The sequence below is a fragment of the Halopseudomonas sp. T1L2 genome (assembly GCF_055397385.1).
In genome coordinates, this window is record NZ_AP040865.1 from 3,638,982 (window position 1) to 3,868,340 (window position 229,359).

The 229,359-nt window shown below is 61.0% G+C and carries 191 protein-coding genes, 1 tRNA gene, 1 other RNA gene, 1 pseudogene and 1 riboswitch (1 of these 195 cut by a window edge); of the genes and pseudogenes, 110 read left to right on the plus strand and 84 right to left on the minus strand.

Going from position 1 to position 229,359, the window contains the following annotated elements; all coding sequences use genetic code 11:
- Positions 1 to 231 carry the 5' portion of a Tim44 domain-containing protein gene (locus ACZ5WQ_RS17195; protein WP_269688021.1) on the minus strand. Its footprint begins 627 nt before the window's first position, so 231 of the gene's 858 nt are visible here — the first part of the coding sequence; it begins with the start codon at positions 229 to 231; the stop codon falls past the left edge of the window.
- Positions 232 to 342: 111 nt separating this feature from the next.
- Here ACZ5WQ_RS17195 and ACZ5WQ_RS17200 point away from each other — a divergent pair, with 111 nt between their 5' ends.
- On the plus strand, positions 343 to 1,374 hold the full coding sequence (locus tag ACZ5WQ_RS17200) for a Leu/Phe/Val dehydrogenase (protein WP_228245400.1): 1,032 nt from the start codon (positions 343 to 345) through the stop codon (positions 1,372 to 1,374).
- On the opposite strand, the gene ACZ5WQ_RS17205 is transcribed toward ACZ5WQ_RS17200, so the two are convergent.
- The 4 genes from ACZ5WQ_RS17205 to ACZ5WQ_RS17220 form a co-directional block, all read right to left on the minus strand.
- Complete coding sequence (locus ACZ5WQ_RS17205; protein WP_228245399.1) at positions 1,375 to 2,193, minus strand: SDR family oxidoreductase; 819 nt, start codon at positions 2,191 to 2,193, stop codon at positions 1,375 to 1,377.
- A 12-nt stretch (positions 2,194 to 2,205) separates the two neighbouring features.
- A complete protein-coding gene (locus ACZ5WQ_RS17210; RefSeq protein WP_269688019.1) occupies positions 2,206 to 2,676 on the minus strand; it encodes a multidrug transporter in 471 nt (156 codons plus the stop codon).
- A gap of 34 nt (positions 2,677 to 2,710) precedes the next feature.
- A complete protein-coding gene (locus ACZ5WQ_RS17215; RefSeq protein WP_464382742.1) occupies positions 2,711 to 3,508 on the minus strand; it encodes a TatD family hydrolase in 798 nt (265 codons plus the stop codon).
- A gap of 233 nt (positions 3,509 to 3,741) precedes the next feature.
- Positions 3,742 to 5,328, minus strand: coding sequence for a peptide chain release factor 3 (locus ACZ5WQ_RS17220; protein WP_088274628.1), 1,587 nt, complete (start codon positions 5,326 to 5,328; stop codon positions 3,742 to 3,744).
- Positions 5,329 to 5,514: 186 nt separating this feature from the next.
- Between ACZ5WQ_RS17220 and ACZ5WQ_RS17225 the strand changes: the two genes are divergently transcribed.
- Entirely contained in the window at positions 5,515 to 6,342 is an 828-nt protein-coding gene (locus tag ACZ5WQ_RS17225; protein WP_088274630.1) for a helix-turn-helix transcriptional regulator, read from the plus strand.
- On the opposite strand, the gene ACZ5WQ_RS17230 is transcribed toward ACZ5WQ_RS17225, so the two are convergent.
- The 16 genes and pseudogenes from ACZ5WQ_RS17230 to ACZ5WQ_RS17305 all read right to left on the minus strand — a co-directional run bounded on the left by ACZ5WQ_RS17230 (position 6,339) and on the right by ACZ5WQ_RS17305 (position 25,379).
- Complete coding sequence (locus tag ACZ5WQ_RS17230) at positions 6,339 to 7,364, minus strand: asparaginase (RefSeq protein ID WP_464382743.1); 1,026 nt, start codon at positions 7,362 to 7,364, stop codon at positions 6,339 to 6,341. The two genes, ACZ5WQ_RS17225 and ACZ5WQ_RS17230, sit on opposite strands and share 4 nt — an antisense overlap.
- Complete coding sequence (locus ACZ5WQ_RS17235) at positions 7,361 to 8,764, minus strand: aspartate ammonia-lyase (RefSeq protein ID WP_338213159.1); 1,404 nt, start codon at positions 8,762 to 8,764, stop codon at positions 7,361 to 7,363. Before ACZ5WQ_RS17235 ends, ACZ5WQ_RS17230 begins: the two co-directional genes overlap by 4 nt.
- A 54-nt stretch (positions 8,765 to 8,818) precedes the next feature.
- Positions 8,819 to 10,249 (minus strand): alanine/glycine:cation symporter family protein, encoded by a 1,431-nt coding sequence (locus tag ACZ5WQ_RS17240; protein ID WP_464382744.1) that lies wholly within the window; start codon positions 10,247 to 10,249, stop codon positions 8,819 to 8,821.
- 148 nt (positions 10,250 to 10,397) lie between these two features.
- Positions 10,398 to 14,012: an urea carboxylase gene (uca, locus tag ACZ5WQ_RS17245; RefSeq protein ID WP_464382745.1), complete on the minus strand. Its 3,615-nt coding sequence runs from the start codon at positions 14,010 to 14,012 to the stop codon at positions 10,398 to 10,400.
- Between the two features lie 223 nt (positions 14,013 to 14,235).
- Positions 14,236 to 14,874, minus strand: coding sequence for an urea amidolyase associated protein UAAP2 (locus ACZ5WQ_RS17250; protein WP_464382746.1), 639 nt, complete (start codon positions 14,872 to 14,874; stop codon positions 14,236 to 14,238).
- A gap of 11 nt (positions 14,875 to 14,885) precedes the next feature.
- Positions 14,886 to 15,602, minus strand: a complete 717-nt coding sequence (locus ACZ5WQ_RS17255; protein ID WP_464382747.1) for an urea amidolyase associated protein UAAP1 — start codon at positions 15,600 to 15,602, stop codon at positions 14,886 to 14,888.
- 26 nt (positions 15,603 to 15,628) lie between these two features.
- A pseudogene (locus ACZ5WQ_RS17260) lies at positions 15,629 to 16,410 on the minus strand (ABC transporter ATP-binding protein).
- Positions 16,410 to 17,228: an ABC transporter permease gene (locus tag ACZ5WQ_RS17265; protein ID WP_464382748.1), complete on the minus strand. Its 819-nt coding sequence runs from the start codon at positions 17,226 to 17,228 to the stop codon at positions 16,410 to 16,412. Before ACZ5WQ_RS17265 ends, ACZ5WQ_RS17260 begins: the two are co-directional and overlap by 1 nt.
- Before the next feature lie 46 nt (positions 17,229 to 17,274).
- Complete coding sequence (locus ACZ5WQ_RS17270; RefSeq protein WP_464382749.1) at positions 17,275 to 18,318, minus strand: putative urea ABC transporter substrate-binding protein; 1,044 nt, start codon at positions 18,316 to 18,318, stop codon at positions 17,275 to 17,277.
- Positions 18,319 to 18,371: 53 nt separating this feature from the next.
- A riboswitch (guanidine-I (ykkC/yxkD leader) is annotated at positions 18,372 to 18,472 on the minus strand.
- A gap of 235 nt (positions 18,473 to 18,707) precedes the next feature.
- The gene (locus ACZ5WQ_RS17275) at positions 18,708 to 19,823 is read right to left on the minus strand and encodes an alpha-hydroxy acid oxidase (RefSeq protein WP_464382750.1); all 1,116 of its coding nucleotides are present in this window, start codon (positions 19,821 to 19,823) and stop codon (positions 18,708 to 18,710) included.
- Between the two features lie 13 nt (positions 19,824 to 19,836).
- Positions 19,837 to 20,520, minus strand: coding sequence for a Fe2+-dependent dioxygenase (locus tag ACZ5WQ_RS17280; RefSeq protein WP_464382751.1), 684 nt, complete (start codon positions 20,518 to 20,520; stop codon positions 19,837 to 19,839).
- Between the two features lie 72 nt (positions 20,521 to 20,592).
- The gene (locus ACZ5WQ_RS17285) at positions 20,593 to 22,839 is read right to left on the minus strand and encodes a TonB-dependent receptor (RefSeq protein WP_464382752.1); all 2,247 of its coding nucleotides are present in this window, start codon (positions 22,837 to 22,839) and stop codon (positions 20,593 to 20,595) included.
- 147 nt (positions 22,840 to 22,986) lie between these two features.
- Complete coding sequence (locus ACZ5WQ_RS17290) at positions 22,987 to 23,736, minus strand: energy transducer TonB (protein WP_464382753.1); 750 nt, start codon at positions 23,734 to 23,736, stop codon at positions 22,987 to 22,989.
- Entirely contained in the window at positions 23,733 to 24,161 is a 429-nt protein-coding gene (locus ACZ5WQ_RS17295) for an ExbD/TolR family protein (protein ID WP_464382754.1), read from the minus strand. The genes ACZ5WQ_RS17290 and ACZ5WQ_RS17295 overlap by 4 nt, the downstream gene beginning before the upstream one ends.
- Positions 24,158 to 24,553 (minus strand): ExbD/TolR family protein, encoded by a 396-nt coding sequence (locus ACZ5WQ_RS17300; RefSeq protein ID WP_464382755.1) that lies wholly within the window; start codon positions 24,551 to 24,553, stop codon positions 24,158 to 24,160. Before ACZ5WQ_RS17300 ends, ACZ5WQ_RS17295 begins: the two co-directional genes overlap by 4 nt.
- Entirely contained in the window at positions 24,543 to 25,379 is an 837-nt protein-coding gene (locus ACZ5WQ_RS17305; protein ID WP_335598638.1) for a MotA/TolQ/ExbB proton channel family protein, read from the minus strand. Before ACZ5WQ_RS17305 ends, ACZ5WQ_RS17300 begins: the two co-directional genes overlap by 11 nt.
- A gap of 489 nt (positions 25,380 to 25,868) precedes the next feature.
- Here ACZ5WQ_RS17305 and ACZ5WQ_RS17310 point away from each other — a divergent pair, with 489 nt between their 5' ends.
- Both ACZ5WQ_RS17310 and ACZ5WQ_RS17315 read left to right on the plus strand, forming a co-directional pair.
- Positions 25,869 to 27,032, plus strand: coding sequence for a type III PLP-dependent enzyme (locus tag ACZ5WQ_RS17310; protein WP_088274661.1), 1,164 nt, complete (start codon positions 25,869 to 25,871; stop codon positions 27,030 to 27,032).
- A 199-nt stretch (positions 27,033 to 27,231) separates the two neighbouring features.
- Positions 27,232 to 27,981 (plus strand): hypothetical protein, encoded by a 750-nt coding sequence (locus ACZ5WQ_RS17315; protein ID WP_464382756.1) that lies wholly within the window; start codon positions 27,232 to 27,234, stop codon positions 27,979 to 27,981.
- A 13-nt stretch (positions 27,982 to 27,994) separates the two neighbouring features.
- Here the strand turns inward: ACZ5WQ_RS17315 and ACZ5WQ_RS17320 are convergent, their stop codons facing one another.
- The 8 genes from ACZ5WQ_RS17320 to ACZ5WQ_RS17355 form a co-directional block, all read right to left on the minus strand.
- Positions 27,995 to 28,759, minus strand: coding sequence for an HNH endonuclease (locus tag ACZ5WQ_RS17320; RefSeq protein ID WP_464382757.1), 765 nt, complete (start codon positions 28,757 to 28,759; stop codon positions 27,995 to 27,997).
- 153 nt (positions 28,760 to 28,912) lie between these two features.
- Positions 28,913 to 29,818 (minus strand): SDR family oxidoreductase, encoded by a 906-nt coding sequence (locus ACZ5WQ_RS17325; protein ID WP_096003905.1) that lies wholly within the window; start codon positions 29,816 to 29,818, stop codon positions 28,913 to 28,915.
- A 373-nt stretch (positions 29,819 to 30,191) separates the two neighbouring features.
- Entirely contained in the window at positions 30,192 to 30,887 is a 696-nt protein-coding gene (gene urtE, locus ACZ5WQ_RS17330) for an urea ABC transporter ATP-binding subunit UrtE (RefSeq protein ID WP_088274669.1), read from the minus strand.
- Between the two features lie 2 nt (positions 30,888 to 30,889).
- Complete coding sequence (urtD, locus tag ACZ5WQ_RS17335) at positions 30,890 to 31,726, minus strand: urea ABC transporter ATP-binding protein UrtD (protein ID WP_347427224.1); 837 nt, start codon at positions 31,724 to 31,726, stop codon at positions 30,890 to 30,892.
- Positions 31,723 to 32,835, minus strand: a complete 1,113-nt coding sequence (gene urtC, locus ACZ5WQ_RS17340) for an urea ABC transporter permease subunit UrtC (RefSeq protein ID WP_373289814.1) — start codon at positions 32,833 to 32,835, stop codon at positions 31,723 to 31,725. The genes urtD and urtC overlap by 4 nt, the downstream gene beginning before the upstream one ends.
- Positions 32,836 to 32,866: 31 nt before the next feature.
- Positions 32,867 to 34,513 carry an urea ABC transporter permease subunit UrtB gene (gene urtB, locus ACZ5WQ_RS17345; RefSeq protein WP_285676847.1) on the minus strand — a complete coding sequence of 549 codons (1,647 nt, stop codon included), beginning with the start codon at positions 34,511 to 34,513 and terminating at the stop codon, positions 32,867 to 32,869.
- Positions 34,514 to 34,615: 102 nt separating this feature from the next.
- Complete coding sequence (gene urtA, locus ACZ5WQ_RS17350; RefSeq protein ID WP_228247731.1) at positions 34,616 to 35,914, minus strand: urea ABC transporter substrate-binding protein; 1,299 nt, start codon at positions 35,912 to 35,914, stop codon at positions 34,616 to 34,618.
- A gap of 363 nt (positions 35,915 to 36,277) precedes the next feature.
- Complete coding sequence (locus ACZ5WQ_RS17355) at positions 36,278 to 37,459, minus strand: acetyl-CoA C-acyltransferase (protein ID WP_464382758.1); 1,182 nt, start codon at positions 37,457 to 37,459, stop codon at positions 36,278 to 36,280.
- Positions 37,460 to 37,696: 237 nt separating this feature from the next.
- Between ACZ5WQ_RS17355 and ACZ5WQ_RS17360 the strand changes: the two genes are divergently transcribed.
- The 4 genes from ACZ5WQ_RS17360 (at position 37,697) to ACZ5WQ_RS17375 (ending at position 42,736) form a co-directional block, all read left to right on the plus strand.
- Entirely contained in the window at positions 37,697 to 39,382 is a 1,686-nt protein-coding gene (locus ACZ5WQ_RS17360) for a fatty acid--CoA ligase (protein WP_464382759.1), read from the plus strand.
- 454 nt (positions 39,383 to 39,836) lie between these two features.
- Positions 39,837 to 41,198: a DUF1329 domain-containing protein gene (locus tag ACZ5WQ_RS17365; RefSeq protein WP_233049029.1), complete on the plus strand. Its 1,362-nt coding sequence runs from the start codon at positions 39,837 to 39,839 to the stop codon at positions 41,196 to 41,198.
- 174 nt (positions 41,199 to 41,372) lie between these two features.
- Positions 41,373 to 42,014, plus strand: a complete 642-nt coding sequence (locus ACZ5WQ_RS17370; RefSeq protein WP_335600207.1) for an MBL fold metallo-hydrolase — start codon at positions 41,373 to 41,375, stop codon at positions 42,012 to 42,014.
- 68 nt (positions 42,015 to 42,082) lie between these two features.
- A complete protein-coding gene (locus tag ACZ5WQ_RS17375) occupies positions 42,083 to 42,736 on the plus strand; it encodes a YiaD family glycine zipper/OmpA-like lipoprotein (protein WP_088274683.1) in 654 nt (217 codons plus the stop codon).
- Positions 42,737 to 43,154: 418 nt separating this feature from the next.
- On the opposite strand, the gene ACZ5WQ_RS17380 is transcribed toward ACZ5WQ_RS17375, so the two are convergent.
- The 3 genes from ACZ5WQ_RS17380 to ACZ5WQ_RS17390 are packed head-to-tail and all read right to left on the minus strand — an operon-like array spanning position 43,155 to position 47,458.
- The gene (locus ACZ5WQ_RS17380; protein ID WP_233049031.1) at positions 43,155 to 44,075 is read right to left on the minus strand and encodes an acyltransferase; all 921 of its coding nucleotides are present in this window, start codon (positions 44,073 to 44,075) and stop codon (positions 43,155 to 43,157) included.
- A gap of 45 nt (positions 44,076 to 44,120) precedes the next feature.
- A complete protein-coding gene (gene pta / locus ACZ5WQ_RS17385; RefSeq protein WP_338213392.1) occupies positions 44,121 to 46,256 on the minus strand; it encodes a phosphate acetyltransferase in 2,136 nt (711 codons plus the stop codon).
- A gap of 2 nt (positions 46,257 to 46,258) precedes the next feature.
- Entirely contained in the window at positions 46,259 to 47,458 is a 1,200-nt protein-coding gene (locus tag ACZ5WQ_RS17390) for an acetate/propionate family kinase (RefSeq protein WP_233049032.1), read from the minus strand.
- Between the two features lie 164 nt (positions 47,459 to 47,622).
- Between ACZ5WQ_RS17390 and ACZ5WQ_RS17395 the strand changes: the two genes are divergently transcribed.
- The 3 genes from ACZ5WQ_RS17395 (at position 47,623) to ACZ5WQ_RS17405 (ending at position 50,043) form a co-directional block, all read left to right on the plus strand.
- Positions 47,623 to 48,108: an FKBP-type peptidyl-prolyl cis-trans isomerase gene (locus ACZ5WQ_RS17395; protein WP_088274689.1), complete on the plus strand. Its 486-nt coding sequence runs from the start codon at positions 47,623 to 47,625 to the stop codon at positions 48,106 to 48,108.
- A gap of 154 nt (positions 48,109 to 48,262) precedes the next feature.
- On the plus strand, positions 48,263 to 48,850 hold the full coding sequence (locus ACZ5WQ_RS17400) for a TetR/AcrR family transcriptional regulator (protein ID WP_338213384.1): 588 nt from the start codon (positions 48,263 to 48,265) through the stop codon (positions 48,848 to 48,850).
- A gap of 83 nt (positions 48,851 to 48,933) precedes the next feature.
- The gene (locus ACZ5WQ_RS17405; RefSeq protein ID WP_228247508.1) at positions 48,934 to 50,043 is read left to right on the plus strand and encodes an NADH:flavin oxidoreductase; all 1,110 of its coding nucleotides are present in this window, start codon (positions 48,934 to 48,936) and stop codon (positions 50,041 to 50,043) included.
- A 22-nt stretch (positions 50,044 to 50,065) separates the two neighbouring features.
- On the opposite strand, the gene ACZ5WQ_RS17410 is transcribed toward ACZ5WQ_RS17405, so the two are convergent.
- Both ACZ5WQ_RS17410 and cysZ read right to left on the minus strand, forming a co-directional pair.
- Positions 50,066 to 51,262 carry a glycosyltransferase family 4 protein gene (locus tag ACZ5WQ_RS17410; protein WP_464382760.1) on the minus strand — a complete coding sequence of 399 codons (1,197 nt, stop codon included), beginning with the start codon at positions 51,260 to 51,262 and terminating at the stop codon, positions 50,066 to 50,068.
- Positions 51,263 to 51,315: 53 nt separating this feature from the next.
- Positions 51,316 to 52,059, minus strand: a complete 744-nt coding sequence (gene cysZ, locus ACZ5WQ_RS17415) for a sulfate transporter CysZ (protein WP_464382761.1) — start codon at positions 52,057 to 52,059, stop codon at positions 51,316 to 51,318.
- 152 nt (positions 52,060 to 52,211) lie between these two features.
- On the opposite strand from cysZ, the gene ACZ5WQ_RS17420 reads away from it, so the two are divergent.
- From ACZ5WQ_RS17420 to ACZ5WQ_RS17440, 5 genes are all read left to right on the plus strand, one after another.
- Positions 52,212 to 52,811 carry a peroxiredoxin gene (locus ACZ5WQ_RS17420; protein ID WP_088274697.1) on the plus strand — a complete coding sequence of 200 codons (600 nt, stop codon included), beginning with the start codon at positions 52,212 to 52,214 and terminating at the stop codon, positions 52,809 to 52,811.
- A 105-nt stretch (positions 52,812 to 52,916) separates the two neighbouring features.
- Positions 52,917 to 53,864: a thioredoxin-disulfide reductase gene (gene trxB, locus ACZ5WQ_RS17425; RefSeq protein WP_228247505.1), complete on the plus strand. Its 948-nt coding sequence runs from the start codon at positions 52,917 to 52,919 to the stop codon at positions 53,862 to 53,864.
- Between the two features lie 75 nt (positions 53,865 to 53,939).
- Positions 53,940 to 54,656, plus strand: coding sequence for a ZIP family metal transporter (locus ACZ5WQ_RS17430; protein ID WP_228247504.1), 717 nt, complete (start codon positions 53,940 to 53,942; stop codon positions 54,654 to 54,656).
- A gap of 73 nt (positions 54,657 to 54,729) precedes the next feature.
- Complete coding sequence (locus ACZ5WQ_RS17435; protein WP_233049035.1) at positions 54,730 to 55,041, plus strand: DUF2388 domain-containing protein; 312 nt, start codon at positions 54,730 to 54,732, stop codon at positions 55,039 to 55,041.
- Positions 55,042 to 55,046: 5 nt separating this feature from the next.
- The gene (locus tag ACZ5WQ_RS17440; RefSeq protein ID WP_464383668.1) at positions 55,047 to 56,924 is read left to right on the plus strand and encodes a DUF7844 domain-containing protein; all 1,878 of its coding nucleotides are present in this window, start codon (positions 55,047 to 55,049) and stop codon (positions 56,922 to 56,924) included.
- Between the two features lie 40 nt (positions 56,925 to 56,964).
- Here ACZ5WQ_RS17440 and ACZ5WQ_RS17445 read toward each other — a convergent pair.
- Positions 56,965 to 57,051: transfer RNA gene (locus tag ACZ5WQ_RS17445), tRNA-Leu, on the minus strand.
- A 153-nt stretch (positions 57,052 to 57,204) separates the two neighbouring features.
- Here ACZ5WQ_RS17445 and queA point away from each other — a divergent pair.
- From queA to secF, 5 genes are all read left to right on the plus strand, one after another.
- Positions 57,205 to 58,254, plus strand: coding sequence for a tRNA preQ1(34) S-adenosylmethionine ribosyltransferase-isomerase QueA (queA, locus tag ACZ5WQ_RS17450; RefSeq protein WP_088274703.1), 1,050 nt, complete (start codon positions 57,205 to 57,207; stop codon positions 58,252 to 58,254).
- A 5-nt stretch (positions 58,255 to 58,259) separates the two neighbouring features.
- Complete coding sequence (gene tgt, locus ACZ5WQ_RS17455; protein WP_228247515.1) at positions 58,260 to 59,378, plus strand: tRNA guanosine(34) transglycosylase Tgt; 1,119 nt, start codon at positions 58,260 to 58,262, stop codon at positions 59,376 to 59,378.
- Between the two features lie 58 nt (positions 59,379 to 59,436).
- Positions 59,437 to 59,769 carry a preprotein translocase subunit YajC gene (yajC, locus tag ACZ5WQ_RS17460; RefSeq protein WP_088274707.1) on the plus strand — a complete coding sequence of 111 codons (333 nt, stop codon included), beginning with the start codon at positions 59,437 to 59,439 and terminating at the stop codon, positions 59,767 to 59,769.
- A gap of 61 nt (positions 59,770 to 59,830) precedes the next feature.
- Positions 59,831 to 61,699: a protein translocase subunit SecD gene (secD, locus tag ACZ5WQ_RS17465; protein WP_464382762.1), complete on the plus strand. Its 1,869-nt coding sequence runs from the start codon at positions 59,831 to 59,833 to the stop codon at positions 61,697 to 61,699.
- A 10-nt stretch (positions 61,700 to 61,709) separates the two neighbouring features.
- Positions 61,710 to 62,624, plus strand: a complete 915-nt coding sequence (secF, locus tag ACZ5WQ_RS17470) for a protein translocase subunit SecF (RefSeq protein WP_464382763.1) — start codon at positions 61,710 to 61,712, stop codon at positions 62,622 to 62,624.
- Positions 62,625 to 62,869: 245 nt separating this feature from the next.
- On the opposite strand, the gene suhB is transcribed toward secF, so the two are convergent.
- On the minus strand, positions 62,870 to 63,685 hold the full coding sequence (suhB, locus tag ACZ5WQ_RS17475; protein ID WP_228247499.1) for an inositol monophosphatase family protein: 816 nt from the start codon (positions 63,683 to 63,685) through the stop codon (positions 62,870 to 62,872).
- A gap of 135 nt (positions 63,686 to 63,820) precedes the next feature.
- On the opposite strand from suhB, the gene trmJ reads away from it, so the two are divergent.
- From trmJ to der, 12 genes are all read left to right on the plus strand, one after another.
- Positions 63,821 to 64,600 carry a tRNA (cytosine(32)/uridine(32)-2'-O)-methyltransferase TrmJ gene (trmJ, locus tag ACZ5WQ_RS17480; protein ID WP_464382764.1) on the plus strand — a complete coding sequence of 260 codons (780 nt, stop codon included), beginning with the start codon at positions 63,821 to 63,823 and terminating at the stop codon, positions 64,598 to 64,600.
- Between the two features lie 2 nt (positions 64,601 to 64,602).
- Positions 64,603 to 65,418 carry a serine O-acetyltransferase gene (gene cysE / locus ACZ5WQ_RS17485; RefSeq protein WP_228247497.1) on the plus strand — a complete coding sequence of 272 codons (816 nt, stop codon included), beginning with the start codon at positions 64,603 to 64,605 and terminating at the stop codon, positions 65,416 to 65,418.
- An 11-nt stretch (positions 65,419 to 65,429) separates the two neighbouring features.
- Entirely contained in the window at positions 65,430 to 66,581 is a 1,152-nt protein-coding gene (locus ACZ5WQ_RS17490) for an IscS subfamily cysteine desulfurase (protein WP_464382765.1), read from the plus strand.
- A gap of 111 nt (positions 66,582 to 66,692) precedes the next feature.
- On the plus strand, positions 66,693 to 67,118 hold the full coding sequence (gene ndk / locus ACZ5WQ_RS17495; protein ID WP_088274719.1) for a nucleoside-diphosphate kinase: 426 nt from the start codon (positions 66,693 to 66,695) through the stop codon (positions 67,116 to 67,118).
- Between the two features lie 39 nt (positions 67,119 to 67,157).
- The gene (gene rlmN, locus ACZ5WQ_RS17500) at positions 67,158 to 68,315 is read left to right on the plus strand and encodes a dual-specificity RNA methyltransferase RlmN (RefSeq protein ID WP_464382766.1); all 1,158 of its coding nucleotides are present in this window, start codon (positions 67,158 to 67,160) and stop codon (positions 68,313 to 68,315) included.
- 27 nt (positions 68,316 to 68,342) lie between these two features.
- Positions 68,343 to 69,098, plus strand: a complete 756-nt coding sequence (gene pilW, locus ACZ5WQ_RS17505; protein WP_269687995.1) for a type IV pilus biogenesis/stability protein PilW — start codon at positions 68,343 to 68,345, stop codon at positions 69,096 to 69,098.
- On the plus strand, positions 69,095 to 70,039 hold the full coding sequence (locus ACZ5WQ_RS17510; RefSeq protein WP_464382767.1) for a RodZ domain-containing protein: 945 nt from the start codon (positions 69,095 to 69,097) through the stop codon (positions 70,037 to 70,039). Before pilW ends, ACZ5WQ_RS17510 begins: the two co-directional genes overlap by 4 nt.
- Positions 70,040 to 70,053: 14 nt before the next feature.
- Positions 70,054 to 71,166, plus strand: a complete 1,113-nt coding sequence (gene ispG / locus ACZ5WQ_RS17515) for a flavodoxin-dependent (E)-4-hydroxy-3-methylbut-2-enyl-diphosphate synthase (RefSeq protein ID WP_088274725.1) — start codon at positions 70,054 to 70,056, stop codon at positions 71,164 to 71,166.
- Between the two features lie 52 nt (positions 71,167 to 71,218).
- Positions 71,219 to 72,469 carry a histidine--tRNA ligase gene (gene hisS, locus ACZ5WQ_RS17520; RefSeq protein WP_464383669.1) on the plus strand — a complete coding sequence of 417 codons (1,251 nt, stop codon included), beginning with the start codon at positions 71,219 to 71,221 and terminating at the stop codon, positions 72,467 to 72,469.
- Between the two features lie 40 nt (positions 72,470 to 72,509).
- Complete coding sequence (locus ACZ5WQ_RS17525) at positions 72,510 to 73,154, plus strand: YfgM family protein (RefSeq protein ID WP_088274729.1); 645 nt, start codon at positions 72,510 to 72,512, stop codon at positions 73,152 to 73,154.
- Positions 73,155 to 73,162: 8 nt separating this feature from the next.
- Positions 73,163 to 74,299 (plus strand): outer membrane protein assembly factor BamB, encoded by a 1,137-nt coding sequence (bamB, locus tag ACZ5WQ_RS17530; protein WP_464383670.1) that lies wholly within the window; start codon positions 73,163 to 73,165, stop codon positions 74,297 to 74,299.
- 91 nt (positions 74,300 to 74,390) lie between these two features.
- Positions 74,391 to 75,812: a ribosome biogenesis GTPase Der gene (gene der / locus ACZ5WQ_RS17535; protein WP_228247491.1), complete on the plus strand. Its 1,422-nt coding sequence runs from the start codon at positions 74,391 to 74,393 to the stop codon at positions 75,810 to 75,812.
- Between the two features lie 189 nt (positions 75,813 to 76,001).
- Here der and ACZ5WQ_RS17540 read toward each other — a convergent pair whose 3' ends face one another.
- Positions 76,002 to 77,108: an alkene reductase gene (locus tag ACZ5WQ_RS17540; protein WP_464382768.1), complete on the minus strand. Its 1,107-nt coding sequence runs from the start codon at positions 77,106 to 77,108 to the stop codon at positions 76,002 to 76,004.
- A gap of 117 nt (positions 77,109 to 77,225) precedes the next feature.
- On the opposite strand from ACZ5WQ_RS17540, the gene ACZ5WQ_RS17545 reads away from it, so the two are divergent.
- Complete coding sequence (locus ACZ5WQ_RS17545) at positions 77,226 to 77,606, plus strand: winged helix-turn-helix transcriptional regulator (protein WP_464382769.1); 381 nt, start codon at positions 77,226 to 77,228, stop codon at positions 77,604 to 77,606.
- A 30-nt stretch (positions 77,607 to 77,636) separates the two neighbouring features.
- Here ACZ5WQ_RS17545 and leuA read toward each other — a convergent pair whose 3' ends face one another.
- From leuA to xseA, 3 genes are all read right to left on the minus strand, one after another.
- On the minus strand, positions 77,637 to 79,307 hold the full coding sequence (gene leuA, locus ACZ5WQ_RS17550) for a 2-isopropylmalate synthase (protein ID WP_464382770.1): 1,671 nt from the start codon (positions 79,305 to 79,307) through the stop codon (positions 77,637 to 77,639).
- Positions 79,308 to 79,521: 214 nt separating this feature from the next.
- Positions 79,522 to 80,364, minus strand: a complete 843-nt coding sequence (locus tag ACZ5WQ_RS17555) for a peptidoglycan DD-metalloendopeptidase family protein (protein ID WP_464382771.1) — start codon at positions 80,362 to 80,364, stop codon at positions 79,522 to 79,524.
- Between the two features lie 3 nt (positions 80,365 to 80,367).
- Positions 80,368 to 81,744 carry an exodeoxyribonuclease VII large subunit gene (gene xseA, locus ACZ5WQ_RS17560; protein WP_464382772.1) on the minus strand — a complete coding sequence of 459 codons (1,377 nt, stop codon included), beginning with the start codon at positions 81,742 to 81,744 and terminating at the stop codon, positions 80,368 to 80,370.
- A 178-nt stretch (positions 81,745 to 81,922) separates the two neighbouring features.
- Here xseA and guaB point away from each other — a divergent pair, with 178 nt between their 5' ends.
- Both guaB and guaA read left to right on the plus strand, forming a co-directional pair.
- Positions 81,923 to 83,395, plus strand: coding sequence for an IMP dehydrogenase (guaB, locus tag ACZ5WQ_RS17565; protein WP_088274742.1), 1,473 nt, complete (start codon positions 81,923 to 81,925; stop codon positions 83,393 to 83,395).
- Between the two features lie 112 nt (positions 83,396 to 83,507).
- Positions 83,508 to 85,088: a glutamine-hydrolyzing GMP synthase gene (gene guaA / locus ACZ5WQ_RS17570; RefSeq protein ID WP_269687988.1), complete on the plus strand. Its 1,581-nt coding sequence runs from the start codon at positions 83,508 to 83,510 to the stop codon at positions 85,086 to 85,088.
- 170 nt (positions 85,089 to 85,258) lie between these two features.
- Here guaA and ACZ5WQ_RS17575 read toward each other — a convergent pair whose 3' ends face one another.
- From ACZ5WQ_RS17575 to ACZ5WQ_RS17590, 4 genes are all read right to left on the minus strand, one after another.
- Positions 85,259 to 86,551 carry an MgtC/SapB family protein gene (locus ACZ5WQ_RS17575; protein WP_464382773.1) on the minus strand — a complete coding sequence of 431 codons (1,293 nt, stop codon included), beginning with the start codon at positions 86,549 to 86,551 and terminating at the stop codon, positions 85,259 to 85,261.
- A gap of 226 nt (positions 86,552 to 86,777) precedes the next feature.
- The gene (locus tag ACZ5WQ_RS17580; protein ID WP_464382774.1) at positions 86,778 to 91,151 is read right to left on the minus strand and encodes a two-partner secretion domain-containing protein; all 4,374 of its coding nucleotides are present in this window, start codon (positions 91,149 to 91,151) and stop codon (positions 86,778 to 86,780) included.
- 62 nt (positions 91,152 to 91,213) lie between these two features.
- Positions 91,214 to 92,875, minus strand: coding sequence for a ShlB/FhaC/HecB family hemolysin secretion/activation protein (locus ACZ5WQ_RS17585; protein ID WP_464382775.1), 1,662 nt, complete (start codon positions 92,873 to 92,875; stop codon positions 91,214 to 91,216).
- 110 nt (positions 92,876 to 92,985) lie between these two features.
- Positions 92,986 to 93,969, minus strand: a complete 984-nt coding sequence (locus tag ACZ5WQ_RS17590) for a helix-turn-helix transcriptional regulator (RefSeq protein ID WP_464382776.1) — start codon at positions 93,967 to 93,969, stop codon at positions 92,986 to 92,988.
- A 253-nt stretch (positions 93,970 to 94,222) separates the two neighbouring features.
- On the opposite strand from ACZ5WQ_RS17590, the gene ACZ5WQ_RS17595 reads away from it, so the two are divergent.
- The 9 genes from ACZ5WQ_RS17595 to ACZ5WQ_RS17635 all read left to right on the plus strand — a co-directional run bounded on the left by ACZ5WQ_RS17595 (position 94,223) and on the right by ACZ5WQ_RS17635 (position 109,128).
- On the plus strand, positions 94,223 to 94,531 hold the full coding sequence (locus ACZ5WQ_RS17595) for a hypothetical protein (protein WP_464382777.1): 309 nt from the start codon (positions 94,223 to 94,225) through the stop codon (positions 94,529 to 94,531).
- Positions 94,525 to 96,207, plus strand: coding sequence for a PepSY-associated TM helix domain-containing protein (locus ACZ5WQ_RS17600; RefSeq protein ID WP_464382778.1), 1,683 nt, complete (start codon positions 94,525 to 94,527; stop codon positions 96,205 to 96,207). Before ACZ5WQ_RS17595 ends, ACZ5WQ_RS17600 begins: the two co-directional genes overlap by 7 nt.
- Positions 96,200 to 96,517, plus strand: a complete 318-nt coding sequence (locus tag ACZ5WQ_RS17605; RefSeq protein ID WP_464382779.1) for a DUF3325 domain-containing protein — start codon at positions 96,200 to 96,202, stop codon at positions 96,515 to 96,517. Before ACZ5WQ_RS17600 ends, ACZ5WQ_RS17605 begins: the two co-directional genes overlap by 8 nt.
- 153 nt (positions 96,518 to 96,670) lie before the next feature.
- The gene (locus ACZ5WQ_RS17610) at positions 96,671 to 97,936 is read left to right on the plus strand and encodes an efflux RND transporter periplasmic adaptor subunit (RefSeq protein ID WP_464382780.1); all 1,266 of its coding nucleotides are present in this window, start codon (positions 96,671 to 96,673) and stop codon (positions 97,934 to 97,936) included.
- Positions 97,937 to 97,945: 9 nt separating this feature from the next.
- Positions 97,946 to 101,017, plus strand: a complete 3,072-nt coding sequence (locus tag ACZ5WQ_RS17615; protein WP_464382781.1) for a multidrug efflux RND transporter permease subunit — start codon at positions 97,946 to 97,948, stop codon at positions 101,015 to 101,017.
- Positions 101,014 to 104,082, plus strand: coding sequence for an efflux RND transporter permease subunit (locus ACZ5WQ_RS17620; protein WP_464382782.1), 3,069 nt, complete (start codon positions 101,014 to 101,016; stop codon positions 104,080 to 104,082). Before ACZ5WQ_RS17615 ends, ACZ5WQ_RS17620 begins: the two co-directional genes overlap by 4 nt.
- A gap of 15 nt (positions 104,083 to 104,097) precedes the next feature.
- The gene (locus ACZ5WQ_RS17625; protein ID WP_464382783.1) at positions 104,098 to 105,519 is read left to right on the plus strand and encodes an efflux transporter outer membrane subunit; all 1,422 of its coding nucleotides are present in this window, start codon (positions 104,098 to 104,100) and stop codon (positions 105,517 to 105,519) included.
- Between the two features lie 133 nt (positions 105,520 to 105,652).
- Positions 105,653 to 108,451: an autotransporter family protein gene (locus ACZ5WQ_RS17630; protein WP_464382784.1), complete on the plus strand. Its 2,799-nt coding sequence runs from the start codon at positions 105,653 to 105,655 to the stop codon at positions 108,449 to 108,451.
- A 62-nt stretch (positions 108,452 to 108,513) separates the two neighbouring features.
- Entirely contained in the window at positions 108,514 to 109,128 is a 615-nt protein-coding gene (locus ACZ5WQ_RS17635) for a LuxR C-terminal-related transcriptional regulator (protein ID WP_464382785.1), read from the plus strand.
- Here ACZ5WQ_RS17635 and ACZ5WQ_RS17640 read toward each other — a convergent pair.
- The 8 genes from ACZ5WQ_RS17640 to ACZ5WQ_RS17675 all read right to left on the minus strand — a co-directional run bounded on the left by ACZ5WQ_RS17640 (position 109,099) and on the right by ACZ5WQ_RS17675 (position 118,476).
- Positions 109,099 to 110,391 (minus strand): sensor histidine kinase, encoded by a 1,293-nt coding sequence (locus tag ACZ5WQ_RS17640; RefSeq protein ID WP_338213361.1) that lies wholly within the window; start codon positions 110,389 to 110,391, stop codon positions 109,099 to 109,101. The genes ACZ5WQ_RS17635 and ACZ5WQ_RS17640 overlap by 30 nt on opposite strands.
- Before the next feature lie 187 nt (positions 110,392 to 110,578).
- Positions 110,579 to 111,958: a class II fumarate hydratase gene (locus ACZ5WQ_RS17645; protein WP_464382786.1), complete on the minus strand. Its 1,380-nt coding sequence runs from the start codon at positions 111,956 to 111,958 to the stop codon at positions 110,579 to 110,581.
- Between the two features lie 174 nt (positions 111,959 to 112,132).
- Positions 112,133 to 114,346 carry a TonB-dependent siderophore receptor gene (locus ACZ5WQ_RS17650; RefSeq protein ID WP_464382787.1) on the minus strand — a complete coding sequence of 738 codons (2,214 nt, stop codon included), beginning with the start codon at positions 114,344 to 114,346 and terminating at the stop codon, positions 112,133 to 112,135.
- A 151-nt stretch (positions 114,347 to 114,497) separates the two neighbouring features.
- Entirely contained in the window at positions 114,498 to 115,112 is a 615-nt protein-coding gene (locus ACZ5WQ_RS17655) for an ABC-type transport auxiliary lipoprotein family protein (RefSeq protein WP_269687967.1), read from the minus strand.
- Complete coding sequence (locus ACZ5WQ_RS17660) at positions 115,109 to 116,047, minus strand: MlaD family protein (RefSeq protein WP_464382788.1); 939 nt, start codon at positions 116,045 to 116,047, stop codon at positions 115,109 to 115,111. Before ACZ5WQ_RS17660 ends, ACZ5WQ_RS17655 begins: the two co-directional genes overlap by 4 nt.
- A gap of 6 nt (positions 116,048 to 116,053) precedes the next feature.
- Positions 116,054 to 116,848, minus strand: a complete 795-nt coding sequence (locus ACZ5WQ_RS17665; protein ID WP_373315027.1) for an ABC transporter ATP-binding protein — start codon at positions 116,846 to 116,848, stop codon at positions 116,054 to 116,056.
- A complete protein-coding gene (locus ACZ5WQ_RS17670) occupies positions 116,842 to 117,975 on the minus strand; it encodes an ABC transporter permease (RefSeq protein WP_464382789.1) in 1,134 nt (377 codons plus the stop codon). The genes ACZ5WQ_RS17665 and ACZ5WQ_RS17670 overlap by 7 nt, the downstream gene beginning before the upstream one ends.
- Positions 117,976 to 118,014: 39 nt before the next feature.
- Positions 118,015 to 118,476: a Z-ring associated ZapG family protein gene (locus ACZ5WQ_RS17675; protein ID WP_228245769.1), complete on the minus strand. Its 462-nt coding sequence runs from the start codon at positions 118,474 to 118,476 to the stop codon at positions 118,015 to 118,017.
- A gap of 243 nt (positions 118,477 to 118,719) precedes the next feature.
- Between ACZ5WQ_RS17675 and ACZ5WQ_RS17680 the strand changes: the two genes are divergently transcribed.
- Positions 118,720 to 119,352, plus strand: coding sequence for an alpha/beta hydrolase (locus tag ACZ5WQ_RS17680; RefSeq protein ID WP_285676814.1), 633 nt, complete (start codon positions 118,720 to 118,722; stop codon positions 119,350 to 119,352).
- Between the two features lie 65 nt (positions 119,353 to 119,417).
- Positions 119,418 to 120,509, plus strand: coding sequence for a cell division protein ZapE (zapE, locus tag ACZ5WQ_RS17685; protein ID WP_228245771.1), 1,092 nt, complete (start codon positions 119,418 to 119,420; stop codon positions 120,507 to 120,509).
- Between the two features lies 1 nt (position 120,510).
- On the opposite strand, the gene ACZ5WQ_RS17690 is transcribed toward zapE, so the two are convergent.
- Together ACZ5WQ_RS17690 and ACZ5WQ_RS17695 are read right to left on the minus strand one after the other, a co-directional pair.
- Positions 120,511 to 121,527, minus strand: coding sequence for a GlxA family transcriptional regulator (locus tag ACZ5WQ_RS17690; RefSeq protein ID WP_464382790.1), 1,017 nt, complete (start codon positions 121,525 to 121,527; stop codon positions 120,511 to 120,513).
- A 121-nt stretch (positions 121,528 to 121,648) separates the two neighbouring features.
- Complete coding sequence (locus tag ACZ5WQ_RS17695; RefSeq protein WP_464382791.1) at positions 121,649 to 122,689, minus strand: NADP(H)-dependent aldo-keto reductase; 1,041 nt, start codon at positions 122,687 to 122,689, stop codon at positions 121,649 to 121,651.
- Between the two features lie 264 nt (positions 122,690 to 122,953).
- Between ACZ5WQ_RS17695 and rplM the strand changes: the two genes are divergently transcribed.
- From rplM to ACZ5WQ_RS17730, 7 genes are all read left to right on the plus strand, one after another.
- Entirely contained in the window at positions 122,954 to 123,382 is a 429-nt protein-coding gene (rplM, locus tag ACZ5WQ_RS17700) for a 50S ribosomal protein L13 (RefSeq protein ID WP_088274787.1), read from the plus strand.
- 10 nt (positions 123,383 to 123,392) lie between these two features.
- Positions 123,393 to 123,785 (plus strand): 30S ribosomal protein S9, encoded by a 393-nt coding sequence (gene rpsI / locus ACZ5WQ_RS17705; RefSeq protein ID WP_228245774.1) that lies wholly within the window; start codon positions 123,393 to 123,395, stop codon positions 123,783 to 123,785.
- 265 nt (positions 123,786 to 124,050) lie between these two features.
- Positions 124,051 to 124,644 (plus strand): ubiquinol-cytochrome c reductase iron-sulfur subunit, encoded by a 594-nt coding sequence (gene petA, locus ACZ5WQ_RS17710; RefSeq protein WP_088274914.1) that lies wholly within the window; start codon positions 124,051 to 124,053, stop codon positions 124,642 to 124,644.
- Positions 124,644 to 125,867, plus strand: a complete 1,224-nt coding sequence (locus ACZ5WQ_RS17715; protein ID WP_088274791.1) for a cytochrome b — start codon at positions 124,644 to 124,646, stop codon at positions 125,865 to 125,867. The genes petA and ACZ5WQ_RS17715 overlap by 1 nt, the downstream gene beginning before the upstream one ends.
- Positions 125,867 to 126,655, plus strand: coding sequence for a cytochrome c1 (locus ACZ5WQ_RS17720; RefSeq protein WP_269687961.1), 789 nt, complete (start codon positions 125,867 to 125,869; stop codon positions 126,653 to 126,655). Before ACZ5WQ_RS17715 ends, ACZ5WQ_RS17720 begins: the two co-directional genes overlap by 1 nt.
- Before the next feature lie 158 nt (positions 126,656 to 126,813).
- Positions 126,814 to 127,449 carry a glutathione S-transferase N-terminal domain-containing protein gene (locus ACZ5WQ_RS17725; protein ID WP_464382792.1) on the plus strand — a complete coding sequence of 212 codons (636 nt, stop codon included), beginning with the start codon at positions 126,814 to 126,816 and terminating at the stop codon, positions 127,447 to 127,449.
- A 24-nt stretch (positions 127,450 to 127,473) separates the two neighbouring features.
- Entirely contained in the window at positions 127,474 to 127,881 is a 408-nt protein-coding gene (locus ACZ5WQ_RS17730; protein WP_088274797.1) for a ClpXP protease specificity-enhancing factor, read from the plus strand.
- 50 nt (positions 127,882 to 127,931) lie between these two features.
- On the opposite strand, the gene ACZ5WQ_RS17735 is transcribed toward ACZ5WQ_RS17730, so the two are convergent.
- Genes ACZ5WQ_RS17735 through ACZ5WQ_RS17750 form a run of 4 tightly spaced genes read right to left on the minus strand, consistent with a single transcriptional unit; the run spans position 127,932 to position 131,297 of the window.
- Positions 127,932 to 128,498 (minus strand): BON domain-containing protein, encoded by a 567-nt coding sequence (locus ACZ5WQ_RS17735; RefSeq protein ID WP_088274799.1) that lies wholly within the window; start codon positions 128,496 to 128,498, stop codon positions 127,932 to 127,934.
- Entirely contained in the window at positions 128,495 to 129,088 is a 594-nt protein-coding gene (locus ACZ5WQ_RS17740; RefSeq protein WP_088274801.1) for a phosphoheptose isomerase, read from the minus strand. The genes ACZ5WQ_RS17735 and ACZ5WQ_RS17740 overlap by 4 nt, the downstream gene beginning before the upstream one ends.
- A gap of 11 nt (positions 129,089 to 129,099) precedes the next feature.
- Positions 129,100 to 129,474 carry a YraN family protein gene (locus ACZ5WQ_RS17745; RefSeq protein WP_088274803.1) on the minus strand — a complete coding sequence of 125 codons (375 nt, stop codon included), beginning with the start codon at positions 129,472 to 129,474 and terminating at the stop codon, positions 129,100 to 129,102.
- On the minus strand, positions 129,474 to 131,297 hold the full coding sequence (locus tag ACZ5WQ_RS17750) for a penicillin-binding protein activator (RefSeq protein WP_464382793.1): 1,824 nt from the start codon (positions 131,295 to 131,297) through the stop codon (positions 129,474 to 129,476). Before ACZ5WQ_RS17750 ends, ACZ5WQ_RS17745 begins: the two co-directional genes overlap by 1 nt.
- A 149-nt stretch (positions 131,298 to 131,446) precedes the next feature.
- Here ACZ5WQ_RS17750 and rsmI point away from each other — a divergent pair, with 149 nt between their 5' ends.
- From rsmI to lpxC, 18 genes are all read left to right on the plus strand, one after another.
- The gene (rsmI, locus tag ACZ5WQ_RS17755; protein ID WP_464382794.1) at positions 131,447 to 132,295 is read left to right on the plus strand and encodes a 16S rRNA (cytidine(1402)-2'-O)-methyltransferase; all 849 of its coding nucleotides are present in this window, start codon (positions 131,447 to 131,449) and stop codon (positions 132,293 to 132,295) included.
- A 62-nt stretch (positions 132,296 to 132,357) separates the two neighbouring features.
- Positions 132,358 to 132,714, plus strand: an RNA gene (gene rnpB / locus ACZ5WQ_RS17760) — RNase P RNA component class A.
- A gap of 298 nt (positions 132,715 to 133,012) precedes the next feature.
- Positions 133,013 to 133,468, plus strand: a complete 456-nt coding sequence (gene mraZ / locus ACZ5WQ_RS17765; protein ID WP_088274809.1) for a division/cell wall cluster transcriptional repressor MraZ — start codon at positions 133,013 to 133,015, stop codon at positions 133,466 to 133,468.
- Positions 133,465 to 134,403 (plus strand): 16S rRNA (cytosine(1402)-N(4))-methyltransferase RsmH, encoded by a 939-nt coding sequence (gene rsmH / locus ACZ5WQ_RS17770; protein WP_464382795.1) that lies wholly within the window; start codon positions 133,465 to 133,467, stop codon positions 134,401 to 134,403. The genes mraZ and rsmH overlap by 4 nt, the downstream gene beginning before the upstream one ends.
- The gene (gene ftsL / locus ACZ5WQ_RS17775; protein ID WP_088274813.1) at positions 134,403 to 134,708 is read left to right on the plus strand and encodes a cell division protein FtsL; all 306 of its coding nucleotides are present in this window, start codon (positions 134,403 to 134,405) and stop codon (positions 134,706 to 134,708) included. Before rsmH ends, ftsL begins: the two co-directional genes overlap by 1 nt.
- Complete coding sequence (locus ACZ5WQ_RS17780) at positions 134,705 to 136,459, plus strand: peptidoglycan D,D-transpeptidase FtsI family protein (RefSeq protein WP_464382796.1); 1,755 nt, start codon at positions 134,705 to 134,707, stop codon at positions 136,457 to 136,459. The genes ftsL and ACZ5WQ_RS17780 overlap by 4 nt, the downstream gene beginning before the upstream one ends.
- Positions 136,456 to 137,907, plus strand: coding sequence for a UDP-N-acetylmuramoyl-L-alanyl-D-glutamate--2,6-diaminopimelate ligase (locus ACZ5WQ_RS17785; protein WP_269687955.1), 1,452 nt, complete (start codon positions 136,456 to 136,458; stop codon positions 137,905 to 137,907). The genes ACZ5WQ_RS17780 and ACZ5WQ_RS17785 overlap by 4 nt, the downstream gene beginning before the upstream one ends.
- A complete protein-coding gene (locus ACZ5WQ_RS17790; protein WP_228245784.1) occupies positions 137,900 to 139,288 on the plus strand; it encodes a UDP-N-acetylmuramoyl-tripeptide--D-alanyl-D-alanine ligase in 1,389 nt (462 codons plus the stop codon). The genes ACZ5WQ_RS17785 and ACZ5WQ_RS17790 overlap by 8 nt, the downstream gene beginning before the upstream one ends.
- Before the next feature lies 1 nt (position 139,289).
- Complete coding sequence (mraY, locus tag ACZ5WQ_RS17795; protein ID WP_464382797.1) at positions 139,290 to 140,372, plus strand: phospho-N-acetylmuramoyl-pentapeptide-transferase; 1,083 nt, start codon at positions 139,290 to 139,292, stop codon at positions 140,370 to 140,372.
- Positions 140,373 to 140,382: 10 nt separating this feature from the next.
- Positions 140,383 to 141,732: a UDP-N-acetylmuramoyl-L-alanine--D-glutamate ligase gene (gene murD, locus ACZ5WQ_RS17800; RefSeq protein ID WP_464382798.1), complete on the plus strand. Its 1,350-nt coding sequence runs from the start codon at positions 140,383 to 140,385 to the stop codon at positions 141,730 to 141,732.
- Positions 141,729 to 142,904, plus strand: a complete 1,176-nt coding sequence (ftsW, locus tag ACZ5WQ_RS17805) for a putative lipid II flippase FtsW (RefSeq protein WP_464382799.1) — start codon at positions 141,729 to 141,731, stop codon at positions 142,902 to 142,904. Before murD ends, ftsW begins: the two co-directional genes overlap by 4 nt.
- On the plus strand, positions 142,897 to 143,970 hold the full coding sequence (gene murG, locus ACZ5WQ_RS17810) for an undecaprenyldiphospho-muramoylpentapeptide beta-N-acetylglucosaminyltransferase (protein WP_464382800.1): 1,074 nt from the start codon (positions 142,897 to 142,899) through the stop codon (positions 143,968 to 143,970). Before ftsW ends, murG begins: the two co-directional genes overlap by 8 nt.
- A gap of 34 nt (positions 143,971 to 144,004) precedes the next feature.
- Positions 144,005 to 145,411, plus strand: a complete 1,407-nt coding sequence (gene murC / locus ACZ5WQ_RS17815; protein WP_233049836.1) for a UDP-N-acetylmuramate--L-alanine ligase — start codon at positions 144,005 to 144,007, stop codon at positions 145,409 to 145,411.
- Positions 145,411 to 146,328, plus strand: a complete 918-nt coding sequence (locus ACZ5WQ_RS17820) for a D-alanine--D-alanine ligase (RefSeq protein WP_228245788.1) — start codon at positions 145,411 to 145,413, stop codon at positions 146,326 to 146,328. Before murC ends, ACZ5WQ_RS17820 begins: the two co-directional genes overlap by 1 nt.
- Before the next feature lie 11 nt (positions 146,329 to 146,339).
- A complete protein-coding gene (locus ACZ5WQ_RS17825; protein WP_464382801.1) occupies positions 146,340 to 147,200 on the plus strand; it encodes a cell division protein FtsQ/DivIB in 861 nt (286 codons plus the stop codon).
- 10 nt (positions 147,201 to 147,210) lie between these two features.
- Positions 147,211 to 148,443, plus strand: coding sequence for a cell division protein FtsA (gene ftsA / locus ACZ5WQ_RS17830; RefSeq protein ID WP_088274833.1), 1,233 nt, complete (start codon positions 147,211 to 147,213; stop codon positions 148,441 to 148,443).
- Between the two features lie 91 nt (positions 148,444 to 148,534).
- A complete protein-coding gene (gene ftsZ / locus ACZ5WQ_RS17835; RefSeq protein ID WP_228245790.1) occupies positions 148,535 to 149,710 on the plus strand; it encodes a cell division protein FtsZ in 1,176 nt (391 codons plus the stop codon).
- A 111-nt stretch (positions 149,711 to 149,821) separates the two neighbouring features.
- Complete coding sequence (gene lpxC, locus ACZ5WQ_RS17840) at positions 149,822 to 150,733, plus strand: UDP-3-O-acyl-N-acetylglucosamine deacetylase (RefSeq protein ID WP_088274837.1); 912 nt, start codon at positions 149,822 to 149,824, stop codon at positions 150,731 to 150,733.
- 383 nt (positions 150,734 to 151,116) lie between these two features.
- Here lpxC and ACZ5WQ_RS17845 read toward each other — a convergent pair whose 3' ends face one another.
- Positions 151,117 to 151,578 carry a DUF721 domain-containing protein gene (locus ACZ5WQ_RS17845; protein WP_464383671.1) on the minus strand — a complete coding sequence of 154 codons (462 nt, stop codon included), beginning with the start codon at positions 151,576 to 151,578 and terminating at the stop codon, positions 151,117 to 151,119.
- A 75-nt stretch (positions 151,579 to 151,653) separates the two neighbouring features.
- Here ACZ5WQ_RS17845 and ACZ5WQ_RS17850 point away from each other — a divergent pair, with 75 nt between their 5' ends.
- The 3 genes from ACZ5WQ_RS17850 to argJ all read left to right on the plus strand — a co-directional run bounded on the left by ACZ5WQ_RS17850 (position 151,654) and on the right by argJ (position 157,009).
- The gene (locus ACZ5WQ_RS17850) at positions 151,654 to 152,619 is read left to right on the plus strand and encodes a M23 family metallopeptidase (protein WP_335600174.1); all 966 of its coding nucleotides are present in this window, start codon (positions 151,654 to 151,656) and stop codon (positions 152,617 to 152,619) included.
- Between the two features lie 169 nt (positions 152,620 to 152,788).
- Positions 152,789 to 155,530 carry a preprotein translocase subunit SecA gene (gene secA / locus ACZ5WQ_RS17855; RefSeq protein ID WP_088274843.1) on the plus strand — a complete coding sequence of 914 codons (2,742 nt, stop codon included), beginning with the start codon at positions 152,789 to 152,791 and terminating at the stop codon, positions 155,528 to 155,530.
- A gap of 261 nt (positions 155,531 to 155,791) precedes the next feature.
- Positions 155,792 to 157,009, plus strand: coding sequence for a bifunctional glutamate N-acetyltransferase/amino-acid acetyltransferase ArgJ (argJ, locus tag ACZ5WQ_RS17860; protein WP_464382802.1), 1,218 nt, complete (start codon positions 155,792 to 155,794; stop codon positions 157,007 to 157,009).
- A 1-nt stretch (position 157,010) separates the two neighbouring features.
- Here argJ and ACZ5WQ_RS17865 read toward each other — a convergent pair whose 3' ends face one another.
- Entirely contained in the window at positions 157,011 to 157,574 is a 564-nt protein-coding gene (locus tag ACZ5WQ_RS17865) for a GspH/FimT family pseudopilin (protein ID WP_464382803.1), read from the minus strand.
- A gap of 105 nt (positions 157,575 to 157,679) precedes the next feature.
- Here ACZ5WQ_RS17865 and ACZ5WQ_RS17870 point away from each other — a divergent pair, with 105 nt between their 5' ends.
- From ACZ5WQ_RS17870 to ACZ5WQ_RS17895, 6 genes are read left to right on the plus strand one after another with little or no spacing between them, the layout of a single operon-like run.
- A complete protein-coding gene (locus ACZ5WQ_RS17870) occupies positions 157,680 to 158,141 on the plus strand; it encodes a GspH/FimT family pseudopilin (RefSeq protein ID WP_335600171.1) in 462 nt (153 codons plus the stop codon).
- Between the two features lie 41 nt (positions 158,142 to 158,182).
- Positions 158,183 to 158,662, plus strand: coding sequence for a type IV pilus modification protein PilV (gene pilV / locus ACZ5WQ_RS17875; RefSeq protein WP_464382804.1), 480 nt, complete (start codon positions 158,183 to 158,185; stop codon positions 158,660 to 158,662).
- Positions 158,659 to 159,384 (plus strand): PilW family protein, encoded by a 726-nt coding sequence (locus ACZ5WQ_RS17880; RefSeq protein ID WP_285676801.1) that lies wholly within the window; start codon positions 158,659 to 158,661, stop codon positions 159,382 to 159,384. Before pilV ends, ACZ5WQ_RS17880 begins: the two co-directional genes overlap by 4 nt.
- Positions 159,384 to 159,914 carry a PilX N-terminal domain-containing pilus assembly protein gene (locus ACZ5WQ_RS17885; protein ID WP_285676800.1) on the plus strand — a complete coding sequence of 177 codons (531 nt, stop codon included), beginning with the start codon at positions 159,384 to 159,386 and terminating at the stop codon, positions 159,912 to 159,914. The genes ACZ5WQ_RS17880 and ACZ5WQ_RS17885 overlap by 1 nt, the downstream gene beginning before the upstream one ends.
- Positions 159,915 to 159,927: 13 nt before the next feature.
- A complete protein-coding gene (locus tag ACZ5WQ_RS17890) occupies positions 159,928 to 163,182 on the plus strand; it encodes a PilC/PilY family type IV pilus protein (RefSeq protein WP_464382805.1) in 3,255 nt (1,084 codons plus the stop codon).
- A gap of 6 nt (positions 163,183 to 163,188) precedes the next feature.
- On the plus strand, positions 163,189 to 163,566 hold the full coding sequence (locus ACZ5WQ_RS17895) for a type IV pilin protein (RefSeq protein ID WP_464382806.1): 378 nt from the start codon (positions 163,189 to 163,191) through the stop codon (positions 163,564 to 163,566).
- Between the two features lie 18 nt (positions 163,567 to 163,584).
- Here ACZ5WQ_RS17895 and trmA read toward each other — a convergent pair whose 3' ends face one another.
- On the minus strand, positions 163,585 to 164,670 hold the full coding sequence (gene trmA, locus ACZ5WQ_RS17900; RefSeq protein WP_464382807.1) for a tRNA (uridine(54)-C5)-methyltransferase TrmA: 1,086 nt from the start codon (positions 164,668 to 164,670) through the stop codon (positions 163,585 to 163,587).
- The gene (locus ACZ5WQ_RS17905) at positions 164,670 to 165,962 is read right to left on the minus strand and encodes an NCS2 family permease (RefSeq protein WP_228245801.1); all 1,293 of its coding nucleotides are present in this window, start codon (positions 165,960 to 165,962) and stop codon (positions 164,670 to 164,672) included. The genes trmA and ACZ5WQ_RS17905 overlap by 1 nt, the downstream gene beginning before the upstream one ends.
- A 121-nt stretch (positions 165,963 to 166,083) precedes the next feature.
- On the opposite strand from ACZ5WQ_RS17905, the gene ACZ5WQ_RS17910 reads away from it, so the two are divergent.
- Positions 166,084 to 166,701 (plus strand): FKBP-type peptidyl-prolyl cis-trans isomerase, encoded by a 618-nt coding sequence (locus tag ACZ5WQ_RS17910; protein ID WP_464382808.1) that lies wholly within the window; start codon positions 166,084 to 166,086, stop codon positions 166,699 to 166,701.
- A 255-nt stretch (positions 166,702 to 166,956) separates the two neighbouring features.
- Here ACZ5WQ_RS17910 and ispB read toward each other — a convergent pair whose 3' ends face one another.
- Entirely contained in the window at positions 166,957 to 167,925 is a 969-nt protein-coding gene (gene ispB, locus ACZ5WQ_RS17915) for an octaprenyl diphosphate synthase (RefSeq protein WP_464382809.1), read from the minus strand.
- 254 nt (positions 167,926 to 168,179) lie between these two features.
- Here ispB and rplU point away from each other — a divergent pair, with 254 nt between their 5' ends.
- The 4 genes from rplU to proB all read left to right on the plus strand — a co-directional run bounded on the left by rplU (position 168,180) and on the right by proB (position 171,282).
- Positions 168,180 to 168,491: a 50S ribosomal protein L21 gene (gene rplU, locus ACZ5WQ_RS17920; RefSeq protein ID WP_088274864.1), complete on the plus strand. Its 312-nt coding sequence runs from the start codon at positions 168,180 to 168,182 to the stop codon at positions 168,489 to 168,491.
- Between the two features lie 24 nt (positions 168,492 to 168,515).
- Positions 168,516 to 168,773 (plus strand): 50S ribosomal protein L27, encoded by a 258-nt coding sequence (gene rpmA / locus ACZ5WQ_RS17925; protein WP_088274866.1) that lies wholly within the window; start codon positions 168,516 to 168,518, stop codon positions 168,771 to 168,773.
- Positions 168,774 to 168,871: 98 nt separating this feature from the next.
- Complete coding sequence (gene cgtA / locus ACZ5WQ_RS17930; RefSeq protein WP_228245804.1) at positions 168,872 to 170,077, plus strand: Obg family GTPase CgtA; 1,206 nt, start codon at positions 168,872 to 168,874, stop codon at positions 170,075 to 170,077.
- Positions 170,078 to 170,163: 86 nt separating this feature from the next.
- A complete protein-coding gene (proB, locus tag ACZ5WQ_RS17935) occupies positions 170,164 to 171,282 on the plus strand; it encodes a glutamate 5-kinase (RefSeq protein WP_088274922.1) in 1,119 nt (372 codons plus the stop codon).
- Positions 171,283 to 173,043: 1,761 nt separating this feature from the next.
- Here proB and rpsT read toward each other — a convergent pair.
- The gene (rpsT, locus tag ACZ5WQ_RS17940) at positions 173,044 to 173,316 is read right to left on the minus strand and encodes a 30S ribosomal protein S20 (RefSeq protein WP_083725310.1); all 273 of its coding nucleotides are present in this window, start codon (positions 173,314 to 173,316) and stop codon (positions 173,044 to 173,046) included.
- Positions 173,317 to 173,533: 217 nt separating this feature from the next.
- Between rpsT and murJ the strand changes: the two genes are divergently transcribed.
- The 6 genes from murJ to ispH all read left to right on the plus strand — a co-directional run bounded on the left by murJ (position 173,534) and on the right by ispH (position 180,923).
- A complete protein-coding gene (murJ, locus tag ACZ5WQ_RS17945; protein WP_464382810.1) occupies positions 173,534 to 175,111 on the plus strand; it encodes a murein biosynthesis integral membrane protein MurJ in 1,578 nt (525 codons plus the stop codon).
- A gap of 70 nt (positions 175,112 to 175,181) precedes the next feature.
- Positions 175,182 to 176,108 (plus strand): bifunctional riboflavin kinase/FAD synthetase, encoded by a 927-nt coding sequence (ribF, locus tag ACZ5WQ_RS17950; protein ID WP_228245806.1) that lies wholly within the window; start codon positions 175,182 to 175,184, stop codon positions 176,106 to 176,108.
- 23 nt (positions 176,109 to 176,131) lie between these two features.
- Positions 176,132 to 178,957, plus strand: a complete 2,826-nt coding sequence (gene ileS, locus ACZ5WQ_RS17955) for an isoleucine--tRNA ligase (protein WP_464382811.1) — start codon at positions 176,132 to 176,134, stop codon at positions 178,955 to 178,957.
- Positions 178,950 to 179,447, plus strand: a complete 498-nt coding sequence (lspA, locus tag ACZ5WQ_RS17960) for a signal peptidase II (protein ID WP_228245808.1) — start codon at positions 178,950 to 178,952, stop codon at positions 179,445 to 179,447. Before ileS ends, lspA begins: the two co-directional genes overlap by 8 nt.
- A 45-nt stretch (positions 179,448 to 179,492) precedes the next feature.
- The gene (fkpB, locus tag ACZ5WQ_RS17965) at positions 179,493 to 179,930 is read left to right on the plus strand and encodes an FKBP-type peptidyl-prolyl cis-trans isomerase (protein WP_464382812.1); all 438 of its coding nucleotides are present in this window, start codon (positions 179,493 to 179,495) and stop codon (positions 179,928 to 179,930) included.
- Positions 179,931 to 179,978: 48 nt separating this feature from the next.
- Positions 179,979 to 180,923 (plus strand): 4-hydroxy-3-methylbut-2-enyl diphosphate reductase, encoded by a 945-nt coding sequence (ispH, locus tag ACZ5WQ_RS17970; RefSeq protein ID WP_269687935.1) that lies wholly within the window; start codon positions 179,979 to 179,981, stop codon positions 180,921 to 180,923.
- A 191-nt stretch (positions 180,924 to 181,114) separates the two neighbouring features.
- On the opposite strand, the gene ACZ5WQ_RS17975 is transcribed toward ispH, so the two are convergent.
- From ACZ5WQ_RS17975 to pilB, 6 genes are read right to left on the minus strand one after another with little or no spacing between them, the layout of a single operon-like run.
- Positions 181,115 to 182,062 (minus strand): Nudix family hydrolase, encoded by a 948-nt coding sequence (locus ACZ5WQ_RS17975; RefSeq protein WP_464382813.1) that lies wholly within the window; start codon positions 182,060 to 182,062, stop codon positions 181,115 to 181,117.
- A gap of 2 nt (positions 182,063 to 182,064) precedes the next feature.
- Positions 182,065 to 182,256, minus strand: coding sequence for a DNA gyrase inhibitor YacG (yacG, locus tag ACZ5WQ_RS17980; RefSeq protein WP_233049087.1), 192 nt, complete (start codon positions 182,254 to 182,256; stop codon positions 182,065 to 182,067).
- Positions 182,253 to 182,855, minus strand: a complete 603-nt coding sequence (gene coaE / locus ACZ5WQ_RS17985; RefSeq protein WP_335598952.1) for a dephospho-CoA kinase — start codon at positions 182,853 to 182,855, stop codon at positions 182,253 to 182,255. The genes yacG and coaE overlap by 4 nt, the downstream gene beginning before the upstream one ends.
- 35 nt (positions 182,856 to 182,890) lie before the next feature.
- Complete coding sequence (locus ACZ5WQ_RS17990) at positions 182,891 to 183,763, minus strand: prepilin peptidase (protein ID WP_464382814.1); 873 nt, start codon at positions 183,761 to 183,763, stop codon at positions 182,891 to 182,893.
- 3 nt (positions 183,764 to 183,766) lie between these two features.
- Positions 183,767 to 185,023 (minus strand): type II secretion system F family protein, encoded by a 1,257-nt coding sequence (locus ACZ5WQ_RS17995; protein WP_335598954.1) that lies wholly within the window; start codon positions 185,021 to 185,023, stop codon positions 183,767 to 183,769.
- 3 nt (positions 185,024 to 185,026) lie between these two features.
- A complete protein-coding gene (gene pilB / locus ACZ5WQ_RS18000; protein ID WP_464382815.1) occupies positions 185,027 to 186,727 on the minus strand; it encodes a type IV-A pilus assembly ATPase PilB in 1,701 nt (566 codons plus the stop codon).
- 294 nt (positions 186,728 to 187,021) lie between these two features.
- Between pilB and ACZ5WQ_RS18005 the strand changes: the two genes are divergently transcribed.
- Both ACZ5WQ_RS18005 and ACZ5WQ_RS18010 read left to right on the plus strand, forming a co-directional pair.
- Entirely contained in the window at positions 187,022 to 187,471 is a 450-nt protein-coding gene (locus ACZ5WQ_RS18005; protein WP_464382816.1) for a pilin, read from the plus strand.
- Positions 187,472 to 187,555: 84 nt separating this feature from the next.
- Positions 187,556 to 189,274: a PglL family O-oligosaccharyltransferase gene (locus tag ACZ5WQ_RS18010; protein ID WP_464382817.1), complete on the plus strand. Its 1,719-nt coding sequence runs from the start codon at positions 187,556 to 187,558 to the stop codon at positions 189,272 to 189,274.
- Between the two features lie 119 nt (positions 189,275 to 189,393).
- Here the strand turns inward: ACZ5WQ_RS18010 and ACZ5WQ_RS18015 are convergent, their stop codons facing one another.
- A complete protein-coding gene (locus tag ACZ5WQ_RS18015; protein ID WP_464382818.1) occupies positions 189,394 to 190,182 on the minus strand; it encodes a class II glutamine amidotransferase in 789 nt (262 codons plus the stop codon).
- A gap of 624 nt (positions 190,183 to 190,806) precedes the next feature.
- Complete coding sequence (locus tag ACZ5WQ_RS18020) at positions 190,807 to 191,937, minus strand: DUF2855 family protein (RefSeq protein WP_464382819.1); 1,131 nt, start codon at positions 191,935 to 191,937, stop codon at positions 190,807 to 190,809.
- A gap of 435 nt (positions 191,938 to 192,372) precedes the next feature.
- Between ACZ5WQ_RS18020 and ACZ5WQ_RS18025 the strand changes: the two genes are divergently transcribed.
- The 8 genes from ACZ5WQ_RS18025 (at position 192,373) to ACZ5WQ_RS18060 (ending at position 202,180) form a co-directional block, all read left to right on the plus strand.
- Entirely contained in the window at positions 192,373 to 193,986 is a 1,614-nt protein-coding gene (locus ACZ5WQ_RS18025; RefSeq protein WP_464382820.1) for a wax ester/triacylglycerol synthase family O-acyltransferase, read from the plus strand.
- A 52-nt stretch (positions 193,987 to 194,038) separates the two neighbouring features.
- Positions 194,039 to 195,496: a DUF3336 domain-containing protein gene (locus tag ACZ5WQ_RS18030; RefSeq protein WP_464382821.1), complete on the plus strand. Its 1,458-nt coding sequence runs from the start codon at positions 194,039 to 194,041 to the stop codon at positions 195,494 to 195,496.
- A gap of 316 nt (positions 195,497 to 195,812) precedes the next feature.
- Positions 195,813 to 196,649 carry a uroporphyrinogen-III synthase gene (locus ACZ5WQ_RS18035; protein ID WP_464382822.1) on the plus strand — a complete coding sequence of 279 codons (837 nt, stop codon included), beginning with the start codon at positions 195,813 to 195,815 and terminating at the stop codon, positions 196,647 to 196,649.
- 153 nt (positions 196,650 to 196,802) lie between these two features.
- Complete coding sequence (locus tag ACZ5WQ_RS18040; RefSeq protein WP_269687910.1) at positions 196,803 to 199,226, plus strand: Lon protease family protein; 2,424 nt, start codon at positions 196,803 to 196,805, stop codon at positions 199,224 to 199,226.
- 387 nt (positions 199,227 to 199,613) lie between these two features.
- Positions 199,614 to 200,114, plus strand: coding sequence for a TIGR00645 family protein (locus ACZ5WQ_RS18045; protein WP_233049105.1), 501 nt, complete (start codon positions 199,614 to 199,616; stop codon positions 200,112 to 200,114).
- 69 nt (positions 200,115 to 200,183) lie between these two features.
- A complete protein-coding gene (locus tag ACZ5WQ_RS18050; RefSeq protein WP_464382823.1) occupies positions 200,184 to 200,498 on the plus strand; it encodes a DUF6482 family protein in 315 nt (104 codons plus the stop codon).
- A 9-nt stretch (positions 200,499 to 200,507) separates the two neighbouring features.
- Positions 200,508 to 202,046, plus strand: coding sequence for a cryptochrome/photolyase family protein (locus ACZ5WQ_RS18055; RefSeq protein ID WP_464382824.1), 1,539 nt, complete (start codon positions 200,508 to 200,510; stop codon positions 202,044 to 202,046).
- Entirely contained in the window at positions 202,046 to 202,180 is a 135-nt protein-coding gene (locus ACZ5WQ_RS18060; protein ID WP_088277840.1) for a DUF2256 domain-containing protein, read from the plus strand. Before ACZ5WQ_RS18055 ends, ACZ5WQ_RS18060 begins: the two co-directional genes overlap by 1 nt.
- Before the next feature lie 6 nt (positions 202,181 to 202,186).
- Here the strand turns inward: ACZ5WQ_RS18060 and ACZ5WQ_RS18065 are convergent, their stop codons facing one another.
- The 4 genes from ACZ5WQ_RS18065 to ACZ5WQ_RS18080 form a co-directional block, all read right to left on the minus strand.
- A complete protein-coding gene (locus ACZ5WQ_RS18065) occupies positions 202,187 to 203,311 on the minus strand; it encodes a methyltransferase (RefSeq protein ID WP_464382825.1) in 1,125 nt (374 codons plus the stop codon).
- A 78-nt stretch (positions 203,312 to 203,389) separates the two neighbouring features.
- The gene (mscL, locus tag ACZ5WQ_RS18070; protein WP_088277787.1) at positions 203,390 to 203,800 is read right to left on the minus strand and encodes a large-conductance mechanosensitive channel protein MscL; all 411 of its coding nucleotides are present in this window, start codon (positions 203,798 to 203,800) and stop codon (positions 203,390 to 203,392) included.
- A 68-nt stretch (positions 203,801 to 203,868) separates the two neighbouring features.
- Positions 203,869 to 205,320, minus strand: coding sequence for a polyphosphate:AMP phosphotransferase (pap, locus tag ACZ5WQ_RS18075; protein WP_464382826.1), 1,452 nt, complete (start codon positions 205,318 to 205,320; stop codon positions 203,869 to 203,871).
- Positions 205,313 to 206,083, minus strand: a complete 771-nt coding sequence (locus ACZ5WQ_RS18080; protein ID WP_464382827.1) for an EAL domain-containing protein — start codon at positions 206,081 to 206,083, stop codon at positions 205,313 to 205,315. Before ACZ5WQ_RS18080 ends, pap begins: the two co-directional genes overlap by 8 nt.
- A 98-nt stretch (positions 206,084 to 206,181) precedes the next feature.
- Here ACZ5WQ_RS18080 and radA point away from each other — a divergent pair, with 98 nt between their 5' ends.
- A complete protein-coding gene (gene radA / locus ACZ5WQ_RS18085) occupies positions 206,182 to 207,552 on the plus strand; it encodes a DNA repair protein RadA (RefSeq protein WP_088277791.1) in 1,371 nt (456 codons plus the stop codon).
- A 197-nt stretch (positions 207,553 to 207,749) separates the two neighbouring features.
- Here radA and ACZ5WQ_RS18090 read toward each other — a convergent pair whose 3' ends face one another.
- The 3 genes from ACZ5WQ_RS18090 to ettA all read right to left on the minus strand — a co-directional run bounded on the left by ACZ5WQ_RS18090 (position 207,750) and on the right by ettA (position 211,365).
- Positions 207,750 to 208,106 carry a PilZ domain-containing protein gene (locus tag ACZ5WQ_RS18090; protein WP_228245838.1) on the minus strand — a complete coding sequence of 119 codons (357 nt, stop codon included), beginning with the start codon at positions 208,104 to 208,106 and terminating at the stop codon, positions 207,750 to 207,752.
- Positions 208,107 to 208,163: 57 nt separating this feature from the next.
- Positions 208,164 to 209,501: an NADP-specific glutamate dehydrogenase gene (gene gdhA / locus ACZ5WQ_RS18095; RefSeq protein WP_228245839.1), complete on the minus strand. Its 1,338-nt coding sequence runs from the start codon at positions 209,499 to 209,501 to the stop codon at positions 208,164 to 208,166.
- A 199-nt stretch (positions 209,502 to 209,700) separates the two neighbouring features.
- Positions 209,701 to 211,365 carry an energy-dependent translational throttle protein EttA gene (gene ettA, locus ACZ5WQ_RS18100; protein ID WP_233049115.1) on the minus strand — a complete coding sequence of 555 codons (1,665 nt, stop codon included), beginning with the start codon at positions 211,363 to 211,365 and terminating at the stop codon, positions 209,701 to 209,703.
- Positions 211,366 to 211,542: 177 nt separating this feature from the next.
- Between ettA and ACZ5WQ_RS18105 the strand changes: the two genes are divergently transcribed.
- The 5 genes from ACZ5WQ_RS18105 (at position 211,543) to ACZ5WQ_RS18125 (ending at position 220,156) form a co-directional block, all read left to right on the plus strand.
- Positions 211,543 to 215,418, plus strand: a complete 3,876-nt coding sequence (locus ACZ5WQ_RS18105) for a sensor domain-containing protein (RefSeq protein ID WP_464382828.1) — start codon at positions 211,543 to 211,545, stop codon at positions 215,416 to 215,418.
- Positions 215,419 to 215,523: 105 nt separating this feature from the next.
- Positions 215,524 to 216,777: a serine hydroxymethyltransferase gene (gene glyA, locus ACZ5WQ_RS18110; RefSeq protein ID WP_335598745.1), complete on the plus strand. Its 1,254-nt coding sequence runs from the start codon at positions 215,524 to 215,526 to the stop codon at positions 216,775 to 216,777.
- A gap of 131 nt (positions 216,778 to 216,908) precedes the next feature.
- Positions 216,909 to 217,667: a substrate-binding periplasmic protein gene (locus tag ACZ5WQ_RS18115; RefSeq protein ID WP_464382829.1), complete on the plus strand. Its 759-nt coding sequence runs from the start codon at positions 216,909 to 216,911 to the stop codon at positions 217,665 to 217,667.
- Between the two features lie 118 nt (positions 217,668 to 217,785).
- Entirely contained in the window at positions 217,786 to 219,117 is a 1,332-nt protein-coding gene (locus ACZ5WQ_RS18120; RefSeq protein WP_464382830.1) for a YjgN family protein, read from the plus strand.
- Positions 219,095 to 220,156: a M48 family metallopeptidase gene (locus ACZ5WQ_RS18125; protein WP_464382831.1), complete on the plus strand. Its 1,062-nt coding sequence runs from the start codon at positions 219,095 to 219,097 to the stop codon at positions 220,154 to 220,156. Before ACZ5WQ_RS18120 ends, ACZ5WQ_RS18125 begins: the two co-directional genes overlap by 23 nt.
- On the opposite strand, the gene mqo is transcribed toward ACZ5WQ_RS18125, so the two are convergent.
- Positions 220,153 to 221,634: a malate dehydrogenase (quinone) gene (gene mqo / locus ACZ5WQ_RS18130; RefSeq protein ID WP_228245845.1), complete on the minus strand. Its 1,482-nt coding sequence runs from the start codon at positions 221,632 to 221,634 to the stop codon at positions 220,153 to 220,155. The two genes, ACZ5WQ_RS18125 and mqo, sit on opposite strands and share 4 nt — an antisense overlap.
- A 473-nt stretch (positions 221,635 to 222,107) precedes the next feature.
- Between mqo and thiO the strand changes: the two genes are divergently transcribed.
- Positions 222,108 to 223,202: a glycine oxidase ThiO gene (gene thiO / locus ACZ5WQ_RS18135; RefSeq protein WP_233049121.1), complete on the plus strand. Its 1,095-nt coding sequence runs from the start codon at positions 222,108 to 222,110 to the stop codon at positions 223,200 to 223,202.
- Between the two features lie 15 nt (positions 223,203 to 223,217).
- On the opposite strand, the gene ACZ5WQ_RS18140 is transcribed toward thiO, so the two are convergent.
- The 3 genes from ACZ5WQ_RS18140 to ACZ5WQ_RS18150 are packed head-to-tail and all read right to left on the minus strand — an operon-like array spanning position 223,218 to position 226,412.
- Positions 223,218 to 224,561 carry a sigma-54-dependent transcriptional regulator gene (locus ACZ5WQ_RS18140; RefSeq protein WP_233049122.1) on the minus strand — a complete coding sequence of 448 codons (1,344 nt, stop codon included), beginning with the start codon at positions 224,559 to 224,561 and terminating at the stop codon, positions 223,218 to 223,220.
- Positions 224,562 to 224,599: 38 nt separating this feature from the next.
- Positions 224,600 to 226,192 carry an ATP-binding protein gene (locus ACZ5WQ_RS18145; protein ID WP_464382832.1) on the minus strand — a complete coding sequence of 531 codons (1,593 nt, stop codon included), beginning with the start codon at positions 226,190 to 226,192 and terminating at the stop codon, positions 224,600 to 224,602.
- Entirely contained in the window at positions 226,173 to 226,412 is a 240-nt protein-coding gene (locus ACZ5WQ_RS18150; protein ID WP_269687895.1) for a PP0621 family protein, read from the minus strand. Before ACZ5WQ_RS18150 ends, ACZ5WQ_RS18145 begins: the two co-directional genes overlap by 20 nt.
- 128 nt (positions 226,413 to 226,540) lie before the next feature.
- Between ACZ5WQ_RS18150 and ACZ5WQ_RS18155 the strand changes: the two genes are divergently transcribed.
- The gene (locus ACZ5WQ_RS18155) at positions 226,541 to 228,172 is read left to right on the plus strand and encodes an NAD+ synthase (protein ID WP_335600135.1); all 1,632 of its coding nucleotides are present in this window, start codon (positions 226,541 to 226,543) and stop codon (positions 228,170 to 228,172) included.
- 168 nt (positions 228,173 to 228,340) lie between these two features.
- Here the strand turns inward: ACZ5WQ_RS18155 and ACZ5WQ_RS18160 are convergent, their stop codons facing one another.
- Positions 228,341 to 229,333, minus strand: coding sequence for an outer membrane protein assembly factor BamD (locus ACZ5WQ_RS18160; protein ID WP_269687893.1), 993 nt, complete (start codon positions 229,331 to 229,333; stop codon positions 228,341 to 228,343).
- Positions 229,334 to 229,359 lie beyond the last annotated feature (26 nt).

Sequence of the window (229,359 nt, forward strand, 5' to 3'; positions counted from 1 at the left end):
CAGCGGGCCCAGCCAGCGGCTGGCGCCAGAGGTGGCTGCTCCCGCAGCGGTTTGCTGACGGTTGGGAGCCGCTTGCTGATCGCGCGGTGCAGCCTGACGCTGAACGGGTGCGCTCTGGTGGGTCGGCGCGCTGCCGAAACTCTTGCCACCGCCCATGCGGCGGGCTTCGGCATCAGGTGTGCTGACAACAACCATCAGCATCACGGTAAAAAACGGCAACAACCAACGCATGTAATAACCTCCGAATACAGGGGATGCCAAGTTTGCCAAAGAGGCGCAGGCAAGGAACGGGTTTAGTGTGTATGGTTGTTTCAGACAACCGAAGAAAGCGGGAGAGCGTACATGTTTACAGCGATGCGTGCCGAACGTATGGAAGGGTTGCACTTCTTTTCCGACCAGGCGACCGGACTCGAAGCCATTGTTGCGATCCACAATACGCGTCTGGGCCCGGCGCTTGGCGGGTGCCGGTATCTCGCCTACAACAGTGTCGACGACGCTATGGCTGACGCCATGCGTCTGGCCCGCGGCATGAGCTATAAGGCAGCGCTGGCGGGGCTGGACCAGGGCGGCGGCAAGGCGGTGATTCTGCGTCAGCCGCACATTGCCGATCGGGCCGCGCTGTTCGAGGCCTTTGGCCGTTGTATTGAATCGCTGCGTGGGGGTTACATCACGGCGATGGACAGCGGCACCAGCAGCGCCGATATGGACTGCATTGCCCAGCAAACCGCCCACGTGACCAGCACTACGCATGCCGGTGACCCCTCGCCGCACACGGCGCTCGGCGTATTGGCCGGGATACGTTCGGCGGTGCGGGCGCGGCTCGGTCAGGAATCGCTCGACGGGGTGCGCGTCACCCTGCAGGGGCTGGGCAATGTGGGATATGCGCTGGCGCAGCTGCTGCAGGCCGAGGGCGCCGAGCTGCTGGTGGCCGATCTGGATCAGGGCAGGGTGCGGCTGGCTGAAGAGGAACTCGGCGCCCAGCCACTGGCCCCGGATGCCGTCTACGAGGCGCCCTGTGATGTGTTTGCACCCTGTGGCCTGGGCGGCGTCATCAATCAGCGCAGCATCACCCGGCTGCGCTGCGCGGTGGTGGCCGGCGCCGCCAATAACCAGCTGGTCGAGCCAGCGTTGGGCGAACAGTTGCGGATGCGCGAGATTCTGTATGCGCCCGACTACGTCATCAATGCGGGTGGTCTGTTGCATGTCGCGCTGACTCACCGGGGCGTTGCGGCCGGCGACATTGCGGGGCGGATCAGGAATATCGGCAGCCGGCTCGATTCGATCTTTGAACAGAGCCTTGCGCAGGGGCGCTCGCCTGCCGAAGTGGCCGACCGGCAGGCGGAGCAGTTGCTCTATGACGAGGACGCGCTCTGATTACTCCAGCTTGAAGCGCTGGCGCATCCGCTTGTCGAGGATCGATGTCGGCAGCCAGCGCTTGAGGCGCACCATGCTGCGCGCGCCGGAGCCGATCAGCACGTTCTCCGGCCGCACCGGGTTGCCGATGTAGCCGAGCAGCTCGCGGGCAAAGTCCTTCGCGCTGGTTGAGCGGGCGTTCTGTGAGGCCTTGGCGCGGGCCTGTACCGCTTTTTCCCAGGGCTTGAACCAGGAACTGTCGGCCATGGTGATCGCCGCGGTGGCGTTATTGCCGAAGTCCGAGGCAATGGCCCCCGGCATGACCGTCATGACCTGGATGCCGAACGGATGCAGCTCCATGCGCAGGGCGTCGGAAATCGCATGCAGCGCCGCCTTGGAGGCACAGTACACGCCGGAGAACGGCGTGGTGGTGACGCCGGACACACTGCCGATATTGACGATCAGGCCCTTGGCGGTGCGCAGCAGCTCGGCGCTGTCGCGAACCAGTTGCAGCGGGGCAAAGACGTTGGTGTCGAACTGGCGCAGCAGGGTCTCGCGATCGGCATCCATGATTGGCCCCATGGCACCGTACCCGGCGTTGTTGACCAAAAGGTCCAGGCGCCCGGCCTGCTCGCGAATCTGCTCGACACACTGTCTGCGCTGGGCGGCGTCATTCACATCGAGTTCGATGGCGATGGCGCCCTTGTCAGTCAGCGGGGTCAGGGTGTCGACACGGCGCGCGGCGGCGAATACCTGATAGCCGGCGTCCAGGCAGGCCAGCGCCAGAGCCTGACCGATGCCGGACGAACAGCCGGTGATCAGGGCGACGGGTTGGGTCATGGGTGAGGCTCCTTATTGTTCTTCGATAAAGTCGGCGCGCACCGCATCGGCGCGGTATTGCAGCTCGGATTCGCGGTAACCGCGGCGCAGCCGCGGCAGACTGTAACAGATCAGCGTGTCGGCGCCGGGTAGCAGATCGGGGCCCAGGGTAAAGCGCTGGTCGCTGCTGGCCACGTCCACCAGGTTGGAGTTGTAACCGGGCTGGTTGACCCACAGCTGCCAGCTGATATTGCGCGCGGTCAGATCACCGCCGTTGTGAATTCGCACCGCCAGCGGCTGGCCGAACGGGCAGCTGTCGGGCTGATAGCTGAGGTCGAAGGCAAGGCGGTCGATGCGCTGGCTCTGTTGCCACTGCAACACGCCGACGACCGCACCGAGCAGCAAGGCAAGGCCGGCAACCACAGCACTGACCGGCAGCATCACCCGCGGGAAACGCAGCAGCAGTACCAGCCAGATCAAAAACAGGGCGATGCCGTAGGGCATGGGTTGGTCCTCCTTGGAACAGGCTATAACTCTATCAAGCCGGGAGGGCTGGCGGCGACCACTGAAACAGCTCGCAACTGTTCTGCCAGCACCGGGCGCTGAACTCGTCGAGTGATTCGCCACGCAGGGCGGCCAGCTCTTTGGCTATCTGTGGCAGCAGTGCGGGGCTGTTGCGCTGGTGGGCGTGGAAGGCCGGCGCCATGTCGGGCGAGTCGGTTTCCAGCACCAGTTGCTCACCGGGCAGCAGCGCGATGGTCTGACGCAACCGGGTTGCCTGCGGCCAGGTGGCGGCGCCGCCCAGGCCCAACTTGAAGCCCAGCTTGTGGTACTCGCGGGCCTCTTCCGGGCTGCCGCTGAAGGCGTGGACAATGCCGCCGCGCGCCGGGCGATAGCGTTTCAGCGTGGCAATCACATCGGCGTGGGCACGGCGCACGTGCAGCAAACTGGGCAGCCGGCAATCGACCGCCAGCTGCAGCTGCGCCTCGAACAGCTGCTGCTGGGCGTGGCGGTCGGCGCTCTTGTCCCAGTAATCCAGCCCGTATTCGCCAACGGCGCAGCAGCGCGGATCGTCCAGCCGCTCTGCCAGTATTTGCTGCAATGCGCCGAGGTGTTCTGCACGGTGCTCGCTCAGAAACATCGGGTGCAGACCAAAGGATGCGAACAGATTGTCGTGCTGCTGGCACAGCTGCCAGATTCGATCCCAGTTACCCTGCGTGACGCCCAGCAGCACCAGCCGCTCGACACCCAGGCGCGCGCAGTCGCTCAACACCTGATCGCGATCAGGGTCGAAGGCAGCGAAGTCGAGATGGGTGTGGGTGTCGATATAGGGCATGGGGGAACGCTACGCTTACGCGTAGCGAGCTGCAAGCCGGAAGCCGCTGCGCGGCTCAAGCTACAAGCTACAAGCGAAAAGCGAAAAGCGAGGACAGACTGTGGGCCCTGCGGGAGTGCGGTGGGGGTTATCGCGGTCGTTTGCAGTTGCAGTGCCCTCAAACCACCCGCGCAGCTGGTGACCGCACGGGTGTTACTTGCAGCTTGAGGCTTGCAGCTGAGCCGCGTAGCGGCTCAGTGATGCTCTCGCGTCGCGCGGAATTCAATTTCCGGCCAGCGTTCTTCGGTCAGGCTGAGGTTGACTCGGGTCGGCGCCAGGTAGGTCAGGTGACCGCCGCCATCGACTGCGAGGTTCTCGGTGGCCTTCTTGCTGAATTCGTCGAGTTTCTTGCGATCACCTGATTCGACCCAGCGGGCGGACCAGACGTTGACCGGTTCGTACATGCACTCGACCTTGTATTCCTGCTTCAGGCGCTCGGCGACCACGTCGAACTGCAGTACACCGACTGCGCCGAGGATGATGTCGTTGTTGCGCTCGGGGAAGAACACCTGGGTGGCGCCTTCCTCGGCCAGTTCCTGCAGGCCCTGGCGCAGCTGCTTGGATTTCAGCGGGTCTTTCAGGCGCACGCGGCGGAACAGTTCCGGGGCAAAGTGCGGGATGCCGGTAAAGCCGATCTTCTCGCCTTCGGTAAAGGTGTCGCCGATCTGGATGGTGCCGTGGTTGTGCAGACCGATGATGTCGCCGGCCCAGGCTTCTTCCAGATGCTCACGCTCGGCGGCGAAGAAGGTCAGCGCATCGGCGATGCGCACTTCCTTGCCGGTGCGCACGTGGAACAGCTTCATGCCCTTTTCGTAGCGGCCGGAACAAATGCGCACGAAGGCGATACGGTCGCGGTGTTTCGGGTCCATGTTCGCCTGAATCTTGAACACGAAACCGGTGAACGGCGCTTCGGTCGGCTGTACCTCACGCTCGTGGCTGGCGCGCGGTTGCGGGCGCGGGGCCCAGTCGACGATGGCGTCCAGCACCTGATCAACACCGAAGTTGCCCAGCGCCGTACCGAAGAATACCGGAGTCAGTTCGCCCTTGAGGAAGGCGTCCTGATCGAACTCGTGGCAGGCACCCTGTACCAGTTCGAGTTGCTCGACGAAGTCGTCGTACAGATCGCCCAGATGGGCGCGGGCGGCATCGGAGTCCAGGCCATCGATGACCTGCTGCTCGGTGCGCTCGTGACCGTGGCCCGGGACGTAGACAATGATCTTGTCGTCGGCCAGGTGGTAGACGCCCTTGAAATCGCGGTAGCAGCCAATCGGCCAGGTGATCGGGGCGGCCTTGATGTTCAGGACCGCCTCGATTTCGTCGAGCAACTCGATCGGGTCGCGGATGTCGCGGTCGAGTTTGTTGACGAAGCTGACGATGGGCGTGTCGCGCAGGCGGCAGACGTCCATCAGCGCAATGGTGCGCGGCTCGACACCCTTACCGCCGTCGAGCACCATCAGCGCCGAGTCCACCGCGGTCAGGGTGCGGTAGGTATCTTCCGAGAAGTCTTCGTGGCCGGGGGTGTCGAGCAGGTTGACCATCGCGTCGCGATAGGGGAACTGCATCACGGAGGTGGTCACCGAAATGCCCCGCTCCTTTTCCATCGCCATCCAGTCGGAGGTGGCGTGGCGGTCGGATTTGCGCGACTTGACCGTACCGGCCACGCTGATCGCCTGCCCCATGAGCAGCAGACGTTCGGTGATGGTGGTCTTACCCGCATCCGGGTGAGAGATGATGGCGAAGGTGCGCCGTTTGGCGACTTCTTTTTCGATGGCGTTGGACATGTCGGCTACTGAGTAGTGGCGGGACGCGGTCGCTGCACTGTGCAGACCGGGTCCGGACGAGGCTTGAAAAATAGCTGCGTATTGTCGCTGATCGGGCGGGGGATGACAAAGGCTAAAACGTGTACAGCGCCCGGTGTCGCCTGCCGGCAGTTTGAACTACCATTGCGGTCACGAGTGAGGGCGACCATGCACGACGATTTTGGCGACAACCTGCGGCTGCTGTGCAGCTACTACAAGTCCACCGCCGAGGTGTGCCGCCGGCTGGGCATCAACCGCCCTCAGTTCAATCGCTATCTCAACGGCATCAATCGACCGTCCGACAGCACCATGCGCCGACTGTGCGACTTTTTCGGCGTTGAAGTTCACGAGATGCTGTTGCCCCACGGCCAGTTCCAGCGGTTGATTCAGGTGCGTCCGCAGCAGGGCGAGCGAACGGCGTTGCTGCCGTTACAGCCCGACTCGCTGGAGCAGCAATACCTGCAGCGGCTGAACCGTGCCGGCCAGAACGGGCTGGACAAGTATCTGGGCTACTACTTCGAGTACTACCTGTCGATGGCCTATCCCGGCAGCATCCTGCGTACCCTGGTGTGTCTGGAAGAGCACGACGGCAAGACCTACTACCAGCGTACCGAGCGGATTCGTGAGCGGCCCGGCAGCAAACCGTTTCACGGGGTGTATCGCGGCATGGTGCAGTTCCTGTCGGACCGTATCTTTCTCTCCGACTACGAAACCCTGACCAACTTCGAGATGACCCAGACGGTACTCTATCCCTCGTTCCGCAACCGGGTGGATCGCCTGACCGGCCTGCGCATCGGCGTATCCGGCAGTGGCGAGCGGGTGCCGTGCTGCACCCGGGTGCTGTACGAATATCTGGGGCGTGAAGTGGATCGTCAGCGCGTGCTGGCGCTGTGTGGGCTCTACAGTTGTGACGACCCGGCGCTGGATGCGGATATCCGCGCGGCGATCCGCAACGACATTGGCCCGGGCGAGTGGCACTTCCGGGCGCGGTTTTAGATCGTCCGTTCGTCGCTCAGGTTGAGTGACCAGTCGCGGATTACGGCTGCTGTATCGCGGCCACCCGCCAGCAACCAGTGCAGCTTGCAGAACGCCGCTTCCGGCGTCATGTCACCGCCGCTCAGTACCCCCTGATCTCCCAGACCTGCGCTCGCGGCGTAGGCGCCGGGGCTGATGCCGCCCTGCAGGCACTGTGTCACGTTGACCACCACCTTGTTGCGGGCGTTGGCGCGCTTGATAAAGGCATCAAACGCCGGATCGCGGCTGGGCACGTTGCCCGCGCCGAAACTCTGCAACACCACCGCCTTGCAGTGACTGTCGGTCAGAATCGCGTCGTACAGGGCTGCCGGCATCGATGGATGCAGACAGAGCATGGCAACGGCCCCCGGCTGGAACTGAAGCGCCGCTGCTTCGCGCGGGTGACGGCTGGCGACGGCTTCGCCAAGCAATCGCTCGGTATACAGCTGCGGGCGGATATTCAGCTCGGCCAACGGCGCCGCGTTGGGGGTGTCGAAGGCCTGGAACTGCTGACTGCTGACCTTGCGCAGCCGACTGCCGTTGAGCAGCCGGTTGTTGAACACCAGGCCGACATTGCGCAGGCGCGGCCCGGCTGCCAATTGCAGCGCCGCCTGCAGGTGCGCCACCGCGTCGCTGCGCGGCAGCCCGAGCGGGACTTGCGAGCCGGTGAACAGCACGTTGCGTTCGCTGGCGCCGAGCATGAACGATAGCGTCGCAGCGCTGTAGGCCATGGTGTCGGTGCCGTGCAGAATGATGAAGCCGCGATAGCGGTCCCAGTGTTCGGCCAGCAGCGCGGCGAGCTGCTGCCAGTGCGCCGGGGTGATATTGGCGCTGTCGATCAGCGGGTCGATCTCCAGCAGATCGAAGCTGGGCAACTGCTGCAGACTGCTGCCCAGCTGTTGCTCGATCCGCTGGCGCAAACCGGGGGCCGGTGCCAGCCCATGCGGGCCGGGCACCATGCCAATAGTGCCGCCGGTGTGCAGGATCAGCACCTCGGCGGTCATGAGGCGGCCTTTTGCGGAGCCAGCATGGACTGCGGGCTCAGCAGGCGGTTGAGTTCCGATTCGCTCATCAGGTTCTCCTCGATGATCAGCGCCTTGACCGTGCTGCCGGTCATCAGCGCCGTATGGGCGATGCGCGAGGCATTGCTGTAGCCGATGTGTGGCACCAGCGCGGTGATGATACCGATGCTGTTGTCGACGTGGGCAGCGCAGGCCTGTTCGTTGGCGATGATGCCACGAATGCAGCGATGTTCCAGCATCTGGCAGGCTTCCTTGAGCATCTTCAGCGAGTTCAGCAGGTTGTAGATGATCATCGGCTCCATCGCGTTGAGCTGCAGCTGCCCGGCCTCGGCGGCCAGGGTCACCGCCAGATCGGCAGCGATGACCTGATACGCAGTCTGGTTCATCGCCTCGGGAATCACCGGGTTGACCTTGCCCGGCATGATCGAGGAACCGGGCTGCATCGGCGGCAGCTGGATTTCACCGAGCCCTGTGCGCGGGCCGCTGGAGAGCAGGCGCAGGTCGTTGCTCATCTTGCTCAGCTTGATCGCCAGGCGCTTGAGGATGCCGGAGAAGAATACGAAGGCGCCCATGTCGGACGTCGCTTCGACCAGATTGCAGGCCGGTACCAGCGGCTTGCCCGACACCTCGGCCAGCCGTGCGACTACCTTGGCGGAATAACCGTCCGGGGTGTTGATGCCGGTACCGATGGCGGTGCCGCCGAGATTCACCTCACACAGCAGCGCGCAGGCTTCGCGGATGCGGTCGATGTCTTCGCCGAGGTTGACGGCAAAGGCGTCGAATTCCTGGCCGAGGGTCATCGGTACCGCGTCCTGCAGCTGGGTGCGGCCCATCTTCAGGATATGCGCGAACTCGCGGCCCTTGTCTTCCAGTGCGGCCTTCAGCGAGGCCAGCGCGGGGACGAAATTGTCGGCGGCAAACTGGATGCCGAGGCACGCGGCGGTCGGGTAGGCGTCGTTGGTCGACTGCGAGCGGTTGACGTCGTCATTCGGATGCAGATAGCGGTACTCGCCACGACCGTGCCCGAGCTTGGCCAGTGCGACGTTGGCGATCACCTCGTTGGCGTTCATGTTGGTCGAGGTGCCGGCGCCGCCCTGAATGACGTCGACGATAAACTGATCGTGATACAGACCGCTGGCGATGTCTTCGCAGGCGGAGACGATGGCGTCGGTCTTTTCCTGACTGAGCAGGCCGAAGTCGCGGTTGGTCAGCGCCGAGGCCTGTTTTACCTGCGCCAGTGCCTGAATCAGCTCCGGGAAGTGGGAAATCGGCACCCCGGTAATGGCAAAGTTGGCCGCCGCACGCAGGGTCTGGATGCCGTACCAGGCATCTTCGGGTACATCGAGATCACCAAGCAGATCGTGTTCTGAACGGGTATTCATGGGTGTGCTTCCAGAGGAAACGGAGCGCCGGGGATCCGGCGCTCGGGGCAGGGGTCAGTGGTTGTCTTTGCGCTGGCTGGCCGGCCAGGACTCGTGGTCCAGATCCAGGTCGGCGTACTCTTCAGCGTGGAAGGTCGGCGTCTTGTTGCCGCTCTTGAGCTGTCGGTCGTAGTCGGCGAGCACGCGCTTGCCGGTCTTGAACAGCAGGGTCAGGGCAACCAGGTTGACCAGTGCCAGCAGGCCCATGGTCAGGTCGGCGAAGCCGAATACGGTACCCAGATCCATGATCGCGCCCAGACAGCACAGGCAGATCACCACCACCCGAAAGCCGTTCATGACGAACTCGTTGCTGCGGCCGGTGGTCAGGTAGCTGACGCTGTTCTCACCGAGGTAGTAGTTGTAGAGCACGGTGCTGAAGCCGAACAGCAGCATGGCAATGCTGACGAACACACGGCCCCATTCGCCGATATGGGTTGCCAGCGAGGCCTGGGTCAAGGCCACGCCCTGACTGGCGTCGCCCAGCGTCGGGTCATAGGCGGTGCCCATCAGAATGATCAGCGCGGTGCAGGTGCACAGCACGATGGTGTCGATGAAGACCGAGAACGACTGCACCACACCCTGATTGGCCGGGTGCGGGACGAAGGCCACCGCCGCCACGTTGGGCGCGCTGCCGAGACCCGCTTCGTTGGAGAACAGGCCGCGCTTGACGCCCATCAGGATTGCCGCGCCGATACCGCCGCCGACCACCGGGCCAATGCCGAAGGCGCTTTCCACAATCAGCTTGAGGGTCGCGGGAATCTCGCTGAAGTTCAGACCCAGTACCACCACCGCGATCAGCAGGTAACCGCCCGCCATGATCGGCACCAGCACCTCAGCGACCTGAGCGATACGTTTGACGCCGCCGAAGATGATCAGGCCAACCACCAGTGCCAGACCGATACCGCTGTAGTACAGCGGAATGCTGAACGCATCCTGCAGCGAGGTGGCGACTGCGTAGGACTGCAGGGCGATAAAGCCGATACCGAAGGTCACCAGCAGCAGCACCGAGTAAACCATCGCCAGCCACTTCCAGTTACGGCCCAGACCGCGTTCGATGTAGTGGGCCGGGCCGCCACGGTAGGCGCCGTCTGGCTCGGCGGTCTTGTACAGCTGGGCGAGGGTACATTCGATGAAGCTGGTCGCCATGCCCATCAGGCCGACAACCCACATCCAGAAGATGGCGCCGGGGCCGCCGAGGGTGATGGCGACTGCTACGCCGGCGATATTACCGCCGCCAACGCGGCCGGCAACCGACAGGATCAACGCTTGAAAGGAGCTGAGGTGGCGTCCATCCGCCTCGTGGTGCTTAGCGGTCAGGATGCCGAACATCTTGCCGAAGTAACGAAACTGAACGAAGCGGGTGGCGATGGTGAACCAGACTCCGATGCCGACCAGCATGGCAATCAGAACCTTGCTCCACAGCAGGTCGCTGAGGGCGGATAGCATGATCTACTCCTTTCGGTGAGCCGAATTTTATTGTCGGTTGGGGAGGCTCATTGAAACGCGCGAGTACGCGCTTGGGGAGTTTGTAAACTGATACGAAAAGACGCTATCTGATGCGTTTAGAGCATCAGATAGCGTCTGTTTTCCTGCGTCAGGCGATCTGTTCCAATGCCTCGTCGCGCAGCACCACCAGCGGTTGACCGGCCTGTACCCGGCCACCGGGCTGCTGCAGCACGTGGGTTACCACGCCGTCGCACGGCGCCTGCAGCGGAATCTCCATCTTCATCGATTCGAGAATCAGCAGTGTTTGCCCGGCCTTGACCGTGTCGCCCACCTTGACCTCGGCCTGCCACAGGCTGCCGGATACCGGGCTGTCGACGCCGACGCTGTCTTCCGGCCAGCTGACGTCCTCGTCGCTGCTTTCCAGCTCCTCGCTTTCGAAGTTGAACTGGCCGTTGGCGTGCCACTGGCGCAGCTCTTCGGCGAAGGCCGCGTTGCGCTGCTGCTTGAAGGCGTCGATGTCGTCGGCGTTGTCGTTGATGAAGGCTTCGTGCTCGGCGAGGCTGAACTGGCTTTCCTCGATGCGCAGCGGATAGCGGCCCTGCGGAAAGTCGCGGCGAATCTGCTGCAGCTCCTCGTGGCTGACCTCATAAAAGCGGATCTGGTCAAAGAAGCGCAGCAGCCACGGCTTGCTGAACTCGCGGGTCTGGCGGTAGCGGTTCCACATTTGCAGGGTACGGCCAACGAACTGATAACCGCCGGGGCCTTCCATGCCGTAGACGCAGAGGTAGGAGCCGCCGATGCCGACCGAGTTTTCGGCGGTCCAGGTGCGCGCCGGGTTGTACTTGGTGGTGACCAGACGGTGGCGCGGATCGGTCGGTGTGGCCACCGGCGCGCCGAGGTAGACGTCGCCGAGGCCCATGACCAGATACGACGCCTCGAACAGCACCTTCTTGACGTCGTCGATGCTGTCGAGCCCGTTGATGCGGCGGATGAACTCCAGATTGCTCGGGCACCAGGGCGCATTCTTGCGCACCGACTGGGTGTATTTTTCGATCGCCAGCTGGCAGGCCTGGTCATCCCACGACAGCGGGATATGCACGATGCGCGAGGGTACGGCCAGCTCGTTGAGGCGCTCCGACAGTGCCTGTTCTGCCTTGAGCAGGTGATCGAGCAGCGCGTCATGGCTCAATTGCTGGCTGTCGAAATGCACTTGCAGCGAGCGGATGCCCGGTGTCAGTTCACGGAGACCCGCCACGGGGTTCTGCTGCAGCCACTGCATCAGCGCGTGGGCGCGGAAACGCAGGCGGATATCCAACATCTGCTCGCCGTATTCGACCAGCAGGAAGTGGTCACCAGCGGCGCGGTAGGCGATCTCGTCACCGAACTGCTCGGCGGGCAGGCGCTTGAGGATCGGGCTGTCGACTGGCACCGGCTGCCATTCAACTGGCGTGGCGGCCAGTGCGTCGATCTGCTGGATCTGCGCCGCTTCCAGCGCGACCGCCTGCTCGATGCTGACCGGTACAAAGCGCACGGTATCGCCGGCGCGCAGTTGGCCGAGCTTCCACAGGTCGGCGGTGATGACGGTTGCCGGGCAGACGAAACCACCCAGTGACGGGCCGTCTGGGCCGAGGATCACCGGCATGTCGCCGGTGAAATCGACGGTGCCGAAGGCGTAGGCGTTATCGTGAATGTTGGACGGGTGCAGACCGGCTTCGCCGCCGTCCTTGCGCGCCCATTCCGGTTTCGGACCGATCAGACGCACGCCGGTGCGGCTGGAGTTGTAGTGAATCTCCCAGTCGGTGGCGAAGAAGCTGTCGATGTCCTTGCCGGTAAAGAAATCCGGCGCGCCGTGCGGGCCGTAGATCACCCGCAGCTCCCACTGATTGCTGATCGCCGGGCGCAGCTCGCCGGGTACTTCGGCAGGCGCAACCGGGCTGACACCTGCGCTCAGGTGCAGCACGTCACCGGTGCGCAGCGCGCGGCCGTTGTGGCCGCCGAACTGACCGAGGGTGAAGGTGGATTTGGAACCCAGATAATCCGGGCACTGCAGGCCGCCGAGCACCGCCAGATAGGCACGGGCACCGGCGTCCTTGATGCGGCCAAGGGTCAGGGTTTGACCGGCGGCGACGTCGATGACCTGCCAGGCGGCAATCGGCTGGTCATCCAGCTTGGCGTCAATTGCGGCGCCGCTCAGCACGATCTGGCTGGCGCTAGCAAAGCGCAGGGTCGGGCCTTGCAGGGTGATTTCCAGCCCGGCGGCGTCGGCCGGGTTGTTCAGCAGACGGTTGCCGAGGCGGAAGGCGTAGCTGTCGAACGGGCCGGACGGCGGCACGCCGACATCCCAGCTGCCGGTGCGGCCCGGAAAGTCCTGAATGGTGGTCTGGGTGCCGCCAGCCAGTACGTCGATGCGCGCCGGCTGGAAGCGGAAGCTGTTGAGGTAGCGGGTGGTGACCTCGCCTGCCAGCAGCGCCGGGTCGCGGGTCAGCGCGCGCAGGTAGTCGAGGTTCGTTTCGCTGCCGTACAGGCGGGTGGCGTCCAGGGTGTTCTGCAGTTTGGTCAGCGCCGCAGCGCGGTCCTCCGCGTGGACAATCACCTTGGCCAGCATGGGGTCGAAGTAGGGCGGCACTTCCAGACCGGATTCGATCCAGTGGTCGATGCGGATGCCGTCACCGGAGGGGAAAGCCACTTCGCTGAGCAGGCCTGCGCAGGGCTGGAAGTCGCGGAACGGATCTTCGGCGTACAGTCGCACCTGAATGGAGTGGCCCTTGGGTGCAAGGTTGGCGCGGCGCGCGTTCAGCTCCAGCTCTTCGCCAGCGGCCAGACGCACCATCCACTCGACCAGATCGACGCCGAACACCTCCTCGGTGACGCCGTGTTCAACCTGCAGGCGGGTGTTCACTTCCAGGAAGTAGAACTGATGGCTGTCGGCGTCGTAAATGAACTCGACGGTGCCGGCGTTGCGGTAGCTGACGCTGGACAGCAGCTTTTCAGCGGTGGCATGTAGCTCGCTGCGTACCGCGTCGCTCAGGTTCGGTGCCGGGCATTCTTCCACCACTTTCTGATTGCGGCGCTGGCTGGAGCAGTCGCGCTCACCGAGTGCCAGCGCGTTGCCCTTGCCGTCAGCAAACACCTGCACCTCGATATGTCGGGCGCGGGCGATGAATTTTTCCAGGAACACGCCGTCGTCGGCAAAGTTGCTGGCGCCGAGGCGCTTGACGCTGTCGAAGGCGCCGATCAGTTCGTCTTCGCTGTGGCACAGCTGCATGCCGATACCGCCGCCGCCCGCCGTGCTCTTGAGCATGACCGGGTAGCCGATGCGCGCCGCTTCGGTTTTGGCAGCAGTCAGATCGGTCAGCAGATCGGTGCCCGGCAGCAGCGGCACATTGGCCTGCTCGGCCAGCTCGCGGGCGCGGTGCTTGAGACCAAAGGCCAGCATCTGTTCGGGCGTCGGGCCGATGAAGGCGACACCGGCGGCCTCGCAGCGGCGCACGAAGTTGGCGTTCTCGCTGAGGAAGCCGTAACCGGGGTGGATGGCCTGGGCGCCGGTGTCGGCGGCGATGGCCAGCAGTTTGTCGACCTGCAGGTAGGTGTCGGCGGCGGCGCCTTCGCCGAGGCTGTAGGCCTCGTCAGCGAGCCGCACGTGCAGGCTGTCGGCGTCGCATTCGGCGTAGACGGCGACTGAGCCGATACCCAGGTTGCGCAGGGTGCGGATGATGCGGGTGGCGATGGCGCCACGGTTGGCGATCAGAACCTTGTTGAACATGTCGCTAGCCTTTGCCGGGCCGTCCCAGGCTGCTTCTTACGACAGTGGTCGTCCACTGAAGATGTTGTGTCACGTTTCACAGGGACCGCAGAGAAGCGTTGGCGAGGCAGCTGATGCGAGGCGAAACAGGCGAAAAAAGCGCAGTTTACAAGTGGGTAAATGAGCATTTTTGAGCCTGTTTCAACGCTGCAGCAGCAACGCAGGCAGCTTCTCCGTGGTTCCCTCAGTTCCAGACGAGGAGTTCTACCGGCGTCGGGTTGTAGCCGTTGCACGGGTTGTTCAGCTGCGGACAGTTGGAAATCAGGATCACCACGTCCATCAGCGCGGTCAGCTCGACATACTTACCGGCGCCGGAGATGCCGTCCTCAAAGGTCAGGCCGCCTTCGGCGGTCACCGGGACGTTCATAAAGAAGTTGATGTTGTGGGTGATGTCGCGCTTGCTGATGCCGTATTGCGGGTTTTCCGCTACGGCCAGCATCCAGCTGTCACGGCACGAGTGCATGCAGCGCTTTTCCAGGTCGTAGCGCACGGTGTTGCTTTCGCTCGCGCAGGCACCGCCCAGCGTGTCGTGACGGCCGCAGGTATCGGCGACGATTTCCAGCATCGGGTTGTTTTCGTTCGAGCGAATCACCGAACCGGCGGTCAGGTAAACGTTGCCCTGTTCGCGGATGGTGTCGGTGGCGCTGTAGCGCTCAACCGGGTTGGCGGCGCTGAAAAACAGGGTGTCGGCGGCCTGATTGCCTTCCAGGTCGAGCAGGCGCAGGGTCTGGCCGGCCTTGACGATGCCGATGTAGTAATCGCCAGCGCCGATGGTGGTGCGGGAGAGGGCCTGTTCGGGCAGGCGGGAGCTGTGCTTGATCATGGTGTCCTCGCTTACTTGCCCAGGTGGTACAGGGCGTTGTTCTGGAAGCCGCGCTGGTTTTCCGGGCGGAAGTTGCGGCAGAAGTCGTCATCACTGACCGGCGCAGCCTGGCTCAGCTCGATGCGCACCGGCGTGTAGGGATAGCTTTCAGCGCTGCTGAGCGGGTGCGGGCAGGTATGCAGCAGCACCAGCGTGTCCATCTCGAAGCGCAGGGCGACCTGGCTGCCCGCTTTGCTGTGGCCGGAGACCAGTTGCATGCGGCCTTCGTCGTCGGTGGCGATCTTGCTGAACAGGTTCAGGTTGGCGGCCATATCGGCGCGGCCCAGTCCGTACTTGGCCAGCTCGACCAGGAAGGCGTCGTAGCCGTTCTGGTGCCATTCGTTGCGGGCGTTCTGGTAGTCACGCGCGCCCCAGCGCTCGGCCACCTGCGCGGCGTTGCTGTTGCCGCAGACGCTTTCGTGCCAGCCCAGATCGTCTTCGACGATGGAGGCGAAGATGCGGCCCATGTCGGAGTACAGGCAATTGCCGCGGGTCAGTTTGAAGGTGTGTTGGCACTTGAGGGTGTCTGGCGCGTTGTAACGCTCCAGCAGGTTTTCCGGGTTGTAGAACAGCATGCCGACGTTGGCATCGCCAGAGAGGTCGGTCAGGCGCATCAGGGTGCCCTTGCGCACGCGCAGGGACCAGTGGCTGGCGCCGGCGACTTCGGTGGTATAGGTGGTCAGTGTCATCTGCCTTGTCTCCGTGATTCGGTGGCTCAGCTGGCGGCTTCGGCCAGCAGCGGGGCAATGGTTTGTTCGGTGGTCTGCGGCGCTGGCTGCCGGGCGCTATGGTCGATCGGCAGGTCGTAGGTAATGGTGGCGCCGTAGGCTTGCGGTGCGTGCGGGTCATGTCGCAGCTTGTCGAACACCCACAGGCGGGTGCCGAGGTGGAGCCTTCCTTGATGTCGTGGGTGACCATGAAGATGGTCAGCTTGTGTTCCTGCCAGAGGCGCAGCACCAGTTCATGCATGTCGGCGCGGATGCCCGGATCGAGTGCGCCAAAGGGTTCGTCCAGCAGCAGGATGCGCGGCTTGCCGAGCAGCGCCTGGGCAATCGCCAGACGCTGTTTCATGCCGCCGGACAGCTCATGCGGGTACTTCTTCAGCGCGTGGCCAAGGCCGACTTCGGTGAGGATGGCTTCGGCATCCAGGCGGGCCTGCTTGCGCTTGCTGCCGAACAGGTAACCGGTCAGCCCGCGTTGGGCAAAGCCGACGGCCGCCATGACGTTCTCCAGCACGGTCATGTGCGGGAAAACCGAGTACTGCTGGAACACGATGCCGCGATCCGGGCCGGGCTCATCGGCAATCGGCTTGCCGTCGAGCAACAGCTCACCGCTGGTGGGTGATTCGGTGCCCAGCAGCATCTTCAGAAAGGTGCTCTTGCCGCAGCCGGAGGCGCCGACCAGGGTGACAAACTCGCCCTCTTGAACGGTGACGTTCATCCGCTCTAGCACCGGGTTGCCGTCGTAGCTCTTGCCAACGTTCTTGACTTCAATCATCAGTGGGCTCCTTGGACGTTCCACGGGAACAGGCGGCGCGACAGGGTCGCCAGCAGCCAGTCGAAGAGGAAGGCCAGCAGGGTGATCCAGGCGACATACGGCAGGATCACGTCCATCGACATGTAGCGGCGGACCAGGAAGATGCGGTAGCCCAGACCGTCGGTTGCGGCGATGGCTTCGGCAGCGATCAGGAACAGCCAGCCCGCGCCCAGCGACAGACGCACGGCGTCGATCAGTTTCGGCATCAGTTGCGGCAGCAGCACGCGGACCATGATCTGGCTGGTGTTGGCGCCCAGAGTCTGCGCCTTGACCAGTTGCTCGCTGGGGATTTCCTGGGTGCGGCGCTGAAGGTCGCGGGCGATGAACGGGGTGATACCGATGGCGATCAGGATCACCTTGGAGGCTTCACCGAGGCCGAACAGAATGAACAGCACCGGCAGAATCGCCAGCGGCGGTATCAGCGACACCACCGTCAGCAGCGGGCTGACCCCAGCGTGTACCAGTGGCAGGGCGCCGGTAAACAGCCCCAGCGCCAGGCCGATGGCGGCGGCGATCAGCACGCCGAGTCCAAGGCGCTTGAGGCTGCTGGCGGTGTCCTGCCAGAACAGGTATTCACCGGTGCGCTTGCTCGGCTCCAGCGCCATGCGGTCAATGGCTTCCCCCATCTGGCTGAACGCCGGCAGCAGCTTGTCGTTGGCGTTCTCGGCCAGCCGTGCGTCCGATGCAATCACATACAGCAGCAACAGCAGCGCGAACGGCAGCAGGCCAAGGAACAGCCGGCTGGCCGGTGGTGGTGTGAGATTGATCAGTCGCTTCATATGCATCCCGCTGGGGCGCGCAGCCGCGCCCGGTGTGTTTCAGGGCTCAGAGCGCGCCATCGGCAGCCATCTGCATGTAGGTCGGGTCAAAGCGCAGCTTCAGGTTGCTGTTGTCGCCGTAGTCGCCGGCGGGCATCTGCACGCCGATGAAACCGGCATCCGGTGCGCCTTCACCCAGCAGGCCGTGGTCGAAGGAGAACTCGGCGACGTACTGCATGGTTTGTTTGAGCTGCGCACTGTTGGTCAGCTCCAGTGCGGCGGCCGGGGTGTAGAACATCCTGGTCGCGGCGAGCTGGGCTTCGTAACCGGCCAGATCGGTGCCGGAGGCTTCAGCCATGTAGCTGCGGGCGGCAACACCCTGTTCGCTGTCGCTGCTCATGGTCGCCATGATTTCGTACCAGGCACCGGTCAGGGCCTTGCCCAGTTCCGGATGGGCATTCAATGTCTCGGTATTGATTACCAGCAGGTCGATGATTTCGCCCGGAATCTGCGCCGAGTTGAACACCACGGTGCTGCTGGGTTGCTCGCTGATTTCGCTCAGCAGCGGGTTCCAGGTCGCGACCGAGGTGACATCGTCGGTGCCGTAGATCGCGACCATGTCGGCGTCCGAGGTGTTGACCACCTGCACATCGGCTTCGCTGAGACCTACCGAGTCCAGTGCGCGGGCCAGCAGGTAGTGGGACACGCTCAGCTCGACCAGATTGACGTTCTGGCCCTTGATAGCGGCCAGTTCGCTTTCGCCCTTGAGGATGATGCCGTCGTTGCCGTTGGAGAAGTCGCCGACGATCAGTGCAGTGCTGTCGACGCCGCCGGCGGCCGGAATGGTCAGCGCATCCATGTTGGTCATGGTGCAGGCGTCGAACTCGCCCACGGTGTACTGGTTGATGGACTCGATGTAATCGTTGATCTGCACCACATCAATGTTGATGTCGTACTTGTCGGCCCATTTCTTGACGATGCCGCTTTCGGCGCCGTAGGCCCAGGGCATCCAGCCGGCGTAGATCGACCAGCAGACCTTGAAGCTGTCCTGGGCCTGGGCTGTGGTCGACAGCAGCAGGGAGCTGAGCAGCAGGGCGGAGAATCTTTTCATCGGAAACCTCTCAGTCAATGTCACGTAGAGCACTCCTGGCAGTGGTGCCAATCGTCTCCCGGGCTTTTATCCCGCCGTGTAACCTTTGTCTGAAAGGTCGAGTGCTCTCGGACCAGTCACCGCTACAGCGGCCGGAACCCTAGCGCTCTATTTGCAAATTGTGTGTCGCGCGGTCGTGCGGAGTGCGAACGCTCAGTTCAAAGCAATATGCAGACCAGAATGGGCAAAGCCCCGGAATACGGGCACTTGGGGCTGGGCACCAGGACGGTGCATGGAGAGGGGTGCGCACTCGTGGTGCGCCGCTCTGTTTTGGTGCGCAACAGCAGTGCGTAATGCGGGTCGGCAGGAGAGGGCACAGCAATGGGGCATGCCCTGCTCTGGCTGGCGTCCTAGATCAGGGCGTCAGGGGTAATATCGGCAATAGTCGGTGTGCCTGCCAATGCCATGGTCACTTCCAGCTCCTCACGCAGCACCCGCAGCATGTGCGCTACGCCAAGCGGGCCGGCGACGGCCAGCGCGTAGAGTTGCGGACGGCCGATCAGCACGGCGTTGGCGCCCAGCGCTATGGCCTTGAAGACATCCGTGCCGCGTTCGATGGCGCCGTCCAGCAGCAGGCAGAAGTCCGGACCGACCGCCTCACGGATGCGCGGCAGCATCTCGATAGCGCTGGGCACGCAGTCCAGCGTGCGGCCGCCGTGGTTGGAGATCACCGCACCGGCCAGTCCCATGTCCTGCGCGCGCCTCACATCAGCCGGGTGCAGCAGGCCCTTGAGGGTGATCGGCAGACGCGTTTGCTGCTGCAGCCAGGCAATGTCGTCCCAGGTTGGTACCTCACTCATCATGCCCTGGAAGACAATGCTCTGGCTGGGATCGAAGCTGGCGCTTGGCAGCGGCGGGCGGCCTGCCAGGTTGACCGCTTCGATGTCTGCCGGCAGCTGGTAGCCGGCGCGTTGGGCGCGGTTGCGGATGCCGTGCAGCGGTGCGTCGACGGTGACCATCAGTTGAGTGAAACCGGCCGCCTCGGCGCGGCGGACCAGACTCAGGGTGAAGTCGCGGCTCTGCTGCATGTACAGCTGAAACCAGCGCGGGCTTTCCAGCCGCGTGGCGATGTCTTCCAGCGGCTGGCTGGCCAGCGTGCTGACCACCATGCCGGTTTCCAGCACGCTGGCGGCGGTGGCGGTGGCCAGTTCGCCATCCGGATGCACCAGCCGCTGGAAGGCAACCGGAGCCAGTAGCAGCGGATGGCGCAACGCCTCTCCCAGCACCGTGGTGTGCGTGCCGCCGCGGGTGCAGTCGACCAGCGGCCGCGGCAGGATCATCAGCTCATCCAGCTTCTGACGGTTACGTTTGAGCGTGACTTCATCCGCGCCACCGCCGGCGATGTACTCAAGCACGGGCGGAGCGATGAACCCGGGCGCGTAGCGGGCGTAGTCGGCGACGCTGACCAGGTCACGCGGAATTGCTGCAAGGGGTGCGCGCAGCGGGGTGTGGTCTGGCAGGCTCATCAGGGCATCTCGCTCAGGTGTCCGCCCACTGGCGAATCAGGTTGTGATAGACGCCGGACAGGCGCACGACCTCGGCGTGGCTGGGGCCCAGCTCGGCGGTCAGCGCCTGAACGCTTTGGTCCAGTTCGAACAGGGTTTCGCGCTGCTGATTGCTGCGCACCATGCTCTGCAGCCAGAACACCGCGCAAGTGCGCGCCCCGGAGCTTACCGGAGTCACTGTATGCAGGCTGGTGGACGGGTACAGCACCAGATCGCCGGCCTCCAGCTTGATGCGCTGGCTGCCGAAGTTGTCCTCGATGACCAGTTCACCGCCTGCGTACTCCTGCGGGCTGCAGAGGAACAGGGTGGCGGACAGGTCAGTGCGGATCGGAGTCGGGCTGCCGGGTGCGTAGCGAATCGCGTTGTCCACATGCAGGCCGTAGGTTTCGCCGGTGCGGTAACGATTGAACATCGGCGGGAAAATCTTCAGCGGCAATGCCGCAGATATAAAGGTCGGGTGTTTGCCGAGCGTGGACAGGATGATCTCGCCCAGTTGGCGGGTCAGCTGGCTGTCGAGTGGCAGCTGCTGGTTTTGCTTGACCTGTTGCGCCTGAGCACCGGCTGTGGCGTTGCCATCCTGCCAGTCGGCGGTGTCCAGATGGCCGCGTATGCGCTCCACTTCGGTCGGGCTGAAAACACCGGGAATGACGATGATCATAAAAGTCTCCCTCGGAAACGGAACAGCGGCGGGGGTAACCCCGCCGCTGTCGTCGTGCTCAACGTTGCCGCATCAGAACTTGTAGCGGGCAGTCAGCTGAGCGTTGCGTGCGTCACCCTTGTACACGATGCTGCCACCACGGTACACCGCAGTGTAATACTCTTCGTTGAACAGGTTCTGCAGGTTGGCGCGCAGGTCCAGATTTTCGTTGACCTTGTAGCTGGCAAACAGGTCGTAGACGGTATAGCCGTCCAGCACGATGTTGCCGTTGGCGCCGGTGTCCGGCTGGCCACCAAAGATTTCGCTGGAGTAGGTCATGGTGCCGCCGAAGGCGAAGGCCGGCGTCAGTTGATAGCGCAGCTGGGCGTTGGCACTCTTCTCGGCGAAGTTGGCCTTGGGCAGACCTTCGTTGGCCGGGTCAAATGACTCCAGGGTCTCGGAGTTCATCACGGCTGCACCGATCTGGCCGCTCAGGCGGTCGGTGATGTTGCCGGCCAGACCCAGCTCGATACCGTGCACACGGTTTTCGCCGGTATTCAGGCTGCCGCCGCTCTGATAGGAGTCGTTGCCGCCTTCGATGACGTCTTCCTTGGTGGTCTGGAATACTGCTGCAGTCAGCAACAGACGGTGATCCAGCAGGTTCCACTTGGTGCCCAGTTCCCAGTTGGTGGACTGCTCCGGCTCGGCATTGGCGTAGTTGCCGGCGTCGTCGGTGCAGATGCCGCCGTAACCGCAGTTGGTGCCGGCATCGGCCTCACCGCCGTTGATGTTGGAGGAGGTGCTCCAGCTCAGGTAGACGTTACCGTGCTCCCAGGGCGAGTACACCACGCCCATGTGGCCGTTCCAGAATGCGTCGTTGTACTTGTAGGTAGCAGCAGGAATGATCACGCCGCCGCGGCCGGTGCTCTCGGCCTTGTCCATGAAGTAGTCGAAGCGGTCATAGCGCACGCCACCGAAGATCTCCCAATCCTCGTTCAGCGTGATGGTATCCATCACATAGGCCGAGACGGTTTCCAGTTCCAGCTTGGTGACCGCATCTCCGCGGCTGGTGGTGCCGCTCCAGGCGCTGTTATCCGGGTTGTAGGGGTTAACCGGTACGCTGCTCGGGGTGACACTGTAGCCGCCTGCATCGGTCTGCTCGTTGGCAAACTCCATGCCGGTAACCAGCGTATGACGCACCTCGCCCCACATCTTGTCGATGGTGAGGTTGGTCTGGTTGCCGATGTAGTCGTTTTCCTGCCAGCCGGTAAAGGCGCGGGTGCCGCCGCTGCGCGAGCTGTAGGCGGAAATGATGTAGCTGTTCTCGGTCGAACCGATACGGCTCTTGTTCTCCAGCTTGAGGCCGTCACCCAGCTCCCATTCGAAGCCCAGAGTGAAAATGTCCGCACCGGTGCGCTGGAAGTCCAGACCGCTCTGGCCGACATACTTGCCATCATCGTCCGGCTTGCCATTGGTCATGAAGGTGCCCGGATCGGTACGGTCATCGCTGCGCGCGTAGTAGTAGTCAGCCAGGACCTTGAACTCGTCGAGCGGCTGATAGATACCGGAGATCAGCGCGCCGGTGCGGCGCTTTTCAGCCGGGCCGCGGTCAGGCACTTCGGCTTCGGTGTACAGGCCGTTGAAGCGGATGGCCAGGTCGTCGGTCAGGACGCGGTTGGTATCCAGGGTATAACGCTCGAAGTCGTCGGTACCCAGGCCACCTTCAACGGTGGTGAAGTCATCCCACAGGTTGGCTTTCTTGGTTACGCTGTTGACCGCGCCGCCGGTGGAGCCGCGACCAGCGAAGGTCGAGCTCGGGCCCTTGGCGATTTCGACCTGCTCCAGCGCGAAGGTCTCGCGGGTAATCAGGCCAGGGTCACGCAGACCGTCGGTGTAGATGTCGCTGCGGGCCTCGTAGCCGCGGATGATGTAGCGGTCGCCGAAGGAGTTTCCGCCTTCACCGGTGCCCAGGGTAATGCCGGGCTGGGCGCTGAGAATGTCTTTGAGTTCGGTCTTGCCCGAGTCTTCGATGGCGCTGCGGGTGATCACGGTCATGGTCTGCGGCGTGTCTGCGATGTCGCGGGTGCGACGGCTGTCAGACAGGGTGCGGGCCTTGTACGGTGCAGCCTCTTCAGCGTAGGGGTTGGCGTCGGCCTGAATGCCGGTGTCTTCAACGTGCAGGGTGTCGAGGCTGACTTCCTCGGCGTATAGCGGGTTGGCGATGCCGCCGGAGATGGCCAGTGCCAGCGAGGTGGCGACCAGACTGTGCGGGGAAGCAATCTTGCGCATGCTGAGGTCGCTACCCGGCAGGGCAGCAGCGTTGGTGGTTTTGTTGCTCATGCTCTCTTTTTCCTGGTTCCAATGGTGTTTTCGCGTTGGCGACGTCGCGTTCTTCTCTGGAATGCGTCCGTTGACTGAAAACACCGGGTTTAACGCCGCGTTGCGGTTTTTCCTTTCAGGCACTGCTGTTGCTCTTTGGTGCGCGCTTCAGCGGCTGTTCACCACCTTGAAGTCGACCGGAATACGCAGGGTCATCTGCTCTTCGGTCATGTCCTCGCTGAATGGCGGGAACGGTGAGGCGTCTTCCAGCATCTTCAGTACCGCCTGATCCAGCCGCGCAAAGCCGGAGCTTTCGCGGACCTGGGCCCCTGTCACCGAACCATCGCGATGGATGGTAAAACTCAGAATCGCGACGCCTTCCTCGCGGCGACGACGCGACGCATGGGGGTAACGCTTGTTGCGGGCCAGACTCGCTGCCACCTTGGCCTTGTAGTCGGTTGACGCGCCGCCCATGCCGCCAGCGGTAGCTGCATTGCCTACTCCGGTAGACTGCTTGAGCTGCGCCTGATTGGCGTCGCTCTGACCGGTCTCGACGGCAGGCGCAGCCGGTGCAGGCTCAGGGGTGGGCTGGGGCGCTTCGACCTGCTCGCGCGGCGGTTCCGGGCGCGGCTTGGGTTTGGCCTGCACGCGCGCCTGTGCCTGCTGGCGCGGCGGTTCCGGCGCTGGTTCCGGTGGCGGCGGCGGAGGTGTCGGCTTGGGGGGCGCGACTTCCTTCGGCTGCTCGGTTTCCTGGGCTTCGCCCAGATCACCCAGCATGCCCAGATCAATCTCGATGCCCATTTCACCCTGCGCTGCGGCGGTGCCCTTGGGCGGGTTGAAGGCCAGCAGGGCGAATACGGCAATGTGTGCGAGAGCAGCGAGCAGAACGGCGCCAATCCAGTGATGTGCACGGATCATGGCAACGCCTCGCCGGGTTGGGTCAGCAGGGTGACGCGGCGGAAACCGGCAGCCTTGATACGCAGCAGCAGCGCCTGCAGGTTCTCGACCGGGACCTCGCCATCGGCCTTGACGGCCAGGGTGAAGCTTTCCGGGTCTTCCACCTGCTCAAAGGCGGTAATCAGCGGCGCTTCCAGCTCCTCCAGCGTGATCGGCTGGTCGTTGAGCCAGATGGTCAGCTCGGCGTCGATCAGAATCTGCAGTGCGTCGTCGTCAATCGGCGCTTCGGCAATGGATTCGGGCGGCGACACAAAGGTGGCGTCCGACTGGCTGATCTGACCGGCGACCATGAAGAAGATCAGCATCAGGAACACGATGTTGATCAGCGGGATCAGCTGATCATCACCGTTGTCCTTGCGGGTGCTGTTTTCGGCAACCAGCTTCATGGCAGCACTCCGGTCATGGAAACTTTCTTGGCACCGGCGCGGTGCAGTTGATCGAGCAGCGACACCAGCGTCTGGGTCTTGACCTCGGGCGCGGCTTCAACAGCGAAGACCGCCTCGGGGTTTGCTGCCACCAGGGCGCTCAGCGCTGTCAGGTCCTGCAGCTGATAGCTTTTGCCGGCATGGGTAACACGGCCCGCGTCGGACTCCACGCGCACCACTTCAATCTTGTCCGGCGTCCGCTCGGACTGCTCCGCCGACGACAGGGTGATCTGCCGCCAGTGCATGAAGTTGGACGAGAGCATGAAGAACAGCAGCAGAATGAACACCACATCAATGAGCGGTGTCAGGCTGATGCCGCGACGCTTCTTGCCCGGAAAGGCTTCAAGCTGCATTGGCGACTTTTCCGCTGGCGACCGGGGGCTTGGGCTGGTGGGTGAACACCTGGGTAACGGCGTCGTTCAGACTGGCGGCGATGCGCTCGACGCGGCGCTCCATCCAGCTGTGCACCGCGACCACCGGGATGGCAACCGCCAGACCCACCGCAGTGGTCAGCAGCGCCTGCCAGATACCACCGGACAGCACTGACGGGTCAACCCGGCTACCAGCGGCTTCCATGTTCTGGAACGCGACAATCATGCCCAGAACCGTACCCAGCAGACCCAGCAGCGGCGCCAGGTTGGCGATCACCTCAAGCGGGCGCAGCAGCAGCTTGAGCTGGTTAAGGCGGAAGCTGGCGACACGTTCCAGTTCCTCGCGCAGCAGCTGCTGGTCGGTGCCGCTGCGCTTGCCGCGCATGGCCAGCAGCAGAACCGCCGGCACGGCCTGACGGGTATTGAGTTGGGCAATGGCATCGTCGGCCTTGCCCTGGTGCCAGAGCGCCAGGCTGCGACGCACGGCGCGGGTACCCTCTGGCGCTGGCATATAGAACTGCCACAGTTTGATCAGCAGGATGCTCAGGGCAGCAACCGACATGCCCAGCAGAATCCAGACCACAGGGCCACCGACGATCAACCACTCGCGCAGGGTGTCCAGCAGGGTGGTGGCTGTCTCAACATTGTCAACAGCCGCGTTCAGACTGGCATCCAGGGGGGCGGAGGTCAGAGCGGGATCAGCAGCGACGGTAGCCGCTGATGCGTCGATGGCAGCATCGGGAACGGCGGTGCCAAGAGGGGCGGCGGCGGGTTCGATTGCGGTTGGCGTGGTGGCTTCTACTGTCACTGGAGGTCTCCGGAGAGAAAATTGAGGCGCAAATGATAGGTGTTCTCATTACTTCTTGCAACAAATTCAACGCGAGCAGAATGTGCCCGGGAGCATCCGGGCAATAGCGTTGTCCCAGATAAATGGTCGCCTGCTATTGACCGCCGGGTCGCTTGGTTTTAAGGTTCGCTCCGAACGTTGAGGCTGGCACGATCCATACGGCTCAAGTACTGACGACGAGACAGCAAGACCGCGGAACAGAGCGGGCTTATTGCTTTCGGCGCACGCCTTGGGAAGTAGGCGAACCAAAGTGGGGATACTGATCAGACGTTCGCACCCCCGGGTTGTGTGTTGGCTGAAAGCGTTCAGAGTCGCTTCCGTCGGAAGGCGTACTGCAAGTGCCTGCTCAATTGAGCGGGGCGTGCGTGTGCACCTCTGCCCTGCATATCTGATCCTCTTTTCGTCCCCACGCGGTCCGTCACCCGAACTTAATGCTTTGGAGCCGACGCCATGTCCATCAAACTTGACGACTACTTCGATCGTGACACCTTCAGCCGTCTGAAGGCCGCCGCTGACCAGCGTGAAACCCCCTTCCTGGTCGTTGATCTGAAAACCATTGACCGTGCCTACGACGAGTTGGTCGACGGCTTTCCGTTCGCCAAGGTCTACTACGCCGTAAAAGCCAACCCCGCCAACGAAGTGCTCTCGCTGCTGCGCGACAAGGGCTCGAACTTCGACATCGCCTCCATCTATGAGCTGGAGAAGGTGCTGGCGCTGGGCGTCAAGCCGGAGCAGATCAGCTTCGGTAACACCATCAAGAAAGCGCGTCACATTCGCGCCTTCTACGAAAAGGGCGTACGCCTGTACGCCACTGATTCCGAAGCCGACCTGCGCAACATCGCCAAGGCCGCACCGGGCTCGAAAATCTATGTCCGCATTCTGACCGAAGGCTCCACCACCGCCGACTGGCCGCTGTCGCGCAAGTTCGGTTGCCAGACCGACATGGCGATGGACCTGCTGGTGCTGGCCAAGGAACTGGGCCTGGAGCCCTACGGCATCTCCTTCCACGTGGGTTCCCAGCAGCGCGACATCGGCGCCTGGGATGCTGCCATCGCCAAGGTCAAGGTGATCTTCGAGCGCCTGAAGGAAGAGGACAATATTGTCCTGAAGATGATCAACATGGGCGGCGGCTTCCCGGCCAACTACATCACCAAGACCAACACCCTGCAGACCTACGCGGAAGAAATCACCCGCTTCCTGCAGGAAGACTTTGGTGACGAGCTGCCGGAAATCATCCTCGAACCGGGCCGTTCGCTGATCGCCAACGCCGGTATTCTGGTCAGCGAAGTGGTGCTGGTGTCACGCAAGTCGCATACCGCGCTGGAGCGCTGGGTGTACACCGACGTGGGCAAGTTCTCCGGCCTGATCGAAACCATGGACGAATCCATCAAGTTCCCGCTGTGGACCGAAAAGCAGGGCGAGCTGGAAGAAGCCGTCATCGCCGGCCCGACCTGCGACAGTGCCGACATCATGTACGAGCACTACAAATACGGCCTGCCGCTGAACCTGGCCATCGGTGACCGCCTCTACTGGCTGTCCACCGGTGCCTACACCACCAGCTACAGCGCCATCGAGTTCAACGGCTTCCCGCCGCTGGAAGCGATCTATGTCTGAAGCTGAGAGCAGCCGCAAGCTGTAAGCGTCAAGCTGCAAGTGAAAACCCCGCGTCGGCAACGGCGCGGGGTTTTTGTTTATGGGGCACAGGTCGCAGTTTCAATATGCCGTCAGCTGGAATGGTGGGCAGCAGGTCACGGGTTGCTCTCTGGTTTGTTACAGTCCGGGCAGGACACACAAACCGCATATAGGGATTCGTATGCTTGAGATCGCGTTTTGGGGGCTGGTCGGACTGGTGCTGATTGGGCCGTTGTTTATGAACATCGTCGGACCCTTCATCGTCTGGCGCACCCAGAAAATCCCCACCATCGTCCAGTTTGAATTGGTCGGCGACGACGAGTTTTTCGAGCGTTGCACCGAGGGCGTCCCCTATTTTGACGAGCAGATGATAGATGCCGGGTTCATGGTCGTGGGCAATTCGTCGTTGCACGACAGCCACACCGACACCTACTTCCGCGTCTACTGGCACGAGCACCTGAAGTTGGCGGGAACGGTCGTCGGCATCAGCGCCACTAATCAGCCGGATCTCACCTACTGCGAGTTTTCGCAGAAATTCGCCGATGGCCGCTGGTTGAATGTTCTCAATGGCAACCGCCCTGAAGCCTATCCGCCGCTTCCCATCAAGCAGAGCTTCCAGTTCCCCGAAGTGCTGGTCGTTGAGCAGCTGCTGTCGTTGCATGCGCAGTTGCGGCAGCGTCTGAAGGGCGATTTACAGCCAGTTGATTATCAGGCGGAGCAAGGCTTCGCCGAAATCACCGCCTTCCTGCGCGAAGAGTCTGATGCGCTGTTGGATAAGGGCCTGGTCAAACCCGAAATCGATGCCGACGGCAAGCGGTCACTCACCTTGTACGGGGCGTTTGTGATGACGTGGCGCTCGGTGTGGCCGGGGAGAGCGATTGTGGCGGCGTTGAAGCGTCGAGGTGCCAGGCGGGCTGTAGCGCGTGGCTAATGATGGTTGTGTCTCAGAGTGGCTCACCTACGAAGCAATGTTCGCGATGCCACGTTAGGAGGGTCGCGTCGGGTGAGAACTTACTTGGAAGCTGCAAGACGGCCCCTTGGTGAGCGAAGAAGGTAGCGGCCATATACGCATTGCGTTGTTGGTCACGCAGTTCATTCGATAGGAGGAGTCGGTAGTCGTCGGAAAACGTGATAAGCCCGCTGTCGAAAGCCTTGTCGAACATCAGGCTTAAGCACAGCCCGTGACTTGGGTTTAGCCGGTTTTGGATGTCGATGCGCCATGGGCGAATATGACTGGCGATCAGGAAGCGGTCATCGCTCAGTCCTGTGATACAGCAGCTATTGTTGTAGGCCGATAGAACTGCTGCACGAAATAGCTGTTGGCCCTTGCGGACTTTGGTTCTAGCGAAATGATCAGACTCTTGATAAGAGGCTGGTTCTTCAGGCTCTTTGGTTGTCTCTGTACCAAGCGCAGAAGCCAGGGCTTGTTCTGCTAGTGGCATTAGCGTGGATGTGTCACTGGTAAAGGTTTGCCACATCTGACGATCAAGCTCTGACGCTCCAGGTAGGCCCTTTCGGCCAGTGCCGGTTATTTGGGGGTCGAGACTAGCCAGATTGCTCAGCTTCATTGCCAGCGAGTCCGGCGTGCGTTGCAACGACTTGGCGGCCTGAATAATCAGCGGCTGGCGACGGTGAAACTGGCCAAATGGCAGTTGGCAATACAAGCCGAGCGCGACGAGCAACTCGTCCTGAGTCCAGCGCTTTGCCATACAACCTCCTTGTGTGTGGGTAGTGAGCATCCTACCGCAATACAAACAAAAAGCCCGTCCCTGAACCCAGGGGCGGGCTTTTTAACATCGGGCAGCGCTGTTGCTTCTAGCTTGCAGCTTGAGGCTTAAAGCTTGCCGCTCCAGAAGTAGCCGTTAGGCAAACTTCTGGATGTTGGCCATCAGCTCACGCAGGGCTTCGATGTTGTCTTTCGGGTGAACGGCGCCTTCGAAGCTGCACAGCTGTTCGAAGTTGGCGGCGACGTCTTCCGGGGTGAAGCCTTCGTCGGGGTTGAAGCCGATACCCAGGGAGCGCTCCCAGCGTACCTTGCCCATCCAGCCGCCGCCGACTTCGAACAGGCTGCCGGTTTCCTTGCACTCTTCGGAGCACAGGTAGGCAACCAGCGGGCTGACCAGTTCAGGCTTCAGCTTTTCGAATGCGCCTTCCGGGAACAGGCCTTCGGTCATGCGAGTGCCGCCAGTCGGGGCAATGGCGTTGACGAAGATGTTGTTCTTGCGGCCTTCGATCGCCAGGGTACGGGTGAAACCGTACAGACCCAGCTTGGCCATGCCGTAGTTGGCCTGACCGAAGTTGCCGTAGATGCCGGAGGTGGACGAGGTGAAGATAATGCGACCGAAGTTGTTGTTCTTCATGTGGTCCCAGGCGGCCTTGGTAGTCTTGTAGGCGCCTTCGACGTGGACTTTGTAGATCAGGTCCCAGTCGGCATCGGTCATCTTGGCGAAGCTCTTGTCGCGCAGGATGCCGGCGTTGTTGACGACGATGTCGATGCGACCGAAGTTGTCCATCGCGCACTCGACGATACGGTCACCGTTGATGACGTTGTCCGGGTTGGCGATGGCGGTACCGCCAGCGGCTTTGATCTCTTCGACAACCTTGAGCGCGGCTTCGCTGTTGGCGCCTTCGCCGTTGGTGCTGCCACCCAGATCGTTAACGACGACTTTGGCACCGTGCTTGGCGAACAGCAGGGCGTGGGCGCGGCCAATACCGCCGCCAGCACCGGTTACGATGACGACTTTGTCGTCAAAACGGATATCGCTCATGGGGTGTCCCCTTGGTTTGTACGGGTTGAAAAAGGCAGCCAGTGTCGAACAGTTGTTTGAACATGGCAAGGGGTGGGGCAGTGGTGAATAGTGGCTTATAAATGGGGCTGGCGGCGGTGTTGGGTGTATTGCGGGGGCAGCGGCCACGACATGTCGTGGCCCTACGGTGGAAGGTGGTGATGTTTGTCGTGGGCGCGGGCCAGGTGACGTATCACCGTATACGGTATGCCAGGAACCTATTTAGAGGGCTGCGTTAGCTGGTTGGGTGGGCCACCTGCCGCCCGATGATCAGTCGGGGACCATGGTCACAGGGACCACAGTCAACATACAAGGGCCACGGCATGCCGTGGCCGGATTGCGCACGGTGGTGGAGTCAGACGGTCAGATAGCGCTGGATCAGATCGTCGTTCAGCTCAGTCATCGGGCCGTTGGCGACCATGCGCCCGCGTTCCATGATGAAGAAACTTTCCGCCGCCCGGCGGGCGAACGGCAGCTTCTGCTCGACCAGCAGCACGGTCAGCCCCAGCTCGGTGTTGAGCTTGCGGATGACGTCGCTGATGTCGCGCACGATGTTGGGCTGGATGCCCTCGGTCGGCTCATCGAGAATCAGCAGCTTGGGGTCGAGCACCAGCGCGCGGCCAATCGCCAGTTGCTGCTGCTGACCACCGGACAGGTCGCCGCCACGGCGGTGTTTCATTTCCTTGAGTACCGGGAACAGTTCGTAGATATGCGCAGGAATCTGCCGGGCGCGGTCGGGGCGTGCGCCGAGGGAGATTTTCAGGTTCTCTTCCACCGTCAGCAGCGGAAAGATTTCCCGCCCCTGCGGCACGTAACCGATCCCGGAGCGGGCGCGGTTTTCGGTCGAGAGCTTGGTGATGTCGCGGCCCATCAGGCTGATCTGCCCGCTTTTCACTGGCAGCAGGCCGGTGATGCATTTGAGCAGGGTGGTCTTGCCGACGCCGTTACGGCCGAGCAGGCAGCTGCAGCTGCCTTCTTTCAGCTCCAGGTCGAGGTCCCAGAGGATGTGGCTCTGGTTGTAGAACTGGTTGATACCTTGAATGCTGAGCATGGTCATTCCCCCAAGTAGACTTCGACCACGCGCGGGTCATTCTGCACCTGATCCATGGTGCCTTCGGCCAGCACCGAGCCTTGGTGCAGCACGGTGACCTTGCGGGCGATGGAGCGCACGAACGCCATGTCGTGCTCTACCACGATGACCGAGTGACGGCCAGCCAGCGAGGTCAGCAGCTCGGCGGTGTGTTCGACCTCTTCACCGGTCATGCCGGCGACCGGTTCGTCGACCAGCAGCACCCGCGGGTTCTGCATCAGCAACATGCCGATCTCCAGCCATTGCTTTTGGCCGTGGGAGAGGGCGCCGGCTTCCATGCGGAACTGTTCCTTCAGGCCGATCAGCTTGAGCACCTCGTCGATGCGGTCGAGCTGTTCGCCGGTCAGGCTTTTATTCAGCGTGTACCAGACGTGCTTGTTGGAGGCGGTGGCCAGTTCCAGATTCTCGAACACCGAGAGCGCCTCGAAGATTGTCGGCTTCTGGAACTTGCGGCCGATGCCGCCGCGGGCGATCTCGTGCTCGGACAGTTTCAGCAGGTTCATGCGCTGGCCGAACCAGACGCTGCCGGTGTCGGGGCGGGTCTTGCCGGTGATGACGTCCATCATGGTGGTCTTGCCGGCGCCGTTGGGGCCGATGATGCAGCGCAGCTCACCGTCATCGATGTACAGGTTCAGGTTGTTCAGTGCCTTGAAGCCGTCAAAGCTGACGCTGACGTCTTCCACGTAGAGGATCGGGCCGTGGGTGGTGTCGACCCTGGCGGAGAAGTCCGGCGCGGGCTGGACGAAGTCAAAGACTTGATCGCGGCGCCAGGTTTCGCGCAGTTGTTCAAGCGGGTTCATTGTTTGTCTCCCTTGCGGCTGAAGCGGTCGAACAGGCCCACGATGCCCTTGGGCAGCAGCAGGGTTACCAGTACGAACAGACCGCCGAGGATGAACAGCCAGGTTTCCGGTGAAAAGGTGGTGAAGAAGGTCTTGGCGTAGTTGACGCTGAACGCGCCGACGATGGCGCCGAACAGGGTTCCACGGCCGCCGGTTGCGACCCAGACCACCATTTCGATGGAGTTGAGCGGGGAGAATTCGCCCGGGTTGATGATGCCGACCTGCGGCACATAGAGCGCGCCGGCCACCGCCGCCAGCATGGCGGAGAAGACAAACAGCCAGAGTTTGTAGCTTTCGACCTGATAGCCGCTGAAGCGGGTGCGGCTTTCGGCATCACGGATGGCGATGATGACCCGGCCCATGCGTGAGGTAACGATGTAGCGGCAGGCCATGTAGCCGAGGATCAGGGCAATCGAGGAGGCGACGAACAGCCCGACGCGGGTGGTCTTGGCCGCCAGATCAAAGCCGAGGATTTCCTTGAAGTCGTTCAGGCCGTTGTTGCCGCCAAAGCCCATCTCGTTACGGAAGAAGGCGAGCATCAGGGCGTAGGTCAGCGCCTGGGTGATGATGGCGAAGTAGACGCCGGTCACCCGTGAGCGGAACGCCAGCCAGCCGAATACCAGGGCCAGCAGACCCGGCACCAGCAGCACCATCAGCATGGCGAACCAGAACATGTCGAAGCCCTGCCAGTACCAGGGCAGCTTGTCCCAGTTGAGCACCACCATGAAGTCCATCAGCTCGGGGTGGCCGTAGACGCCACGGTCGCCGATCTGACGCATCAGGTACATGCCCATGGCGTAGCCGCCCAGGCTGAAGAAGGCGCCGTGGCCGAGCGACAGGATGCCGGCGTAGCCCCAGATCAGGTCGACCGAGAGGGCCAGCAGGGCAAAGCACAGGAACTTGCCGAGCAGGCCGACGGTAAAGTTGGAAACGTACAGCGGTGAGTCGGTCGGCACCGCCAGGTTGAGAATCGGCACGATGATGGTGGTGAGCAGCACCAGGCCCAGCACCAGCATTCCGCCCCGATCACTGAGTAACAGTCGTTGGGTAAGCATACTTCCCTCGTTCAATTCGGTTGTAAAAAGGAAACGGCGGCGGCGATCAGTCAGCCGCGGCGCGCCCTTTCTGCGGGAAGAGTCCCTTGGGTTTCTTCTGGATAAACAGGATCAGCATGATCAGCACCAGTACCTTGGCGAGCATGGCGCCGGCCCAGGGCTCGAGGAAGTTGTTGATCAGGCCGAGGCTCATGGCGCTGACCAGCGTGCCCCAGAGGTTACCCACGCCGCCGAATACCACCACCATGAACGAGTCGATGATGTAGGCCTGGCCGAGGTTGGGGCCGACGTTGGTGATCTGCGACAGCGCGACCCCGGCGACCCCGGCGATACCGGAACCCAGACCAAAGGTCAGGGCGTCGATCCAGTTGGAACGCACACCCACTGCGCGGGCCATGGCGCGGTTCTGCGAGACGGCGCGGACCTTGAGACCGAGGGTGGTGCGTTTCATCACCAGCAGCAGGGCGAAGAACACCGCCAGCCCGAACAGCAGGATGTACAGACGGGTATAGGTGATCGACAGCACCGGGTTGATGCTCAGGGTACCGCTGATCCACTCGGGTGAGGTGACCGAACGGTTGAGCGGGCTGAACAGGGTGCGTACCGCCTGCTGCAGCACCAGGCTGAGGCCAAAGGTCGCCAGCAGGGTTTCCAGCGGGCGGCCGTAGAGGAAGCGGATCACGCCGCGTTCGATGGCGATGCCGACCAGCGCGGTGATCAGAAACGCTGCCGGAATGGCAATCAGCAGGCTCCATTCGATCAGATCGGGGAACAGCACCTGAATACCCCAGGTGGTGTAGGCGCCGATCATGATCAGCTCGCCGTGGGCCATGTTGATCACGCCCATCACGCCGAAGGTGATGGCCAGGCCGATGGCGGCCAGCAGCAGGATCGAGCCCAGGCTGAGGCCAAAGAATACGTTCTCGATGAAACGGTAGAACTCGATGCGGCCCTGAATGGATTCAATCGCCTTGGCGGCAGCGCTGCGCAACTCGGCGTCTTCGTCGTTCTCGGCGACGCTGCGCAGGGCGTTGCGGGCTTCCTGCTCAAGAGAACCGCTGAGGGTGTCAATGGCGGCCGTGCGTTGATCGCGGTCGCCGGTTTGCAGGTCGAACAGGGCCAGCGCGGCGTCGATCGCGTCGCTGACGCGGCCGGATTCTTCGGTTGGCTGGTGCTCGCGCAGCAGGGCGGCGGTCTCGCCGTCTACACCGTCACGGATAAAGCGCTGTACGGCGTCATAGCGTTTGTCGCTATCGGGGTGGCTGAGGTTGAGCTGGGCAACCATGCCGCGCAGCTGGGTGCGCAGGCTGTTGTTCACCGGGATGCGGCGCAGCCCGGCAGCGCCGGTCAGGTCTGAGCCATCCAGGGCGTTGGTCAGTTGGTCACCGCTGCGAATGGCGATGACCGGTGGCTTGTCCTTGCTGGCCAGCAGGTCGCCGGCAACAAGGGCGTTGAGAATATCGGCCAGACGTTCGTCTTGATGGGTGGCCAGTTGCTCGACGGTGGCTGCGCGCTGGCGCAGGTTGCCGGTCGCCAGTTGGCTGACCAGTTCGTCGAAGGTGGGTTGGGCAGGGGCTGGTTCAGCCTCCTGGGCGCTGGCGTGCAGGGGCAGACTGCACACACACAGCAGCAGCAAACGGGTAAGCCATTGCTGCACGGCATGCCGGGGTGTCAGACGGCAGATGGAGTTCATGGCATCGTCCTGATTGAGGTTCACGCTGAACATGCAACCGGGGCGTGATGGGCGCCCCGGTTACAGGGGCGGGCGCTGGGCCCGCCGTCAGATGGCGGCTGATTACTCGGCGGTGGCGCCGACGCAGCTCTTGGTCTGGGTGTTGTAGTTGCCGCAGCTGATCGGCGCGGTCCAGTCGGAGATCAGGTCCTTGCTGCCTTCCAGGTAGTCGGACCAGGCGTCGCCCGGGACCAGCTCTTCGGTGCGGGAAACGGTCAGGAACTGGCCATCGTCCTGGATTTCACCGATCAGGACCGGCTTGGTGATGTGGTGGTTCGGCAGCATTTTGCTGGTACCGCCAGTCAGGTTCGGAACTTCCACGCCAACCATGGCATCGATGACCTTGTCGGTATCGGTGGTGCCGGCTGCTTCAACCGCTTTGACCCACATGTTGAAGCCGATGTAGTGCGCTTCCATCGGGTCATTGGTGACGCGCTTGGTGTCGCCGATATAGTCGTGCCAGGCCTTGATGAAGGCTTCGTTTTCCGGGGTCTCTTCGCTCATGAAGTAGTTCCAGGCAGCCATGTGGCCGACCAGCGGAGCGGTGTCGATACCGGACAGTTCTTCTTCACCAACGGAGAAGGCTACAACCGGGATGTCTTCGGCGGACACGCCCTGGTTACCCAGTTCGCGGTAGAAGGGCACGTTGGCGTCGCCGTTGATGGTGGAGACCACGGCAGTCTTCTTGCCGGCGCTGCCGAAACGCTTGATCTCGGCAACGATGTTCTGCCAGTCAGCGTGGCCAAACGGGGTGTAGTTGATCATGATGTCTTCTTCAGCCACACCGTTGGCCTTCAGATAGGCCTCCAGAATGCGGTTGGTGGTGCGCGGGTAGACGTAGTCGGTACCGGCCAGAACCCAGCGCTCGACGCCGACTTCATCCTTCAGGTAGTCAACCGCCGGAATGGCTTGCTGGTTCGGCGCAGCGCCGGTGTAGAACACGTTGCGGGAAGACTCTTCGCCTTCGTACTGAACCGGGTAGAACAGGATGCCGTTCAGCTCTTCAACGACGGGCAGAACCGATTTACGCGAAACGGAAGTCCAGCAGCCGAAGATGGCGTCCACGCCGTGCTGTTCCAGCAGTTCACGGGTACGTTCGGCGAACAGCGGCCAGTTGGAGGCCGGGTCAACGACAACGGGTTCGAGCTGTTTGCCGAGCAGGCCACCTTTCTTGTTCTGCTCTTCGATCAGCATCAGCATGGTGTCTTTCAGGGTGGTTTCCGAGATGGCCATGGTGCCGGACAGCGAATGCAGCACGCCGACCTTGATGGTTTCTTCGGCCTGTGCGCTGAGTGCGCCAAGGGCCATGCTGCAGGCGACGCCGAGTGCGCCGACCTGTTTGACGATCTTCTTCAGAGTCATGTTCCTTTCCTTTCTCTGTTGTTGTCTGAAATTCTGGCTGTTGCGTGATGCTGCTGGTCTGGCCGTGGGCGCTTGACCATGCAGGCCGTCGTTGGCGAGGCAGCCTGTGAACAGGACAGAGCAGAGAACGTGCCAGCTTTGCCATTGGCTGACATTGTTCAGGACAAAGGGCGCTGGAATGGGGGCTGTGGACAGCTCGGTCGAGAATTGGAACGGTTTGCGCGGTGGTGGTCTGCCGTGCCGTGCCGTGGTGCAGTGCACGAATTTGGTGCGAAAGGGTGGTGCGTGGTCAGGATTTTGTGCGGGAAGGGCTCAGGGAATGCCGATAACCCGGGCCGCCTTGCGCGGCCCGGGCCTGTTGCGTCAGATCAGCTCGATGGCGACTGCGGTAGCTTCACCACCACCAATGCACAGCGAGGCGACACCACGCTTGCCGCCGGTCTGCTGCAGGGCGTTGATCAGGGTGACGATCAGGCGTGAACCGGTAGAGCCTACCGGGTGACCCTGGGCGCAGGCGCCGCCGTAGATGTTGACCTTGGCGTGGTCGAGGCCGTGCTCGCGCATCGCCAGCATGGTGACCATGGCAAAGGCTTCGTTGATTTCGAACAGATCAACATCCGCCGCAGTCCAGCCGGTCTTGTTGAACAGGTTGGTCATGGCGCCAATCGGAGCCAGGGTGAACTCGCTCGGATCCTGGCTCTGGGTCGCATGGCCGACGATACGGGCCAGCGGCTTCAGGCCGCGGCGCTCGGCTTCAGCGGCGGTCATCAGCACCAGCGCGCTGGCGCCGTCGGAGATGGAGCTGGCGTTGGCGGCGGTGACGGTGCCGTCTTTCTTGAACGCAGGCTTGAGCGTCGGAATCTTGTCCAGATTGGCGTTCAGCGGTTGCTCGTCGTCTTTGACCACGACCTCGCCCTTGCGGGTCTTGACGGTGACCGGGATGATTTCGTTGGCCAGCACGCCGCTTTCGATGGCGGCCTGGGCGCGCTTGAGCGACTCAATCGCGTAGGCGTCCATGTCCTCACGGGTCAGACCGTTCTGGTCGGCGGTGTCCTGGGCGAAGGAGCCCATCAGGCGGCCGCTACGAGCGTCTTCCAGACCGTCAAAGAACATGTGGTCCTTGATTTCGCCATGGCCCATGCGCAGGCCGCTGCGGGCTTTTTCTATGATATAGGGCGCGTTGGACATGCTTTCCATGCCACCGGCAACCATGATGCTGGCGCTGCCGGCCTTGAGGGCGTCGTGCGCCTGCATCACGGCCTTCATGCCGGAGCCGCACAGTTTGTTGATGGTGGTGCAGCCGGTAGCCGCGGGCAGGCCGGCGTTCAGACTGGCCTGGCGGGCCGGGCCCTGCTTGAGGCCGGCGGGCAGAACGCAGCCCATGATCACTTCTTCGACCGCTTCGGCAGGAATGCCGGCACGGCTGACGGCTTCGCGAATGCTGATGGCGCCCAGGTCGACTGCGCTGATGCTGGACAGGCTACCCTGAAAACCACCCATGGGGGTGCGAACGCCACTGACGATTACGATGCTTTGGTCCGACATTACCGGCTCCTGAATAAATGGATGAGACAACGACAAGAGGGTGATCTGAAACTATGAATCCAGGTTCAGTCACAAAACGACTTTGTTTACAATTATACGCATGATGGGTTTAAAGAAAATCCGTATGATGATTTTCGCTTTCTACGGCTTGGCCAATGCAGCTACTCTCGCAAGGCCACGCTAACGTTTTTCAACTTATGCCATGCCCTGACAATCCTAAAAATAGTAGGTCATTCAATGCTCAATACTCGTATCCTCAAGCCGGCCGACGAGGCACGCTCCACTCCGCTGCTGATCAAAAACCTGCTGCTGACCGGGCAGCGTTATGAGCGTACGCAGGAAATCATCTATCGCGATCTGGTTCGCTACGACTACCGCACCTTCAACGAGCGCATCTGTCGTCTGGCCAACGCCCTGACCAAGGCCGGCGTCAAGGCTGGGGATACCGTTGCGATGATGGACTGGGACAGTCATCGCTATCTGGAGTGCATGTTCGCAGTGCCGATGTTGGGTGCTGTCATGCATACCATCAACGTCCGTTTGTCACCGGATCAGATTCTCTACACCATGAACCACGCTGAAGACGTGGTGGTGCTGATCAACAGTGAGTTCGTGCCGATCTACAAGGCCATTGAAAATGACCTGACCACGGTCACCACGACTATCCTGCTGACCGACGAAGACGATAAAACCGCCGACCTCCCAGGCTTTGCAGGAGAGTATGAGCAACTGCTGGCCGCGGCTGAGCCAACCTACGAGTTCGCCGATTTCGATGAGAACTCGGTTGCTACGACCTTCTATACAACGGGCACCACCGGTAACCCCAAGGGTGTGTACTTCACCCATCGTCAGCTGGTTCTGCACACGTTGGGGCAGGCGGCTTCACTGTCTGCGCTCGACAGCATTCGCCAGCTCGGCAACCGTGATGTGTACATGCCGATCACGCCGATGTTCCACGTTCATGCCTGGGGCATCCCGTATACCGCCACCATGCTGGGGATCAAGCAGGTCTATCCGGGCCGTTACGAGCCCGAACGTCTGGTGCAGATGATCAAGGATCACAAGGTGACGTTCTCGCACTGTGTTCCGACCATTCTGCAGATGGTTCTGAACGCCGAAGGTGCGAAGGACTTCGACTTTGGCGGCATGCGCGTGATCATCGGTGGCAGCGCACTGAATCGTTCGCTGTATCTGGCGGCCAAGGCCAAGGGCATGCAGCTGGGCGCCGCATACGGTATGTCGGAAACCTGCCCGATGATCTCTGCCGGCTACCTTAACCTGGAGCTGGAGCAGGCATCGGAAGACGAGCAGATCGCTCATCGCATCAAGGCTGGTGTGCCCGGTCCGCTGGTCGAGGCGCAGATCATGGCACCGGATGGCACTCTGCTGCCGCAGGACGGTGAGACCCAGGGCGAGCTGGTGCTGCGCGCACCCTGGCTGACCCAGGGCTATTTCCGCGAGCCGGAGAAGAGTCAGGAACTGTGGGCCGGCGGCTGGATGCACACCGGTGACGTGGCAACCATCAGCCCGATGGGCTTTATCGAGATTCGCGACCGCATCAAGGATGTGATCAAGACCGGCGGTGAGTGGCTGTCGTCCCTCGAGCTTGAGGACCTGATCAGCCGCAGTCCGCTGGTTGCTGAAGTAGCGGTGGTGGGCGTGCCTGACCCGCGCTGGGACGAGCGTCCGTTCGCATTGATTGTCCCCGCCGCCGGTCAGACAGTCACCGCAGACGCGATGGCCGAGCACCTGATGCCCTTTGTTGAAGAGGGGCATATCAACAAGTGGGCGATTCCGCGTCAGATTGCGGTGGTGACGGAAATCCCCAAGACCAGCGTCGGCAAGCTCGACAAGAAGCGCATTCGCACTGAAATCGCCGGCTGGCTGGACGCCGGTGCGGAGTGCATTTCCTCGCTCACCTGATTCGTCTGCCAGTGAATGACCGCATCGTTTTTACGATGCGGTTTTTTTTGCCTGTTCGCTACCCATGGCAAGGTGAATCATAACGGGTGTTTTGTCTCGCCATTGTGGCGGTGTGACCGTTCGGTCTGTTTCTGTATGGCCCGTTCTAGGTGGGTTTTACGGGTTTTGTGCGGGTTCTTTATATTTGCCCTATGGGACGAACGGGCTTGCTTAGCCCGTAGTCAATCAGTAGAGTCTCTGGCCTCTCAAGTCGTATAAGAATCCTAATAAAACCCGTCGCTGCGTTGCCCCTGTGTCTATCATTTCGGGTAATGCGGGCGATGTTGCGCGTCCGAAAGTCTGACGGCAGGCACCGTGTGTGCTCCTTGAGGGATAAACACCGGTCATGGTTGTGGCAATGCGCATGCTGATGGCCGGTTACCCCAAACAACTCCAAGCAAAACAGGGCGAACCCATGAAACCCATCACTATTGCTTCTTTGACTCTGGCCACTGCGCTTGCTGCGCCGACGGCGTTTGCTGCGGTCAGCGCGCAGGACGCCGCCAAGCTGGGCAGCAGCCTGACCCCGGTTGGCGCAGAGGTTGCCGGCAACGCAGCCGGCACCATTCCCGAGTGGACCGGCGGCCTGGCAGCCGATGCCGCGCCGGTCGATGCCAACGGCTTCCTGGCCAACCCCTACGCCGGTGAGCAGCCGCTGTTTGTCATCACCGCAGCCAACTATGAACAGTATGCCGAGAACCTGGCGCCGGGCCAGATTGCCATGTTCAAGCGCTACCCCGACACCTTCAAGATGCGCGTATTTGCCAGCCATCGCTCTGCTGCCTTCCCGCAGGCGGTATACGACGCTGCGGCTGCCAACGCGACCAGCACCAAGCTGGTTCAGGGCGGTAATGGTCTGACCGACTATCGCCTGGCCTATGCCTTCCCGATTCCGGCCGATGGGCTGGAAGTCGTCTGGAACCACATTACCCGCTACCGCGGCAACGCGTTCCAGCGCACCGTAGTGCAGGCTACCCCGCAGACCAATGGCAACTTCAACGTGGTGCGTTTTGTCGAGGAGTACGCCGTACCGGCCGGTCTGGAGGATTACGACGCCAGCGCGCCGACCGACATGCTCTATTACTTCAAGCAGCAGGTAACCGATCCGGCGCGTCTGGCGGGTAACGTTCTGCTGGTTCACGAGACCATCAACCAGGTAGCGACGCCGCGTATGGCGTGGTTGTACAACGCAGGCCAGCGTCGCGTGCGCCGCGCTCCCCAGGTGTCCTACGATGGTCCGGGTACTGCGGCCGACGGCATGCGTACCTCCGACAACCTGGACATGTACAACGGCGCCCCCGATCGCTACGACTGGGAGCTGGTTGGCAAGCGCGAAATGTTCATCTCCTACAACAACTTCGAGCTGGGCTCGCCGCAACTCAAATATGACCAGATCTTCCAGGCCGGCCATATCAACCAGGACCTGACGCGTTATGAGCTGCACCGCGTCTGGGAAGTGGTTGCCAACGTCAAGCCGAGTGAGCGTCATATCTATGCCAAGCGTCATCTGTTCCTTGATGAGGACTCCTGGCAGGCTGCCCACATCGATCATTACGATGGTCGCGGCGAGCTGTGGCGTGTAGCCGAGGCGCACTCGGTTCAGCGTTATGCCGACAAGGTGCTGGGCTACACCATGGAAACCCTGTACGACCTGGTCGCCGGCCGTTACCTGGTGATGGGCGCAAACAACGAAGAGCGTGCCAACTACAACTACGGTTACAAGACCTCGAGTGTCGAGTTCACTCCGACTGCCCTGCGTCAGTCCGGCGTGCGCTAAGCGTTCGTTGCAGTAGACACAACGCCCGGCTCTGTCGGGCGTTGTGCATTCTACTGGCGGCATTGGCCATCGGCGGCTGGCCGCCGGGCGTCAGGCTCCCTATACTCCGGAACAGGACAGTCTCCGTCGTGCCAGTTGCGCGGCGTATGCCCATTGCCATTTTCCGGACGCAAGATGACCTCAGTACCTGCCCTGATTCGTGAAACCTTTCCCGTTGGCCCGCTGCAGTGCAACTGCACCCTGATTGGTGATCCGATCAGCAAGAAGGCGATTGTGGTTGATCCGGGCGGAGACCATGAATTTATCGTCAAGCGTCTGAACGAGCTGGGGCTCAAGCTGGTCAGCATCATTCACACCCATGCCCACCTCGACCACTTTCTCGCCTCCGGTGAGCTGAAAAAGCTGACCGGCGCGACCCTGCATCTGCACAAGGAAGACCAGTTTCTCTGGGATAGTCTGGAAATGCAGTGCAAGATGTTCGGCATTCCCTACAAACCGGCGCCGGCGCCGGACCAGTGGCTGCAGGATGACGAGGAGCTGGCCTGTGGCTGCGGTGTTGCCCTGCATACGCCCGGGCATACCCCGGGCTCGATGAGTTTCTGGTTCCCGGAGGGCAAGTTGCTTATTGCCGGTGATACGCTGTTTCGCCGCGGCATCGGTCGTACCGATCTGTGGGGCGGAGACTATCGTCAGATTGAACGATCGATTCGCGAAAGACTCTATACGCTTGATGAAGATGCGGTTGTGGTGACCGGGCACGGGCCCGACACCCGCATTGGTGACGAGATTCGCGAGAATCCGTTTATTCGCGGCTGATGTCCGCGCGTTTTCCGTTCCAGTCTGTGCGGGCTGGACACAGAACCAACCAGAACAAGGGAATTACCATGAAAAGCCAAGGTTTGATTATTGCAGGTGCCTGCGCACTGATGATTGCCGGGTGCACCAACAACCCCTACACCGGTGAGCAGCAGGCAGGTAAGTCGGCTGTTTATGGCGGGATTGGCGCGCTGACCGGTGCAGCCATCGGCGCGGCGACCTCCAGCAGCGATGATCGTGCCAAGGGCGCTCTGATCGGCGCGGCCGTGGGTGGCGCTGCTGGCGGTGGCTATGGCTACTACGTCGACAAGCAGGAACAGCGCCTGCGTCAGGAGCTGACCGGCACCGGCGTGCAGGTCATCCGTAACGGCGACACCCTGCAGCTGGTCATGCCGGGCAACATTACCTTCGCCTCCGGCTCCTCCGACATCTCCAGCAGCTTCTATCCGACGCTGAATTCGCTGGTCAAGGTGTTCCAGGAGTTCGACAAGAACGGCATCAACATCGTTGGCCACACCGACAGCACCGGCTCCATGGAGCTGAACATGCGTCTGTCGCGTGAGCGTGCCGCCAGTGTTGCATCCTATATCGCCGGCCAGGGCGTCAGCGGTGCGCGTATCAGCAGCGCCGGTGTTGGCCCGAGCCAGCCGATCGCCAGCAACGATACAGAAGCGGGTCGCGCGCAGAACCGTCGCGTCGAGATCACCCTGCGTCAGCTCTGATCACAGCATGCAAGCCAAAAGGCCAACCGGGAAACCGGTTGGCCTTTTTTGGATTCGTCGCGGGTTAATGGGGGAATTACTTCCTTATTGAGCTGGGGCTGATTCAGCCTTTCGCCTTTACGGCGAGCCAAGGGGGGCCGCTTGCCCGGCCCCCCTTGGCGATCCCCCCGGGCACCCGGCTACGCGGCCCTTCGGGTTCGCTGCGTTGCTCGGGCCGACGGGGAGTCGCAGAACTCGGGGCTGCGCCCCTCAAACATGCTGCGACTCTTTTTCCCGCCAGCCCTGCGCTACTCGCCCGCGTAAACGGGACGAACCCCGGTGCGCACTCCACCATCAGAGCATTCGGTTTATCGCGCTGGAAAAGCGGATCGCATCACACCCGGACTCGCGCGATGAACCATCTTATTGCCGTGAGAACTCAATGGGTCGAGCGATCCATCGGCGTCGGGTACTGCTGGTGCAGGCGCGCCAGGTGGGCGTCCTTGTCGGTCCACAGCTGGTTGACCCAGGCTTGAAACTCGGCACGGAAGGCTTCGTCTTCCTGGTAGTTGCGGCCGAGAAATGCTGCCGGAATCGGCTTGAGTTCAAGGTGCATGACCACGTGCCTGACCTTTCCGCACAGCAGGTCCCAGAAGCTCGGGTTGCCGTCGGGGTAGTGGATGGTGATATCCAGCAGCGAGCGCAGCTGCTCGCCCATGGCATCAAGCACAAAGGCGACACCGCCGGACTTGGGTTTGAGCAGGTAGGTGAAAGGGGACTGTTGTTGCTGGTGCTTGGCCGGTGTCAGGCGGGTGCCCTCAAGGAAGTTGAACACCGCAACCGGGGTGGTCTTGAATTTTTCGCAGGCCTTGCGGGTCGTTGCCAGGTCCTGGCCGGCCTTTTCCGGGTGCTTGGCCAGGTAGGCCTTGGTGTAGCGTTTCATGAACGGGAAATCGAGCGCCCACCAGCACAGGCCGATGATGGGGACCCAGATCAATTCCTGTTTGAGGAAGAACTTGAGCATCGGCATATGGCGGTTGAGTACATGCTGCAGAGCCAGAATATCCACCCAGCTCTGGTGGTTGCTGGTGACCAGATACCAGCCGTTGTAGTCGAGCCGCTCCAGCCCTTCGATATCCCAGCGGGTGCGCCCGCTGAGCGCCATCCAGCCGCTGTTGCAGCTGATCCAGAACTCGGCGATGCGGATCATTACCCGGGTGCACCAGGTGCGCAGGGGCGGTATGGGCACCAGTTTGATCAGCGCGAATACGAAGAGAATCGGTGCATGAAACAGGGTGTTCAGCACCAGCAGCAGGGCAGCAATAATGCCACGCACGGGGGCAGGCAGAAACGACAGCATGGGTTGGCTCGTCCAGGGGCCGCTGGCGGGCGGCCGTGTTATGGGTTACTCGTTGTTGTAGGCCTGGATCGCGGTTAATGCAATGGTGTAGACGATATCGTCGACCAGCGCGCCGCGTGACAGGTCGTTCACCGGCTTGCGCAGGCCCTGCAGCATGGGGCCGACGCTTACCACGTTGGCGCTGCGCTGCACTGCCTTGTAGGTGGTGTTGCCGGTGTTCAGGTCAGGGAACACGAATACCGTTGCCTGTCCGGCCACCGGGCTGTCCGGCGCCTTCTGGCGGCCGACGCTGGCGATGGCGGCGGCATCATACTGGAGTGGGCCGTCCAGCAACAGTCCGGGCTCCCGCTCGCGGGCCAGGCGGGTCGCCTCGCGGACCTTTTCTACCTCGCTGCCACTGCCGGAGCTGCCGGTCGAGTAGCTGATCATGGCGACCCGTGCGGGGATGCCAAAGGCTTCTGCCGACCGGGCACTCTGAATAGCGATTTCGGCCAGTTCCTCGGCATTGGGCTCGGGGTTGACCGCGCAGTCGCCGTAGACCAGCACCTGCTCGGGCAGCAGCATGAAAAAGATCGACGACACCAGGTTGTAACCGGGGGCGGTCTTGATCAACTGAAAGGCCGGGCGAATGGTGTTGGCGGTGGTGTGGATGGCGCCGGACACCAGTCCGTCGACCTCGTCCAGTGCCAGCATCATGGTGCCCAGCACCACGTTGTCTTCCAGCTGTTGCAGCGCCATTGGCTCGTTCAGGCCCTTGCCTTCGCGCAGCTTGACCATGGGCGCCACGTAGCGCTCGCGCACCTGGTCGGGGTCGACGATCTGCAGGCCCTCCGGCAGGCTGATGTGCTGGGCGCGGGCAACGGCTTCAACCGACTCGCGCTTGGCCAGCAGAATGCAGTTGGCGATGCCGCGGCGCTGGCAGATGGCAGCGGCCTGTACGGTACGCGGCTCGTCGCCCTCGGGCAGCACGATGGTCTTGGCTGCATGCTGGGCCTGGCGCACCAGTTCGTAGCGAAAGGCTGGTGGCGACATGCGCTTCTCACGTGGCGTATCGCAGCGCTTGGCCAGCCAGACGTGGTCGATATGGCTGGCAACAAAATCGGTCACCTTGTTGGCGCGCTCGCGATCATCAATCGGAATCTCGCGGTTCATGCGGTCGAGCTGGGTCGCGGTGGCAAAGGTGTCGGTCGGCACGCCCAGAATCGGCAGGCCCTGATCCAGAGCCGGCTGGCACAGTTGGATGACGCGCGGGTTGGGTTCAAAGCCGCCGGTCAGCAACAGGCCGGCCAGCGGTGTGCCGGACAGTGCCGCCAGCGAGCTGGCAATTATGATGTCGTCGCGATCACCGGGGGTGACGATCAATGCACCCGGGCGCAGCAGATGAATGATGTTGGGGACGGTGCGCGAGCACAGCGCCATTTCCATCACCCGGCGTTGCTGCATCTCGCCGGCGTGGAAGGTGGTCGCCTTGAGCAGCTCGGCAATGTCGGCGGTGCGCGGCGCGTTCAGCTCGTCCTGCCAGGGCACGCAACCGATCAGGCGGAAGTCGTCGGTATCCAGTCGGCTGGATGCCTCGCGCAGACTCTGGGCGAAGTCCTTGAGTGTGCTTTTGAGTGTCGGCCGGTCGGGAATGTCGGTCGCGGTATCGGTCGCCAGTGCCCGTACCTTGTTGATGATGACGCCAAGCACCTTGGGGTGTTTGGGGCCGCCGAAGGTTTGGGCATTGATCTCGATTCGGTCTGCCAGGGTGGTGAAGTCGTCGCCGTCAGGGGCGGTCACCAGAATCACGTCGGCGTCCAGGCTCTTGGCCAGTTGCTGATTGATCTGCGCGGCGTAGTTGCTCTGGCGGGTAGGGACCATTCCTTCAACCACCACCACATCGGCACCGTCGGCTGCCTGCTGGTAGCGGCTGACAATCTCCTCCAGTACCTCGTCCAGCTCGCCCATGGCCAACTGGTGCTCAACCTGCGCCAGCGGCATGGCCGGCGGCGGCGACAACCCCAGGGTGCGGCTGATCAGTTCGCTGGAGCGCTCCGGGCCGTCGTCCCCGGGGTGCGGCTGGGCGATGGGCTTGAGAAAGTGCACCTTGAGGCCGGTCCGTTCCAGCGCCCGGATCAGGCCGAGGCTGGTGGAGGTCAGGCCGACACCGAAGCCGGTCGGCGCGACGAAAAACGTGTGCAGGCTCATGCCGTTTGGCTCCTTGGCTGGGTATCGAGCAGATCCAGGCTTTCCTCGGCTATCTGGCGCTCCTCATCGGTAGGAATTACCAGAATGGCCGGTGACCCTTTTGCCTCGATGCGACCTGCCTGGCCGCGCGGCAGTGCGCTGTTGTTGTCCGGGTCGATGCGCAGGCCCAGTACCGCCAGGTGCTTGAGGGTCAGTGCGCGGGTCAGCGCTGAGTTCTCGCCGATGCCGCCGGTAAAGATCAGGCCGTCGATACGCGGCAGGGCAACCGACAGACCGGCCAGCGAGCGAGCCAGGCGGTAGCAGAATACTTCGATCGCCAGCTGCGCGCCGCTATGGCCGTCGGCGCGGGCCTGCTCCAGCTCACGCATGTCGTTGGACAGCCCGGACAGGCCGAGCAGTCCGCTCTCGCGGTTGAGCAACTGCTCGATACGGTTCAGGTCCCAGCCCAGGGTGCGGGCCAGATGGGCGTGCAGGTTGGGGTCAACGTCGCCGCTGCGGGTGCCCATGACCAGGCCCTCAAGGGGCGTCAGCCCCATGCTGGTGTCCATGCTGCGTCCGTCCAGCACGGCGCAGCTGGAGCAGCCATTGCCGAGATGGGCGGTCAGCCAGGCACCGTTGCCCTTGCCGAGACCGGTCAGCAGACCGGCCTGATCGCTGACGTATTTGTGGCTGGTGCCGTGAAAGCCGTAACGGCGTACGCCGTGCACGGCGTACAGCTCGTCGGGCAGCGCGTAGCGGAAGGCGTGCGGCGGCATGGTTTGGTGAAATGCCGTATCGAACACCGCAACCTGTGGCGTCTGCGGCAGCAGCTGCATGGCGGCGCGGATACCGGTCAGGTTGGCCGGATTATGCAATGGTGCCAGCGGGACGTTGGCTTCGATGCCTGCGATGATGTCGTCGTTGAGCAGTTGCGCGCTGGTAAAGCGCTCTCCGCCATGGACCACCCGGTGGCCGACCGCACTCAGCGGTTGATCAAGATGGCGCTCAACCATTGGTAACAGGGCGTTCAGTGCATCCAGATGGGTCGCGTTGGCGAGCTCGCCGCGCTCACCGTCAGAGGTGGTGTAGCAGGCCTGCGAGGTGTTCAGTCGCTCGGCGATGGCGTCGAACAGGGCGCCCGGTGTGTCTTCGCGGCGCAGCGCCATCTTGATGGAGGAGCTGCCTCCGTTGATGACCAGGACCAGTCTGTTTGTCATGGGATTGTGCGAGTTCCTTTCAGCCGGATGTCATCTATGGACCGCCGGATATCGATTGCGTTCGGCTATCTTCCGGTGACCCACTGGTCGGGTCAAGCCGTGCGTTTCGGTGCCATAACGCGTACACTCGAGCCTCTTATACCCTCAATCACAGGAAAGAGATTATGCAGATTGCCGCCAACAAGGCCGTGTCCATCGACTACACCCTGACCAATGACGATGGCGAAGTGCTGGATTCGTCCGTCGGTGGTGCGCCGCTGGTTTACCTGCACGGTGCCGGCAATATCATTCCGGGCCTGGAAAAGGCGCTGGAAGGCAAGGCGGCCGGTGACGACGTCAAAGTAACCGTCGAGCCGGAAGAGGCCTATGGCGAGTTCAACGCCGAGCTGATCGCCGTGCTGGGTCGCAACATGTTTGAAGGTGTCGACGAGCTGGAAGTCGGCATGCAGTTCCACGCCTCCGGTCCGGACGGCAGCATGCAGATCGTTACCATCAAGGCGCTGGAAGGTGATGAAGTCACCGTCGACGGCAACCACCCGCTGGCTGGCGAGCGTCTGACCTTTGAAGTGAAGGTTGTCGCGGTGCGTGACGCCAACGAAGAAGAAATCGCCCACGGTCATATCCACGGCGAAGGCGGTCATCACCACTAAGTGGTAATGGCAGCATGAGAACCGGGCCCTGGCCCGGTTTTTTTATGTCTGCAGGAACGCGCTGCTGCTTTCTGCTGATTGATTATTATCAACGGTATTTATATTGATTATTTCGCTCTATCAGGTGAAGTTGACCGGTCGTATAGTGCTCGGCATGAACACGATTCAAGATAAACGCGCGCGCATTCTCGCCTCGGGTACCAGCGTCATGCTGCGCAAGGGCTATAACGGCACTGGCGTGCAGGAGATTACCCAGGGCGCCGGTGTGCCCAAGGGGTCTTTCTATCATTACTTCGAGAGTAAGGAAGACTTCGCCATTCAGGCGCTGCACTACTACTACACGCCGCGTATCGAGCGTTTTGCCGATGCCCTGAGTGTGCCCGAGCTGTCGCCGCGCGAACGCGTTCTGCGTTGCTATCGTGATCTGGTTGGGTATTTCGCCAACCAGGAACAGCCCAGTCATCAGTGTTTCATTGGCAGCCTGTGTCATGAAATGGCGGAGGAAAGCCAGCCTATAGGCTATGCCGCCAGTGCCATCCTGCAGCGTTCCAATCAGGTGCTGGCAGATTGTCTGGCCGAAGCGCAGTCCGCAGGCGAGATTGCGGCTGATCAGAATCCGGCGGAACTGGCCGGGTTTATCAGCGCCGCCTGGGAGGGTGCCCTGTTGCGCATGAAGGCGGATCGTCAGATTGGTCCCTTGCGCGTGTTCATTCAGCAGCTGGAGCGTCTGCTTCAGCCCTGAAAGCTATTTCACCAAGACAAGACGACTGGTCAGCTCGCCTGCTGGCAGGCGCTCTGGTCTGTCCCCCGTTCAGGAGATTATGTATGTCCACAGCCGTAACCCCGCTGTTCAAGCCCTTCACTCTGGGCAATCTGGAGCTGTCCAACCGCATCGTGATGGCGCCGATGACCCGTAACTTCTCGCCCAAGGGTGTGCCGAATCAGGCGGTGGTCGACTACTACCGTCGCCGCGCCGAATCCGGTGTCGGTCTGATCATCACCGAAGGCACCGTGGTTGATCACGTCGCGGCCAACGGCTACCCGAATGTTCCCCACTTCTATGGTGACGAGGCGCTGGCCGGCTGGAAGCAGGTTGTTGATGCCGTGCACGCCGCCGGCGGCAAGATTGCGCCGCAGTTGTGGCACGTCGGCAACGTCCGTCGCCTCGGTACCGAGCCGGATGGGGATGTGCCGGGTTATGGTCCGATGGAAAAGCAGAAGGATGGCAAGGTGCTGGTCAAGGGTATGACCCAGCAGGACATCGACGACGTGGTTGCGGCGTTTGCCAAGGCAGCCAGGGACGCCAAGGATGTTGGCTTTGACGCCATCGAGCTGCACGGCGCACATGGTTACCTGATCGACCAGTTCTTCTGGGAAGGTACCAACCAGCGTGATGACCAGTACGGCGGCAGCATGGAGAACCGTGGTCGCTTCGCCGTCGAGATCATCAAGGCAGTGCGCGCCGCTGTCGGCCCTGACTATCCGATCATCTTCCGTTTCTCCCAGTGGAAACAGCAGGACTACACCGCGCGCCTGGCCCCGACCCCCGAGCTGCTGGAGCAGTTCCTGGCGCCGCTGTCTGACGCAGGCGTGGATATCTTCCACTGCTCGCAGCGCCGCTTCTGGGAGCCGGAGTTCGAAAGCTCCGAGCTGAACCTGGCTGGCTGGACCCGCAAGATCACCGGCAAGCCGTGCATTACCGTCGGCAGCGTTGGTCTGGACGGTGAGTTCCTGCAGTTCATGGTCAACACCGACAAGGTTGCCCAGACCGCCAATATCGACGGTCTGCTGGAACGTCTGGATGCGGACGAGTTTGATCTGGTTGCGGTTGGCCGCGCGCTGCTGGTTGATCCGCAGTGGGCCGACAAGGTGCGCGAAGGTCGCTTCGAAGACATCGCGCCCTTCAGCCGCGACGCGCTCAAGACTCTGGTCTGATTCGCAATGGCAGGCACCCGGGCTATTTGCTCGGGAGTGCCTGTGTCAGCGCAGGCTGCCGTTCGGCGGCCTGCACAAGATAGCGCTCGAAACGCGTTACCAGCGCACTCCAGTCCAGCTGGCAGGCCTTATGACGGGCATGCAGGCGGATGCTGCGACGTCCTTCCTGATCCGCCGTCAGCCAGCGCAGATTGTCGATGAATACCCGGTCGTGTGCGGGCGGTGCCAGGCTGCCGCTGTAGCGGTCCTGAATGTGCTGATGGGCTGCGGCGGTATCAAAGGCGCAGACCGCCAGCCCCGACGCCATGGCCTCGGTGACAACATTGCCGAAGGTTTCGGTCAGGCTGGGAAAGACAAAAATATCGGCGCTGGCATAGATTCGGGCCAACTCGTCACCCGTTTTTGCACCGGTAAAGATCGCCTCCGGCAGCTGTTTCTGCAGATCGGCAAGGGAGGGACCATCGCCAACGACGACCAGCTTCAGGTGGCTGTCTCGGGTGCTCTTCCCGGCTTCTTTCCATGCGCTTACGAGCAGCTCGGGGTTCTTTTCCGGTGACAGGCGGCCGACATGCAGCAGTACCAGATCATCCGGGCCAACCCCCCAGTTGGCGCGCAGAGTGGCGTCTCGGCGGGCCGGATGAAAGCGCTCGCAGTCGACGCCGCGACCCAGCAGTCCCAGGTGATTCAGGCCCAACCGGCTCAGCTCGCGCTGCTGGGTTGAGCTGGCAACCAGGGTGGTCTGGCTCTGGTTGTGAAACCAGCGCAGATAGCGCATGGCGGGCTCGTGCAGCAGGCCGAGGTGAAAGTGGTCACTGTATTGCTGGAAATTGGTATGAAAACCGCTGACTACCGCAATGCCGAGCCGTCGGGCGGTGCGCAGGGCAGACCAGCCCAGTGGGCCTTCGGTTGCAATGTAGACGGCGTCCGGTCGGGCCTGGCGCCAGAGTCGGGTGAGCAGGCGTCCGGCTGGCAGGCCCCATTGCAGGGATGGGTAGCCGGGAATCGGCAAGCCGCGGACCCGGTGTTCCTCCAGACTGCCCTGTGCGGAGCTGCCCGGTTGCTCGCCGCGCTGTGCCGGACGGATCAGCTGCAACTGGTGCTGGCGGCCGAGCAGGCCGCTGCATAGCTGGCCAAGGGTGTTGGCCACGCCATTGATCTGGGGTGGGTAGGTTTCTGTGACCAGCGCGAAGCGCCGGGCAGGGGCGAGGAATGTTGTCATGCTCCGAGTATGGTGAGCGGGCATGATCGCCGTGTTACATCGGTGTGACCATTTTATGAATCGCGTTGCTGGCGCTCACGTACCCACAGCAGCGTGGAGCCGGCGACGGCTGCGGGCATTACCAGCAGGTTCACCAGCGGGATCAGCATGCCAACGTAGACCGGCAGGCCGAAGCCGAGTGACAGGCTGCGGCGGGTCTGCATCCAGCGCAGCATGTCGGGGAAGCCGACCTTGTCGTTATCGGCCTGGTAGTCGACGTATTGCACGGCCATTATCCAGACCCCGAAGGCCAGCAACAGCGGCGATGCAATCAGGTTGACTACCGGTATCAGTGACAGCAGCAAAAGAGCGGCCATGCGTGGCAGGTAATAGGCCAGTTTGCGCAGTTCGCGACCAACGCTGTGCGGAATCACGGCGATGACGTCTTTCCAGCCTGTCTGCGGGCTGACTTCATTGCGCTCCTGCTCGGCAATTTTTTCCGCAAGAAAGCCGTAGAAGGGGGACGCAATGATATTGGCCAGCACACTGAAGCCGAAAAACAGCAGTAGCAGGACCACCAGTGCAAACATCGGCCACAGCAGCCATTCGACAAAGGCGGCCCAGTCCGGGAGCTGCGGCATGAGTCTGGCCATCAGCAGGTTGAACTGCTGGATTCCCCAGCCGATGAGCGCAGCGAACAGCAGCAGGTTGGCTATCAGCGGGATGATCACAAAGCGCCGCAGCCCGGGTTGCCTGATGACCTGCCAGCCTTCCTTGAGGTAATCGGGGCCACGTAGTACATCCGTTACTTGCTTCATTGGTGCGGGTCCTGATGGAAACGTGTATTGCAGAAATGTGCAGTGCTTCGCCGGGTACTATAGGGGTAAACTATTTGGCTGATACAGTCTTTGCAATTTCCACTTGTTTCAGGTCGCTATAAGCTGCGGCCTGTATTGCTCTGGAGGGTTGGATGAGCGTTCTGGTCAATCGTTCCGCGCCGGATTTCGTTGCTCCGGCGGTATTGGCTGATGGCAGCATTGTCGAGCACTTTGATTTCTCGACGCTGCGCGGCAAGTACGTGGTGATGTTCTTCTGGCCGCTGGATTTCACCTTCGTCTGCCCCTCGGAGATCATTGCCCATAACAACCGTATGGACAAATTCCGTGCGCTGGGCGCAGAGGTTGTCGGTGTTTCCGTGGACTCTCAGTTCACCCATTACGCCTGGCGTAATACCCCGGTGGAGAAGGGCGGCATTGGCCCGGTCGAGTTCACCATGGTCGCCGACGTCAAGCACGAGATTACCCGTGCCTACGGGGTGGAGCATGAAGATGGCGTTGCCCTGCGGGCGTCGTTTCTGATCGACCGCGACGGCATCGTCCAGCATCAGGTGGTGAACAATCTGGCGCTGGGCCGTGAAGTGGATGAAATGATTCGCCTGATCGAGGCGCTGCAATTTACCGAAGAGCACGGTGAAGTGTGCCCGGCCGGCTGGCGCAAGGGCCAGAAAGGTATGCAGGAGAGCGCCGAAGGCGTTGCCCGCTATCTGGCCGAGCACGCTGCCGAGCTTTGATCAACTGACTAGTTTTGGGGCAGTCGCTGCTGTTCAGGGTTCCCCTTACCCTCGGCTGCCCGTTTTATTCTTGCCGCCAGCGTGCTGGCGAAACTGGAGGTTTACATGTCTGAAGTGCGTCACACTCGCCTGATCATCCTGGGCTCCGGCCCGGCGGGCTACAGCGCTGCCGTTTACGCTGCGCGCGCCAACCTCAATCCGGTGCTGATCACCGGCATGCAGATGGGCGGGCAACTGACCACCACGACAGAAGTGGATAACTGGCCGGGCGACGTTGCCGGTGTGCAGGGGCCGGAGCTGATGGAGCGCATGCGTCAGCATGCCGAACGCTTCGAGACCGAGATCGTGTTCGATCACATCAACAAGGTGGACCTGACCCAGCGTCCGTTCACCCTGTGGGGTGACAGCGGTGAGTACAAGTGTGATGCGCTGATCATCGCCACCGGCGCGTCGGCCCGTTACATCGGCCTGCCGTCGGAAGAGGCGTTCATGGGCAAGGGCGTGTCTGCCTGCGCTACCTGTGACGGCTTCTTTTACCGCAATCAGGATGTCGCCGTGATCGGTGGTGGTAATACTGCCGTGGAAGAGGCGCTGTATCTGGCCAATATCGCCAAAAAGGTCACCCTGGTACATCGCCGTGATACCTTCCGCGCCGAGAAGATTCTGATCGACAAGCTGATGGCCCGTGTTGCTGAAGGCAAGATCGAGCTCAAGCTCAACGCCACGCTGGACGAAGTGCTGGGTGACGACAGCGGTGTGACCGGCATGCGCATCGCGCTTAACGCCGGCGGCACCGAAGATATCGCCCTGGCTGGCGTGTTTGTCGCCATCGGCCATACCCCCAACACCGGTCTGTTCGAAGGTCAGTTGGAGATGAAAGACGGCTACCTGAAGATCAAGAGCGGTACCGAAGGCAACGCCACCCAGACCAACATCCCGGGCGTCTTCGCCGCCGGTGACGTGGCTGACCACATCTACCGCCAGGCCATCACCTCGGCCGGCGCCGGCTGTATGGCGGCGCTGGATGCAGAGCGCTTCCTCGACGCGATGTAACCGCTGGTTCACAATGAAAGCCCCGCGTCAGCGGGGTTTTTTATTGAGCGACAGGTACCCTGCAGGGAGGCGCATTTGACAGATTGGCTAGTGGTAATCGGACTGACCCTGATGGCCGGCATGGCAATGCCCGCCGGGGCCCTGCTGGCCGGGGTGGAGCGGGTGCGGCCCAAGTGGCTGGACCAGGAGCTGCGCCACGGCATCATCGCCTTTGGCGGTGGTGCATTGCTGTCTGCGGTCGCGCTGGTGCTGGTGCCCGAGGGTATTGCCAAGGTTGATGCACTGGCTTCGGCCAGCTGTTTTATCGTTGGTGGGCTGGCGTTCATGTGGCTGGATATCGCTCTGTACCGCAACAAGACGCCGGCCAGCCAGATGGCCGCAATGCTGTCCGACTTTGTGCCCGAGTCGATTGCCCTCGGCGCGGCCTTTGCTGCGGGTGGTCACAGTGGCCTGCTGCTGGCGTGTCTGATGGCGCTGCAGAATCTGCCCGAGGGCTTCAACGCCTGCCGAGAGCTGCGGGCCAGCACCCATTACCCAATACGCCGCATTGCCAAGGGCTTTACCCTGATGGCGCTGCTGGGCCCGTTGTTCGGATTGCTTGGGTTTGGCTGGCTGGCGGCCTATCCTGAGGCGGTGGCGGCGGTCATGCTGTTTGCCGCCGGCGGCATCTGTTATTCAGTGTTCCAGGACATCGCCCCGCAGGCGAAGCTGGAACGCAAGTGGGCCCCGCCAATGGGCGCGGTGCTCGGGTTTGTATTGGGCATGGTCGGGCACCAGTTGACGATGGGGTGAGCGCGGCACAGATCGCCGAGCGGTTGTCGGTCAGTTGGGCTCGGCTTCGAGTCTTATGAAAAGGACGAACTACATGAAATCACGTTATCTGATGGTGGCAGCATCGTTCTCGCTTGCCGCTACAGCTTCGGCTAGCAGCTTTATTGGTACTACTGATGCCATCGGCTCCTCGCTGGCCAACAGTGCCGAGTCGAGCAGCAATGTCACTACCGGTGGGAACGACAAGGTAGTGCTGCAGGCGCGGGACGATGCGGCCAGCTTTGTCGCCAGCGATGGTGCGATCCGCGGCGTGCATCTGGAGGCTGCACTGGCGCATTTGCGCGCTCGGCAACCAGCGTCGCTGGCCACCGATATGCAGCTGGCCGAGGATATTCTGGCCCGTTGAGCAAGGTGTTGACCGGCTTGCCGTGTCGGTTTGCCTTGCTGCTGGCGCTGATCTGGAGTGTGCAGATCAGCGCCGCCTTGCGACTGGAGCCCGAGCTGGCAGGGCTGACTTCGCAGCAGCAACGCTTTACATACGACCTGCTCGAACAGGTCGACGAACGTCTGCCGCCGCGCCTGAAGGAGCAGCTTGATCAGATCGTCAGTGTGCGTTGGGCAGGCGACCTCAAGCCGCGCGTGGTGGGTCGCGCGACCTTTAATCATGAAATTCTGCTGAGCGCGCGCCTGCTGGTTGATCAGGACGAGTTGTTGGCACAGCGCACTCTGGTGCACGAGCTGGCGCACCTCTATGACCGGTTGGGACCGGCCGGTCTCGACTGGCGCTGCGCTGCGCGGCAGCACGCTCAGGGCCCGGTAGGCTTGCCGCCCCATTGCCGCGGGCAGACCGAACGGCGCTTTCGGTTGCGCGATGATCCGCGATTACTGGATCTGGCCGGCTGGCCCGAGTGGGTCGGTGGCCGTGGTCGGCGTGAGCGCGAAAATCGCCAGTTGCTGCGCTCACCTGATGCCTATGAGTTAGGCAGTCCTGCCGAATTCGTCGCGGTTAATGCCGAGTACTTCCTGCTGGACCCGAGTTATGGGTGTCGGCGGCCAGCTCTCTATCGGTTTTTTGTTGAACACTTTGACTGGGCGCCCTTCGATACTCGCTGCCCTGATGTCTATCCTTACCTGAACGCGGGGGCCGACAATCACCAGTCGCTGCTCGGATGGCTCGATCCCGAGCGGGTGTACGCGGTGCATTACCTGCTGGCAGAGCCGGATCAGACGCTGGCCAGCCGCTGGGGGCACAGTATGCTGCGCTTGGTGGTCTGCGCGCCCGGGCGCCCTCGTGGGCCGGACTGCCTGCTCGACCTTGAGCAGGATCTGGTGTTGTCGTTCCGGGCCTACGTTGACGATGTGCAGCTGTCGCATTGGGATGGGCTGGTGGGGCAGTACCCGTCGCGGCTGTTTATGCTGCCGTTGGCGCAGGTGGTTGATGACTACACCAAGCAGGAGTTGCGCTCCCTGCGTTCGGTGCCGCTGCAACTGAGTCGTGACGAGATTGAGGGCGTTGTGCAGCAGGCTGCCCAGCTGCATTGGGCATATGACGGCCGTTACTTTTTCGTCGGTAACAACTGCGCCGTCGAGACGCTCAAGTTGTTGCGTACCGGCAGTCGTAGCGAACGCCTGATTGATCTCGAAAGCCAGACACCGATCAGCCTGCTGCAGTTGCTCGAAGCGCGCGGGATGGCAAACGCCAGTGTGCTGACTGATGCGACCGAGGCCCTGCGCCTGGGCTATCGATTCGATTCCTATGCTGAACGCTATCGGTCGATATTCGCGCTGTTGCGCGAGCGGCTGGGGGTTCAGGTCACGGGGTTTGAGCAGTGGCTGGCGCTGCCTCCCGAGGCACGTGCGCGGTGGTTTGAGCACGCCGATTTGCGTTCGACGGCGGCGTTATTACTGCTTGAGCAGGCAGCACTGCGACGGCAGCTTCTTGACGCGCAGCATGCCCTGAAGGTGCGTTATCTGCGCGGTGCCGATAGTGAGGAGAGTGTGCGCGCCGCTGGAGAGCTGGTTGCAGCACTGCTTCGCGAACGTGGATTTCTCAGCCGTCCTGCGGATTTGCTGGCTGAGGGTTATGGTCTGCCGCAGCCGGAAGAATGGCAGGCGTTGAGTCAGCTTGGCGATCAGCGCAAGAATGTATTGCTGGGGTTGGAAGGCCGGCTGGAATCGGTATTGCCCGCGCTGCTGTCGGCTGAGCAGCAGCAACGCCTGGCGGCCGGGCAGCGCAATCTTGAACGGTTGCATGCGCAGGTCCGACGACTGAAAAGCGTTGAGAAATAACCGGGAGAGAATGTGCTGAAATCCATTCGTTGGGAACGAATGGTGCCCCGAGGGAGAATCGAACTCCCACTCTGTCACCAGAAACGGATTTTGAATCCGCCGCGTCTACCAATTCCGCCATCGGGGCAATGCAGGTGCGTACGAGCGTACGCTGGCTGGCGCGGAGTATACGGAGCCCGAACGGTCTCGGTCAATCCTGTGCGCGCTGGCTGATCGCCGTGGCAGCGGTTTTCGGCTACCATAGCGCCCTTTCCCAGGTAACTCCGGACTTCCTTAGCGCATGCGTCTCAGTGACTTTCATTTCGACCTGCCCGATGAGCTGATCGCACGGCATCCGCTGGCCGAGCGGCGCGCCAGTCGGTTGTTGTGCCTCGACGGGCCGACCGGCCAGCTGGCTCACCGTCAATTTGTCGATCTGCTCGAGTATCTGCGCCCCGGCGATTTGATGGTGTTCAACAATACCCGGGTAATTCCGGCCCGCCTGTTTGGTCGCAAGGAGACCGGCGGTGCGCTGGAAGTGCTGGTTGAACGAGTGGTCGACGAGTTTCGGGTGCTGGCGCACATTCGTTCCAGCAAATCCCCCAAGCCGGGCAGCCGTATCCTGATCGATGGTGGCGCCGAGGCCGAGATGGTGGCACGCCATGATGCGCTGTTCGAGCTGCGTTTTGCCGAGCCGGTATTGCCGTTGCTGCAGCGGGTCGGTCACATGCCGCTGCCGCCCTACATCGATCGCCCTGATGACGAGGCGGACCGCGAGCGCTATCAGACGGTGTATGCAAAGCGCGAAGGTGCCGTAGCGGCGCCGACCGCCGGGCTGCATTTCGACCGACCGCTGCTCGATGCCATCGCCGAGTTGGGCGTGGAGACGGCGGAGGTCACCCTGCATGTCGGCGCGGGTACGTTCCAGCCTGTGCGGGTCGACAAGATCGAAGAGCACGTCATGCATCAGGAGTGGCTGGAGGTTACGCCCGAGGTTGTGGCTGCGGTCGAGGCCTGCAAGGCGCGCGGCGGGCGGGTGATCGCGGTGGGCACCACCAGTGTGCGCTCGCTCGAGTCGGCTGCTCGCGATGGCGTGCTCAAACCGTTCAGTGGCGACACGGACATCTTTCTGTATCCGGGCAAGCCGTTTCATGTGGTGGACGCGCTGGTCACCAACTTCCACTTGCCCGAGTCGACCCTGCTGATGCTGGTGTCGGCGTTTGCCGGTTATCCCGAGGCCATGGCTGCCTATCGTGCAGCGGTGGCCGAAAAGTACCGTTTTTTCAGTTACGGTGATGCGATGTTCATCACCCGCAATCCGGCCCCGACCGGGCCTGAGGTATCGTCATGAGTCACATGTCCTTTGAACTGCTTGCCACCGATGGCAGGGCGCGCCGTGGTCGGCTGACCTTCCCCCGCGGGGTGGTCGAGACGCCGGCCTTTATGCCGGTGGGTACCTACGGTACGGTGAAGGGCATGCTGCCGCGCGATATCGAGGCCATCGGTGCGCAGATCATTCTCGGCAATACCTTCCATCTGTGGCTGCGCCCGGGGACCGAGGTGATCCGCAGGCACGGTGACCTGCACGATTTCATGCAATGGCAGGGGCCGATTCTGACCGACTCCGGCGGCTTTCAGGTATTCAGTCTGGGTGCCATGCGCAAGATCAAGGAGGAGGGGGTGTACTTCTCCTCGCCGGTTGATGGTGCCAAGGTGTTCATGGGGCCGGAAGAATCCATGCAGGTGCAGCGCGCGCTGGGCTCGGACATCGTCATGATCTTTGATGAGTGCACGCCCTATCCGGCGGATCTGGATACGGCTCGTCGCTCGATGGAGCTGTCGTTGCGCTGGGCCAAGCGCTCCAAGCAGGCCCACGGCGATAATCCGTCAGCGCTGTTCGGCATCATTCAGGGCGGTATGCACGAAGAGTTGCGCTTGCGCTCGCTGGAAGGGTTGAGCGAGATCGGTTTTGACGGCCTGGCGATCGGAGGCCTGTCGGTCGGCGAGCCGAAGGAAGAAATGATCCGCGTGCTGGATTTTCTGCCGGGCCACATGCCGCCGGAAAAACCCCGTTACCTGATGGGAGTAGGCAAACCCGAGGATCTGGTAGAAGGTGTGCGCCGCGGCGTGGACATGTTCGACTGCGTGATGCCCAGCCGCAATGCGCGCAACGGTCACCTGTTTACCGAGGCGGGCGTGATCAAGATCCGCAACGCGGTACATCGCCACGATGAGTCGCCGCTGGATCCGGCCTGTGATTGCTACACCTGTCAGCACTTCTCCCGCGCCTATCTGCATCACCTGGACAAGTGCGGCGAAATGCTCGGCAGCATGCTCAATACCATCCATAACCTGCGGCATTATCAGCGGCTTATGGCAGGTTTGCGCGGTGCCATTCAACAGGGTACATTGACCGCCTTTGTGGAAAACTTCTACGCCAAACTGGGCCGGCCGGTACCGCCGCTGGAGCCTTGAATGGTGGCCGGAGCGCCCCCATAACCGATTTTTCGCAGTTCAATAACAGGAGCGTCACATGAGCTTTTTCATCCCCGCCGCCATGGCACAGTCTGCAGGTGGCGCCGCACCGGCGGGTACCGGTTTTGAGTGGATCTTTCTGATCGGCTTCGTGGTCATCTTCTATCTGATGATCTGGCGCCCCCAGGCCAAGCGTGCCAAAGAGCACAAGAACCTGCTGGCGGGCCTGTCGACCGGTGATGAAGTAGTAACCGGTGGCGGCATTCTGGGCAAGGTCAAGAAAGTGACCGACGAGTTCGTCGTGCTGGAAGTGGGTGATAGCCAGGAACTGAAATTCCAGAAAGGCTCCATTGTTGCTGTCCTGCCCAAGGGCACGCTGAAAGCCATCTAATTACCTCGCAGACCCCGTTCCGGGCGCCCATCAGGCGCCCGGACTGCTATCAGGCCCTGATATGCTCAACCGTTATCCCCTCTGGAAATACCTGCTGATCGTGACCGTGCTTGCACTGGGCGTGATCTATGCGTTGCCGAACCTTTATCCCGACGACCCTGCCATTCAGATCTCCGGCGCCAGCTCCACTCAGGTCATCGATCAGGCTGATCTTGACCGCATCGAGCAGGCGCTGGCTGCAGCCAATCTGCCGACCAAGGGCACCGAACTGGGTGCCAACGGCCGCTCCGGCCTGGTGCGTCTGGTTAATCGCAGTGATCAGTTGAAGGCGCAGGATGTTGTCCGTGACGCGCTCGGCGCGCGCTATGTTGTGGCGCAAAACCTGGCGCAGACCACGCCGGACTGGCTGTCTGCAATTGGGGCTGGCCCCATGACACTGGGTCTGGACCTGTCCGGTGGTGTGCACTTTCTGCTGCAGGTCGACATGGACAAGGCCATCGAGTCTCGGGTCAATGTCTACCAGAGTGAGCTGCGGGGCCTGATGCGCACTGAGGGGATTCGCTATCGCAGTCTGCCGACCCAGGGCAACACCCTGCAGTTCGGCTTTGCCGACGAAGACCAGCGCAGTGAAGCCCGTCGCCTGATTGCCGGCAAGTACAATCAATTTGTGACTGCCAATGCCGAACTCAAGGATCAGGCTGTATTGCAGCTGACCCTGTCCGAGGCCGAAGTGGCCGCGATTCGCGATTACGCGGTGCAGCAGAACCTGACTACCGTGCGTAACCGGGTCAATGAGCTGGGGGTGGCCGAGCCGCTGGTGCAGCGTCAGGGCGCCAACCGTATCGTAGTGGAGTTGCCGGGCGTGCAGGATACCGCTGAGGCCAAGCGGGTTCTGGGCAAGACCGCCAACCTGGAGTTTCGTCTGGCGGCCGAGCCTGATGCGCCGCGCGCAACCACCGAGTCCTTTGCCTTCCGCAGCGCAGAGGGGCGTACGGCCGATGTTGAGCGCAGCATCATCATTACCGGTGACCAGGTCACCGACGCCCGTTCCAACTACGACGAGAACGGTCGCCCGCAGGTCAATATCAACCTCGACAGCCACGGCGGCGAGTTGATGAACCGTGCCACCCGCAGCAATATCGGCCGCGGCATGGCGGTGCTGTTCATTGAGCAGCGCCAAGTCAACCGCAAGGTTATGCAGGAAGTCGATGGTGTGATGCAGGAGGTCGAGATTCCGGCGTTCGTCGAGGAAAAATCGATTATCAGCCTGGCCACCATCCAGAGCGCGCTGGGCAATCAGTTCCGCATCACCGGTCTGGACTCGCCGGCTGAGGCCTCCGAGCTGGCGCTGCTGCTGCGTGCCGGCGGCCTGGCGGCGCCGATGCATTTTGTTGAAGAGCGTACGATCGGCCCGAGCCTGGGGGCAGAGAATATCGCCAAAGGTGTGACTGCGACTCAGGTCGGCTTTGTACTGGTGCTGGTGTTCATGGTGCTGGTCTATCGCGCCTTTGGTGTGTTTGCCGGTATCGCATTGAGCTTCAACCTGGTGCTGTTGCTGGCGCTGATGTCGATGCTCGGTGCCACTCTGACACTGCCGGGTATCGCCGGTATCGTGCTGACGCTGGGTATGGCGGTGGATGCCAACGTGCTGATCTTCTCCCGTATCAAGGAAGAGATCGCCAACGGCATGTCGCCACAGCGTGCGGTGCATGAAGGCTTTGACAAGGCATTTTCAGCCATCGTGGACGGTAACCTGACTACCCTGTTGGTCGGGGTCATTCTGTTTGCCATGGGCTCCGGTCCGATCAAGGGCTTCGCCGTAACCCTGTCGCTGGGGATTGTGACCTCCATGTTCAGTGCCATCCTGGTGACTCGCGCATTGGTCAATCTGACCGTTGGCGGTCGCGACATCAAAAAGCTCTGGCTGTGAGGAAACACCGATGAACATTCGTAAAACCATTAATTTCCTCCGCCTGCGCAAGTTCTTCTATGTTGTTGCCGTTGCGCTGATGCTGGCGTCGGTGGCCAGCCTGGCGGTCAAGCAGCTGAACCTGGGGCTGGACTTCACCGGCGGTGCGCTGGTGGAGCTGAACTACAGCGAGGCTGCGGACCTCGAGGCGATTCGCGCCACGCTGCGCGAGAATGGCTGGGGCGATGCCGTGGTGCAGAACTTCGGTGCCTCCACCGACGTGCTGATCCGCCTGCCCAGCGATGACCCGAATCTGGGTAATCAGGTGGCTCAGATGATCAAGACCACCGATGGCAGTGATGTATCGGTCAAGCGGGTCGAGTTTATCGGTCCGCAGGTGGGTGAAGAGCTGCGTGATCAGGGCGGTCTGGGTATGCTGGTGGCGATCGCCGGTATCCTGCTGTATGTCTCTCTGCGCTTCCAGATGAAGTTCGCGGTGGCGGCGATTCTGGCGCTGGTCCACGACGTGATCTTTACCCTCGGGGTGTTCTCGTTTTTCGGGATTTCGTTCGACTTGACGGTGCTCGCGGCGATTCTGGCAGTGATCGGCTACTCGTTGAACGACACCATCGTGGTGTTCGACCGGGTGCGTGAGAACATGCGTCTGATGCGTCAGACCGAGCTCACCGACATCATCAACATCTCCACTACCCAAACGCTCGGCCGTACCATGGCCACCTCGTTCTCGACCATCCTGGTACTGCTGGCGCTGTTCTGGTTCGGTGGTGAAAACATCCACGGCTTCGCCACGGCGCTGCTGATCGGTGTGGGTGTGGGTACCTACTCCTCCATCTATATCGCCGGTGGTCTGCTGGTGACCATGAAGCTGACTCGGGATGACCTCATCCCGCCGCAGGTGGAAGAAGCGGTCGACGATAGGCCCTGAGCGCCGGCTTCGCCGGCGCAGCGGCAAGCCTCAAGAGGTAAGCTTCAAGCCGCAAGCTACAAGCGGCAAGAAAACCCGCGTCGGAACTGAATCCGGCGCGGGTTTTTTTGTTTTGGGTTGGCTTGAAGCTTACGGCTTGTAGCTTGCAACTAAAAAAAGGCCCACACCGATCAGGGTGTGGGCCTCTCTGGTTTGCCCTGCGCGGCCAGCTTGCCGCTTGAAGCTTAGAGCTTGCCGCTTGCTGCTTACATCTTCATCCCGGGCGTCAGGTGCGGCTGAATGGCGGTCAGCACGGCCTTGAAGCACTTGGGGTTGCCCGCGACGATGTGCCCCTTGTCGAGGAACTGGTGGCCGCCGCTGAAGTCGCTGACCAGGCCGCCGGCTTCCTGGATCAGCAGGGCGCCGGCTGCCATGTCCCACTCGGCCAGGCCAAATTCCCAGAAGGCATCGAAGCGGCCGGCGGCAACATAGGCCAGGTCCAGGCTGGCAGCGCCTGCGCGGCGAATGCCGGCCGTCTGGCCGACCAGGCTGCGGAACATGCCGAGGTAGTTATCCAGCGAGTCGACCTGATTGGCCCGGAACGGGAAGCCGGTGCCGAGCAGGGCGCCTTCCAGTGACTTGCGGTTGCTGACGCGCAGGCGGCGACCGTTCAGTGCTGCGCCACGGCCACGGCTGGCGGTGAATTCTTCCTGACGAATGGGGTCCAGAATGACGGCATGCTCGATGCGGCCCTTGACCCGGCAGGCGATGCTGACGGCGAAATGCGGTACGCCGCGAATGAAGTTGGTGGTGCCGTCCAGCGGGTCGATGATCCAGACGGTGTCGGCGCCGTCGCCGTGGCCGGGCTGGAAGCCGCTCTCTTCTGCCTGGATGCTGTGATCCGGATAGGCTTTGCGCAACTGGCTGATGATCGCCTGCTCGGCGGCGCGGTCGACTTCCGAAACATAATCGCGCGCGTCCTTTTCGTCCACGGCGAGCACATCGAGGCGTTCCATGGAACGGTAAATGAGCTCTCCTGCGCTGCGCGCGGCACGCAGGGCGATGTTCAGCATAGGCTGCATATGGGGTATGTCTCTGTCGGAAGATGAAAAGCCGGACATTGTAGCAGAGTTGAAAATGAACAGAAATGCGTCATGGCTATCAGGTCGCAGCTTTTGTAAGATGCAGGGTCCCATTTTTGGCTTGAAGGTGTCGCTGTGCTGAAGAACGTGCGTGTGGTGTTGGTCAACACCAGTCATCCTGGCAACATCGGCGGCGCTGCTCGGGCCATGAAGAATATGGGATTGTCCGAGCTGGTGCTGGTTGATCCCGAGCGCTTCCCCGATCCTGATGCGGTTTCTCGCGCCTCAGGTGCGGACGATGTGCTGGCCAATGCAAGAATTGTCGCGACGCTGGAAGAAGCCATCGCCGATTGCTCGCTGGTGCTCGGCACCAGTGCTCGCGATCGCCGCATTCCCTGGCCGGTGCTGGATCCGCGTGAATCCGCTGACAAGGTGCTGGATCAGCTGGAGCAGCTGCCGGATGCGCAAATCGCACTGGTATTTGGTCGTGAGGACTCCGGTCTGACTACCGACGAGCTGCAGCGTTGCCAGTATCATGTGCATATTCCCTCGATGCCGGACTTCAGCTCGCTGAATCTGGCGGCAGCCGTGCAGGTGCTGGCCTATGAGCTGCGTATGCAAAGTCTGCAGCGCGAAGGCGCGCCGACCAAGATGCACAAGGTCGAAACCACCGCTGTTTTCAACGAGATTCCGGCGACCGCAGGCGAGCTGGAGCAGTTTTATCAGCATCTGGAGCAGGTGCTGGTTGAAATCGGCTTCCACGACCCTCAGAAACCACGGCAGCTGATGCCGCGCTTGCGCCGCCTGTACGGGCGGGTCCATTTGAATCGAATGGAGATGAACATCCTGCGCGGCATCCTGACCGAAACCCAGAAGGCCGTCGGCGTCAAAGCAGCCGGCGAGCGGAGAACCTGACCATGTTTGATCGCATGAAAGAAGATATCGCCAGTGTATTCCACCGTGACCCTGCCGCGCGCAACACGCTGGAAGTGCTGACCTGTTATCCCGGCTTGCATGCGGTCTGGTTGCATCGGGTGTCGCACGCTCTTTGGGTGCGCCGTGCCTACCTTTTGGCGCGCATGCTGTCGCACTTCGCCCGCTGGCTGACCGGCATCGAGATTCATCCCGGAGCCAAGATAGGTCGTCGCTTCTTTATCGATCACGGCTTTGGTGTGGTGATTGGTGAAACCACCGAGATAGGCAATGACGTTACGCTGTATCAGGGTGTAACGCTGGGTGGTACCAGCTGGGATCAGGGCAAGCGTCACCCGACGCTGGAGGACGGCGTCGTCGTCGGCGCCGGTGCCAAGGTGTTGGGGCCGTTTACCGTCGGCGCCGGAGCCAAGATTGGCTCCAATGCTGTTGTAACCAAGGCAGTGCCAGCAGGTGCGACCGCGGTCGGCATTCCCGGGCGCATTATTCCGAAGGACCCGGAGCCTTCCGCCGAGTGCGAGCAGCAGGCCAATCGTCAGGCCATGGCGGAAAAGCTCGGCTTCGATGCCTATGGCGTCAGTCGCGATATGCCGGATCCGGTGGCACGTGCTATCGGGCAGATGCTGGATCATATGCACGCGGTAGACAGCCGTCTCGAGGGCATGTGCAAGGCATTGAGTGAGCTGGGCAGTGATTATTGCGCCAAGGAGCTGCCGGCGCTTGGTGGTGAGGATTTTGATCTGCTCAAGGATGACGAGACGGATGTAGCGGCAACCGATGCCACGACTGAGAAGCCTTGACGGAGTTGCTGATGAATCAGCCGATTTACCTGGATTACGCTGCTACAACGCCGGTTGACCCGCGGGTCGCCGAGAAGATGGTGGCGTGCCTGACCATGGATGGCAATTTTGCCAACCCGGCTTCGCGCTCTCACGTATACGGCTGGAAGGCCGAGGAAGCGGTTGAGAATGCCCGTCGCCAGGTGGCTGATCTGGTGGGTGCCGACCCGCGCGAGATTGTCTGGACCTCCGGTGCCACCGAGTCGAATAACCTGGCGATCAAGGGGATGGCGCATGCCTTGCAAGCCAGAGGGCGCCATCTGATTACCTCGAAGATCGAACACAAGGCGGTGATTGACTGCTTCAAGCTGCTTGAGCGGGAAGGCTTTGAGGTCACCTGGCTTGAGCCGGGGGCGGCGGGTGTCATTACGCCCGAGCAATTGCGTGCGGCGCTGCGCGAAGACACCGTGCTGGTATCGCTGATGCACGTTAATAACGAGATCGGTACGATCAACGATATTCAGGCCCTGGGTGAGGTTGCCCATGCCGTCGGGGCGGTGTTTCATGTCGATGCGGCGCAGTCGACCGGCAAGCTGGCAATCGACCTGCAGACTCTGCCGGTTGATCTGATGTCCTTCAGCGCCCACAAGACCTATGGGCCAAAAGGCATCGGTGCGCTGTTTGTGCGCCGAGCCCTGACGCCCAAGCCGCAGGCGCAGATGCATGGTGGTGGTCACGAGCGCGGGCTGCGCTCCGGTACCCTGGCGACCCATCAGATCGTGGGTATGGGCGAAGCCTTCGAGCTGGCCGGCAAGCTGATGAAAGACGAGGGGGCGCGAATTGCCGCTCTGCATGACGCGCTGCTCAAGGGCCTGGCCGGGCTGGACGGCGTCAGCCTCAACGGCAGCGCGGAACAGCGGGTGCCGCACAACCTCAATCTGGCCTTCGCTGGCGTTGACGGTGAGTTGCTGTTGCTCGCACTCAAGGATCTGGCGTTGTCGACCGGCTCCGCCTGTACCTCTGCCGCGGTCGAGCCCTCTTATGTGCTGCGCGGGATTGGTCTGAGCGACGAGCTGGCGCACAGTTCCATTCGTCTGTCGCTCGGGCGCTTCACCTCTGAGCAGGACGTGCAGCGGGCTGCCGAAATCATTTGTCAGGTGGTAACGCGCCTGCGTGCCGGCTGACGGTTTCCGTCAGCTACGCTGCTGTTATCTATTTGTCTTTAACCTGCGTATAATCCGCAGGTTAACCATCTTTTGTAAGTCTATTCTGTAACTACATCTCTGGAGAGTTTTATGGCCGTTGAACGTACCCTGTCCATCATCAAGCCCGATGCCGTTGCCAAAAACGTCATTGGTCAGATCCTGACCCGTTTCGAGCAGGCTGGTCTGCGCGTTGTTGCTGCCAAGATGGTTCAGCTGTCCCAGGCCGATGCCGAAGGTTTCTACGCCGAGCACAAAGAGCGTCCTTTCTTCAAGGATCTGGTTGGCTTCATGACTTCTGGTCCGGTTGTTGTTCAGGTTCTGGAAGGCGAAGGCGCCGTTCTGAAAAACCGTGAACTGATGGGCGCTACCAACCCGAAAGAAGCCGCTGCCGGTACCATCCGCGCCGACTTCGCCGAGTCCATCGATGCCAACGCGGTTCACGGCTCCGACTCCACCACTTCCGCTGCGCGCGAAGTGGCCTACTTCTTCGCCGAAACCGAACTCTGCCCGCGCTAAGGCCGGGTTTGGTTCTCTCAGCCGAGTGATGTGATCGCCATGACCGATACCACCAGCAAGACCAATCTGCTGGGTCTGACACAGCAGAAACTGGAAGCTTTCTTCGAAGGATTGGGAGAGAAGCGTTTTCGCGCCGGCCAGGTCATGAAATGGATGCATCACTACGGCGTAGACAACTTCGATGACATGACCAATATCGGCAAGGCCCTGCGTGAAAAGCTCAAGGCCAATGCCGAGATTCGTGGCCCCGAGGTTGTCAGCGAGGATATCTCCCGCGACGGCACACGCAAGTGGGTCGTGCGGGTTGCCTCGGGCAGTTGCGTCGAGACGGTGTACATTCCGCAAAACGGGCGCGGCACCCTGTGTGTGTCGTCTCAGGCGGGCTGTGCGCTGGATTGCAGCTTCTGCTCGACCGGCAAACAGGGCTTCAACAGCGATCTGACCGTGGCCGAAATCATTGGCCAGGTGTGGATTGCCAGCAAGTCCTTCGGTTCCGTTCCTGCTACCGCCGATCGTGCGGTCACCAACGTGGTGATGATGGGCATGGGCGAACCGCTACTGAATTTTGACAACGTTGTGGACGCCATGACGTTGATGATGGACGATCTCGGTTACGGTATCTCCAAGCGCAAGGTGACGCTGTCTACCTCCGGGGTAGTACCGATGATCGAGAAGCTCGCCGAGAAGGTGGACGTTGCCCTGGCGCTGTCGCTGCACGCGCCGAATAACGCCTTGCGCAACCAACTGGTGCCGCTGAACAAGAAGTATCCGCTGGAAGTCTTGCTGCCGGCCTGCAAGAGCTACATCGCCGGGCTTGGCGAGAAGCGCTCGCTGACGGTCGAGTACACCCTGCTCAAAGGGGTCAACGACCAGCCCGAGCATGCGGCCGAAATGATCGAGCTGCTGCGCGATATTCCGTGCAAGATCAATTTGATCCCGTTCAATCCCTTCCCGCATTCCGGCTACGAGCGGCCGAGCAACAACGCCATTCGCCGGTTTCAGGACATGTTGCACCAGGCCGGTTACAACGTCACGGTGCGCACCACGCGTGGGGAAGATATCGATGCGGCCTGCGGGCAACTGGTCGGGCAGGTTATGGATCGCACCCGCCGAAGCGAGCGCTACATTGCGGTACGCCAGTTGGCAACAGACGCAACCGAGACCGCGCCGTCCGAGACGCGGCACACTGCAGGTTAATCACTCAGGCCGGAAAAGGATGTTGACATGAGCAAGCCAAGCGCCGCGATCTTGATCTTCTGTCTGCTGCTGGCGGGCTGTGTCAGCACGGGGCAAAACAGCCGCAAGGTCGATCCGGCCGCCGCCCGCGATGCTTACGTTCAGCTCGGTATCGGTTATCTGCAGAAAGGGGAAACCGAACGTGCCAAGCAGCCGCTGAGTGAAGCGCTGAAGCTGGACCCCCGCTCGGCATCGGCGAATATGGTGCTGGCGCTGGTATTCCAGCAGGAAGGCGAGTACGACGCTGCCGAAAAGCACTTTCGGACTGCGCTTGCCAGTGAGCCGGAGAACGCCCGGCTGCTGAATAATTACGGTGCGTTTCTGCTTGACCGCGAACGCTACCAGGAAGCTCTCGAGTATTTCAACAAGGCCGCAGCCGATACGCTTTACAGCGAACGCTCGCGCGTATTCGAGAACCTGGGTATCGCCTATCTGCGCATGGGTAATATCGATGCCGCCCGCGAGAATCTCGAGCGCTCCCTGCGGCTGAACATCCGCCAGCCGCGTGCGTTGCTTGAGCTGGCGCAGATCGAGTTTGCTGAAGGCAACTTTGTGCCCGCGTGGAATCACTATCGTCGCTTCGACCAGTTGTCCGAGCAGAATGCCGCCAGCCTCTGGCTGGGTGTGCGCCTGGCGCGTCGATTCGAGGATCACAGCAAGGCTGCCAGCTATGCGCTGCAGCTCAAACGTCTCTATCCCAACAGTCCTGAAGCCCGCGCGCTTGTGGAGTCCGAAAAGTCATGAGTTCCGAGCGTCATGATGCAGCAGCAGACATGGCAGAACCAAACACCCTGCGTAACCCTGGTGAAACCCTGCGCGAGGCTCGTGAAGCTCGCGGCCTGAGCATCGCCGAGGTTGCCCTGGAGCTGAAAATCTCGCGTCAGGCGGTAGAGCACATCGAAGCAGGCCGGTTCGACCGCTTGCCCGGTGATACCTTTACCCGCGGCTACATACGCAGTTATGCGCGGCTGATGGGGCTGGACCCCAACCGGCTCGCCGTTGAATTCGATCGGCATCGTGGTATCGAGGTACGCGAGCGTCCGGTCAGTTCTATCGCCCGGGTCCAGATGCCGAACGGGTCTGGGCGGTCCATCATGCGCTGGAGCACCCTGCTGATTGTGCTGGTGCTGATGGCCTCGGCATGGTGGTGGTACGAAGCCGGCCGCCCTGTCTCCGAGCCGTTGCCGCCGATGGAAGAACTGGAGTCCGAGTTGCTGCTGGACGATGTCGAGGTCGATGCCATGACGTTGCCCGAGGCAATTGCCGAGCAGACAGAGGCGCTGCCCGCCGACTTGCTGGCCCCTGAGCCTGAAGCGCCGGCTGCCGACCCGCTCGCGACCGAGGCGGTTGCGGATGCGGCGGAGGCGCCTCAGGAAGCGACCCTGGTTGCGGATGCACAGACTGAGGTGGTCGTTCCCGTCGAGGAGCCTGCAGCCGTCGAGGGGCGTGGCCTGCAGTTGAGTGTGGCCGCCGATTGCTGGGTGCAGGTCAGTGCCGTCGACGGCCAGGTCCTGCATAGTGGCCTGTTGCGCGATGGCCAGGCGCTGGACATTGATCACGCAGGTCCGTTGAACCTGGTGATCGGCGACCGCAGTGCGGTCACCACCATTCGCTTTCAGGGTAACCCCGTAACGTTGCCGCCGCAGAGCCAGTCCGGTGTCGTCCGGCTGCGTCTGGGCGAGTAAGAGGTCAGTCAGTTATGCAGCATGAGTCGCCGGTCAAACGTCGTGTCTCCCGGCAGATCAAGGTGGGTTCGGTACTGGTAGGTGGTGATGCGCCGATTTCGGTACAGAGCATGACCAACACCGAAACCTGTGATGTGGCCGCTACCGTCGAACAGATTCGGCGGCTGGAAGCGGTTGGTGCCGATATCGTGCGGGTCTCGGTGCCGAGCATGGAGGCTGCCGAGGCCTTTGGTGAAATCCGCAAGCAGGTCGGTATCGCGCTGGTCGCCGATATTCACTTTGACTACAAGATTGCCCTGCGGGTCGCTGATCTGGGTGTTGATTGTCTGCGCATCAACCCGGGCAACATCGGCCGGGAAGACCGGGTCAAGGCCGTGGTCGACGCCGCGCGCCACAATGGCATTCCGATTCGTATCGGGGTTAATGCTGGCTCGCTGGAAAAGGATCTGCAGAAGAAATACGGCGAACCGACTCCGGCGGCGCTGGTGGAATCGGCGCTGCGCCACGTCGAGCACCTTGATCGCCTGGATTTTCAGGATTTCAAGGTCAGCGTCAAGGCGTCCGACGTCTTCATGGCGGTTGATGCCTACCGCCTGCTGGCCAGGCAGATCGAGCAGCCGCTGCATCTGGGGATTACCGAGGCGGGTGGCCTGCGCTCGGGCACGGTGAAGTCGGCGGTCGGTCTGGGTATGTTGCTGGCTGAAGGCATTGGCGACACTATCCGCATCTCGCTGGCGGCCGACCCGGTGGAGGAGATTCGCGTCGGCTTCGACATTCTGAAGTCGCTGCGCCTGCGTTCGCGCGGTATCAATTTCATTGCCTGCCCGAGCTGCTCACGCCAGAACTTCGATGTGGTCAAGACCATGAACGAGCTGGAAGCGCGCCTCGACGACGTGCTGACACCGCTGGATGTTGCGGTTATCGGCTGTGTCGTCAACGGTCCGGGCGAAGCCAAGGAGGCCGACATCGGCCTGACCGGTGGCTCGCCGAACAACCTGATCTATCAGGACGGCAAGCCAGACCAGAAGGTGGATAACGCCGAGCTGGTCGACCGGCTGGAAAAAATGATTCGAGATAAAGTGGCTGCCAAACAGGCGCTGGATGCCAACACCATCGCCCGCGGTTGAGCGGTCAGGCAATAGGAAACAGACTTTGAAGACCCTGCAAGCCGTTCGCGGCATGAACGATGTGCTGCCCGAAGACAGCGCCCTGTGGCAGTACTTTGAGCGCACTGTCGCTGACCTGTTGACCACCTACGGTTACCAGCAGGTACGTATGCCGATTGTCGAGCCGACCGAGCTGTTCAAACGCTCCATCGGCGAAGTGACCGACATCGTCGAGAAAGAAATGTACACCTTCGAGGACCGTAATGGTGACTCGCTGACCCTGCGCCCGGAAGGCACCGCAGGCTGCGTGCGCGCCATGCTGCAGCACGGTCTGCTCGGGGGCGGTGTTGCCCAGAAGGTCTGGTACAACGGCCCGATGTTCCGTCACGAGCGTCCGCAAAAGGGCCGCTATCGCCAGTTTCACCAGATCGGCGTGGAAACCTTCAACCTGACCGGTCCGGACATCGATGCCGAGCTGATCGTGCTGTCCTGGCGTCTGTGGCAGCGTCTGGGTATCAGCAATGCGGTCAAGCTGGAGCTGAACAGCCTGGGCAGTGCGGAAGACCGTGCCCGCTACCGCGATGATCTGGTTGCCTATCTGCAGGCGCGATTTGATCAGTTGGATGAGGATAGCCAGCGCCGACTTGCCAGCAACCCGCTGCGCATCCTCGACAGCAAGGTGCCGGAGACCCAGGCCCTGCTGACAGACGCGCCGAAGCTGGCCGACTACCTCAACGACGAGGCACGCGCTCACTTCGACGGCCTGCGTGCACTGCTGGACGAAGTTGGCATCCCTTACGTAATCAATCCCAAACTGGTGCGCGGGCTGGACTACTACGGCCTGACGGTGTTCGAATGGGTGACTGACCAGCTCGGTGCCCAGGGTACCGTCTGCGCCGGTGGCCGTTACGACGGTCTGGTAACCCAGCTGGGCGGCAAGCCGGCCCCGGCTGTGGGGTTTGCCATGGGTATCGAGCGGCTGTTGCTGCTGATCGAGACGCTTGGTTGCGTGCCCGCCGAACTGGCCCGTCAGGTGGATGTCTATTTCGTCACCCTGGGCGATGTGGCTGCCAGGGCGGGACTGCGTCTGGCCGAGCAGCTGCGCGATGCGCTGCCGTCATTGCGACTGGTCGTGCACGCTGGCGGTGGCAGCTTCAAGAGCCAGTTCAAGAAGGCCGATAAGTCCGGTGCGCTGTACGCGCTGGTGCTGGGCGAAGACGAAGTGGCTGCGCAGCAGATCGGTTTCAAACCGCTGCGCAGTGGTGAGGAGCAGGAAACCTTGAGCTGGCAGGATGTGCCGGCTCGACTGGCAGAGAGTATTTGAGCGGCGCTTGCCGTTTCTGGTTTGGCTAAGGAGTTTTAGGGTGGCTTACGAGACAGAAGAAGAACAGGTAGAGAAGCTGAAGGAACTCTGGCAGCGCCATGGTGTGCCGTTGCTCACCGGTGTGGCTATAGCCCTTGCGGGGGTGTTTGGCTGGAATGCCTGGCAGAACTATCAGCAGGGCCAGGCGCAGGGCGCTTCAACCCTTTACCAGACCATGCTCGAATCCGTACTGAGCAGTGACAGCGAGGCGTCGCGTGCGCGCGCAGCGGAACTGGCTACCCAGCTGCGTAAAGAGTATTCCAGCACCCGTTATGCCGACTATGCCGCTTTGATGCAGGCGCGCCTGGCGGTTGAGGCGAGTGACTATCCTGTTGCCGAGAAGCACTTGCGTGAGCTGGTAGACACCAGCAAGGATGCGGCGCTGCAGGAAGTGGCGCGTCAGCGTCTGGCGCGGGTTCTGGCTCAACAGGAGCGTGCCGAAGAAGGCCTGGCGCTGTTCGCCTCACCGGTCGAAGGTTCCGAATTGAAGGCGGGCCGCGAAGAGGTGCGGGGCGACCTGCTGCTTGCCCTGGGTCGCAAGTCGGAAGCCCGGGCGGCCTACCAGGCGGCCATTGAGGCGCTCGAGGATGCATCCGCGCGTCCGCAACTGCAATTGAAGCTGGATGATCTGGCGGAGGAAGCCTAGTGAAAGTGATGTCCCGTTATCTGGTGCTGGGTCTGGCCGCTGCATTGATGGTCGGTTGCAGCAGCTCCGGCAAGAAGGAATTGCCTCCGGCCGATCTGGAAAAGTTTGATGCCGAGGTTCAGTTGGACCGTGTCTGGAAGCGCAACATCGGCGTAGGTCAGGGCGATCTGTACAACAACCTGACCCCGGCCCTTGATGGTTTGACCCTGTACGCTGCCGACGCCGAAGGGCGGGTTGTCGCATTGAATCGCGAAGATGGCGACGAGAAGTGGGAAGTCAAACTCAAGGCGCCCCTGTCTGGTGCTGTTGGTGCCGGCGGTGGTCTGGTCATTGTCGGTACCCTCGATGGTCAGGTGATCGCTCTGGACGAGAACGACGGCAGCGAGAAGTGGCGCGCGCAGGCTTCCAGCGAAGTGCTGGCGCCGCCGCAGACCAACGGAGACGTGGTCGTCGTGCAGACGCAGGATGACAAACTGGTTGCCCTGGATATCAGCAGCGGCGAGCGTCGCTGGATCTATGAATCCTCGCTGCCGGTGCTGACCGTGCGCGGCCACAGCACGCCGATCGTTGGCGTGCGTCAGGTCTTCGCCGGCATGGCCAGCGGCAAGGTCGTTGCGCTGGCAGCCGATACCGGCATTCCCCTCTGGGAGCAGCGCGTCGCGCAGCCCAAGGGGCGTTCCGAGCTGGAGCGTATGGTCGACATCGATGGCCAACTGCTGCTGGTTGATCAGCGCCTTTATGTTGTGTCCTATCAGGGCAGCGTGGCCGCACTGGATGCCCAGACCGGGCAGCCGCTGTGGCAGCATCCGGCCTCCAGCTATGTTGGTCCCGGCGCGGGCTTCGGCAGTGTGTATGTCAGTGAAACCAGCGGCACCGTGCAGGCGCTTGACGCCGGTAGTGCTCGCGAGCTGTGGAGCAACGAATCGCTTGCTCGCCGCCAGCTGACGGCACCGGTTGCCTTCAGCAACTATGTTGCGGTAGGTGACTTCGAAGGCTATCTGCACCTGCTGGCCCAGACTGACGGTCGCATGGCCGGTCGCGTCAAGGTCGATGGCGACGGTCTGCGTGCCAGCCCGCTGGTGATCGGTGATCTGCTGTTCGTATACGGCAATAGCGGCGATCTGGCAGCCTACAAGCTGAAGTAAGCCGAAAAGCGGTTATACTTTCCCGGCCGTTACACAGTCAGGTGTAACGGCCGTTTTGTTTTTTTGCACAGCATCTGTGCGCGGAGTAATCATGGTTCCTGTCATCGCTCTCGTGGGGCGGCCGAACGTCGGCAAATCCACCCTGTTCAACCGTCTGACCAAGAGTCGTGACGCTATTGTTGCCGACGTCGCCGGCCTGACCCGCGACCGTCAATACGGCGAGGCAGTCTGGCAGGGCAAGCCCTATATCGTGGTCGATACCGGTGGTATCACCGGGGACGAGCAAGGCCTCGATCTGATGATGGCAGGTCAATCTCTGCAGGCTATCGAAGAAGCCGACGCCGTGCTGTTTCTGGTCGATGCGCGCGCTGGTCGTACCGCAGGCGATGAGCAGATTGCCGAGCACCTGCGCAAGCGCAACAAGCACACCTATCTGATCGCCAACAAGATTGATGGCGCGGATCCGGATGCCATCCTGGGCGAGTTCGCCAACCTTGGCCTGGGCCAGCCGCTGGGTATTGCCGCCGCGCACGGCCGCAATATCAACCCGATGCTGGACGCGGTACTCAACGACGAGAGCCTGCAGGTTACGGGTGAAGAAGGGCGCGTGGTTGAGCCGATCGGCACCAAGATTGCGATTATCGGCCGACCCAACGTAGGTAAGTCCACGCTGGTCAACCGCATGCTCGGCGAAGACCGGGTTGTGGTGTTCGATCAGGCGGGAACTACCCGTGACAGTATCTACATCCCCTATGAGCGCTTTGAAAAGCCCTACACGCTGATCGATACCGCCGGCGTGCGCCGTCGCGGCAAGGTGTTCGAGGCCATCGAGAAGTTCTCGGTAATCAAGACCCTGCAGGCGATCCAGGACGCCAACGTGGTGATCTTTGTGGTCGATGCCCGGGAAGGGATTGTCGAGCAGGATCTGCACCTGCTGGGCTTTGTACTCGAAGCGGGGCGCGCTCTGGTGATTGCCGTCAACAAGTGGGACGGCATGAAGCAGGAAGAGAAGGAGTACGTCAAAACCGAACTGGAGCGCCGGCTGATTTTCGCCCAGTTTGCTGACATCCACTTTATTTCTGCATTGCACGGCAGTGGTGTCGGCCTGCTCTACAAGTCAGTGGATCAGGCCTATCAGGCTGCGATGACCAAGATTCCGACGCGCCGCATGACCGAGATTCTGGAAGATGCCGTCAGCGAGCACCAGCCGCCAATGGTCAATGGCCGTCGCATCAAGCTGCGCTATGCCCACCTCGGTGGCTCCAACCCGCCGATTATCGTGGTGCACGGCAATCAGGTCGACGCGGTGCCGCGCTCCTATACCCGCTACCTGGAGAACACCTTCCGCAAGGTGCTCAAGCTGACCGGTACGCCGATCCGTGTCGAGTACAAGGGCAGTGACAACCCTTACGCCGATCGCAAGAACACGCTGACCGAGCGTCAGGTGAACAAGAAGCGCCGCCTGATGAGTCACAACAAGAAGATGAAGAAGAAGAGCAAGGACAAGCGCTGATCCTGCTCAAATGAAAAAGCCGGCTTGACGCCGGCTTTTTTGTGCCTGCTATTCAGGCATCCATTGCTCCCGGCAGCCGCACAGCCGCGGCATGCCGTGGCCCTGCGGGTGGAGGAGGTCGTTGCATTCGTAGGGACGCGACATGTCGCGTCCGCCAGGCGCGTGCTCATCCCCCTGCAATTGCACTATTCAGGCATCCATCACCGGATAGTCGGTGTAGCCTTCTGCGCCGCCGCCGTACAGCGTGCGCGGGTTGACCTGATTGAGCGGCGCGCCGGCCTGCAGCCGTGCGACAAGGTCCGGGTTGGCAATGTAGGGGCGCCCGAACGCCGCAAACTGCGCCAGACCGCTGTCGATTGCGGCAGAGGCGCTTTCGCCATCCAGGCCGCCAGCGAGGATAAAGTCGCCCTTGTAGACCTTGCGCAGCGCGGCCAGCAACTCGTCGAAACCCTCGTAACTGCCACCCGCCCAGTCCGGCTTGTTGACGTGGACGTAGGCCAGCCCACGGCTGTTCAGCTGCTCCAGCAGATAGGTAAAGGTTTCCAGCGGGTTGGCGTCCTCAACACCGTTGAAGGTGCCGAGCGGAGAAATGCGGATGCCAACGATGCCGGCGTCGCCGGCGGCGGCGACCACTGCATCGACGACTTCGAGTACCAAACGGGCCCGGTTTTCGACGCTGCCGCCATACGCATCGGTGCGCTGGTTGCTGTTGGAGCAGAGGAACTGGTCAAGCAGGTAGCCGTTGGCAGCGTGAATCTCTACGCCGTCAAAGCCGGCCTGCAGTGCGTTGCGGGTCGCTTGGGCGTAGCTTTCCACCACCTGAGGCAGCTCTGCAGTTTCCAGGGCGCGCGGGGTTGATGCCGCGGCCTTATGATGACTGCCGTCCGGCTCCTGAACGTAGACCTCCGCCTTGGCGGCAATAGCCGACGGGGCAACCGGTGCCTGACCGTTGGGCTGAATCAGGGTGTGCGAGATGCGGCCAACGTGCCACAGCTGCAGGAAGATACGACCACCAGCGGCGTGTACCGACTCGGTCACGGCCTTCCAGCCTTCAATCTGCTCGGGGCTGTGAATGCCCGGCGTCCAGGCGTAGCCCTGTGCTTCGGGGCTGATCTGCACACCTTCGCTGATGATCAGGCCGGCGTTGGCGCGTTGGGTATAGTACTCGACGTTCAGAGCGTGGGGCAGATTGCCGGGCTGGGCGGCGCGTTGGCGGGTCAGCGGGGCCATTACCACGCGGTTGGGCAGCTGAAGGCTGCCGAGGCGAGCGGGTTGAAACAGGGTATTGCTGGACATGGGTGTCTCCCGGATTCAGTCATCGGTGAATTACCAATGCCGGCCATTATGGGGGTGGCATTCCTTTTGGCAAGTACGTACGATTTTGGCAGTCACTTACCAAAAGGTAATCATAAGATGACCGAAGAGCAGTTGCGTATCGCCGATAGCAAGCGATTGGTGCGTGGCGACAAGACCTACTCGACGCCTATCGAAGTCACGCTGGATGTGATCGGCGGCAAGTGGAAGGCTGTATTGGCCTACCACATCATTCAGGGGCCGCAGCGCTTCTCGGAGTTGAAGCGTTTGGTGCCGGGTATTACCGAGAAGATGCTGACCCAGCAGTTGCGCGAGCTGGAGCGCGACGGCGTGGTGAGTCGCACGGTGTTTGCCGAGGTGCCGCCACGGGTTGAGTACCGGATTACCGAGCACGGTGCGAGTTTGCAGCCGGTACTGGCGGCGATGTGCAGCTGGGGGAGAGAGCACTGGCAGCAGAGCGCTGCCGGTGCAGAAGGCTGATCCGCAGGACGATGCCCTGCGGATTCAGGGTCAGGCGGCTTGTGCCTCGGCCTGACGCAGTGCCCGGTTGAGTGCGCTGAACAGAGCACGGAAGCTGGCGGTAGTCAGGTTCTCGTCGATACCCAGACCGTGTACCGGGCGACCGCCGTCCAGGCGGACTTCAACGTAGGCCGCGGCTTTGGCGTTGGTGCCCGAGCCGATGGCGTGCTCGTGGTAATCCATGATCTCCACGGCAACCGGCAGACCGGCGACCAGTGCCTCCAGCGGGCCCTTGCCCAGACCGCGCCAATGCAGGGTATTGCCCTGATTGAGCACTTCGACGTCGACCGCGCTGGTGCCGTTTTCTTCCTGCAGGCGATGACGGATCAGCGCATACGGGCTGGTTGCCTGCAGATATTCCTTCTCCAGCAAACCGTGAATCTGCGCTGCAGTCAGCTCCAGGCCAAGGCGATCGGTTTCACCCTGAACCACCTGGCTGAACTCGATCTGCATGCGGCGCGGCAGGCTGATGCCGTACTCCTGTTCCAGCAGATAGGTGATACCACCCTTGCCGGACTGGCTGTTGACGCGGATGACCGCCTCGTAGCTGCGACCGATGTCGGCCGGATCGATCGGCAGGTAGGGGACTTCCCAAACGCCGTTCGGGTCCTGCTGGGCAAAGCCCTTGCGAATCGCATCCTGGTGCGAACCGGAGAAGGCGGTGTGGACCAGATCGCCAACATACGGGTGGCGCGGATGAACCGGCAACTGGTTGCATTCTTCCACGACCTTGCGCACGGCGTCGATATCGGAAAAGTCGAGCCCCGGATGCAGACCCTGGGTGTACATGTTCAGCGCCACGTTGACCAGGTCGACGTTACCGGTGCGCTCACCGTTGCCGAACAGGCAGCCTTCGACGCGGTCAGCCCCGGCCATCAGGCCCAGCTCGGTCGCGGCTACACTGGTGCCGCGATCGTTGTGGGTGTGCAGGCTGACCAGCACGCTGTCGCGGCGGCTGATGTGGCGGCAGAACCATTCGATCTGGTCGGCGTAAATGTTCGGAGTGGAGACCTCGACGGTAGCCGGCAGGTTGAGGATCACCTTGTTCTCGGGCGTCGGCTGCCAGACGTCGAGCACGGCATCACATACCTGAACGGCGAAGTCCAGTTCGGTGGAGGTGAAGATCTCCGGTGAGTACTGGAAGGTCCACTGGGTGTCTGGTTGCTTGGCGGCCAGCTGTTTGATCAGCTTGGCGGCGTTGACGGCAATATCGGTCACGCCCTGCTTGTCCTGCTTGAAGACGATGCGGCGGAAGCTCGGTGCGGTCGCATTGTAGACATGAATGATGACCTTCTTGGCACCTCGAACGGACTCAAAGGTGCGTTCGATCAAATCGGCGCGGGCCTGGGTCAGCACCTGAATGGTGACGTCTTCCGGGATATGGCCATCCTCAATCAGCGTGCGCACGAAGTCGAAATCGGTCTGCGAGGCAGATGGGAAGGCAACTTCGATCTGCTTCAGCCCTACAGCGACCAGCGTCTTGAAGAACCGCAGCTTGCGCGCCGGATCCATCGGCTCGATCAGTGACTGGTTACCATCACGCAGGTCGGAGCTGCACCAGACCGGTACTTCGGTAATGGTGCGGCTGGGCCACTGGCGGTCGGGCAGGTTGATCGGCTGGAACGCGCGGTACTTGCTGGACGGGTCTTTGAGCATGCTCATGGTCTGGGTTTCCCTGGGCTGGCCGGCCTCTTGTGAAGGCCTGAGGCAATGACAGATAAGAGTTCGTTGCAGTAGAAGGTAATGTCTGAGGTTTTGAGTTGCAACAAGTTGAGAAAAATTGGCAGGAATCACCTTATGGTGAATAAATGTTGGTTTTTATTGTCGCTATGGCGCGAATTCTGCCGGATCTTTGCGCGCCCGTTTCCGGACGGGTTCAAGGCTGGTAGGTGCCAATGAAAATCGTCGGATCAACCCGGTTGCCATTCAGGCTGACATTCCAGTGCAGGTGCGGGCCGGTCGCGCGGCCGGTAGAACCCACCTTGCCGAGAACGCCGCCGCGGGGGATTTCCTGACCCACGGCCACGTCAATGGCTGACAGGTGACAGAACATGCTGATCAGCCCCTGGCCGTGGTCAACGAAGACGGTTTTGCCGTTGAAGAAGTAGTCACCCACCAGAATGACCTGACCGGCAGCGGGCGCCTTTATCGGCGTGCCGGTGCCGGCGGCGAAGTCGAGGCCGGAGTGCGGATTGCGTTCCTCGCCATTGAAGAACCTGCGTACACCGAAGGGGCTGGACTGGCGGCCAGGCACCGGACGGTCGAACAGCAGGTTGCTGGGCTGGCGCGGGCTGAAATGCGCGTAGGCATCGGTCTGCTCTTTCAGCTCACGTTCAATGCGTGCCAGTTGCGCCGGATCCGGATTGACCTGACTGCGGTTTTTCAGGGTGATGTGCTGCTGGGTGTACTCGCGTGAGCCGACATTGAATGCCAGCTGGCGACCGTCCGCCAGATCGATTTGCTGCTGGCCGGCCGGTACATCCAGGCCCAGTCCGACGATGGCGATCCAGCGCTGGTCATCTTCGCGGATGGTCAGCAGCGGTTTGCCCTGAAAGGTTGCCCGCGGCGCCTCGGCTTGCTCGGGCAGCACCACTACGGCAACGCCGCCGGGCACCGGTTTGTTGAGCAGCCGGGTAATAAAACCATCGGCCAGCGCGGGCAGGCTGAAGGCGGTGAGAAGCAGTACCGCCAGCGGGCGGCGCAATCGATTACCGAGCATGGATCAGTCCAGCAGCGAGAGGGTATGGGGTTCGTCTTTTACGACTTCCACCGCGAGTGTACCGTCGTGCAGGCGGGCAGTCAGGCGCTGGCCCGGGCGGGTGTCGCCAGCACTGCGCACCGCCTTGCCCTGCTGATCCAGCAGGATGCTATAGCCGCGCCCCAGGGTGGCCAGCGGGCTGACCAGATGCAGCGCCTGCACCTGTTGCTGCAGGCGGGTCTGCTGTTGCTTCAATTGCTGTTGCATGGCGCGCGGCAGGCGCTGGTCGAGCTGTTGCCACTGTTCATGCAGGCGCTGCAGGCGACGGCCCGGATGCTGGGTATTCAGCCGTGTCTGCAGGTGCTGCAGGCGATCGCTGCGCTGGCGCAGTCGATTGTCGAGCGCACGGCGCAGGCGCATTTCCAGTTCGTCCAGTCGCTGAGCCTGCTGGGCCAGGCGTTCGCCGGGATGGCGCAGGCGCCGGCGCAGGCCATCGAGTTGCAGGCGTGCGCGGCTCAGGCGCTCGCTCAGGCGCTGCTGCAGGCGGCGCTGCAGTTGCTCGACCTGACGCAGCAGAGCCAGCCGATCCGGGCTCAGCAGTTCTGCCGCGGCCGACGGAGTCGGGGCGCGCACATCGGCCACAAAGTCGCTGATGGAGAAGTCGGTTTCGTGGCCGACTGCACTGATGGTCGGCGTTTGGCAGGCGGCGAGGGCGCGCGCGACACATTCCTCGTTGAACGGCCAGAGATCCTCCAGCGAGCCGCCGCCGCGGCTGAGGATAATGGCGTCGAAGCCGGCACGGTCAGCCCGCTCCAGCGCCTTGACCAGCTGCGGTGCCGCCTCACGGCCCTGCACCGCAGCGGGCACAATCACCAGCTCGATGAACGGTGCCCGGCGGCCGAAGACGCTGATGATGTCGCGTACTGCGGCGCCGCTCGGTGAGGTAATGACCCCGATCCGGGTCGGATGGGCGGGCAGGGGGCGTTTGTGCTCGCTGTCGAACAGGCCCTCGGCCTGCAGCTTGGCCTTGAGTGCGTCGAAAGCCTGGCGCAGCGCGCCGTCACCGGCCGCCTCGACACTGTCGACGATCAACTGATAGTCACCGCGACCCTCATACAGGCTGACCCGGCCACGGGCACGAATCTGCTGGCCGTCGCGCATCGCCAATCGCACCCGAGCAGCATTCTGGCGGAACAGGGCACAGCGAATCTGCGCCCGGTCGTCCTTCAAAGTGAAGTACATGTGGCCGGAGCTGGGGCGCGACAGGTTGGACAGCTCGCCCTCGACCCAGATACGCGGGAAGACGTCTTCCAGCAGCTGTCTGGCGCGGGCGTTGAGTTGGCTGACGCTGAGCACATCCGGCTCGGCGGTCAGCTTCTGAAACAGGGCGTCGTCGTTCATGGGCGCATTCTAGCAGGCTGGCGATAAATTCAGGTGCATTCAATGCCGCGTTGACGGCAGCCCGGGCAGCGTCCCGCAGCCGGTATCTGTGGTGATTTAGCATGCCGAATCCAATTGAGTGTGACCGGGGTGATAGGTATAATGGTGCGCTTCCATTTTTCCCGCTCGGGAGCCTGCTATGCTGCGTATTCGCCAAGAAGCACTTACCTTTGATGACGTTCTCCTGGTGCCCGGATACTCCGAGGTCCTGCCCAAGGACGTGAGTCTCAAGACCCGTCTGACCCGTCGTATCGAACTGAACATCCCGCTGCTGTCTGCTGCGATGGATACCGTCACCGAAGCCCGTCTGGCAATTGCCATGGCGCAGGAAGGTGGCATGGGCATCATCCACAAGAACATGACCGTCGAGCAGCAGGCCGCCGAAGTCCGCAAGGTCAAGAAATTCGAATCCGGTGTGGTCCGTGACCCGATCACCATCGACGCCAGCGCTACCGTTGCCGAATTGATCGAACTGACTCACCAGAACAACATCTCCGGTGTGCCGGTGCTGTCCAACGGTGATCTGGTCGGTATCGTCACTGCTCGCGACATTCGCTTTGAAACCCGCATGAATGCGCTGGTCAGCGACGTAATGACACCCAAGGACAAACTGGTCACCGTCAAGGAAGGTGTCGCCGCTTCCGAAGTGCGTCAGCTGCTGCACATTCATCGCATCGAGAAAGTGCTGATCGTTGACGACGCCTTCCGCCTGCAGGGCATGATGACCGTCAAGGACATCGAAAAGGCCCGTGCCTACCCGAACGCTGCCAAGGACGATCAGGGTCGCCTGCTGGTTGGCGCCGCTGTTGGTACCGGCCCGGAAACGCCGGCTCGCGTTGAAGCGCTGGCGGCTGCCGGTGTTGATGTGATCATCGTTGATACCGCACACGGCCACTCCAAGGGCGTGATCGACCGCGTCAGCTGGGTCAAGCAGAACTTCCCGGACATTCAGGTGATCGGCGGCAACATCGCCACTGGCGCTGCCGCCAAGGCGCTGGCTGAGGCCGGCGCAGATGCCGTCAAGGTGGGCATTGGCCCGGGCTCCATCTGTACTACCCGTATCGTTGCCGGCGTTGGCGTACCGCAAATTTCTGCCATTGCCGACGTGGCTGCCGCACTGGAAGGCACCGGCGTGCCGCTGATCGCGGACGGCGGTATTCGTTTCTCCGGTGATCTGGCCAAGGCTATCGCTGCTGGCGCGTCCGTTGTGATGATGGGTTCCATGTTCGCCGGTACCGAAGAAGCGCCTGGCGAAGTCGAGCTGTTCCAGGGCCGTTCCTACAAGGCCTACCGCGGCATGGGCTCGCTGGGTGCGATGGCCAACGCTGGCGGTGGCTCCGCAGACCGTTACTTCCAGGATTCCGCCGCCGGCGCCGAGAAGCTGGTGCCTGAAGGCATTGAAGGCCGCGTCCCCTACAAGGGCGCGCTGTCTGCCATCATCCATCAACTGATGGGCGGCCTGCGTGCTTCCATGGGATATACCGGCTCCAGCTCCATCGAACAGATGCGCACCCAGCCCGAGTTTGTTCGCATCACCGGCGCAGGCATGAGTGAGTCGCACGTACATGACGTGCAGATCACCAAGGAAGCGCCGAACTATCGGGTAGGTTGAGCGCAGCTCAACCCGCCAGCGGCAAGCTGAAAGCCTCAAGCTGCAAGCAGTACGGCGTGTACTTGTAGCTTGCGGCTTGGCGCTTGTAGCTTACTTTTTCTGAGGAAATTCCATGTCCCTGCATGATATTCACGCTCACCGCATCCTGATTCTGGACTTCGGTTCCCAGTACACCCAACTCATTGCCCGTCGGGTGCGCGAGATCGGTGTTTACTGCGAGATCCATCCCTGGGACATGAGCGCCGAGGACATCAACGCCTTTGCGCCGCGTGGCATCATCCTGGCCGGTGGCCCGGAGTCGGTGCACGCAGCTGACAGCCCGCGCGCCCCGCAGGCGGTATTTGATCTGAACGTACCGCTGTTCGGCATCTGCTACGGCATGCAGACCATGTCAGAGCAATTGGGTGGCAAGGTTGAAGGTTCCGACGTTCGCGAGTTTGGCTATGCCCGTGTCGATGTGGTCGGCAAGGGCCGTCTGCTGGACGGCATCGAAGATCACGTGGACGCCGACGGCGTGCTTGGTCTGGATGTGTGGATGAGTCACGGCGACAAGGTCACCTCGATTCCGGAAGGCTTCCACGTGCTGGCCAGCACGCCAAGCTGCCCGATCGCGGCGATGGCTGACGACGAGCGCGGCTACTACGGCGTGCAGTTCCACCCGGAAGTGACGCACACCAAGCAGGGCGGTCGCATTCTGTCGCGCTTCGTACTCGACATCTGCGGCTGTGAAGCGCTGTGGACACCGGCCAACATCGTTGAAGACGCCATCGCCACCGTGCGTGCGCAGGTTGGCGACTCCAAGGTGCTGCTGGGCCTGTCCGGCGGTGTGGACTCCTCGGTAGTTGCCGCGCTGCTGCACAAGGCCATCGGCGACCAGCTGACCTGTGTCTTCGTCGACAACGGTCTGCTGCGTCACCAGGAAGGCGATCAGGTCATGGCCATGTTCGCCGAGAACATGGGCGTCAAGGTCATCCGTGTTGATGCCGAAGATCTGTTCCTCGGCCGTCTGGCCGGTGTCGCCGATCCGGAAGAGAAGCGCAAGATTATCGGCCGCACCTTCATCGAAGTGTTCGATACCGAAGCGACCAAGCTGCAGGACGTGAAGTTCCTCGCCCAAGGCACCATCTATCCGGACGTGATCGAGTCGGCTGGCGCCAAGACTGGCAAGGCCCACGTGATCAAGTCGCACCACAACGTTGGCGGCTTGCCGGACGACATGGCCTTTGAACTGGTCGAGCCGCTGCGTGAACTGTTCAAGGACGAGGTGCGCAAGATTGGTCTGGAGCTGGGCCTGCCCTACGACATGGTCTACCGTCACCCGTTCCCGGGGCCGGGCCTGGGCGTGCGTATCCTCGGTGAAGTGAAGAAGGAGTACGCCGACCTGCTGCGTCTGGCGGATCACATCTTCATCCAGGAACTGCACAACTTCGACTGGTACCACAAGACCAGCCAGGCCTTCGTGGTATTCCAGCCGGTCAAGTCGGTTGGTGTGGTCGGTGATGGCCGTCGCTACGCCTGGGTGGTTGCCCTGCGTGCAGTTGAAACCATCGACTTCATGACCGCGCGTTGGGCGCACCTGCCTTACGAGCTGCTGGAGAAGGTCTCCAACCGCATCATCAACGAAATCGAAGGCATCTCCCGCGTCACCTACGACGTCTCGAGCAAGCCGCCGGCGACGATTGAGTGGGAGTAAGTCGTTCTGTATAGGCCATTTTTTCTATTGAGAAAATGACCTGTATATGAGTTTGTAGAGCAAACCCCTGGTTGTTATTGCAGCCAGGGGTTTTCTTTTGGTCGCGCGTAACGTGATATCCAGCACGTTGAACGGGGCTTGCCTGCCGAGGCCGCTGTCAGTTCCACGTCTCAGCTCACGACTGCCTGCAGCCAGGCGGCCAGTACACCTGCGCCAACGGCGATGGTCATGGGAATCGCCACCCTGAGCCCCAGACCGCGGGTGCCGAATACCAGCGCCATCGCTGCCTTGATCAGGCTGTTACTGAGGGCTGCCAGCAGTATGGCGATGACCGCAGTATCCTGATCCAGTGACCCCAGAGACAGGCGGGCGATGGCCAGGGTGATCGCGTCCACATCCACAAGGCCGGACACCACCGACAATATCAGCACACCCTTGTCGCCCAGCCATTGCGTGAGCAGTTCAGCCAGCAGCAGGATACCGGCCAAGAGCGCGCCAAACATCAGTGCCGAACTGAGGTCCAGCGGGTTCTTGTTCAGTGTGGGTTGCTCTGTGGCAAGTGCGTCTCGATGCTGATACCAGAGCAGCAGAGCAGGGGCATAAATAAACAGTACGGTGATCAGTACAGGCCCCAGCAGCACGGGCAGCAGTGCCTGATTCAGCAGCGTGCAATACACCAGAATCCGCGGGAACATGGTGCCACAAGCAATGAGAATACCCGCAGCCAGTTGCGGGCTAAGCTCATCGGCCGAACGCGACGCCTTGGCATAGTGCAAGGTCAGCGCGGTGGAGGAGCTGAGTCCGGCAAACAGGCTGGTGAACAGAATGCCTTTGGCGGTCCCGACAACACGGACGGCAAAGTAGCCGATGAACGAGATCATGGCGATCAGCACCACCATAATCCAGATGTTGTAAGGGTTCAGCGCCTCGCCGGGCCCGAAGCCCCTGTTGGGCAGCAGTGGCATCATGACCACGGTAATCAGCAGCAGTTTCAGGCCGGCATCCAGCTCTTTTTCCTGCAGGCGGTTGAGCAGGCCGTGAATCTCCTCCCGATTATCGAGAATAATCGCGGTGATGACGGCGGCGGCCGCCGCGAGTGCGGGTGAAATGGCAATCGTCACCGCGCCGTAACTGAACGTCAGCAGCAGGCAAATCAGGTTGGTGATGCTGTAGGTGTTTTGCTGACGTGCCTGATGACTGAAAGCAACCAGCGTAATTGCTGTCAGTGACAGCATTGCTGCCGGCAGCACCCAGATGGTTATTTCGTCTGCCAGCAGGGCGCTGATGCCCCCAAACAGGCCGACTAGGGCAAAGGTCCGAACGCCGGCAATGCGCTCGCCTGCCTTTCTGTTCCGGGCCTGCCAGCCTCTTTGAATGCCAATCACGGCACCCAGCAGCAGGGCGATTCCCAAGTTCAAAGCCGGTTGGTTGCTGAGCAAAAAATCGTTCGCAAATCCGTTCATCTCACCCTGTCGCCATGGTCACCTGTTTAGCGACAGACTAATCCTTTCTGTTGTTGGCAACTACTGAGAAGCGGTTACTGGTGCCCACAGGCAGTGCAGGGACCCGGGTTGACTGGCGGTGATCGTAACGGGCGCTAAAAAGCGCTAATTCACGGTGGCTGCACGGTGGTTGCGCTGCAGCAAGCGCTCTGGGTATCGGCCCACAGTGGCCCGATACCCTTGCCGTTTACTGTCCGGAGGCTGTCAGGCGCAGTGCGTCATCATCAATGTCGAGCACGTAGCCGGCGTCACCCGGTGCACTCAACTGGCGTGATTCAGGCGGCTGACTCACATTGGCCGATTGGTAGTCTTCGCTCTGCACAAAGCCCTGCATATTGGCGGTTACCGAATCCGGGGTGACCAGTTGGTAGTTGCCCGCGTCAGCACCGGTCAGTGACGCATCCACCAGCACACGGTTCTCGCCCGGCGCGAGGCTGGCGAACAAACCGCTGAGCTGCAGCGCAACGTCGTCACCGCTGATGGTGCCGTTCAACACACCTTCGAGGGTTGCCGTCAGCGAGCCGTCAAACAGCTTGTCCAGGGCGCGGATGTCGGCGGTGATGGTTTTGCGGTCAATGTTGGCCGTGGTGATGCTATTGGTGGTGAGCACATAGTTGCCCGCATCACCGCCACCGAGTGAGCCGCTGACGGTGACCTGCTTGCCGGTGCCGACGTGCTTGTCTGCGAAGGCGCCGGTGGTGTTGAACTGCAGATCATCGTCGTTGATTACGCCGTCCAGGGTGCCGTGGGTGTTGGTGTAGGTGCTGCCATCGTAGGTCTTGCCGTCGGCGGTGATGCTGCCGGTGATAGCCTTGCGTTCGATGGTCAGGGTGCCGTTGACAAAGCTAAGCTCGTAATTGCCATCAGAGCCGCTGGCGATCAGGGTGTAGCTACCCGCATTGGTGCCTTTACCACCGCTGGTGGTGACGCCGGTGAGTACACTGGCATCCTCGCCGTTAACCAGCCCATCTACGGTAAAGCCATCAACACTCTGCTCGGTGCCGTTGTAGGTAGTGGTGCCGCTGTTGGCGGTGACGGTGGCCTGGGCTTTGTTGATGGTCAGGGTGCCGCCACCCGTGGTGATCAGGTCGTAGCCCTGCTGATTGGAGTACAGACCACTCATGTCGAGAGCGTAGGTGCCGGCGTTTTTGCCGCCGATGGGCTGACCGAAAATGCGATCAGCATCGTACGCACCAGCGGCGTTCCAACTGCCGCCCTGTTCCGTGCCGCTATAGGTGGTGGTGCTGTTTTCGCCGGTCACCTCAAGGGCGATCAAAAAACGGCGCAGCAGCGGGGCGGTATAACCTTCGTAGATACGCCAGACCCTGTCCGTGCCGCCCTGTGCATCAATATCCCAGCCAGCGAAGCTATCGGCTTGCCGCATTTGTGCGGTGGTGAGGCCTGTGGCGCCTGTGCTGCTGCCGAAACCCACCCCGTTGGCCTGGCCGCTGCTGTCGACATTCCAGTAGCTGTCGGTGACGCCGTTGCCAATCTGATAGCCAACGAAGCCGCCGACACTATCGCCGGGGACCCGTCCGCTGGCGTAGCTCTGGTTGATAACACCGAAATTCGCGCCCACCAGCCCGCCAACTGATACCTCAACGCCGCTGACATCGCCGGTGGCATAGCTTTGCGTAATGTCCCCATAGGAGGCGCCGACTAGCCCGCCCACACCCGCCTCGCCAGAGACGTCGGCTGTCGCATAGCTCTGTTCGATTGAGCCTTCGGATTGACCAGCCAAGCCACCCACTGCGATCTTGCCTGTGATGGTCCCCGCCACCGAGCTGTGAATGATCCGGCCCCCGGTGCCCCCCTGACTCTGATCGAAAAGTTCCCCCACAAGACCGCCGACATTTTCTCGCCCTGTGATCGAGGCATTGTGCAGGTGGGTATTGCGGATCTGACCACCGGTCATCACCGCAAACAGACCGACGTCATTTTTTTCAGGACGATTGATGGTGAGGCCATCGATGATATGACCCAGACCATCGAAATTGCCGGTATAAGGCGGGGCAATTGGATCAAACCCCGCTCCACCATTCCAACTGGCGGTAGCGGTGGCGTCGATATGATTGCCAAGCAGGTAGTTGGCCGTGACGTCGTCGCGCATGGCCTGTAGCTGCTCGACGTTCTGGATCACGGTGTAGAGCGCCGGGCGGTTGGTGGCGTCGAGGGTGCCGGTGGGCAGGTCGTTTTTGTTGAACACCCGGTTGCCGGCCAGCGCGCGGAGGTAGGGGGTGGTTTGATCGTTGGCATTGGCCCAGGTGCCGGCAAAGTCAAAACCGCTGAAGTTGGCGGCGTCAAACATCTGCGCGGTGGTGAGGCCGGTGGAGCCGGCGGCGCTGCCGTAGCCCATCGCACTGGCCTGGCCGCTGGTCTCGGTGTTCCAGTAGCTGTTGGTGATGGTGCCACTCTGCCGGCTGCCGATGAGTGCACCGGTGTATTGGGAGCCGCTGACTTGCCCAGTGGCATAACTCTGGTTGATCGTCCCCAAAGATTGGCCAACCAGTCCACCTACGTAACTTCCGCCAGTCACCTTGCCGGTTGCATAGCTGCGGTCGATGCTACCGATCCCCCCCAGGTAACCGACCAGACCGCCAACGTAATCTTGAGTACTCTCCACGCTGGAGCTGGAATAACTATCGGTGATCTGGCCGCGCATATTGCCCACCAGCCCACCAGTATCGTTGCCAGAGTCCACGGTGCCACTACTGAGGCTGTGTTCAATGGTGCCACTGAAGGCTCCAGCCAACCCGCCGCTGATGAAGCTTGTAGCGACAATATCGCCTTGTGCCGAGCTGTGGCTGATGCGACTGTTATTAGTCCCGCTACCAACTAGCCCGCCAACCGCGCTACGTCCGGTGATGGTGGTGTTAGTCAGCCCGATATTGCTGATCTGGCTAGCGGAGATCACTCCAAACAGGCCGACGTAATCGGTATTGGGGCGGTTGATGGTCAGGCCGTTGATGCTATGGCCCTGGCCATCAAAGCTGCCGGTGTAGCGGTTAGACCAGTCCCCAACAGGCACAAAGCCCGCACCGCCATTCCAGTTGGCGGTGCCGCTGGCGTCGATATTGTTGGTCAGCGCAACGTGGCTGCTTAACAGGCTGCGCGAGGCGATGCCTTGCAGGCCGTAGAGGTCGAAGATCTGGTAAGCGTTGCCGTCGCTGCCATCGCCGCCAGTGGCGCGCAGGAAGCTGGCATTGGCGGTGTTGAGGCGGAAGTCCCTGGCCGAGAAATCGGCAAGATTGCTGCCCAACTGGCTCCAGGCGCCGCCTTGCAGATTAAAGGTGCCGACGTTGACCGCGCCGCCTGCGCTGATATTGCCACCGGCGTTGAGGGTCAGGCCGCCGTTGGTCGCGGTGATGGCTTCATTGATCTGAATGTCGTTGTGGGCATCCAGCGAGAGGGTGGTGTTGGCGTTCCAGCTCACTGCCCCGTTGACGTACATATCTCCGGGCTCGGTGCCGTCGTCGACGGTGGCCAGGGTAACGTTGTTGTTTTCCAGATTGGCGCTCAGGGTCGCAGCGCCGATGCCGCTGGCGGTTTGGGGGTCGCTGCTGTCGCTGATGGTGAAATCAGTCGGGTCGATCAGCCATTCGCCAGTGGTGCCGTTGTTGGCTTTGGTGGTGACCTGGGTGCCGCCAGCGATTTTGACGTGGGCGCCGGAGGTGTCGATAAAACCGCCGTCGCCGCTGTTTGGCGCAGAGGCATCCAGTGTGCCGGCCACATTCACCGTGCCGCCGTTAAAGCCACCCTTGAGCACGATGGTGCCGCTCTGGTTGTCCAGGGTTTGTGCTTCGACGATGCCGGTGTTGTTGACCACGGTTTGCAGCAGGGCGTTGGTGGCGTTGGCGGTCATGATGACCTGGCCGCCGTTGGCGCGAACCAACTGGTGGTTTTCCACCAGTGCATTCAGGGTGCCTTCATCCACGGTCACGTTGAGCAGGCCGTCACCGGCAAAGTCCAGGGTGATCTGGTCACCTGCGGCCAGCGCCACCGTGCCCTGATTCGCTTGAATAACACCGTGGTTACTGACCTGCCCGCCGAGCAGGGCGACTGCGCCCTGGTCGGCATTTAGGGTGCCGCGGTTGATGACCGCGGCGTTGTTGCCGTCGCCGCTGAACTGGTAATTGCCGTTGTTGAAGTCTTCATCACTGAGACTCAAGGTCGAGGCCACCAGCGCACCGACGTTGACCGCTGCCCCCTGCCCAAACAACACGCCGTTGGGGTTGATCAGAAAGACCTTGCCGTTGGCGTTGAGGTTGCCGTAGATCGCCGAGGCGTCTTCACCAATCACCCGGTTCAACGCCACCGAGTTGCTGCCCGGCTGGTAGAAGTTGACCGTATGGCCCGCACCAATGTCGAAGCTGTCCCAGTTGGTGATCAGCCTGTCGCTGTTCTGCTGCACGTTCAGGCTGTTGCCATCCTGGCTGATGCTGCCGGAACCGCCGACGATATTGCCGCCGGTGGGCAGGTCAGCAGCATGCAGGTTGGCTGCACTCAGGCTGATGGCGATGGCCAGGGCGGTGGGGGCGAACGTGTGCTGTGTGCGGGTCATGGGTCTGTCCTTTTCTGGTGGCGGGTACTACCCCGTGTTTACGGTGTTGGCAGGCAGTGGACCTAGAACATCCACTGCACCTGACCCCAGAGGTAAACGTCTTCCGGTTCGTCGCTGACGGCTTGCTCACCATCCAGCGAAGTGGCTGCGGTGGCGCTGACCTGCCACTGGTGATGCGGTCGCCAGTAGGCGGCAACCCCGGCACCGGTGAGGTTGCGATGGCGGTCGCCGATAGGCAGCGGGTCCTTGTTGTAGGTGATTTCGCCGGCTTCCAGGAAGGCGCCCAGCTGCCATTGGCCGTTCAGGGCGTAGCGCAGTTCGGTACTGGCCAGCCAGCCCTCATCACCGGAGGCTTCGCCCTGCGGGAAGGCGCGAATGCCGTAGGCACCGCCCAGACTCATCTTCTCGACGGAATCCAGATTGCCGTCGGCCAGTTGGCCACGCAGGTTCAGGTTCAGGGTGAAGCGCGGGCTGAGACGCTGCTGGCGCAGCAGTGCCAGGTTGACTTTGTGGTAGCGGCCTTCGGTGCCGTAAAAGTCGGATGCGACGGCGTAGGGGCTGTCCAGCGACAGCTCGCCGTGGGTCCAGCTCAGGCGGTAGCTGTTGGCGCTGCCGCCCAGCAGGTCGTCACGCCAGTAGCCGTTGACCAGATCGAGGGTGACGCTGCGCAGGGTTTTCTCGCTGGCGACACCAAGCTGCTCGTCTTCCAGGTCGCGGTAGCGCCATTCGATGCGGCTGGATACGCCCCAGCTGCGTTGCTGCCACCAGTCCTGGCTGGCAAACAGGCTGCCGGTGGCGGCTTCGCCCTTGGCGTTGAGGCTGTCGAAGTCCTTGCCCAGTTCGTATTCCAGCCAGGACAGGCCAAACCCGACGCGGGTGTTCCACGGGCCCACTGGCAGTTCGTATTGGGTGCTCAGGTATTTTTGGTCGCCGTCGGAGACCAGCGCCTGCAGTTGCAGGCTGTCACCCAGCCCGAAGGGATTGGCTATGGCAAGGCCGCCGGTCAGGCGGTATTCGCCGTTGTAGGTGTTGCCATAGTTGTCGAGCGACAGTTGCCCGCTCAGCGCTGGCAAGTCGTTTACGTCGATATCCAATGCGCTGGTACCGACCTGTTCACCGCGAGACAGCCGCGAGTTGACCTGGCTGGCGGGCAGCGCATCGAGGCTCATCAGCGCATTTTCCAGTGCGCCGGCGCGTACGCCATCGCCGGCGCTCAGGCCGCGAGTGGCGTTTTGCAGCAGGCGGTCAGGCAGCGCGCTTTGGTTGTTGAGCCGAACCTGGTCGTATTTGCCTTCGACGATTTGAATGGTCAGGTAGCCGTCATCAATTTCCTGGGGGGGCAGGATGGCGCGGGCGAGTAGCCAGTCGTGCTGGCGATACCAGGTGGTAATCCGGTCAGCGGCCTGTTGCAGCTGCCCAAGGGTGAGGGCTTGGCCGGACAGGTCGAGCAACAGGGCGGCCAGTTGGTCATCACTGAAGGCGGTGTTGCCCGTGAAGCGAAAGCCGAGGATGTTGACGGTCTGCCCGCCGGCAGTCTGTTCGGTGGCCGATGGCGGGGTCAGGGTGGGTGTGTCGGCCGGTGGTTCGGGCGGCAGATCCAGCGGTCTGGTTTCGAGGTCGCGCAGGGCGCCACCGGCGGTTTCTGCAGCTTGCAGCGGTGCTGCTGCAAGGCATGAAATCAGGCCAAGGGCCTGCAGACTGGATACGGTGGCCAGTTTTTTCACGGAGTCTCCCATCCCTAGTTACGCTGTGCGTTATTGGAAAGGGTGGGAGGGTAGCAACGGGCTATTGAAGCGGCTTCCACTCAGCGCCACAACAGCCGCTGAAAGCCGTCTTAAAAGGGCGCCTCGGCCGCTTGTCCGGTGCTGGCGAGCTCACGCACTTCGCCAGGTGTCAAACCAAAGCGCCGCCTGAAGGCACGATAGAACCAGGACGGGTTATTGAAGCCGGCTTCATAGACGATGTCGGCCACCTTTTTATGCGCGTGCGCAGCGCTGCTCAGGCACTGGAACACCCGCTCCAGGCGCAGCCCCAGGACATAGTCGGTAAAACTCTGGCCTTCCTGTTCGAACATGGCGCGAATGTAGCCGGGCGAGACGCCGTGCCGTTTGGCCAGCCAGCCCAGGGAGGTCTCGCCGTGCCAGGCACTGATGCGCAGGTCAGCCTTGACTGCCCGCAGTCTGGCCTGCTTGAGGCCGCGATGCCGGGCGGTGATCTCAATATCGCGCGGGGCTCCAACCGAGAGCGCGGCCAGATCCAGCAGCCGGTTGGTGTCGGCGAGGATATCGGTGCCTTTCAGGTCGGGTTCTTTTACCAGGTCGATGGCACAGTGGGCCAGATGGGCGAATGTCTCCCGGGATAAATGGGGTGTTTTGCTCGCCCGTTCGAGGTCACCGACCAGCGGGCCAAGCAGGGCCCGAGAGAAGCAGATATTGAGCATGTAGGTGCGATTGCCGTGAAACTCGATGGTGCCGGGGCGGTCGTTGAAACTGAAGCAGCCGGCGCCCGGGCCGCACTCTATCTCGCCAACGCCGGCCAGTTCTGAGCGCCAGGGCGCATTGCCGGTGGGGTTGAGCAACAGGGCAAAGTCGTCGTTGCCGTCCTGCAGCTGCCTGGAGCGGCGGTTCACAATGATTGGCGAGCACTGGATCAGCGCTATGGATACACCGGGCAGCAGGCGAATGCGAGTTTCGATATCAGGGGCCCTACCCCTTGGGAGCGAAACGTCGATGTTGGCCATCGCCGCATAGATGTCCAGCGATGCTTCCAGCCGCTCTGCTTCGGGGTAGCTTGAGGTGGAGAATGTAATGTAGGACATGCAGCGTTGTGAACTCTTCCTGAGACGCCCGAACGAGCCTTCCGCAATTTGACTTCGCTGTCAAATCGGCTGACATGTCAGCCAGACAAATGTAACTTTGTATCGTTTGCAATACTAAATGCTAATCACTATCATTAGTGAGTTGTGCGTTCTGCCTCGGGATGCACGCTTTCGGAACGTGCCCGGGTGATATCGACCGACCGGGCTCTGACAATGGTGATTGGCATGACACGATGTCTATTCTGGTGGGCGCATGACTAGTGCGTTCGGCCTCCCACTGGTTTCGCGGATTCTCGCGGCGACCTTCGGTGTTTACGCATTTATATGGGGTGTTGTCGCCCTGGGCATAGTGAGCCTGAGCGCTATCGGTGTTGAGTTCCACAGTGCCGAGCAAAGCATGCTGATGTTTGGGCTGCTGCTCTACGTTGCGTTGTTTATCTGGGTGTTCGCCGTTAAAAGTCTGCTGCGGATCTGGCTGGTGCTCGGGCTCGGTGCAGCGCTGATGCTGTCGGCGGCCTGGCTGCTGCAGCCTTTGCTGCTATGCCAGGAGGCCGCATGCTGAACAACTTTCGTCTCTCCATGGCCTGGGTGCACACCTGGTTCGGGCTGGTGCTCGGTTTTGTGCTGATGGTGGCGTTCTTCTTTGGTTCGCTGTCGGTGTTTGACCGCGAGATTGATCGCTGGGCGGTGCCCGCGACCCGCTTCGAGCCACAGCCGATGCCGTCCTACGATAACCTGCTGGCCGATGTGTATACCCGCCTCAAACCGGATCCGGTCGATATGGCCGCAACGGCGAAGCGGGTCATTGGCGAGTTACCGGCGGCTGACACCATGCCGCTGGTTTCCCTGTTTGCCTATACCACGCACCGCGATCCGGTGCTGCTGATCGGCGGCGAGTTCGGGATTCCCAATCAGCCGAAGGACCCGGCCGATGACCATCTGCATGTGCATGGCCGGGCGACGGTGGATCCGCGTACTGGAGAGTTTCTGCCGGATGACGCGCTGAAGATCGGCAGCGACTGGTTTTACCCGCTGCACTACAGCCTGCATCTGAACTGGATGTACCTCGGTACCTACGTGGTCGGGCTGGCGGGGCTGGTGATGCTGGTTGCGCTGATTACCGGGGTGATCATGCATCGCAAGGTGTTTCGCGAGTTCTTCACATTCCGGCCAAACAAGCGCATCCAGCGCAGCGCGCTGGATCTGCATAACATGACGGGTGTGGTTGCACTGCCATTTCACTTCTTCTTTGCCTTTACCGGGGTGCTGATTTTTGCCGGCTTTTATTACTTCCCGGCGTCGCAGACGCTGCTCAAGCCGCTGCACGATCAGCATGAGGTGCTGGAGGCCGCGCACACCGGGCTGCCCCATGACGAGGCGGGTATTCCTGCGCCGCTGGCGTCGGTCGATGCCATGGTGGCCGAGGCCAGGCGCATCTGGGCTGAGCGCGATATGGCCGGTGAGGTCGGTTTCCTGACCATCGAACATCTTGGCGATGCCAACGGCTACGTCAGTATCTACCGTGCGGGAAGTGATCGGGTTGCGCTGGTTGGCGAGGGTATTCACTTCCGTGCCAGCACTGGCGAGCTGCTGCGCGAAGATCCGCCGAGCCCGCCGGTGGAAGCGGTCGCGCGGTTTCTGACGGGGCTGCATTTGCAGCACTTTGAGCACTGGGCGCTGCGCTGGCTGTATGTGCTGGGCGGCCTGTTGGGCTGCGTGTGCATTGCCACCGGTTTTGTCTTCTTCGTGGAAAAGCGCAAACAGGATCATGCCCGCCGCGGGCTTCAGGGTTGCAGAGTGGTTGATGCGCTGGCGGTTGCCAGCGTGACCGGGATGGTGCTGGCAGCCGTCGCCATGCTGGTGGCCAACCGTATCCTGCCGGAGGCTGTGGTCGGCAAGGGTGAGTGGGAAAAGGCCGTGTTCTGGTGCGCTTGGGGGCTGTCATTGCTGCACGCGTTGTGGCGCAGCGCGCCCGTGGCCAAGGCGTTGCGTAATCCGGCCTGGGCTGAGCAGTGCTGGCTGCTGGCGCTGCTGATGGTGACGGCTGTGCTGTTGAACTGGGTAAGCACCGGTGATCACCTGTTCAAGACCGTGGTTACGGATCCCTATTGGCCGGTTGCCGGGGTGGACCTCAGCCTGTTGGCGTCGGCGGCCGTGGCGGTGTTTGCGGCCCGCAAGCTGGCTCAGCCGCGAACGGTTCAGGCCTCTGCACAGAGTCGGGAGGTGGTCTATGACTGACTCTGTCTGGTTGCTGCTGGCGGCCGTTGCCATGCTGCTGGCTACCGGCTGGCTTGCCCTGTCTCTGCCGCCTCACTGGCGCCAGGTATTCGGTACCGACGCGCCGCCATCGGCCTTGCGCCTGCGTGCAGCAGGCTGGAGTGCGCTGCTGGCAGCGGCGGTCTGCTGCTTTGCGGCAGATCATCCGTCGATGGCAGTGCTGGTCTGGTTTACCCTGTTCTCTGCAGCCGCGATGATCACCAGTATGGTGTTGAGTTACCGTCCGGCCTTGTTGCGCCCGCTCTGCCCGTCGCTGCTGCGCCTGCCTTGATCTCACCGCAGGTCGACGGTGCGTTTGCTTGCCTGGGGTCAGAAGTTGGTAAAAGTATGTAAATTCGCTACTTCCGAAGGCTGATCTTTCCTAAAGTCTGGCATTCGAGGCGGCGCCTCGCGCCGCTGCTGTTCAGAATACGGATTACATGCCATGTCTCTCCCTCAGTCTTCTCCCCGGTCCCTTCGCAACTGGCTGCTGCTGGCTGCGGCTGTTGCTGGCGCGGGCACCTTCGCCTGGTTTCAGTTCGGCAGTCAAACTGCGCCCGTCCAGCCGGACGCCCTGCGGCGCATGGGCTGGGATGCGCCTGCTGTGGTTCGGGTCGAGCCGGCGGCGCTGGGGCAACTGGACGTGCAGATCAAGTCGATAGGCACGGTCACCCCGCTCAACACGGTTACCGTTCAGAGCCGGGTCAGTGGCGTGCTGGAAAAGGTGGTGTTCGAGGAGGGCGCAAGGGTAGAGCAGGGCGCGTTGCTGGCCGAGATTGATCCTTTGCCCTATCGTGCCCAGCTTGAGCAGGCCGAGGGTCAATTACAGCAGAATCGCGCCAAGCTGGAGAACGCCCGGGCCGATCTGAAACTCTACGAGCAGCTCTGGGAGCAGGATTCCATCGCACGCCAGCAGCTCAGTGACCAGCGGGCGCTGGTGCAGGAGTTGCTCGGTACGGTGCGTGCCAATCAGGCCCAGGTGGACGACGCCAGGTTGCAGCTGTCCTGGACGCGGATCACCGCGCCGCTGTCCGGTCGCCTCGGTCTGCGCAAGGTCGACCAGGGCAACCTGGTGACCGGTAGCGAAGCGGAGGGGCTGGTCAGCATTACCCAGACCCAGCCGATCGCGGTCAATTTTACCGTGCCGGAGGTTGACGTGCCGGCCCTTCGCGACGCGCGCCGGGGCGATGCACCACTGAAGGTCGAGGTGCTGGATCGAGGCGAGCAGCGGGTGCTGGCCACCGGCGAGCTGACCACCCTCGACAACCAGATTGATACCAGCACGGGCACGCTGCGGGTGCGCGCGCAGTTTGCCAACGAAGATGAAGCACTGTTCCCCAACCAGTTCGTCAATGTGCACCTGCGGCTGAAGACGCTGGAGTCGGTAGTGACTATTCCTGGTGATGCGGTGCAGTTCGGTACCGAGCGCAATTACGTTTACGTTGTGCAGGACAACAAGGCCTATGTGCGCAATGTGGTGCTGGGCGCCGCCGCAGACGGCCGGGTAGCGGTCACCGAGGGGCTGGAGCCGGGCGAGCTGGTGGTACTCGAAGGGCTGGATCGGCTGCGTGACGGCAAGCAGGTCAATATTCCTGACGCCAGTGGCGCAGTAGCCGGTGCGGCACGCACGCCTGCTGCTGCGGATGCGGTACGGGCAGGGCAGGACCGCCCGGGCGCGGGTGAGCGCCGCGGCCCGCCGCCGGCAAACTGAGGCTGATTGATGAAAGGTCTCTCGACGCCCTTTATTCTGCGCCCGGTAGCCACGTCGCTGCTGTTGCTGGCGTTTCTGATCGCCGGCCTGGTTTCCTGGCGGCTGCTGCCGGTCGCTGCGCTGCCGCAGGTGGATTACCCGATCATTCAGGTGTTTACCTTTCAGCCGGGTGCCGGGCCCGAGGTGACAGCGCGCACCATTACTGCACCGCTGGAACGCTACCTCGGGCAGATTCCGGGCCTGAAGCAGATGTCCTCGACCAGCTCTGGCGGGGCGTCGGTCATTACCCTGCAGTTTGATCTCGGCGAGGATCTGGGCGTGGCCGAGCAGGAAGTGCAGGCGGCAATGAATACCGCCGACAGCCTGCTGCCGAATGACCTGCCAACGCCGCCGATCTACCGCAAGGTCAACCCGGCGGACGCGCCAATTCTGACCTTGGCGATTACCTCCGACAGCCTGCCGCTGCCGGAGGTGCATGATCTGGTCGACACCCGCATGGCGCAGAAACTGGCGCAGATTTCCGGTGTTGGCCTGGTCAGTCTGGCCGGTGGTCAGCGGCCGGCGGTGCGGGTGCTGGTCAACCCGATGGCGCTGGCGTCCTACGGGCTCAGTCTCGATCAGGTGCGCCAGAGCATTGCCGTCACCAACGTCAACCAGCCCAAGGGCAGTTTCGACGGCCCGACGCGCAGCACCATGCTCGATGCCAACGATCAGATTCGCTCGGTCGAGGATTACCGCAAGCTGATCCTCACCTGGCAGGACGGTGCACCGCTGCGGCTCGGTGACGTCGCAACCATCATCGACGGTGCCGAAGACCGCTTTCTCGCCGCCTGGGCCAACGGCCAGCCGGCGGTACTGCTGAATGTCCAGCGTCAGCCGGGTGCCAACGTCATCGAGGTCACTGACCGGGTGCGTGAGTTGCTGCCACAGCTGGCCGGCACCTTGCCTTCGGCGGTGGATGTCACCGTGTTGACCGACCGTACCCACAGCATTCGCGCCTCGGTACGTGACACCCAGAAGGAACTGCTGTTTGCGGTTGCGCTGGTGGTATTGGTCACGTTCGTCTTCCTGCGCAGCATTCCGGCGACCATCATCCCTAGCATCGTGGTACCGCTGTCGCTGGTCGGCACCTTTGCCTTCATGTATCTGATGGACTTCTCGGTCAACAACCTGACCCTGATGGCGCTGACCATTGCCACCGGCTTTGTGGTGGATGACGCCATTGTCATGCTGGAGAACGTGGCGCGGCACCGGGAGATGGGCGAAACGCCAATGCAGGCGGCGCTCAAGGGCGCGGGCGAGATCGGTTTTACCCTGATGTCGCTGACCTTCTCGCTGGTCGCGGTGCTGATTCCGCTGCTGTTCATGCCGGATGTGGTGGGGCGGCTGTTCCACGAGTTTGCCATCACCCTGGCGGTGGCCATCGTCATCTCGCTGGTGGTGTCGCTGACGCTGACGCCGATGATGTGCGCGCGCATGCTCAGCACGCCGCCGCAGGAGAAGTCCGACGGTTTGCTGCATGGGGTGATTGAACGCTACGGCCGTGCTCTGGACTGGGTGCTGGAGCGCCAGACCCCGGCGCTGCTGGTGATGCTCGGCACCATCGCCTTGACCGGGTTGCTGTACCTTGCCGTCGACAAGGACTTCTTTCCGGTGCAGGACAGCAACGTCATCCAGGTGGTGACCGAAGGTCCGCAGGACATTTCCTTCACCGCCATGGCCGAGCGTCAGCAGCAGTTGGCTCAGGCCCTTCTGCAGGACCCGGGCATCGAGAGTCTGTCGTCATTTATCGGTGTGGACGGCGTCAACGTGACGGTCAACAGCGGGCGCATTCTGATCAACCTGCCGCCGCACGACCAGCGCGACGAGAGCCTGTTCGAGGTGATGGCGCGGCTGCGCGAGCGGGCGGCGAGCGTCGACGGTATCAGCGCCTGGTTCCAGCCGGTGCAGGAGCTGACTATCGAAGACCGGGTCAGCCGCACCCAGTACCAGTTCAGCCTGACCAGCCTTGACAGCGATGCGCTGCATGAGTGGGTGCCGCAGATGGTTGCCGCACTCAACGCCCGTCCGGAGCTGAGCGAGGTGGCGGCGGATTTGCAGCAGCGCGGTATGCAGGCTTACGTCGACATTGACCGCGACGCGGCAGCGCGGTTCGGCCTCGATGTGACGGATATAGCCAATACGCTCTACAACGCCTTCGGCCAGCGCCAGATCGCGACGCTTTTTACCCAGTCAAATCAGTACCGGGTGATCATGGAGGTCGACCCGCAATTTGCCGGTGACCCGGAGAGCCTGCAACGGCTGTTTATCACTACCGCAGACGGTAGCTCGGTGCCGCTGGCCAGTGTGGCGCGGGTACAACAGCGGGCGGCGCCGCTGCTGATCAACCATCAGGGCCAGTTTCCTGCGACCACGGTATCGTTCAACCTGGCCGATGGCGCGTCGCTGGGCGATGCGGTTGAGGCGATTGAGCAGGTGCAGCAGGCGCTGGGCCTGCCGGCGACCATCGAACTGCGCTTTCAGGGGGCGGCTGAGGCCTTTCGTGCGTCGCTCGGTAACACCCTGTGGTTGATTCTGGCCGCCGTGCTGACCATGTATATCGTGCTGGGCGTGCTCTACGAGAGCACCATTCACCCGGTCACCATCCTCTCTACCTTGCCGTCCGCCACGGTGGGCGCGCTGCTGGCGCTGCTGCTCACCGACCGGGCGCTGGACATGATCTCGGTGGTCGGCATCGTGCTGCTGATCGGTCTGGTCAAGAAGAACGGCATCATGATGGTCGACTTTGCCCTGGAGGCGCAGCGCAATCAGGGCATGAGCCCGCGTGAGGCGATCCATCGGGCAGCGATGTTGCGTTTCAGGCCGATCTTGATGACCACGCTGGCGGCCTTGTTTGGCGCACTGCCGCTGATGCTGGCCAGCGGCTCCGGCGCCGAACTGCGCCAGCCGCTGGGGGTGGTGATGGTGGGCGGTCTGCTGGTCAGTCAGGTGCTGACCCTGTTCACCACGCCGGTGGTCTATCTGTTCTTCGACCGTCTGGCCGGCAAGCCGGCGGCGCAACCGGCTGAGGCGCTGGAGTGAGCGGCGGATTTCTGCATCGCCCGATCGGGCTGACGCTGGCTGCCGTGGCGCTGGTGCTGTCCGGCCTGCTGTGCTGGCGCCTGCTGCCGGTCGCGCCGCTGCCACAGCTGGATGTACCGATGATCGTGGTCACCGCCAGTTTACCCGGGGCCAGCCCGGAGAGCATGGCAACCACAGTGGCAACGCCGCTGGAGCGGGCGTTGGGTGCCATCTCGGGGGTAACCGGCATCTCTTCCAACAGCAGTCAGGGTTCGGCGCAGATTGCGCTGACCTTCGAGCTGGGGCGCGACCTGAATGAAGCCGCCCGGGAGGTGCAGGCGGCCATCAACACGGTGCGCGGCGACTTGCCGGCAGGCATGCCCGGCAACCCGCAGTATCGCAAGATCGACCCGTCCCAGGCGCCGATCATGGGGCTGGCGTTGAGCTCGCCCAACCTGTCGCCAAGTGAGCTGTACGACATCGGCTCGACCATTCTGGCGCAGAAGCTGGCGCAGATCTCCGGCGTGGGCGAGGTCAGTGTGGATGGCGCGTCTCTGCCGGCAGTGCGCGTGCAACTCGATGCCGGCGCGTTGCTGCATTACGGTATTGCCCTGGACGAGGTACGCAGCGCCATCGCCAACAGCAATGCGTTGCGCCCGCTCGGGGTGATCGAGCAGGGCGAGCAGCGCTGGCAGGTGCAGACCAGCGATTCGCTGCGCACCGCGGCGGCCTACCGCTTGCTGGTGGTCCGCCATCAGGACGGTGCGGTGGTGCGCCTCGGTGATGTCGCCAGGGTCACCGACTCGGTTGAGGACCGCTACAGCAGCGGCTTTCATAACGAGCGTCAGGCGGTGGTGCTGAGCATCAGCCGGCAGAGCGGTGCCAATATCGTCGAGACCATCGACAACATCTATGCTCGGCTGCCGCAACTGATCAACCTGTTGCCGGAAGACGCGCAGCTGTCGGTGGTGATGGATCGCTCACCGGTGATTCGCGCTACCCTGCGCGAGGCGCAGATTTCCCTGCTGCTGGCGACGCTGCTGGTGGTCGCCGTGGTTTGGCTGTTCCTCGGCAATTTGCGTGCGGCGCTGATTCCGTCGACGGCGATTCCGGTCTCGCTGATCGGCAGCTTTGTGGTCATGTATTTCTTCGGCTTCTCGCTCAACAACCTGTCGCTGATGGCGCTGATCGTCGGTGCCGGCCTGGTGGTGGATGACGCCATTGTGGTGCTGGAGAACGTCCAGCGGCACATGGGCAACGGCCTGTCGCCGCTGGACGCCGCAGCGCGCAGTGCCCGAGAGCTGCGCTTTACCCTGATTGCCATGACGCTGGCACTGGCGGTGGTGTTTGCCTCGATCCTGTTGCTGGGCGGCCTGATCCGTCAGCTATTCGAGGAGTTTTCCATCACCCTGGTGGCGGCCATGCTGATCTCGCTGCTGGTATCGCTGACGCTGACGCCCAGCCTGTGCGCGCTGTGGCTGAAACCCACGCCGGCCGGGCACAAACAGGATGACAGGGACTCCCTGTTTGCCAGACTGCGCGGTGGCTACGACCGCTCGCTGCATTGGACGCTCAACCATAGACCGATCGCGCTGCTGGTGCTGCTGGCGGCGATCGGCAGCAGTGCCTGGCTGGCGGCAACCCTGCCGGAAGAAGCTCTGCCGCAGCAGGATTCGGGGCAGATTCGTGGCTTCCTGCGCGGCGATGACGGCATGTCGTTCCAGATCATGCAGCCGAAGATCGAGGCCTACCGGCAATACATTCTGGCCGATCCGGCGGTCGCCGACCTGACCGGCACCAGCGGCGGCAGCGGCGGTCTGACCAACGCCCAGCTGACCATTCGGCTCAAACCGCTGGCCGAACGCAAGGTCTCCGCCCAGGCGGTGGTCGATCGCCTGCGCGCCAACGCACCGGCGGTGCCGGGTGTAATGATGATGCTGATGGTGGATCAGGATCTGCAGTTCCGCCCGCCGTATCGGCGCAGTGAATACGAGGTACTGCTGCGTTCGGACTCGCTGGCGCAGCTCAAGGTGTGGTCGCGCAAGGTGGCCCAGGCGATGACGCAGAGCCCGCTGCTGGTGGATGTGGATTCGATGGACGGCGACGAGACCCGTCAGGTGGTGCTCGATATCGACCGCGAAGCTGCGCGGCGTGTCGGCGTCGATATGCAGACTATCGCCTCGACCCTGAACAACTCCTTCTCTCAACGTCAGGTTGCCACCCTGTACGACGAGCTGAACCAGTATCGGGTGGTGATGGAGTTGGACTCGCGCTACACCGAGCGCCCTGAAGTGCTGGCTCAGCTCGAGGTTATGGGCTCGGAGGGGCAGCGGGTGCCACTCTCCAGCTTCGCTACCTGGGGTTACGGCATGGCCGAAGACCGCGTGCGCCACGAAGGGCAGTTTGCCTCGATGGGCGTGGGGTATGCGCTGGCGCCGGGCGTCACCGAAGCGCAGGCCAAGGAGGCCATCGCGCAGATTCTCAACGAGGTGATGTTGCCGAGCGATGTGCATGAGGCACCGCCGTCGGCCAACGATTTTGGCGCTGCGGTTGAGCCGTGGATCTTTGTTGCCGTGCTGCTGGCGGTGTATCTGGTGCTCGGTGTGCTCTACGAGAGTACGCTGCATCCGCTGACCATTCTCTCGACCCTGCCGCCGGCCGGGCTGGGTGCGCTGCTGGCGCTCAAGTTCGGCGGCCAGAGTCTGAGTCTGATCGCCATGCTGGGGCTGTTCCTGCTGATCGGTATCGTGATGAAGAACGCCATCATGATGATCGACTTCGCGCTGGAGCTGCAGCGCCGCGAAGGGCTCAATCCGCAGCAGAGCATTCACCGCGCCGCGCTGCTGCGCCTGCGACCGATTTTGATGACAAACCTCGCCGGCATGCTCGGCGCGGTGCCGTTGATTATGGGCTTTGGCGAAGGTGCCGAGATGCGCCGCCCGCTGGGGATCACCATTTTTGGTGGCTTGGCGCTGAGCCAATTGCTGACGCTGTACACCACGCCGGCGGTCTATCTGTATCTGGAAAACCTGCGTCAGCGCGTGTTGTGCCGTGGTGCAACCGAACCTTCCTCACCCTCAACCTGATCGGGGCTGTTACCGATGAAGCTCTCCCTGCTGTCTACCTCTGTTGTTCTGGCCACTGCGCTGATTGGCGGCTGTACGCTCGGCCCGGATTACCGGGTGCCGACCACGGTCGAGCCCTCAGCGCTGCGCTATGACCAGGGCTGGCAGCCGATGCCGGCACAGAGCTGGGCAAGCAGCGGGCGCTGGTGGGAAGTGTTTGGCGATACCGAGCTGAACGCGCTGATCGAGGAGGCCAACCAGCGCAACCAGACGCTGGCACAGGCTGAAGCCCGTTATCGCGCAGCATTGGCGCAGCGCAGACTGAGTACCGGCGAATACAGCCCGACCCTGAGCGCGGCGCTGGATACCGCACGCAGCGGCGGCAGTGAAGTTAGTACCGAGACTCGCAGCAGCGCGCAGCTGGGTATCAGTTGGGAGCTGGATCTGTGGGGGCGGGTGCGCCGTCAGGTCGAGTCCGATACCGCTGCGCTGGAAGCCAGTGCGGCGGATCTGGCCGCCGCCCGGCTGTCGATTCAGTCGGCCGTGATCAACAGCTACATCAATCTGCGCGCCCAGGACCTGCAGTATCGGCTGCTGGAGCAGACGCTGGCGTCCTCAGCCCGTTCGGCCCAGCTGACGCGCAACCAGTACGACGCCGGCATCGTCTCCCGCGCCGACGTGATTCAGGCCGAAACCCAGCTGCAGTCTCTGCGCAGTGACCTGTACGACCTGCAGAATCAGCGGGCGCTGGAACAGAACACCATTGCCGCGCTGCTGGGCCGTGCCCCGGTCGATCTGGAACTGGCGGTAGTCGAGGCGCTGCCCGCGGTGCCGCCGATTCCGGCGCAACTGCCAGCGGAGCTGATTGCCCGCCGCCCGGATGTGGTCTCTGCCGAGCGTGGCGTCGCAGCGGCCAACGCCGATATCGGCGTCGCCATCACCGCCTGGTTGCCCACCCTGACACTGGGCGGCAGCGCCGGTGTCAGCGGCAGTTCGATCAGCGATCTGTGGGATACGCCGGTACGGGTCTGGTCGGTTGGGCCGAGTCTGGCGCAAACCCTGTTTGACGGCGGCCGGCGCAGTGCTTCCCGAGACGCTGCCCTGGCCCGCTACGACGAGCAGGTCGCCGCCTACCGCCAGACCGTACTTGACGCGCTGGCCGATGTGGAAAATGCGCTGGCAACTACCGCCATCCTGCGCGAGAAGGCCGTGCAGCAGGATCGGCTGGTTGAGCTGGCAGAGGAAAACGAACGGGTGATCACCAATCGATACCGGTCGGGGCTTGTTTCCTATCTCGAGGTATCGGTCGCCCAGAACACCACGCTCAGCGCCAAACGTGAACGCATCAGCGTCACCAGCGCGCAACTCGCCGCTGCCACCGAACTGGCTTCGGCCATCGGCGGCGGTTGGCAGGTGGGCGATGATGTGGGAGATGCAGCCGAGCGGCCAGAGCCGTGACGGAGGCTCGCAAACCCTGTTTTGCGAGCTTGAACAGCTGTACTGAGTATCTCAGTCACCCTTTGGGGTGAAGACCAATTGCGACGGGATCCGCATATTCCGCGCTGGTCTTTGCTCAACTCAAGGGAATGTCATGCTGTTTTCCAACGCACGATCTTTTTTTACCCCTGCGGCGGCTTTCCGGCTCTCCATGCTGGCCTCATCTATCCTCGCTGCTTCCTGGTCGCTGTCGGCGGGTGCCGCCAGTGGCTCCTGCGCCACATCGCCGGTGACGACTGCTGTTACCGGGACGTGTCTGATCGATTCCGATAACGACTCTGTCACGGTCGATGTCAGTGGCTCAATCAGTGCCACCGGCACTGGCGTCAGAATCGCTGCGTCCAGCCCGGGACTTATCAGCGGGGTCACGCTGACCAACTCTGGGGCCATTGAGGGGACTGGCTCCGGTGGTTACGGTGTCCATGCGACCGCGCCGTCGGGCCTGGATATCGTTAACCGTACCGATGGCCGCATCACTAGCGCTCAGTCGTTCGCGATTGCCATCGATAACAATTCTGGTCTCCCCTACAGCGCATCGGTCATCAACGATGGCCTGATTTCGGGGGTGTCCGGGATTAATGCATATGGTTCCTCGGGGGCTCGGGCGCAGCTGATGCTGATTAACTCAGGTACGGTTCGGGGCATCGGCAGTTCGGCTATTGAGACCGGTTATGCGGACATCTCGTTGCTTTCCAATACTGGGATAACCTCCTCAGACAGCGGGACTGCAACGATTCATGTGAGATATCAGTCGACGTTGAGCAGTTTCGCCAACGGTACCGCGGCGACGATTGAAAACACCGCATCCAATGGCCGGGCGTTTTGGTCTGAGGGAAGTGATGTCGGCAGCTTTGTTAACGATGGCTTCATGCGCAATTCTTCCAACGTGTTGCCGACCGTTCACATCGTTTCCGGGACGGTGGGCAGTTTGACCAACGGTAGCCTGATTCAGAACCTGGGTAACGCTGAAGCGCTTTATATTGCGCCAACGGTGGCGTCTGCTGGCAGTACGGTTGTGCGTAATAACGCAGGCGCCACTATTTCCAGCCAGCAGCGTGCGGTGATGATTACCAACGCGGCGGACCTGGGCAATTTCATTAACGCCGGCAGTATCATCGGCAACTTCAGCGTCGGCACCAGCAACTCGCTCAGAACGCTGACCATTGGCGGTAACGAGTCTGCGCTGTTCAATGGCATGGTGGATCTGGTCACCTCTACCGCAACGCCCGGCGTTGATGGTGGTGATCTGGCGTTCGTCACTGGCAGTCGCTATGCGATGCTCGGTGATCAGCATTTTCGGGTGCGTAACTTTAACCTGGATGGCGGGACGCTCATTCTGGACCCGCGCGCGTCCAATCGCACCGTGGGGACCGCTGCAACGGTTTTGCTACCGACCATCAGCGGCAACCTGATTGGTGCCGACGGTCAGCTGGAAGTGGTTGTGGTCAACAACACGACCTATGGGCAGCTTGCGGTGGAGGGTGATGTGGATCTCACCGACACCACGCTGGCTGTCAATGTGCAGGCCAACGGCTTGCTCAGCGCGGGTAACCTGTTCGCCGATGTGATCTCCTCTACGGGAGCCATCACCTACGGCAATTTCAGCATCAGCGATAACTCTGCGCTGTGGGACTTCGACACGATACGCAACGCCAGCGATCTGGACCTGCGCCTGACCGCCGACGGCCAGGGTGAATCCAGCAACGCGCCCGGCAACCCGGGTGGTCCGGGCTCTCCTGGAAACACGCCCCTGCCGAACAGCGGCAACGTTATCACCGCTGCGCAAGTCAGTGGCAATACCGTGGCTCAGGGGGCCGCTCCGGTGATTCAGAGCGTTGCCGACGACTACGCGGCAAACGGCTCCACTGGCAGCTCTGAACTCGACTCCATGATTCTGGCTTTGGGTAACTACAGCACGGCGGCCGGGCTGGCCGATGGCGTGGCGACCCTGGCGCCGGCCAGTGTGCATGCTGGCCGGGAGGCTGCTAAAGCGAATCGCCGGATGCGCGAGCTGATTGGTCGCCGTGATGCCTACCTGTATGCGCTGAACCCCGAAACAGCGACAGCCGAGCCAAGCAATGTGTGGGCTCAACCCTACGGCTCGCGGGCGCGTCAGCAGCAGCGTTCCGGTGTCGAAGGCTACGACGTTGACAGCTATGGCGTGCTGCTCGGCATGGATGGCGGTATCGACGACGTGACCGAGCTGGGGGTCGCCTTCGGCATCGGGCGTAGCGATATCGACAGCAACATGTCGGTTGGCGGCTACGAGAGTGAGCTCAACAGCTATCAGCTGCTCGGCTACCTCAACCGTGAACTGGGTAATGATGTCGTGCTGGGGCTGACGGCGGGGCTCGGGTATGCCGAATATGAAACAGACCGCGATCTGTTTAATGGTATGACCGCTCGTTCTGAATACGACGCCTGGACTGCCAGCGCCGGTGCTGAGTTGAAAAAACACTACGCGGTAAATGAGCAGTTTGATGCGGCGGTTCAGGTTGGTCTGAGCTACGACTACACCGATGTTGACGGGTATTCAGAGTCCGGTGCTGGCGCACTCAACCTGGATGTCGATGGCTCCGATTACCAGAGCCTCAATGTCGAAGTCGGTACCGAGCTGGCGTACGATCTTGGCGAGGGCTGGATGCTGTTTGGTCAGGCCGGGGTGAGCTACGACGCATTGGCTGAGCAGGCGAAGCTTGATGCGGTGCTGGTGGGCACGGGCGATCGGTTCGCTACCCGCGGCATTGATGCTGATGCCTGGCGCTATGATGCCGGCTTGGGCGGCAAGTACGTGGTTGATAACGGAGCCGAACTGGCAGCGTTGTATAGCGTATCCGGCCAGAGCGGGTTTGTTGAGCAGGCTGTTACGCTGAATGCGCGCATGGCATTCTGAGTGACAGGGGCCGCTCCCTTTTTTGGGGGGGGCGGCCAATGGCGGCAAGGGAGAATGATGTAATGGATTTGTTGATTGTTGATGATCACCGGCTGTTTGCCGATGCAATGCAGCATGTGTTCGCTGATCACCCGCAGATCGACGCCGTGCACTACGCCTCTGACCATGACGAGGCGCTGCAACAGATAGTGGCGCAGGCCGGAAACGAGCTGATCGTCCTGATGGACCTGAATCTGGCGGGTGAGTCAGGTGTCGATCTGAATAACCGCTTGCGCTCTCTCAACCCCGCCATGCGCACTATTTTCTGTACAGGAGAGCAGCCAACAAACCTCTGCCTTGATGAAGCACTGCTGCGCGCCAGTTCGTTTGTATTCAAAACCGATGCGCTGGCTGATATCCGCGCCTGCATGGACTGCGTGCTGGACGGAGGGCGTTATCAGTCCGCTAGCCTTCGCGGCGTTCAGTCGGTCGTCGCCGAGACGCTCAAACTGAGCGAGCGTGAGGGTGATGTGGCGAGATTATTGATGCAGGGGTTACGCAATGCCGAGATTGCAGCGCGGTTGGGCGTTACCGACAACACGGTAAAAACCCACCTCAAGAGCATTTACTCCAAGCTCGGCGCTCGAAATCGAGCCGATTGTCTGCTGCTACTGGAGAAGCTCCGCTTCCTGGACTGACTCCAGTATCCCCGGTGAATGGTCAAGCGGGATCAGCAGTGTGGTTTGCCAGCTGCCTTTATCGCGGTACACCCTGAGCCGTGCACTGATGGCGCGACACATGTGTTCGATCATGATCAGTCCGTAGCCCTGCAAAGGGTGATCCTGCCGGTTTTCGGCCCCCGTCTCTGCTGTCTCGCTCGCGCTGAAGTGCAGCTGGTAGTGATGCGTGTCTGCACTTGTTGCGATGTGCAGCCCCTGGATTGGGGCATGGTGAACATAATTGTAGAGAATGTTCTCAATGATGCGGGCAAGCGCAAAGGCATCAGAGGTCAGGATCGCCGCCTGGTAGTTTGAGCTGATTGCTGTTTCGGGCTTGACCGTCCTGACGTCCTGTACAACCTTGGCAAGCAGGTCTGCCGGGTTGAATCGGGAGAGCCGCAGTACCTCGTCCTGCTCTTTCAGGCTCACCATGCTCAAGGCGTCGTGCAGGCCATTCAGGGCAACCTCTGTCGCGTTCAGCGCATTGCGCGCAGCGCTGTTGTCCTGCTGCTTCTCGGCCAGCACCTCCAGATACAGCTTGGCGCTGGCCATCGGCTGACGCAGGTCGTGGCCAATGGCGGCGATCAGGTAGTCCTTTTCCAGGTTGGATGACTTCATCTTCTGAAACATGGTGCCAAGCTCAACGGACTTGATGATCAGAGCGACCTGATTTTTATGGGTTAGCAGGCTGAACAGGCTGAGCGCAGCCCAGGCCATGCAGCATAGATACACCAGTGGATGCGCCAGCCCGGTCTGCAGTTGAATGTTGTATCCCAGTGACAGGAACACCGGGGTGAGAAAGGTGATGTAAATTTCCGGATAGCACCCCATGCTGATCGAGGGCATGGCGGAAATGATCACCAGAGCCAGCAATGCGATAGACAGCGTTTGCTGTGACGCGTCGGACAAAAAGACGAATGGCATGTAAGCCCAGAAGCAGCCCCAGAGAACTGACAGCAGCATGTTGACGCGGTGCCATTGACGGATTGAAGGGAGCGATGTGTTGGTGGCGGTCTTGATCTTGCGGAGCGCCAGCCAGGAGCAAATGGCGACGACCAGCAGACTGGCGAACCACATGCCGCGCTGGCCGCTGCCGGCCGCGTTCTGGAAGAACAGTCCGAACAGAACGGCGGCAAGGGCCGAGGCGATCATCCTTGACCAGACTTCGTCGACGAACAGGGTGAAGCGTTGCTGCTCGATGATGTCGGCCTGGGGGTGATTATGAATAAGTCTGGACAGCATCAACAGGTGAACTCAGACGGGCGACCAGCCCATGTTAGAGCCTTGTTATAGCCCGTGCCAAGGCTTGTGGCCATCAGCGTGCCGGCGCTGTTCGCATTCTCAGCGGGCCGATGAGGCGGCCAGCCGACGCGGCGGACGCCAGATTTTTGTGCGGCATGCCTTGTTTAATCCCGCGTGGGGGATGCGCTCAAAGCCCCCCTTGGGTCAGTTTCGCCGGGTCCAGCAGGCGGGTCAGTTCCTCCCGGCTGAGATTGGTGTTTTCCGCGGCCACATCGACGATCGGTCGACCTTCCTTGTAGGCCTGTTTGGCGATTTCGGCGGCTTTCTGGTAGCCGATGATCGGGTTCAGAGCGGTCACCAGTATCGGGTTGCGCGCCAGTGCCTGCTGCAGTCGGTCCTCGCGCACGGTAAAGCTGGCTATGGCCTTGTCGGCCAGCAGGCGAGTGACGTTGCTCAACAGGTGCAGGCTCTCCAGCAGGTTGCGGGCGACCAGCGGCAGCATGACGTTCAGCTCGAAATTGCCGGACTGGCCGGCGAGGGTGATGGTGGCGTCGTTGCCGATCACCTGGGCGGCGGCCATGGCGGCGGCCTCAGGAACCACCGGATTGACCTTGCCCGGCATGATCGAGGAGCCGGGTTGCAGTGCCTCCAGCTCGATCTCGCCAAGCCCGGCCAGGGGCCCTGAGTTCATCCAGCGCAGGTCGTTGGCGATCTTGGTGATGCTGACGGCCAGGGTCTTCAGTTGCCCGGACAGGGCAACGGCGATGTCCTGCGAGCCGATGTGGGTGAAGAAGTTGGCCGCCGGGGCAAAGGTTATGCCGGTGCTGGCGCTCAGTGCGCGGCAGAAGTGCTCGGCGAACGCGGGGTGGGCGTTGACGCCGGTGCCGACCGCGGTGCCGCCCTGGGCGAGACTGTGCAGCATGGGTTGCAGCTGCTCCAGGCGCTGGCGGTTGCCTTCGATCTGATCGGCCCAGGTGTCGAGACTCTGGCTCAGGCGCACCGGCATGGCGTCCATCAGATGGGTGCGGCCGGTTTTGACATGGTGCTCAACGGTGCGTGCCCTGGCTCGGGTGACCTGCTCGAAATGCTGCAGTGCAGGCAGCAGGTCTTCATGCAGGGCCAGTGCGGCGCTGATGTGGATGCTGGAGGGGATGGTGTCGTTGCTGCTTTGGCTGCAGTTGACGTGATCGTTCGGGTTGATGGTCTGGCCGCATTGGCGGCTGGCCAGGGTGGCGAGCACTTCGTTGGCGTTCATGTTGGAACTGGTGCCGGAGCCGGTCTGAAACACATCGACCGGAAAGTGCTGCATGTAATCACCGGCTTTCAGCAGCTCATCGACGGCATGGCAGATGGCCTTGGCCATTGGTGCGGGCAACTGGTCCAGTTCGGCGTTGGCACTGGCAGCGGCACGCTTGGCCAGCAGCAGGGCGCGAATAAAGCGCTTGGGCATCGGTTGGCCGCTGACCGGAAAGTTGTTGACGGCGCGCTGGGTTTGGGCGGCATAGAGGGCGTCGCCCGGTACCTGCAGCTCGCCCATGCTGTCTCGTTCAATGCGGCTGGTGCTCATTTGCGCTACTCCCTGATCGGCTGAAACGGCTGTCTGCTTCCATGGTCGGACCACGGAAGCAGACAGGTGTTCAGCATAGCGCGTGTGCGCAGCCAATGGCTGAGGGTCGGCATAAGGCGCGCCTGCGGCGTCTTGCGATTGCCTCCCCCGGATGACCGGGGGAGGCAAGGACGGTCAGAAACGGTACTTGGCCGTCGCTGTCACGCTGCGCGGAGCACCGTAGGTCAATGCGCCATAGGCGTCGAAGATGTCGAAGTACTTTTCATCGGTAACATTGTTGGCGTTTAGTTGCGCCGACAGGTTGTCGGTGATGTCGTAGCGCGCCATCAGGTTGACCAGTGCGTAGGCGTCCTGCTCGATTTTCTCCAGTTGATCGTCGGGGTTGGTTGCATAGGTATAGATACTGTCCTGCCAGTTGACACCGCCGCCAATGGTCAAGCGATTCCAGTCACCCGAGAAGCGGTAAGTGGTGAAGGTGCGCAGCAATTTTGTCGGGTACAGGGTGTTGACGGCTTTGCCGTCAGCGTCTTCGACTTCAAACTGGGTATAGCCAGCGCCTATGTTCCAGCCGGGCGTCAGTTCGCCAGACATCTCCAGTTCGAAACCCTTGCTGGTAGCGCCTTCGCTGGCTTCATAGGCAAGTTCGCCAGTCGGACTGCCCGGAATCACTACCCCGGTGCTGACAGCAAGGTTGTCCTGTTCGATCTTGAAGATGGCGGCGGAGGCGTTCAACCGGCCGTCGAACAGCTCGCTTTTCAAACCCAGCTCATAACTCTTGCCCACAATCGGTTCGATCTGCTGGCCGTTGGCATCGCGCTCGGACTGGGGCAGGAAGATATCGGTGTAGCTGGCGTAGGCCGACACGCTGTCAGTCAGGTCGTAGACGACGCCGGCGTAGGGTGTCAGCTCGTGGTTGACGTCGGTTTTGCTGACCGCTGAATAGATATCGTCAGCTTCTTTCTCGTAGTTGCTGTCCCGTGCGCCCAGAATCACCTTCAGATCGTCGGTGATGTTCAGGCGGGTGGCTGCGTAAAGTCCGTGCTGAGTAACGTCACCGTAACCGTAGGTGATCAGGTTGCCCCAGACCGGTTCCGGGAAATCACCGTCATAGCTGTCAAAGTCGGCGACGCCGCCGTAACCGGTCAGGGCTTGTCGGGTGTCGGCGTCGAACTTCTGCTCACTGTGGATATAGCCGAAGGCAAGGTCATGCTCGCGTTCAAACAGCGTGATCGGACCATCCAGACGAATACTGTAGTCATCCTGCACCGTCCGGGTTTCGTATATGGCGGGGAAGCTGCTCATCGGTTCGGCGCCTGTCCTGTCCGGGTTGCCGGAGAGGTACAGCAGGCGGGATTCGGCGTTGCGTTCACCCCGTGTATAGCTGAGATTCAGCTGCCAGTCATTACCGAAGCGGTGATCGAGATTGATGAAGCGGGTCTCGTAGCTGCTGTCCCACTTGCTCCAGTCTGCAGAGGTGGTTTTAGAGCGATTCCAGTCGGTGCGTGAGCCGTCTGCATACCATACCGGAAGGCCACCCCAGATGGGCGAGTCGGAATTATTTTCCTGGCGGCTCAGACCAAACCACAGTGTTGTGTTCTCGGTGAGGTCGATGTCCATGGTGCCGTAGAGGGTTTCGCGCTGGTTGCTGTGCAAGTCGATCCAGCTGTCACCATCGTTATATTCGCCGACCAGACGGGCGCGCACAGTGCCGGCCTCGTTTACTGCGAAGGACACATCTCCGAGGGTTCCCCAGGTATCCCAGGTACCGCCGCTGACTTCCACAGACCCTGTCAGACAGGTGCTGTTTGCGCGCTTTCGCGCCATATTCAGTGAGGCGGACGGATCGCCCACACCGGCCATCAGGCCGTTGGCACCGCGTACCACCTCGACGCGGTCATACATGGCCAGGCTGCTGAAGATCTCGCCGGAGCTCCACGGCTGCTCCCAGATAGTCGGCACGCCATCGATCATCAGGGCGTTGATGTCGAAACCGCGGGCGTTGAACTGGGCGCGACTGGTCTCGTAGCGGTTGACCGATACACCGACGGTGTTGTTTACGACATCCAGAATGGTTTGCAGATTCTGATCTTCAATCTGCTGCTGGGTGACCACGGTAACCGATTGGGGGGTCTCGCGCAGGGAGAGAGTCAAAGGTGTTGCGGTACGCGCAGCTTCTGCGGTGTAGGCGCCGGTGCCCTCGGTAGTTGTGCTGCGTTGCCCCTGGCCGGTGACGCTGATTGGTGCCAGCAGCACGTCTTCTTCACTGGCGGTCTGCGCAGCGACCGGAAGAACAGTGACGGCTGAGCCGGCGACAAGAAGATGAATTGCCAGCGTCAGCGGGCGAATTCCCCGGGAGGTTTGCTGACATGGGGAGGTAGTGGTCGGCATGTAACGCGCTCCTTTTTGTATGCTAGTGATTATGAGAATCGTTCGCATTGTATTTACATATTGGGCGGAACGCAAAGACTGGCTGCCTTGGGTTGCTGCGAAGTGGGGAGGGTTGGTCTGCGAGCGCCGCCAGGGCGCCCGCGGTCCGGGATTACTGCGCTTGATCTTGCCGCAGGGTGGCGCGGCTCCAGTCGAGCAGCTGCTGGGCAAGGGTATCGGCGGCACTGCTGAGGCCGTCGACCACGGCGGGCACGGCGGTGTCGGTCAGCGGTTGACTGACGCGGAAGTGACGGCTGGCAATGACGCCGCGTGAGCCGGGATCAACCAGCTTGGCATCCAGCTCGATGATGGCACTGACACGGTCACCCTGGTATAGCGTCTGGAACTGGCGCAGGTCGCTGTAGAGCTGGATATCGGTCTGCAGCGCATGAACCTCGGTGCTGACGCTTTTGAAGCTGCCACTTTGCTGGAACGCCTGCACCAGATGTTCACGCAGCAGAACGGGATTGGGGTCGGTCCAGCGCGCACCCTGGTAACTGGTCAGGGTATTGCCCTCAGGCGTCACCATGATCCTTGGGGTCTGCAGCGCGTAGCTGGCAGCCGGCGTAATGATGCGCAGCGAGTGGGGCAGCGGAGGCTGACTGCTCGTGGCCAGCCGAGGTGCAGGCAGTTGATAGGTGGTTAGCGGCTCGCTCTCGGGTAGCACCGAGCAGGCTGACATCAGCGTCAGTCCGAGCAGTCCGGCGGCCAGGCGGATACGGGTCATGGGGTGAACTCCTGTTGCGCTTCGCGGCCGAGCAGGAAGCGGGCTGGATCGTCCTGCAGGCGGCGGCTGAGTAATCTGAGGTCGGCCAGGGTATTGCGCAGGTCGTTGAGCGCCGGGTCAAGCTGACCCAGGCCCTGGGCTCCGCTGCTCAGTGCGTTGCGGTTTTCGCTGAGGATATGTTCAAGCTGGCTGCTGGTTTCGGCTATGGAGTCCATGGCCTGACGGGCGCTTGCGAGGGTGGCCGCGCCATCCTTGCTGAGCAGCTGGTCGGTGCGCGCGATCATCTGGTTGCTTCGCTCCAGGGTTTCGGTCGCTGCCTTGCTGGTGGCACGCAGTTCTGCCAGCAACTGCTGCACGTTACCGTCGGGGTCGGCGATGCTGTGCGTTGCCTGATTGAGACCTTCAAGCGTCATGCTGAAACTGTTGACGTTCTCCTCGGACAGCACCTTGCGGGCGCTGACGATCAGCTTGTTGATATTGGTCATCAGGTCTTCGCCGTTGGCGAGCAGGGCGGAGATAGGGGACGGGATAGCTTCGATGATCGGGTCCTGCCCTTTCGCGGCTGTCAGCGGCGGGCTGTCAGGGTCGTTGTGCGTCAGTTCGATCACCGAGGTTCCGGTAATGCCGGTGAAGGACAGCCGTGCCTTGGTTGCCTGGGTGATCGGGACACTGGAGTCGATGCGGATGCGGGCGCGGACAATGCGCGGATCGTCGGCATCAAGCCCCAGCTCGGTGATCTCGCCAATACGGATACCGCTGAACTGCACCGCGCTGCCGCGTGACAGACCCGTGACCGACTGCTTGAAGACAACGGTGTAGTAACGCTGGTCATCCGCCGTGCTGGAGTTGCTCAGCCAGATCGCAAAGACGATGGCTGCCAGCGCCGAGAGCACGGTGAACAAACCGATCAACACATGGTTGGCACGTGTTTCCATGGCTCTTTACTCTCCTGCTGCAGGGTGTTGGTACGCGGCGGCACGTCCGCGCGGACCGTGGAAGTAGTCTTGTACCCAGGTGTCGTCGGTCTGGGCAACGCGCTCCAGGGTGTCGGCGATCAGGACGCGCTTCTGGGACAGCACCGCGACCCGGTCACAGATGGCGTAGAGGGTATCGAGGTCGTGGGTAACCAGAAACACACTCAGCCCCAGCGCATCACACAGGGTGCGAATCAACTGGTCAAACGCGGCTGCACCAATGGGATCGAGACCCGCGGTGGGCTCGTCGAGAAACAGGATGTCGGGGTCCAGTGCCAGCGCACGGGCCAGTGCAGCACGCTTGACCATGCCGCCCGACAGCATGGATGGATATTTGTCGGCAGCCTCTGCTGGCAGCCCTGTCAGCAGCACCTTCATGCGAGCCAGGTGGTCGGCGTCGCGGCGGCTCAGGCCGATATGCTCCACCAGCGGCAGGGCGATATTTTCGGCCACGGTCAGCGAGGAAAACAGCGCGCCGGACTGGAACAGCACCCCGAAGCGCCGCTCCTGCAAGGAGCGCTGTTCCTCCGACAGGGTTTGCAGGTCCTGACCAAACACCTTGACCGAACCGGCGTTGGGACGGCGCAGGCCGACGATCGAGCGCAGCAATACCGACTTGCCGGTACCGGAGCCGCCGACCACGCCAAGTACTTCCCGGGGCATGATGTCGAGGTCGAGGTTGTCGTGCACGGTCTGCTTGCCGAAGCGATTGACCAGACCACGCACCTCGACGATGGGTTTGGCTGATTGAGTGCTCACCATCCCATCTCCATGTAGAACAGGGCAGCCAGGGCGTCGACCAGGATGACCACAAAGATGCATTGCACCACGCTGGAGGTGGTGTGTTCTCCGACCGACTCGGCGCTGCCCGAGACCTTGAAGCCCTCGAGGCAGCCAATGATGGCGACCAGAAAGGCAAATACCGGCGCCTTGGCCATGCCCAGCAAAAAGTGTCGCACTCCGACATCGTCATGCAGCAGATTGATAAACATGACCGGCGAGATGTCCAGCGTGAAGGCGCAGACCATCGCGCCACCCAGCAGGCCCGATAGCATGGCGATGAAGGTCAGCGCCGGCAAGGTAATCAGCAGGGCGATGACCCGTGGCAACACCAGCAGTTCAAGCGGGTTGAGACCGAGGGCGCGAATCGCGTCGATCTCTTCATTGGATTTCATCGAGCCGATCTGTGCGGTGAACGCGCTGGCGGTGCGGCCTGCCATCAGTATCGCGGTCAGCAGCACGCCGAATTCGCGCAGGAAGGAAAATGCCACCAGGTCTACGGTGTAAATGCTGGCGCCGAAGGTCTGCAAGACGGTGGCGCCGAGGAAGGCGATGACCGCGCCGACCATGAACGTCAGCAGGGCGACGATCGGCACCGCATTTAGCCCGGTCTGTTCAATCTGTACCGCGATGGCGGTAGGACGCCAGCTGCGCGGACGGAACAGGCTGCTAAACAGTCCGCTCAGGGTCAGGCCGATAAACCCCAGCAGCTCGATGACGTGGGCCCAGTGCTGTCCCATGCTGACACCGATGCGCTCGAGCATTTCAACCAGCGGATTTGCGCCTGCCTGCTCCGGATCGGGGCCCCGTGGGCAGGTCGTTGCAATACGGGCAAGCAGTGTCTGACGTTCCCGGTTCAGGCCGGTATCCCCACTCAGCACCTGTTGCAGCCGGTCGACGCCAAGCATGTCGCAGATCAACTGCGCGCCTGCGGTGTCGATGTGAGCGATGCCGCTGAGGTCAATCCGCGCCTGCTTTACCGCATCACCCGGCAGGGCGGCGATCAGGCTGCGAAGCTCGGCGTAATTGGCCAGGGTCCAGTCGCCGCTCAGACAAAGGCTGTCGCGCTGGGCGTCCGGTAGGCGAATAAAGGGAGATGTATCGGGCATTGGGGATGCCTGCGCCGCTGGGAAGCGCAGGCTCGGGGGTCATGGCTTGCGCTTGATGCCGAAGTCTTCGGACAGGGTGCCCGGGCTGGCGGCGTCCTTGGGCGCATAGTCGCGCGGAGGCTCAAGGGTGTCGAATGCCGGTTCTGCCTGGGAGCGAGACGAGCTGTGCACGATACCGGCATCCTGATCGAGCGCGGCCAGCAGACGCTGACGCGTCATGTCGTCTGGTGCCAGCTCAACGGCGCCATGGGTAAGGTGTTCCTGAATGTCCTGATAGCTGCGATTCAGGCGGCTGGCCAGGGTGGCGGTGGTCTTGAAGTGGGCTGCCACTTCCTGCTGATACTCTTCAAAACGCAGTTGCAGGCTCTCCAGCTGGGCCTGCGCGCTGCTGTTACTGCCGCCGCTGACGCGCCGGGATACCTGCGCCAGCACGATGCCGACGACGACGCCCACTGCCAGTGCAATGGCTGCTGCAATCCACAGGTTTTCGCTTGCTTCCACCTTGGGTCCCTCATCTTTAGGTTGGTGCTATCAGTCCAGCGGGTGCTGCCTGTCCGAACCATGTGGTTACGGTAACGACATTTGCCGGCCAAGGCTAGGGCATTTGCACCTAAACGATGGTGGGGGGCAGGCAACTTGTCAGTGTTGTCAGGCAGGGTTCAGAATACGGCGTTTGAGTGTCGCAGCACCCTCTGGTTCCGCTGATGCGACGCCCCAGCCCACGCAGTAGTCACGGAGTCGGTCATGTCCAGAGCGAGTGAAGAGTCAATTGTTATCGAAGGGCCGTGTGGTCCTCTTGAGGCGCTGCTGACCCGTGGCGATGTGCCCGGACTTCTGGCAGTGATCTGTCATCCCAACCCCGTGCAGGGCGGGACCATGCACAACAAGGTAGTGCACACCCTGATGCGCACGGCTCGGGATCTGGGGGCCAGTACCCTGCGTTTCAATTTTCGCGGCGTGGGCGCCAGTGCCGGCCAGCACGACTATGGTATTGGCGAGGTAGATGACTGCCTGGCGGTGATTGACTGGGTCCTGCAGCATGAGGGCGTATCGCGTCTGTGGCTGATGGGGTTCTCCTTTGGCGGCTTCGTCGCCGCCGCGGCGGCGACGCGACTGGCCCAATGGCCCGAGCGTCTGGTGTTGGTCGCACCGTCGGTTGAAAAGCAGGATTTCGCCGCGCTCAAGCCGCTGGCAGGGCCGGTCAGCGTCATGATGGGCGAGGACGATGACGTGGTCGCGCCTGAGGCTGTTTATGCAGCCTTCGCCGACGAGCGCGGGGCTGAGGTTGTCCGCTTTGCCGGCACCGGGCACTTCTTTCACGGCAAGTTGGTGCCGCTTAAAGCCGAAGTGGAGCGGGTTCTGACGGATCAGGCTTGATTGCCAAGGGGCGATGCTGGCGTTAGAGTATCGCTCCCTTCGATGTCCCTACTGGTATTGCGTGCATGTCTCCCCTTGAACGATACAAGGCCGATCTTCAGCGCCCCGACTTCTTTCACGACCCTGCTCAGGAGCGTGCGGTTCAGCATCTGCAGCGGCTATTCGATGATCTGATTCGCAGCGAAAACGAGCGCACAGGGTTTTTCGGGCGGTTTCGCAAGCGCAAGCCGGAACCGGTCAAGGGCCTGTATTTCTGGGGTGGCGTAGGGCGCGGCAAGACCTATCTGGTCGATACCTTTTTTGATGCGCTGCCCTTCGAGCGCAAGATGCGCACGCATTTTCACCGTTTCATGCAGCGAGTGCATCACGAGCTCAAGGGCTTGAAGGGCGAAAAGAATCCGCTGAAGCTGATCGCGGCGCAGTTTGCCAGCGAGGCGCGCGTCATCTGCTTTGACGAGTTCTTTGTTTCCGACATTACCGATGCCATGATTCTGGGCAGTTTGATGGAAGAGTTGTTCGCCCAGGGCGTGACGCTGGTGGCAACCTCCAACATCGTGCCCGACGGCTTGTACAAGGATGGCCTGCAGCGAGCGCGTTTTCTGCCTGCCATTGCCCTGCTCAATCGCCACACCGATGTGGTCAATGTGGACAACGGCGTCGACTACCGTCTGCGTGCACTTGAGCAGGCGGAGCTGTATCACTACCCGCTGGATTGCGACGCCTATGGCAGCCTGAAGCGCAGCTTCGACAGTCTGGTGCCCGATATCAATGAAGTTGTCGAGGCCGAGGAGCTGATCATCGAGAATCGCCCGATCAAGTCGGTGCGGGTCTGTGAGGATGTCGCCTGGTTCGAGTTTCGTGAGCTGTGCGATGGCCCGCGTAGCCAGAACGACTACATTGAGCTGGGCCGCATCTTCCATGCGGTGCTGATTTCCAATGTTGAACAGATGGGGGCTGCCAAGGATGACATGGCGCGTCGCTTCATCAACCTGGTCGACGAGTTCTATGACCGTAACGTCAAGCTGATTCTGTCTGCCGAAGTGCCGCTCAAGGATCTCTATTCCGGCGGACGTCTGGATTTCGAGTTCCAGCGTACGCTGAGCCGTCTGCTGGAAATGCAGTCACACGAGTTTCTTGCGCGTCCGCACAAACCCTGATTCAGGCAGCCGGTTCACGGCTGCCCTGCAGATAGGCTCGACGGTACTGGTTGGGTGACATGCCGGTGTGCTGCCTGAACAGGCGGGCGAAGAAGCTGGCGTCGTCGTAGCCGATTTCGTAGCTGATGGTCTTGATGCTCTGACTGCTGGTAATCAGCAGGGTTTTTGCCATTTCGATTCGCAGCCGCTGCAGGTAGTGCAGCGGCTTGTCCCCGGTAGCCTGGTGAAAGCGGCGCATGAAGTTGCGAATACTCATGCCGTGACGGCTGGCTACATCCTCGAAGCGAAACTTCTCCGCAAAGTGCTGTTCCAGCCACTGCTGAATTTGCAGGATCGGCAGATCGTGATGCATCTTCTGGCCGCCAAATCCGATTACGCCGGGCGTGTAGTTGCGCTGTACTTCGTAAAACGCGTCGCGGGCCAGCGTGCGCGATACCTCAGGGCTGCACAGTCGCTCCGCAAGGTGCACGAACAGGTCTCTTGCCGAGCTGATTCCGGCGGCGCAGAGTACGCCCCCTGCGTCGGTCAGGTGTTTGTCGCGCTGCAGGTCCACCGCCGGGAAGCGCCGCTGGTATTCGTCGTGAAAGCGCCAGTAAGTGGTTGCCTCCCGACCGTCGAGCAGGCCGGCTGAAGCCGGCCAGAATGCACCCAGGGCAACGGCGCCGATCAGGGCTCCTGCCTGACTTTGCTGTTGCAGCCAGGGGGCGACCTCGGGGTACTGCCCGTGCAGTTGGTCAAAATCGGCCCAGAACGAGGGCAGAATGATCAGCTGTGGCGTGACGTCATGGATGCCGGCTTCGGCATGGATCGGGTCGTGACTGAAGCCGGTAACCGGCTGACCGTCGGGTGTTACCGTCAGTACCTCAAATCCGGGTGTCAGCCCCTGACCAAGCTGGCGGCCGGTATTCAGGCTGGCCATGTAAAAGACATCCCGGGCCTGGGCCAGGGTCGAAGTAACGGTGAAGTCGGTCGCGAGAATGGCGACCTGGCGCAGTGTTGCCGCCGGTTGCTTTGGCATCTTGTTGTCGTTTTAGGCTGAATCGGACAGATATGGCCGAAATGGCCGTGCGTCGGCAGTGTCTACCGTTTGAGACGTTTGGGTCAAGTAGCGGCCGCCCTTGCGGGCGGCTGCAACAGGATCAGGGTGCCGGGTTCGGCTGGCTCTGATGGATCTCGGAGATCGCCTTCAGTACGCTGTCGGTCAGGCCCATGTTGATGCTGCTCAGGTTGCGGTTGAGCTGATCCATATTGGTTGCGCCAATAATGTTGCTGGTCACGAACGGCTGGCGGGTGACGAAGGCCAGGGCCATTTGTGCCGGGTCCATACCGTGGTCGCGGGCAAGCTGAACATAGCGGGCGCAGGCTTTCTGGGCTTGCGGATTGCTGTAGCGCACAAAACGTTCGAACAGGGTGATGCGCGCCTTCTCCGGGCGCAGGCCGTTGAGGTACTTGCCGGTCAGCACGCCGAAGGCGAGCGGTGAGTAGGCGAGCAGGCCGATCTGCTCGCGCATGGACATCTCGGCCAGGCCGATTTCATAGGTGCGGTTGAGCAGGTTATAGGGGTTCTGGATCGAGACCATGCGCGGCCAGCCGCGGGATTCCGCCAGATGCAGGAAGCGGCTGACGCCCCAGGGGGTTTCGTTCGACAGTCCTATATGACGCACCTTGCCGGCCTTGATCAGAGCGTCCAGCGCCTCCAGGGTGTCTTCAAAGGAGGTCAGCTCGTCGTCCGGATTATGGCGGTAGCCGAGCTGGCCGAAGAAGTTGGTCTGCCGGTCTGGCCAGTGCAGTTGATAAAGGTCGATGTAGTCTGTCTGCAGTCGCTTGAGGCTGCCCTCGATAGCCTGGTTGATATGCTCGCGGGTGAAACGCGTGCGGCCTCCGCGAAGATGGCTGATGCCGTTGCCGGGGCCGGTAATCTTGCTGGCAAGGATCCATTTCTCGCGTTCACCGCGTTGCTGGAAGAAGTGGCCAATAATGGTTTCGGTTGCGCCGCTGGTTTCTGCCCTGGGCGGCACCGGGTACATTTCGGCAGTATCGATAAAGTTGACGCCAGCGTCGCGAGCCCGGTCAATCTGGGCAAAGGCTTCCTGCTGGGTGTTCTGTTCGCCCCAGGTCATGGTGCCTAAGCACAATGCGCTGACCTTGAGGTTGCTGCGGCCTAGAGGGCGGTATTGCATGAAGTGCTCCTTGATTGCCGAAAGGATGCTTCATTATTGATCATAAGGGTAAATAAGGGTTGTATTTTTTTTGCTGGTTGGCATAATGCCCGCCACTTTCGACAGGATGCCTAGCCTGTCGTTGTTGTTTACAGCACAGATGCCACCCAGACCCACGCAGCCCCCACTGAGTGTCTGTTCTAGGCTTTGTTGTCTTGTAAAAACACATTTCACTCTGTAAGATTTGCCGTCTTCTTTTGAAAGCGGCCTCTGAGGCTAGGATTAATGAAAACCTTCAGCGCAAAACCTGAAACCGTAAAACGTGATTGGTACGTCGTCGACGCCAGTGGTCTGACTCTGGGTCGTCTGGCAACCGAGGTTGCTTCACGTCTGCGCGGCAAGCACAAGCCCGAATACACCCCTCACGTTGATACCGGTGACTACATCGTCATCATCAATGCCGAGAAAGTTCACGTAACCGGTAACAAGGTTCAGGACAAGATGTACTACAGCCACTCCGGTTTTCCGGGTGGTATCAAGTCCATCAACTTTGAAAAGCTGATCCAGCGCGCCCCTGAGCGTGTTATCGAGTCTGCTGTCAAAGGCATGCTGCCCAAGAACCCCCTGGGTCGTGCAATGTACCGGAAGATGAAGGTCTACAAAGGCGCTTCTCATCCGCATGCTGCACAACAGCCCCAAGAACTGAAGATCTAAGGAGTTCACCATGTCGGCGACACAAAACTACGGCACTGGCCGTCGTAAAACTGCCACCGCTCGCGTATTCCTGCGTCCGGGTTCTGGCAATATCTCTATCAACAATCGCAGCCTGGAGAACTTCTTCGGTCGCGAAACCGCTCGCATGGTTGTTCGTCAGCCGCTCGAGCTGACCGAGAGCACCGAGAAGTTTGACATCTATGTGACTGTCAGCGGCGGCGGTATCTCCGGTCAGGCCGGTGCCATCCGTCACGGCATCACTCGTGCTCTGATGGAGTATGACGAAACCCTGCGCGGTGCGCTGCGCAAGGCGGGTTATGTTACCCGTGACGCTCGTGAAGTTGAGCGTAAGAAAGTCGGTCTGCGCAAGGCGCGTAAGCGTCCGCAGTACTCCAAGCGTTAATCTCGTATTGCGCTGCAAAACGCCCGGGCTCCGGAAGGAGTGCCGGGCGTTTTCGTATCTGCGGCAAGGTGTCGCGCCTGCTATGGTTAGATGCAAGTCCCTGATTGGGCGCGAATTCGGTATAGTGTCGGCCGTGCTGGGAGTGGATATCACCTTGTCAAAAAAGGGGTTTTTCATTACCATCGGTTTCATTTTGTGCAGGCTGTTCAACACTTCAAAAGGCCTTCTGAAAAGGTCCAGAAATTAGCTGATGGGAGACGACTGGATGAGTAATGACGGCGTGAATAATGGCCGGCGTCGCTTCCTGGTGGCCGCCACGAGTGTGGTTGGTGCCGCCGGAGCAGTAGGGGCCGCAGTCCCCTTCGTGGGGGCTTGGTTCCCCAGCGCCCGAGCCAAGGCGGCTGGTGCGCCGGTAAAGGTGAATATCAGCAAGATCGAGCTGGGTCAGCAGATCGTTGTCGAATGGCGCGGTCAGCCCGTGTTTGTTTCGCATCGGACCCCTGAGGCCATTGCGGTCCTGGACGAGATGGACTCGGTGGTTGCCGATCCCAACTCCCAGGCTTCCGTTCAGCCGGCCTATGTGGATGGCAAGACGCGCGCGATCAAGCCTGAGCTGCTGGTAGTGATGGGCGTATGTACCCACCTGGGTTGCTCCCCGCTGTTCAAGCCGGAAGTGGCCGCTGCCGACATGGGTGCCGACTGGAAAGGCGGGTACTTCTGCCCTTGCCACGGCTCTCACTACGACATGTCCGGTCGCGTCTTCAAGGGCCAGCCTGCGCCCCTGAATCTTCCGGTACCGCCCTATTCATATGAGTCTGATGACGTAATCGTGATCGGCGTGGATCAGGAGAGCGCCTGATGAACAAATTGATGCAATGGGTGAACGAGCGGATGTCCGTCAATCAGGTGATGGAAGATCACCTGACCAAGTACTACGCACCCAAGAACTTCAACTTCTTCTACTTTTTCGGCTCGCTGGCCATGCTGGTGCTGGTTAATCAGCTGGTTACCGGTATCTGGCTGACCATGAGCTACGAGCCCTCCGCCGACGGTGCCTTTGCCTCCGTTGAGTACATCATGCGTGATGTGGAATACGGCTGGCTGCTGCGTTACCTGCACTCGACCGGCGCATCTGCGTTCTTCGTGGTGGTGTATCTGCACATGCTGCGTGGCCTGATGTACGGCTCCTATCAGAAGCCGCGTGAGCTGATCTGGCTGTTCGGTATGCTGATCTATCTGGTGCTGATGGGTGAAGCCTTCATGGGTTACCTGCTGCCTTGGGGTCAGATGTCCTACTGGGGTGCTCAGGTGATCATCTCCCTGTTCGGTGCGATTCCGTTCATCGGTCCGGATCTGGCGCAATGGGTACGTGGCGACTTCCTGATCTCCGGTATCACTCTGAACCGCTTCTTCGCGCTGCACGTTATCGCGCTGCCGATCGTTCTGCTGGGCCTGGTTGTGCTGCACATAATCGCGCTGCACGAAGTGGGCTCCAACAACCCTGACGGTATCGATATCAAGAAGTTCAAGGACGAGAATGGCAAGCCGCTTGATGGCATCGCCTTCCACCCGTACTACACCGTTAAAGACATTGTCGGTGTTGTGGTTTTCCTGTTCGTGTTCTGTGCCATTGTGTTCTTCTTCCCGGAGATGGGTGGCTATTTCCTCGAGAAGCCGAACTTTGAAATCGCCAACCAGCTGAAGACGCCTGATCACATTGCGCCGGTCTGGTACTTCACGCCGTTCTACGCGATTCTGCGTGCGGTTCCCTCGATTGCCGGCTCTGCCTTCCCGGGTGTTCTGGCGATGGGCGCTGCCATTGCAATCCTGTTTGTACTGCCCTGGCTGGACCGTAGCCCGGTTCGCTCCATTCGCTATAAAGGCTGGATGAGCAAGCTGTGGCTGGTCATCTTCTGCGTGTGCTTCGTCATTCTGGGTGTGCTGGGCGCGATTCCGTCCACTCCCGGTCGCACATTGCTGTCGCAGATTTGTACCGTTCTGTATTTCGCCTTCTTCATCCTGATGCCGTTCTACACCCGGATGGAGAAGACCAAACCGGTTCCGGAGAGGGTTACTGGCTAATGAAAAAACAACTTATTGCCCTGATGTTCGCTCTGGTGCCGACCGTAGCCTTCGCGGCTGGCGGTAGTGGTTACCACCTGGATGAAGCCAACATCGATCTGACCGACAAGGCAGCGCTGCAGGATGGCGCACGTACCTTCGCCAACTACTGCATGGGTTGTCACTCGGCGCAGTATCAGCGTTACGAGCGCGTTGCTACCGACTTGGGTATTCCTGAGCAGCTGATGCTCGATAACCTGGTGTTCACCGAAGGTACTCTGATCGGTGACCATATGAAGAACGCCATGCGTCCTGCGGATGCCAAGAAATGGTTCGGTGCTGCGCCGCCGGATCTGACGCTGGTTGCCCGTGTTCGTGGTAATGACTGGCTGTATACCTACCTGCGTACCTTCTATGAAGACCCGGCTCGTCCGCTGGGTGCCAATAACAAGGTATTCCCGAATGTCGGTATGCCGAACGTGCTGGCTGAGCTGCAGGGTCGTCAGGTGATCGGCTGCAAGGCCATGCCGGTCAAGGACGACAGCGGCAAGGTCATGCGCGACACCCTCAGTGGTGAGATCATGAAGCAGGAGCAGTGTGACGTTCTGACGGTGGTTCCGGGTACCGGTACCCAGACGGAAGAAGAGTTCGATACCACTGTGCGCAACCTGGTCACCTTCCTGGCTTATTCGGCAGACCCGATCAAGCTGGAGCGTCACCGCATCGGTGTGTACGTGCTGCTGTATCTGGCCTTCCTGTTCGTGTTTGCGTATCTGCTGAAACGCGAATACTGGCGAGATGTCCATTGATCTTCTGAGGTCTGGATGATCTGTGCGCGCCCCTTGAGGGCGCGCACTTGTTTCTGGGGTATAATGGCGCTCTGCGCGCGCAGCCTGACTGCGCGCTTTGTGCTTTTGGGTGTCAGTTTGACGCCTGCCGCAGTCCGAATAAGGATGAGGGTTTACATATGGGCGTAACCGCCAACAAGCGTTCCTCCATGGCATTTTTCTCTGACCCCCGGGATCACTACTGCCACCGGGTCAGGATTGTGCTGGCAGAAAAGGGGGTTACCGTTGACGTGATTAACGTTGAGCCTGGCGATCATCCGCAGGAGCTTGCCGAGAATAATCCCTATAACAATGTACCCACGTTGCTTGATCGTGATCTGGTGCTGTATGAGCCCAATATCATGATGGAGTATCTGGACGAGCGTTTCCCGCACCCGCCATTGTTGCCGGTTTATCCTGTCGCGCGTGCCAATAGTCGCCTGCTGATGTATCGCGTGCAGCGTGACTGGTGCCGTCTGGTTGATGTCATCGTTGATCCGAAGAGCGCTGCTGTAGAGGTAACGCGTGCCCGCAAGGAATTGCGCGAGAGTCTGATCGGAGTCGCTCCGGTATTTGCCGAAATGCCTTTCTTCATGAGTGAAGAGTTCAGTCTGGTGGACTGCTGCATTGCCCCGATTCTCTGGCGTTTGCCGGAGCTGGGTGTCGAGTTGCCCAAGCAGGCCAAGCCGTTGCTCGACTACATGGAGCGGATCTTCCAACGTGAGGGATTTATCGCCAGTCTGTCGGCGGCCGAGCGGGATATGAAGACCAACTGATTGGAGGACGCGCCTGTGGTTGCAATGAGTTCCAGTCGCCCCTATCTGGTGCGCGCCCTGTATGAGTGGATTCTGGATAACCAGTGCACTCCGTATATGCTGGTCAATGCGGAGTACCCGGATACGGCTGTACCGACCGCGTTTGTCGAGGATGGGCAGATCGTGCTGAATCTGTCGCCAAGTGCTGTGCGTGAATTGCACATGGATAACGAGCTGATCAGCTTTGACGGTCGTTTTGGCGGGGTCGCTCAGCAAGTATGGATTCCGTTGGGCGCGGTTATGGCCATCTACGCCCGGGAGAATGGTCAGGGTATGGTGTTCGAACTGGAGCCCAGTACCCCGCCGCCGGATGAGGCTGACGGTGATGATCAGCCGCCACAGCCGCCGCGGCCAGAGGGTGGCGGTCGTCCGTCGCTGAAGGTCGTCAAGTAGCCACAAAAAAACCCGCTTTGCGGGTTTTTTTGTGGGCTGCTGATGATGGGTCAGTCGAGGTATTCGAACAGCTTGACGATGCGCTGGACGCCGCCAATCTGTTGGGCCTGTGCCACCGCAAGGTTGGCCTCGTGGTGGGTGACCAGTCCCATCAGATAAACCACGCCGGCCTCGGTGACGACCTTGATGCGTGTGCCGGGGATGGTGCCGTCAGTCAGCAGGCGGGTCTTCAGGTTGGCGGTAATCAGGCCGTCCTGGTTGCGCGCCAGCAGTGACAGGCGCGGGCCGGCGGTCAATTCGTTGTGAACCACCTTGACCCTTTGCACCTGCTTGGCGGCTTCGCCAGCGGTGGCGATAAGGTCGCCGCGCGGCACCTGGCCGGCCAGTAGCACTACGCCGTTGTAGCTGGTAACGACAATGCGGCCTTCTGTTTCAATTGCGGTGTTGGCCTTGTTGACGTTGACCGCAACCTTGGTCTCGATCAACTGGTCATCGATGCTGCTGCCGATGGTGCGGGTGCCGTGGTTGTCCTGGATGGGCGTATCGCGTGTAGCTGTCAGGACAGAGCTGCAGCCGGCAAGCATCAGAGCCAGAGCAATGGCTGACAGTCGTTTCATTCCTCGCTCCCGAACAGTTGACGGTCAATCAGGTCGCACAGGCAATGAATCGCCAGCAGATGGACCTCCTGGATGCGTGCGGTCGAGCGGGCCGGAACGCGGATCTCTACGTCCTCAGGCATCAGCAGTGACGCCATGGCGCCGCCATCGCGGCCGGTCAGCGCAACAACGTGCATCTCGCGATCGTGTGCAGCCTGAATGGCCTGCATGACGTTGGCAGAGTTGCCGCTGGTCGAGATCGCCAGCAGGATATCGCCGGGTTGTCCGAGTGCGCGGATCTGCTTGGAGAACACCTCTTCGTAACTGTAATCGTTGGCGATTGAGGTAATGGTTGATGCATCGGTAGTCAGGGCGATTGCCGGCAGGCTTGGGCGTTCCCGTTCAAAGCGGTTCAGCAGCTCGGAGGAGAAGTGCTGCGCGTCACCCGCGGAGCCGCCGTTGCCGCAGGTAAGGATCTTGCCCTCACTGAGCAGCGCGTTGACCATCATCTGGCTACCTTGCTCGATGCTGGGGCCGAGTACGTCCATCGCACGGGTCTTGGTTTCGATGCTATCGGTAAAAAGCTGTCTGATGCGGTGTTGCATGTCCATAGGGAAACTCGCTAGCAAGTGAATGCCTCTCGAATCCAGTGGTAGGACTTCGGATTCGAAGGGTCGCCTTCGGCGGCTATGACGTCAAAACGACAGGGCTGGTTGGCCAGGCGGGGCGTGTTCAGCAGATAGTGCTGCGCGGTATGAATCAGGCGATGCTGCTTGGCCCGATTAACGCTCTCTGCTGCGCTGCCCCAATGGCTCTGCTGCCTGTAGCGCACTTCGACGAATACTACTGTATCGCCGTCGCGCATGACCAGATCAAGCTCGCCCTGTCGGCACCTATAATTGCGTGCCAGACAGGATAGACCTGCGTTGCACATGATTTGTTCAGCCATGCGCTCGGCGAGGTTGCCCAGCTGCTGCCGGCTGGTCGGATGCGGCATCAGAGGGCGCCGCTGTCGCTCGGTGCTGCAGGTTCAAGGACTCCATTGCGGATCTGGCCCCAAGGTAGCAGGCGCTGAATTCGCCCGGTGCTGTCCAGCGTCAGTTCGCCGGTCGCGCCTTCTATGTGTGTATCCGGGTATTCGCGCATCTGGGGCAGGCGGGCAAAGATGCGCTGGGTGTCAACACCCATGGCGTAAAGGCGCCCCAGAGCCCCTCCTGCCTGGGGCCAGTTGCCGGTGACGTCCGAATAAAGTGGATCGTTCTGCTCCAGCAGCCAGGGAATCTCGGCGATCAGCAAGCCGTCAAGGTCGGTATTCTGCATGCCGCTAGAGTCGATCTGATAGGCGTGCGATGTCGCGTAAACAGGCAGGTCGGCTGCGTACTGGAAGGCCAGAGTCGGCTTGATCTGGCGTGCCTGCAAGGGGGTTGCTGCGAGGAACAGGGCGTCCAGATCCTGACGTGGCGTGGGCTGGGCCAGTACGTCGCCGAGGATGCTGCTGATGCGGTTCGCTCGATTCTCGCTCTGCTTGATTTTCAGCAATTCGCCCATCTGATTGGCAACGGCTGCGGGCTGGTCTACCAGCTCCTGACCAATCAGGATGCCGCCGAGGCGCTCCCATTCAGTGATAAAGGCACGGTTGGCGCGTTGGCTCCAGTCATCCCGTGTGCTCAGGGTGGCCATGCGGCGCTTGCCGTCGTGCCAGGCACGAATGGCCGCAGAGCGAGCCTCGTCCTCCGGGGCGAGCCCGAACTGATAGATGCTGCTGTCCGAGGTGGCCTGTTCGGCGTAGTTCAGTACCAGGGTCGGCAGCGGAAGTGCGCCGCTGCTGGCCAGTTGGGCGACCTTGTCTTTCTCCAGGGGGCCGATCATCCATTGAACGCCCTCACGCTTGGCCTGATTCAGCGCGTCGATGGCCTGGCTGTACTGGGTGCTGTCATAAAGGGTGACCTGAGGCTGGCTGATGCCCTGACTTTGCGCCTGGTACTGCGCAGCCAGGAAACCATCACGCAGCGCCTGTGCTGCGATGGCGAGTGGCCCGTTGAAGGGCAGCAGCAGGCCGATGTGAGTTGGGCGACTCGCCTGCAGCGCTTCGATTTGCTGGATCGAGTCGGGCAGGCGATTGGCGGCGGGATGGGTTGCATGGCTTTCCTTCCAGGCCTTCAGCGCCCGGACTTGCAGGTCCAGATTGCGCTGATTGCGGGTAATCAGTGCCAGCTCAAGCCATCCTGCGAATTCACCGCTGGCGCCGTCGCTGGCCGTCTGCAGTGTCTTGGTTTTCGCCTGGGTCAGGCTGTCCCAGATTGCCTGGTTGTTAGCAGTCTGCTGGCTTGGGGCAAGCAGGCTGTGAATAAAGACGCGCTCCCGGGCTGCTTCGATGTATTGCCCGTTGGCGTCCAGTATATCTGCGCGCAACTGCTGAATGCGCAGCTGTTCGGGCAGGGGGCGGATGTCGAGCTGCTCAAGGGACGGGTGCTTGATTGCGGTCAGTGCCGTGACGTTGTCACCCAGGGCCATCGCGCTGGTGGCCTGCAGCTCGCTGAATCGAATCTGCTGGTCTGCTGGCAGGGCGCTTTGCGGAATGTCCTCGAGGACGCGCAGGGTCTGCTCGGGATTACCGTTGTTCAATGCGGTCTGGGCGGCGTGCAGGCGGAGCAGGTTGGCTTCGGCACCGTCATGGCGGGCGGCACTTTTCAGAATTTCTTCAACCGAGGCATCGGGTGTGCGGGGCAGCTCGTCCAGGCTTTTCGGTGCGGAAGCACAGCCGGCCAGCACTGTGGTCAGTGTCAGAGCCAGGGTCGACAGGCGAATGGAGCGGTGCATGCGAGGTGTCCTTACGAGCGGGATTGGGGCGAAAGGCCGGCGGGTCGGGTGGCGTCATTGTACCCAAGCAGACGTGCAATCTCCAAGGTGCACGGCACACCCCGGGCAGCTGCTGTACAATGCGTCACAAATTGCGTTCAGGAAATCCCATGACCACTGTTGCCGGTACTCTTTTTGTGGTGGCTACGCCGATCGGTAATCTTCAGGATATGAGTCCGCGAGCGCTTCAGGTGCTCAAGGATGTCCGCCTGATTGCTGCCGAGGACACCCGCCACAGCGCCAGGCTGATGCAGCATTTCGGTATTGATACGCCGATGACGGCCTGTCATGACCATAATGAACGGGATAAGGGTGAGCGGCTGGTTGAGCGTCTGCTGGCCGGTGATGATGTTGCCCTGATTTCCGATGCCGGTACGCCGCTGATCTCCGACCCCGGTTACCACCTGGTGCGTCAGGCGCGCGAGGCTGGTGTCAGAGTATCTCCTGTGCCGGGGGCCTGTGCCCTGATTGCCGCGCTCAGTGCGGCGGGTATGCCGTCGGACCGCTTTGCCTTTGAGGGGTTTCTTCCTGCCAAGGCTCACGGGCGTCGGCAGCGTTTGCAGGCGCTTGCAGCGGAAGACCGGACCTGGATGGTCTACGAGGCGCCGCACCGTTTGCTTGAGTGTCTGCAGGACATGCAGCAGGTGTTGGGTGGCGAGCGGCGGGTACTGCTGGCTCGCGAGCTGACCAAGACCTTCGAGACCTTGCGTGCGGCGCCGCTCGCTGAGCTGGTTAAGTGGGTCGCGGGCGATTCGGATCAACAGCGCGGTGAGTGCGTGCTGGTAGTGGAGGGGGCGCCTGCGCGGCAAGCCGATGAGGTCGGTGACGAGGCGCTGCGGGTGCTGGATCTGCTGCTGGCGGAGTTGCCGCTCAAGCGGGCTGCAAAGCTGGCGTCAGAGATCACCGGGGTGCGCAAGAACCTGTTGTATCAGATCGCACTGGAGCGCGGCGCCCAATAGATTGGGGTGGCGGCCAAAGCAATGCTTGCCCTGCGCCGCTCCGCCCGCTAATCTTGCCGCCAAGAGTTGGCTGGGCAGTCGCTGTGGCGCTACGCAAGTAGTGTCGTGGAGGAAAGTCCGGGCTCCATAGGGCAAAGTGCCAGGTAACGCCTGGGAGGCGCGAGCCTACGGAAAGTGCAGCAGAAAGCAAACCGCCTAAGCGCGCAAGCGCCGGTAAGGGTGAAAAGGTGCGGTAAGAGCGCACCGCGCAGCTGGTAACAGTCTGTGGCGTGGTAAACCCCACTTGGAGCAAGACCAAATAGGAATCCGTCGGTGTGGCCCGCACTGGATTCGGGTAGGTTGCTAGAGGTTGTCAGTGATGGCGATCCCAGAGGAATGACTGTCCTCGACAGAACCCGGCTTACAGGCCAACTCTTATTTTCCTTCCTGTGTGACTTACTTCTTCTTAGAGCAAAAAAATCTTACTCCTCACAATTCACTTTAACTTGTGAGGCGATCTTTTTGCTTTGGTTATTTTTTGTTGCTTCCTAATACCCTCTTTTGCATCCACATTCCCGCTAAAACCACCTAAACCACTGCTGTGCAAGGTTTTTTTCCTCTGTGCGGCTCTTGACGCTGTATAGGTGCATTTCTATAGTGTCGCAAAGTGGTGTTATGTGGGACGGAGTGGGATTTTTTGGCGAGCTCCGGCCAATTATCTAGGGGAAGGACGACAACGTGTTTCGCGGAGCCAATGCCATCAATCTCGACGCCAAAGGGCGACTCGCGATGCCTGCGCGCTATCGCGACCGTCTGTTGGCGTCCTGTGATGGACAGTTGGTTGTCACTATCGCGCTGGAAGACCGTTGTCTCTGGATTTACCCCCTGCACGAATGGGAGGCCGTCGAAGCCAAGCTGCGGCAGGCGCCCAACATGAATCCTGCGGTCAAGCGTCTGCAACGACTGCTGATCGGTAATGCCTTCGAGCTTGAGCTGGATGGCGCCGGTCGCTTTGTCGTTCCGCCGCTGCTGCGTGAATACGCCGGGCTGGACAAGAAGGTAATGCTGGTCGGTCAAATCGGTAAGTTCGAGCTCTGGAGTGAAGACGCCTGGACTGCTACCACCTCTGCCTATCTGGACGAGTCGCAGGAGGCTGGCGAGTTGCCGGCTGAACTGCACTCGCTGAGCCTGTGAGTACCGTGTCCTCCTATTCCCATATCAGTGTATTGCTGAACGAGGCGCTTGATGCGCTCGCCATTCAGCCTGACGGCATCTATATCGACGGCACGTTCGGCCGAGGAGGTCATAGTCGAGCATTGCTCGCCCGCTTGGGGCCAGAGGGCAGGCTGATTGCCTTTGACAAAGATCCGGAAGCCATCCGGGCTGGCGAACAACTGGCGGCCGAAGACGGCCGCTTTGTCGTTGTACAGCGGTCCTTTGCCGAGATGGCTGACGAAATGCGTGCGCGCGGTCTGCACGGGCGTATCAGTGGTGTTTTGCTGGATCTGGGTGTGTCCTCGCCCCAGCTCGATGATCCGACCCGTGGCTTCAGTTTTCTCAATGACGGCCCGCTCGACATGCGCATGAATCCCGGTGTTGGCCAGAGTGCAGCCGACTGGGTCAACAGTGCCAGCGAGGCGGATATCGCCACCGTGCTCAAGGAGTACGGTGAGGAACGCTTCTCCAAGCGTATGGCCCGGGCGGTAGTAACCCGCCGCGCAGGGCAGCCCTTTACCCGCACCGGTGATCTGGCGGCGGTCATCAAGGAAGCCAACCCCGCCTGGGAAAAGGGTAAGCACCCGGCGACCCGCGCGTTCCAGGGCATTCGCATTTTCATCAACCGCGAGCTGGATGATCTGGCCGATGGCCTGCGTGCAGCGCTGGATGTCCTGGCACCGGCCGGCCGCCTGGCGGTAATCAGCTTCCACTCGCTGGAAGACCGCATGGTCAAGCAGTTCATGCGTCGTGAGGCCAAGGGCGCTCCGATTCCGCGTGACCTGCCGATTCGCGACATTGATATTCCGGTGTCGATCAATCTGGTCGGCAAGGCGATCAAGCCGAGTGCCGCCGAGATCGATGCCAACCCCCGTGCCCGCAGCGCCGTGCTGCGTATTGCGGAGAAGCGCTGATGAACGCGCCTGCGCCACTGTCCAAGCGTTCCGGCCTGCCGACTGGCAGCGGCTGGCTGACGCTGGTGTTCGTGCTGGGCGTTGCCAGTGCGCTGGCAGTGTCCTACAGCGCCCACTGGAGCCGTCAGCTGCTCAACGAGTTGGCGACCGAGATGGATGTGCGTGAGAAGGCGCAGGCGGAATGGGGACGGCTGGTGCTGGAGCAGAGCACCTGGACGGCCTACAGCCGCATTGAACGGATTGCCACCGAACAGCTCGGTATGCACGTCCCTGAACCCAGCGACGTGATTCTGGTGAAACCATGAAGCGATTTGCGCTCAAGTCCAACGGTAGCCTGTACCCCTGGCGTTTTCGCCTTGTTATCGGGCTGCTTGGGCTGTGCTGCGCAGCGGTTGTCTGGCGCATTGCCGAGCTGCATGTGCTGGACGAAGGCTTCCTGCGCAGTCAGGGCGACAAGCGCAGTGTGCGCCATGTGCCGATTCCGGCTCACCGGGGTCAGATCACCGACCGCAACGGTGAGCCGTTGGCAGTCAGTACACCGGTGTTGACCATTTGGGCCAACCCGTCGCAGCTGATCGATCAGCAGGCTCACTGGCCGGAGCTTGCCAGCGCCCTGGGTACCGATCTGGCGACCTTCAGCGAGCGCCTCAAGGCCAATGCCGACAAAGAGTTCATCTATCTGCGGCGGCGCATGACCCCGGCCTCCGGCGAAGCGGTGATGGCGCTCAAGGTGCACGGCGTCTACAGCATCGAAGAATACCGCCGCTTTTACCCTGCCGGTGAGGTGGCGGCGCATCTGGTCGGCTTCACCAATGTTGACGAGCAGGGCCAGGAAGGGCTTGAGCTGGCCTATGACCAGTGGCTTCAAGGTGTGCCGGGCAAGCGCCAGGTTTTGCAGGACCGCCGTGGTCGTCTGATCAAGGATGTGCAGGTGGTCAGCAACGCCCGTCCGGGCAATGACTTGCGCCTCTCTATCGATCTGCGTCTGCAGTATCTGGCGCACCGTCAGCTGCGCGAAGGTATGCAGGAGTTCGGCGCCAAGGCCGGGTCGGTCGTGATGCTCGACGTGCATACCGGTGAAGTGCTGGCGATGGTCAATCAGCCGTCCTATAACCCCAACAATCGGGCCAATCTGCAGCCGAGCATGATGCGCAATCGCGCCATGATCGATGTGTTCGAGCCGGGTTCGACCATGAAGCCGATTTCCATGACCGCTGCTCTGGCGACCGGCCGCTGGAAGCCGAGCGATCAGGTCAATGTCTATCCGGGCACCCTGCGAATCGGTCGTTACACCATTCGCGATGTATCAAGGGCACCGGGTGGCGTACTCGATCTGGCGGGCATTCTGCTCAAATCCAGTAACGTCGGCATGAGCAAGGTGGCGCTGGATATTGGCGGCGAAGCGGTACATGACGCCATGGCGGCGGTGGGCCTGGGTGAGTACACCGGTGTTGGTTTCCCGGGCGAAAGCGTCGGCAAGCTGCCGACCTACCGCACCTGGCGCTCGGCCGAAACCGCGGCCCTTTCCTATGGCTACGGCCTGTCGGTAACCGCCGTTCAGCTGGCGCAGGCCTATGCGATTCTGGCCAACGACGGTCGCAAGGTGCCGATGTCTTTGCTGCGGGTGGACGGTTTGCCCGACACCCAGCAGGTGCTGCCGGAAGATGCCACCCGAATGGTTCAGGAAATGCTGCAGAACGTCATTGAGGCCGAGGGCGGCACCCACAGGGCGCGGGTTCCGGGCTATCACGTATCCGGCAAGAGTGGTACCGCACGCAAGGCCAGTACCTCGAGCAAGGGCTATCAGGAAGACTCCTATCGTTCGCTGTTTGCCGGGTTCGGCCCGAGCAGTGACCCGCGCATCGCCATTGCCGTGGTCATCGATGAGCCCAGCAACGGCGGCTACTACGGCGGTCTGGTTGCGGCCCCGGTATTTGGCGGGCTGATGTCCAATGCACTGCGGCTGATGAACGTGGCGCCCGATAATCTGGCTTCGCTGGAGCAGCCTGCACTGCCATCGCCGCGGGCATTGGTCACCACCGGAGAGCCGCGATGAAGCTGTCTCAGCTATTCCCTGGCAAGGTACACGCCGACGCGGATATTGGCGGCATCACCCTCGACAGCCGCCACGTGCGTGATGGTGATCTGTTTGTTGCGTTCCCCGGTCTGCGTCACGACGGCCGGGACTATATTGCCCAGGCTGTTGCTGCTGGTGCCGCCGCGGTCGTTCTGGAATCGCAGGGCGCTGTCGCACACCAGCTGGCCGTGCCGTCGGTGCAGATTGAAGGGCTGGCGGAACAATTGTCTGCGCTGGCTGACCGGTTTTATCAGCAGCCCAGCGCCGCGCTGCAGGTGATCGGTATCACCGGCACCAACGGCAAGACCAGCGTCAGTCAGATGCTGGCGCAGGCGCTGGACCGTCTGGGCAGCCGCTGCGGCGTGATCGGTACCCTTGGCAGCGGCCTGGCGGGTGCGCTGATTGATCACGGCATGACCACGCCAGATGCCGTTGCGGTACAGGCGCAACTGGCGTCGATGCGTGACCAGGGCGCAAGCCACGTGGCGATGGAGGTGTCCTCCCATGCGCTGGACCAGCACCGCGTTGCCGCGGTGCGTTTTGCTGTGGCGGTGTTTACCAATCTGAGTCGCGATCATCTGGACTATCACGGCACCATGGCTGCCTACGGCGAAGCCAAGGCGCAGCTGTTCCAGCGCGATCTGCAGGCGGCTGTGGTCAACCTGGATGACGCTTTCGGGCGTGAGCTGGCCGAGCGCTGCGCCGCGCCGGTTATCGGTTACAGCCTGAGCGATCCTGCTGCGACGCTGTATTGCCGAGAGCTGCTCTGTGACAGCCTTGGGCTGAACGCCCGGTTGCAGGTGCAGGGCCGCGAGTTTGCCCTGCGCAGCCCGCTGCTGGGCAGTTTCAATATGAGCAACCTGCTCGCCGTGCTGGGCAGTCTGCTGGCGCTGGGCGTCGATGCCGGCGCAGCCGTTGAGCAGGTCGCGCAGTTGCAGCCGCCAGCCGGTCGCATGCAGCGCCTTGGCGGCGGCGACCTGCCGCTGGTGGTGGTCGATTACGCGCATACCCCGGATGCACTGGAGAAGGCTCTGACCGCTCTGCATCAGCATGCAGCAGGGCGGGTTGTCTGCATCTTCGGGTGCGGCGGCGACCGGGATAACGGCAAGCGGCCGATGATGGCGCGGGTTGCCGAACAGTTTGCCGAGGCCGTGGTGGTCACCGATGACAACCCGAGAACCGAGCCTTCGCAGCAAATCATCGAACAAATTTGTCAGGGTGCGGAACACCCGCAGGCACTGACCGTCATACCCAACCGTGCGCAAGCCATCGCCAGTACGATTGCGGCAGCGCGGCCCGGCGATGTGATTCTGCTCGCCGGCAAGGGTCACGAGAATTACCAGGAGATTGACGGAGTGCGTCACCCCTTCAGCGATATTGAACAGGCCAGCCTCGCGCTGCAGCAGTGGGAGGCCGCCCATGCTTGATGCGTTGCGTCTGTCCGATCTGCTCAAGCCGCTGGCCGCCACCCTCAACGGGGTGGATACCCATTTCGACAGCGTCAGCATTGATGCCCGCAAGGTTGCCAGGGGCGGCCTGTTTGTTGCGCTGCCCGGCAGCCGCAGCAATGGCCACGACTTTGTCGCCCAGGCCCGCGAAAACGGCGCTGCAGCGGCCATGGTCGAATACCTTGTCGATGATCCGCTGCCGCAATTGCTGGTGCACGATTGCCAACTGGCTCTGGGCCAGCTGGGCGCCCTGGTGCGCGATCAGTTCCGCGGCACCGTGATCGGCATTACCGGCTCCAGTGGCAAGACCACGGTAAAGGAAATGCTCGCCGCCATTTTGCGTGAGTGCGGGCCGGTACTGGCCACCCAGGGCAATCTGAACAACGAACTTGGCGTGCCGCTGACCCTGCTGCAGCTTGATGCCGGGCACCGCTTTGCCGTGATCGAGATGGGCGCGGCGCAGGTGGGCGATATCAACTACACCATGGGTCTGGTCAAACCGCAGATCAGTGTGCTGACCAACGCCGGCATGGCGCATGTTGGCCGGTTTGGTAGTCCGGAGAGCATTGCCAGGGCCAAGGGCGAGATCGTCAGCGCGCTGCCCGATGGCGGTCAGGCCATCCTAAATCTGGACAGCCCCTGGTTCGAGCAGTGGTATCAGTTGCTCGGCAGCCGACGTACCGCATGCTCGTTCAGCCTGAAGAATCCGACTGCACAGCTGCGCGCCGAAGAGGTCGAGATCGACGCCACCGGATGTCCGCACTTCAATCTGGTGACCCCGGTCGGCGTGGTCCCGGTTCGTCTGCAGTTGCGCGGGGAACACAATATTGCCAATGCGCTGGCAGCGGCGGGCGCGGCGCTGGCGGCAGGTGCGCCACTGGATGCGATTGCCCGGGGTCTGCTGTCCCTTGCGCCGGTGGCGGGGCGCGGCAACTGGCTGAACGGCATTGGTGGTGCACAAATCATTGACGACGCCTACAACGCCAACCCGGCGTCTGTGAAGGCCGCCATCGATGTGCTGGCCAGCCTGTCCGGTCGGCGTCTGCTGGTGCTGGGCGATATGGGCGAGCTGGGCGAATGGGCCGAGCAGAGTCATCGTGACGTTGGTCTGCATGCGCGTGAGCGGGGCCTAGACGGGCTCTATGCGACAGGCAGGCTGTCTGCGCTGGCGGTGGGGGCATTCGGCGCCAACGGCCGGCTGTTCGATAGCCGCGAAGCGCTGATCGATGCCATCAAACAGGATCTGGATGCCAACACCCGGGTGTTGGTCAAAGGCTCGCGCAGTGCGGGCATGGATGTAGTGGTCGCCGGCCTTCTGGCCCCGGCGGACGCGCACGACAACGATAACGGGGCCAGCTGATATGTTGCTTTTACTCGCCGAATTCCTCCAGCAGTACTACTCCGGCTTCGCCGTATTCCAGTATCTGACCCTGCGCGGCATTCTGGGTGTGCTGACGGCGCTGGCGATGGCGCTGTTTCTGGGGCCCTGGATGATTCGGACGCTGCAGATTCGGCAGATCGGCCAGGCGGTGCGCAATGACGGTCCGCAGTCGCACCTGTCCAAGAAGGGCACGCCAACCATGGGCGGCGCATTGATTCTGGTTGCCATCGGTGTCAGCACTCTGTTGTGGGCAGACCTCAGCAATCTGTATGTCTGGGTGGTACTGGGCGTTACCTTCAGCTTTGGTGCGGTTGGCTGGGTGGACGACTATCGCAAGGTGATCGAGAAAAATTCGCGCGGCCTGCCGTCGCGCTGGAAGTACTTCTGGCAGTCGGTGTTCGGCCTGGCAGCAGCCGTCGTGCTGTATATGGCGGCCAAGACGCCGGTCGAAACCACCCTGATCGTGCCGTTCTTCAAGCAGGTCGAGTTTCAGCTTGGGGCGCTGTTTGTGGTGCTGACCTACTTCGTCATTGTCGGCTCAAGCAATGCAGTCAACCTGACCGATGGCCTGGACGGGCTGGCGATCATGCCGACGGTCATGGTGGGCGGTGCGCTGGGCATCTTTGCCTATCTGTCAGGTAACGCGAAATTTGCCGAGTATCTGCTGATCCCCTATGTGCCGGGTGCTGGCGAGCTGATCATCTTCTGTGGCGCGCTGCTGGGCGCCGGTCTCGGATTTCTCTGGTTCAACACCTATCCGGCTCAGGTTTTTATGGGCGATGTCGGCGCGCTGGCGCTGGGTGCAGCGCTGGGTGTGATTGCCGTGATCGTCCGGCAGGAAATCGTCCTGTTCGTCATGGGCGGCATTTTTGTGGTGGAGACGCTGTCGGTGATCGTGCAGGTAGCGTCGTTCAAGCTGACCGGTCGCCGGGTGTTCCGCATGGCGCCCATTCACCACCACTTTGAACTCAAGGGCTGGCCGGAGCCGCGCGTGATCGTGCGCTTCTGGATCATCACCGTGGTACTGGTGCTGATCGGTCTTGCCACCCTGAAACTGCGTTGAGGAGCAGAGTGTGTCTCTGATTACCACGGACAAAAAACGGATAATCGTCGGGCTCGGCAGCAGCGGGCTCTCGGTCGCCCGTTATCTGGCAGGCCAGGGCCTGTCCTTTGCCGTGGCCGACACCCGCCAGAATCCGCCGGGTCTGGAGCAGCTCAAACGCTTTGCCCCCATGGCTGATCTGTATCTGGGCGAGCTGGACGAAAACCTGCTGAGCAGCGCAGACGAGCTGATCGTCAGTCCCGGTATCGCACTGGCCACACCGGCGCTGCAGACGGCGGCCAAAGCAGGCGTTTCCATCGTTGGTGATATCGAGCTGTTCGCGCGGGCGGCCAAGGCGCCGATCGTTGCGATTACCGGTTCCAATGCCAAGAGCACGGTTACCACACTGGTGGGTGAGATGGCGCAGGCGGCGGGCGTGAAGGTCGCCGTGGGCGGCAATCTGGGCACGCCGGCGCTGGATTTGCTGGATCAGGATGCCGAGCTTTACGTGCTGGAGCTGTCGAGCTTCCAGCTGGAAACCACCGACCGCCTGAACGCGCTGGTCGCCACTGTATTGAACGTCAGTGAAGATCATATGGATCGCTACAGCGGTCTGCCGGCCTATCACATGGCCAAGCACCGGATTTTCCGTGGTGCGCAGCAGGTGGTGATCAACCGCGATGACGCGCTGTCGCGGCCGCTGATTGCCGATCAACTGCCATGCCTGAGCTTTGGTCTGTCACGCCCCGACTTCAAGGGCTTCGGGCTGATTGAGCAGGATGGCCAGACCTGGCTGGCTTACGAGTTCACCGCACTGATGCCGGTCAGTGAGTTGCGCATTCGCGGTTCGCACAACCAGGCCAATGCCTTGGCCGCGCTGGCGCTGGGTCAAGCGGCTGGCCTGCCGATGGATGCCATGCTGCAGGCGCTGAAGGCATTCCCGGGGCTGGCGCACCGCTGCCAGTGGGTTGGCAGCCACGCCGGTGTCGAGTATTTCGATGATTCCAAGGCAACCAATGTGGGCGCGGCGCTCGCGGCCATCAACGGCTTTGCCGCGGACATGAGCGGCAAGCTGGTGCTGATCGCCGGTGGCGACGGTAAGGGTGCTGACTTTTCATCGTTGCGAGAACCGGTGGCAGCAAGCTGCCGCGCCGTTGTGCTGCTTGGCCGTGATGCCGAACTGATCGCCGCAGCCCTTGACCCGCAGACCCGACTGGTTCGTGTTGCCTCTATTGAAGAGGCAGTAACCGCTGCGGCGGCATTGGCGGAGCAAGGCGATCTGGTGCTGCTGTCGCCGGCCTGTGCGAGCCTGGACATGTTCCGCAACTTTGAAGAGCGCGGTCGGCTGTTCGCCGAAGCGGTCGGGAGGTTGGGCGCATGAATCTGACCTTCAACCTGCGTGATGCCGCCGCGCCGCTGATCGGCGAGCGGCGCTTTGATATGGATATGCCGCTGCTGGTTGGCGCGGTCGCATTGCTGGCGTTGGGGCTGGTCATGGTCACCTCCGCCTCGATGGAAGTTGCGGCCGGCCGGCTGGGCAGTCCGCTGTTCTACATGAATCGCCAGATCGTGTATCTGCTGATCAGTCTGGTTGCGCTGGCCGTCACCCTGTCGGTACCGGTCGCGGTATGGGAACGCTTTCGCTTCATGCTGCTGTTCTTCGGCTTCGCCGGGCTGGTGGCGGTGCTGATTCCGGGCATCGGCCGTGAGGTCAACGGTAGCTGGCGCTGGATTGCGGTTGGCCCGATCAACGTACAGCCGTCCGAGCTGGCCAAGCTGTATGCAGTGGTCTTTCTTGCCGGCTATCTGGTGCAGCGCAAGGATGAGGTCAAGCAAGAGTGGTTTGGCTTCTTCAAACCGTTCATGGTGCTGGGCCCGATGGCCTGCCTGTTGATCGTCGAGCCCGACTTCGGTGCCACCGTGGTGCTGATGGGCGCGGCCACCGGGATGCTGTTCCTCGGTGGTGTTGGTCTGTTCCGCTTCCTGCTGCTGTTCGGCTCGCTGGGGGCGCTCGCCGCGCTGGCGGTCTGGGCCGAGCCCTACCGCCTGCAGCGCCTGACCGGCTTTCTTGACCCGTGGCAGGACCCTTACGGCACCGGCTACCAGCTGACCCAGGCGCTTATTGCCTTTGGCCGTGGCGAGTGGTTCGGCGTCGGTCTGGGTAACAGTATTCAGAAACAGTTCTACCTGCCCGAAGCGCACACCGACTTCGTGTTTGCGGTGCTGGCCGAGGAGCTCGGCATGATTGGCGCGCTGGCGGCCTTTGCCCTGCTGGTCTTTGTTGCGATTCGCGGCCTGTATGTCGGTCTTGCCGCCGAGGCCAGAGGCATGCTGTTCCACGCCTATCTGGCCTATGGTCTGGCGATCATGTGGTGCGGCCAGATTCTGATTAACGTTGGAGTGAACATTGGTTTGCTGCCGACCAAGGGGCTGACCCTGCCGTTCCTCAGCTACGGCGGTAGCTCGCTGGTGGTGTGCTGTGTTTGCCTCGGTCTGCTGCTGCGGATTGACTGGGAGCGTCGCCAGGCGGCACAAGGGGGCGGCCATGAGTAACAAGGTACTGGTCATGGCGGGCGGCACCGGCGGGCACGTTTTCCCGGCGCTGGCTTGTGCCCGCATGCTGCGTGATCAGGGCTACGAAGTGCACTGGCTTGGTACGCGCCGCGGCATTGAGGTGGACCTGGTGCCGCAGGCCGGCTTCCCGATCCATTACATCGATATTCAGGGCCTGCGCGGCAAGGGCAAGCTCGACCTGCTCAAGGCGCCGTTCCGTATTTTGCGGGCGCTGGGCCAGTCGCTGCGCTTGCTTGGCACGCTCAAGCCCGTTTGCGTGCTTGGCGCTGGCGGCTATGTTACCGGTCCGGGCGGGCTGGCAGCCTGGCTGCGCCGTATTCCGCTGGTCATCCATGAGCAGAATGCCGTGGTCGGCACCACCAACCGTTTGCTGACCCGTTTTGCCGAGCGTCGCTGCGAAGGTTTTGCCGGCAGCTTCGCCGACGGTGCAAACCGTCGCAGTACCGGCAACCCGGTGCGCGACGACATTTTTGCTACCCCGCCGATGAGCTGGGATGGCAGCCGCCCGCTGCGCCTGCTGGTGCTGGGTGGCAGCCTGGGCGCTATGCCGCTGAACAACTTGCTGCCAAAGGCGCTGGCGCGGATCGAACCGGCTCAGCGCCCGCAGGTGGTGCACCAGTGCGGCAAGCAGCACCTGCTGATGGCGCGTGAGGCCTATGAGCAGGCGGGTGTGCGTGCAGAAGTCGAGGCTTTCATTGCTGATATGGCGGGTGCCTACGCCTGGGCCGATCTGGTGATTTGCCGCGCCGGCGCACTGACTGTCTGTGAGCTGGCTGCCGCAGGACGCCCGTCACTGCTGATTCCGCTGCCGCATGCCATCGACGACCATCAAACCGCCAATGCCCGCTATCTGGCCGACCGCGGCGCCGCGGTGCTGATGCCGCAGGCCCAGCTCGATGATGAGCAGCTGGCCAGCACCCTGATCAACTACATGAACAACCCGGAGCTGCTGCAACAGATGGCCGAACGAGCCCGTGAACAAGCCACCCCGAACGCGACTGCCGATGTGGTGCGCGCCTGTCTGGAGGTAGCCCGTGAGCACTAACAAGCGCAGTCAGGCAACCTTTACGCTGCCGGAGATGCGGCGCATCCGCAATATTCACTTTGTCGGTATCGGCGGCGTGGGCATGTGCGGCATTGCAGAGGTGTTGCTCAACCTCGGTTATCAGGTATCCGGTTCGGACCTGAAGCGCTCAGCCGTGACCCAGCGCCTGGAATCCTTCGGTGCGCGCATCGACATCGGCCATCGTGCCGAGAATGTGCAGGAGGCGGATGTGCTGGTGGTTTCCAGCGCGATCAATCCGCAGAACCCGGAAGTGGCGGGCGCCATCGAACGCCGCATCCCCGTGGTGCCACGCGCCGAGATGCTGGCCGAGCTGATGCGCTATCGCCATGGCATTGCCGTCGCCGGCACCCATGGCAAAACTACCACCACCAGTCTGATTGCCTCTGTGCTGGCGGCTGACGGTTTGAGCCCGACTTTCGTGATCGGCGGCAAGTTGACCGCCGCCGGCACCAATGCCCAGTTGGGTGAAAGCCGCTATCTGGTTGCCGAAGCCGACGAGAGCGATGCGTCCTTCCTGCATCTGCAGCCGATGGTTGCCATCGTCACCAATATCGACGCCGACCACATGGCGACCTACGAGGGCGACTTCAACAAACTGAAGCGCACCTTCGTCGAGTTTCTGCACAACCTGCCGTTCTACGGGCTGGCCGTGCTGTGCATCGATGATCCGGTGGTGCGCGAGATTCTGCCGCAGATCAACCGTCAGGTGATCACCTACGGTCAGTCCGAGGATGCCGACATCCGCGCGGTAGATATCCATCAGAAGGGCATGCAGACCTACTTTACCGTGCTGCGTGAGGGCCGCGAACCACTCAAGGTCTCGGTCAACATGCCGGGTGTACACAACGTGCTGAACTCGCTGGCGACCATTGCGGTGGCGACCGACGAAGGCGTTTCCGATCGCGCCATCATCGAAGGTCTGACCGGGTTCCAGGGCGTCGGTCGTCGCTTCCAGGTGCAGGGCAACTTCCAGTGGGGCAACGGCGAAGTAATGCTGGTCGACGACTATGGCCACCACCCGCGTGAGGTGGCTGCGGTTATCAAGGCGGTCCGTGCCGGCTGGCCCGAGCGTCGCCTGGTCATGCTCTACCAGCCGCACCGCTACAGCCGTACCCGTGATCTCTACGAAGACTTCGTTCAGGTGCTGGGCGATGCCAATGCGCTGTTGCTGATGGAGGTCTACCCGGCCGGAGAAGAACCGGTTCCGGGGGCAGACAGCAAGCATCTGTGCCGCAGCATTCGTCAGCGTGGTCAGCTGGACCCGATTTATGTCGAGCGTGATGCCGACGTTATGCCGCTGCTGGAAGCGGTACTGCAGCCTGGCGACATTCTGCTGACCCAGGGTGCGGGTGATATTGGTGGGCTCTCGGTCCAGTTGGCCGAGGCTCTTGGCAAGCGTGATACCGGAGGTAAGGCCTGATGGTCGATGTAACTGACTTTGGGCGTGTAGCAGTGTTGTACGGCGGCAAGTCCGCCGAGCGTGCGGTATCGCTGAAATCCGGCGCGGCTGTGCTCGCTGCGCTGCAGAACGCGGGTGTCGATGCCTATGGCATTGATGCCGATGAGTCTCTGGCGGAGCAACTGCTGAGCCAGCGCCCGGATCGCGTGTTCATTGCGCTGCACGGGCGAGGCGGTGAGGATGGCAGCCTGCAGGGGCTGCTGGAGAGCCTGCAGATTCCCTATACCGGCAGCGGCGTGATGGCGTCTGCGGTTGGCATGGACAAGCTGCGTACCAAGCAGATCTGGCAAAGCATCGGACTGCCGACGCCGGCCTACGCGATGCTGCGCGGCGCCGAGCAGTGTGCCGGCATCGTCGAGCGCCTGGGCACGCCCCTGATCATCAAGCCGGTGCACGAAGGTTCCAGCATCGGTATGGCCAAGGCCGACAACCTGCAGCAGCTGCAGGCGGCCTGGGAAAGTGCGCGCAGCTACGACGACGAAGCACTGGTTGAACAGTGGGTGCAGGGTGCCGAGTTCACCGTTGCCATTCTGGATGGCAAGGCGCTGCCGCCGATTCGCTTGCGCACCCCGCACAATTTTTACGACTACGACGCCAAGTATCTGGCCAATGACACCCAGTACCTGTGCCCGTGCGGCCTGCCGTCCGAGCAGGAAGAACAGCTCAAGGCGATCAGCCTGCAGGCGTTCGATGCGGTTGGCTGTAAAGGCTGGGGTCGGGTCGACGTGATGCAGGATGAGCAGGGCAATTTTTATCTGCTGGAAGTGAACACCGTTCCGGGAATGACCGATCACAGCCTGGTGCCGATGGCTGCCAAGGCGACCGGAATGGATTTTGATGCGCTGGTGCTGGCCATTCTGGCCGGTACGCTGAACTGACGGATAACCCGATGCAGGCGATTCGCGACACACGCAACACCGCACCGCTATCGCGCCGTAAGGCCGGTGGGCGTGGTGCTGTGCGTGTGGCCCCGGCCCAGCCGAGGCAGTTGCCGCGTCTGCGTCTGCCGCGCCCCGACCTGGGCGGCCTGATTGGCCGTGCGCAGCACCTGCTCTGGCCGCTGCTGCTGGTCGCGCTCGGTATGGGGCTGTACGAACTTGGCAGCCGGTTGATGCCCCTGGCAGACCGGCCGATTGCACTGGTCAGCGTTGAGGGTGAGCTGCAGTACATCGATCGGGACGCCGTCCAGCAGGTGATACAGCCTTACCTGAGTGACAGCTTCCTCGGTATCGATCTGGCAGGCCTGCACGCAGATCTGCTGGCCATGCCCTGGGTAGCCGATGCGTCGGTTCGCCGGGTTTGGCCGGACAAGCTGGTGATTGCTCTGGATGAGCAGTTGCCGGTAGCCCGTTGGGGCGACAAGGCGTTGCTGAATAACGAAGGCAAGGCGTTTGAGCCGCAGGAAATCGCGCGTTTCAGCGAGTTGCCGCAGCTCAACGGCCCCGAGCGCTCCAAGCGTAAGGTGATGCGTCAGTACCAGCAGTTCAGCAGCCTGTTGCGTCCGCAGGGCATGGTGGTCAGCAAGCTGGAGCTGCGTGACCGCGGCAGCTGGTTCCTGACTACCGATGACGGTATGGAGCTGCTGCTGGGGCGGGACAATCTGGTGGACAAGATGCAACGGTTCATGGCCATCGAGCAACTGATGCTCAGTGATCGTCGGGAACTGATCGCGCGGGTAGACCTGCGCTACAGCAATGGCATGGCTGTCGCCTGGCGTGATGTCGGCGAAGCTGAAAAAGCGGCGGAGTAACGGGAAGATTATGGCAAGCAAGCAGGGCAGCAGAATGATTGTGGGCCTGGATATCGGCACCTCCAAGGTCGTGGCGCTGGTCGGCGAGATCGGTGCGGACGGCACGCTGGAAATCGTCGGCATCGGCTCGCATCCTTCGCGCGGACTCAAGAAGGGCGTGGTGGTCAACATCGAGTCGACGGTGCAGTCCATTCAGCGCGCCATCGAGGAAGCCGAGCTGATGGCCGGCTGCCAGATCCACTCGGTCTATGCCGGAATCGCGGGTAATCATATTCGCAGTCTGAACTCCAATGGCATTGTTGCCATTCGCGATCGCGAAGTGGTCCAGGCCGATATCGAGCGCGTCCTGGACGCCGGCCAGGCCGTCGCCATTCCTGCTGACCAGAAGGTTCTGCATATCCTGCCGCAGGAGTATGTGATCGATAACCAGGAAGGTGTGCGCGAGCCGCTGGGCATGTCCGGCGTGCGCCTGGAAGCCAAGGTGCATCTGGTGACCTGTGCGCTCAACGCGGTGCAGAACATTGAAAAATGCATCCGTCGCTGCGGGCTGGAAGTCGAAGACGTGATCCTCGAGCAGTTGGCATCCAGCTACGCGGTGCTGACCGAGGACGAGAAGGAGCTGGGCGTGTGCCTGGTCGACATCGGTGGCGGCACTACCGACATCGCCATCTTTACCGAAGGCGCCATTCGCCATACCGCGGTGATTCCGATTGCCGGTGACCAGGTCACCAATGACATCGCCATGGCGCTGCGTACTCCGACCCAGTACGCCGAGGAAATAAAGATTCGCTATGCCTGCGCGCTGGCCAAGCTGGCCGGCCCGGAGGAAACCATCAAGGTGCCAAGTGTGGGTGAACGGCCACCGCGCGACCTGTCTCGCCAGGCGTTGGCGGAGGTAGTTGAGCCGCGTTACGACGAGCTGTTCACACTGATTCAGGCCGAACTGCGCCGCTCCGGCTTCGAAGACATGATTCCGGCCGGCATCGTCATGACCGGTGGCACCGCCAAGATGGAAGGTGCCATCGAGCTGGCCGAGGAGATTTTCCACATGCCGGTTCGCCTCGGTATGCCACAGGAATTCAAAGGGCTCACCGACGTGGTGCGCAACCCGATCTACGCCACCAGCGTGGGCTTGCTGCACTACGGCATGAAACATCACGGTGACCATGGCTCGCAGCCGAGTGAGAGCAACAAGACTCCGGTACTGGAGCGAGTGAAGAAGTGGTTTCAGGGCAATTTCTGATTGCGCTGTTGCAGTACTAGACCCGCCAAAGCGGGCATGACGCAGTAAACGAAACGAAAACGATACGAGTAGCTATTCAAGGAGAAAGGCCATGTTCGAACTGATCGATAACGTTCCTCAGAACGCAGTAATCAAGGTCGTCGGTGTGGGCGGTGGCGGCGGCAACGCGCTGCAGCACATGGTGGTGAACAATGTGGAAGGTGTTGATTTCATCTGCGCCAACACCGATGCCCAGGCACTGAAAAACGTCAGCGCGCGTACCGTGCTGCAACTGGGTTCGGGTGTCACCAAAGGTCTGGGTGCCGGTGCCAACCCGCTGATCGGCCGTGAGGCTGCGATTGAAGACCGCGAGCGCATTGCCGAGGTGCTGCAGGGCTCTGACATGGTATTCATCACCGCAGGCATGGGTGGTGGTACCGGTACCGGTGCGGCGCCGATCGTTGCAGAAGTCGCCCGTGAAATGGGTATCCTCACCGTCGCCGTCGTGACCAAGCCGTTCCCGTTCGAAGGTCGCAAGCGTCTGCAGGTGGCCGAAGAAGGTATCCGTGAACTGAGCCAGCACGTTGACTCGCTGATCACCATCCCGAACGAAAAGCTGCTGACCGTGCTTGGCAAAGACGCCAGCCTGCTGGCAGCCTTCAGCAAGGCCAACGACGTGCTGCTGGGCGCGGTACAGGGTATCGCTGATCTGATCATGCGTCCGGGCATGATCAACGTCGACTTCGCCGACGTGAAAACCGTCATGAGCGAAATGGGCATGGCAATGATGGGTACCGGCCACGCCAGTGGTCCGAACCGCGCCCGCGAAGCGGCGGAAGCGGCCATCCGCAGCCCGCTGCTGGAAGACGTCAACCTGATGGGCGCGCGCGGTATTCTGGTCAACATTACCGCCGGTCCGGATCTGTCGCTGGGCGAGTTCTCCGAAGTCGGCAGCACTGTCGAAGAGTTTGCCTCTGAAACCGCGACTGTTGTGGTCGGTACCGTTATTGATCCCGAGCTGCGTGACGAGCTGCGGGTTACCGTAGTTGCAACCGGTCTGGGTGCGCGTGAAAAGCCGGTGAAGGTCATCGACAATACTGCCGCAGCGCCTGCTCAGAGCGTCCAGCGTCCGGAAGCCGGTGCACCGAACTACCGCGATCTGGAACGCCCGACCGTCATGCGCAATCAGGCTCCGGCCGGCGCTGCTGCCGCGTCTCGTCTGACTCAGCCGGCGGATGATCTGGATTATCTGGATATTCCGGCATTCCTGCGTCGTCAGGCTGATTGAACTGGTCAATTGAAGGCATAGGGGTAATTGGTATTCATCAAAAGCTGACTTTGCTATGATGCACGCCAGTTTACTGAGAGTTTTTCGCAATCAGCGCGGAAGCAGGCAAGCATGATCAGACAACGCACATTGAAAAACGTCATCCGGGCCACTGGTGTGGGCCTGCATTCGGGTGAGAAGGTCTACCTCACACTGAAGCCGGCACCGGTGGACACGGGTATCGTGTTTCGCCGGGTTGATCTTGACCCCGTGGTCGAGATCCCGGCGCGTGCCGAATGTGTCGGTGAGACGACCATGTCCACGACCCTGGTAAAGGATGGCGCCAAGGTCGACACGGTCGAACACCTGTTGTCGGCAATGGCAGGTCTGGGTATTGATAATGCCTACGTCGAGCTGAGCGCGGCCGAAGTGCCGATCATGGACGGCAGCGCAGGTCCCTTTGTCTTTCTGATTCAGTCGGCCGGCATCGCAGAACAGGATGCCGCCAAGCAGTTTATTCGGATCAAGCGGGAAGTAACGGTAGAAGAAGATGGCAAAACAGCCACCTTTGTCCCCTTTGAGGGCTTCAAGGTGTCGTTTGGTATCGACTTCGATCATCCGGTTTTCCGTGGCCGCAGCCAGCACGCCTGCGTCGACTTTTCCAGCACCTCGTTTGTGAAGGAAGTCAGTCGCGCCCGTACGTTCGGGTTCATGCGTGACATCGAGTATCTGCGTTCGCAGAACCTGGCGCTCGGTGGCAGTGTCGATAACGCCATTGTGGTGGATGAGTATCGGGTGTTGAACGAAGACGGTCTTCGCTACGAAGACGAGTTCGTCAAACACAAGATTCTCGACGCAATCGGTGATTTGTACCTGCTGGGCAAAAGTTTGGTTGGTGAGTTCCGTGGCTACAAGTCCGGACACGCGCTGAACAACAAGCTTTTGCGTGCGCTGCTGGCAAACAAGGACGCGTGGGAACTGGTTACCTTCGATGACGCAGGTACCGCTCCTATCTCCTATATGCGTCCTGCTGCTGCTGTCTGACAACAGACATCGGCGACACTACTCGTTTCGTTTTATCTTTCGGCCGCCTTCGGGCGGCCGTTTTTATTGGGGCATCGCGCCGCAAGCGACGAGCCGCAAGCCGCAAGCCGCAAGCTTCAAGCTCCAACCCAAAGCCCAAAGCCCAAAGCCCGTGTGTTGGGTCATAAGGTTTTATAACAGTCTGGATTTTTGGAAGGCGTGTGGCGCAATCAGCAAATCAGCCATGAGTCTCGCCAGCTAGCTGTCAGGGCGTAGGCCTCTTCCCAAAGTCCGATGCTTCCACTCAAGCTTCTGGCTTGCAGCTTGCAGCTTGCAGCTTGCAGCTTGCAGCTTGCAGCTTGCAGCCTGCAGCTTGGGCCTCGAGCCTGTCCCTGCGCGCCCAATCAGTGGCTTTCTGATTCGCCGTGGTGCCGCGCCAGGCGATTGAGCGCCGCTTTGAGTGCCGGGTCGCAGACATGCTCGGCAGTCTCTTGCAGGCTGTGACTGGCTACCTTTGAGCGCCTGATAGTGCGAGCAGGTGGTGATTTCTTGACCAGAGGTGGTTGTACCTTGCAATGAATTTTCGTTAAGGTGGCGAATTCGTTGAAAGTCTGCAGGTCCCTGATCAGTCTTTTTTGCTGATAGCGCATCCGCGTAGCCCATTGACTGCTGGTCACTACCAGCTTCAGCACGCCGTTCTCGAACGAGGCAACGCGGCACTGTTCTCGCGCGGCGGGTTCGAGGCGCGACTGAAACAGGGCTTGCAGGCGTTCGAGTTGACGGGACTTCTCCAGCAGCGCGCGGAGCGTGCTGCTGGTTCTTAACAGGTCGGTTGGTCGACGTGCGTCCAGAGGATGGAATGCCATGGGGTCGCTATCAGCCAGGAGTGATGGAGCGGTCATCCTATCAGAACCGCCGTCAGGAATGTTTGGGGTAGTTATTTGAACATCATTATTCTTACCGGGCGCAATGGCGCATCGCGCACGCTGACGCTGGGAGCGCCCTGGGTGTTTGCTGGCGTGTCCCTGTTGTTGGCCTTGCCACTGGTTGCGTCGCTGATAACCTGGCAGTTGATGGCGGGTGGCTCGCCTGAGGTGGCTGCTGCTGAAAACCAGATTCCGCAGTGGCAGCAGGTTCTGCAGGACTATGACACAGACCCGCTGGTCGAAGATGACGGCACTCAGGCGCAGATCGAACGCATGAGTCAGCAGCTTGCCCGTCTGCAAATGCGGCTGACCCGTCTGGATGCGCTGGGTGAGCGGCTGACCGAGTTGGCTGATTTCAATGATGGCGAGTTCGACTTTGGTTCGGAATCCGAGTTCGAATTCGGCATCGGTCTGGATCCGGGGACCGGTATGGGTGGTCCGGAACTGCGCGATGACGACCTCTCCTTCGAGGCACCATCCGACCTGCAGGGGTTGATCGAGCAGTTGTCGGCCCGGGTTGACGACAGGACCCAGCAGTTGCAGCTTCTGGAAGACCTGATGGTCAGCCGGCAGACCGATGTGGATGCCATCCTCGACTTCGTTCCGGTCAGCGTTGGTCATGTATCATCGACCTTCGGGCGGCGTACCGATCCGATTACCGGGCGCCTTTCAATGCATAACGGACTCGACTTTGCAGCGCCGCGCGGGACGCCGATTCATGCGCTGGGCGCCGGTGTTGTGACCTTTGCCGGACGTAATGGCGCTTACGGCAATATGGTCGAAATCAATCATGGCGGCGGTTTGAAGAGCCGCTACGCGCATGCCTCTGTGCTGAAGGTCAGCAAGGGTGATCTGGTACAGAAGGGGCAGGAGATCGCCGCGGTGGGTACCACTGGCAGGTCTACCGGTCCGCATCTTCATCTCGAAGTCTATCGCAACGGCATGGCGGTCAATCCTGCCCGCTTCCTGGCGTTGAAATAACCTCCCCTGACCCTCATATAGGTTGCCTGTCGAAGGCATTTTCGACTGGCGGCCGCCTCCGCCGCGCGGTTTAATGTGCGGCAGAAATCAGAGTAGAATGCCGTTTTCGGGCTGGTCCGGCAGCATGGGACTGGACACGCCACTCATCACATGGATATCTAAGTCGATTATGTTTGCGCCGTTAATGAAAAAGCTGTTTGGAAGCAAGAACGACCGTGAATTGAAGCGAATGGGTAAGGTTGTCGCTGCGATCAACGCCCTCGAAGAAAGCTTGAATGCACTGAGTGATGAACAGCTGAAGGCGAAAACAGACGAGTTCAAGCAGCGCCTGGCCGCTGGCGAGACGCTGGATGCGCTGTTGCCGGAAGCCTTCGCCGTGGTGCGTGAGGCTGGTAAACGTGTGATGGGCATGCGCCACTTTGATGTCCAGCTGATCGGCGGTATGGCACTGCACGAAGGCAAGATTGCCGAGATGAAAACCGGTGAGGGCAAGACCCTTGTTGCCACCTTGCCGGTTTATCTCAATGCGCTGGCCGGCAAGGGCGTTCATGTAGTGACGGTGAACGATTACCTGGCCAACCGTGACGCCAACACCATGCGTCCTTTGTACGAGTTCCTGGGCATGACCGTGGGCGTGGTCGTACCGATGCAGGACCCGGAGCACAAGCGCGCTGCCTATCGCTGTGATATTACCTACAGCACCAACAACGAGCTGGGCTTCGACTACCTGCGCGACAACATGGCGTTCCGGCTGGAAGACAAATTCCAGCGTGAGCCGTTCTTCGCAGTGGTGGACGAGGTCGACTCCATCCTGATCGACGAGGCGCGCACGCCGCTGATCATTTCCGGCCCGGCCGAAGACAGCTCGCGCATGTATGCCACCATCAATAAACTGATTCCCCTGCTCAAGCGCGGCAAGTTGCCGGAGGAAGGGGAAGAGGGCGTTGAAGGTCACTACCTGATTGATGAAAAGGCTCGTCAGGTTGAACTGACAGAAGAAGGTCACCAGTTTGTTGAGGAGCTGCTGGCACGTGAAGGCATGCTCAACGAGGGTGACAGTCTGTATGCGGCCCAGAACCTCGGCCTGCTGCATCACGTTCATTCGGGCCTGCGTGCGCATACCCTGTTCCATCGCAACGTCGAGTACATTGTGCAGAACAATCAGGTTCTGCTGGTTGATGAACACACCGGCCGCACCATGCCCGGCCGCCGTCTGTCCGAGGGTCTGCACCAGGCTATCGAAGCAAAGGAAGGGCTGCAGATCCAGGCCGAAAGCCAGACTCTGGCTTCCACTACCTTCCAGAACTACTTCCGGCTGTATCCCAAGCTGTCTGGCATGACCGGTACCGCTGACACCGAAGCGTTCGAATTTCGTCAGATCTATGGTCTCGACGTGCTTGTTATCCCGACCAACAAGCCGATGGTGCGCAAGGACTACAACGATCTCGTCTATCTCAGCATCGAGGAAAAGTTTGCCGCCATCGTTACCGACATCAAGCACTGCATGGAGCAAGGTCGCCCGGTGCTGGTTGGTACGGCATCCATCGAGTCTTCCGAGGTCGTAGCCAACCTGCTGACCCGCGAGAAGGTGCCGCACAAGGTTCTGAACGCCAAGTTCCACGAGAAGGAAGCGGAAATCGTTGCTCAGGCTGGCCGTCCCGGTGCCGTGACCATTGCTACCAATATGGCTGGTCGGGGTACCGACATCATCCTGGGTGGCAACTGGGAAGCGGAAGTGGCTGCACTGGAGAATCCGACCGAGCAGCAGATCGCCCAGATCAAGGACGAGTGGCAGCTGCGTCACCAGCAGGTACTTGAGGCAGGCGGTCTGCACATTATTGCCTGTGAGCGTCACGAGTCACGCCGTATCGATAACCAGCTGCGTGGTCGTGCGGGCCGTCAGGGTGACCCGGGGTCGAGCCGTTTCTACCTCTCGCTGGAAGATAACCTGATGCGCATCTTCGCCTCTGACCGGGTGAAGAACTTTATGAAAGCACTTGGGATGGAGAAGGGCGAGGCGATCGAGCATCGCATGGTTACCAATGCCATCGAAAAGGCGCAGCGCAAGGTCGAAGGCCGCAACTTCGACATTCGCAAACAGCTGCTTGAGTACGACGACGTTGCCAATGAGCAGCGCAAGGTGATTTACGGTCAGCGTAACTCCATTCTGGCCAGCGAAAGTGTCGAAGAGACTATCAACGCGATTCGCCAAGATGTGGTCAATGATCTGGTCAGTGCACACATGCCGCCCGGCACCCTGCCGGAACAGTGGGATGTTGCGGGGCTGGAGCAGAGTATCGCTTCCGATCTGGGGCTGCACCTGACTATTCAGCAGTGGCTGGATGAGGATGAGCGCCTGAGCGAGCAGGGTGTTGCCGAGCGGGTACTGGAAGCGCTGGTTGCCGCTTACCGCGAGAAGGAAGAACTGGCTGGTGCCGAAGCGCTGCGTACCTTCGAGAAGCAGATGCTGCTGCGCGTACTGGACGATCTGTGGAAAGAACACCTGGCAACCATGGATCACCTGCGTCAGGGTATTCACCTGCGTGGCTATGCGCAGAAGAACCCCAAGCAGGAGTACAAGCGCGAAGCCTTCAATCTGTTCCAGGAAATGCTGGAAACGCTCAAGCGCGACACTATCCGCGTCCTCAGTCACGTCCAGGTTCGTCGCGAAGACCCGGCCGAGGAAGAGGCGCGGCTGCGCCGTCAGGCTGAAGAACTCCAGCGTCGCATGCAGTTCAAGCACGAGGAAGTGAACGCCGTTGCCGATGCTGCAGGGGATCAGGCTGGTGAACCGGAGCAGGCAGGTGCCGCCGCGCCCGTTACCCGTGAAGGCCCCAAGGTAGGCCGCAACGATGCCTGCCCATGTGGCTCCGGCAAGAAGTACAAACATTGCCACGGACAAATTAGCTGAGCCTTCGGCTCAGCAGCTTCAAGCCTTAAGCGGCAAGCTACAAGCAAAACCCGCGCGTTATCGAACCGCGCGGTGTTTGAACCAATTAATAGCGGCAGAGTTTGCAAGAGTGCTTGACGGCTGCGCCGCCCGGCCTACCATTGCTTGCAGCTTGTAGGGGGCGGCCATCCGCCTTGCAGCTTGCAGCTTGCAGCTTGCAGCTTGCAGCTTGCGGCTTGCAGCTTGCGGCTTCTATTTATCTCTTTTCTGGAGTTGTTGATCATGCCTGTCGGTCTTGGCCCGTTGCCTGTGCTGCACCCGGTTCCCGGTTTTCGTCTTGGTATTGCTTCTGCGGGCATCAAGCGAGTCGGTCGTAAGGACGTGGTCGTCATGGAGGCGGCAGAAGGCTCTGCGATTGCCGGCGTGTTCACGCTCAACGCGTTTTGCGCCGCACCGGTCACCCTCTGCCGTCAGCGCATGGGCAATGCTCCGCTTTATCTGCTGGTCAATACCGGCAACGCCAATGCCGGAACCGGCAAGCCCGGCATGGCGGCAGCCGAGCGCACCTGTGAGGCACTGGCCGGTCTGACTGGCGTTTCGCCAGAGCAGGTTTTGCCGTTCAGCACCGGCGTGATTGGCGAGCTGCTGCCCGCCGACAAAATTATTCCGGTGCTGCCTGCAGCCCTCGAAAACCTGTCCGAAGATAACTGGGCGGTCGCTGCCGAAGGCATCATGACAACCGATACCCAGCCAAAAGGCTGCAGCCGGCAGATTCAGATCGCCGGTCAGACCGTGACCATCACCGGTATCTCCAAAGGCGCCGGGATGATTCGTCCAAACATGGCTACCATGCTGGGGTACGTTGCCACCGATGCGCCGGTTGCCCAGCCGGTACTGCAGGCGCTGCTGCGTGAAGCCGCAGATCTGTCGTTCAACCGTATCACCATCGACGGCGACACCAGCACCAACGACTCCTGCATGCTGATTGCGACCGGCAAGGCCGCCATTGCGCCGATCGACAGCACTGAGGCGGCGGGCTACGCCGAGCTGGCTGCAGCGATCAAGGACGTGCTGCTGGTGCTGGCCCAGGCCATCGTTCGTGATGGTGAAGGCGCAACCAAGTTTGTCACTGTTCAGGTCAACGGCGGCGGCAATCGCAACGAGTGCCTGGATGTCGCCTACGCTGTCGCCCACTCGCCCTTGATCAAGACTGCGCTGTTTGCCTCTGACCCGAACTGGGGGCGTATTCTGGCGGCTGTAGGCTATGCCGGCGTACCGGAACTGGATGTCGAGAAAATAGACGTCTACCTGGATGATGTCTGCATTACCCGTCAGGGTGGCCGCGCGCCAGAGTACGTTGAAGAGCAAGGTGCCCGCGTCATGGCGCAGGAAGAAATCACCATACGTATCGAGCTCGGTCGTGGAGACGTCAGCGAGACGCTTTGGACCACGGATCTGTCCCACGAATACGTGCGGATCAACGCCGAGTACCGCACCTGAGCTAATCGTCTCCCGCGCAGGTGTCGGCTGTCAGGTACGCCGACTCGCTGCGTAATCTGCCTACCCGGTTGATGACCAGTCGTCGACCGGGTCGGGTCAGATCTGCCGGGCACAGGTGCAGCGTGCCGGCAAGAAAACCGCCATCCAGCCGTTCCGATTCTCCCAGCGGGTTGTAGCGCAGGTAACGGGCCAGCTCTCCGGTAGCACTGATCTCCGCCAGACCGGCGGCATGATCCTCCTGCAGAAGCTGTTCTTCGGTATCAGGCAGACCGTTGCGGTTCTCATCTACGTATACCCGCCAGCCGGCGTTCCAGTCGCCGTCCGTCGGCGCCATCACCACCGCCACATTACCCGAGATCGCCGCCTCACGTGCCAGACGAATACTGGTGGTCAGCCGGTCGGCCGCGCCATCGAGCCGACGTTGCTCAATCAGCCGGCCAAGTGATGGCGTGCCCAGGCTTATAAACAGGCCGAGGAGTGTGATTGCGACCAGCAGCTCGATCAGACTCAGGCCGCTATTGCGCCTCCGTCTGGCGTCGCGGGTTACTTTTGTATTGGTTTCCATACCTGTCATCCTGATGATATGACCGGTCATCGTCCGGGTCGCGACGTTGACCTTCGCCCTTTTTATAGTGCAGGTCGTACTAGGAGGGTTCTTTGGATGAAATGTGTGAAGGGTTTCACCTTGATTGAACTATTGATCGCCCTGGTGGTGGCTGGCGTGATCCTCGGGTTAGCAGTACCGAGCATGCGCACCATGATGGCGAACAGCTCACTCAGGGCAACCACCGCCGACTTGGCATCAGCGCTGGGGGCGGCAAGAATGCAGGCCCTCAGCATGCGCGCCGACGTGACTGTCAGTCCTGCCGCAGGAGGCTGGGGAAATGGCTGGACTATCGATTACCCCGCTTCATCCAGCGAGCAGGACAAGACCTATACGCCAGAGGAGGGTGTAACCGTTGATCGTGAGGATGATTCAGCCGGCCTGACGTTCTCTGCCCAGGGCGGTATTGCAGGCGGCAGTGCCGAGTTCTCTGTGTGTTCGGCAGATGCCAGCCCGGTAAAGGGATTCACTCTTGAACTGTCCTTTCTGGGCAAAGTGACCCAAACGGAGAAGGGAGATTGCCCATGAATTGCGCAGCCGTTAATGCGCGCCGTCAGCGCGGAGTCGGAATGCTCGAGGTGCTGGTTGCCTTGCTGATTGTTGCGTTTGGGGCCCTTGGGTATGCGGGTTTGCAGCTTACCGCGCTGCGCAACAGCGGTGACGCCAATCATCGCGCCCACGCAGCGATGATTGCCCAGGACGCGATTGAACGCATCAAGGCCAATCCGGCTGAAGCGGAGTATTACGCGAACTCTACCAATTGGCCCGAGAGTGCGGTTGGCGAGAGCGGGGGGCCTGATGACTGGAAAGGTTGCATGGACGAAATCTGTGCATCCAGTGAAATGGCCAGCTGGGATATAAAGCAGTTGGTCTGGGCGGCGTCCTTTAGTTTACCTGGCGGGCGAGTGATGGCGCTGGACTGTGCATTTAATTCGTTGGGTTGCGTAGTAGTCAGCTGGGAAGATCAGGAACCGTCTCAGTGCATCAGTAATACCGGTATTAATACCGCAGATGACAGCAAGTGTCTGGTCATGGAGATATCACTATGAAGCGCACCCAGACGGGCTTCGGGCTTATCGAATTGATGGTTGCACTGGTGCTCGGGCTGATCGCCAGCGGCGTGGCCATGCAGCTGTTGCTGGTCAACAACCAGACCTTTGCACACCAGCGAATGGTTTCCTCGCTGGAAGAAAATGGCCAGTTGCTGCTGCGCTACATGATGTCGGACCTGCGCCAGGCAGGTCGTGGCACATCCACGGACGGCACCATTGCTCCAGTCATTATGGATACCGCATTGCCGGTTCACTCAACCAATGGTGCCAGTGGCGGTAATGACGAGCTGGTCATACGCTACTTCGGTCTGCGTGACTGCCAGGGTACAGGAAACGGTACCGAGCAGGACATCACCAACCACTACTTTGTCAGTGATGAGGGCGTGCTGTCTTGTACCGGAAGCCTGACTCCCGGAACAGCAGTAGCGGAGCTAATGGAAGGTGTCGAGAGCTTTCAGGTGCAGTACGGCATTGATACTGACGCAAACGGCGAGCCCAATGTGACGCAATATGTCAATGCCGGTAGTCAGGGAAGTAACCCGATTGTGGCCATCCGCTTTGCCATCCTAATTGCCGGTGATGGCAACTCTCAGGTTGATGCTACCGCATCAACTTTCTACCTGGCAGATGAGGTAATCAGCATCGCGGCCGATGCGCGACTGAGAAAGGTCTTCGGGTCAACCGTGATGATACGCAACTACGACTGGGACGGTGTGTGATGGCGACGACGCTGAAGGGTGGAAAACAGCGCGGCATAGCGTTGGTTGTAGCCTTGCTGGTGCTGCTTATGGTGTCTGTGCTTGGGCTGTCAGCAATGCGCGCCAGCGTCTTCTCGGCCAAGGTGGCCACCGGGGTGCAGTCAGATGTGATGACGTTCGAGGCTGCAGAGAACGCGATTGTCAGTACATACGACGCACTGACGGCACTGGATAATGAGCAACTATATGCCGCTGTAGATGGCAAGCCGGCAGAATACTGCATGAAGTCATCCGGGATAGCCGAAGGCGCCTGCGGCACTACCGACGCCATGGACGTTCGTGGGCTGCTGAAGTCCGGTTCGTTCAGCTACCTCGACGGCTTTAGCCCTATTGCCGGCTCGCAGGTCAGCTCTACTGGTGGTGCAGGGATATTTGTGGACTATCGGATAAATATGCTGGGTGAAAGTGAGATGGCGACTTATCGCATCGAAAACCATCACCTGCAGGAAACGCTCAAGCGCGGTATCAAACCCGGCGCTGAGATCAATTAGGGAGAGCGTGCACATGATCAATCTGAAAACAGTATTGCGCACCCGACTGCTGGCTTGCTGCCTGGGTCTGGTAATCCCGGTGTTCGCCAACGCGGATGATACAGAGATTTATTTTGCACAAGCCACTGCAGATAACTCAGAAAACCGGGTCGTGGCGAATGTGATGATTATGCTGGATACGTCTGGCTCCATGCGATTTTGTAAAGATGATCCTAATGCCTCGGGTTATGGCTACAACGCACCTTGGTGTCCAGATGCGGATGAGCGTCGTATCAACCTTCTGCAAAATGCGTTGGATGAGCTTCTAGACTCAGTTTCGCCATCGGTGAGAATTGGTATTGGTCGATTTAACTATTCAACTTCAGGTGGCGGTACCGGCCAACTTGGTGGCCGCATTTTGGTGCCTGTTACTGAGCTAAACACTAACACGAAGGCTTTGATTCGGTCACAACTCACTACCCTAAATGATGCGGGTGAGGGGACAGGGTCTGGCTTGCCCGCCAGTGCACAGCCTGTTGGCGATACACCGACTGCGAGAGCCTACTCTGAAGCTGCGCGCTATATGATGGGAATGACGCCAAATTATGGAGAAGATGTTGGGCAAGACTCTGTCTGCGCGTTAGAGGAAGAGGTACAAACGAACTGCCGTGATGAGGTCATTTACGGTGATGCATACCCGGTTTCTGAATGTAATATGAGCTCTAATGAGTATCTCTGTGAGCGTGGAGATTGGCAGGATTTGCCGGATTGGGAGACGTGTGATCTTCGCGACTGGTCCAGCTGTCGTATTAAGTCGGGGTGGTCCAATAGTACTTGGACTGACTGGTCTACTGAGCATGATTGTGACAGGAAAGAAGACTGGTGTGAGAGGCAAGGGCCTAAAGGCAAGCGGGAATATAGGCAAAAGATTTTTCAGAGCAAACAATATTTACGGCGCGATCCTACTGGGGAGACTCAGCGGGTGTGTGATCCGGAAATGCAATGCACTCAGCCTTTGACTATTGTTGAAAATGGTCGTTATGCGACACCAATTAACTCCGCGAACCAGTGTGAGTCGAATCACATCATTCTGTTCACCGATGGTGCGCCCAGTAGCAATGACAAGCCAGGGAGTTTGGGGTTTGTAAATTGTGATGGAGAGAGTTCATATTCCTGTCAGCGTCGTATTGCTCGTTATCTGAATGATCCTACCAACCCGATGTCACGTCCCGTTTATACGCATAACATTGGCTTATATATGGGGGCTAATGAGTCTTCTATGCGCTCTGTTTCGGAGGCTGGAGCCGGGCAGACTTCGAGCGCCGATTCCGCAGATGAGTTGGTTCAGGCGTTTTTGAGTAATTTGGATTTGATTGATGAGCAAGCAAAGTCTATCTCTGCACCAGGTGTTGCGGTCAATACAATGAATCGCTTTCAGCATTTGGATCAACTTTATTATTCGGTTTTCCAACCGTTTGAGAGTAGTTATTGGGAGGGGAATCTAAAACGTTATTCTTTGGTAGATGGCGAAATTCATGGGGCCAATGGCGCCGCGATTGATGCGGATACCGGCTATTTTAGTCAGGGTTCCAGAAGCGTTTGGAGTAGCGTTGTTGATGGGCCTGATGTTACCAAAGGTGGTGCTAGAGAGCATGTCGGTACGCGTAAATTGTTTTATACAGACGCTGACGGAGATCTTGAGAGGTTGGTTTGGTCGAGTGCTCCAGATAATACTTTTTTCGGACTTGGTGCTAACGCTACATCTGCACAGCGTAGCGCTCTATTAAAGGAACTTGGCACTATGTGGGGCGACCCTCTTCATAGTGTTCCTGTCATGGTCAACTACGGAGAGAGTGCTGATAATAATCACGTCTTTGTGTCCACAAACGGCGGAATGCTGCACGCTATTGATACGGAAACAGGTGAAGAGTCTTTTGCGTTCATGCCTTACGAAATTATCAGTCAGGCCCCAAGGTATACCGTTAATCGGCCAAGTCTGAGGGAGGACAATACTCGTCAAACCTATGGGCTTGACGGTAGCTGGGTTGCCTGGCGTCAAGGTGGTCGTAACTCGTTAGATGCTCCAGACGCCGTGTATTTATACGGTGGTATGCGTCGCGGCGGGCGAAATTATTACGCCCTGGATGTGACTGACCCGACTGATCCCGAAATGCTGTGGCAGGTCAGTAATGGTTCAGAGAATCTGGCTGGTCTCGGCCAGACCTGGTCCACTCCGACGCTAACCAGCGTTCCTGACGGCAGCGGCAGCGCAGTGCCGATCCTAGTGATAGGCGGTGGTTACAGTCCGGAGGACCATGACAATGGCGCTGCACGTTCTGATGGGGACCAGATGGGTAATATGGTCTACTTCCTTAATGCTGAGAGCGGGGAGGTGGTATGGTCCGCGGGTGGGCGTGACGACGCGATAGAAACTGTTGATGCCATGAAATGGGCAGTACCCAGCAGTATCGCTGTGGTTGACATCGATTTTGATGGAATCGCCGATCATATGTACTTTGGAGACTTGGGTGGTCAGGTGTTCCGTATTTCTATCAAAAATGACGGAAATCATGTGGTTGATCGCATTGCAAGTCTGGGCGGCAGCTCTGGTAATACACGCCGCCGCTTTTATGAAGCTCCTGCCGTTGGTCTGGTAAAAGCGAATACGGGTAATGAGCTATATGTCGTCATTGGATCTGGGTATCGAGCGCACCCGCTGGATGAAACGGCTACCGATGGTGTGTTTGTGATTCGGGACAGAACAGCACTAAATAGCGGTGTATCTCAATCGCTGGCCACTACAGCGAACCTTACTAATGTAACCGCCGGTGGATTGCCGCTTTCTTCGGATCGAGGTTGGTTTTACACTTTCAGTGAAAGTGGTGAGAAGGCTTTAGCTTCTCCGGTAATCTTTAATGGCCGGATTTTGTTCACAACATATGCACCTACGGCAAACGATGAATCAGATAACGTTTGTGCTGTACGTTTTGGTGCTTCCTATCTTCACACCATTAACTTGATGACTGCGCGGCCGGCGGCGTTGTCCGACGATCTACCGGCCCCTACCAGTCGAAGCCAAAAGCTTGACCAGTCAACGCCTGCACCAACGCCAACCCTCCTGGTTGACGATCAGGGAAGGGTGATTACCATCGTGGGTACTGAAGTCGTAGGCGAAGGCGCGCTGGGTGATCCGCGTCTGCGCAAGCGTCGCTGGATGCAGTTGCCGCCGGACGAGGCAAATACTATCCGCGAGGAGCATTCAGTGCAGGACACAGAGGGTGGGGAGTAAGTGAGCGTGCAAGTGATATCTCGCAAAAGCAGGGGTTTCACCCTGATAGAAGTGATGATTGTGGTCGTGATCATCGGACTGCTGGCGGCTATTGCCTACCCTTCCTACACGGCATACATCGAGCGCGGGTTGCAGCGTGAGGCGCAGGGGCAGATTGTGGAACTGGCCAGTGCGCTGGAGCGCTACCGCAGCAAGAACTTCTCCTATGGGGGGGCAACGGTTGCTGCGCTGGCCCCGGAGCTCAACGCAAACGTCAATTACGGGGTGCAGCTCACTATTCCGGCGGGTAACCAGACCTACCGAATTGTGGCGACTCCGAGGGGGCGGATGGCTGGCACCGATACGCTCACGTGGGACAGCGACGGCACGGCGTCCTGGGAATAGGTGGTATTGCTGGAGCGCCTAGCGGCGCTCCAGCAATACCCCTGATTCCATGTGATGGGTATAAGGGAATTGATCGAACAGGGCGCACCGCACTACGCGGTGCGTTTTTGTAAGTTCCTGCAGGTTTTCGGCAAGCGTTTCAGGGTTGCAGGAAATGTACAGGATGCGGCGGTAGCCTTTCACCAGTTCGAGCGTGGCCGGGTCGAGGCCGGCGCGCGGCGGGTCGACGAATACGGTGCCGAACTCGAAACCGCTCAGGTCGATGCCCTGCAGGCGGCGGAATGGGCGCACGCCGGTCAGGGCCTGGGTGACCTCTTCGCTGGCCAGGCGGACCAGGGTGACGTTTTCAACAGCATTGATCTGCAGGTTTTCCTGAGCCGCACGAACCGAACTTTTTGCCAGTTCGGTCGCCAGTACTCGGCGGAAGCGGGTGGATAGCGGCAATGTGAAGTTGCCGTTGCCGCAGTACAGTTCGAGCAGATCGTCGTCGTTTTCACCTGCGGCATCCAGGGCCCAGCTCAGCATGTGCTGGTTCACTTCGCCGTTGGGCTGGGTGAAGCCCCCTTCGATTTGCTGGTAATGCCACTGGCGACCGGCCACCTCCAATGTTTCCGTCACATGATCCGTCTGCAGTACGCGCTTCTGGCCGCGGCTGCGGCCGATCAGCTGCACTCCCAGTTGTTCGGCCAGTGCCCTGGCTGGTGCGTCCCAGCTGTCATCCAGCGGGCGGTGGTAACACAGGGTAATCAGTGCCTGGTCAGACAGGGTGGTCAGAAACTCGATCTGAAACAGCTTGCGGCCGAGCACGGGATCAGCCTTGCAGGCTTCGAGCAGCGGCATCATTAACGCGTTGATGCGGCGGCTGGCGATAGGCAGTTGCTCGATCAGGATCGGGCTGCGCTTGTCGCCCTGCTCGAACATGGCGTAATACGGCACCCCGGCTTCGTACCAGAGACGAAACTCGGCGCGCAGGCGGAAGTGCTCCCGTGCCGACTCAAACACGTCAGGCTCAGGGGCGCTGAAGGGCGTGAGCAATGCCTTGAGGCGCTCACGCTTCTCGTTGAGTTGCGCGTCGTACTGCTCGGGCTGGAATGCGGTGCTCATCAGTTAAACAGCGCCAGTTTGATCACGAACAACCCCGCCAGGATATACAGGCTGGGGTTCAGGTCACGCCAGCGTCCGGCCAGGACCTTGATCAGCGTCCAGCTGATAAAGCCCAGGGCGATACCGTTGGCGATCGAGAAGGTCAGCGGCATGGCCAGTGCGGTTACCACTACGGGGGCCGCCTCGGTCAGGTCATCCCAGTTGATCTGCACCAGGCCGTGGGTCATCAGCACGGCGACGAACAGCAGCGCTGGTGCAGTCGCGTAGCCCGGTACCGCGGTGGCCAGTGGCGAGAAGAACATGCTGAGCAGAAACAGCAGGGCGACCACGCATGCGGTCAGGCCGGTGCGGCCGCCTGCGCTGATACCGGCAGTAGATTCGATGTAGCTGGTGGTGGTGGATGTGCCAAGCGCGGCGCCGGCCATGGTGGCGGTGCTGTCGGCCATCAGTGCGCGGCCGAGGCGCGGCATCTTGCCATCCGGCTCGACCAGGTTTGCCTTCTGCGCTACACCGATCAGGGTGCCGGAGGTGTCAAACAGGTCAACGAACAGGAAGGCGAAGATCACGCTCAGCAGGCCGACTTCCAGGGCGCCCTTGATGTCCAGTTCAAGGAAGGTGGGTTTCAGGCTGGGTGGCGCGGAGACGATGCCGTTAATGTGGCTCAGGCCAATGATGAAGCTGATGGCCGTGATCAGCAGAATGCCGATCATCACGGCCCCAGTGACCTTGCGATAGGCAAGCGCCACAATCACCGCAAAGCCTGCAGCAGCGAGCAGCGGTTCGGGTTTGCTCAGGTCGCCCAGAGCTACCAGGGTTGCCGGGTGATCAACCACCAGGCCCGCACTTTTCAGCGCGATCAGTGCCAAAAACAGGCCGATACCGGCGGCAATCGCCGAGCGCAGTGGCAGCGGAATGCTGTTGATGATCCACTCGCGGATGCGGAACAGGCTGAGCAGGAAGAACAGAAAACCGGAGAGAAAGACAGCGCCCAGCGCTACCTGCCAGCTGTAGCCCATCGAGCCGACAACGGTATAGCTGAAAAAGGCATTCAGGCCCATGCCGGGGGCCAGTGCAATCGGGTAGTTGGCCCAGAGCCCCATGACCAGCGAGCCGATGGCTGCAGCCAGGCAGGTCGCCACAAAGGCAGCACCGGGGTCAATGCCGGCGTCGGCCATCATCATCGGGTTGACGAAGATGATGTAAGCCATGGTCAGGAAGGTAGTGACGCCGGCAAGTACTTCGGTGCGTACGTTGCTACCGTTTTCGCGCAGTTTGAACAGTTTTTCCAGCATGAGAGGCGGCTTTCCGGTCAGGAGGGCAGAAAGCGACGCATTGTAGCTGATTCGCAGCACCGGGTGAATTTTTGCCGACAATGTGTCAGGCTTGTCGGCCATTTTTTTGCGGAGGCTCCCCATGAGCAACATGATTGATACCGACGAGAAACGCGTCAGCTACGGCATCGGCCGTCAGATGGGCGAGCAACTGCTGGCCAGCAATATTCCCGATCTGGCGTTGGAGCTGGTTGCGGCCGGCCTGAAGGACGCTTTCCAGCAACAGCCCAGCCAGGTGCCTGAGGCAGAGCTGCAGGCAGCGTTCCAGGTGCTGCAGGGCAAGATGCAGGCCGCTGCTGAAGCCGCTGCGGCGCAAGCTGCACAGGCGGGCGTTGATTTCCTGGCCGAGAATGCCAAGCGTGAGGGTGTCGTTACCCTTGAATCCGGCCTGCAGTACGAGGTTGTTACCGCCGGTACGGGTGCAACGCCGGACGCCAGTTCAACTGTTCGTACTCACTACGAAGGCACGCTGATTTCCGGTGAGGTCTTCGACAGCTCCTACAAGCGCGGCCAGCCGGCCGAATTCCCGGTTGGCGGTGTGATCGCTGGTTGGACCGAAGCCCTGCAACTGATGCAGGAAGGTGCCAAGTGGCGTCTGTATATCCCGTCCGAGCTGGCTTACGGCGCTCGTGGTGCGGGTAACAGCATTCCGCCGCACAGCGCGCTGATTTTCGATATCGAGCTGATCAAGGTTCTCTGATTGGTCTGGACGCGGTTCCGCGTCCAACCCGTTGCCGGGCGTGAGCCTAACCCCGGTCCCTGCGTCACGGCATGCCGTGACCGTAGGGTGGTAGCCGTGGGTGTCGGTACATCTGTTGGTCTATACGCGGTCGGTTTGCGGACGCGACATGTCGCGTCCCTACAGATGCATCGTATGACCACGGCACGCAGTGGCCGGGCCACCCCGCTGGGTTTCAGGTGTGGCGCCCTCGGCACGGAGGGGGCCTGCAATCGCTTAGAAGCTGCGCTTGACCGCGAAACGCGCCAGTTGCTCCAGGGCGTCGCGGTAGGTTGATGCCGGCAGGGCGTCGAGCAGCGCGACGGCGCGATCGGCGTGCTCCTGCGCGAGGCGTGCGGTGTAATCCAGAGCGCCACAGTCGGTGACTGCTGCGCGGATCGGTGCGATATCGTCCGTACCACCCTTTTGAATGGCGCTGCGCACCAGCGCGGCCTGCTCTGTGGTGCCGTTGCGCATCGTATAGATCAGCGGCAGCGTGGGCTTGCCTTCAGCCAGATCGTCGCCAACGTTTTTGCCCATCTCGGCAGCGTCACCGCTGTAATCCAGCAGGTCGTCCATCAGCTGGAATGCGATGCCGAGGGCGTCGCCATACTGGCGCAAGGCTTCGGTCTGTTCGCTGCTGGCCTTGCTGAGAATGGCGGCGCTATGGCACGCGGCTTCAAACAGCATGGCGGTCTTGCTGCGGATGACTTCCATGTAGGTGGCTTCGTCGGTATTGGCGTCGCGCACCTTGGAAAGCTGCAGTACCTCGCCTTCGGCAATCACGTTGGTCGCGTTGGCAAGGATGCGCATGACGTCCAGCTCGCCGAGGGCAACCATCATCTCGAAGGCTCGCGAATAGAGGAAGTCACCGACCAGTACGCTCGGCGCGTTGCCCCACAGGGCATTGGCGGTGGAGCGTCCGCGGCGCATGTCGGAGGTGTCCACCACGTCGTCATGCAGCAGGGTGGCGGTATGCAGGAATTCAATGATGGCAGCCAGCTTGTGCTGGTCCGGACCGTGCGCATCGCAGGCTCTGGCGCTGAGCAACACCACCAGGGGGCGCAGACGTTTGCCGCCGGCGCTGATGATGTAATGGCCGATCTTTTCCACGAGGGGTACCCGGGAGTGCAGTTGGTCCAGGATCAGCTGGTTGACCGCAGCAAAGTCTCCGGCGACCGGCTCGTAGAAAGGCAACGTGCTCATTGATTGCAGAATTCCAGAAAAGGTTCCGCGGCATGCTAGGTTGCGGGCCCCAAGCTGTCAAGGAACGCGGGTTTTGCGCGCATTGCGGTGCTTGCTTATTGTCGGGCGGTTGAGTAAAATCCGCGCCCTGAGATAAAGCATCCCTGTTTTGACAATGGCAAGGTCGATTTCGATAGGCGAAGTCACTTGCAGCCATGCCAGCCAATAACCATTCCTCTAAAGCGCTGGGTGAGCAGGATTACGGAGAAAGCAACATGTACGCAGTCATTGTTACCGGCGGCAAGCAATACAAGGTCGCTGAAGGCGAGTTCCTGAAAGTAGAGAAACTGGACGCTGAAACCGGCGCCACCATCGAGTTTGACAAGGTTCTGCTGGTTGCAAACGGCGACGACGTCAAGATCGGTGCTCCGGTTGTTGAAGGTGCCAAGGTGACTGCAGAAGTCAGCGCGCACGGTCGTGGCGATAAAGTTCGCATCATCAAGTTCCGTCGTCGCAAGCACCACATGAAGCGTCAGGGCCACCGTCAGTGGTACACCGAAATCAAGATCACCGGCATCTCTGCCTAAGCTGATTCAGGAGAGTAAAGACTCATGGCACACAAAAAAGCAGGCGGTTCCACGCGTAACGGCCGCGATTCAGAATCCAAACGACTTGGTGTGAAAATGTACGGTGGCCAGGCCATCGTTCCGGGCAACATCATTGTTCGCCAGCGTGGCACCGAGTTCCATCCCGGCAAGAACGTCGGCATGGGCAAGGATCACACTCTGTTCGCCAAGGTCGAAGGTGTGGTCAAGTTTGAAGTCAAAGGCAAGTTCGGTCGTCGTTACGTCAGTGTCGTAACCGCCTGATAAGCCCCAGCTTCTGAAAAGCCCTGTCTTGCGACGGGGCTTTTTTGTTTGTAGCGTATCTTTTCCAATAGCCCGTCCCGCCTGGGAAGGGGAGATAAATGAAATTTGTTGATGAGGTAGCCATTACGGTCAAGGCCGGTGATGGTGGTAATGGCTGCATGAGCTTCCGTCGCGAGAAGTTCATTCCCAAGGGTGGTCCGGATGGTGGAGACGGCGGTGACGGCGGCTCTATCTACCTTGAGGCTGATCCCAATCTGAATACGCTGGTCGACTACCGCTATACGCGCCGCTTCAATGCGCAGCGTGGCGAGAATGGTCGCGGCAGTGACTGTACTGGCGCCAAGGGTGAGGACATGGTTCTCCCTGTGCCGGTTGGTACTACCGTGATTGATGCGGGGACCCAGGAAATCATTGGTGACCTGACCGAGGCTGGACAGCGTCTGCTGGTAGCGCAGGGTGGTTTCCATGGTCTGGGTAATACCCGGTTCAAGTCCAGCGTGAATCGAGCGCCGCGTCAGACTACGCAGGGTTCGCTGGGCGAGCTGCGTGATCTGAAGCTGGAGCTCAAGGTGCTGGCGGACGTGGGTTTGCTGGGTCTGCCGAACGCGGGCAAGAGTACCTTTATTCGCTCGGTTTCTGCGGCCAAGCCGAAGGTGGCTGATTATCCGTTTACCACCATGGTGCCGAATCTGGGTGTGGTCGATGTTGGGCAGCTGCGCAGCTTCGTGATCGCGGACATTCCGGGTGTTATTGCCGGTGCTGCCGATGGTGCGGGTTTGGGGACGCGTTTCCTCAAGCACTTGTCGCGTACGCGCCTGTTGCTGCATCTGGTCGATATGGCGCCGCTGGATCAGTCCGATCCGGTGGAAGCGGTCGAAACCATTATTCACGAGCTGGGCAAGTTCAGTCCATCGCTGACCCTGCGTGAGCGCTGGCTGGTGCTGAACAAGTGCGATCAACTGCTGGAAGACGAGCAGCAGGCGATCCTGGATGATGTGGTCGAGCGTCTGGAGTGGGAAGGTCCGGTTTACGTTATTTCCGCCTCCGAGCGTCTGGGTACTGCGGAGTTGGCCAAGGATGTAATGAACTGGCTCGATGAGCGTGAGCATCGTCTGGTCGAGGATGAGGAATACGCTGCCGAGATGGCTGAGCTGGATCAGCGTATCGAGGATGAGGCGCGTGCCCACATCCAGGATCTGGATGATCGTCGCGCGCTGCGCAAGCAGGGTATTTCGGCGGATGATCTGGATGATGACGACGACGAGGATGACGAGGACGGTCCGGAGATCTTCTACGTCCACTGATTGCTTCGAGTTGTCAGGTGAAGAGTTCCGTGGCGGCCGCCGCTGCTGCCGCGGTTTGTCTTTGGCATTTTGTTGATGGGATCAGCATGCGTGAAAAGGTAACCGGGGCCCGTCGCTGGGTGGTCAAGATTGGCAGTGCGCTGCTGACCGGCGATGGACGTGGTCTCGATCAGGCGGCGATGGCGGTATGGGTTGAGCAATTGGCGGCATTGCGTGCCTCCGGTGCGCAAGTGGTATTGGTGTCTTCCGGTGCGGTTGCGGCCGGTATGAGTCGTCTTGGTTGGTCCGAGCGACCGAAGACGACTCATGACCTGCAGGCGGCTGCTGCCATCGGGCAGATGGGGTTGGTGCAGGCCTGGGAGTCGAGCTTTCAGCGTCACGGGCTGTCCACGGCCCAGATTCTGCTGACCCATGACGATTTATCTGATCGCAAGCGTTACCTGAATGCGCGCAGCACCTTGCGTGCGTTGCTGGACCTGGGCGTTATTCCGGTTATCAACGAAAACGACACGGTGATCACTGACGAGATCCGCTTTGGCGATAACGACACCTTGGGTGCGCTGGTAACCAACCTGGTCGAGGCCGATCTGCTGGTTATTCTGACGGATCGTGACGGCCTGTTCACTGCTGATCCGCGCAGCAACCCGAGTGCCGAGCTGGTGTCGTCGGCGATGGCTGACGATCCGGCGCTGGATGCGATGGCGGGTGGCAGTTCGGGTGCGCTTGGTCGGGGCGGTATGGCGACCAAGCTGCGAGCTGCACGCCTGGCGGCTCGTTCCGGCGCTGCGACTGTAATTGTTGGCGGACGCATTGAGCGGGTGATTGATCGTCTGCATGCGGGAGAATCGCTCGGCACGTTGCTGCTGTCGGAGAAAGGCATGCTTGCAGCGCGCAAGCAGTGGCTGGCCGGGCATTTGCAGACGCGTGGTCGCCTGTTGCTGGATGCGGGTGCGGTCAGGGCGTTGCGTTCCGGCAGAACCAGTCTGTTGCCGGTCGGTGTGACCGCAGTTGAGGGTGGTTTCCGCCGTGGTGAGATGGTGGTCTGCGTGGGGCCTGACGGGCGCGAGGTGGCGCGCGGGCTGGCCAATTACGCGGCGCAGGATGCGGCGCGTATCGCCGGTAAGTCGACCGATGAGATCGCCGGCATCCTCGGTTACATCGACGATCCGGAGATGGTGCACAAGGACAATCTGGTCCTGGTGTGACCGGTGCGGCCACGGCATGCAGTGGCTCTGCATGGCTCAAGTCGTGCTGGTGCATGATATGGCGCGGCTGGATGTGTAACTCATTTGCTCGGCTAGTAGCCATCACCCGTCATTTTGTCACCACCCGTCATTCCTGCGCAGGCAGGAATCCGGTGATGCGTCAGCGCACGTATGGATCCTCGCCTGCGCGAGGATGACTGGGTGGTAGGGCGTCAGGCAGTCGTAGGGCCACGACATGTCGCGGCGGCACTCGCGCACGGATCTGTACTTGCACCTGCACCAACCAACAGTGCACCAATAGCCTTCATTCCTGCACAGGCAGGAATCCAGTGATGCGTCAGAGTACGTATGGATCCTCGCCGGCGCGAGGATGACGGGGTGGTAGGGCGTTGGGCAGTCGTAGGGGCGCGACATGTCGCGGCGGCACTCGCGCACGGACCTGCACTTGCACTTGCACCTGCGCTTGCACCAACCAACAGTGCACCTATAGTCCGTCATTCCTGCGCAGGCAGGAATCCGGTGACGCGTCAGCGCACGTATGGATCCTCGCCTGCGCGAGGATGACGGGGTGGCAGGGGCGTCGGGCAGTCGTAGGGCTACGACATGTCGTGGCCGCACCCGCACCAACCAACCCACAGTGCACCAATAGCCCGTCATTCCTGCGCAGGCAGGAATCCGGTGATGCGTCGGCGCACGTATGGATCCTCGCCTGCGCGAGGATGACGGGGTGGTAGGGGCGTTGGGCAGTCGTAGGGCCACGACATGTCGCGGCGGCACTCGCGCACGGATCTGCACTTGCACCTGCACCTGCACCTGCACCAGCCAACAGTGCACCAATAGCCCGTCATTCCTGCGCAGGCAGGAATCCAGTGATGCGTCAGAGTACGTATGGATCCTCGCTTGCGCGAGGATGACGGGGTGGCAGGGCGTTGGGCAGTCGTAGGGCCACGACATGTCGCGGCGGCACTCGCGCACGGACCTGCTCCTGCACTTGCACTCGCACCAACCAACAGTGCACCAATAGCCCGTCATTCCTGCGCAGGCAGGAATCCGGTGATGCGTCAGCGCTCGTATGGATCCTCGCCTGCGCGAGGATGACGGGGTGGTAGGGCGTCAGGCAGTCGTAGGGCCACGACATGTCGCGGCGGCACTCGCGCACGGATCTGCACTTGCACCTGCACCAACCAACAGTGCACCAATAGCCCGTCATTCCTGCGCAGGCAGGAATCCAGTGATGCGTCAGAGAGCGTATGGATCCTCGCCTGCGCGAGGATGACGGGGTGGTAGGGCGTTGGGCAGTCGTAGGGGCGCGACATGTTGCGGCGGTACTCGCGCACGGACCTGCACTTGCACCTGCACCAACCAACAGTGCACCAATAGCCCGTCATTCCTGCGCAGGCAGGAATCCAGTGATGCGTCAGAGAGCGTATGGATCCTCGCCTGCGCGAGGATGACTGGGTGGTAGGGCGTTGGGCAGTCGTAGGGGCGCGACATGTCGCGGCGGCACTCGCGCACGGACCTGCACTTGCACCTGCGCCTGCACCAACCAGCAGTGCACCAATAGCCCGTCATTCTGCGCAGGCAGGAATCCAGTGATGCGTCAGAGTACGTATGGATCCTCGCCTGCGCGAGGATGACGGGGTGGTGGGGTGTTGGGCGGTCGTAGGGGCGCGACATGTCGCGGCCGCAATATTGCGTATTTTCTGCAGGCACAAAAAAACCGGCCAAGGCCGGTTTTTTCATTCAGCAAGAACGGCGGTATCAGGCGGCTTCAGCCATGGCCTTGATGTGCGCGTTCAGGCGGCTCTTGTGGCGAGCGGCCTTGTTCTTGTTGATGATGCCTTTGTCAGCCATGCGGTCGATGACCGGAACAGCAGCGGTGTAGGCTGCCTTGGCTTTGTCGAGGTCCTTGGCATCAATCGCCTTGACGACGTTTTTGATGTAGGTACGGACCATGGAGCGCAGGCTTGCATTGTGGTTGCGGCGCTTCTCGGCCTGCTTGGCGCGTTTCTTGGCTTGAGGTGAGTTGGCCACCGTCTTGCTCCTCAGAAAATCTGGATGAATTAGGTACAAACAAGGCCGCGTACTATGCCGCCGGTCTTGCCGATTGTCAAGCCTGTATGGGCTTGGTTGAACGGCTGTGTTGACCGGTGGTCACAGTGGCCGATGGGGCAGCATTTTACACACGTGCGGCCTGACAAGGGCAAGTGCGCGCCGCTATGATGGCGCTTTTATTTTGGTGCCATATTTCATGTCTCAACCTGCTGCTCCTGAACCTGCTGCACCCAAGGCACCAAGCCTGCTCAGATCCGGCCTTGTTGTCAGCGTCATGACGCTGCTGTCGCGGGTGCTGGGCATGGTGCGAGACATCGTGGTCGCCGCCTATTTCGGCTCCCAGTCCGAAGCAGACGCATTTTTCATTGCCTTTAAAATCCCGAACTTTCTGCGTCGCCTGTTTGCCGAGGGAGCCTTTGCCCAGGCCTTCGTGCCGGTGCTGTCGGAGTATCGCACCAAGTTCACCCTTGCCGAGGTCAGGCAACTGGTTGACCGCGTGACCGGGACCCTCGGTCTGACGCTGGCCTGGATCACCGCGCTCGGGGTCGCCGGTGCGCCCGTCATCATTACCCTGTTTGCGCCGGGTTTTCATGGTGATGACGCCAAGCTGGCGCTGGCGACCGACATGCTGCGCATCACCTTTCCCTATCTGTTTCTGATTTCGCTGACAGCGCTGTGCGGGTCGATCCTCAACAGTTATGGTCGGTTCGCGGTTCCGGCGTTTACGCCGGTATTGTTGAACGTCTGCATGATCGGCGCGACCCTGTTCCTTACACCGTATTTTGCGCAGCCGATCATGGCGCTGGCCTGGGGCGTGTTTATCGCGGGTGTTGCCCAGCTGCTGTTTCAGTTGCCGTTTCTGGCGCAGATCAAGTTGCTGCCGGTGCCGCGGCCCAATCGCCGTGATCCCGGCGTAAAGCGCATCATGACGCTGATGGTGCCGGCGCTGTTCGGCGTGTCGGTCAGCCAGATCAACCTGTTGCTGGATACCGTGCTGGCATCGTTTCTGCAGACCGGCAGCATTTCCTGGCTGTATTATGCCGATCGGCTGTCGGAGCTGCCGCTGGGTGCATTCGGTATTGCCATCGGTACGGTCATTCTGCCGGCGCTGTCGCGCCAGCATGCCGGTGAGGACCTCAAGGCATTCGGTCGCACACTGGACTGGGCGGTACGCATGGTCCTGCTGGTGGGTGTGCCCGCCGCGCTGGCGCTGTTGTTGCTGGCCGAGCCGCTGATTGCCACGCTGTTTCATTATGGTGCGATGACCGGAGATGACGTCAGCCAGTCGGCAGCTGCACTGCGAGCCTATTCTGTTGGTGTGATGACCTTCATGCTGATCAAGGTTCTGGCGCCTGGCTACTTTGCCCGTCAGGACACAAAAACGCCGGTGCGCATCGCCATTATCTGCATGGTCTCCAATATGGGGCTCAACCTGCTGCTGATCTGGCCGCTGCAGCACGTGGGCCTTGCGCTTGCCACATCGCTGTCGGCGCTGCTCAATGCCGGGCTGCTCTGGTGGGGGTTGCGCCGTGATGGTGTCTACCACGCGCAGCCGGGTTGGACGCGCTTTGCCCTCAGACTGTTTGCGGCAACCGCCGCGATGGCGGCGCTGCTATTGTGGATGGTGCCTGCAACGGCTGATTGGCTGGCGTGGGGCTGGCAGCGCAAGGCCTGGGAGATGACGTTGCTGGTGGTGGGCGGCATGGTGGTCTACCTCGGCATACTGTTTGCGCTGGGCCTGCGAATGCGTGACCTGCGCGGGGCACGGGGTTGAACGGCATGACGCGCAACCCCGCAAGCCTGTATACTGCGGCGTTTCGATTGACCCACCACTGACGAGCATTATGGAACTGGTCCGCGGTTTACATAACCTGCGGCCCCGGCACCGGGGCTGCGTCGCCACTATCGGCAATTTCGATGGTGTACATGTTGGACATCAGGCCATTCTGGCGCGCCTGCGTGCTCACTCCGAACGTCTCGGGCTGCCCGGCTGTGTCGTGATTTTCGAGCCGCAGCCGCGCGAGTTCTTCGCGCCTGATGCTGCACCGCCGCGGCTGACCCGCTTGCGCGAGAAACTGACCCTGCTGCAGCACAACGGGGTGGACCGTGTGCTGTGCCTGGCGTTCAATCGCAGGCTGCGCGAGCTCAGTGCCGAGCAGTTTGTGCAACAGGTACTGATTGATGGTCTGGGGGTTCGCCACCTTGAAGTTGGCGACGACTTCCGGTTTGGCTGTGACCGTTCCGGCGATTTTGCCTTCCTGCAACAAAGCGGGAGTGCGCACGGGTTTACTGTTGAGGCAGCCAATACGGTTGCCGAGAGCGGCGAGCGGATCAGCAGCAGCCGTCTGCGCCAGGTATTGGCCGAGGGCGATTTTATTCTCGCCTCGCTGTTGTTGGGGCGCCCGTTCAGCATTACCGGGCGTGTGGTTTACGGGCAACAGCTGGGACGTACCATAGGTGCGCCGACCGCCAATGTTCAGCTCAAGCGGGTCAATCCGCCGCTGCACGGCGTATACCGCGTCAGCGTTGAGCTGGATGGTGTGGTGCTCAAGGGCGTGGCCAATATCGGCAAGCGCCCCTCGGTCAGTGGGGATGGCAAGGCGCACCTGGAGGTGCACCTGTTTGATTTTTCCGGCGATCTGTATGGTCGCCGGCTGACCGTCGTTTTTCACCAGAAGTTGCGGGACGAAAAGCGTTTCGACTCGCTGGACGCATTGCAGGCGGCGATCAAGGCCGATTTTGCTGCCGCCAGGGCCCAGTGGGGTCTGTAAATTTTTCGAGAGCCTGATAGAAAATGACCGACTACAAAGCGACATTGAATCTGCCCGCCACGGATTTTCCGATGAAGGCCGGGCTGCCGAACCGCGAACCGGAGACGCTCAAGCGTCTGGACGGCCTGTACCAGCGGATTCGGGAAGTCAGCCAGGGGCGTCCGCAGTTTGTCCTGCACGATGGCCCCCCGTACGCCAACGGCGTTATTCATATCGGTCATGCACTCAACAAGATCATCAAGGACATGATCGTCCGTTCCAAGACCCTGTCGGGCTTCGATGCGCCCTACGTGCCGGGTTGGGACTGTCACGGTCTGCCGATCGAGCACAAGGTGGAAACGACCCACGGCAAGCATCTGCCGGCCGATCAGGTGCGCGCGCTATGCCGCGAATATGCCGGCGAGCAGGTTGCGCTGCAGAAGGCCGACTTCATTCGTCTGGGCGTGCTGGGTGACTGGGACAATCCCTACCTGACCATGAACTACGCCAACGAGGCGGGCGAGATTCGCGCGCTGGGCCGTATGGTTGAGCAGGGCGTAGTGTTCAAGGGCCTCAAGCCGGTCAACTGGTGCTTTGACTGTGGCTCGGCGCTGGCCGAGGCCGAGGTCGAGTATCAGGACAAGAAGTCCGAAGCCATTGATGTTGCCTTCCCGGTCGAGGATGCCGACAAGCTGGCGGCGGCCTTCGGTCTGGATGCGCTGCCCAAGTCGGCCGCCATGGTCATCTGGACCACAACACCCTGGACCATTCCTGCCAACCAGGCGCTGAATGCCCACCCCGAATTCAATTACGCGCTGGTTGATACCGGTGAGCGCCTGCTGGTGCTGGCCGAGGATCTGGTTGCCGATTGTCTGGCGCGCTATGGCCTGGAAGGCCAGGTGCTCGCTACCACAGCCGGTGCGTCGCTTGAACTGATCAACTTCCGTCACCCGCTGTATGACCGCCTGTCGCCGGTTTACTTGGCTGACTATGTCGAGCTGGACGCCGGTACCGGTATCGTTCACTCGGCTCCGGCCTATGGTGAAGACGACTTCCGTACCTGCAAGCAGTACGGCATGCACAACGATGACATCCTCAGCCCGGTGCAGAGCAACGGTGTCTACGTTCAGGATTTGCCGTTCTTCGGTGGCCAGTTTATCTGGAAGGCCAATCCGGCCATCGTCGCCAAGCTGGAGGAAGTGGGTGCCCTGCTCAAGCATCAGAGCATTCAGCACAGCTACATGCATTGCTGGCGCCACAAGACGCCGCTGATCTACCGTGCTACCGCCCAGTGGTTCGTCGGCATGGATGTGCCGGTCGCCGGTGGTGAGACCCTGCGCGAGCGCGCGCTCAAGGCCATTGAAGAGACCGACTTTGTTCCTGGCTGGGGCAAGCAGCGCCTGCACAACATGATTGCCGGTCGCCCGGACTGGTGTATCTCCCGTCAGCGTAACTGGGGCGTGCCGATCCCGTTCTTCCTGCATCGCGAGTCGGGCGAGCTGCATCCGCGCACCGTCGAGCTGATCGAGCAGGTTGCCCAGCGGGTCGAGCAGCAGGGCATCGATGCCTGGTTCAATCTGGATGCCGCCGAACTGCTGGGCGACGAAGCAGCCCAGTACGAAAAGATCAGCGACACCCTGGACGTCTGGTTTGACTCCGGCACCACCCACTGGCACGTGATGCGCGGCTCGCACCCGATGGGCCACGATCAGGGGCCGCGCGCCGATCTGTATCTGGAAGGCTCCGACCAGCACCGCGGCTGGTTCCACTCGTCGCTGCTGACCGGTTGTGCGATCGACGGCCATGCGCCTTATCGTGGCCTGCTGACGCACGGTTTCACGGTCGACGAGAAGGGCCGCAAGATGTCCAAGTCGCTGGGTAACACCATCGCACCGCAGAAGGTCAACGACACCCTGGGTGCCGACATTCTGCGTCTGTGGGTGTCTTCCACCGATTACACCGCTGAAATCGCTGTGTCGGATCAGATCCTTCAGCGCAGCGCTGATGCCTACCGCCGTATTCGCAATACCGCGCGCTTCCTGCTGTCCAACCTGAGCGGCTTTGATCCGGCGACTGATGCTCTGCCGGCCGAGCAGATGCTGGATCTGGACCGTTGGGCCGTTGACCGCGCCCTGCTGCTGCAGCAGGAGATTGTCGAGGCCTATGAAACCTATCGCTTCTGGAATGTTTATCAGAAGGTGCACAACTTCTGCGTGCAGGAGCTGGGCGGCTTCTATCTCGATATCATCAAGGACCGTCAGTACACCACCCAGGCGAACAGCGTCGCGCGTCGCTCCTGTCAGACTGCGCTGTATCACATCGCCGAGGCGCTGGTGCGCTGGGTTGCGCCAATCCTGTGCTTCACCGCCGAGGAGCTTTGGCAGTACCTGCCGGGCGAGCGCAGCGAGTCGGTCATGCTCACCACCTGGTACGAAGGGCTTGAGGCGCTGCCGGAAGGGCAGGCGCTGGGTCGCGACTTCTGGGCACAGGTCATGGGCGTGAAGGAGGCGGTCAACAAGGAAATGGAAAACCTGCGCAATGCCAAGGTACTGCGTGGCAACCTGGAAGCCGAAGTCACCCTCTACGCCGATGACAGCCTGCGCGCCGCGCTGGCCCAGCTGGGCGATGAGCTGCGCTTTGTGCTGATTACCTCGCAGGCTACCCTGGCACCGCTGGCCGAGGCGGGCGAGCAGGCGGTAGAAACCGAGGTTCCAGGCCTGAAGCTGCAGATCGTCAAGTCAGACGCTGCCAAGTGTGCACGCTGCTGGCACCTGCGCGCCGACGTCGGCAGCCACGCCGCTCACCCGGATATCTGTGGCCGCTGCGTCGAGAACATCGAAGGCGCCGGTGAGGTACGCAAGCATGCCTGATGTCCGCAAGGGCAGTCTGATCTGGCTGGTGCTGTCGGCGCTGGTCATTGTGCTCGATCAGTTGACCAAATGGGTGGCTGTGTCGGAGCTGCAGCTGTATCAGCAGGTGCCGATCATCGATGACCTGTTCAGCTTCACCCTGGCCTACAACACCGGTGCCGCGTTCAGCTTTCTGGCCGACGCCAGTGGCTGGCAGCGCTGGCTGTTTGCCGTCATCGCAGTCGTTGTGAGCATAGTGCTGTGCGTCTGGCTGGCGCGTCTGGATCGCAGCAAAAAGCTTGAAGCCATCGCGTTGGCACTGATTCTGGGTGGCGCCATCGGCAACCTGTATGACCGGGTGATTCACGGCAAGGTGACCGACTTCATTCTGGTGCACTGGCAGCAGAGCTGGTTCTTCCCGGCCTTCAATATTGCCGACAGCGCCATTACCGTCGGTGCGGCATTGCTGCTGTTCGACATGTTTTTCGGCAGGAAGCCGGAGCAAAATTGATCGATGGCCCGCGCAAGCGGGCCCGGCTTTCCAGGCGAGATTCCCATGGTAGAAACACGTATTGGTCACGAGTCCGAAGTAACCCTGCACTTTACCCTCAAGCTGCCCAATGGCGACGTGGTCGATACCACTACCGACAAGCAGCCAGCTACCTTCAAGGTGGGTGACGGCAGTCTGTTGCCCGGTTTTGAGCAGGTGCTGTTCGGTCTCAAGGCCGGTGACTGCCGCAGTTTCGAGATTGAGCCCGAGCGCGGCTTCGGGCCGGGCAATGAGCAGAATATCCAGACCATAGCCCGCGATCAGTTTGACGAAATGGAGCTGGAGCTGGAGCCGGGGCTGCTGGTGATCTTTGCCGACGCCGCCGGCGGCGAGTTGCCGGGTGTGGTCAAGCAGGTGCATGATTCGGTGGTCGAGGTTGACTTCAATCATCCGCTGGCCGGCAAGGTCATCACCTTTGACGTCGAAATCGTCGACGTGCGCTGAGCGCGTCAGCTCTCGGCCCATTCTTTCGATACTCCAGCGAGGCTTTTCATGCAGATCAAACTGGCCAACCCCCGCGGCTTTTGCGCCGGTGTCGACCGAGCCATCGAGATCGTCAATCGCGCGCTGGAAGTGTTCGGCCCGCCAATCTACGTGCGTCACGAGGTCGTCCATAACAAGTTTGTGGTCGAGGATCTGCGCAATCGTGGCGCGGTGTTTGTCGAAGAAATCGATCAGGTGCCGGATGACGTGATCGTTATCTTCAGCGCCCACGGCGTGTCTCAGGCTGTGCGTCAGGAGGCGGCAGATCGCGGTCTCAAGGTGTTTGACGCCACCTGCCCGCTGGTGACCAAGGTGCATATGGAAGTGACCCGCTATAGCCGCGAAGGGCGCGAATGCATCCTGATCGGCCACGCGGGTCACCCTGAAGTCGAAGGCACCATGGGGCAGTACGACGCCAGTAACGGCGGGGCAATCTATCTGGTTGAGGACGAGGCAGATGTCGAGCGCTTGCAGGTTCAAGACCCTGAGCGCCTGGCGTTTGTCACCCAGACCACCCTGTCGATGGATGACACCGCGCGGGTGATCGACGCGTTGCGTGCGCGTTTCCCGTCGATTGACGGGCCACGCAAGGATGACATCTGCTACGCCACCCAGAACCGCCAGGATGCCGTCAAGCAACTGGCTGCGTCCTGCGATGTGGTGCTGGTGGTCGGCAGCCCGAACAGCTCCAACTCCAATCGCCTGCGCGAACTGTCCGAGCGTATGGGCACGCCTGCCTACCTGATTGATGGTGCCGAAGAGATTCAATCAGCCTGGCTGGAGGGTGCGCAGAATGTCGGCGTCACCGCAGGTGCCTCGGCACCGGATGTGCTGGTGCGCCAGGTTATCGCCCACCTGCACGCCCAGGGTGCCACCGGCGCAGAGGAGCTGGCGGGCAAGGAAGAAAACATCGTCTTCAGCATGCCGAAGGAGCTGCGGGTGGTACAGCTGTAGGGGCGAGATACGCTGCGCCCGCGAATACGGTGCAGGCAGACCGCCGGGTGCGGCAACAGCCTGCGCATCTACCTTGCGGCCACGACATGTCGTGGCCCTGCAAAATCACGAAATATGAAACACCGCGGCGATGCATTGTAGGGGCGCGGCATGCCGCGCCCGCAGGCGTTGCGCTGTCGTTGACCGGGCACTTACTGGCTGCCCTTCCACAGCCCCCTGATGGCCGCAATGCCCTGTGCGCCTGCATGGTGGGCGGTATTCAGCTCGGCCAGCGTCAGTCCACCCAGCAGGTAGGCGGGCAGGCGGCAGCGTGTCAGCAGGGCGTGGGCCTGCTCCCAGCCGAGGGGCAGAGCGTCGGGATGGGTTTGTGTGGGCAGAACCGGCGACAGCGTTACAAAATCCACTCCCAGCGCTTCCGCCATCTGCAGCTCCTCTGCGTTGTGGCAGGAAGCTGCCAGCCAGCGGTGCTCTGGCAGCGGACGAACTGGTGTCGGCTGTTGGGCAAATTCGCGAAGCTGGGCAGCCGTCAGGTGCCAGCCGGCGCCTTCCATCACTGGTGCCTGATCACCCTTCAGCATAAATATGGCCTGGTCACCCCAGCGGGCCATCACCTGCTCGCACAGCGCCCGGTAGCGCGCGTCATCCAGCTGTGTCTGGCGCAGCTGGATCAGTCGCATGCCTGCCGCAACGGCTCGGCCAATGCCGTCCAGTACGTCGGGTTCGTCCAGACCCGGAGTCACCAGATAGCGGTCAGGCAATTGCGCGGCGGTCACAATTGGCTGATTGGCCGCCGGAAAGCTGAAGTCGTTCAGCTGTTGTTCGGTTACCCAGCGCACCGGCTGCCCCTCGGCGCCATGTGCGTCGCCACTGAAGCTGCTGACTTCCCACACATCCAGACGAATCTGTTTGTCTGTGTAATCGTGCTGCAAGTCGATCAGCGGGCGCGCGCTGATCACGGTTATCCCCAGCTCTTCCCTCAGCTCCCTGCGCAGCCCGTCGAGGCGGGTCTCGCCATCTTCCAGCTTACCGCCGGGAAACTCCCATAATCCGCCCTGATGCGCATTGTCCGGGCGCCTGGCGATCAAGATTCGGCGCTGGGGGTCACGAATGACCGCCGCCATCACGTGAATGCGGCGCATGCTCAGCGCTCCGGCAACTCGTCGGAAAAGATATCCTGCTCGTCGTCCTGACGACCTTCAATCACGTGCTCTTCAGCCGCCCAGGCGCCCAGATCAATCAGCCGGCAGCGATGGCTGCAGAAGGGCCGTTCAGGGAAGCTGTCGTCCCAGGTGACCGGTGCCTTGCAGGTGGGGCAGTTGACCGTCAGCGTCATGCTTGGGACTCCAGCAGTTTGAGATAGCGCTGGTGCAGCGCATCGACCTGGGCGTGCAGTGCCGCGAGGTCGCTGTCGTTGGTGAGGACGTCGTGGGCATGGCGCAGGCGTTCTTCCCGCTGGGCCTGGGCCTGCATGATGGCGCGCACCTGGGCCTCGGGCACCGCATCGCGCTGAACGGTGCGTGCGAGCTGCATGGCTTCGGGCACATCGACGACGATGATGCGCTTGGTCAGTGTGTTCTGGCCTGATTCGACCAGCAGTGGTGAGACCAGCAGCGCGTAAGGCGACTGGGCGGACTGCAGATCGGTCATGATCTCTTCGCGAATCAGCGGGTGCAGCAACTGCTCCAGCCACTGGCGCTCCTGCGGTTCAGCGAATACCCGTTCGCGCAGGGCCGCACGATTCAGGTTGCCGTCCTCCAGCAGGATGGCATCGCCAAAGCGGTCGACAATATGGCTCAGGGCCGGCTTGCCCGGCTCAACCACAACACGGGACTTGAGGTCGGCGTCCACAACGTGGATGCCATGTTCGGCAGCAAAGCGATTGGCCGCAGCGGTTTTGCCACTGCCAATGCCGCCAGTCAGGCCTATGATCATCGGGTACGGATCCTCGGGATGGATGCCGGCTGCTGTCAGAAACCGGCGAACTGCAGATACTGGCTGGTGATTGTCTCACCCCAGATCAGCGCTATCCAGCCGGCAATGGCCAGATAGGGCCCGAAGGGCAGTGGTGTGCTGTTGGCTGCACCACGTGTCTTGAGAATAATGATACCGAGAATGGCTCCCACCAGCGATGACAGCAGGATGGTCAGCGGCAGAATCTGCCAGCCACCCCAGGCGCCAAGCATGGCGAGCAGCTTGAAGTCGCCGTAGCCCATGCCTTCCTTGCCGGTGATCAGCTTGAACAGCCAATACACCGACCACAGGCTGAGGTAGCCGGCAATGGCGCCCCACAAGGCGGTATTAAGGTCGGTGTAAAGGCCGATGCTGTTGGCGATCAGGCCCAGCCACAGCAACGGCAGCACAAGGTCATCGGGCAGTAACTGGGTGTCGGCGTCGATCATGCTCAGGCTGATCAGGCCCCAGGTCAGCAGCAGCATGCCGCCGGCCGCCCAGCCAAAACCGTAGTGCCAGGCTACTACCATCGACAGCGCCGCCGTCAGAATCTCGACCAGCGGGTAGCGGGGGCTGATTGGCGCCCTGCATTGGCCACAGCGGCCGCTCAGCAACAGGTAGCTGATTACCGGCAGGTTCTGCCAGGCCTTTATTTCGGTCTTGCAGTGCGGGCAATGGGAGTGGGGCAGCAGCAGGTTATAGGTGTCTGTGGCAGGACGCTTTTTGTTGGGTTCGAGCAGCTCTAGCGCCTGTGCCCGCCACTCGCGCTCCATCATGCGCGGCAGGCGGTGAATCACCACGTTGAGGAAGCTGCCAACGATCAGGCCCAGCAGCCCGGCGAGCAAAACAAAGGCCAGCGCGTGGCTGGCCAGATAGTCAAGTAGCGGCATGGGTCAGACAACGTTCCCCAGCTGGAAGATCGGCAAGTACATGGCAACAATTAGGCCACCGACCAGAATACCCAGCACCGACATGATCAGCGGCTCGAGCAGGGTGGTCAGGTTATCGACCTTGTTGTCGACCTCGGCCTCGTAGTAGTCGGCCACCTTCTCCAGCATGCCATCAAGGTTACCTGACTCTTCACCAATGCCTGTCATCTGCGTTGCGAGCGACGGAAATACCTTGGTCGCGCGCATCGAGAAGTTGAGCTGGGAGCCAGCAGACACATCTTCCTTGATTTTCATCACCGCGTTGTAGAACACCACGTTACCGGATGCGCCTGCGACCGAGTCCAGCGCATCTACCAGCGGTACACCGGCAGCGAAGGTGGTAGCCAAGGTGCGTGCATAACGTGCCACCGCCGCCTGATAGACAATATCGCCGACGATAGGCGCCTTTAGCAGGGTGCGGTCTTCAAAGTCGCGGAACGCCTTGGAGCGCACATGGGCTTGGGAATAAGCGTACCCTGTGCCAATAATCAGGATAAGCGCGACGAACCACCAGGACTGCAGCCACTCGGATAACCCGATAACAAACAGGGTAAAGGCTGGCAGCTCGGCGCCAAAGTTGGCGAACACTTCCTGGAAGCTGGGCACCACCTTGAGTAGCATGATCGCCGTCACAATCACTGCGACCACAATAACCGCAATCGGGTAGGTCATGGCCTTCTTGATCTTGGCCTTCAGTGCTTCGGTCTTTTCCTTATAAGTCGCGATGCGATCCAGTAGCGACTCCAGCCGGCCAGATTGCTCACCCGACTCAACCAGGTTGCAGAACAGATCGTCAAAATACTTGGGGTGCTGGCGCAGGGAGTCTGCCAGTGTGTTACCGGCGGCAACGTCTGTCTTGATCTGCGTGACCAGTTTGCCAACGCTTGGGTTTTCTGCACCTTCGGCAATGATCTCAAACGCCTGAATGATGGGGACACCAGACTCCATCATGGTTGCCAGCTGGCGGGTGAAAAACGCAATATCCAGCGGCTTGATCGGTTTTGGCCGCTTGCCGAACAAGGTTGATTCGCGCTTGATTTTGGTGACCAGAATGCCCTGCTTGCGCAGCTGGGTTTTAACCAGTGCAGCGTTCTCGCCCTGAAGCACGCCGTCGATTCGGGTGCCCTTGCGATCCTTGCCCTCCCACTTGAAGGGGTAGAGTTTTTCTTCCTTGGCCTTCCTGGCGGCGGGTTTCTTTCTCAGTGCGGCTTGTTGCGCCATGACTTAATCCTTGGTCACTCGGTTGACTTCCGCCAGGCTGGTCACACCCTCTTCCGCCTTCATCAGCGCGGACTGGCGCAAGTTTCGGAAACCCTCACTCTGGGCTACGTCGGAAATCTGAATGGAGTTGCCGTCTTCCATGATGATGCGCTGCATCGCCGGAGTGATCTTGACGACCTCATAGATACCAACACGACCTTTATAACCGTCTTTACAGTTTTCGCAACCCACAGGGCCGTAAATTGTTATGCCTGCATCAATTTTTTCCGGTGTGAAACCTTCTTCCAGCAGCACCTCGCGGGGCACATCCATGGGCACTTTGCAGGACTTGCACAGCCTTCTTGCCAGACGCTGGGCGATGATCAGGTTGACCGAGGTTGCAATGTTGAATGAGGGCACGCCCATGTTGCGCAGACGGGTCAGTGTTTCAGCTGCGCTGTTGGTGTGCAGGGTCGACATCACCATGTGGCCGGTCTGTGCCGCCTTGATCGCGATTTCGGCGGTTTCCAGGTCGCGGATCTCGCCCACCATGATGATGTCCGGATCCTGACGGAGGAAGGCGCGCAGCGCCTGGGCAAAATCCAGACCCTGCTTGGGGTTCACGTTGACCTGGTTGATGCCTTCCAGGTTGATTTCGACCGGGTCCTCGGCGGTGGAGATGTTGCGCTCCATGGTATTGAGGATGTTCAGGCCGGTATACAGCGATACGGTTTTGCCCGAGCCGGTCGGGCCGGTAACCAGAATCATTCCCTGCGGCCTGGCAAGGGCCGCCATATACATCTGCTTCTGGTCGTCTTCATAACCCAGCGCGTCGATACCCATCTTGGCGCTTTCGGAGTCGAGAATACGCAGCACCACCTTCTCGCCCCACAGCGTCGGCAGGGTATTGACGCGGAAGTCGATGGCCTTGCTTTTGGAAATCTTCAGCTTGATGCGGCCATCTTGCGGCTTGCGGCGCTCAGCCAGGTCCATGGATGACATCACCTTCAGGCGCGCAGCGATACGCACGCCCAGCTGCACGGGAGGCTTGGCAACCTCGTGCAGCACGCCGTCGGTGCGGAAACGCACACGGTACATCTTTTCATAGGGTTCAAAGTGCAGGTCAGATGAACCCATGCGCACGGCGTCAAGCAGCATCTTGTTGACGAAGCGAACTATGGGCGCGTCGTCGGCGTCAGTGCTTCCGTCCGCGCGGTCTTCATCCTTGACCGATTGAACGTCAAGCTCGTCCAGATCTGCATCGCCAATGTCGCCCAAGCCACCGGTCGGGCTGTCGAGGTATTTTTCGATAGCGCTCAGCAGCTTGTCGTCTTCGACGATCACCGCGTCGGTCATCAGGCCGGTGTGGAACTGAACATCACTGAGGGCCTGCTGATTTGTTGGATCAGAAATGGCCAGATACAGGCGTGAGCCGCGCTTGAACAGCGGCATCACATTGTGCTGGCGCACCAGCTTCTCACTGACCAGCTCCTTGGGTTGAGCTTCCTTGTCCAGAGCGCTGAGGTCGAAGTAGGGGTAGCCGAATTCTTCAGCGCAGGTCATTGCCAGCGAGCGGGCATCTGCCAGCTTCTTCTGCACCAGATGGGTGATCAGCGGAATTTTATCCTGACTAGCCTGCTGGCAGGCTTTCGCAGCCACGTCGGCCTGAATAAGGCCTTCCTGCACAATACGCCGTGCGAGCCCTGAAAGAGCGGGGGTTTCCATGTGGCAATAGTCCTGAATTTCAAAAGCATTAATGCTGCAGACTATAGTACAGACGCCGCCGGGATTGAACTGTCCGGGTGGGCCTCCTGTGCGCGGGTTATCAGTGGGTAGCATGCGCCGGCGGCGCCGGTATGACAAAAATTGTCACATTCTGTCGTGTGCTGTCTTGTCGGAGACGTCCAGAAGATTGGTATGTTGCGGTGCACGGGCCGCAATACGGCGCTTTTCATGTTGGTCCGGTTCTTGCTTTGATCTTGGTAGCCGCATGGCTATTTCACTTAAAGGAGTAAACACATGAAAGCACAAAAGGGTTTCACCCTTATCGAACTGATGATCGTAGTTGCAATCATCGGTATTCTTGCTGCCATCGCTCTTCCGGCTTACCAAGACTACACCAAGCGCGCCAAAGTGTCTGAGTTGATCCTTGCTGCGTCTTCGTGCCGCACCACAATCACTGAAGTTGTTCAGAGTGCAACTGGTTCGCTGCCCGATGCGGGGGATTGGGGTTGCGAGTCTACGTCGGCCAGTTCGCAGTTTGTTGCAAGTATTGGGACGGACGCCAATGGTGTGATCACTGTCACTGCGCAAAACATTGGTAGTGACGTTGATACGAAGACCATTACTCTGACTCCCTATGTTGGTGATACCGGCACTACTGCACCTGCTGCTGGCGATCAAATTGGCCGCTGGGTGTGTGGCGGTACTATTCCGAATAACTTCCGTCCAGGCTCTTGCCGCGGTTGATTTTTTGCAGTAATGATCGAGGCTTAACCGCCGCGCTCTGAGGCAGGCCGTGACCGGCCTGCCTTTTTTGTTGGAATAATTATTGTGAAAAACTCGCTGTTCGCTGTGCCGAAAGCTACCTTTATTGCGCTTGTTTTTTTGGCTGCTGCCTTGGCTTGGTTGTTGCCAAATCATTATTTCCCGTGGGTAACCGCATACCAGGACTTTCTGATGTTCCTGGCGGCTATAGGTTTTTACATCTTGGTGCTTTTCTTTAGTCGGGGTGGATTATATTTTCCGGCTTTAAGTGTTCTCTTCCTGGCTGTGGCTATCATTCCGCTATTGCAGTGGTATGCGGATGTTGTTTTCTTTTTTGGTGATGCTCTTATCGCGGCTATCTATCTTGCGGCATTTGGATTGTGCGTTTCTGCTGGATATGGTTTTTGTCGTGCTCGCGGTGATTCCTATCAATTGGTATCTGTGTTTTTCTTTGTCGTTTCCCTATCGGCAGGGATCTCTGTCTGGATCGCTCTTAGGCAATGGTTGCAGCTACCAGGGAGTATTTGGGTGGCTGATCTAATACCGGGGGGGCGGCCTTTCGCCAACTTTTCTCAACCGAATAACTTCGCCAGCTTTTTGGTTGCCGCTCTGCTTGGTATTGCCTACTTCTTTGAGCGCGGCCGCATTGGGCGGCTATCTGCTGGTTTGGTGACGGTGTTTCTACTTGTCGGTTTAGCCTTGGCTCAATCACGCACAACTCTGGCTGTTATATGTGTGTTGATACCTGCATGGTTTTGGCTTTCGCGAAGAGTGTATTTGCGACTGCGTGCGATTTGGGTTGTAGGCTTTTCCGCTTTGTACCTTATTCTTTTGGGTGTGCTTCCTTTTCTCTCTTCATGGCTTCTGTTGCCTGAAGCTTCGGGCTTGGAACGGCTGAGTGGTGGTGCACATCGACTTGATATCTGGTGGCAGCTCTTATTGGCTGTTAGGGATGCCCCGCTTTGGGGGTATGGTTGGAACCAGGTTAGTGTTGCGCAGGTTTACGCTTCACAGCTCCATTATGCACCTTTTCTTGTTGAACATAGCCACAACATTGTGCTTGATGTATTGCTTTGGAATGGGGCGATATTAGGTGGGCTGCTTGTCGTTTTTTTTGCTTTATGGTTTTTTCGTATTTTTTTGTTAATTAAGAGTGTTGAAGGCTTCTTTGTGTTTCTGGTTGTCTGTGCCTTTGTTATTCATGGTTGCTTTGAGTATCCGCTGGAATATGCTTATTTTTTGCTGCCTCTAGGCGTGATTGCTGGGGTTGCGATATATGATGTTGGTGATATTTTTGTTTTGCCTGTTAATAGGTTTTTTGGTTATTTTGTTCTGGCTTTTTCTGCGCTTGGTTTTGTTTTGATTTATCGAGAATACTCCCTGTTGCATTCTGAGTCGCTCGAGATGAGATTTGAAACATCAGGAATAGGTGAGTGGGATGGCAACCCACCTCCAAAAGTATTGATGTTAACCCAGTTAAGTTCCTTTATTGAGTTTGCACGCATGCAAGCAGAGCCAAGAATGACAGCGGATGAACTCGAGTTTATGCGAAAGGTCGCTACGCGCTACCCCTTTCCGCCATGCCTTTTTCGTTATGGGTTGGCGCTTGGCCTGAATGGTCGTATTGGGGATGCTCGCGAGCAAATGCTTATATTAAAGTCACTTCATGCACCAGAAAACTATACTGAGGCTAGGAACGGGTTGGAGATTATGAGTGAGAAATACCCCGAACTGACAGGCCTCATCGATGTATTGCCACTTCCTGATGCTGAACTCTCAGAGTGAATCAGAGTTGGCGTTGGTAGTTGTTCGACCCTATGACGGTATGTGGTGGGGCGCAACACAGATAACTTTCGGAGCTTGCTGCACCTGAGTCCTAGACGGTGCTAACTAGGTTAGCAGTGTCAATCCAAATGACTGCCAAGCAGAGTCTCGCCCTTGCGCCACAACATCCACTCCCCTGGCTCATAGGCCTGCCAGTGTTCGTTGCTGGTCAGCGGCTCGGTGGCGATGACGGTGACGACGTCGTTGACGGTAGTGTGCTGTTTGAAGTCGACTTCCAGTTCCAGTTCCAGTTCCAGGTCGCTGAGCTGTGCCGGGCCGAAGGGGGCGCGGCGGGTGATCCAGTGGAGTTTGCTGGTGCACAGGGTGAACAGCCAGTCGCCGTTGCTGAGCATCAGGTTGCAGACGCCAAGTTTGAGCAGTGGGGCGCAGCAGTCGCTGAGTGTGTGGGTCAGGTCTTCGAGCGCAGGCGGTGCGGTGTAGCGGCTTGCCAGGGTGTTGAGTAGGTGACAGAAGAGGCGTTCGCTGTCGGTGTCGCCAACGGCGGTGTAGGGCCCGGTTGACGGAGTGAAGTCGGTCAGTTGGCCGTTGTGGGCAAAGGCCCAGTATTGGCCCCAGAGCTCGCGGGTGAACGGGTGGGTGTTGGCCAGGCTGACGCCGCCGACATTGGCCTGGCGGATATGGCAGATGACGTTCTCGGATTGGATCGGGTATTGCTCGATCAGACGGGCGATGGCGGAGCTGTGGCAGGGGTTGGCGTCGTGAAAGCAGCGCAGACCCTTGCCCTCATAGAAGGCAACGCCCCAGCCATCCCTGTGCGGACCGATCTCGCCGCCGCGGCGCATCAGGCCGGCAAAGCTGAAGCAGATGTCGGTCGGGACATTGGCGCTCATGCCGAGCAGTTCGCACATCGGGGGCTCCTGGCCGTGTTTAGGGGTTGGAGTGTGATGGTAGCACTGGGGAGGGCAAAGCTGGAGGCTAGAAGCTTGAAGTCGTTGTTTTGTGTGGGTTGTTGGATTGTGTGCGGGGGGAAGGCTATGTGGTGTGGCGGCCACGACATGTCGTGGCCCTACAGGGGATTAGGTGATCGGCTGTGGTGGTGTGTTTGGTGTGATTTGCGGGCGGGGCAGGTGGTGTTGCTGCGGGTGTGGTTGTTGGTTGGGTCGGGCCGGTGGCCGTTTGTCGGCGCCATTGGTTGTTGGTACACCGGTTGGTTGATGCACGCGTGGCTGTGACAGGTTAATGGGCATGGGGCATGAAGCCTAGAAAGGAAGGCCGAAGCCGCCAACGCCCCCAGTACTGGCTGGGCAGGCTTTAGAAATCGGCTGCGCAGCGACCGATTTCCCGCCGTGTTTTCTGTTTTCGTAGGGCCACGACATGTCGTGGGCGTGCGGGTATCGCAGCGCAGCCTGAGGCGGCATTGCTACCCTGTTCCCGTTCCCCAGGGCCACAGCGCCCTGTGGCCGCTTTAAGGGGTATTGGCAGAAGCCTGTCAGCCTTCTGGTGCGCGCTATTTTCGAGGTCGTTGCTCAGCGTTATCGGCTATCGCCATGCTCGCCCCCGATTTTCATTATCACGCCTGTTTCCGGCCTGATCAGCCCATTAAGGGTATCGAGATAGCCTTGGCGTATAGCCTCCCCACCTGCCGCTGTTCTGATTTCCATCCAGCTGCCAACCGATCGGGTCAGCGGCATCCACAGACTGGCAAACCGCTGCATTAGCTCGGCCGGGCCCAGTGCCTTGCTGCGCTGTGCCCAGTAACCGGGGGCAAAGAAGACTTCGGGCTTGGCGCCGGGCAGGTTCTTTTCCGTTTTGCGCTGATCCCAATGCGCGGCTCCAACCAGCGAGCTGAAGGTCAGGTTGTCACCCAGGTGGGTGTGTACATCGGCCAACAGTCCGCCGTTGCCGGCGAAGTCGACAAGTACGCTCGGGATTGATGCATCGAGCTGGTCGAGCCGGCCGTAGGCGATGGCCTGATCGTAGTAGCCGAGCCCGGCGACAAAGCTCACGTTGCCCGCGGAGGTCAGGGCGACGATGCGTTGGGGCTTGTCGCCTCTGCTGGCGCGCTGGTGCTGAAGCATGAATGCCAGGCCCAGCGCGGTCTTGCTGGAGGCGCTGGTCAGGATGATTTGCTCAGCGCCGAAGCAGCCATTTTCCTGCAGAAAATCATCCAGCAGGAATGAGGTCAGCAGCAACGGGCGCAGCAGCATCTGCAGCGCTTCCAGTTCCGGGCGATACGCCGGATCGGTGGCGGTGAACTGGTACTGGTTATAGGCCAGTGCCAGGTGACTGCGGTGCTCTGCCGTGTCGGTGAAGCTGCTGGCGGTGAGGTTGCCTGGGCGCACGCGCAGCTGTCCGGCCATCGGCAGGTATCCATAGACCCGCGTGCCAACTGCAATGTCCGGGTGGCGGCTGGCGCTGACATCGGCAAACCCCCACACCGGCACCTGGCCCCAGGGGGCTTCGGCGGGGAAGAAGTCCCAGTAGCCGAATCGGTCGCCCAGCGTTGCGTAGGTGATGTTGTTTGCTGTGAAGGCGAAGTGGTCAATGTCCAGCAGCACCTCGCCGTCCTGCAGGTCTTGCTCTTGCAGTCTGGGTACCTGCTGCAGCGTGCACTCGTGGATGTTGCCTTTGTTAACCAGCAGGCGGGTGCAAGTGGTGGTCATGGTCTGGTCCGTGGGCTGTGATGTCAGACCCTAGCTTGCCGCGATAGCGCTGCACGGTCAGCGTTCAATCATCGTTCAAATGCCGCCTGATAAGAGGGCACGATTGGGGTGCTCATCGATGTCCTGCACTGCAATGATCACTTTTACGTTTTGACTCGATATCCATTCTGATTTTTTTCGCTTTTCAACGGAATGCGTCTGGCATGCGGGTCACAAGAATAAGGGTGTTTGGCGTCCTAGAAACGGTCGTATTTTTCTGTGACTTATTGGTCACAAAATTGCATTATCCTGTTTTGGATCAACTAAAAGCGTTCGCTGTTTGTTTATAAAGGTGGTGCGTTTTTCTATTTTGATTCGTTTTGTTGGTATCCGTGTTCAAAGCCTGATCTGTGTAGTACGTGGCGCATACACCCAATCGGTATGAGGATCTCTACCATGAAGCAGCTGACCCCGATGGACTCCCACTTTTTCTATTTTGAGGCGCCCAACCAACCCATGATGATTGGGAGCCTGTGGCTATGCGATCAGAGCACTGCCCCTGGTGGCCTGGTGCGTCACAAGGACATCCTGCAATACGTTTCCGATCGCCTGAACACGACCTCGTACTTTCGTCGCCGACTTGAGAAGGCGCCCTTCCAGCTTGATGACCCGTATTGGCTGGATGACGAGAATTTCGATCTGGAGTATCACGTGCGCCATGTTGGCCTGCCGCAGCCGGGTGACTGGCGGCAACTCTGCATCTTCACCGCGCGGACCATGTCGCGCAGCGTAGATATGGAGCGTGCGCCCTGGGAGATCTACATTATTGAAGGGGTCAACAACGTGGAGGGCGTTCCGCCGAACAGCTTTGCGGTGCTGATTCGGTTCCATCACGCCTATGTGGATGGCAAGGCCAGCCTTGAACTGACCACCGCCATGATGGAAGAAACCGCAGACCACGAGTATGGCCGGCGTGACCGGGTTGAAGTGGCCGAGCGGGCGCCGACCCGGCTGGAAATGTGGTCGCGCACGACGCCGCGGATGATGGGGCAGGCGTGGCGCAGCATGCGCGCCGGGCTGACCGCAGGACGCAAGAGTATCGAGCTGGCTCGCCGCTTGCGCTCCGAGGCCAAGCCGGAACAGCGTCGGGTACCGCGTACCATCTTCAACGTACAGATATCACCCCACCGCTCCTACGGTGCGCTGACCTGGAATATTCCCGAGCTCAAACGCATGCGGCAGTTGTGCCCGGGCGCCACGCTGAATGATGTTGTGATCTCCATCATCGCCGGGGGCATGCGTCGTTATCTCTCGCATCACAACCAGTTGCCCGCCAGCGAATCGCTGGTGGCCATGTGTCCGGTTTCGGTCCGGCCAAGTGAGGCGATGAAGGATTGCGGCAATCTGATTTCGGCGATGTTTATCGGCATCGGAACCGACATCGGCGAGCCCCTTGAGCGTTTGTCTGCGGTGCGCCGTCGTACGGCGCGCGGGGTGCCGCTGGCGCGCGACGTGCTGTGCGACCTCAATAACGCCGTCGGCGACATGATGCCGCCCTATGTACGTGCCCTGGGTGCCTGGCTGCAGAACAAGTCGCGGCTGGCAAGCACAGTGCCGCTGGTCAATACCCTGATCACCAACGTGCCCGGGATTCCCGGTCTGGTGCCGCGCTATTTTGCCGGTGCGCGCATCGTCAACGTGTTTCCGCTGGCACCGGTCAGCGACGGAATGGGCATCAGCCACTGCCTGACCGGTATCTACGATGATCTTAATGTCGGGGTTCTGGCAGACCGCAATATCGTCTCGGATATGGATTTCTACATGAGCTGCATCCAGGCGTCGACAGAGGAATACCGCGCGTTGCTGGCCGAGCTGGAAAAAACCACAGCGGCCTCCATGCCCGCGCGGGTCGAAGCGCCGAAACCGGCAACCAATGAACAGGCGGATGCCGAGCCGGATGCGGAGAAAAAGCCCAAGCTGGCTGCGGCAGGCCGGGCGAAGCCTGTTGCCAGGGCGTCCGAGTCGACGGTCTCCGAAACGAAGGGCGCCAAGTCGGCAGGCGCGGCCTGACGCTGCAAGGTAACTATTGGTGAGGCGCCTGCGGGCGCCATGGGAGTGGAATATGGTGGTCAATCTCTTTCAGCGTGGCAGGGGCAAGGCGCTGTTGCAGTCGATGGAAAAGGCAGAAAGCTATGAGCAATGGAGTGAGCTGGCTGCTGCCTGGGATCACGAGGAGGGACTGGACGACTGGAAGCAGGATGACGCGTGCGAGAGCTATGACTACCGTTCGATTCGTCAGCGCCTGGATGTTCTTCGCGATCTGCGTTTTCGCAAGGATTACCACCAATTGCTGTTTGTGCTTAACGAGGGCGTTCATGGCAACCTCGGCGGCATGGGCAAGCCGTCGCTGTATAACAAGGCCCGGCTTGGGACCAAGAACCTCATTACCCGCTACATCGACGAACTGTGCGGCGCGCTTAACGACCTGAACGAGGTGGATGACAAGATCATCTCGTTGGCTGAAAAGCAGGATTTCTTCCTGCGTGCCAGTCACTGTAACGGGCGGACCGCGCTGATGCTGAGTGGCGGCGCCGTACTTGGCTTCTTCCACGCCGGTGTGCTCAAGGCGCTGTTCGATCAGGGGCTGCTGCCCGAAATCATCTCCGGCAGCAGCGCCGGGTCCATCCTTGCCGCCACCGCCTGTACCCACGTTGATGAGGAGCTGCGCGAGCGGCTGAGCCTCGACAACCTGCATCATGAAGTCGAGGAGACCAGCGCGATCCGGCCGTCTCTCAGCCTGTTTGGTGGCGGTCGGGCGATGGATGCCGACAACCTGCGCGACTACCTGGCCAAGATCATCCCGGACCTGACCTTTCAGGAAGCGTTTGAGCTGACCGGTCGCAAGCTCAATATCACTGTTACCGGGTTGTCGACCCAGCAGGCCCCGCGTCTGCTTAACGCCATTACCTCGCCCAACGTGCTGATTCGCTCTGCGGTTACAGCCTCATGTGCGATCTACGGCATCTACCCGCCGGTAACGCTGATGTGCCGCAACGCAGCGGGCGAGACGGTTCCCTACCTGCCGGGTATGAAATGGATCGATGGCTCCTTTGCCGATGATCTGCCGGCCAAGCGTCTGGCACGCCTTTACGGCGTCAATCATTTCATCTCCAGCATGACCAACCCGGCGGCGCTTGCCATCACGCCCGACCCGGATGCGCCGCGCAACCGGCTGCGCAATCTGGCTCATTTTCAGGCGCGCTTTCTGAAAATCGGTGCCGCCGAGGCCATGCGCTTCAGCCGCGATAACGTCCGAATCAAGTCGCCGGTGCTCAGTCTGATGCAACATCTGACCTACGGCGTGCTGGCACAGGAATATACTGCTGACATCAATATCTTCCTGCGCAACCGCTGGGATCACCCGCTGCGGCTGCTGGCACCGCCAAGCCGCGAAGCGATGCACCGCCTGATCCATGAAGGCGAGCGCTCCACCTGGGAGAAGATCGAAATGGTCCGCAACTGCACCGCCGTCAGCCGGACGCTGGATGCCATCCTGCACACACGCGGTTGGGAAAAATAGGGTTACATCACGCTGTGGCTGAGGGGGCGGCTGGTGTTGGCTTGAGCCGCCTTGGCGGAGACGCCGTTGGCTTACTCCTCCCTACAGTACAGCGTCAGCCCGTAGGGCGGAGTAAGCGCAGCGTCTCCGCCGTGGTGCCCGTACTTGGCGTTGCTCACGGGCGATTGCCCTGTGCGCCGGTTTAACTGCCTTTGCCTTGCGTCGGAGCTGCAACATGCTTCGACCACATGCCGGTGGGATTTTGGTGTGAGCCGACCGCTTTTCATTCGTTGGTTGGCTGCGCACAATGTGGGCCTTGCACCGTTCGGAATCCGAAATGCCCATGACTATCGAAGACAAGCCGCTGGCCGGCCGCCGTATTGCTGTACCCGAGAGCAGGGAGCTCGACCTGTTCGCTGACATGCTGATCAAGCGCGGCGCTGATGTGCTGCGTTGTCCGCTGGTATCGATCCACGATGCGCCTGACCCGCAGCCGGTGCTGGCCTGGATGCGTGAGCTGATTGAGCAGCCCTTTGATCAGGTGATTCTGCTGACTGGTGAGGGCTTGCGGCGCATGCTGGCGCTGGCTGAGCGTCAGGGCGACGGGTTGCGTGACGCCTTTGTTGCAGCGCTGGCGCCGATCCCCAAGCTCACCCGTGGGCCGAAGCCGGGTGCGGCGTTGCGCAAGGTGGGGCTCAGGCCGGAGCGCGTTGCGGTGGCGCCGACCACCGAGGGCGTTATCGAGACGCTCAAGGGCGAAAACCTGCAGGGCGTGCGTATCGGTGTGCAGTTGTACGGCACGGACCCCAATACGCGCCTGGTCGATTTTCTGACCGGCGCGGGCGCCCAGGTTAAAACCGTTGCGCCCTATATCTATGCCGACGACGTTGAAGACGCGCAGGTGGATCGACTGATCGACGCGCTGCTGGCTATCGAAGTGGATGCCATCGCCTTCACCAGCGCAACCCAGGTGCGCCGATTGCTGCAAATTGCCAAGCGTCGTGATGACGGCGAGGCAATGCTGCTGTCGGCACTGGAACGGATCAAGGTGGCGGCGGTGGGGCCGGTGGTTGCCGATGAGCTGCGAGAACGGGGCATCAATGTGGACCTGATGCCAGAGAGCAGCTTTTTTATGAAGCCGCTGGTGCGCGAGCTGGTGAAGGTGTTGGGCTGACCGCTTCAGGGCCGGGCTGGTGGCGGCATCCGACATTGATTGGCTTCCCTTTGCAGGATGCGCCGCGCTGAACGGGCTGCTGGCACTTGTCAGCCGGTGCCCGCGCGGCAACAATGCAGGCTTGTCTGAACCCCGCGAGCCCAAGGAAGCTGGATGACCAACGAATCCACCGCGCTACGACTTTCCCCGGACCAACTTACCGCCCCCATCGATCTGGACAGCCTCGGCTTCACGACCACCGACGATCTGGAACCTTTCCGTGGCATTCTCGGCCAGGAGCGGGCAGTCGAGGCCCTGCAGTTCGGTGTGGCCATGCACCGGCCGGGCTACAACGTGTTTGTCATGGGTGACCCGGGAACCGGCCGTTTTTCCTATGTGCAGCGCTATCTGCGCGCGGAGGCCAAGCGCCAGGTCACCCCGCAGGACTTTGTCTACGTCAACAACTTCGATGAGCCTCGCGAACCCTGGGTGATCAGCCTGGCACCCGGTTCTGCCGGCGAGCTGATCGAGGTGATCGACCGTTTTATCGACAATCTGCTGGCAACCTTCCCCGCGGTGTTTGAGCACCCGGCCTATCAGCAGAAGAAAAGCGCCATTGATCGGGCCTTCAACCAGCGCTACGACCGGGCGATTGATTCGGTAGAACGCCGCGCGTTGGAAAAAAGCATCGCGCTGTACCGTGACTCGCAAAATATTGCCTTTACGCCGATGAAAGAGGGCAAGGCGCTGGATGAGGCCGACTTTGCCCAGTTGCCGGAGGAGGAGCGCGAGCGATTCCACAGCGATATTTCCGAGCTTGAGGAAGTGCTGAACGAAGAGCTCGCCAGCCTGCCGCAGTGGAAGCGCGAGTCGAGCAATCAGCTGCGCGAGCTCAACGAGCAGACCATCACCGAAGCCCTGCAGCCCCTGCTTGAGCCACTGCTGGAGCGCTACAGCGGCAATCAGGCGGTCTGTGATTACCTGCAGGCGATGCGCCAGAACCTGCTCAAGACGGTAATCGATCAACTGGTCGAGGAGCGAGCCCTGGAGGCACGGCCGGACGCCTACAAGCGGCAGTTGCTGGTCGAACAGTACAGCCCCAGCCTGATCGTTGGTCATCACACCAGTGGAGGCGCGCCGGTCGTACACGAGCCGCATCCGTCCTACGACAATCTGTTCGGGCGCATTGAGTACTCACCCGAGCAGGGCGCGCTGGTAACCAGTTATCGGCATATCCGCTCCGGTGCATTGCATCGGGCAAACGGCGGTTTTCTGCTGCTGGAAGCCGAGAAGCTGCTGGGCGAGCCCTTTGTCTGGGACGCCCTCAAGCGTGCCCTGCATTCGCGCGAGCTGAAGATGGAGTCGCCCTGGGCCGATATGGGCCGACTGGCGACGGTAACCCTGACCCCTCAGGTGATTCCGCTGGATGTGAAGGTGGTGATCATCGGCTCGCGCCAGGTGTATTACGCGCTGCAGGATCTGGATCCGGACTTTCAGGAAATGTTTCGCGTGCTGGTGGATTTCGATGAGGATCTGCCGCGCACGCCGGACAGTATCGAAGGCATGGCCCAGTTGCTGAAAACCCGTACCTCGGAGGAGGGGCTGGCCCCGCTTACCGCGGCGGCGGTTGCCCGGGTGCTGACCTACAGCACCCGGCTGGCCGAGCACCAGAAGCGGCTCTCGGCGCGCATCAGCGATATTTTTCAGCTGGTGGCCGAGGCCGACTTTACCCGCCAGCTGGCGGGTGACCCGATCACCGATACCGCGCACATCGAACGTGCCCTGCGCGCCAAGGAAACCCGTACCGGACGGGTCAGCGCGCGCATTCATGAAGACATGCTGTCGGGCGTCATTCTGATCGACACCGATGGCGCTGCGGTCGGCAAGTGCAACGGGCTGACCGTACTTGAGGTGGGGGATTCGGTATTCGGTTTGCCCGCGCGTATCAGTGCCACGGTCTACCCGGGCGGCAGCGGAATTGTCGATATCGAGCGTGAGGTGAACCTCGGGCAGCCGATTCACTCCAAGGGCGTGATGATTCTGACCGGTTTTCTCGGCAGCCGTTATGCCCAGAAGCATCCGCTGGAAATCTCCGCGAGCATCGCGCTGGAGCAGTCCTATGGCTATGTCGATGGCGACAGTGCGTCGCTCGGTGAGGTCTGCACCCTGATATCGGCGCTCTCGCGCACGCCTCTGAAGCAGTGCTTTGCCATTACCGGCTCGATCAACCAGTTCGGCGAGGTGCAGGCGGTCGGCGGGTTGAACGAGAAGATAGAAGGCTTTTTCCGCCTGTGTCAGGCCCGTGGCCTGACCGGTGAGCAGGGCGTTATCATTCCGCGCTCGAACGTACCCAACCTCATGCTGGATGAAGAAGTCCTGCAGGCTGTGCGTAACGGCCAGTTCTCGGTTTACGGCGTGTCCTGTGTGGACGAGGCGCTGGCACTGCTGGCCGGAGAGCCGGCGGGCGAATTGAACGAGCAAGGGGATTTCGCCGAGGGCAGTATCAATGCCAGGGTGGTTGCCCGCTTGGCCGAGATTGCCGAGCGCGACCGTGAAGAGGAAGAGTCAGACCCGGAGGAGGGTGACGGCGACAAGTAACCGGTTTTTATTCGCCGTGCCCGCGAGCTTGAGCGGTGGGCCGCAACGGGTTCTGTCTACAGGGTTATCCACAGGCTTTGCTGCGACAGGTTGTCACTGATTGCCAACGGATACCCGAATGAGGTCTTGACGCCGGCAGGGCAATCTGCTCCCTGCTGGCCTTTCGATGCCGCTGAAAGGTGCGCACTGCCTGCTTTTCAGCACATCAACGGTTCACCGCGTCAAGGATGGTTCAACTGAACAAAATGTGTGCGAGTCGCGCCAGCGCCCGTGCTGACAGGGTCGCAGTGAGTTATCAGTTCACTGCTCACAGAGTTATCCACAGTTACTGTGAACAACCATCGCGCCCCAAAATCGAACATACTGAAATCGAGGTTAATGCAGTCAATGGAACGCCTTCTGGAAAACCTGATGTACTCGGCGCGCTGGATTCTTGCGCCTATCTATCTGGGCCTGTCTCTGGCGCTTGCGGCGTTGGCGGTCAAGTTCTTTCAGGAACTGTTTCATCTATTGCCTCACCTGCTCGAAACCGCCGAAGCCGATCTCATCCTGGTCGTGCTCTCGCTGGTGGATATGGCGCTGGTGGGCGGCCTGCTGGTCATGGTGATGATTTCCGGCTACGAGAATTTCGTCTCCCAGTTGGACATCGACGACGGCAAGGAGAAGCTCAGCTGGCTTGGCAAGATGGACTCCGGCTCGCTGAAGATGAAGGTTGCGGCATCGATTGTCGCGATTTCATCGATTCACCTGCTCAAGGTGTTCATGAATGCGCAGAATATCCCCAATGACAAGCTGATGTGGTACGTGATCATCCACCTCACCTTTGTGGTGTCCTCCTTTGGTATGGGCCTGCTGGATCGCATGGGGCGCGACGGTAAGGCGATTTAATGTTGTACTTCTGGTAAAGGTTTTTGTGTAAGGGTATCGTTCCTGTACAACTTTGCAGGAGTCGATGCCATGACGCTGGAACAATTGATGCAGGCAGCGGACAGAGGGGCCTTGCAGGACCTGGATCTGCTGTCACACGAAGGCGCGGTATATCTGGTCGAGGCGCTGATCGACGGGTCGCGCCATCTGCTCAAGCAGCACGAGGGGGATACTCGGCCCTGGGTATTCCGCTCCCTGCATGACGCGCGCAATGCGCTGGTGGAGCTGCCTTTTCAGACCATCAATCTGGTTCACCTCAATGTCTGTGACGAGATGGGGCCTGACACCCTGGTTACGGGTGGTCCACAGGTGGCGATGCGACTGCCTCTGCCGCTGCACCCCTGAGTGGCTGACATGCGTAATCTGATTCTGCTGCTGGGTGACCAGCTTGATCCGGCCATCAGCAGCCTGGCTGGCGCCGATCCGGCGCGGGACCGTATCCTCATGGTGGAAGCCGAAGAGGAGGGACGTTACGTTCCCCATCACCCGCAGAAGATTGTGTTTATCCTCTCTGCCATGCGGCATTGTGCCGAGGGGTTGCGTGGCCGTGGCTTCAGCGTTGATTACATCAAGCTGGACGACCAGGCCAACAGCGGCTCGCTGGATGGCGAACTGGCGCGTGCCCGCAGCAGGCTGCAGCCTGAACGCATTCTGCTGACCGAGCCTGGGGAATGGCGACTGCTGGATCGGTTTCGTCAGCGTCAGGCTGACTGGCCCGAATTGACCTTGCTGCCGGATGAGCGGTTTTTCTGCAGCGCGGAGTGGTTCGCCAACTGGGCCGCGGGGCGCAAGCAGTTGCGGATGGAGTTCTTCTATCGTGAGATGCGTCGCCGCAGCGGCCTGCTGATGACGCCAGAAGGCCAGCCGGAAGGTGGCAGCTGGAACTTTGATCAGGATAATCGCAAGGCCCTGCCTGCGGGGCACCCTGTACCGGCGCAGCCGCATTTTCCGATGGACGCCATCACCTGCGAGGTAGCTGCCCTGGTCGCTGCCCGGTTTGCTGATCATTACGGTCAGCTTGAGGGTTTTGATTACCCGGTCACCCACGCGGATGCCGAGGCGTTGTGGCAGCGTTTCCGCCAGCAGGGGCTGGCCCGGTTCGGTGACTACCAGGATGCCATGGCGGTGGATCAGCGCTGGCTGTTTCATGCGCGCATAGCCGCGGCACTGAATATCGGGCTGCTTGATCCGCGCCGGGTGTGTCTGGACGTGCAGGCCGACTGGCAGGCTGGCCTGATTCCGTTGAACGCGGCCGAGGGCTTTATTCGCCAGATTCTCGGTTGGCGCGAGTACGTTCGCGGTATCTACTGGCTATTGATGCCGGAGTACGCCGAGCGCAACGCCTTCGGCAATCAGCGCGATCTGCCCGCGTTCTACTGGACCGGCAAGACGCGGATGCGTTGCATGCAGCAGGCAATTGGCCAAACGCTGGAACATGCCTATGCACACCATATTCAGCGTCTGATGGTCACCGGCAATTTTGCCCTGCTGGCGGGGATTGAACCCAAGCAGATTTGCGACTGGTATCTGGCTGTGTACATGGATGCCTTTGACTGGGTGGAGCTGCCCAACACCCTGGGCATGGTAATGCATGCCGATGGGGGTTATCTCGGCTCCAAGCCCTATTGCAGCAGCGGGCAGTACATCAAGCGGATGTCGGATTACTGCGGCGGCTGCAGCTACAAGGTCAGCGAGCAGACCGGCGCCAGGGCATGTCCGTTCAACGCGCTGTATTGGCATTTCGTCATGCGCCACCGCGAGCAGCTCGGCTCCAATCCGCGCATGGCGATGGTGTACCGCAACCTGCAGCGCATGCCGGAAGCCAAACAGCAGGCCCTGTGGCAGTGGGGCGAGCATCTGCTGGAGCGGCTGGATGCCGGTGAGATGCTGTGATTCGCAAGGGTGACTTGCCGCAGAAAACCTGCGCGGTGTGCGGCAGGCCCTTTGCCTGGCGCCGCAAGTGGGCGCGCTGCTGGGATGAGGTGCGTTACTGCTCCGAGCGCTGCCGCCGTGCCCGCAGCGGCTGAAGGCCGTCAGCTGGCTGCCAGCACAATGAACTTGGGGGTAGCGGCGCGCTGTTCGACCTTGGCGAAGTAGCGCCTGAGGGTCTGGTGGTAGCCCAGGTGGCGATTGCCGACCACCAGCAGCTCGCCGCCATGTGCGAGCGCCTTGCGGCTTTGGTCAAACAGTCGGCGGGCGATTTGATCACCCACCACCTGCTGCTGGTGGAACGGCGGGTTGCAGAGAACAAGCTCTGCAGACCCTGGCTCGGCTTCACTCAGCCCGTCGCTTACTATGAATCGTGCGCTGCGGCCGGGGAAGGCTGCTGCGAAGTTGTCCTGCGCCGATGCAACCGCTGCCCAGGACTCGTCGATAAATGTCAGCTGTGCCTCGGGGTTACGGCAGGCTGCCATCAGGCCGAGGGCGCCATTGCCGCAGCCCAGGTCCACTATCCGCGCGCTGCCCAGGTTTGACGGAATGCAGGGCAGCAGCACGCGGGTGCCGATATCCAGCTTCTCGCGCGAGAACACGCCGGGGCGATTGTTCAGCAGCAGAGGGGTGCCATCCAGCGGGTAGTGGGTGCTCAGATTGCTGGCGCGAGGCTGCAATACCGGATCGTGCCTGCACTGCAGCAGCCGGGCCTTCTTCCAGCCGAGCGAAGCCTGATAGGGGCCAATATGGGCTGCCAGCAGGTTGCCGGCACTCGGCGGCAGGTGCTTGATCATACTGCCGGCCAGCAGCAGGGCGTTGTCGGTGAGGTGCGGGCGCAGGCGCTGTAACTGATCCTGCAACAGGCTCAGGCTCTTGGAGATGCGCAGCAGCACCTGGCGATAACAGCCGTCCGGTGTCTGGGTGCTATTGAAGAATTGAACCCTGGCCGAATCAAGATTGTTGGCTGCGAGGTTGCCCTGCAGGGCGCGCCAGCTCATCCATGAATCGCCCCAGCTGTGTGTCTCCAGACCTGCCGTTGCCAGTGCGCAGGCGAGTGCGCCGAAGCTGTCGTTGACGACAAGGATCGGGCCGCTGTCGGCGGGCTCCTCCTGCAGTCGCTGCAGCAGGTAGAGATCGGCGTTGTCGAAGGCCTGAAGTGTGTCTTCCCGGGAGGTGGGATAGCGCTGCAGCTGCAGTGAGCCGTAGGGGGTATCGCAGGATTGCATGGTCAGCCAGGGCAGTTGGGCGTGCCGCGCAGTATAGCATTACGCGGTGCCCGGATCGGTACCGGGCACCGCTGGGGCTTATCCCTGTTTCTGCTCTTTCAGCAGATCGCGGATCTCGCCAAGCAGTACCTCTTCCTTCGACGGTGCCGGCGGCGCAGCTGGTGCTGCCTCTTCCTTTTTCTTCAGGCTGTTCATTACCTTGACCGCAGTGAAGACCGCGGCGGCGATGATCAGGAAGTCCACGACGCTCTGGATAAACATTCCGTAGCCGATGGCCACCTCGGCTGCGTCACCTTCTGCCTGTTTCAGGACAATGGCCAGATCGGTGAAGTTGACGCCGCCGATCAGTACACCCAGCGGCGGCATGACGACGTTGTTGACGAACGAGGAGACGACCTTGCCAAACGCGGCGCCGATGATAATACCCACGGCCATGTCGACAACGTTGCCGCGCATGGCAAAAGCCTTGAATTCATCCAGTAGTTTCATTGCCTATTTCCTTGAGAAGCGCCGACTTGGCGAAAGCTGATCATAGCCAAGCAAGCGCGTTTGACCAACTACTCAAGTGCTTCCTCAAGTGCCTCGCAGAGGATGCGCAACGTCTGGATGCGGGCATGACGCTTGTCTTCAGCGGGAATCAGGTGCCACGGTGCCGAGCGGGTCGAGGTGTGCTCAACCATGTCATTGAGCGCCTCAACGTAGTCGGGCCAGCGCTTGCGGTTACGCCAGTCTTCCTCGGTCAGCTTGTAACGTTTAACCGGTGATGCTTCCCGTTCCTTGAAGCGCTTGAGCTGCTCCTGCTCGGTAATCGCCAGCCAGAACTTGATCAGCAACGTACCGTTCTCGGTCAGCTGTTGCTCAAAATCATTGATCTCGGCATAGGCGCGTTGCCATTCGGATTCGGCGCAGAAGCCTTCAACCCGCTCGACCAGCACGCGGCCGTAGTAACTGCGGTCGAAGACCACGACATTGCCCGGGGCTGGTATGCGTCGCCAGAAGCGCCACAGATAGGGCATCCGGCGCTCCTCGTCACTCGGCGCGCGGGTGCCGTGAACCCGCAGGATACGCGGATCGAGACATTGGGTTATGCGGCGGATGGTACCGCCCTTGCCGGCGGCATCACTGCCCTCGAACACCAGCATCAGGCTGTGACGGGCGAAGCGCGGATGCTGCATCAGGTCACGCAGTCTGTTCTGCCAATGCAGCAGCTGTTGCTGGTACTCGTCCTTTGGCAGCTTCTGGCTGTAATCCAGCTGGGCGAGGTAGTCGCGCTGGGCGGGTTGCCAGCCGTAGATCGGGCGCGGCACCGGCGGTGTGCCAAGGCGCTGGCGCATGGCCTCCAGCACAATCTGGCCGATCCGCTGGTCGCGCAGGTGAGGATCTGTTGCCGGCACCCGAATCCAGGGGGACTCGTTGGTGGAGGTCAGCTCGGTCATCAGGCGGGCGCCCTCGCGCACCTTCTCGTAGTCGGCGGCGCTGAAGTCACCCCATTCGCGCATGGCTACGGTCTGTTTCAGCAGACTGGGGTCTACCCGCTGGCGCGTCCCGCGTTCATCGTCGGTCAGGTGCAGCCAGATCTTGACCAGGATAATGCCTTCATCATTGAGCAGGCGTTCGAAATGCAGGACGTCCTGCATCTGTGCGGTAAAGCGGTTGATGCTGATTTGCCCCCGACTCAACTTCATCAGCGGCTGGTGGTACCAGGAGCCCAGATAAAACCCCAGTTCGCCGGCCGGTGGCAGGGTGCGCCAATAGCGCCACATGCGTGGCATGCGCTTGTCGACCCCTTTGGGCATCCCGAAAGCGCGGGTATTGAGGTAGCGGTTGTCCAGCCACTCGTAGAAGCTGTGGATGACTTCGGCCTTGCCGGCGAAGTCGTTACCGCTGATCAGAACCAGGACCGAGCCGTGTTCCAGCGAGCGCAGTTCGAACTGGGTCTCCAGCAGTTCCTCGCGCAGCGCTTCGCGTTCGGCCTTGCGCTGCTTGCTGTCGTCCTTGCTGTTACCCATGCGCGACGGCAGACCAATTGATGTCCGGTACCTGTTCGAAGGCCGGACGTGCCAGCAGATAGCCCTGAAAGAGATGGACATTCTGTTCGCGCAGGAATGCCAGCTCGGCTTCGGTTTCGACCCCTTCGGCGATGACTTCGATGCTCAGGGCGGCGCAGACCCCAAGGATGCCGCGTACGATCGCCTGCTTTACCACGTCCTTGTCGATATCACGGATCAGCGCCATGTCCAGCTTGATGATGTCCGGCTGGAACTCGGCCAGCAGATTCAGCCCCGAATAGCCTGCACCGAAATCGTCGATGGCGGTTTTGAAGCCCTGGCGTTTGTACTCGGTAATGATGCTTTTGAGATGATCCTTGTCGACCATCTGCACGTTTTCGGTAATTTCGAAAATCAGCCGCTCCACCGGGAAGTTGAAGCGCTTTGCCGCTTCCAGGGTAGCGCGAATGCAGGTCGCCGCCTGATACACCGCGTTGGGCAGAAAATTGATGCTGACAAAGCAGGGGATGTTCAGCCGGGCCGCCAGCTCCACTGCCTTGACGCGGCAGGACTGGTCAAACTGATAACGATTGTCGGTGGTGACCTTGGACAGAATGCCGGCCGCGCCGGTTCCGTCGGTGCCTCGTACCAGCGCCTCGCAGGCAAAGAGCTGGCGGGTACGCACATCGACGATCGGCTGAAACGCCATGCTGAAGTCAAAGTCCAGCGCAGGACGGTCGATGCAGGCTCGACAGGGCGGCGGTGATTGTGGCTCGGTAGTCATTCTGTTGGATCCTTACGCCTTTAGGCGGTCAGTATAGAGGATAATGTTCCTCTGATATCAAGCGGCGCTTTATGGTGCCTCGACCCGGATAAAGCAAGATGGCCAAACAGAAACGTATTTACGGCTGCACCGAATGCGGTGCTACCTTTTCCAAGTGGGCGGGCCAATGCCCGGAATGCCAGGCGTGGAACAGCATGGTGGAGACCGTGGTGGACACCACGCCTACCGGTGGCAGTCCCTCACGCAGCAGCAACTGGACCGGGCAGCAGGCGTCAGTCAAGACGCTGGCAGAGGTCACTACAGAAGAAATGCCGCGGCAGCCCAGCGGCTCGTCCGAGCTTGATCGGGTGCTGGGTGGCGGCCTAGTCGCCGGGTCGGTGGTGCTGATCGGCGGCGATCCCGGGATCGGCAAATCGACCATTCTGCTACAGACCCTCTGTCGTCTGGCGCAGGGCATGCCCGCGCTGTATGTAACGGGTGAGGAGTCCCAGCAGCAGGTGGCAATGCGTGCCCGCCGGCTCGGCCTGCCGGAAGATCAGCTCAAGGTGATGACCGAGACCTGTATCGAGAGCATTGTTGCGACGGCGCGGCAGGAACAGCCCCGGGTGATGGTGGTTGACTCGATCCAGACCATCTTCACCGAGCAGTTGCAGTCGGCCCCGGGCGGTGTTGCCCAGGTACGCGAGAGCGCGGCCTTGCTGGTGCGATACGCCAAGCAGAGTGGCACGGCAATTTTTCTGGTCGGCCACGTTACCAAGGAAGGCTCGCTGGCCGGGCCGCGGGTGCTTGAGCACATGGTGGACACGGTGCTGTATTTCGAGGGTGAGGCTGACGGTCGTTACCGCATGCTGCGGGCGGTAAAGAACCGTTTTGGTGCGGTAAACGAGCTGGGTGTGTTTGCCATGACCGACAAGGGTCTTAAGGAAGTGGCCAACCCCTCTGCGATTTTCCTCTCACGTTATGACGCGCCGATTCCCGGCAGCGTGGTGATGGCTACTTGGGAAGGCTCGCGCCCGATGCTGGTGGAGGTGCAGGCGCTGGTGGATACCAGCCATCTGGGCAATCCGCGTCGGGTCACGCTGGGGCTGGATCAGAACCGGTTGGCGATGCTGCTCGCCGTGCTGCACCGCCATGGCGGCGTTGCGACCTATGACCAGGATGTCTTCGTCAACGTCGTCGGTGGCGTCAAGGTACTGGAAACGGCAGCCGATCTGGCGCTGCTGGCGGCGGTCATGTCCAGTTTGCGCAACCGGCCGCTGCCGATGGATCTGATGGTATTTGGTGAGCTGGGGCTGTCAGGTGAGATTCGCCCGGTGCCGAGCGGGCAGGAGCGCCTGAAGGAAGCCGCCAAGCACGGTTTTACCCGCGCCATCGTACCCAAGGCCAACGCGCCCAAGGAAGCGCCCAAAGGAATGCAGGTGATTGCCGTGACCCGGTTGGATCAGGCGCTGGCGGCGATATTTGAGTAGCAGCGGCGTAGCCGCTGCTACAGCTGCAAGCTACAAGCCGCAAGCGACAAGCTACAAGCTCCAAGCGAAAAGCGAAAAGCGAAAAGCGAAAAGCGAAAAGCAAAAAGCGAAACCCCCGGGGCTAGTCGCTCGGGAGGGAGTTGGGAGGCACTTGAAGCTTGAGGCTTGAAGCTTGCCGCTGCGGCGAATGGCGCCGCCTAAAGCAAAGCCGCCAGCTCTCGTTCCAGCAACGCTGCATCGCCCAGGTTGAGGGCGACCAGGCGGCGCAGGTGGCTGATGGAGTCGAGGTCGATGTGCTCACATTGAAAGCCGAGCAGTCCTTCTTCGGCGTGAGCCAGTGAGACTTCCATGCGGATCTGGCTGCCTTCGGACAGGTCGATAATGGCAACGAAAGGGGCTTTGGCGCGTGTTGTGTCCCACTGATCAGGCTGCATGACCAGCAGGCCACGCAGGGATATGTCGATCAACTGAACTGCCACGCACCAGTCGTCCTGCTGCAGCAGGGTGTGGGCATCGAACGGAATGCGGCTGAAACGCCGTCTGTCATCGTGCATCCGATGGCTCCCGGGTGTATTGGTCATCGATGCCCACACTATAGCGCTTTTTACTGCTTACACCACGCCTTGAGCCAGCATTGCGTCGGCGACCTTGACGAAGCCGGCGATGTTGGCGCCCTTGACGTAATTGATGTGGCCATCTTCTTCTCTGCCATAACGTTCACAGGCGGCGTGAATGGATTGCATGATGCAATGCAGCTTCTCGTCGACCTCGCCGGCAGTCCAGTGCAGGCGCATGGCGTTCTGGCTCATTTCCAGGCCGCTTACCGCCACACCGCCGGCGTTGGCAGCCTTGCCCGGGGCAAACAGGATGCGATGCTCCTGGAGCAGGTCGACGGCCTCCAGAGTGCTCGGCATGTTGGCGCCCTCGGCGACAGCGATGCAGCCGTTCTCGATCAGATGACGGGCGTCGTCTGCATCCAGTTCGTTCTGGGTTGCGCAGGGCAGGGCAATGTCGCAGGGCAGATGCCACGGGCGCTGGCCGGCGATAAATTCACAGCCGTCGCCGTGCAGCGACTCCAGTCGCCCGCGCTGCTCGTTCTTCAGCGTCATCAGCGTGTCCCACTGTGCCTGGGTCATGCCGTCCGGGTAGTACAGGGTGCCGCCGGAGTCGGAGACCGAGATCACCTTTGCGCCCAGCTCCAGCACCTTCTGCGCTGCGTACTGGGCGACGTTTCCGGAGCCGGAGATGGCAACCCGTTTGCCCTCGAAGCTGTCATTGCGCTGCTTGAGCATTTGCTCGGCAAAGTAGACGCAGCCGTAACCGGTCGCTTCGGGACGGATCAGACTGCCGCCATAGCTGATGCCCTTGCCGGTCAAAACGGAGGTGAATTCGTTGCGCAGGCGTTTGTATTGGCCGTACATGTAGCCAATTTCACGCGCACCGACGCCGATGTCGCCGGCGGGGATATCCAGGTCTGCACCAATATGGCGCGACAGCTCGGTCATGAAGGCCTGGCAGAAGCGCATGATCTCGCCGTCGCTTTTGCCCTTGGGATCGAAGTCGGAGCCGCCTTTGCCGCCGCCCATCGGCAGGCTGGTCAGCGCATTCTTGAAAACCTGCTCGAAGGCGAGGAATTTCAGCACGCCAAGATTCACCGACGGGTGAAAGCGCAGGCCACCCTTGTACGGACCAATGGCGCTGTTCATCTGCACACGGAAACCGCGGTTGACCTGCACGTTACCCCGGTCGTCGACCCAGCAGACGCGAAACTGGATGACGCGCTCGGGCTCGATCAGACGTTCGATGATGCCTGCACGCAGGTATTTCGGGTTGGCTTCCAGGAAGGGCCAGAGGCTGCTGAGCACCTCTTCGGCAGCTTGGTGGAATTCTGGCTGATGGGGGTCGCGCAGGGTCAGTTCGGTCAGGCAGGCAGCCAGGGTGTAGGTCATGTCTGGAGTCACTTTTCTATACGTTTAGGACGAAAGGACGTAAACCTACCAGACTGCGAACTGCACAGGAATGGTGCGATTGTAAAATAGCGTGCACGCCAGTGTTTTATTTTGGTGCGCCATATCCCGAGCGGGTGGCAAGGCAGGATCCGCAACAGCGCGGCCACACCGGATGGTGTGGCCGCGCTGCTGGGGAAGCTCAGGCGAGCTTTTTGTAGCGGACGCGATGCGGCTGCGTAGCGGCTTCGCCCAGACGCTTCTTGCGATCGGCTTCGTACTCGGTGTAGTTGCCCTCGAAGAAGGTCACTTGCGAGTCGTCCTCGTACGCCAGGATATGGGTGGCGATACGGTCCAGGAACCAGCGATCGTGCGAGATCACGATGGCCGAGCCGGGGAAGTCCAGCAGCGCTTCTTCCAGCGCGCGCAGGGTTTCCACGTCGAGGTCGTTGGACGGTTCGTCGAGCAGCAGTACGTTGGCGCCCTGCTTGAGGGTCAGCGCCAGATGCAGGCGGCCACGCTCACCACCGGAGAGGTCCTTGACGAACTTCTGCTGGTCGGAGCCCTTGAAGTTGAAGCGGCCGACGTAACCACGCGACGGCATCTCGTAGTTGCCGACCTTGATCAGGTCGAACCCATCGGACACCTGCTCCCAGACGGTCTTGTTACCGTCGAGGTTGTCACGGCTCTGGTCGACGCTGGCAATCTGGACGGTTTCACCGATCTCGATGGTGCCACTGTCCGGCTGTTCCTTGCCGGTGATCATGCGGAACAGGGTCGACTTGCCGGCACCGTTACCGCCGATGACACCCACAATGGCTCCCTTGGGGACACTGAAGCTCAGGTTGTCGATCAGCACGCGATCACCAAAGCCTTTGGTGACGCCGTTGAACTCGATAACCTTGTCGCCCAGGCGCGGGCCAGCCGGGATGTAGATCTCGTTGGTTTCGCTGCGTTTCTGGAATTCCTGCGATTGCAGTTCCTCGAAGCGCTGCAGGCGAGCCTTGGATTTGGCCTGACGGCCCTTGGCGCCCTGACGGACCCACTCCAGCTCGGCTTTCATGGCCTTGGCGTGGGAGGCCTCCTGCTTGGCTTCGGTTGCCAGGCGGGCAGCCTTGGATTCCAGCCACTGCGAGTAGTTGCCTTCGAAGGGGATGCCCTGGCCACGGTCCAGTTCGAGAATCCACCCTGCAACGTTGTCGAGGAAGTAACGGTCGTGGGTAATCGCAACCACGGTGCCCGGGAAGTTGTGCAGGAACTGCTCCAGCCAGGCGACGGAGTCGGCATCCAGGTGGTTGGTCGGCTCGTCGAGCAGCAGCATGTCGGGCGCCGACAACAGCAGGCGGCAGAGTGCTACGCGGCGCTTCTCGCCACCGGACAGGTGCTCGATCTTTGCGTCCCAGGCCGGCAGGCGCAGTGCATCGGCGGCGACTTCCAGCTGGCGCTCAAGGTTGTGGCCGTCGGCGGCCTGCAGAATGGCCTCCAGTTTGCCCTGTTCGGCAGCCAATGCGTCAAAGTCGGCATCGGGCTCGGCGTAGGCGGCATATACTTCGTCCAGCCGGGCCTGGGCATTCTTGATTTCGCTGACGGCTTCCTCGACGATCTCGCGTACGGTCTTGTCGTTGTCCAGCTCGGGTTCCTGCGGCAGGTAGCCAACCTTGATGCCCGGCATGGGGCGTGCTTCGCCCTCGATCTCGGTGTCGACACCGGCCATGATCCGCAGCAGCGTGGATTTACCTGCACCGTTGAGACCCAGAACGCCAATCTTGGCGCCGGGGAAAAAGGACAATGAGATATCCTTCAGAATCTGACGCTTCGGGGGGACGACTTTACCGACCCGATGCATGCTATAAACATATTGAGCCATGTTGGCAGAACCTGTTGAATGGGAGTGTACGGAAAGGTCTTCGCCAGGGCGGCGAAATGTGGTGGCAAGGCTAGCCCAACTGGCCTGCAAGGGCAAACCGTTTGCAGCGGATCCGATGCCCGCAGCCGGTGGTGTCAGCCCCTTTTTTTCGGACCGCGAACCGACAAGTGATACGCCTTGAATAAAAATAAGAAAACGTGGTCAGCCGAGCCGCGCGCTCAGGCTCAAAGTCGGGTTGGCACCCAGCCCGCAGTCAACCGTCTGGGTATCGCGATGTTTGCGGTCGCCAGCGGCCTCCTTATGGCGCTGCTCGGCTGGCAATCCTACGTCGACTTTAAAGTGCTCAAGCGTCAGCATCAGACGCTTGTGGAAGAAGCGGTCTGGCTGACCGCCGACCAGATGGAGCTCAACCTCGCTAAAACTTCGCACGCTCTGATCGCGCTGCTCGATAGCCTCGACGGCAAGCCGCTCGGGGATGTTGCTGTGGCGGCGCAGGTGTTGCTGCCCGGGGTCTACGGTGTGCAGCGCATTGACACCGATGCCGGCCCGGAAGACAGCCGTGAGCCCTGGGCGCAGAGTGTACGTCAGCTGCAGATAGGCGGCGAACCCTTCGCTTTGGTATCGGATGCGGCGCACAACCTGCTGTTCTGGACGCTGAACAGCAGGCAGGATAATCGTTACTGGGTATTGCGGCTGGACGAGCGCGTGCTCTCGGCGCTGGTGTCGGCGCGCAGCGGGCAGGGCTATCGCTGGCTGCTGGAAGATACCGGGCAGGGGCAGGTACTGGCCAGGCAGCAGCAGGACAGGCTGGCGTTTCTCGGTGGCACGTCCATGACGGCTGAAGAGCGCGCGCGTGTTGTGGTCAGTGCCCCGGTGCCAGGCACACTCTGGCAGGTCCGCGGACTTGTCGAGCCGCATTATTACGCTCAGCAGCTGGCGCCGCTGTTGCTGGGCAAGGCGCTGCTGTTCAGCGGTTGCCTGCTGGTTCTGGTGGCAGCGCTCTGGTTCATGGGGCGCCAGGCGCATGCCAATCGACGCATGCAGGCCGACCAGGATCGCTCCATCCGCAGTTTGCTGGACACCGAACGACGCTATCGCGATATTTTTCAGGGCGTTGACATGGCTTTGTGCCTGGTCGACCTGGTGGATATCAAACAGGCGCTTTTGCGTGAAGGTATCTTCAACCCCGAGCAGCTCGATCGCTGGTTGCTGGAAAACCCCGAGCGGCACGGGGAGCTGCTGGAACGCATTCACTTTCTTGAAGCCAACCAGGTTGCGCTGGCGCTGCTGGGGCTACCCAATGTGGCTGCGATCGAGCGGTTGTTCCGGGGGGAACGCCACCTGCGCACGGGCGGAGGGCGCTACCGGCTGTTACTGGCATTGATCAACGGTGACGAGCGTTTCGAAGTAGAGACGCCGCTGCGTCTGCCCGACGGCAGCACCCTGTATGTATGGGTGGTGATGCGTCTGCCGGAGAGTGCCGAAGCGCTGCATGCCGTTCCCATGAGCGTCACCGATCTGAGTCAGCGCCGAGCCACGGAGCTGGCCCTGCGCCAAAGCCGCGAGTTCTGGGCCGAGGTTGTGCGTTCCGTGCCTGACCTGATTTATATTCGTGATACCAAGTGGATGGGCGCCGGCGATTTTCTGTTCAGCAACAGGACGCTGGCCGAGATGCTGGGCTACAGCGCTGAGGAAGAGGCCTCAATGGGAGCCGATTACCGTAATCGGCTGCTGCACCCCGATGATCTTGAATACATGCAGATCAACCGTCGCCTGCAACTGGCACTGGGTGACGAGCAGATCCTCGAATGGCGGGTGCGCTGGCGCCACCGGGACGCTGGCTGGCGCTGGTTCAGTATCCGTTCGAAGGTGTTCAAACGCGGCCCCGACGGGCGGGTGGTGCAGGTCATCGGGTTTGTCCGCGACATTCACGAACAGACGCTGGCCAGTGAAGAGGTCCAGCGCTCCGAGGCGCGCTACCGGCAGCTGACCGAGAGCATCAGCGACATTGTATGGTCGACCAACAGCGATTTTCGCACCGACTACATCAGCCCGTCGGTCAAGCGGCTGCTAGGGTACAGCCCGAAATTCATGCTCAGCAAGTCCTACGTCGATAGCCTTGCGGACCAGCGCTTTGTCGAGTTCCTGGAGCAGATTCGCGCCGAGCTGCGGGATCAGGTGCACGTACCCGAGCGCTCCGCCGCATTGCGCGAGCAGGGGTATCAGCGTCAGATCACGTTTGACGGTATCAAGGCGGACGGCCGCAAGTGTCCGCTTGAAGTACGTATTACCCTGATGTGGTCAGCCCAGGGGCGGTTCCTCGGTCTGCTGGGACTGGCGCGGGATGTGAGCGAACAGCGTCGTACCGAAAACCGCTTGCGGATGGCTGCCACGGTATTCGAGAACACCACCGGCGGTATCGTGGTCACCGACCCTGCCGGCTATATCGTTCAGGTCAACGAAAACTTCTCCCGTATTACCGGATTCGATGCCGACGAGGTGATCGACCAGTTGCCGGCGATTCTGACCTCCCAGGCGCATGAACCGGCGTTTTACCGGGCGATCGTTGACGCAGTTCACCAGCAGGGGCACTGGGAGGGAGAAGTCTGGCTGCGTCGTCGTTCCGGCGAGGTCTATCCAAGCTGGGCCGGAATAACCGCGGTGCATGATAATGACGGTGATCTGGTCAGTTATGTCTGCTTTTTTGTTGATATCAGCGAGCGCAAGGCATCGGAGGAACGGATCCAAAGCCTGGCCTACTACGACGTGCTGACCGGGCTGGCCAATCGAACGCTGTTCCAGGATCGTCTCAAGGCTGCCTTGCAACTGGCTGCCCGCAGGGACGAATGGGTTGCGGTGCTGTTTCTGGATCTCGACCGCTTCAAGCCGATCAACGACAGTCTCGGCCACGCCGCGGGTGACCATGTCCTCAAGGAGGTGGCGCAGCGGCTGTGTGCCTGCGTTCGCGAGAGCGACACCGTGGCCCGGATGGGTGGCGATGAGTTCACCATGCTGTTATCAGGTCTGGCGGATCGTGATGTGGCACTGTCGACGGCGATGCATGTGGCGGAGAAGGTGCTCCATGCGCTGGCGGGTGCAGTGGTGCTGCAGGGGCGTGACTTCTTTGTGTCTGCCAGTATCGGTATCGCACTGTACCCGCAGGACGGAGCGGAAAGCAGTGTGTTGCTGAAAAACGCTGACACTGCCATGTATCACGCCAAGGGAGCGGGCAAGGCAACGTTCCAGTTCTATCAGAGCGGCATGAATGCCAAGGCGCTGGAGCGGTTGGCGCTGGAAAATGACCTGCGCCGTGCGGTGCAGGACCAGGCGTTCGAGTTGGACTATCAGCCGCAGTTCAGTTGTCACAGCGGACAGCTGACCGGCGCCGAGGCTTTGCTGCGCTGGCGCCACCCCGAGCGTGGTGTGGTGTCGCCTGCAGAGTTCATCCCTATTGCCGAGGAGTTGGGTCTGATCCGTACGCTTGGTGAATGGGTGCTCAATGAAGCCTGTCGCCAGGTTGCCGACTGGCGGGACCGGGGCCTGCATCTGCCGCGTCTGGCCGTCAACCTGTCGGCCATGCAGTTTGATGACGGTGCGCTGTCCGTTCAGATCGCCAGCGTGCTGGAGCACTACAATCTGGCGCCCGAAGCGCTGGAGCTGGAGCTGACCGAGAGTATCCTGCTGCGCAACATCGATGAAACCATGCGTACGCTTGAGGAGTTCAAGCAGCGTGGCATGCAGATCGCCATTGATGACTTCGGTACCGGCTACTCGGCGCTCAATTACCTGCGCGACTTTCCGATTGATACGCTGAAGATTGACCGGGGCTTCATACAGACAATGCACCCCGGCAGCCGTGACGCCCTGCTGGCCCAGGCGATTGTTGCCATGGGCCGCAGTCTGCAGTTGCGGGTCATCGCCGAAGGGATTGAGACCGAGGAGCAGTACCAACTGGTCAGCAGCTTCGGTTGTGACGAGGTGCAGGGCTACCATTTGGGGCGGCCTGTGGCGGCGCAGGAGTTCGAGCGGCGCTGGCTGCAGTCGGGTGCATGAATGCTTTTTGTCGGTGCCTGAACGCTTTTCAAGTGCCAGCCGGTGACGCTTGCGCTAAAATGCGGCTTCTTTTTTCATCAGAACGACCTAGCAGGGGGCCGTTACATGTTTAGCCGTTCCAACGATATTGCCACATTCGATGCCGATCTCTGGGCTGCCATGGAGCAGGAAGCGGTACGTCAGGAAGAGCACATCGAGCTGATTGCCTCGGAGAACTACACCAGCCCGGCAGTCATGCAGGCGCAGGGGTCCGTCCTGACCAACAAGTACGCCGAAGGCTACCCGGGCAAGCGCTACTACGGTGGCTGCGAGTATGTCGATGTCGTTGAGCAGCTGGCCATTGACCGTGCCAAGGAGCTGTTCGGTGCCGATTACGCCAACGTTCAGCCGCACGCCGGTTCCCAGGCCAACGCGGCGGTTTACTTGGCGCTGCTGCAGGCTGGTGACACCATCCTCGGCATGAGCCTGGCGCACGGCGGTCACCTGACCCACGGTGCTTCGGTCTCCTCCTCCGGCAAGCTCTACAATGCCGTTCAGTACGGCATCAATGACCAGGGTCTGATCGACTACGACGAAGTCGAGCGTCTGGCCGTTGAGCACAAGCCGAAGATGATCGTGGCCGGTTTCAGCGCCTATTCCCAGGTGCTGGATTTTGCCCGCTTCCGTGCGATCGCTGACAAGGTCGGGGCTTACCTGTTTGTTGATATGGCCCACGTTGCCGGTCTGGTTGCTGCAGGCGTCTACCCGAACCCGGTTCCGTTCGCGGACGTGGTCACCACCACTACCCACAAGACCCTGCGTGGTCCGCGTGGTGGTCTGATCCTGGCCCGTGCCAACGAGGAAATTGAAAAGAAACTGAACTCCGCGGTATTCCCGGGTGCGCAGGGTGGTCCGTTGGAGCACGTTATTGCGGCCAAGGCGATTTGCTTCAAGGAAGCGCTGCAGCCTGAATTCAAGGCTTACCAGCAGCAGGTCGTAAAGAATGCCCAGGCGATGGCCAAGGTGTTCGTTGAGCGCGGCTTCGACGTCGTATCCGGTGGCACTCAGAACCATCTGTTCCTGCTGTCGCTGATCAAGCAGGACATTACCGGTAAGGACGCAGATGCCGCATTGGGCCGCGCGTACATCACCGTCAACAAGAACAGCGTGCCGAACGATCCGCGTTCGCCGTTCGTAACCTCCGGCCTGCGCATCGGTACGCCGGCGGTCACTACCCGCGGCTTCGTTGAGGCTGATTGCGAAGCGCTGGCTGGCTGGATCTGCGACATTCTCGACAACATGGGTGATGAGTCCGTGATTGATCGGGTGCGCGAGCAGGTCAAGGCCGTATGTGCCCGCTTGCCGGTTTATGGCGCCTGAGTTCGAGCAGTGACATGAAAACCCGCGCCAATCGGCGCGGGTTTTTTTTTGTCTGCAGATCATGGCATTCTGATGCCTGACTCAACTGGCAGTTGGTGTCCGGCACGATGACTCGGGCAGCAGAGGATGGCGTGAAAAAAATTATAAGAATGCTGGCGGCGTATTGCTGTTTCGGGTTGCTGGCGCTGTCTGCGCAAGGCGGGTATGCGGCACCGTTGGAGCGGCCGCTGAAGGTGGTACTGCTACCCTATCCGGGCTATTCCGACTACGACCAGCACGGCCGGGTGGTAGGCCCTACCGCTGATGTGCTGGAGCAGTTGTTCAAGCGGGCCGGATACGCCTACCAGATTAATCTGCTGCCCATTGCAAGGGTCCGCCGGGGGTTGGTGTCGGGCGAGGTTGATGTCTGGCTTGGGGTCAATAATCAGGTCGGTCTTGAGGCCTACGTCGTGCAGAGCGAGTCCAGCTTCGGAGCATTGCCGATTCATCTTTACTACCGCGCCGACGAGCCGGTGCCCCGCTGGCCTGACAGTCTGCAGGGCAAGGCGCTTATCCTGATTACCAACTACAACTACAGTTTGCCGATCTTGCGGGTGTTGCAGGACCCGCGCTGGCAAATCGATCAGCGTTCCAGCAGCTCTCATGTGGGTGCCATACGGATGTTATTGCGTGGTCGGGGAGATTATTTGCTTGATTACCGGGGGCAGGCGGTATCGGCCATGGCCGAACTGGATATGCAGCCGCTTCCCCATATCCTTGTGGATGAGCCCCCCATGCGGCTGTTTGTATCGCGCAGCAGGCCGGATGCCATGGCGGTTGTCCGTGAACTGGACCGGGCGTTTGAATCGCTGGCTGCGGAAGGTGTTGTGATGGATGTAACCCGGCGCTAGGTTGACAGCTTGCCACTTGCGCAGGTTGTCGGTAGTTGTTTGAATGGCGGCGGCGCCTGGCAACGTCGGGCAGATGCCGGCAGTAAGTTAGGGAATTTTCAGACAGGGAAGGGCCGATATGCACGAATTGTTCAAGGTTGTGTTCAGGGGCCGGCTGACCGGCGAGGTCGAAACGCCCGAACTGGAGCAGAACCTTCTGCGCCTGGGGTTCGGCAGGCAGCAAGTCGACATGCTGCTGGCGGGGCGCACGGTAACCATCAAGTCCGGCCTGACGGCATCTCTGGCCGAGCGCTACCGCCAGCGTTTGCACGACGCTGGGCTGATCACCGAAATCGTTGCCGAGGAGGGCGCCGGTTCGCCAGTTGCGCCCAATGGAGCCGCATCGAGTGCGTCCCCGGGTGCGGATGCACGCCGCGAGCCGGTGATTGGTGACACGACACTGCCGCCGCCAGTGGCGGCGGCATCGCCGGCAAAACGGCTGTCGCAGCTGCAATTTACCGGCAGTGGTGGTGAGTACTTCGGTGTGTGGATCGTCAATATCCTCCTGCTGATAGTGACGCTCGGCTTCTACGCGCCCTGGGCGAAGGTTCGCAACCTGCAGTATTTTTACGGTCATACCGTATTGGAGGGGAGCAGCTTTCAGTATCTGGCTGACCCCTGGGTGATTTTTCGCGGGCGTCTGGTCGCGCTGGTTGCGGTAATCCTTTGGACGGTTGCCTCGAATTTCTTCCCCATCGTGGCCGTTGGCTTGCTGTTGCTGTTTCTGCCGCTTATTCCCTGGATTATCACCCGATCACTCAAGTTTCATGCGATTAACAGCGCCTATCGCAATATCCGATTCGACTTTACCGGCTCCTACTGGCAAGCCGTGCAGGTGATCTACCTGTGGCCGCTGGTGGGCATTCTGAGCCTGGGCCTGCTGTTGCCGTTGTCGGCCCAACGCTGGTATCGCTTCCTGGTGGACAATACCCGGTTTGGCAGCAGCCCGTTCCAGTTGTCGTTGACGGTGGGTGAAACCTATCTGTTCTTCCTGCGTATGGTTCTGGTGTTTATTGGTTTTGCCTTGCTCGGTGGGCTGGCTTCGATGGCTCACTCCGCGCTGGGCATTATTGGGGTTGTGCTCGCGTACCTTGCGCTATTCGGTTACATGATGGCCGGTGTGACCAATCTGGTGACCAATGCGACCCGACTCGGTGAGCACGGATTCGTTTCTACGCTGGGCAAGCGCCGCATGGTCTGGATCTTTGTTACCAACTCTTTGCTGATTGCCCTGACCATGGGGTTCTTCACCGCCTGGGCCAAGGTGCGTATGGCGCGCTACCGGGCCAGCTGCACGCAGATGGACATTGCCGGCGATCTGAATGGCTTTGTTGCAGGTGAAGCCCAACGCGCAGGTGCCGTTGGTATGGAGTTGGGGGACGCCTTCGATGTCGGTTTCTCCTTCGGTTAATGCCGGGGTCAGCGGGCACTTTTTCGACGGCGAGTCGAGCGGCGCTTGCGCCGCGATTGCCCGTCTGCAGGGGAACCAGCTGCGGCTGGAACTGGACGATGGCCGGGTGGAGCACTTCGCCGCCGCGCAGGTCAGACTCGGCATGCAGGTGGGCAGCGCCAAAAGCTATCTGCACCTGGGCGAGCGCGCTGCGCTGGAATCGGCCGATGTGGCCGGGTTGCAGGCTATCGCTGCGGGATTGAAGGCGGCTGATGGCGGTACAGTCTGGCTGCGACAGCTGGAACTGAATATTCCGCTGGTTCTGGTGTCCCTGGTGGTCGTGCTGGCCATGCTGGTGGGCGGCGTCGTATGGGGTGTGCCCTGGTTATCCAGGGAGCTGGCGTACCAGCTGCCGGTGGCACTGGAGCAGCGAGCCGGCCAGGAGGGGCTGGATACCATGGATAGACTCTGGACATCGCCCAGCACGCTGAGCGAGGAGCGGCAGCAGGCGCTGTTGCAGGTAATGCAACCTGCGCTTCTGGCCCTGCAGCAGCGTCATCCGGATCATCGCCTGAACGTGCACTTTCGCGCCAGCGAGGCGCTGGGCGCCAATGCCTTTGCGCTGCCGGGCGGCAATCTGGTGTTCACCGACGATATGATCGAGCTGGCGCAGCATGACGAGGAACTGATCGCGGTACTGGCGCATGAGGCTGGGCACGCGGTGCACCGGCACAGCATGCGTAACCTGGTGCAGGGCTCGTTGCTGGTCTTTGTCATGGTGTCGCTGACTGGCGATGTGTCGGCCGCGTCGGATCTGGTCACCGGGGTGCCTGCGCTGTTGGCGACGCTCAGCTATCAGAGGGGCATGGAAGAGGAAGCCGACGAGTTTGCCTTGGCGTTTCTGCAGGATCAGCAGATATCGCCACAGCGCTTTGCCGATATCATGTTGCGTCTGGATCCGCCCTCCGGGGAGGAGGGCGAACTGGATGAGCTGAGCGGCTTTCTCTCAACCCATCCATCTACGCCAGAGCGTATCGAGCGCTTTCAAACCGGGTACTAGACCAGCTTGAGTGTGCTCAGGGTACGCTGACGGACCTGTTTGAGCAGGTCTGCATCCTTGACCAGGGACTGGCCATAGGATGGCACCAGGGTTTTCATGCGCTCCTGCCACTCTGGGCTGGCGATACGGTCCTTGAAGCAGCGCTCGATGACATCGATCATCGCCTGGACGGCAGTCGATGCTCCAGGGGAGGCGCCCAGCAGCGCTGCCAGGGAGCCGTCCTTGGCAGCGACGATCTCGGTACCGAACTCGAGCTTGCCGTGGCCTTTGGCGTCTTTCTTGATGATCTGCACGCGCATGCCTGCGTTTTGCAGTTTCCAGTTCTTCTCCTGTGCGTCAGGGAAGAAGTTGCGCAGTGAGGCAACGCGATCCTTGTGCGACTGGAAAGACTCCGCGATCAGATACTTGGTCAGGTCCATGTTGTCCCGGCCAACCGCCATCATGGGCGCCACGTTGTACGGCTTGACCGAGGAGAACAGGTCGAAAATCGAGCCTTTCTTCAGGAACTTGGTGGTGAAGCCGGCGAACGGGCCGAACAGCAGGGCAGGTTGGCCGTTGATGATACGGGTGTCCAGATGGGGGACCGACATCGGCGGGGCGCCGACCGGAGCCTTGCCGTAGACCTTGGAGCTGTGGCGCTTGACCACGTCCTGATCCTGGCAGACCAGCCATTGGCCGCTGACCGGGAAGCCGCCGTAACCCTGGCTTTCGTCGATATTCGACTTTTGCAGCAGCGGCAGTGAACCGCCACCGGCACCGAGGAATACGAAATTGGCGTTGAATTCGATGTCCTTGCCAGACTTTTCATCTTCGACAACCACGCGCCAGTAACCGCGCTTGCTCTTGCGCAGGCTCTTTACCGAGTGGCTCAGACGCAGTTCGAATCCATCCTGTTGCTCAAGGTGCGCAATCATCCGGCGAGTCAGCGATCCGAAATCGACATCGGAACCATGATCAACGCGGGTGGCGGCAATCGGCTGGCTGGTGTCGCGGCTGGACATGACCAGCGGCATCCATTCGCGCAGCTGGTCTGCTGATTCGCTGTATTGCATCTCGGCGAACAGGTGATGCTGGCTCAGCAGTTCATGGCGCTTGCGCAGGAAGGCAACGTCTTTTTCACCCCAGACAAAACTCTGATGGGCGGTGGCGTTGATGAAGTCTGACGGGTTCTGAATGATGCCCTGTTCTACCAGGTAGCTCCAGAATTGCAGGGTTACTTCGAAGGATGCATTGATGGCCAGGGCGCGTTCGATTGCGACATTGCCATTCTGGTCTTCGGGAGTGTAGTTCAGCTCACAGTAGCCGGCGTGGCCGGTGCCGGCATTGTTCCAGCCGTCGGTGCTTTCGTGAGCCACATGGTCCAGACGCTCGACCAGGGTAATGGTCATGGCGGGATCCAACTGTTTGAGCAACATTCCCAGCGTAGCGCTCATGACACCACCACCGACCAGCAATACATCTACGTTCGTTGCTGTCATTTACATGTCGCCTCTTTGGTAAAAATCAAGGAGCCTCTTGAGCTCTCCAGTGATCATACTGGCCAATGTCGGGGCGGCTAGCAAACGGGCTTGATCCCGACGGTCGCTTTTGGCTGTGTCGAGAGCGCGGCAAGCAGTGTGTGCTGTCTGCTCCGAACGCCCCGGTACGTGGGTATCAGTGGTTGGCTGATGGAAAGCGGCGGCGCTTCGTGTGGAATTGCCTGCCGGGGCTCAATGGTCTGACGGTGATCGGCCATTGGAGTAGTTCAGAGAAGGCGTATCATACCGGTTTCTGTCGGGCGGGGACAGGCACATGATTCGGCTTATGCCGCCTTTATAACGGCTTTTTTGGCCGACTTTGGTCTAAAACAGGTCGATTGTGCGTTAGTCTTCCCGGCGCCGCGATGGCGGTACTCGCGGTAGACGATCAATAGCGATAGCTGAGTGCGGCAAGGCGGGTCAGGGGGAAGTGGATGCGTGAGGTAGTGCTGGTCGGTGGCGGAGTAATGGGGTGTCTGAGTGCGCTCGAGTTGTTGCAGGCGGGATGTCGTGTGACGCTGCTGGAGCGCGGCGAGTTGGGACGTGAAGCGTCCTGGGCAGGCGGCGGTATCGTGTCGCCACTGTACCCCTGGCGCTACTGCGATGCGGTCAGTGCGTTGGCCGAGTGGTCACAGGGATATTACCCGCAGCTGGCAACCTCGCTGCTGGAACAGACCGAGCGGGATCCGCAAGTGCACACCTGCGGCTTGTTGTGGCTTGATCACGATGAACAGGATCAGGCGCTGGACTGGGCGGTGGCCCATGGCAAGCCGCTGCGTGCAGTGGATGCCGACTTCGTCTACCGGCAGGTGCCGCAGCTCGCCCCGGGGTTTGCTGGTGCGCTTTGGCAGGCTGATCTGGCGAACGTTCGCAATCCGCGCCTGATGCAGGCGCTTCGTGCCCGTTTGCTGCAGTTTGACGCCTTCACCCTGCACGAGCACTGCGCGGTGGAATCGTTGCTGCGTGATGGCGACGCGGTGGTTGGGGTGCAGTGCCCGGTTGGGCGGATTGAGGCGGACGCTGTTGTGCTGTGCGCCGGCGCCTGGAGCGGCGACTGGTTGCAGCAGGCAGGGCTCACGCTGCCGGTTGAACCGGTCAAGGGCCAGATGCTGCTGTACAGGATGGCGCCGGGCTGGCTGCCGTCGATTGTCATGGCCAGGGGGCGCTATGCGATTCCCCGTCGTGACGGTCATATTCTGATCGGCAGCACGCTGGAGTACGAAGGTTACGACAAGCGCACCACCGACGAGGCGCTTGCATCGCTGCGGGCCAGTGCGCAGGCATTGCTGCCTGATCTGGCGCAGCAGTCGCCCGTTGCCCAGTGGGCGGGCTTGCGCCCGGGATCGCCGGACGGTGTGCCCTATATCGGACCGGTGTCTTCGCTGCCTGGCTTGTGGCTGAACACCGGGCATTTCCGCAATGGGCTGGTACTGGCCCCGGCATCCTGTCGGCTGCTCGCCGATTTGCTGTTGCAGCGCAGCCCGGAGATCGATCCGACACCCTATCTGCCGGATACGCGCCTGAACTGACGGGCCGCTGATGGCTCAGTCGTCCAGGCCCAGCTTCTTCAGGCGGTAGCGCAGGGAGCGAAAGGTGAGACCCAGCCGCTTGGCGGCGGCGGTCTTGTTCCAGCGGGTCTCTTCCAGTGCCTGGGTGATCGCCTGGCGCTCGATGTTGTCCAGATAATCCTCCAGATGGTCGATCTGACTGAAATCGGGAGTGTCGTCCTGGGCCGCACTTGGGCAGGCGCTGAGCCACAGGTCATTGGCGTCGATCTGCTGGCCTTCGCACAGGGTGAAGGCCCGCTCCAGCGCATTTTCCAGCTCGCGTACGTTGCCCGGGAAGCGGTAATTGAGCAGCCGTTCCATACCGGCCTCGGTGACCGCGGGCGCGGGACGGTTGGCGCGCTCGGCCAGGCGGCTGAGGATACTGCGGACCAGCAGCGGCAGGTCCTCGCGGCGCGCCCGCAGCGGTGGCACCTGCAGTTCGATCACGTTGATGCGGTAGAACAGGTCCTGGCGGAAGCGTCCCTGGGCCACCTCGTTGGCGAGATCCTTGTGGGTAGCGCACAACAGACGTACGTCAACCGCTTCCTCGTGCTGGCTGCCGACGGCGCGAACCGCCTTCTCCTGGATGGCTCGCAGCAGTTTGACCTGCATGGCCATCGGCAGGTCGGCGACCTCGTCGAGAAACAGAGTACCGTGATTGGCGGCCTGGAACAGGCCCGGCTTGTCGGCAACTGCACCGGAAAAGCTGCCTTTGCGGTGGCCGAAAAACTCGCTTTCCATCAACTCGGACGGTATGGCGCCGCAGTTGACCGGTACAAAGGGCTGTTCGGCTCTGGGGCTGAGCGCGTGAATGCGACGGGCGACCAGTTCCTTGCCGCTGCCGGACTCGCCGCTGATATACAGTGGCGCCTGACTGCGCGCCAGTTTGCTGATCTGGTTGCGCAGTCGCTCGATTGGTGGCGAGATGCCGAGGATCGGGTCCTGTGCCTGGGGGCCGGGTTCGGTCTGCGAATCTCGCAGGCGCAGTGCCGTCGAGACCAGCTCGCGCAGGCGGGCGAGATCGACCGGTTTGGTCAGGAAGTCAAATGCGCCGGCCTTGAGTGCGCTGATCGCCGTATCCAGACTGCCATAGGCGGTGATCATCGCGACCGGGGTGCTGGTAAAGTGTTGCTGGATATGGCGTACGATGCTCAGGCCATCGCCGTCAGGCAGTCGCATGTCCGTCAGGCACAGATCAAAGTGGTGAGACTGCAGCAGGTTCAAGGCTTCGCCCATGGTTTTCGCGCTGCGGGTTTGCAGCGACATGCGCCCGAGGGTCAGCTCCAGCAATTCGAGAATGTCCGGCTCGTCGTCGATGATCAGCACGGTGGGTTGCATCATGGCTTGCTGCTTGACTCCTGTCAGTTGATTACCGGGCATCATACCAGTCGTTTCGGGTGCGCGAAGGTGATGCGCATGCAGCAGCCGTGGGGCTGCACCCGGTCGCACTCGAGTCGTGCCTGGTTGCTTTCGCACAGTTCGCGGGAAATATACAGGCCCAGGCCGGTACCGGTGGCTTCGGTGGTATAGAAGGGCTCGAAAATGTGACCCAGGTGTTCTTCGGCGATCCCCGGGCCATGATCAATGACCTCCAGCACCGGCAGTTCGGTGTCCGGCCGTACATACAGCTTGAGCTGGATGGTGCGGGCTTGCCCCGCCTCGCCAGTGTAACGCAGTGCGTTATTGCACAGGTTGTTGAGAACCTGGGTCATCTGGTTGGGATCGATTCGGGTCAGAATGCCCTCTTTCTCGATGTCGCACTCAAGCGCATCGGTTGGCGGATGCGCACTGCGAAAATCGGCGGCGAAGTGGGAGACCCACAGCGCCAGATCGACCAGTTGCGGCTCGCTGGTGCGGCGGCGGGAGAGTTCGAGTACGGTTTCAATCACCCGGTTCATGCGCTGGGAGTGCTGCTGGATGATCTCTGTCAACCGCTGGTCCTGAGCTGACAACTGTTCGGACTCGGCCAGCAGTTGCGCCGCGTGGCTGATTGCGCCCAGCGGATTGCGGATCTCATGGGCAATGCTGGCGGTCAGGCGGCCCAGCGAGGCCAGTTTCAGTTGCTGTGCCTGTTGGGCGACCTGGGTGTTGTCGTCCAGGAACACCAGAATGTTGTCGTCGGTCTGGCTGCCGAGGTGTTTGAAGTTGGCCATCAGCTCGGTACTGCCATTGAAACTGTGGAATGAGCGCGCCCTGACCGAGGGGTTGCGCTGCCACTGACGCAGTCGCTGCTCCAGCTCTGGCGCGATCCTATCCAGCCGCTCCCCCTGGGGTACGTCGCGGTCTAGCATCTGAGAACAGGCCTCGTTGCTGGTCAGAATTCGATTGTCGGCGCTGACCACCATAATCCCGGTGCGCATGCGCTGAATGATCAACTGATTGAGTTGTTCCAGGCTGGCCAGACTGGCGGCCTGCTCGCGGGCCAGAATTTCCGACAGGTACAGCCGGCGGGTGACGCGCTGCACGAACAGGGCGACGGCAAAATAGATCGCGCCCAGCACGCCGGCCTGCAGGTAGTTCTGGCCGATGTAGGGATGGGTCAGGCTGAGGAAAAACGTCAGATAGATCAGCACCAGGCTGGACATTGCCGGCAGCAGCAGTCCGATACGGCCATGCAGCAGCACGTTGCCGATTGCGACCGGAATGATCAGCAGGTTGCCGAAGCCGCTGCCTATGCCTCCAGCGGCGTAGAAGATGATGCCGAGCAGGGTGATATCCAGCACTGCCAGCACGAACAGGTGAATATCCCGTCGGCCCTTGTGCAGTGACAGCGCGATCAGCACGTTGATGAACAGGTAGATCCAGCTGGCCTGAGCGTAGACCTCGGGGTTGCTCAGGGACAGCACGCCCTCGCGCAGCGACGAGCTGGTCAGCAGGGTCAGGCCGAAGCCGAGAATGACCCGATACAGATTGTACAGTCGCAGGATGCGAGGGCGCTGGGAGTCGATCCGCTCAGCGGTTGTCGTGTTCATCTCGGTGTTCCGCGCAGCAGTACCATTGGTCGCCGGCGCGCAACGCGCGTGACTCGGGCAGGTGCACCTGGCACTGCGCACAGCGGACCATCACCGGTGCATCGGTTTGCGGCCGCTGTGAGGCGGGGTTTTCCGTGTTGCGCTGCTGCTGCATCGCGCGCCAGAAACGCAGGGCTACCCATACCAGCGCGGCCAGAATTATCAGTTTGATCAGTCCCATGGTGTCGCTGTGTTCCGTGCAGGGTGTTTCAGTGTATCCCAAGGCCACAGCCTGCCAAAACCATCTTGCGATTGCGGGGCACAGGCGCTTGCCGGACAATAGGCGCATCTTGACTCAGGAGAAACAACATGACGGCAACCTTGCGCATCGTGATGGCCCAGCTGAACATGCGGGTGGGCGACATCCCGGGCAATCTGGAGCGAATTATCGAGTCGTCCAGACATGCCCGTGACGAGCTGGGTGCCCGGGTCATCGTATTCCCGGAATTGTCGCTGTGCGGCTACCCGCCCGAGGATCTGCTGCTGCGCTCCAGCATGCAGGCGCGCATCAGCCGGGCGCTGGATCAGTTGTGCGAGCAGGTTCAGGGCATTTATGTCGTAGTCGGTTATCCCTGGCAGCAGGATGACCTCTGCTACAACATGGCTGCGGTCATCGCCGATGGCCGCATCCTGGCGTCATACGCAAAGCAGCACCTGCCGAACTATCGGGTATTCGACGAGAAGCGCTATTTTGCCGAGGGTTCCGAGCCGTGCTGCCTCGAGATTGACGGTCTGCCGGTCGCCCTTAGCGTCTGCGAGGATATCTGGCATCCTCAGCCCATGGCTCAAGCCCGTGACGCCGGAGCCCGGTTGATGCTCAACCTCAACGCCTCGCCCTTTCACATGGACAAGCAGCGTGAACGCGAAGCCATGCTGGCCGAGCGCGCCGCCGAAGGATCAATGCCGATCATCTATGTGAACCAGGTCGGCGGCCAGGACGAGCTGGTGTTTGATGGCGGCTCCGTAGCGGTGGACAGCGATGGTCAGATCGCCTGCCGGGTTTCTCCCTTCTGCGAGGGGCTGTATCCGGTTGATGTGCAGTTCGACGACAGCCAGGTGCGGTTGCGTCAGGGCGCGCTGGCGGCCATGCCGGAGCTGGAAGCCAGTGTATATCAGGCGCTGGTTACCGGGGTGCGTGATTACGTCAACAAGAATGGCTTCAAGGGTGTGGTCCTTGGGTTGTCCGGCGGTATTGACTCGGCCCTGACGCTGGCGGTTGCCGTCGACGCGCTCGGCGCCGAGCGGGTAGAGGCGGTAATGATGCCGTATCACTACACCTCCGGCATGAGTCTGGAAGATGCCGAGGCGCAGGCACATGCCATGCACGTAACCTACCGCGTGCTGCCGATTGCGCCGATGGTCGAGGCGTTTATGCAGACGCTGGAGCCGGTGTTTGCAGGGCTGCCGCGCGACACCACGGAAGAAAACCTGCAGGCTCGCTGTCGCGGCACGTTGCTGATGGCACTGTCGAACAAGACCGGTTCGCTGGTACTGACCACCGGCAACAAGAGTGAGATGGCGGTCGGCTATGCCACGCTGTATGGCGATATGGCAGGTGGCTTTGATGTACTCAAGGACGTGCCCAAGACGCTGGTGTTCCGCCTGGCCGAATACCGCAATACGCTGGGCCCGGTTATCCCGCAACGGGTAATCGATCGTCCGCCGTCTGCCGAACTGGCACCTGATCAGAAAGATGAAGACTCGCTGCCGCCATATCCGGTGCTGGACGAGATTCTGCGTCTGTATATTGAACACGACCTGTCTGCCAGTGCCATCATCGCCGCCGGCTTCGACGAGGATCAGGTCAAGCGCGTGGTGCGACTGGTCGATCTGAACGAATACAAACGCCGCCAGGCGGCTGTCGGTGCGCGTATCACCCAGCGCGGCTTCGGCCGTGATCGCCGTTATCCGATTACGTCAGGATGGGCGATGGAGGACTAGCCAGCCGGCCTTTGGCCGGCAGCGGCAAGCCGCAAGCTTTAAGCTACAAGCCACAAACTAAACACCCGTGCTGCTTTTACTTGCAGCTTGAGGCTTGTAGCTTGCCGCTGCCCGACTAAAAAGCCCGCCATGGCGAATGCCGTGGCGGGCTTTTTAGTCGGGCCACCCTCAGTCGAGCAGGCCGAAGGTGATGCGGTTCCAGAAGCTGCGATGGGGTTCGCCGTTCTGGCTGACGCGAATTTCGCGGGGCAGTGAGGCAGCGGCGTCCTGATACTGGCGTTCCATTTCGCGCTCCATCTGCGTTTTCGCCATGCGCGGCGGCGGGGCGGTAACAGCATCGATCAGGCCAACGGAAGCCGATTCCAGCCAGTCCATTTCGGCCACGGCGGGCTCGACGTGATGCTTGAACTCGCCATCGACCAATGCCGGGTGTTCCGGATAGTTGAGCTTCAGTGTCTCCAGTGCGCTGTCTGCCAGATCCTGCATGGCCAGGCGGTTATAGCCGGCGACCATCAGGGCCAGGCCGTCACCCACCGAAGGGGTCTGCTGGAAGTTCTCGACCACGTAACGACCGCGGTTGGCAGCGGCCAGATAGGCGCCGCGCTTGAGATAGTAGTGGCCGACATGCACGTCGTAGGCTGCCAGCAGGTTACGCAGGTAAACCATGCGCGCGCGGGCGTCCGGTGCATACTGACTGTTCGGGAAGCGGTTGATCAGCTGGGCGAAATCGTTGAACGAGTCGCGGGCGGCACCCGGGTCACGACGGGTCATGTCCAGCGGCAGGAAGCGTTCGATAATACCCTGGTCGCGGGTAAAGGAAGCCAGGCCGCGAATGTAATAGGCGTAGTCGACGTTCTGGTGGGTGGGGTGCAGGCGGATGAAACGGTCGGCTGACGCGGTCGCGGCTTCCGGCTCATAGTTCTGGTAGTAGGCGTAGATCAGTTCAAGCTGAGCCTGTTCGGCATAGCGGCCGAAGGGGTAGCGGGCCTCAAGGGCGCGCAGGGTTTCAACAGCGGAACCGTAATTTTCTGCGTCCAGATCGGTCTGGGCCTTGCGATACAGCTCCGACTCGCTGAGCGACTCGTCAATCACCGGTGCGTTGGAAGAGCACGCTGCCAGCAGTGCCAGTACTCCGACCAGCAGCAGATGTTTCATCGACATATCATGACACCCGAATGGTTGGCGTG

Coding starts and splice junctions, on each gene's coding strand:
- ACZ5WQ_RS17635 (WP_464382785.1), top strand. CDS start 108,514: ATGGATTTGTTGATTGTTGATGATCACCGGCTGTTTGCCGATGCAATG.
- ACZ5WQ_RS17270 (WP_464382749.1), bottom strand. CDS start 18,318: ATGAAAAGATTCTCCGCCCTGCTGCTCAGCTCCCTGCTGCTGTCGACC.
- pilV (WP_464382804.1), top strand. CDS start 158,183: ATGCTCGAGGTGCTGGTTGCCTTGCTGATTGTTGCGTTTGGGGCCCTT.
- cysZ (WP_464382761.1), bottom strand. CDS start 52,059: ATGAAGCAAGTAACGGATGTACTACGTGGCCCCGATTACCTCAAGGAA.
- ACZ5WQ_RS17320 (WP_464382757.1), bottom strand. CDS start 28,759: ATGGCAAAGCGCTGGACTCAGGACGAGTTGCTCGTCGCGCTCGGCTTG.
- ACZ5WQ_RS17225 (WP_088274630.1), top strand. CDS start 5,515: ATGCACGACGATTTTGGCGACAACCTGCGGCTGCTGTGCAGCTACTAC.
- ACZ5WQ_RS18120 (WP_464382830.1), top strand. CDS start 217,786: ATGCACGAATTGTTCAAGGTTGTGTTCAGGGGCCGGCTGACCGGCGAG.
- ACZ5WQ_RS17215 (WP_464382742.1), bottom strand. CDS start 3,508: ATGCCCTATATCGACACCCACACCCATCTCGACTTCGCTGCCTTCGAC.
- ispB (WP_464382809.1), bottom strand. CDS start 167,925: ATGAGCACGTTGCCTTTCTACGAGCCGGTCGCCGGAGACTTTGCTGCG.
- tgt (WP_228247515.1), top strand. CDS start 58,260: ATGTCCTTTGAACTGCTTGCCACCGATGGCAGGGCGCGCCGTGGTCGG.
- ACZ5WQ_RS17490 (WP_464382765.1), top strand. CDS start 65,430: ATGAATCAGCCGATTTACCTGGATTACGCTGCTACAACGCCGGTTGAC.
- ACZ5WQ_RS17510 (WP_464382767.1), top strand. CDS start 69,095: ATGAGTTCCGAGCGTCATGATGCAGCAGCAGACATGGCAGAACCAAAC.
- glyA (WP_335598745.1), top strand. CDS start 215,524: ATGTTTAGCCGTTCCAACGATATTGCCACATTCGATGCCGATCTCTGG.
- zapE (WP_228245771.1), top strand. CDS start 119,418: ATGTCTCCCCTTGAACGATACAAGGCCGATCTTCAGCGCCCCGACTTC.
- ACZ5WQ_RS17540 (WP_464382768.1), bottom strand. CDS start 77,108: ATGTCCAGCAATACCCTGTTTCAACCCGCTCGCCTCGGCAGCCTTCAG.
- ileS (WP_464382811.1), top strand. CDS start 176,132: ATGACCGACTACAAAGCGACATTGAATCTGCCCGCCACGGATTTTCCG.
- ACZ5WQ_RS18125 (WP_464382831.1), top strand. CDS start 219,095: ATGTCGGTTTCTCCTTCGGTTAATGCCGGGGTCAGCGGGCACTTTTTC.
- ACZ5WQ_RS17285 (WP_464382752.1), bottom strand. CDS start 22,839: ATGAGCAACAAAACCACCAACGCTGCTGCCCTGCCGGGTAGCGACCTC.
- ACZ5WQ_RS18155 (WP_335600135.1), top strand. CDS start 226,541: ATGACGGCAACCTTGCGCATCGTGATGGCCCAGCTGAACATGCGGGTG.
- ACZ5WQ_RS17750 (WP_464382793.1), bottom strand. CDS start 131,297: ATGCACCGCTCCATTCGCCTGTCGACCCTGGCTCTGACACTGACCACA.
- pilB (WP_464382815.1), bottom strand. CDS start 186,727: ATGGAAACCCCCGCTCTTTCAGGGCTCGCACGGCGTATTGTGCAGGAA.
- ACZ5WQ_RS17265 (WP_464382748.1), bottom strand. CDS start 17,228: ATGAAGCGACTGATCAATCTCACACCACCACCGGCCAGCCGGCTGTTC.
- ACZ5WQ_RS17280 (WP_464382751.1), bottom strand. CDS start 20,520: ATGATCATCGTCATTCCCGGTGTTTTCAGCCCGACCGAAGTGGAGCGC.
- ACZ5WQ_RS17240 (WP_464382744.1), bottom strand. CDS start 10,249: ATGCTATCCGCCCTCAGCGACCTGCTGTGGAGCAAGGTTCTGATTGCC.
- ACZ5WQ_RS17370 (WP_335600207.1), top strand. CDS start 41,373: ATGACCTCAGTACCTGCCCTGATTCGTGAAACCTTTCCCGTTGGCCCG.
- yacG (WP_233049087.1), bottom strand. CDS start 182,256: ATGACGCTGACGGTCAACTGCCCCACCTGCAAGGCACCGGTCACCTGG.
- ACZ5WQ_RS17615 (WP_464382781.1), top strand. CDS start 97,946: ATGAAAGGTCTCTCGACGCCCTTTATTCTGCGCCCGGTAGCCACGTCG.
- ACZ5WQ_RS17880 (WP_285676801.1), top strand. CDS start 158,659: ATGAAGCGCACCCAGACGGGCTTCGGGCTTATCGAATTGATGGTTGCA.
- ACZ5WQ_RS18020 (WP_464382819.1), bottom strand. CDS start 191,937: ATGACCACCACTTGCACCCGCCTGCTGGTTAACAAAGGCAACATCCAC.
- ACZ5WQ_RS17325 (WP_096003905.1), bottom strand. CDS start 29,818: ATGAGCGATATCCGTTTTGACGACAAAGTCGTCATCGTAACCGGTGCT.
- ACZ5WQ_RS17575 (WP_464382773.1), bottom strand. CDS start 86,551: ATGAACGGATTTGCGAACGATTTTTTGCTCAGCAACCAACCGGCTTTG.
- ispH (WP_269687935.1), top strand. CDS start 179,979: ATGCAGATCAAACTGGCCAACCCCCGCGGCTTTTGCGCCGGTGTCGAC.
- coaE (WP_335598952.1), bottom strand. CDS start 182,855: ATGATCATAGGCCTGACTGGCGGCATTGGCAGTGGCAAAACCGCTGCG.
- der (WP_228247491.1), top strand. CDS start 74,391: ATGGTTCCTGTCATCGCTCTCGTGGGGCGGCCGAACGTCGGCAAATCC.
- ACZ5WQ_RS17640 (WP_338213361.1), bottom strand. CDS start 110,391: ATGCTGTCCAGACTTATTCATAATCACCCCCAGGCCGACATCATCGAG.
- murC (WP_233049836.1), top strand. CDS start 144,005: ATGCGGCGCATCCGCAATATTCACTTTGTCGGTATCGGCGGCGTGGGC.
- ftsA (WP_088274833.1), top strand. CDS start 147,211: ATGGCAAGCAAGCAGGGCAGCAGAATGATTGTGGGCCTGGATATCGGC.
- trxB (WP_228247505.1), top strand. CDS start 52,917: ATGTCTGAAGTGCGTCACACTCGCCTGATCATCCTGGGCTCCGGCCCG.
- argJ (WP_464382802.1), top strand. CDS start 155,792: ATGCCTGTCGGTCTTGGCCCGTTGCCTGTGCTGCACCCGGTTCCCGGT.
- radA (WP_088277791.1), top strand. CDS start 206,182: ATGGCCAAACAGAAACGTATTTACGGCTGCACCGAATGCGGTGCTACC.
- ACZ5WQ_RS17645 (WP_464382786.1), bottom strand. CDS start 111,958: ATGAGCACCAGCCGCATTGAACGAGACAGCATGGGCGAGCTGCAGGTA.
- bamB (WP_464383670.1), top strand. CDS start 73,163: ATGTCCCGTTATCTGGTGCTGGGTCTGGCCGCTGCATTGATGGTCGGT.
- ACZ5WQ_RS17365 (WP_233049029.1), top strand. CDS start 39,837: ATGAAACCCATCACTATTGCTTCTTTGACTCTGGCCACTGCGCTTGCT.
- gdhA (WP_228245839.1), bottom strand. CDS start 209,501: ATGACCTACACCCTGGCTGCCTGCCTGACCGAACTGACCCTGCGCGAC.
- ACZ5WQ_RS17720 (WP_269687961.1), top strand. CDS start 125,867: ATGAAAAAACAACTTATTGCCCTGATGTTCGCTCTGGTGCCGACCGTA.
- ACZ5WQ_RS17545 (WP_464382769.1), top strand. CDS start 77,226: ATGACCGAAGAGCAGTTGCGTATCGCCGATAGCAAGCGATTGGTGCGT.
- ACZ5WQ_RS18140 (WP_233049122.1), bottom strand. CDS start 224,561: ATGATGCAACCCACCGTGCTGATCATCGACGACGAGCCGGACATTCTC.
- fkpB (WP_464382812.1), top strand. CDS start 179,493: ATGGTAGAAACACGTATTGGTCACGAGTCCGAAGTAACCCTGCACTTT.
- ACZ5WQ_RS17610 (WP_464382780.1), top strand. CDS start 96,671: ATGTCTCTCCCTCAGTCTTCTCCCCGGTCCCTTCGCAACTGGCTGCTG.
- ACZ5WQ_RS17600 (WP_464382778.1), top strand. CDS start 94,525: ATGCTGAACAACTTTCGTCTCTCCATGGCCTGGGTGCACACCTGGTTC.
- hisS (WP_464383669.1), top strand. CDS start 71,219: ATGAACGATGTGCTGCCCGAAGACAGCGCCCTGTGGCAGTACTTTGAG.
- urtB (WP_285676847.1), bottom strand. CDS start 34,513: ATGAACTCCATCTGCCGTCTGACACCCCGGCATGCCGTGCAGCAATGG.
- secD (WP_464382762.1), top strand. CDS start 59,831: ATGCTCAACCGTTATCCCCTCTGGAAATACCTGCTGATCGTGACCGTG.
- pap (WP_464382826.1), bottom strand. CDS start 205,320: ATGGGTAACAGCAAGGACGACAGCAAGCAGCGCAAGGCCGAACGCGAA.
- ACZ5WQ_RS18005 (WP_464382816.1), top strand. CDS start 187,022: ATGAAAGCACAAAAGGGTTTCACCCTTATCGAACTGATGATCGTAGTT.
- ACZ5WQ_RS17595 (WP_464382777.1), top strand. CDS start 94,223: ATGACTAGTGCGTTCGGCCTCCCACTGGTTTCGCGGATTCTCGCGGCG.
- ACZ5WQ_RS17355 (WP_464382758.1), bottom strand. CDS start 37,459: ATGTCGGACCAAAGCATCGTAATCGTCAGTGGCGTTCGCACCCCCATG.
- guaB (WP_088274742.1), top strand. CDS start 81,923: ATGCTGCGTATTCGCCAAGAAGCACTTACCTTTGATGACGTTCTCCTG.
- ACZ5WQ_RS17730 (WP_088274797.1), top strand. CDS start 127,474: ATGAGTTCCAGTCGCCCCTATCTGGTGCGCGCCCTGTATGAGTGGATT.
- ettA (WP_233049115.1), bottom strand. CDS start 211,365: ATGGCTCAATATGTTTATAGCATGCATCGGGTCGGTAAAGTCGTCCCC.
- ACZ5WQ_RS17360 (WP_464382759.1), top strand. CDS start 37,697: ATGCTCAATACTCGTATCCTCAAGCCGGCCGACGAGGCACGCTCCACT.
- ACZ5WQ_RS17625 (WP_464382783.1), top strand. CDS start 104,098: ATGAAGCTCTCCCTGCTGTCTACCTCTGTTGTTCTGGCCACTGCGCTG.
- ACZ5WQ_RS17680 (WP_285676814.1), top strand. CDS start 118,720: ATGTCCAGAGCGAGTGAAGAGTCAATTGTTATCGAAGGGCCGTGTGGT.
- ACZ5WQ_RS17255 (WP_464382747.1), bottom strand. CDS start 15,602: ATGACACTGACCACCTATACCACCGAAGTCGCCGGCGCCAGCCACTGG.
- rpsI (WP_228245774.1), top strand. CDS start 123,393: ATGTCGGCGACACAAAACTACGGCACTGGCCGTCGTAAAACTGCCACC.
- cysE (WP_228247497.1), top strand. CDS start 64,603: ATGTTTGATCGCATGAAAGAAGATATCGCCAGTGTATTCCACCGTGAC.
- ACZ5WQ_RS18045 (WP_233049105.1), top strand. CDS start 199,614: ATGGAACGCCTTCTGGAAAACCTGATGTACTCGGCGCGCTGGATTCTT.
- ACZ5WQ_RS18050 (WP_464382823.1), top strand. CDS start 200,184: ATGACGCTGGAACAATTGATGCAGGCAGCGGACAGAGGGGCCTTGCAG.
- ACZ5WQ_RS17555 (WP_464382771.1), bottom strand. CDS start 80,364: ATGCTCGGTAATCGATTGCGCCGCCCGCTGGCGGTACTGCTTCTCACC.
- ACZ5WQ_RS17865 (WP_464382803.1), bottom strand. CDS start 157,574: ATGGAAACCAATACAAAAGTAACCCGCGACGCCAGACGGAGGCGCAAT.
- ACZ5WQ_RS17670 (WP_464382789.1), bottom strand. CDS start 117,975: ATGCCCGATACATCTCCCTTTATTCGCCTACCGGACGCCCAGCGCGAC.
- guaA (WP_269687988.1), top strand. CDS start 83,508: ATGTCCCTGCATGATATTCACGCTCACCGCATCCTGATTCTGGACTTC.
- cgtA (WP_228245804.1), top strand. CDS start 168,872: ATGAAATTTGTTGATGAGGTAGCCATTACGGTCAAGGCCGGTGATGGT.
- ACZ5WQ_RS17275 (WP_464382750.1), bottom strand. CDS start 19,823: ATGAGCCTGCCAGACCACACCCCGCTGCGCGCACCCCTTGCAGCAATT.
- ACZ5WQ_RS17975 (WP_464382813.1), bottom strand. CDS start 182,062: ATGCGCCGCATTCACGTGATGGCGGCGGTCATTCGTGACCCCCAGCGC.
- ACZ5WQ_RS17820 (WP_228245788.1), top strand. CDS start 145,411: ATGGTCGATGTAACTGACTTTGGGCGTGTAGCAGTGTTGTACGGCGGC.
- ACZ5WQ_RS17230 (WP_464382743.1), bottom strand. CDS start 7,364: ATGACCGCCGAGGTGCTGATCCTGCACACCGGCGGCACTATTGGCATG.
- ACZ5WQ_RS17580 (WP_464382774.1), bottom strand. CDS start 91,151: ATGACCCGCACACAGCACACGTTCGCCCCCACCGCCCTGGCCATCGCC.
- ACZ5WQ_RS17375 (WP_088274683.1), top strand. CDS start 42,083: ATGAAAAGCCAAGGTTTGATTATTGCAGGTGCCTGCGCACTGATGATT.
- ACZ5WQ_RS18090 (WP_228245838.1), bottom strand. CDS start 208,106: ATGCACGATGACAGACGGCGTTTCAGCCGCATTCCGTTCGATGCCCAC.
- ACZ5WQ_RS18080 (WP_464382827.1), bottom strand. CDS start 206,083: ATGACTACCGAGCCACAATCACCGCCGCCCTGTCGAGCCTGCATCGAC.
- murJ (WP_464382810.1), top strand. CDS start 173,534: ATGTCTCAACCTGCTGCTCCTGAACCTGCTGCACCCAAGGCACCAAGC.
- ACZ5WQ_RS17725 (WP_464382792.1), top strand. CDS start 126,814: ATGGGCGTAACCGCCAACAAGCGTTCCTCCATGGCATTTTTCTCTGAC.
- mraY (WP_464382797.1), top strand. CDS start 139,290: ATGTTGCTTTTACTCGCCGAATTCCTCCAGCAGTACTACTCCGGCTTC.
- ACZ5WQ_RS17785 (WP_269687955.1), top strand. CDS start 136,456: ATGAAGCTGTCTCAGCTATTCCCTGGCAAGGTACACGCCGACGCGGAT.
- ACZ5WQ_RS17395 (WP_088274689.1), top strand. CDS start 47,623: ATGCAGATTGCCGCCAACAAGGCCGTGTCCATCGACTACACCCTGACC.
- ACZ5WQ_RS17655 (WP_269687967.1), bottom strand. CDS start 115,112: ATGACCCGTATCCGCCTGGCCGCCGGACTGCTCGGACTGACGCTGATG.
- ACZ5WQ_RS17405 (WP_228247508.1), top strand. CDS start 48,934: ATGTCCACAGCCGTAACCCCGCTGTTCAAGCCCTTCACTCTGGGCAAT.
- ACZ5WQ_RS17235 (WP_338213159.1), bottom strand. CDS start 8,764: ATGAATACCCGTTCAGAACACGATCTGCTTGGTGATCTCGATGTACCC.
- ACZ5WQ_RS17660 (WP_464382788.1), bottom strand. CDS start 116,047: ATGGAAACACGTGCCAACCATGTGTTGATCGGTTTGTTCACCGTGCTC.
- ACZ5WQ_RS17310 (WP_088274661.1), top strand. CDS start 25,869: ATGTCCATCAAACTTGACGACTACTTCGATCGTGACACCTTCAGCCGT.
- ACZ5WQ_RS18145 (WP_464382832.1), bottom strand. CDS start 226,192: ATGAACACGACAACCGCTGAGCGGATCGACTCCCAGCGCCCTCGCATC.
- ACZ5WQ_RS17435 (WP_233049035.1), top strand. CDS start 54,730: ATGAAATCACGTTATCTGATGGTGGCAGCATCGTTCTCGCTTGCCGCT.
- ACZ5WQ_RS17410 (WP_464382760.1), bottom strand. CDS start 51,262: ATGACAACATTCCTCGCCCCTGCCCGGCGCTTCGCGCTGGTCACAGAA.
- thiO (WP_233049121.1), top strand. CDS start 222,108: ATGCGTGAGGTAGTGCTGGTCGGTGGCGGAGTAATGGGGTGTCTGAGT.
- ACZ5WQ_RS17400 (WP_338213384.1), top strand. CDS start 48,263: ATGAACACGATTCAAGATAAACGCGCGCGCATTCTCGCCTCGGGTACC.
- secF (WP_464382763.1), top strand. CDS start 61,710: ATGAACATTCGTAAAACCATTAATTTCCTCCGCCTGCGCAAGTTCTTC.
- ACZ5WQ_RS17715 (WP_088274791.1), top strand. CDS start 124,644: ATGAACAAATTGATGCAATGGGTGAACGAGCGGATGTCCGTCAATCAG.
- ftsW (WP_464382799.1), top strand. CDS start 141,729: ATGAATCTGACCTTCAACCTGCGTGATGCCGCCGCGCCGCTGATCGGC.
- ACZ5WQ_RS17300 (WP_464382755.1), bottom strand. CDS start 24,553: ATGCAGCTTGAAGCCTTTCCGGGCAAGAAGCGTCGCGGCATCAGCCTG.
- ACZ5WQ_RS17380 (WP_233049031.1), bottom strand. CDS start 44,075: ATGCTGTCGTTTCTGCCTGCCCCCGTGCGTGGCATTATTGCTGCCCTG.
- suhB (WP_228247499.1), bottom strand. CDS start 63,685: ATGCAGCCTATGCTGAACATCGCCCTGCGTGCCGCGCGCAGCGCAGGA.
- secA (WP_088274843.1), top strand. CDS start 152,789: ATGTTTGCGCCGTTAATGAAAAAGCTGTTTGGAAGCAAGAACGACCGT.
- ftsZ (WP_228245790.1), top strand. CDS start 148,535: ATGTTCGAACTGATCGATAACGTTCCTCAGAACGCAGTAATCAAGGTC.
- ACZ5WQ_RS17665 (WP_373315027.1), bottom strand. CDS start 116,848: ATGGTGAGCACTCAATCAGCCAAACCCATCGTCGAGGTGCGTGGTCTG.
- ACZ5WQ_RS17210 (WP_269688019.1), bottom strand. CDS start 2,676: ATGCCCTACGGCATCGCCCTGTTTTTGATCTGGCTGGTACTGCTGCTG.
- murG (WP_464382800.1), top strand. CDS start 142,897: ATGAGTAACAAGGTACTGGTCATGGCGGGCGGCACCGGCGGGCACGTT.
- ACZ5WQ_RS18160 (WP_269687893.1), bottom strand. CDS start 229,333: ATGTCGATGAAACATCTGCTGCTGGTCGGAGTACTGGCACTGCTGGCA.
- ACZ5WQ_RS17740 (WP_088274801.1), bottom strand. CDS start 129,088: ATGGACATGCAACACCGCATCAGACAGCTTTTTACCGATAGCATCGAA.
- ACZ5WQ_RS18015 (WP_464382818.1), bottom strand. CDS start 190,182: ATGTGCGAACTGCTCGGCATGAGCGCCAATGTCCCGACCGACATCTGC.
- urtE (WP_088274669.1), bottom strand. CDS start 30,887: ATGCTCAGCATTCAAGGTATCAACCAGTTCTACAACCAGAGCCACATC.
- ACZ5WQ_RS17590 (WP_464382776.1), bottom strand. CDS start 93,969: ATGTCCTACATTACATTCTCCACCTCAAGCTACCCCGAAGCAGAGCGG.
- proB (WP_088274922.1), top strand. CDS start 170,164: ATGCGTGAAAAGGTAACCGGGGCCCGTCGCTGGGTGGTCAAGATTGGC.
- ACZ5WQ_RS17605 (WP_464382779.1), top strand. CDS start 96,200: ATGACTGACTCTGTCTGGTTGCTGCTGGCGGCCGTTGCCATGCTGCTG.
- ACZ5WQ_RS17690 (WP_464382790.1), bottom strand. CDS start 121,527: ATGCCAAAGCAACCGGCGGCAACACTGCGCCAGGTCGCCATTCTCGCG.
- ACZ5WQ_RS17250 (WP_464382746.1), bottom strand. CDS start 14,874: ATGATCAAGCACAGCTCCCGCCTGCCCGAACAGGCCCTCTCCCGCACC.
- ACZ5WQ_RS17990 (WP_464382814.1), bottom strand. CDS start 183,763: ATGCCGCTACTTGACTATCTGGCCAGCCACGCGCTGGCCTTTGTTTTG.
- ACZ5WQ_RS17220 (WP_088274628.1), bottom strand. CDS start 5,328: ATGTCCAACGCCATCGAAAAAGAAGTCGCCAAACGGCGCACCTTCGCC.
- ACZ5WQ_RS18025 (WP_464382820.1), top strand. CDS start 192,373: ATGAAGCAGCTGACCCCGATGGACTCCCACTTTTTCTATTTTGAGGCG.
- ACZ5WQ_RS17735 (WP_088274799.1), bottom strand. CDS start 128,498: ATGAAACGACTGTCAGCCATTGCTCTGGCTCTGATGCTTGCCGGCTGC.
- petA (WP_088274914.1), top strand. CDS start 124,051: ATGAGTAATGACGGCGTGAATAATGGCCGGCGTCGCTTCCTGGTGGCC.
- ACZ5WQ_RS18030 (WP_464382821.1), top strand. CDS start 194,039: ATGGTGGTCAATCTCTTTCAGCGTGGCAGGGGCAAGGCGCTGTTGCAG.
- urtA (WP_228247731.1), bottom strand. CDS start 35,914: ATGACTCTGAAGAAGATCGTCAAACAGGTCGGCGCACTCGGCGTCGCC.
- xseA (WP_464382772.1), bottom strand. CDS start 81,744: ATGAACGACGACGCCCTGTTTCAGAAGCTGACCGCCGAGCCGGATGTG.
- ACZ5WQ_RS18055 (WP_464382824.1), top strand. CDS start 200,508: ATGCGTAATCTGATTCTGCTGCTGGGTGACCAGCTTGATCCGGCCATC.
- urtD (WP_347427224.1), bottom strand. CDS start 31,726: ATGAACCCGCTTGAACAACTGCGCGAAACCTGGCGCCGCGATCAAGTC.
- lspA (WP_228245808.1), top strand. CDS start 178,950: ATGCCTGATGTCCGCAAGGGCAGTCTGATCTGGCTGGTGCTGTCGGCG.
- ACZ5WQ_RS18150 (WP_269687895.1), bottom strand. CDS start 226,412: ATGGGACTGATCAAACTGATAATTCTGGCCGCGCTGGTATGGGTAGCC.
- ACZ5WQ_RS17780 (WP_464382796.1), top strand. CDS start 134,705: ATGAAGCGATTTGCGCTCAAGTCCAACGGTAGCCTGTACCCCTGGCGT.
- trmA (WP_464382807.1), bottom strand. CDS start 164,670: ATGAGCACCGCATTCCAGCCCGAGCAGTACGACGCGCAACTCAACGAG.
- ACZ5WQ_RS17295 (WP_464382754.1), bottom strand. CDS start 24,161: ATGAAGCTGGTTGCCGAAAACAGCACCCGCAAGGACAACGGTGATGAT.
- mqo (WP_228245845.1), bottom strand. CDS start 221,634: ATGACAGCAACGAACGTAGATGTATTGCTGGTCGGTGGTGGTGTCATG.
- ACZ5WQ_RS17995 (WP_335598954.1), bottom strand. CDS start 185,023: ATGGCGCAACAAGCCGCACTGAGAAAGAAACCCGCCGCCAGGAAGGCC.
- ACZ5WQ_RS17290 (WP_464382753.1), bottom strand. CDS start 23,736: ATGATCCGTGCACATCACTGGATTGGCGCCGTTCTGCTCGCTGCTCTC.
- rplM (WP_088274787.1), top strand. CDS start 122,954: ATGAAAACCTTCAGCGCAAAACCTGAAACCGTAAAACGTGATTGGTAC.
- ACZ5WQ_RS18065 (WP_464382825.1), bottom strand. CDS start 203,311: ATGCAATCCTGCGATACCCCCTACGGCTCACTGCAGCTGCAGCGCTAT.
- ACZ5WQ_RS17890 (WP_464382805.1), top strand. CDS start 159,928: ATGATCAATCTGAAAACAGTATTGCGCACCCGACTGCTGGCTTGCTGC.
- lpxC (WP_088274837.1), top strand. CDS start 149,822: ATGATCAGACAACGCACATTGAAAAACGTCATCCGGGCCACTGGTGTG.
- ACZ5WQ_RS18040 (WP_269687910.1), top strand. CDS start 196,803: ATGACCAACGAATCCACCGCGCTACGACTTTCCCCGGACCAACTTACC.
- rplU (WP_088274864.1), top strand. CDS start 168,180: ATGTACGCAGTCATTGTTACCGGCGGCAAGCAATACAAGGTCGCTGAA.
- ACZ5WQ_RS17825 (WP_464382801.1), top strand. CDS start 146,340: ATGCAGGCGATTCGCGACACACGCAACACCGCACCGCTATCGCGCCGT.
- ACZ5WQ_RS17200 (WP_228245400.1), top strand. CDS start 343: ATGTTTACAGCGATGCGTGCCGAACGTATGGAAGGGTTGCACTTCTTT.
- ribF (WP_228245806.1), top strand. CDS start 175,182: ATGGAACTGGTCCGCGGTTTACATAACCTGCGGCCCCGGCACCGGGGC.
- ACZ5WQ_RS17745 (WP_088274803.1), bottom strand. CDS start 129,474: ATGCCGCATCCGACCAGCCGGCAGCAGCTGGGCAACCTCGCCGAGCGC.
- ACZ5WQ_RS17630 (WP_464382784.1), top strand. CDS start 105,653: ATGCTGTTTTCCAACGCACGATCTTTTTTTACCCCTGCGGCGGCTTTC.
- yajC (WP_088274707.1), top strand. CDS start 59,437: ATGAGCTTTTTCATCCCCGCCGCCATGGCACAGTCTGCAGGTGGCGCC.
- queA (WP_088274703.1), top strand. CDS start 57,205: ATGCGTCTCAGTGACTTTCATTTCGACCTGCCCGATGAGCTGATCGCA.
- ACZ5WQ_RS17205 (WP_228245399.1), bottom strand. CDS start 2,193: ATGACCCAACCCGTCGCCCTGATCACCGGCTGTTCGTCCGGCATCGGT.
- ftsL (WP_088274813.1), top strand. CDS start 134,403: ATGAACGCGCCTGCGCCACTGTCCAAGCGTTCCGGCCTGCCGACTGGC.
- ACZ5WQ_RS18035 (WP_464382822.1), top strand. CDS start 195,813: ATGCCCATGACTATCGAAGACAAGCCGCTGGCCGGCCGCCGTATTGCT.
- ndk (WP_088274719.1), top strand. CDS start 66,693: ATGGCCGTTGAACGTACCCTGTCCATCATCAAGCCCGATGCCGTTGCC.
- ACZ5WQ_RS17650 (WP_464382787.1), bottom strand. CDS start 114,346: ATGCCGACCACTACCTCCCCATGTCAGCAAACCTCCCGGGGAATTCGC.
- ACZ5WQ_RS17790 (WP_228245784.1), top strand. CDS start 137,900: ATGCTTGATGCGTTGCGTCTGTCCGATCTGCTCAAGCCGCTGGCCGCC.
- uca (WP_464382745.1), bottom strand. CDS start 14,012: ATGTTCAACAAGGTTCTGATCGCCAACCGTGGCGCCATCGCCACCCGC.
- ACZ5WQ_RS17315 (WP_464382756.1), top strand. CDS start 27,232: ATGCTTGAGATCGCGTTTTGGGGGCTGGTCGGACTGGTGCTGATTGGG.
- ACZ5WQ_RS17905 (WP_228245801.1), bottom strand. CDS start 165,962: ATGCTGGAAAAACTGTTCAAACTGCGCGAAAACGGTAGCAACGTACGC.
- rpmA (WP_088274866.1), top strand. CDS start 168,516: ATGGCACACAAAAAAGCAGGCGGTTCCACGCGTAACGGCCGCGATTCA.
- ACZ5WQ_RS17845 (WP_464383671.1), bottom strand. CDS start 151,578: ATGGCATTCCATCCTCTGGACGCACGTCGACCAACCGACCTGTTAAGA.
- ACZ5WQ_RS17885 (WP_285676800.1), top strand. CDS start 159,384: ATGGCGACGACGCTGAAGGGTGGAAAACAGCGCGGCATAGCGTTGGTT.
- leuA (WP_464382770.1), bottom strand. CDS start 79,307: ATGAGCATGCTCAAAGACCCGTCCAGCAAGTACCGCGCGTTCCAGCCG.
- mscL (WP_088277787.1), bottom strand. CDS start 203,800: ATGAAACTACTGGATGAATTCAAGGCTTTTGCCATGCGCGGCAACGTT.
- ACZ5WQ_RS17420 (WP_088274697.1), top strand. CDS start 52,212: ATGAGCGTTCTGGTCAATCGTTCCGCGCCGGATTTCGTTGCTCCGGCG.
- rsmI (WP_464382794.1), top strand. CDS start 131,447: ATGACCACTGTTGCCGGTACTCTTTTTGTGGTGGCTACGCCGATCGGT.
- ispG (WP_088274725.1), top strand. CDS start 70,054: ATGCAGCATGAGTCGCCGGTCAAACGTCGTGTCTCCCGGCAGATCAAG.
- ACZ5WQ_RS17390 (WP_233049032.1), bottom strand. CDS start 47,458: ATGACAAACAGACTGGTCCTGGTCATCAACGGAGGCAGCTCCTCCATC.
- ACZ5WQ_RS17910 (WP_464382808.1), top strand. CDS start 166,084: ATGAGCAACATGATTGATACCGACGAGAAACGCGTCAGCTACGGCATC.
- ACZ5WQ_RS17695 (WP_464382791.1), bottom strand. CDS start 122,689: ATGCAATACCGCCCTCTAGGCCGCAGCAACCTCAAGGTCAGCGCATTG.
- pilW (WP_269687995.1), top strand. CDS start 68,343: ATGAGCAAGCCAAGCGCCGCGATCTTGATCTTCTGTCTGCTGCTGGCG.
- rlmN (WP_464382766.1), top strand. CDS start 67,158: ATGACCGATACCACCAGCAAGACCAATCTGCTGGGTCTGACACAGCAG.